Source organism: Mycobacterium sp. IDUB_24 (assembly GCF_055419385.1).
Genome location: NZ_JBVAXO010000001.1, coordinates 965,121 through 1,195,806, shown reverse-complemented (window position 1 = coordinate 1,195,806; position 230,686 = coordinate 965,121). Strand labels below are relative to the sequence as shown.

Below are 230,686 nucleotides of genomic sequence, written 5' to 3'. Positions count from 1 at the left end.
TCAACCGGTCCTCGGCCAAAACCCAGAGCGCGATGCTGGAAGCCATGGAGGAGCGTCAGACCACGATCGGCGGAACCGTCTATCCGCTGCCGAACCCGTTCCTGGTGCTGGCGACGCAGAACCCGATCGACCAGGAGGGTACCTATCAGCTGTCAGAAGCGCAGATGGACCGCTTCATGCTGAAAGACATCCTCACCTACCCCACGGCCGAGGAAGAAGAGGAAGTCGTCGCCCGGATCGCCGGCGGGGTGTTCGACACGCATCCGGAAGCCGGCAACGGGCAGCTCGACACCCAGCGGGTGCTCTGGCTGCAGGCCATGTTCAGGCGGGTGTTCATCGACCGCTCGATCGTCAGGTACGCGAGCTACATCGTGAACGCGACCAGGCACCCCAAGAACTATCTGGAGCCCCAGCTGGCCGATCTCATCCAGTTCGGCGCCAGCCCGCGCGCCACCATCGCCCTGTGCCGGGCCGCCTGTGCACACGCGCTACTGGAAGGCCGACCCTACGCCGTACCCGATGATGTCAAGGCCGTCGCCAAACGTGTTCTCCGACACCGGATCATCCTGAAATTCCAGGCCTCGGCCCAAGGCATCACACCGGAGTATCTCGTCGACGGCATCCTGCACCGCGTGCCGACGCCGTAGCGAGCCACGATGGGGGACATTCTCAACCGGGTCCGCGCCCAACTCAATTTCGACCCTCGGGCCGTCGGGATGCGGCTGCGGTCACACCGGGTGCTGGAGGGCGGCCACACGTCGCTGCAGTTCGGCCGCAGCGACGATTTCGTCGACCTGCGCGAGTACGCCTTCGGCGACGACGTCCGCGACATCGACTGGAAGGCATCGGCGCGCAACACCCACCTCGTCGTCCGCCGGTACGTCGCCGAGAAGACCCAGGAGTTCCTGCTGATCGCCGACACGGGGGCGAACCTGCTCGCCCATGCCCCCAGCGGGGAGAGCAAACGCGATCTGGCGATCCTCTCCCTCGGGGCGGTCGGTCTGGTCGCCTCGGCGCAGGGGGACAAGCTCAGCCTGGTCTACGGTGACGACCGAGGATCGTCCATCGAGCCGGGCAAGACCGGCGAGGACCATCTCGAGCAGATGCTGACCCTGCTCAGCCACATCAACATCGAGGTCGGCAATCCGTCCAACATCGTCAGGCAATTGGAGTTCGTCGCCGGCACCCTCGACAAGCGGTACTCGATCTACATCGTCTGCGATCAACCCCAAGTCACACCGGAACTCGTCGCCGCGGCGATGACGGTGCGGGGGCGCAACGCTATTCACTGGATTCTGATCGAAGATCTCGACATCCTCGGCCAACCGCGCACCGCGGACGAGGTGCTGGATGTCGCCACCGGCAGAGCTCTTCTGACGCCATCGGTGTTGGGCGCCAAGGTGCTCGACGCGTACCGCCGGGCCGAGGCCGCGCGGATGGCCGAATGGCAGTCGTTCATCGCGCAACTCGACAGTCCGTGTGTGCGGGTCGCGTCGCGGGCCGACATCGCCCCGGCCCTTTCCGTGCTGAGCGAGGGACGGCGCTGATGCACAGTTCACTCGAATTCCTGTTCCCCCCAATGGCTTATTCGGTGTGGTGGGTGATCGGCGCTGCACTGCTCGTTCTGCTCGTCGTCGGTTGGATCGTCGGGGTGATCGTGTGGACACTGCCGATCGAGGTCCTGCGACGCATCCCGGTCCTCCGTGACATCAGCTACCGGGTGCTGCGATTCAAGTTCTCCCGATCCCTGAGCAAGGTTGAGCAGCAGCATCACGACGGCCAACTCTCCACCCGCGAGGCATTCCACGAGATCAGCCGAATCTTCCGAAATTTCATCAACTTTCGTACCGGCTATCAGGCGCGACGCATGACGGCCACCGATGTCGCCCAGAGCCCCCTGGCCGGTCCCGCCCTGAACGTCCTGGCGATGACCTATCCGGGACAGTTCGATGAGGCAGACCCGCGCACCGTACCCAGCGTGGTCGACGCGGCGCGGACGGCGGTGCTGACATGGACCTGAAATGGCCGCTGCTGCTCCTACCGATCATCGCCGGTATCGGTGTCGCGGCGTGGTACGCGATGCGACGCACCCGGTACGGCTGGCAAGGTGAATTACCCTACCTGGCAAGGTCTTTCCGTCTCACCACGCTTCCCGAGTATCAGCGGGCGCTACGCTTGCACGAACGCCTTTCCGTCGCGGCCCTGGTGCTGGCGATCATCGCCGTCTTCATGCTCCTCGGCGCGACCGTTCGACCGACCAAGACCTACGAACCTCAGCTCGCCGGCTCGGACACCCCGCACGTCGACATCATGCTGTGCTTCGGGCCGTACTACAGCATCACAATGTCAGACGGGCTCGCCATCGATCAGTTGATGACGATCTTCCGCGACAAGGTGGACGGGTTCGGCAACCAACGCATCGGGATGACCAAGGAGTTCTACCGCAACTTCCCGGTCACCTCGGATCTCCCGTGGGTGTCCCAGCGCCTCGGTGAAATCGCCGGGGTTGCCCAAGCCGCGTCGTCGAAAGACGATCCCACTGCGGCCTACTCGACCGATACCGAACTGTTCGACCGCGTCTCCGCCCGCAGCACGATCAACGACACCCTCGCCATGTGCGCCATGGGTCTGCCCGCGGTGGGATCCGACAACGGTCGCGGCCGGACGATCATCTATGTCGGCGATACCAAGAGCTACAGCGACACTCCCCCGACGTATTCCGACGCCATGCTGGCCGGGATCGTCAAGGACGCCAAGATCCAGGTGAACACCATCGTGCCCGGCACCTTCACCGGCGAATCGGTCGACAAGCTGGTCAAGGATTCCGGGGGCCGGCAGTACCTCTACACCGAGGTGGGCGGGTACAACGATGCCGCCACTCCGAAGAAGATCGACAATCAGAAGGAAGAGCTGTCGAGTGCGGTCGACAAGATCCTGTCGAACCCGCCGCAGTCCACCCTCGATGACGAGCGCAAAGAAGAACAGCATCCGTTCCAGTGGGATGTTCCGGACATCCTGCTGCAGATTGCGTTGATCGCAGCGGTCGGGCTCGCCGCGGCACGATTGGGGATGCGGCTGTGAAACTCAGTGTCGCCCCGGTGTTTCCGATCTGGCTGATCGTCGTGCTCGCACTCCTGGCCATCGGCCTGAGGGTGGCGGCGACCATCGCCGCGTCCCGTCGGCAGGGCCGGATGCCGGAGCGAAGGGCATGGCTGCGGCTCGGTATGGCCGTGCTGGCGATCGTCTGCCTCGGGCTGGCCGCCACACGTCTCGGTGACGAATCCCGCGCCGAACGCCCGCCCCGGCTCACCAGCACCGCCGAGGAATCGAACATCAACGTGTTCCTGGTGATCGACCGCTCGGCGGGCATGACCGCCGACGGTTTCGGCAGCTCGGGATCGACCGATTACCGCGACCTGGAATCACGCATGAAGGGCGCCGTCACCGATGCCCAGATGGTGCTCACGAAATATCCGGACGCCCGGTTCAGCGTGATCTCCTATGCCGATTCCGCCCGCGTCGACTGGCCGATCTCCCGCGACGAGTGGAGCCTGGCCCCGTTCCTGCAGAACTTCAAGCCCTATGGGGAACGGTCGGCTGACGCGGTGGTGAAAACCAACGTCGCAGCGGCGAATTCGCTGTTGAAGGAACAACTCAACGCCGCGTCGCGCGCGTACCCCGGATCGGCGAATCTGGTCTTCATCTTCGGCGCGGGCAGCGATCCCGGCGAGTGGGCCTTCGACATCCCCGAGGGCCAGGTGTCCGGCGGAGCCGTGTTCGGCTACAGCACCAACGATGTCAAACCGCGGATCTACGCCGGCGCCAACTACGACACGGTCGACGTACCACTCAACGAAGAGGCGCTCAACACCGCGGCCGACAGCCTGGGGATTCCGTTCCACAAACGTGAGCGCGGATTGTTCAGCGCCGACGAACTCCCCTCGACCGTGCCCCAGGCCGTCCCGGCCGACCCGGTGATACCGAAAGTGCCGCATCCGGACCGGACCGAGTACTACTGGTTTTTCGCTGCGCTCGCCGCAGTGCTTCTCGGTGTCGAGCTGTATGGACTGGTGGGGCACTGGCTGAGGCGTAAACGGGGGACGGTATCGAGATGACGCAAACGCTCCCACCTGCCGAAGCCGGCCAGGGTCAAGAGCCCGAGCAGACGAAGCCCGCCGTCCCCCGGCCCAGCCGTCTGCAGTTGCGGCGCAAGCTGCTGCTGTGGTCGATACCCGTACTTGTCCTGCTGCTCCTGTTCGCAGTGAAGGTCGCCGGCGTCGGCATCCTCGGCAACAAGCTCCCGCGCCAGTTCGCAGCCCGCGATGACGGCGCGATGCAGAACACCCTCGAGTGGATCGATGTGGGCAACTTCGGGCGCGGTTTCCGGGAGAAGTTTGCCGCCGGCGACCTGCTCATGCTCCGTGGCGACATCCGCGGGGCCTTCGAAGAATTCAAGGCGGCACACGAGAAGGAGCCGAGCGCGTGTCCGCCGCGGGGCAACTTCGCCCTCGTGTCGGAGACCCTGAGCGACAACGAACTCAAACAGGGGCATTTCACCAAGGCCCGAGAGATCCTCACGCCCGCGGTGGAGGCCGCCAAGGGCGACACCGGCTGCTTCGCGACGTTCCCGTCCGCGAGCGCCGATGTCCGGGCGTTCGTCGGGGAGACACCCGAGCGGTTGTCCAACAAGCTCGCCGCACTCAAGGCCGGTGCCCTCACCAAGACTCCCGACGGCTACGACTACAAACGGGCACCCGGCGGAGGCATCGACTTCACGGAATCGAAAACCGGGCCCTGCCCTTACGTGGACGACGAAGGCCGCATGAAGGAGTGCATCACGCTGCGCGACCGGGAGGTGGCGCAGAAGACCGAGGCCGCGAAGCAGGCCAAAGAGCAGGAAGACAAGGCCAAACAACAACAGCCACCTGCTGATCCCAACCAGCCTGCCCCGCCACCACCACCGCCACCGCCGGGTCCACCGGCACCGGGGACGGCCCCGGGCACCGAAACCGACGGGGCACCGCAGTATCCCGACCACGTGGAGCTTCGCAAGGCCGGCCAGCCCGGCTACTGCGAGCCTGACGGCACCCCACTCGGACGACTGACCGCGGCCCTGTGCGACACGGCAGGACCGCAGCCGTGACCGGGCCAGACGGAGCGCCGAACCAGTGGTCGTATTCGGCAGCGCCGAGCGCCGCGAACCCCCGCAAGCTGTCCCGCCGGACGATCGTCACCGGGAGCATCGGGATCGGGGTCGTGGCGTTGCTGGTCGTGGCGCTGGTGGCCTGGCTGGCCTGGCCGCGGTCGGCCGCCGTCGAGCAGGCGGACAGCCCCCATGACCGCAAGCCCCTACTCAGCGACAAGCCGCCGACGATGATCCTCAACGCGATCGACTTCAACTCGCTGTATCCGCCGGGCTACACCGACTACGACTCGTCGAAGTCGGTGCGGCAGTCGGACGGCACCTACGACCCGGACCGGGAATACACGGAGACGTCGTCACCACCCGGGTGCACCTGGAAAGACGATCCCATCGAAACCGGCAAATACGATTTCACCTTCAACGAGAAAAAGGACCCGGAGCGGTACGAGCACGCCCGCATCTCACGGTTGATGTTCCCGGTCGACGATCCCGGCGGCAACAAGGCACAGGACGGGAACGACAGGACGTCCTTCGTGCTCACGGTGTTCCCCGCCAAGGATCCGAACAGCCTCGACTACGCCCGCCAGTGGTATGAACGCTGCCAGAACGCGAAGACGACCACGACTGTCACGAAGTTCGGGCAGGTCGTCGAGACCACCACAGGCACGGTCGACAACGTGGTGACCAATGCTCCCGAATCGGCGGCCGACGACTCCTTCGCGGTGACCACCAGCAAGAAGGAGGTATGCGACTACTACGGCCTCGTCCGGGGAATGATCGTCAACGTGGCCTGCCCACCCACCCAGAAAGAGGCCGGCGCGCAGTTGTTCCGCAAGGTCATCATCGGCTTGCAGGAGATCTGAAGCGGATACCGAGATTCGGCGCGTAGGCTCGGAGAAAGCAGCCAATGAGCGTCGAAAGGCAGCTTCATGAGCATGGGACAGACTCAGAGCGTCAACGAGATCCGGACCGCGATCCGGGAACTGTCGGTCCGGGCCGAGCTGGCTCGAAAAGAGGGCCGCCCCGGCGATGCGGGCGAGATCGAACAGCGAATCGCCAAATATCGCGACGAACTCGCCGCTCGCCCCTGAGTCGGCCGATTCACCACCGCGACGCCCGGAAAGTCAGGCGCCGAGCTTACGGAACGTGCTGCGGTGGAACACTATCGGCGCCACGTCGGCATGAACCGTGATATCGCTGACCCGCAGCACCACGATGGTGTGGTCGCCGGCCTCCACCAACTGCTCGATGGCGCTCTCCAACCACACGCTGGTTCCGTGGATGAACACCGCGCCGGATTCGCGCGACTCGGTCTCCAGCCCGGCGAACCGGTCTCCGGTCTTGGCGGCCAGGGTGCGGGCCGCGTCGTCATGGGATTCGCCCAGCACGCTGATTCCCAGCGACGGGAGGTCCTTGAGCTTGGGCCAGGTGGTCGAGGAATTCTGCACACAGAACGACACCAGTGGCGGGTCGAGCGACACCGGCACGAAGGTGCTGGCGGCCAAGCCGACCAGAGTGCCCTCTACCTCGGCAGCAATCGCGATGACACCGGACGGAAAGTGGCCGAACGCCTCACGCAGCGACGTCGGACTCAGTTCTGTTGCGCTCATAACACCTCCATCTTCACACAGCACCGCCTCACCCGTGATCCGCCCTCAGCCGTGGAGGTCCCGGTGCTGCCGCCCCACTGGAATCTCGCGCAGTGGTGGGCGATCAGGCGTCCAAGCGAGCGAATTCGTCCTGTCGATACTGTTCCGCGCAGGCGGCGCGGCGGATCTTGCCGCTCGTCGTAGTGGGGATCGAACCCGGATGAACCAGAACGAGATCCCCGACATTCAAGCCGTGCGCATTGGATATCGCCGAGGTGACATCGCTCTTGATCGCGGTGAGCCAGTTGCCCGCCTCGACCGGGGACTCACCCCGCTTCTTGAGCTCGATGACGGTGACCAGCTTCTCGGTGCTGTTCACCGGAACCGAGATCGCCGCGACCCGGCCACCGGTGATCTGCTGGACAGTTGCCTCGATGTCCTCGGGATAGTGGTTGCGCCCGCGGATGATCAGCAGATCTTTGATCCGACCGACGATGAAAAGCTCTCCGCCGGAGACGAAGCCAAGATCACCGGTTTTCAGCCACGGTCCGTGGACCGTACCCGGCGACGGGTCGACCAGGGTCGCGCCGAAGCACTGCTGCTCCTCCGGCGGCCTGCTCCAGTAGCCGGCCGCGACGTTGTCGCCGTGCACCCAGATCTCGCCGACCGCGTCCGGCGGGCATTCCCGGTTGGTCTCGACGTCGACGACCCGCACCACGGGTGACTGCGGCAGCCCATACTGCACCAGCGCTGTGCCGGCTCGGGCGGCACAGCGGCGAGCGCGGCCCGCCGCCAACTCGTCGACATCGAAATAGACGTCCTCCGCCGACTCGGTCCACGTGCCGGTGGCGACGAAGACGGTAGCCTCCGCCATCCCGTACGACGGACGCAGCATGTGGTCCCGGAAGTTGAAGTGAGCGAACCTGTCGGCGAAGCGCTCCAACGTGGCGGGCTCGACGCGCTCGGCGCCATTGATGATGCCCACCACCCCGCCCAGGTCGAGTCCGGCGAGGTCCGAATCCTTGGTCTTGCGGGCGGCGAGGTCGAACGCGAAGTTGGGCGCCGCGGAAAAGGCGCCCGGGTTCTCGGCGAGTGCCCGGATCCATCGGTCCGGCTTCTCCAGAAACGCCACCGGGCTCGTCAGGGCCGCGGAGTAGCCGCCCAGGATGGGTGCGCAGACACCCAACACCAACCCCATGTCGTGGTAGAAGGGCAGCCACGAAACGATGGTCATATCGGTCGAGGTCTTGGCGTTGGCATCGGCGAACAAGCCGCGCATCAACTGCTCGAAATTCGCCTGCAGGTTGCGGTGCGAGATCATCACGCCGGTGGGCAGCCGAGTGGAACCCGAGCTGTACTGCAAGTACGCCGTGCTGGGGAACTCGACGGTACCGCCGTCGGACGGGTCTGCCCCCTCTTCGGCATCCAGATTCAGCGAATCGACCACCACGATCTTCGGCGCGGTGTCCATCTGTGACTGATCCACGTAATCCCCGACATCCTCGGCGACCGCGGAGGTCGTGAGGACAACCGCCGGCGCGGTATCGACGAAGACCGCACTCACCCGGTCGTGGTTCGAGCCGCGATGGGGCAACGGAAGGGGAACCGCGATCAACCCGGCCTGCATGGAACCGAGGAACGCCAGGATGTACTCCAGCCCCTGCGGGGCGAGGATCACCGCCCGGTCGCCGACAGAACCGCTCAAGCGGATCTGTCGTGCGACGTTCATCGTCCGCCGAGACAGCTGCGACCACGTCACGGTCTCGGTCACCCCGGCCGGGTCGTCGTCGTAGTCGGTGAACGCAAAGGCCACGTCGTCCGGACGCAGGCTGGCACGTCCGTGCAGCATCGAGAGAATGGTTGATTGGGGCGAAGTCGTCGTCAGCGTCATGTCACGTCCGTACTAACTCGTCGAATCCGTCGGCTCGCGCGCCGCTGTCAGTGTCCGCCGGACAACAGGGACAAGGCACCGTTGGCGATCTCCGACATGGGGTCGGTGCCGCCACCGAACGTCGCGTCGTTGGCGGGTGCGGTGACCTCCGCGGGGTCGAATCCGTGTACCGGATCCACGGTGATCGGGGCGGTCGCCGGGTCGTCGTTTCGCGAATAACCGGCGTTCACCCGGGGCAGCAATATCGCATCCAACTGATTCAGCGTGCCCTGGTCATATCCGAGGTACTTGAAGGGCAGCACCAGGGGAAGGTGCTCTTCGGGTACCAGGTACGTCGTCGTCGTCGCACCTTTGGAGTTGACCGTCGTCCTGATGTTCTGCGGCGGAACGTTACTCGGGTTGGTGAACGCGATCGCGGTGTGACCGGTCGCCAGGCCGGCGACCGCATTGATCACGCTCATCCAGTTGTCGGGCCGGTCCGGCCAGTCCGCGATGCTGTCGTAAGCCGAGACGAACTGGTCGGTGTGGTACTGGCTCTCCACGGGCGCCGGGATGCGGTAGTCCATGAACGGCACGACGCTGCCGACCGGAAAGTTCTGGGTCAGGAAGCTCTCCCCGAAGGCGTGCTTGGCGATCGGGTCGCCGAACGTCGCGAAACTCAGTTGGTCCGGTGGCGGGGCAGTCGGATCGTTGGCCAGACGCGCCTTCACCGCGTTCAGCACGAGCGCTCCCTCGGACAGCCCCATCGCTCTTCCCTTACCGCCCTTGCGGATGGCGGCGTCGAGGTTTCCTTCTCCCTCATCGACCGACTCGCCGATGCTGGGACCGTCCAGGCCCAGACCGGGATAGATCTGCTCGCCGATCGGACCGATGCCGGGGAAGAGACGTTCCAGGGTATGGCCCTGAACCTGCCCTGCCGGGTAGTCGACCTTCACCCGCTTCATGCCGGGGAACCACTGCTCACCCGTCATCCGGATGTACTCGTCATAGGGGATACCGAGGACGTGGGCACCACCCAGGGCGTATGCGGTCCCGGGGTCAGCCGGCGCCGGCGCCGGCGGCGGCGTGCCACCGGCCGATGTCCCGGGGGCCTGTGTGTCATCGGCGGCTGCCGATCCGACGCCGAAACATCCTGTGACACCGGCAGTTACCAGGACCGTCAGCCCTGCGAGTAGCTTCTTCATCTCTGCACCTGCCCGATTTGCTTCGTTTCGAGTTTTCCATACATCACGTGTGCCCGCTTCCCGCCGTGGTCACGGACTGGTTGCCGGTGTACGCAACGACTTCTGGTCGCCCATTCGTGACGGCCACCAGTTGGCCTTGCCGATCAGCGCAGCGATGGCGGGCACCGTGATGGTGCGCACCACGAAGGTATCCAGCAAGATGCCGACTCCGATCACGAAGCCGCCCTGCACCACCATGCCGATGCTGGAGAACATGAGACCGGCGACCGAGGCGGCGAAGATGAGGCCCGCTGCGGTGATCACCCCTCCGGTCGAACTCAGCGTGCGAATGATGCCGTACCGAATGCTGTGCGGAGACTCGTCCCGCATTCGTGACACCAGGAGCATGTTGTAGTCGGCTCCCACCGCGACCAACACCACGAAGGCCAACGGCGGCACGCTCCAATGCAATTGCTCGCCGAGTAGCGACTGGAACACCAGGACGCTGATGCCCAGGGCGGCCAGATAGGAGATCACCACCGACGCGACGAGGTAGATCGGAGCGACGATCGAACGCAGCAGCAACATCAGAATCAGCATCACGACGACGAGGGTCCCGATGATGATGAACCGGATGTCCTGCTGGTAGTAGTCACGGGTATCCCGCAGCCCGGCGGGGAACCCGCCCATCGATATCGAGGCGTCGGCGAGCGTGGTGTTCGGCTGCGCACCCCGGGCGATGTCCTGGATCTGGTTGACCTGGTCCATGGCCTCGGGACTGAACGGGTTGAGCTTCGTCTGCACCAGATACCGCACCGACCTGCCGTCCGGCGAGACGTACGCCGCGGAGGCCTTCTTGAACTCGTCCATGTTCAGCACCTCGGGCGGGATGTTGAACCCCGCCTGCGCCGGGTCCGCCGCGTCGTTGCGCATCGTCAGCAGAAATCCCGAGGCCTGATCCAACCCGGCTGAGATCACCTTGATCTGCTTGACGAGCTCGTCGACGCCACCGGCCACTTCGCGACTTCCACCGGCCAGGCGGTTGGCGCCGCTCTGCAAGTCCTTCAAGCCCGACTGCGGACCGCCTGCCTTGTTCATCCCCATGGCATTGGCCGCCTTGGTGACGCCGGCGAGTGCCGCGTTCAGCTTCTTGACCGTGGCGTTGAGCGTCTGCCCGCTGCCCCCCTGGAGCTGGTGCGCCAGATCGTTGATGTGGTCGAGGCTGCCGTCCTGGTTCTCGTCCATGAGCCGTTGCATCTGGATACGGCTGTCACTGCACGAGGGGTTGGCATCGCAGACCGCATTGCCGTTCAACGCCGCCAGCACCGGCCCGATCCAGGCAAACATGTTCTTGACGGCAGCGAAGTTGACGCCCATGGAGTTGGACAACGCGTTGATGCTGTCGACCAGCTTGGCCGCGGTGTCGACGTCCCGCACCAGCTTGTCGCCACCGTATTCGGTGCGCGCGGAAGAGAACGCGTCGACCGCGCTCTGGAGACTGGGCGCAATCTGGTTGATCTGGGTGCGCACGTCGGCGAGGCTGTCGGCCAGCGTGTCCGCCCCGGTCGCCAGTCGGTTGAGGTCGCTCGAACGCTGGTCGATCTGGGTGGAACCGTCGGCCAGCCGGTCACCCACGATGCCGGCCTGGAAGGTTGCCCGGAACTCCGCCGGTACCTCCCCCAGTGGCCGGGTGATGCCGCTGACCAGACCCACGTCGGGCAGTTGGGCGACACGCGAAGCCAGCTGCTCCAGGTCTGCGAGACCCCGCGGGGAGCGCAGGTCATGCGGTGACTGGATGAGGATGTATTCGGGAATGGACTGGGCGATGGGGAAATGGCGTTCCACCGCGGCGTACCCGATCGAACTCGGCGCCGAAGCCGCCACCACCTTGCGATCGTCGTAGTTGTAGCGGGCAAAGATCGCGGCGCCGGCCAGCAGGGCCAACACCAGAAGGCTGGCGACGAGATGCGGAACCGGTCGGCGAACGATGCGGATTCCCGAACGCCGCCAGAACCGGGCGGTCAGCTCGCGCCGGGGCTTGACCCAGCCGCGGGGCCCGACCAGGGTCAGGATGGCCGGCAACAGGGTCATTCCGGCCAGATACGCCACGCCGATACCGATCGCGGCCGACACCCCGACCGTTTTGAATACACCCATTTTCGTGAAGCTCAGCAGTAGGAAGGTGAGCCCCACCGTCGCGGCAGATGCGGAGATCACCTTCCCGATCGACATCATCGCGGCCCGGACGGCCTGGTCGAAATCGTTGTCCGATCGCAGATAGTCGTGATAGCGGCTGATCAGAAAGACCGCGTAATCCGTGCCGGCACCGGCCATGATCGCACTCAGGAATACGACGGACTGGTTCGAAACACCCGCGCCGGTCAGCTGCGAAAAGCCCGCCACCAGCGCTTGGGCGATGAGCAGGGAGGACCCGATCGTGATCAATGGCAGCAGCATCGTGACAGCGCTGCGGTAGACCAACAACAACACGGCCAGGACCAGGATGGCGATCGCGATCTCGATCGGGAGTCGATCGTTCTCCCCCGCCACGGTGAGATCGGCGGCGGTGGCCGCGGGGCCGGTGAGGTGCACGGCCAGCGGGCTACCGGCCGTACTGAGTTTGACGACGTCGGAAACCCGATTGAAGGATTCCATTGCCCGCGGTGTCCCCAACTCACCCACCAGGCCCACCGGAAGTACCCAGGTGGTCTTATCCTTGCTGGTCAGGAACTGTCGCAGCTGCGGGGTGGCGATGAAATCCTGAACGCTCTCGACGTCTGTCACGTCATCGCGCAGTGCGTCCACCAGCTTGCGGTAGGTCGCCTCGTCCGAAGAGCCCAGCCCGTTCTCGTTGATCAGGGCCACCAACAGCAGGTCGTTGTTGCCCGATTCGTGGAACGCTTCGGTCATCTTCTGGGCGGTGACACTCGACGGCGCATCGTTCGGCAGGATTGCCAGCGGGTGCTTCTCGGCCATCTCGCCGAGGGAGGGGAACGTCAGCGGCAGGGCGATCAGCAGTGCGGCCCAGGCCCCGATCACTGCCCAGGGCCACCGCACCACGAAATCGGCTAACCGTCGCATGTTGCCTTCACCTTCACCTCGAAGGCGGAGCGATGCGCAAAATTCTTGACCATTGTTTGCTCTCCGCTACGCGACCCGGCCCCAGTGCCCGCTGTCAGCAACTCGTGACGACACCGATTTCATCGCCTCGAGGTAGCGGGTGACCGACTTCTCGGCGACCGGGTTGTCGGGATGCATGATCGCCATGACCGTGCCCTCGCCGTACCGGAAGATATAGATCGTCAATTGGTAAGAGAACCGGTTGTCCGGATACATACCGATGTTGTTTGCCAGTCCCATGTCACCGGCCGCGAGGATGGCGTTGAGCGGCGCCGCCCCACCGTGCAGAAAATTCGATACCGGGAAGTTCGGCTGCGGCCAGTTCAGCCAAGGCGCCAGTTCCAGCACGCGGTAATACGGAACTCTCGCCATGTCCAGTCCCGAATCGAAAGACTGCTGCGCAGCCCAGGCGGCATCGCTGAAAGAGGTCGCCGCCACCGGAACCGTGATCGGTATCAGACCGGTGAACCAACCCTGTGTCATGAAATTGTCGCCCGCCGTGCGCGAATCCCTCGGAGTGAGGCCGTAATACGTCAACGCACCGGTGAACTCGTGCTCTACCAGGCCCAGGCATGCAAACAAGCCACCGACAAAACGGGCGCCGGCCGCCGAGCACGCCGCGTCGAAGCGTTCCGTCTGCTCCGGACTCAACAGGACCTCGGTGGACCAGGCGCTACTGGTCGCCTCATTCGGATTACCCAGCGGCAGCGGGAATTCCGGAAATCCGTCCCTGTTGTTCTCGGCGAAGTCGATCCACGCGCGCACGCCCGGCGATTCCAACGTCAACGACGACGTGTACTCACGCTCACGAACACAGAAATCATCGAAACTACCGGCATCAGGAAGCGTGAGGGCCTGGCCGCTGCCACTCATCGCGGAATACATTCCGTTGGCTTCCATCATTGTGGTGCCAATCAACGTCGCGTCTCCGTGGACGTGATCCATGGCGGCAAAGAAAGTGAAGTGCTCCTCGTTCTGGATGATTCCAAACGTAAAGCAGCCCCATTCCAGGGGATTCGGTATGGACACAACGTGCGAGTGAATTTCCTCGACGCTCAAGTTGCCATGGTCAACCGGCACGAACTCGATATCATCGGGGTTTTCGATTGAATGCCTGACGAATTGGCCGTCATCGCCTTCTTTGAACCAACTCCGGAATGTGTCATGCCTGCGCAGGTAGGTATTCACCGCGTGGTCCATTGCCGAGATATCACATTGCCCAGCAACCTCACAGCTAGCGATGATCTGTCGCGAGAAGTTCAATCCCGCGGCGTTGCGCTGGCTGTAATTACGCAGATGTTGGCCCTGCATGTAGCTAACCGGAACCGAGCTGACCGGTGCGCTTCTTGCCGTTTCCTGAGCCGCGGCGGTCGGTTGCCAAGAGGTCACCGAGCCAGGACTCAGCGACCATTCATCAAGTGCGCCAACAGTTATCTTACCGATCCGCAAAACCCAGGCCCTCCCAGTAGTGCTCTGCGCGCGGCCGCTCTCGGGCCGGCGGGACCCCCCGGGGGATCAACATACCCGTCGTTCCGCAGAGACGGCTCAGAGAGCTTGACGAGGGAAGTTTGACCGGGCAAGGGGAGTCGCGCGCGCCACAGCTTCGCATGCAATAGTGGTTCGGGTTGATCTTCAAGCGCTTTCGGGGGGATGCGCGGAGGTGTATTTCTGCACGCCGATGCGAGAGGACAACGGTATGAAGTCCGTTGAACATCCGAACGAACAGTCCGCACGCTTTGCCATCGTTGGCTACGCTGCGCGTTTTCCAGGGGCACCAGACGCCGACGGTTTCTGGGACCTGTTGCGGACGGGACGCGAAGGGATCTCGGACGTACCCGAAGATCGCTGGGACGTCGAGGAATTCTTCGATCCGGAGCCCGGCGTACCAGGCAAGGTGGTGACCCGCCGGGCGGGTTTCGTCGATGACGTAACCGGATTCGACGCGCCGTTCTTCGGCATGTCAACACGCGAGGTCAGGTTGATGGACCCGCAGCATCGGCTCCTGCTGGAAACGGCCTGGCGCGCGGTGGAACACTCGGGTACCGCGCCAACCGCATTGGCCGACACCAACACTGGCGTGTTCGTGGGTCTGGCCACCCACGACTACCTCGGAATGGCTTCTGACGAGCTGACTTACCCCGAGATCGAGGCCTACATGGCCATCGGGACGTCGAATGCCGCAGCAGCAGGCCGGATCAGCTACCGGCTGGGGCTTCAGGGCCCCTCGGTCGCCGTGGACACCGCATGCAGTTCGTCGCTGGTCGCGATTCATCAGGCGTGCCAAGCACTTCGCTTAGGAGAGTGCGATCTCGCGCTCGCCGGCGGTGCGAACGTCCTGCTCACGCCCGCCACCATGATCACCTTCTCCAGTGCGCACATGCTGGCCCCCGACGGCCGGTGCAAGACATTCGACGCCGCCGCGGACGGCTACGTGCGCGGCGAAGGCTGCGGCGTCATCGTCATCAAGCGCCTCGAAGACGCCATCCGCGACGGCGACCGCATCCGGGCCGTGATCCGCGGCAGCGCGATCAACCAGGACGGCGCATCGGGTGGATTGACGGTGCCCAACGGCGTCGCTCAGCAGCGTGTCATCGCCGCTGCCCTCAAGCGCGCCGATCTCGAACCCAGCGACGTCGGATACCTCGAAGCGCACGGCACCGGGACGTCACTGGGAGACCCGATCGAGGCCCAGGCCGCAGGGGCGGCCCTCGGCCCCGGACGCGAAACCAACCGGCCGCTGTTGATGGGCTCGGCCAAGACCAACATCGGGCATCTTGAGGCCGCCGCCGGCATCGCGGGCGTCATCAAGGTCGTCCTGTCACTCGAGAACGAGCTGCTGCCCAAGCACCTACACTTCGAGACCCCGTCGCCGCACATCCCGTGGGACCGGCTCGCGGTGGAAGTGGTCAAGGAGGCCACCCCGTGGGAGCGCAACGGCACGCCACGCATCGCGGGTGTCAGTTCGTTCGGGTTCGCCGGGACGAACGCCCACGTCATCCTGGAGGAAGCACCCGAACCGGCGGTATCGAACCCGGTGGACCAGCCCAGAGCCGAACGGTTCGGCATCCTCCCCCTGTCGGCACACACACCCGCCGCATTGGTGCAGGTCGCTGAGCAGTACCGCAGCTGGATGAGCGCGCACCCCGAGGCCACCCTGGCCGACGTGTGCCACACCGCGGGGGTCAGCCGGGCACATCTCGAGCACCGGGCCGCACTGGTGGTCGATTCGAGAGAATCCGCCATCGAACTACTCGGCGCGCTCGCCGACGATCGCCCCGCGCCGGGCTTGATTCGCGGCGAATCCCACGACAAGCCCAAGACCGCCTGGCTGTTCACCGGACAGGGCAGCCAGTACGCCGGTATGGCCCGTGAGCTGTTCGATTCCGAGCCGGTATTCGCCGAGACGCTGCAGCGCTGCGCGGCGGCAATCGCCGACAAGCTCGACAAGCCCCTGCTGGACGTGATCTTCGATCTGGACAGCGCGGAAGCAGAAGAGACGCTGCGCAAGACCTCGTATGCACAGCCCGCCCTGTTCGCGGTAGAGATGGGTCTGGCCCGGCTCTGGCAGTCGTGGGGCTTCGAGCCCGACGTGGTGCTGGGTCACAGCGTGGGCCAGTACTCGGCCGCGTGCGTCGCGGGCGTGTTCAGCCTGGAGGACGGCGCCCTACTGATGGCCGAACGAGGTCGTCTCTTCGGCAGCCTGCCCGCGGGAGGCCGCATGGTCGCGGTGTTCGCCGCCGCCGAGCGGGTCGAGAGCCTCACCGACCAGTTCCCCACGGTGTCGGTTGCCGCCTACAACGGCACCAACACGGTGCTGTCGGGGCCCGCGGAGGAACTCGAGCGGGCGGTCGCCGGGCTCACCGCTGACGGCGTGCGGTGCGACTGGCTCGAAACCAGCCACGCATTCCACTCGGCGCTGCTGGATCCGATCCTCGACGAATTCGAATCGTATGCAAACCGTTTCACGTTCAACGCGCCGCAACGGATTCTGATCGACAACCGCACCGGCGCGGCGCTGGGCAGGAGCGTCAAGCTCGACGGCGCCTACTGGCGCAGGCATGCCCGCCAACCGGTGGAGTTCGCCAAGACAGTGCGCACCCTCGCCGACATGAACTGCAAGCTGCTGGTCGAGATCGGACCGCGGCCGGTGCTCACCGCCACCGCCCTGGGGGCCTGGCCCGACCAGGCCACCGCACCCCGGGTGATCGCGTCCCTACGCCGCAACACCGCCGATCAGCGGCAGATCACCGAGGCCGTCGCCGATGCGTACGTCCTGGGCCACCTGCCCGAATTCAGCGCGTTCCGGCACGCGAACGCACAGAAACTCGATCTGCCCACCTACCCGTTCGAGCATCGCCAGTACTGGTACCGAGACAATCGGGAAGAGCCCAACCAACAGCAGCACGTTGCCGGTCCGCGCACCCAGGCCATTCGCCTTCTCGAAGACGGCCGCCTCGCGGAACTCGCAACCCTGCTCGACGGCGCGGACGGCGACGGCCAGACCCTGGACGTGCTGACCAAGCTTGCAGCGCAACACAACCGCCAACGCTCGACCCAGTCCATCGCCGACGACCGTTACGAGTTCCGCTGGGAAAAAGCGGTTACTCCCCTGTCGGGCGCCGACTTCGGCGAGTCGTCGACCTGGCTGCTCATCGGTGAGCAGTCTCCGGCGGTCCAGCCACTGGTAGACGTGCTGACCTCGCGCGGGCAGCAGTATCGGTTCCTCGCGCTGCCGACGTCCGACGCGGACACCGATCAGCTTGCAGATACGTTGCGCACTGCTGCCGCGGACGGTTCGACTCTTCGCATTCTTCACGTGGCCGCCCTGGACGGGGAACCGGAAGCCAAGACCGTGCCCTCGATGCGGTCGCTGCTGCGGATGCAACACCAAATCCTGGCCGGAACGCGACGGCTGTTGCGCGCCGCGGTCGAGGCTGACCTGAGGGCTCCGATCTGGCTGGTCTCCTGCGGCGCACAGCACGTCACCGATGCGGACACCGTGGCGCCGGAACAGAGTGCCCTGTGGGGATTCGGTCGCGCCGCGGCGCTGGAGCTCCCACAGCTGTGGGGCGGATTGGCCGACCTGTCGGAAGGCAGTGCCGGCGAGTGGACTGCCCTGCTCAACCGCATCACGACGGCCACCGACGCGTCCCGGCGGGAAGACCAGATCGCATTGCGCGATCAGGCGGTCTACGTCCCCCGACTGGTCCGCCGGGAGGACCTGCCCAGCGGCACACCCCTGGAACTGCGGGGTGACGCAACGTATCTGGTGACCGGAGGACTGGGGTCGATCGGCCTGGAGATCGCCGGATACCTGGCCGCGCACGGCGCCAAGCACCTGGTCCTGACCAGCCGTCGCGCACCCAGCGAAGCTGCCGAGCAGCGCATCACCGCACTCGGCGACCAGCACGGCTGCGACATCCGTGCGGTGACCGCCGACGTCGCCGATGCGCACGACGTCGCACGCCTGTTGAAGACCGTGGCCGCCGAGCTACCGCCACTGGCGGGCATCGTGCACGCCGCGGGCGAGCTCGGCACCACCCCGCTGGCCAACCTGGACGACGATGAGGTAGACCGCGTCTTCGCCGGGAAGGTCTGGGGTGCCTGGCATTTGAGTGAAGCGGCGGCTGACGCGAAGCTCGACTTCTTCATCAGCACCTCGTCGATCGCCTCGGTGTGGGGCGGATACGGTCAGACCGCATACGGTGCGGCGAACGCCTTCCTCGACGGCTTGGCCTGGCGACTGCGCGAGCAGAACGTCCCGGGGACCAGCGTCAACTTCGGTCCATGGGCCGCGGGTATGGCCGACGCGGAGTCTCGTGCGCGGCTGGACCAGCGCGGAGTCCGGACACTGCCGCCCGCCGACGCGCTGGCTGGGCTGGCCGACGTCGTAGCGGCTGCCTCGGCACAAGGCGTCGTGGCCCGGATCGACTGGGCCCGCTTCCTGCCGTTGTACCAGCAGGCGGGCCGGCGGGGATTCCTGGCGGAGCTGGAGCGTGAGGTACCGGCACAACTTTCGAACGCCGCACCCACCACCGCATCCGGCAAGACGCAGCTGGTCGAACGGCTGACCAATGCTCCTGTGCAGCAGCGCAAAAAGCTCCTGACCGACCACCTGCGTGACGCGGTGGCAGAGGTGACGCGGGTGGACTCATCGGAGATCCGCGAGGACGCCGGGTTCTTCGACCTCGGCATGGATTCGCTGATGGCCGTCGAGCTGCGCCGCCGCATCGAACAGGGCGTGGGCGCAGAGATCCCCATCACGCTGGTGATGGATCACCCCCGGATCTCCGACGTCGCCGAATATCTGCTCGGCGACGTGCTCGGACTCAACGAGCAGGCCAAACCGGCGCCGCAACCGGCCGCCGTTTCCGCCCGCACAGACGAGCCCATCGCGATCGTCGCCGTGTCGTGCCGCTTCCCCGGCGCACCCAATCCGGAAGCGTTCTGGGACTTGCTGTCCGGCGGCGTCGACGCCATCCGGGAAGTACCCGAAGACCGATTCGACATCGACGAGTTCTACGACCCGGACCCCGAGACAGCCGGCAAGACCTACACGCGCTTCGGCGGATTCCTCGACGGCATCGACGGATTCGATCCCGAATTCTTCGGCATCTCCCCGCGTGAAGCCGTCTGGATCGAGCCGCAGCAGCGGCTGATGCTCGAAACGGTCTGGGAGGGGCTCGAAAGAGCCGGATTCTCGCCGGCCGCGTTGCGCGGTAGCCGTACCGGCGTCTTCGCCGGCGTGGCCGCCAACGAGTACGCGCACCTGCTGTCATCGGAGTCGATCGACAAGATCGAGCCGTACTTCATCACCGGCAATGCCCTCAATGCCATCTCCGGCCGGGTTGCGTTCGCACTCGGATTCGAAGGCCCGGCAATGGCAGTCGACACCGCGTGCAGCTCGGCGCTGGTGGCGATCCATCAGGCCTGCCAGGCGTTGCACTCCGGCGATTGCGACCTGGCGTTGGCCGGCGGTGTGAACGTTCTCCTCTCCCCGGTGACGGTCGTCGCCGCATCCCGCGCACGCATGCTCTCCCCCGTCGGGCGCTGCAAGACCTTCGACGCCTCCGCGGACGGCTACGTACGCAGTGAGGGCTGCGGCGTGCTCGTGCTCAAGCGGCTCAGCGACGCGGAGCGCGACGGCGACCGGATCTGCGCGGTCATCCCCAGCAGCGCGGTGAACCAGGATGGCGCGTCCAGCGGCTTGACCGTGCCCAATGGTGGTGCACAACAACGGCTCATCGGAACGGCGCTGTCCCGCGCAGGCTGGACCGGCGGGGACGTCGACTACCTCGAAGCGCACGGGACGGGAACCCCGCTCGGCGATCCGATCGAGGTCCAGGCGGCAGCCGCCGCCTACGGCGCGTCGCGTGACGCCGACCGGCCGCTGCTGATGGGTTCGGTGAAGACCAACATCGGTCACACCGAATCAGCCTCGGGGGCAGCGGGTCTGATCAAGGTCGTGTTGTCGTTGCAGCATGAGGTGCTGCCGCAGAGCTTGCACTTCGACAACCCGTCGCCGCACATCCCGTGGGATTCCCTGCCGGTGCAGGTCGTCGACAAGGCAACCCCCTGGCAGACCAACGGCCGACCGCGCCGCGCCGGGGTGAGCTCGTTCGGGTTCACCGGCACGAACGCGCACGTTCTGATCGAAGAGGCACCCGTACGACCGGACGCCGCCGAGGAGCACCCGGCCGACGAGGTCGTGACGGACTCTCCGGCTGCGGCCGACCAGGTCGCCGTGCTGGCGTTGTCCGCGCGGTCACCGGAAGCACTCGTGGCGCTGGCACAGCGTTACGAAGGGTGGCTGACCGCCCACCCGGACGCCGACCTGACCGACGTATGCCTGACAGCGGGAACCGGGCGGTCGCACTTCGAGCATCGGGCTGCGCTGGTCGTGGATTCGATCGAGGAGGCGCGCCTGGGTCTGGCCGACCTGGCCGAAAACCGGACGCGACCAGGTGTGGTGCGGGGTGAGCACACGAACCAGCCGACAACCGCATGGTTGTTCACCGGGCAGGGCAGCCAGTACCCCGGGATGGCGCGCGAATTGTTCGACACGGAGCCGGTTTTCGCCGAGACCGTGACGCGGTGCGCCGATGCGATCCAGGGCATGCTGCCACGTCCGCTGCTTGAGGTGATGTTCGCGACCGGTAGCGGTGCTGCAGAAAGCCTGCGGGACACCTCATATGCGCAGCCGGCACTCTTCGCCGTCGAGATGGGTCTGGCGCGGCTGTGGCAGTCGTGGGGCATCGAACCCGATGTCGTGCTGGGCCACAGCGTCGGCCAGTACGCGGCGGCCTGCGTCGCCGGGGTCTTCAGCCTGGAGGACGGTGCCCGGCTGATGGCCGAGCGCGGCCGGCTGTTCGGCAGCCTGCCCGAAGGCGGACGCATGGTGGCGGTATTCGCCGACCCCAAGCACGTCGAGGAGATCGCAAACAAATTCCCACGGGTGTCGGTCGGCGCCTACAACGGCCCCAACACCGTCCTCTCGGGCCCGGGCGACGACCTCGAAGAGATCGTCACCCAGTTCGGCGACGAGGGAATCCGCTGCACCTGGCTGCAGACCAGCCACGCGTTCCACTCGGAACTGCTGGATCCGGTGCTCGATGAATTCGAGGCGTACGCAGCGCAGGTGCAGTTCGCCGCACCGACGCTGCCCCTGGTCTGCAACCGCACCGGGGCCATCCTGACGGCCCAGACCCCGCTCGACGCTCCGTACTGGCGCCGGCATTCGCGTCAGCCGGTGCAGTTCTCCGAAAGCGTGCGTACGGTCGCGGCGCTGGGTTGCTCGATACTGATGGAGATCGGTCCACAGCCGGTGCTGACCAGCGCGGCGGTACAGGTATGGCCGGAACACCTGGCCGCACCGCGAGCGATCGTCTCTCTGCGCAAGGGAATCAGCGATCGGCGCCAGGTCGCCGACGCGCTGGCCGCAGCCTACGTCGGTGGCCACCGCCCCGACTTCGCAGCGGTGCAAAACCAGCCCGGCCACAAGATCGAGTTGCCGACATATCCGTTCCAGCACCGGCGCTTCTGGCCCAAGTCGGCCGGCATCGCCATGGACGGCGGCGTCGGTGCGACCGTTTCCTCCGGAATCCTGGGCAGTGCAAAGGATCTCGCATCCGGCGACTCGGTCTACACCAGCAGGTTGTCCGTCAAGTCTCAGCCGTGGCTGTCCGATCACGTCATCTACGGCACTGTCGTCGTCCCCGGCGCGACGTACGCCGCAATGGCGCTGGCCGCTGTCGGCACTCCGGCCCGAGCCAGAGACGTCTTCTTCTACGAGCCGATCATTCTGCCCGAGAAGAGTTCTCGCGAGGTGCAGCTGACGCTGCATCCGCTGGACGACGGCGGTGGGTGGAAGTTCCAGGTGCACAGCCGTCCCTACGGGGAACGCGACTCCGATTGGTCGCTGAACGCCGAAGGCACGGTGGTCGCCGGCGTGGACGACACCACCGAAGAGCCCGCCACCGAGGACGATCCGATCGACGAGACGATCGAGCGGTTGAACCGGATGCGTCCGCAGGAGCTGTTCGAGACCTTCGCCGACCTGGAGTTGTCGTGGGGCCCGAACTGGTCCGGTTCCCTGAAGTCGCTGTGGCTCGGTGAGGGCGAGGCGATCGGCGACATCCTGGTCGGCGAGGAACTCGCCGAACAACTGGGAACCGAGCCGATGCACCCGGTCCTGATGGACCTGTGCACGGGCGTCGCCTTCCCGGCGTTCCCGGCGCTGCTCGCGGCCGAGCAGGGCATCAACGATCTGTTCCTGCCGCTGCGGTACGGGCAGGTGACGTTGAAGGAGAAGATGCCTCGGCGGTTCTACTGCCGCGCGAGGTGGCACGAGAGCGCACTCGACAGCGAAACCCAGGTCTTCGATCTCGACTACATCGATCGAGATGGCCGTCACCTGGGCGGTATTCGGGAGTTCACGGTCAAGCGCGCACCCCGCGAAGCGTTGCTGCGTGGTCTCGGTGGCGACGCCACCCGGCTGCTGTACACCCTGGGCTGGCACGAGGTACCGGTGCCGCCGGTGGAACCTGAGGCCGAGAAGGCAAGTGGCACCTGGCTGATCGCCGGTTTCGACGACCTCGCCGCCAAGGTGCCGGGCTGCATCCCGCTCAACCGGAACGCTGATCCGGAACTCCTGGGACAGGTACTGGCGCAGGCTGCCGAGCGCGGCATGCCGTTCGCCGGTGTCGTCTGGCGCGCCACCGCGCCGAGTGCACAGGAGGCCGGCGCCGACGGCACCGCACGCCTCCACACCGAGATCGAGAACCTGCTGAGCGCCGTGCACACGGTGCAGGGCGGTTCACCGAGCGGCAGTGTGAAACTCCCACACGGTTTGTGGATCGTCACCGAACGAGCCGTGGCCACCGAATCGGGTGAGCCGGTGGATCCCGTCCAGGCGGCGCTGTGGGGATTCGGGCGGACCACAATCAACGAGGAACCGGCGTTGCGTGCCAAGCTCGTCGATTGCGACGGCTCACCCGAGGCCGTACAGGCGCTGGCCAATCTGCTGGCCACTCCGGTTGACGAGCCGGAAATCGCTGTGCGGCAGGGCAAGCTGCTGGCCTCTCGGCTGTTGCCGTGGGCACGCAGCGGCCATCTCACGGTGCCGCGCGGGAGCGATTACGTCCTGGCACCCACCGAGCGCGGCGCGATCGACAACCTGCGGATCACCGAGAAGGAGGTGCCGCCGCCGGACGAGGGTTACGTGCAGGTCCGGGTGGAGGCCGCGGGCATGAACTTCCGCGACGTCCTCAATGTCCTCGGCCTGTACCCGGGCGACCCGGGGCCGATCGGCGGCGACTTCGCCGGCATCGTCACACAATTGGGCGATGGCGTCACCGGGCTCGAGGTGGGGCAGCGCGTGTACGGCTCCATGCAGGGCGCGTTCTCCAGCCGGTTCAACGTGCCTGCGCAGTTCCTGGCGCCCATCCCGGACGGGGTGAGCGGTGTGGAAGCCGCGACCATTCCCGCCGCGGCGCTGACGGTCAGGCTGTCGTTCGACTGGGCCGACCTGAAGCCCGGCGACAAGGTGCTCATCCACGCGGCCAGCGGTGGCGTGGGCCTGGCAGCCATCCAGATGGCCCAGGCGAAGGGGGCCACGGTGTTCGCCACGGCCAGCACCTTCAAGCGCTCGACACTGCGCAAGCTCGGTGTCGAACATGTCTACGACTCGCGCACAACGGATTTCGCCGATCAGATCCTGGCGGACACCGACGGCAAGGGTGTCGACGTGGTCCTCAACAGCCTGACCAGTGAAGGGTTCATCGAGGCGACGCTGCGGGCCACCGCGCAGAACGGCCGGTTCGCCGAGATCGCCAAGCGCGATATCTGGTCGGCCGAGCAGATGGCCGAGGTCCGCCCCGACATCGCCTACGAGATCGTCGCGCTGGACACGGTGATGTTCACCGAGCCCGACCGCATTCGCGACCTGCTCACCGAGGTGTCGGAGGGGTTGGCCAACGGCGAGTGGACGCCGCTACCCGCGGAGATCTATCCGCTCACCGAAGCCAGAGCGGCGTTCCGCCGTATGCAGACGGCCAAGCACATCGGCAAGATCGTGCTGCAGATCCCGACCGCGTTGCATCCGCAGCCGGACCGGAGCTACCTGATCACCGGTGGCCTCGGCGCGATCGGCCTGCACACGGCGTCCTACCTCGCCCAGATCGGTGCCGGCGACATCGTGTTGACCAGCCGGCGCGAACCCGATGCGGACGCGCAGAAGTTGATCGAGGAGATCACCGACCGGTACAAGACCCGCATCCACGTCTTCACCGCGGATGTCGGCGAGGAGTCCGAGGTTGCGAAGCTGCTGGAGCGGATCCGCGCCGAGGTCTCGCCGCTGGCCGGTGTGGTGCATCTGGCGGGCGTGCTCGACGATGCCCTGCTGGGTCAGCAGAGTATGGAGCGGTTCGACAAGGTGTTGGCGCCCAAGGCCTTCGGCGCCAGGCACCTGGACCGGTTGACCAAGGACGACGAGCTGGACTTCTTCATCGTGTCCTCCTCGGTGTCGAGCTTGTTCGGTTCACCCGGGCAGTCCAACTACGCGACGGCCAATGCGCTGCTCGACGGTCTGATCGCGCAGCGCAGGGCGCAGGGCTTGCCGGCCACCGGTATCAACTTCGGACCCTGGGGTCAGGGCGGCATGGCCTCTTCGGAGGCGGCAACCGCCAATATCAGTGCTCAGGGACTGATTCCGCTCGATCCCTCGGGGGCGCTCGCCGCCCTCGCCGAGGTCGTAGCCAACGGAACCGGCCAGGCCGCCGTCATCAAGGCCAACTGGCAGCGGGCCGCGAAGGTGCTCGGAAGCTCGCGGCCGCCGATTCTCGACCTGGTGCTGCCGAGTGCAGTCGGTGAGGTCGTCGGCGACAGCGAGGTTCTCAAGCAGCTGCTCGAGATCCCGGTACCGCAACGTGCCGGGTTCGTGACCGAGTTCCTGCAGAAGGAGGTGCAGAACTTCCTGCGGCTCGCCTCACCGCCGGCCGCGACCAGCCGCTTCCTGGATCTCGGCACCGACTCGCTGATGGCGATCGAACTCCGCAACCGGCTGCACACTCAGTTCGGCGGCAAGTTCACGCTCAACGCGACGGCAGTCTTCGACTACCCGACCATCGGCGGCCTGGCCGAGTATCTGGTGGGCCAGCTGCCCGATGCGGAGTCGACGGAGTCACCGGAGGCGTCGGAGCCACTGGAGGCTCAGCAGCAGGAGACACCTCAGCAGGAAAATGAGGAGCCCGCGTCCAACTAGCGCGACAAGACGTAAAACTGCCCCTTTTCACACGAAAAGGGGCAGTTTTGCGTCTGCTCGCGGAGAAAACTCGCGGGGTCTAGACCCAGCGAGTGGCCTCGACCTCGGCAGGCAGCGGTGGGTGCAACGGCACGTCGAGGCCGTCGTAGATGCCGGGTTTCTGGGTGGCCAGCCAATCGATCGCACCGAGCAGGCGGTTGGCCGCAGTGGTGTTGCCGCCATCCGCGCGAGTCCCGCCCGGCACATCGGCGCGGACCACCATGGTCAGTTGCGGATCGCCGTCGATGATGACGCGATGGTCGCCGACGCCCTCGTCGGGCTGTGGCCAGTCCGGGGCACAGGCCGGGTCGATGCGGGTGATGTGTTCGATGACGATCCGCTCGACACCGTTCGCCCATCCGATGACCTGAAGCCGGAACGCTCCCTGGGTGCCGGCCTCGAACCGGCCCATGACGTTGTCGACGGCTTCGGTGAGGGGCAAGCGTTCGACGGTCTCGGTGATGTCGTCGATCTCCAGGCCGAGCCCTCGGCCGATCAGCCGCACGTTGCCGCCCCACACCATGGTCGGGATGGAGGGCAGCAACATCATCGGCGTCTCGTCCATCGATCCACCGAAACCGCACAGCACCCGCACCGAATGCGGCTGGTTGTAGGTGGAGTAGTCGAAGATCTCCTGGCACCGGATGGTGCGGATCCGGGTGCACAGCCCGGCGGCGATCACCGCCAGGGCGTCATTGCCCCAGCCGGGGTCGACGCCGCTGACCAGAAGTGCGGAGTTGCCGGCTGTCGCGGCGTCGGTGAGTCGTTCGACCCACTCGGCGGGGGCCGACGCCGGGTCGTAGAGCGAGTACAGCGACGGCGTCACCACTTGTTTGCCCGCACGCAGGCATTGCTCGATTTCGGCGATTGCCTCCTCCGGACGGATATCGCCGGAGGACATATAGGCGACCGCGTCGCACCGGGCGAGCGCCGCGTCGACGTCGGTGGTGGCGGTGACGCCCGTCGGGGCGTCCAGCTTGGCGAAAGTCGCAGCGTCCCGACCAGCCTTGTCCTCAGACGACGTGATGACTGCCGCCAGTTCCAGCCCCGGGAATGCCGTGGCCGACCGGATGGCTGTCGCACCCATGTTTCCTGTACCCCACACCGCGATTCGACGCATCCGCCCACCCTAATGGCGAAGTTGGTGAGGATCGTCACATTGTGATGAACGTGCAGTCCAGAGCCGTTTTGACCAGCGGGTACAAGCTTCGATCAACCACTGGGTTGGTTAGACCGCAGAAATTGCTCAGAGTCTCTTTGCGTTGAAGTTACTGAACGGTATAGTTGGCCGCAGTTACTGGTGGGTAACTTATCCCGAGTACCCAACCTCAGGTGGCATTCCACAAGGAGGAAAAGTGAGCCACTACAAGAGCAATGTCCGCGACCAGGTCTTTAACCTGTTCGACGTCTTCGGCCTGGACAAGGCCCTCGGAGCCGGCGAATACAGCGATCTGGACGCCGACACCGCCCGCGAGATGCTCAACGAGATGGCCCGCCTGGCCGAGGGACCGATCGCGGAATCGTTCGCCGAAGGCGACCGCAATCCCCCCGTTTTCGATCCCGACACGCACACCGTGACGCTGCCCGAGGGCTTCAAGAAGTCGGTGCGCGCAGCCATCGAGGGTGGCTGGGACCGCGTCGGCCTCGACGAGGTGCTCGGCGGTGTCCCCGCGCCCAAGGCGCTGCTGTGGGCCCTCAACGAGCACATCCTCGGCGCCAACCCTGCCGTGTGGATGTACGCCGGCGGTGCCGCTTTCGCGCAGATCTTCTACACCAACGCCACTGAAGAGCAGAAGAAGTGGGCCGTCATCGCCGCGGAGCGCGGCTGGGGCTCCACCATGGTGCTCACCGAGCCCGACGCGGGTTCGGACGTCGGGGCCGGCCGCACCAAGGCGGTCAAGCAGGAAGACGGATCGTGGCACATCGACGGTGTGAAGCGATTCATCACCTCTGCCGATTCGGATGACCTGTTCGAGAACATCTTCCACCTCGTGCTGGCCCGCCCCGAGGGCGCCGGCCCGGGCACCAAGGGTCTGTCGCTGTTCTTCGTGCCGAAGTTCCACTTCGACTTCGAGACCGGCGAGTTGGGCGAGCGCAACGGCGTATACGTGACCAACGTCGAGCACAAGATGGGCCTGAAGGTTTCGGCCACCTGTGAGTTGACCTTCGGCCAGCACGGCAAGCCCGCCGTGGGCTGGCTGGTCGGCGAGGTACACAACGGCATCGCGCAGATGTTCGACGTCATCGAGCAGGCTCGAATGATGGTGGGCACCAAGGCCATCGCCACGCTGTCGACCGGTTACCTCAACGCGCTGGAGTACGCCAAGGAGCGTGTCCAGGGTGCCGACCTGACTCAGATGATGGACAAGACCGCTCCGCGTGTCACCATCACTCATCACCCCGACGTCCGTCGCTCGCTGATGACCCAGAAGGCTTACGCCGAGGGCATGCGGGCGCTGTACCTCTACACCGCGACGTTCCAGGACGCCGAGGTCGCCAAGGCGGTCCACGGTATGGACGTCGAGCTGGCACACAAGGTCAACGACCTGCTGCTGCCGGTGGTCAAGGGCTTCGGCTCGGAGCAGGCCTACGCCAAGCTCACCGAGAGCCTGCAGACCCTGGGTGGGTCCGGCTTCCTGCAGGACTACCCGATCGAGCAGTACATCCGCGACGCGAAGATCGACTCGCTGTACGAAGGCACCACCGCCATCCAGGCGCAGGACTTCTTCTTCCGCAAGATCGTCCGCGACAAGGGTCAGGCGCTGGCGTTCGTGGCCGGCGAGATCGAGCAGTTCATCAAGAACGAGTCGGGCAACGGTCGGCTCAAGACCGAGCGTGAGCTGCTCGGCACCGCGCTCACCGATGTCCAGGGCATGGCTGCCACTCTCACCGGTTACCTGATGGCCGCACAGGAGGATGCCGCCAGCATCTACAAGGTGGGTCTCGGTTCGGTCCGCTTCCTGCTGTCGGTCGGCGACCTGCTGCTCGGTTGGCTGCTGCTGCGTCAGGCCGCAGTCGCAATCGAGAAGCTCGACGCCGGCGCCTCCGGTGACGAGCGCACCTTCCTGGACGGCAAGATCGCCGCTGCATCGTTCTTCGCCAAGAACATGCTGCCGCTGCTGACCAGCACCCGTCAGGTCCTCGAGACCATCGACAATGAGGTGATGGAGCTCGACGAGGCTGCGTTCTAAGAAGCTCCGCCAAGAGACGCAGAAACCCCCTTTTCCTCACGGAATTGGGGGTTTTTGCTGGGGGCACCTCCCGCCTCCGGGGCACTGCTCGTCGGGACTCGGTGGGAGACAGGCAAGCTGGACCCATGACTGAAGCCCGCGGCATCTTGCTCGTCATGTCGCTGATGGCGACGACGGCGCTGACCCTCGCTCTCGGGATCACCGATCCGGCCGCACCGATGTCGTACCCGACCAAGTTCCTGGTGTGGAACCTGGTGCTGGCGTGGATCCCGATGGTCTTCGCGATCGCCTTCGATCTTGTCGAGCGCCGGCTGTGGCTGCTGCCACTGGGACTGGGCTGGTTGGCGTTCCTGCCGAACGCCCCGTATCTGGTGACCGATCTGGTCCACCTCGGCGAGGGATACGAGCTGTGGCGCCACGTGCTGCAGTACGGGTTCGCCGCGTGGACCGGGATCCTGCTGGGCGTGGTGTCGCTGCTGCTGGTGCATCAACGCCTGGACGACGAATTCGGCTCGTTCTGGGGCTGGCTGGCCGTCGTGCTCTCCGTTGGGGCCTGCGCCGTCGGTGTCGTCATCGGCCGCTTCCAACGATGGAACTCCTGGGACCTGGTGACCCGGCCCGATGCGGTGGTCGCGGCGACGTTCGACTGGATGCGCTCACCGCTGTCCTACGTGCAGTCGACGGGCGTGGCGATAGCCGTTGCAGCGTTCTTCGGGCTGGCCTACCTGACAATCTGGGCGTTGCGCGGATTGCGTTGACACACGTCGCATTCCATGCCGGAGGCATTCGACCAGGGAAGACCGTCGGCCATCCGGCCGGATAGCCGCGTCCACCTCAGACCGGCGATTCATGAGCCAGCGCCCGGTAGCTCTTGGCCCCCGCCCGGTCGACGGCGGCGCGAACCAAGCCGAACACCAAGCCCTGGAGAGCCGCTGCCGTCAGCGCTTTGGCGGTGGACCGTTCGAGATCCTTGGGGTCGGGCGGTTCCAGATTCGGCTGATCGATGCGCTTCCAGATCTGGGTGAACAACGCGCCGGCCAACAGGCCTCCGCCCACACTCGTCGCCATCGACAGCGGCATGTACAGCATTTTCGAGAGTCGGCTCACGATTCTCCTCGTATCGGCAACAGCCTGAAAGATCAGCTTTCGGGCTGACAGTGCGGATACCCCGAACCCGACAGTTTTAACGGCGCAGCTGCCGGTTCGAGGTTTTGCCCGCCCGTGCGTCGGGCACTGCTCTTCAGAGAAGAAGTACGCCTGGTGAAAGGCACACCGATGACGACCGAATCGAAAACCATCAACGAACCGTCCACGGCTCAGCTCCTCGGACAATTACAGGAGCAGACGACACGACTGGTACGCGACGAGTTGCGGTTGGCGCAGCGGGAGTTCCAGGAATCCGCCCGCCATGCAGGTCTCGGCGCCGGTTTGATCAGTGCCGCCGGCCTGCTGGCGGTGCTGGGCCTCATGACGGCCGTCGCCGCCGCGGTGGCGGCAATCGCACTGGCCCTCCCGGTCTGGGCCGCTGCGGTCATCGTCGCCGCCGTGTTGTTCCTCGGAGCCGGGGTGGCCGCTCTGATCAGCCGCAGCCAAGCCCGAAAGGTTCCGCCGCCGGCAACCGAATCAGTCGGCAGCGTCAAACACGACCTCGACGAGATCAAGGAGGCACGACATGGCAACCGCTGATCACCTTCCACCCGAACCGGGGCCGGACGCCGACATCCACGAACTGCAGTCCGACATCGACAAGACTCGCGGCGAGCTGGGCGAGACGGTGGCCGCGCTGTCGGACAAGCTCGACGTCAAGGGTCGCGCCCAGGACAAGGCTGCCGCGACGAAGGACGCCGTGGTCGACCGGGCCCAGGCCGCAACCGAGACGGCGAGGTCCAAGCCGGCGGTGTCGGCAGTCGCGGTGATCGCCGTGCTTGCGGCAGTCGGCCTGCTGGTGTGGTGGCGGCGCCGCTGACCAGACAGGCCCAAGCTCAGAAGCGGGTCAGGCTGGGCATCAAGACGTCGTCCACGAGTGCCCGGACCGTCGCCTCGGTCGGCGGACGCCCAGGAATCAGGGACCGGAACACCAGATATCCCGGCATCACGTCCCACAGCTCGTTGTGCACCGCCGCGGCGTCGATCTCACCCCGGTCGACCGCATCCGTCAGCACTTCGGTCATCAGCATCTTGCGCTGCAGAACGAACTGATTCTGCAGGGCCGCACTCAATTCCGGGCTGTGCGCTACCTCGGACATGATCGCGCTCATCGTGCTGCCGTGCTCGCGCGCCTGGGCGCACACCGACGAGCCGATGCTCAGCAGGTCGGTCCGCAGCGCGCCGGTGCGGGGCGGCACCAGCTGGATCCGGGTGCCCTCGATGAAGGCTGCCAGGACGAGCTCGGTCTTCGACGGCCACCGGCGGTAGATCGTGGCCTTGCTCGACTTCGCTTCGGTCGCCACAGCTTCCACGGTCAGCCGGTCGTATCCGTGCTGCTGCAACAGGCGCAGGGTCACCGCCAACAATTCCGACTCACGCTCGGTCCACTGCGACGCCGGAGCCGGCGGTGAAACGTCATGCGCGGAGGCGGCGGAAGGGGGTGACACTGAAGACCTTTCCGTAGCGGGCAGCCATGGCCACTTGTCCGTAGGCCTTGCCCTCTTCAGGACTGTACCGTACGGTACCGTTCAGGTGCTTGGAACGGCCGAAGACTCTCGCTTCAAGGCGAGTTTGCGCTTGTTCTCGAAAGGCTCTGAGATGCAGGGGATCTCGGTAGGAAGCCTGGTCCGGCGACGTTGGACGGTGATCGTTGCCGTGCTCGTGGTCGCGGTCGTCGCCTTCGCCGTCAGCCGGCTACACGGCATATTCGGTTCGGACAACGAGGTGTCACGTCCCAGTGCCGACGCCCTGGAGAACACCGGATACAACCCGAAACGGGTTCTCTTCGAAGTGTTCGGATCACCGGGCTCCGTCGCCACCGTCAACTACCTGGACATCGACGCACAACCGCAGCGGGCCGAGGACGTGACGCTGCCGTGGTCGCAGACGCTGGTCACCGATGACCCGACGATGTTCGCCGATCTGCGGGCACAGGGCGACGGCGGCTACATCGGGTGCCGCATCACCGTCAACGGTGTGGTCAAGGACGAAAGGTCCACTGACAACGTGAACGGCTACATCGCCTGCTTGGACAAGTCAGCATGAGCGGGCAGCACACAGAAGGTGAAGTTGTCGGTTCGAGGACGGCGCGAACCATTCGTCTGCTCGCCGTACCGATCGTGCTTGTTTGGGTTGCGATCGCTGCCTTGACGAACATCCTTGTGCCACAACTGGAGGTCGTCGGCGCCGCGCGATCCGTGGGCCTGAACGCGCCCGACGCGCCATCGACCATGGCGATGCGACACATCGGTCAGGTATTCGACGAGTTCAACTCCGACAGCGCGGCCATGGTCGTGCTCGAAGGCGACAAGCCACTCGGCGACGACGCCCACCGCTTCTACGACACCCTGGTGAAGCGACTGGCCGAGGACACCAAGCACGTCGAGCACATTCAGGACTTCTGGGGGGATCCGCTCACCGCGGGCGGTTCGCAGAGCAAGGACGGCAAAGCCGCTCTGGTGCAGGTGTATCTGGCCGGCAACCAGGGCGAGGCGTTGTCCAACCAGTCCGTCGACGCCATCCGCGAGATCGTGGCGAGCGTCCCGCCACCGCCGGGGGTCAAGGCCTACGTCACCGGCGCCGCACCGCTGATCACCGACAACTTCGAGGTGGGCAGCGAGGGCACCGAAAAGGTCACCCTCTTAACCTTCTTGGTGATCGCGGTGATGCTGCTGGTCGTCTACCGATCCTTCGTGACGATGCTCATCATGCTCGTCACAGTCCTCATCGAACTGTCCGCCGCGCGCGGTGTCGTGGCCGCACTGGCGCATTCCGGGGTCATCGGCCTGTCGACATATTCGACGAATCTGCTGACGCTGTTGGCGATCGCCGCGGGCACGGACTACGGCATCTTCATCGTGGGCCGCTATCACGAGGCCCGTAGCCGTGGCATGGACCGAGAAGCCGCCTATCACGACATGTTTCGCGGCACCGTGCACGTCATCGTCGGCTCCGGACTGACCATCGCCGGAGCCGTGGCCTGCCTGTACTTCACCCGACTGCCTTACTTCCAGACCCTCGGTGTACCCGCTGCCATCGGCGTGCTCGTGACGCTGGTGGCCGCGCTGACCCTGGGACCTGCCGTATTGACCATCGCCAGCCGGTTCGGCCTCTTCGAGCCCAAACGCAACCCGCGGGCACCGCGATGGCGCCGCATCGGTACCGCGATCGTGCGTTGGCCCGGGCCCATCCTGGTGGTGTCGTGCCTGATCGCGCTGGTCGGTCTGCTTGCCCTGCCGGGGTACAAGACCAGCTACGACGGTCGCCCCTACCTACCGGAATCAGCGCCGGCCAACATCGGCTACACCGCCGCCACCCGCCACTTCTCCGAGGCCCGGCTGAACCCCGAGCTGCTGATGATCGAAACCGATCACGACATGCGCAACCCCGCGGACATGCTGGTCCTCGAACGCGTGGCCAAAGCCGTTCTGCACACCCGTGGTATCGCCCTGGTCCAGTCGATCACCCGCCCGCTGGGCACACCGATCAAGCACAGCTCAATCCCATTTCAGATCAGCGCGCAAAGCGCCAGCCAGATCATGAATCTGGGCTACCAGCAGGACCGCGCTGCCGATCTGCTCAAGCAGGCCAACGAGCTGTCGAACACGATCAACATCCTCAAGCAGCAGGTCACGTTGCAGCAGGCCAGTGCTGCCGCCACCCATGAACAGACCCAGGCCTTCCACGACACCGTGGCGATCGTGAACGACCTCCGGGACAAGATCGCCAATTTCGACGATCAATTCCGCCCACTGCGCAACTACTTCTACTGGGAGCCACACTGTTTCGACATCCCCATGTGCGCGGCACTGCGCTCGGTGTTCGACGCGCTCGACGGGATCGACAAGCTCAGCGACCAGTTCGGACAGATCACCGCAAGCTTGGACAAGCTCGACGCGCTTCAGCCGAAACTCGTGGCGCTGCTGCCGCCGCAGATCGCCATCCAGGAGCGCAACCGCGACCTGACTCTCTCGAATTACGCCACCACGGCCGGGACCAACTCGCAGTCCCAGGAAGCCCTCGAGAATTCGACCGCGATGGGCCAGGCCTTCGACTCCGCCAAGAACGACGACTCGTTCTATCTGCCACCGGAAGCCTTCGACAACCCTGACTTCAAGCGCGGCCTGAAACTGTTCATGTCGCCCGACGGCAAAGCCGCCCGCATGATCATCACGCATGAGGGCACTCCCGCCACGCCCGAGGGCATTTCACACATCGACGCGCTCAAGGACTCCGCGTTCGACGCGATCAAGGCCACTCCCCTGTCGGACGCCAAGATCTACGTAGCCGGAACCGCCTCGGCGTACAAGGACATTCAGGACGGGGCCAAATACGACCTGCTCATCGCCGCATTGGCGGCGATCAGCCTCATCCTGCTCATCATGATGTTCATCACCCGCAGCATCGTTGCCGCAATGGTCATCGTCGGGACGGTGGTGCTGTCGCTGGGCGCGTCGTTCGGTCTGTCGGTCCTGGTGTGGCAGTACATCTTCGGCATCCAGTTGTACTGGATCGTGCTGGCACTCGCCATCATCCTGCTGCTGGCCGTTGGCGCCGATTACAACCTGCTGTTGATATCCCGATTCCAGGAAGAGATCGGGGCCGGGCTCAAAACCGGCGTCATCCGCGCGATGGCCGGAACCGGCAGGGTGGTGACCGCGGCCGGCCTGGTGTTCGCGGCCACCATGTCCTCGTTCATCTTCAGCGATCTCATCGTCCTCGGCCAGATCGGCACCACTATCGGCCTCGGTCTGCTGTTCGACACCTTGATCGTGCGGTCGTTCATGACGCCGTCCATCGCGGCACTTCTCGGCCGGTGGTTCTGGTGGCCGCAGATCGTGCGGCCCCGGCCGGCCAGCCGGATGTTGCGGCCGTACGGTTCCCGCAACTCGGTCCGCGAACTGCTCAAGACAGAACCCGAGCCCGAAGCGTCGGCCTGACGACGGATTGAACCGTGGGTAGCTCCACCAAAAGTCCGCGACGGAAACTGCCGACGTCAGCTGTCGAGCGAGCGCAGCAGTGCCCTTGTGCGGGCTCGGGTTTCGGGTGACGCGTCGAACACCACCCCGACATATTCGTCGACACCGGCCGCTCCGAGGGAGCGAATACGTTCTGCCACGGTGCTTTCATCACCGATGATGACAGCGTCCTCGGGTCCGGCGTAACCCTCGCGGTCGAGCATGGCCCGATACGACGGCAGGTGTCCGTACATCGCGAACTGTTTGGCGGCCTGGGCGCGGGCCCCGTCGACATCGTCGGTGACGCTGACCGGAAGTGCTGCGACAACGCGAACCGGACGGTCCCCGGCCGCCTCCCGCAGCGTCGGGGCCACATGTTCGGCCAGCGTCGTCGGGCCCGTCATCCACGTGACGGTTCCCGCGGTACGACGGCCCGCGAGCTTGAGCAGTTGCGGCCCCAGTGCGGCGACGTACACGTCGGGCGCCGAAGCGCCGGGGATCTGCAGGGCGCCGCGCGTGGTGACCGTCTCCCCTGGCGCGTCGGCGGGTTCACCGTTGAGCAGCGGCTGCAGCCCGTCCAGATACTCGCGGAGCCGACGCACCGGCTTGTCCCACGGAATGCCCCACATGCCCTCGGTGACCGCAGCATGCGTCATGCCCAGGCCGAGCAGGAACCGGCCGCCACTGATCAGGCTGAGCGTGAGCGCGCGCTGGGCCAGCAGCATCGGATGCTGGTTCTGGATCGGGATGACGCCGGTGCCCACCTCGATCCCGTCGACCTCACGAAACGCCACCGCCAGCACGGTCAGGAGGTCGGGTTCATAGGGCATCTGAGTCATCCAGACCCGCTGGAATCCCTCATCGCGCAGTTGCGCGAGATTTTCTACAGTGGCGTCGATCGGGGAGCGGCCGGCGGTTTCACTGAGTGAGGCGAGGATGCTGATCTGCATGGCACCACGCTATGCGGAGAGTGGGTGCCGTGGGAGCAGAAGAGGTGGGACTCAAGACAAAAAGGGCGGGTTCGGGAGGACACTTGGGGGCGTTTCAATTCGTCGCACGCAGCCGGTCTTTCACCCCTGTACCGACTCTTTGGATCAGTCACTCCCGAACCCGTCGTAGGCTCGATCGTACGCCTCGGGTACCCCTCAAACCAGAGAAAAGTACGGCCGATTTTGCCGAGAATTGGAAGTTAGGTCGCCCCGTGTTGCCGTCGGGTCGGGGGGTCAGACGGCAACACGGAGCTACCCGTGTATCGACCTCTATGCCGCGGCCGTTACACATCTCCAAAAGAAATTTTTCGGATGTTGTCGGCTCCGCAAGCTACGCCTCCAAAATGGCGGTGACGCCCTGCCCACCCGCCGCACAAATCGAGATCAGGCCGCGCACCGGCTGACCGGTCTGCTTCTTCTTCTCCGCCAGCTGCTTGGCCAGCTGGGCGACGATGCGCCCACCGGTGGCCGCGAACGGGTGGCCCGCCGCCAGCGAGGAGCCGTTGACGTTGAGCCTGGAGCGGTCGATGGAGCCGAGTGCTTTGTCCAGCCCCAGCCGCTCCTTGCAGTACTCGTCGGAGTCCCAGGCCGCCAGCGTGGCCAGCACCACCGAGGCGAACGCCTCGTGGATCTCGTAGAAGTCGAAATCCTGCAGCGTCAGTCCGTTGCGGGCGAGCAGCCGGGGCACCGCGTACGTGGGTGCCATCAGCAGGCCGTCGGGTCCGTTGACGTAGTCGACGGCGGCGGTCTCGGAATCGACGAAGTAGGCCAGCGGCTCGTGGCCATGCGCCTCGGCCCAGTCCTCGCTGGCCAGCAGGGCCACGGAGGCACCGTCGGTGAGCGGCGTCGAGTTGCCCGCGGTCATGGTCGCGTCGCCGGCCTTCACACCGAACACCGGCTTGAGCTTGGCCAGTTTCTCCGGGCTGGAATCTGCCCGCAGGTTGTTGTCCCGGTACAGCCCGAGGAACGGGGAGACCAGATCGTCGAAGAAGCCGCTGTCGTAGGCGGCGGCCATGTTGCGGTGGCTGGCAGCGGCCAGTTCGTCCTGGTCGACGCGCTTGACGCCCATCTTCTTGGCGGTGACGGCGGCGTGCTCCCCCATCGACATGCCGGTGCGGGGCTCGCTGTTGACCGGGATCTCCACCCCCAGCGCGGCCGGCAGCTTGCCCACCAGCTTGAGCCGGTCGATGTTCGACTCGGCGCGGCGCAGGCCCAGCAGCACCTGACGCAGGTCGTTGCCGAACGCGATGGGCGCGTCCGAGGCGGTGTCCACGCCGCCGGCCGCGGCCGATTCGTACTGGCCCAGCGCGATGGCGTTGGCGGCCGCGGTGGCGGCCTGCAGGCCGGTGCCGCACGCCTGCTGGATGTCGTAAGCGGGCGTGTAGGGCGACAACGCGCTGCCCAGCACGCATTCACGCATGAGGTTGAAGTCGCGGCTGTGCTTGAGTACGGCTCCGCCGATCACCGCGCCGAGGCGTTCACCGGTCAGATCGAATCGCTCGATCAGCCCGTCCAGGGCGGCGGTGAACATGTCCTGGTTGGAGGCGTTGGCATACGCGCCGTCGGACCGTGCGAACGGAATCCTGTTGCCACCCAAAACGGCAACGCGTCGCCGGGTCGTGTTGTTGGCCATCTGTTTGCCCTCCACTGTCGGGTTGTCCGGGGCCATATTACCCACTGTTCTTACTCTGGAGTAAGTTCGGTATGGACAACGCAGTACTGCGAAGCGAAAGGCAGCTGAAGTGGCTTCCGACCTGTTCTCCCAAGTGGTCAACTCCGGGCCGGGATCGTTCCTGGCCAAACAGCTGGGCGTGCCGCAGCCCGAGACCCTGCGCCGCTACCGCCCCGGTCAGCCACCGCTGCCCGGCTCCCTGCTGATCGGCGGGGAGGGACGCATCGTCGAACCCCTGCGGGCTGCCCTGGCCGACGACTACGACGTCGTCTCCAACAACATCGGCGGCCGCTGGGCCGATTCGTTCGGCGGTGTGGTGCTCGACGCCACCGGCATAGCCGACGCCGCCGGGCTCAAGGAGCTCTACCAGTTCTTCACGCCGGTTCTGCGCAACCTCGCGTCGTGCGCACGTGTGGTCGTCATCGGCACCACACCCGAGCAGGCCGGCAGCGTCCACGCCCAGATCGCGCAGCGCGCCCTGGAAGGCTTCACCCGCTCGCTGGGCAAGGAGCTGCAGCGCGGCGCCACGGCGTCGCTCGTGTACCTGGCCGCCGACGCCAAGCCCGGCGCGACCGGCCTGGAGTCAACCCTGCGCTTCATCCTCTCGGCCAAATCGGCCTACGTCGACGGGCAGGTCTACCGGGTCGGTGCCGCCGACTCGACGCCGCCGGCGGATTGGGACAAGCCGCTGGCCGGCAAGGTGGCCGTGGTGACCGGTGCGGCCCGCGGGATCGGCGCGACGATCGCGGAGGTGTTCGCGCGGGACGGCGCCACCGTGGTGGCCGTCGACGTGCCCCAGGCCGCCGAGGATCTCGGCAAGGTCGCCGAGAAGGTCGGTGGCAGCGCACTGACGCTCGACGTCACCGCCGACGATGCAGTCGAGCAGATCGTCGCGCATGTCACCGCACAGCACGGCGGCAAGGTCGATGTGCTGGTGAACAACGCCGGTATCACCCGCGACAAGCTGCTGGCCAACATGGACGAGAGCCGCTGGGATTCCGTGACCGCGGTGAACCTCCTTGCCCCGCAACGGCTCACCGAAGGTTTGGTGGAGGCCGGAGTGCTGGGCGAGGGCGGCCGGGTGATCGGACTGTCGTCGATGGCCGGCATCGCCGGCAACCGCGGACAGACCAACTACGCCACCACCAAGGCCGGCATGATCGGGCTGGCCGAGGCGCTGGCCCCGGTGCTGGCGCCGAAAAACATCACCATCAACGCCGTGGCCCCCGGCTTCATCGAGACCAAGATGACCGACGCGATCCCACTGGCCACCCGCGAGGTGGGCCGCCGGCTGAACTCGCTGTTCCAGGGCGGCAAGCCGGTGGATGTGGCCGAACTGATCGCCTACTTCGCCAGCCCGGCGTCGAATGCGGTCACCGGCAACACCATCCGGGTCTGCGGCCAGGCCATGTTGGGGGCGTGAGCACGTGAACAACATGCTCCGTGCCGTCGTCGGGGCGTTGCCGTTCATACCGCGCGACGACGCCCTGCCGGCCCGCACCGTCACGGTCGACAACCTGCCCATCGACCCGGCCAACGTCGCCGCATACGCCCAGGTGACCGGGCTGCGGTTCGGTGACACCCTGCCGCTGACCTACCCGTTCGCGCTGACCTTCCCGACGGTGATGTCGCTGGTCACCGGATTCGATTTCCCCTTCGCCGCAATGGGTTCGGTGCATCTGGAGAACCACATCACCCAGTACCGCCCGATCAAGGTGACCGACACCGTCAGCGCGGCGGTGCACGCGGCGAACCTGCGCGAGCACCGCAAGGGCCTGCTGGTGGACATCGTCACGGAGCTGAAGGTCGGCAACGACACGGCGTGGCACCAGGTGACGACATTCCTGCACCAGCAGAAGACCAGCCTGTCCGGTGAGCCCAAGCCGGAACCACAGAAGCAGCCGAAGCTGCCGCCGCCCAACGCCGTTCTGAACATCACCCCGGGCCAGATCAGGAACTACGCGTCGATCGGCGGGGACCACAACCCCATCCACACCAACGGGCTGGCCGCCAAGCTGTTCGGCTTCCCCACCGTGATCGCGCATGGAATGTTCAGCGCTGCAGCAGTTTTGGCCAACATCGAGGGGCAGCTCCCCGATGCGGTCAAGTACTCGGTGCGGTTCGCCAAGCCCGTGGTGCTCCCGGCGAAGGCCGGGCTCTACGTCGAGCGCGACGCCGACGGCTGGGAGCTGACCCTGCGCAACCTGAAGAAGGGTTACCCGCACCTGACGGCGACGGTCAGCCCGCTGCGCTGAGCGCGGTCGAAGTAGCCAGAGGCTATTGCGATTCCAACTCAGCCGTCACGTCGCCGCGATCGAACGGATCCTTCGAGTGGTCATAGGTATCCCGGCATTGGCCGTAGAGCGTGACGCGCGCGTGGGAGTCCAGTGGCACGACGTACATGAAGTCCACCTCCGCTTTCACGTCGTTCTTCGTCAACGTCGCGCTGCTGTGTGAGTGGAAGTCAGGGTCGCCCTGCCATCCGTGTTGCTGCAGCGGGGTAATGAGCGTCGCTGGGTCCACCGCAGCGGACCGGTCCGCGCCAGGCATCCAGAAGACCATCGCAAGCTTGCCTCTGAACGGGCCCTTGTTGTCGTCGGTGCAGGATTCGTAGGTGAACACCGTCTCCACCAGGTTGCCCCGCAACCCCAAATCCCGGACCAGTTCTTTTCCGGCGTCGATCACCTGTGCGCGGGCCTGTTGCGGTGTCATCGGTTCTGTCACTGCCTCACCACCGCCGCACCCGACAATCACACTGGCCAGCGTCACTAGCGCGATCGCACCGATCACGTGTCTCCACCATGTTCCCAATCGTCATACTCCTGCCTCTGGTTCTAATGGCGGTGGCTGTCCCGAGCGCGCCGATCCGCCTCCGGGTCGAAGGCCTGGTCGACACCCGGAATCGTGATCGATGTGCCGGGCACCGGGATGGGGCCCAGCGGGGTTGGTATTACCACCGGAACTTTGGCATACCAGTGATCCGAACGATGCTCGGCGGTCATCCCATTCTGTTGCAGCCGATCACCGTGACCCGAGGCGATGTCGGCCATGTTGTACAACGACTCCGAGCCCTGCTCAAAGTATCTGCTGTGATCCGTGCGGTAATCACGCAATGACGATTCGGCGTCGAAGCGAGTCGAACCGTACCCATCGATCGACGGATCCGAACCCAGACCCAGACCGGGCCCACTCATGTGTTCCCGGCCGAAGTAGGTAACCGGGTCGGTGCTGGCGGCTCCGACATACAGGTGTCCGTTCGGGGGCAGGTGGAAATCGGCAGCGGACTTCGCCATGTCGGTGCCGGGGCTACCGATCAGCACGATGTCATCGGCGCGCATACCGTACCCGGCCGCCGCATCGGCCACCGTGGTCGAGCCATAAGAATGGCCGATCACCGTCAGGTGGCTGGAGCCCAAGTGGGTAGCATCCAGAGCATTGACGTCGGCGGCCAACAGTTCAGCACCGTGGCGCGCCATATTCGGCACCGCGACCGCCTGGTCATCGGGCGCGTCATACCCCATCCACATCACCACCGCGTTCGACTTGTCCGGGTCGGCCTTGCTGGTCTCGTTGTAGAGGTTGACCGGATCCGGGTTGTCCAACGATCCGCCCTTCACCGAGGTGGTGAGACCGGAGACCTTCACCGTGGTGTTGTTTGCGGTGTCAGGGTTACCGATCGCGATCGCCGCCGCACCCTTGCCGCCGAACGCCTCCGGGTCGTACTTCTTCAAAAAGATCGGCGGGTGCTTCCTGGTCCCGGGGATGTTGGCGTCACGGCCATAGCGATCGAGTGCCTTCTGCACCTCGACCGCATTGTGGTACCGCGTGATGTCGGTGGCGGTCAGACCGTACTTCTCCGGGTGCGCCCGCACCTCGTCGACGCTGACATGATGTGACTCAGCAACGGAGTTGACCCGGGCCAGATCCTGTTTCTGGATCCTCAGATTGGCCTCGCTCTGCACACCGGTCGGGATGCCGTTGAGGTTGCCGATCTTGTCCGGGTGATCGCGGAGCATCTGCGCCTTCTGCTCCGGGGTCAGGGAGAGCCACCAATCGTGGATCGCGTGGGGGTCCTTGGTGTCGGGGATCTGGGGCTCGGCCTTGTCCCCAGGGGTGGGTGTGCCGCCGCCGGGCCCGCTGCCCGGGGTGTTGGTCAGGCCGGCCACCGCCTGCCGTACCGCCTCGTCGGTATGTTGATCGGCCGCGTCGAATTGAGCCAGCAACTTTTTCACCGTGGCGGTGTGGCGAACCGCCAGCATGCGGACCGTCAACGCGTTGACCGGGCTGAGCCGCGCGTAGATATCGAGCACACTGCCCGGCCGCACCGAGACCGTGCCATCCGGAGCGACCTGCCAGCCCTGACCTTCCAACTGCGCCACCGTGTGCAACACCGACGATTTGATCTGGGTCAACTGCGCGCCGCCGGCCTGCAGAGGAGCTTGCACCCGAACCATGGCCTCGTGCACCCGCTGCATCTGCTCAAGGGTCTTCTGCCCATCGGCAATTGCCGCTTCCGAAGCCGTGCCCTGCCATCCCGACTTCAGCTTGGCCAGATTCGCCTGCTGCCGCTCGATCTGGGCCTGGTAGGCCGCCGCGGCCACCTCCATCTGAGCGGCGGCGCGGGTCAACGCATCCGGTTGCGAGCCCTGCACCTGCGGGATGGTGACCGTCATCGACTGAACTGCTGCAATCGACGACCGAATGCGACGTCAGTGGCCTCATACTGCCGGGCTGCCGCCTCGAGCTTCTCCGAATGACCGTTCAGCGCCGTACTCACCGACTGATTGACCGCATCCAACACCGCCTGGGCGGTTCGGCAGCCGTCTGCGGTGCGCAAACCCGTCATACCCGCCGCCGCATCACCCAGCGCTCCAGCGGCTCCGGTGTTTGACGTAGCCGTAGCCACCGACTTCTCCGTCGCGGCAACGTCGCGCAACGTGAGAGCGTTCACTCGCAGAGTTGGCGTCACCTTTCAAGGCTAAGGCCACCACCACGACGGTTCAGACATCATTTTTGGACGGACGCCCAGCGCTCGAACTACGCGGTCGGTACGGCGTCGCCCGAAGTCTTTCGCAGTTCGGCGAATTCTGAGATCGAGGCCGAGGTGACGGAGGCGACCGGCCGGGCATTGGGCGCCGACGCGTCGGACTTGGACACCATCACGACGTTGTCGATGTAGGGCTGGATGGTCGTGCTGTTCTGCACGGTCGACACGATCACCAACTGGAAACCGAACTTGCGGAAAGCCGACAACGCCTGCTGGGCGAACTGCGGATCCGACTTGGAGAACGCCTCGTCGAGCATGAGCTGGGCGAACAGCGGCCTGGTGTCGTCACTGTCGGGGCTGGCCAGGTTGAAGCTCAGCGCCCCGGCCAGGCAGAAGGCCATGAGCTTCTCCTGCTCACCGCCGGAGTTGTCGCCGGAGTTGCTGTAGGTCCGGATCACCTCGCCGGTTTCGGCGTCGCGCTCCTCGCAGTACAGCACGAACCGGTTGCGCACATCCAGCGCATCACGCGTCCATTGCCGGTCCTCGGGAGTGTTGCCGGCCAACAGCTTTCGCAGCTGCAGGATGTCGGTGTACTGCTCGAACATCGCGGTCTCGTCGCCGAAGCTCACCAGTGACACCCGCGACGAGATGCGCTGGGCCTTCTCGTTGAGTTCGTCGACCGCCGCCAGATGCCGGGTTCCGGCGTGCAGCGTCAGCCGAGTGCCGCGGTTGAACTCCACGGCTCCCAGGCCGGTGTTGACCCGGGCGATCTGTTCGGTGATCCGCCGCGCCTCGTTGTCGGCGATCATGTGCAGATTCAGGATCGCGCCCGGTGCCTGTTCGGTGATCAGCCGCTGCATGCGCTCGTAGGCGTCGGGCAACTCGCGTTCGTCGATCCGACGGCACAGCGCCACATAGTCGTGGACCCGCTCGTCGAACACATCACTGTCGTTGGGGATGGCGTCGGGGAACGAGCTGTCGTAGGCGGCCATGATGCCGGCCAACTCGTCGTGCGACCGGTTGCGGTCCGCTCGCAGCCGGTCCCGCTCGCGACTGATGACACGGGTCAGCTCGGCCCGGTACGGCTCGGAGTCGAGAAGCTCAAGGGTCAGGGCGATATCGGCGGCGTAGCCATCGATGGTGTCGCGGGCATGCTGCGGGAGTAGCTCGGAGCCGAGCCGCTCGGTGAGCACCTCGCTGAGTTCCAGCAGCGCGGTCCGCCTGCGGTCCAGCGTGGTCTCACGTTCGTTGAGCGAGCCGATCTGCTGGATGACCTTCTCGACCCGCTCCCAGCATTCGTCGGCCCGTTGTTGCAGCCGTTCGGCGTCGGGGTTGTCGGAGACCAGCAGATCGTGTTCCCCCTGCAGGCGCTCCAGCATCCCGTCCACCGAATCGGTGTCGATATCGCTCCACTGCATGAACTGGTCGCACAGTGCCCGGCAGGCCCGTTCCCGGGACTGCAGCTGGCCGCGGTGCTCGTCAAGACGCTCACGCGCCGTACGCGCCACCTGGTACACGTCCTGGGCGGCAGCCAGATCATCTTGCAGTGCTTCGATTTTGGCCGCGGTACCGCCGAGGAAGATGTAATCCGAAGGTCGTAGCCGAGACCGGTCGTCCTTGATCGAGAGCCGCCCGCTGTCCTTGCGCAGACCCTGGTCGGTGACAGCACGGGACTGCTCGGTGAACTCCCCCGGCCCGTCGACACACACGTAGTCACCGACCGCCGCGATCACGTTGAGCGCCTCAACCGCACTGTCATGCGTCGGGTCGGCGAGCTGGAGTTTGGTGGCAAGGGTGTGCGGCGGCGGGGTACGCAACTGCGATCCGTGTTGGACATGCTGCAACTGGATCCGCCCACGCATGTCGTTCTCGTTGACGAAGCGCAGCGCGCGCTCCATGTGGATATCAGGGACCAGCAAGCGTAATCCGGCCCCGCGCAATACCTTTTCGACGGCCAGCCGCCACCGCGACTCGTCGGGCTTGAGCTCCATCAGCTCAGCCACATAGACCAGATCACGCTCGGAGATGTCGAGGGCCCGGGCGATGCGCGCCCGCATCTCGTACTCGGTCCGCGGCAGCGGGGACCCCAGTCGCTGCACCCGCTCCAACTCAGATTCGATACTCTCGCGCGCCTCACGGGCCCGCACTTCTTTCGCCGACGCCTCGACGTAAGGCTGGTTACCGGTGAACAACTCCCGGTGCAGCCGGTCGGCCTCCTCCATCAAAGTCTCACGCAGCGACCAGAATTCCTCACCGTTGTCCGGCGGGGTCAATCCCAGAGCGGTGACCTTGTCCTCGTAGCCGCTGCGCCGGCGCGACACCTCCTCGCTGACCCGTTCAGCCTCGGTCAGGCGTTGTTGCAGTGGCACGAGATCCACGGTGACGGTGTTGGTCTGCGCCATGAGAGAGTTGTGCTCGTTCTTGAACTGACGCTGCTGTGAACCGAACTCGTCGCGCTGGGCACCGAGCTGCGTGATCTGGTCGTCCAGATTGTCGATCTCCGGGCCGGCCTGGGCCAGCCGGCGGTGGTCGACGTAGTCGCGCACCATCGCGTTGTCGATGGTGTCGATCACCCCGAACTTGGCCGCCTCGTCGGCGTACCGTGCCTGTACCGCGGCGATATTGCCCAATGTGTTGCGCTTGCGCCGGGCCACGTCGAGCAGGCCGCGGGCCTCGACCAGCGGGTTGATCTGCTCCAGGGCCTCTTCCACACCGCTGAGGCTGGCGGGCTCGTCGAGCATGAACTCGCGGACGAACTGTTCGAGACCACCAACGCTTTTCAGCGATTTTGCCTTGCCCAGCAACTGCTGGGCGGCCTCCGAGGCCCGGATGCCTATGCTCGAGTACAGCTGGGCCAGGTACTGGCTCTCACTACGGCCACCGGTCCAGCCGTCGTCACGGAACACCGCGGCGTCGTAGCCGTTGGCCGCCCACCGGTTGCACAGGTCGAAGATGTCGCGGTCGGCGTCGATCAGGTAGTACCGGCTGCCCGGATCCGAGGTCTTCTCGGCGGCAAGCCATTTGAGCACCAGCCCGGTGACCGATCGCCCGGTGCGGTCGCAGTAGGTGACGGCGACCGCCGACCAGGCCGGGCCCGTCCCGCGCAGGTACATGATCTGGCGGCTCGTGCCCTCGCGTCGCTCACCCCATGCGCCGCGGACGTACTTGTCCACGGTGCGCTTTCCGGTGCCCGCGCCCGCGGCAGTGGTATCACCGGAGGCGTTGAAGTTGCGTCGGTGCGACGGCAGGAAGGCCAACGAAATCGCATCCAGCAGTGAGGATTTGCCACTGCCCGAAGAACCGGTGATCAGCGTGCCGTGCTGGTTGAACGGGATCGAGTGATACCCATCGAACACGCCCCAGTTGATGACCTGCAGGCGGGACAGCGAGAACTGGTTGGTCGGTTCAGCCATGAGCGTCCACATCGTCGTCAAGTCGTTTGGCTGGATCAGCGCCGTCGGCGTCACCCGAATCGTCGGGATCGCCGACTGTGCCGCTCGCGACCCGCTTCAGCTGCTCGAACTGCTGTTGCAGTTCGGTGATCATCGAGGCCGTCATGATCGCGTTGACCACCGGGCTGATGGTGAAGCTGTCCTCGTCCTCGCGGTTGCGGGCCAGCATGTCGATGTCGGTGAGCCGCTCGATCGCGTTGTCGATCCGCTTGTCGAACGAGGCCGTATCCCGGTCGGTGTCGTTGTTCACCCCGGCGAACAGCTCGTGGATCTCGTCGCGACTGATCAGCACGTTCTCGTCGCGCGTCGCCGCCCGCATCAGCTTGGCCAGGTGCAGGGCCAGGATCGAGTCGTAGGTGTTGAGAGTCTCACGGCGCAGCAACCGGCGCCGCCACTGCGATTCGTAGTCGGCCTGTTCGACGTAGGCGATGTCGTGATCGTCCGAGATGCACAGCCGCATATCGAGTTCCGAGAGCCGCACGGTGAGCTCGGCGCGATACCGGGTGACCCACGACCACAGCTCCGAATGGTTGTCCTTGCTGACGTAACGTCGCGACAGCAGGTGCTGGAGCGCCCAGCAGGCCCGGTCCGGCAGCTCACTGACGTCCCCGTCGAAGCGGGGCGCGCGGCGCTGATCCGTGGACCGTTCGACGGCGTCGATGCTGGGCAGGGCGTCGAAGTCGATCGCCGCATCTGAGACCGGCACGGCATCTGAGACCGGCACGGCATCTGAGACCGGCGCGGTATCGGGGGTGTCGGTCATAGCATGCTCTCACTGGCAGTAGGGATCGGCTCGGTGAAAACCAGTCGGGGGATTTCGATTTCGCGGTCGGCGCCCTCCAGGGACCGGAAGCGCACCCGGACTGAAGAACCAGCTTCGGCGCCGTCCTCGGTGTGCTGCTTGAGCGCCCAGGACCACAGCACGATCACATGCCCGAGATACGCCGAGTCCAGCATGCCGATCGCGTCGGGCAGCGACACCGGCCCGGCCGCCACCGCGCCGTTGATCAATTCGGCCAGTTCCGCGGCGTCGACCTGGGATGCCAATGCCGAGAACGCCGACAGGTTCACCTCTCCTTCCGAGGACTCGGCCTGCGACGGCGGGATCGCGTCACGAATCTTGAAGGCCACGGCGCCAATCGAATTGAGATCGGTGCGGACCAGCGGCACCTCGACGCCGATCCGGCTGTCGGCCAGCGAGATGCTGAGGAGTTCGTGGGCACTGGCCAGTGCATCGTTGAGCTGACGGGTGACGCCGCGACTGTGCTCCAGCGTGCCGGAGGCGACGAAGCGCTTGATCCGACGCGCGCAACGCTGCCGGGTCCGCCCCACCTCGGCCGTCTGCGCCGACACCAGGCTGAAGAACCCCGTCATCACCTCGCGCAGGTCCGGGTCCAGATGCGGCAGCTCACGGGTCACCGCCTCGATGTCGGTCACCAGCGCGGCCCGCTGCTCGGGATCCTGGATCATCCGGGTGAAGGCCGTGTAGGAGGCGCTCTCACGAGAGGCGAACAACGACTCGTAGTCGTCGAACAACTGACGCTGGCGCTCCCGGTAACCGAGATCGGTGTCGGCGGAGGCATCCAGCAGCCGGGTGGTGATGCGGTTGAGCATGGCGCCGTACTGCCCGATGTCGGAGACGATCTGCTCCATCTGCAAGGCGATGGCCCGTGCCTCGTCCTCGACGTCGACCAGGTCGGGATCGGGCCGCTGCCCCTGCTCGAGAGCATCCAATTCGTCACGCAGCTTGGCGATCTCGGCTTCGATGTCGGCGCGGATACGGTCCGGGTCGTTGCTGACCTGACCCGCCACCCGGTGCAGACCGGCCGCGATACCGGTGATCGAGCCGCCCGTCGCAATCGTGTCCTCACGGCGCATGCGACGGGCGAAATCCACCACGGCCCGGGCCTCGTAGGTCAGGTAGCACACGTTGCGTTCGGCCTCGCCGGACTGCTCGGTGATCCGGTGCAGCCAGCCCTGGCTGGCCCAGTACTTGATGAGGGCCAGGCCCGACTGCTCGGTCTCGGAGCCGAGGGCGGCCAGGTCGCGTTCAAGCCGGATCACCAGGTCGATCTCGGTGAGTTTGGCGCCCCGGTCCAGGTGGCGTTCCATCAGCGTGAGATAGGTGGCCAGGTTGTTCGTCACCAGCAGCCGGGCCGAGCGTGATTCGGCCACCTCGCGATTGAGCTGGTAAAGCTGGTCCAGCGACGAGCCACCGGTGCCTGCGTCAGGCATTACCGGGCTCTTCGGTCGCGATGAACATTCGCACCACTCTAGGCGGCCGACGCGACAGGCTCCGACGCCAGTTCGGTTTGCTGTTCACCATCGAGCCCGGCCGTTGTGACCTACGCCTCGCTCACCCTGCCCTAGAGTCATCCGGTGACTCCAGCCAAGGTGCCGCCCGCTCGTTTGGTCCGCGTGGTCGAACGCGTCCGCCATCATCTGCACCGGCTGTATCGACGCGCGGCACCGCCGCCCGCGGCGATGCTGGAGATGATCCTGGGCGCCTGGGTCGCCCAGGGCATAACGGCCGCCGCACAGCTCGGAGTGGCCGACGCGCTGGCCGATGGACCGCTGCGTCCCGACGAGCTGGCGCGCCGGGTCGAGGCAAACCCCGACACCCTGGACCGGCTGATGCGAGCCCTGGTCAGCGAAGGCGTCTTCCGCCGCACCCGCGACGGACGCTACGCGCTGAACCCCCTCGCCGACACCCTGCGCAAAGATGCGCCGGTCTCGATCGCGGGCATGGCGAAATTCGTCGGCTCACAGCAGCACCGCGAGCACTGGAGCCACCTCGCCGATGCCGTCCGCACCGGTGAGGCCGTCATCCCCAAGCTGCGCGGCAAAGGGGCGTTCGACTACATGGGTTCCGAGCCGGAACTCGGCGCGATTTTCAACGACGCCATGACCAGCATCTCCGAACTGGCCATCGCCCCGGTGGTGGCGGCCTATGACTTCACCCGGTTCGGCACGATCGCCGATGTCGGCGGTGGGCACGGCCGGCTGTTGGCCGCTGTGCTGGCCGCCGCCCCGGCTGCCCGCGGGGTGCTCTACGACCTGCCGCAGGTGGTCGACGGGGCGCCGGAGATGTTGGCCAAGTACGAGGTGACCGATCGGGTTCAGGTGGTTCCCGGGTCGTTCTTCGACAGCGTCCCGGCCGGCGCCGATGCCTACGTGCTGAAGAACATCATCCACGACTGGCCCGACGACGAGGCGGTGACGATCCTGCGCAATGTGCGCGCGGCCGCTGCCCCTGGCGCAACGCTGCTGCTGGTCGAGGGAGTGATCCCCGATGATGACCGCGCGTTCATCGGCAAGTGGACCGATATGGAGATGCTGATCGGCATCGCGGCCCGGGAACGCGGCGCGGACGGTTACCGAAAGCTCTACGAGCAGGCCGGGTTCCGGCTCACCAGGGTGGTCCAGACGGCTTCCCCCTTCAGCCTGGTGGAGGGTACGGCGGTCTAATCCTCATTCGCACACGGCGAGGTCGCGGACACGTCGAGTCTGTAGGTCCCGGCCGGACTGACTTCAGCCTGTACCGAGACGCTGTACCCGCGACTGTCCTCGTAGGCTTTGCTGTTCGGCGGTTCCGGCTCTGGGCGGGTCCACGGGATGGGTTCGAACCCCTCATCGCGCAGGGTGTCGATACGGGTGAGGGCGGCCTGGACGAGTTCGGGTGCGGGATCGGGAATCGAGGCATTGCGGTACACCCGCCAGGGCGGCCCGTCCGGCATCATCCCCGCATTGGTGCGGCACCCGTGCAGGGCCGCGTAGGCGGGATCGGGATCGATCGGCTTGCCGACGATCATCGACACATAGCCGGCCACCGCCTTGGCGGCTTCGGTGACAGTCAAGGTGATGGGTTCCATCGTCGCCTCATCGTCGTTGTGCGGATCATCCTTGTGGGCAGGCCCGCACGAAGTGGTGATCATCACGACCAGAGCCAGCAAAAGCGTTGCGAGATATCTCATTTCACCTGCACCCGTGGCCCCTTGCCGGGATTGTCCGTCACTCGCGGATTGTCCCACGGATGCTGCCGCCGTTCGTAGGATCCGTCATCATCCCAGGGCAGCTCCGGAATTTTGGGTGCGCCGAACCCTCGTGCCGTATCCGACGCCTCGGCCCGGAAGTTCCCGTCATCACCCATATCGATATCCATATAGTTGGTCTCGATCCCGCGCTCGACATAGCCGGTGGCCTCACCGCCACTGATGACGGCGACCATATTTTTGAACGCGTCGGATTTGGGGTCGTTCCAGTATTCCCCGTGTGCGTTCTGCCCCACGATCACCTCGCCGTGGTGCCCACCCCCGAGCCCGTAGTACCCGGTGTCCAGTCGGGTGACACCAGGAATCTTGTCGGGGTCGGTCGCCGAGGGCAGGCCCCCCAGCGGATTGCCCACCTGCCCGTCGACGGTGTGCGGAATCCCGGGTATCGAGTTGATCCAGTCTTGATCGCTGGCGTCACGGGGCAGCGACTGGACCGGCCCGATCGGATCTCCCGGCGCGGTCATCGAATAACGCTGAACGTCCGGATTAGGGTTGGTGTATTCGCCCGTGAGAATGCCGGTGCCCGCCGACGAGGCGTGCAGGATGCGGTCGGCGCGCAACCCCATCTGCTCGGCGGTCCCGACGATCGCGCCGCCGTAGGAATGGCCGATATAGGTGACCGGTGTGCCGGGCGCCCCCGCACCCACCTCCCGGTCGATCTCGTGACCGAACGAGACCAGCTTGGGAGCCATCGACGCAGCGTACGCGGGGTCCGTCGCGTCGCTCATCAGATCTTGGGGGAAGTCGTCGCCCATGTACAGGAAGACAGGCGATTCCGATTGATCTGCCAAAGCCACCGCCGCATTGTGGTTCGAGCCGCTGCCGTTCAGGTTGGAGCCCGTGCCGGGGACCACCACCCCGACACCCTTGATACCGGGCTTGATGTCGCCGATCATCTCGATCATCCGGCCATTGCCCTCGGTCGAGAATCCGACGAACTTTCGCGGCACCTTCCGCCCACTACCGGGCGGAAATTCGATCGGGGTGAGCATGGCCTGCAACTGCTTGACCCGGGCCTCATCGGGTGACGGCTTTCTCAGCTCCTCATCCAATGCGTTGCGAATGTTGATGTTGTTGGCGTCGATCCTCGTATCGAACGGCACACCGTCGGTGTTGCCCATCACCTGCGGGTCGGCGAGCATCATCTCGTGCAGGGTTTCCGGGCTCAGCCCTGCCAGGAATGCGGCCCGCTCGTCGGGCGTCATCCCGGCCAGCCGCTCGACCAGTGCCTTCGGGCTGTTCGGATCGGGCGCCTGCTTGGGATCCGGCGTGCTGAGCGCCGCTACAGCGTCCCGTACCTGTTGTCCGACCTTGGTGTCGGTGGTCTCGAACTGCGCCAACATCGTCTTCAGTTGCGCCGACGCCTGTGCGGCCATCGCCCGCAGCAGCATCCGGTTCACCGGACTCAGCTTCGCGTAGAAATCGAGCACGCTGCCCGGACGGACCGACACCGTTCCGTCGTCGGCGACCTGCCAACCCTGCCCCTTCAGCTTGTCGACGGTGCCCACGATGCGGCCGCGCTGTTGCACCAGTTCGCCACCGCCGTCCTGCAAGGCCGAGCGCAGCGCGGACAGACAGTCATGGAGCTGCTGCATGCGTTGCAATGACGCGATGGCACCGGCGATGGCGGCATCGGCCGAGGTGCCCGTCCACGAGGCGCGCAGTTGGTCGATGGTGGCCCGCTGCTGGTCCATCTGGGCGGCCAGAGTGGCTGCCCGGGTACCGATGTCGGCGCCACTCCGCACCAGTGCCTCCGGATGGGAGGCCTCCACCTGAGAGATCGAAACCGGCATGTCAACCCGGGGGCAGCGCTGAATTCAGCCGACGTGCAGACTCCTCATCGGTGCGCTGATAGGCATTGGCCGCATCGGTCAATTTGCCTGCATGCGCATTGATTTCGCCACCGACGGCGGTGGCGGCGCTCTCCACGATCGAGGAGGCCTGGCCGCAGGCCGCACCGCTCTGCAGGTCCGGCATCGCCGCTGCCGCCGCAGTCAGTGGCTGCCCGACCTGCAGCCCGGTGACGGCCCCACCGACCGCAGTCTCAGCGGCAGCGGCCGACCGCAACACGGCCGGAGCAACTTTCAGCTCGGAACCCATTCCGGGAGCGTACTGCCCTCAGCAGGGGTGTCCGGACACCAATTGTGAGGCGCCGAGCGCGCAGGCAACGGCGACTAGCCTGCCGTGACCGTCGGCGTGCCCGCGTCCGACGGCGTGCCCTTCAGTCCGCGCCAGAACAGGTTGATCATCAATTCGGCGGCCTCATTGACGTCGGCATCCCCGGTGCTCACCCGGCTCGCGATCGCCTCACCGGCACCCACGAGCGCCACCGCCATCATCTCGAAGTCGCTGTCGGGCTGAGGATTACGCGTACCGGTACTGAGCAGCCGAGCAACCAGGTCGATGATCCGGTCGCGGCCCTCGCGGACCGTGTGGGCGAACGCCTGCGAGCTGGTGGCCTGGGTATAGAGCACCATCCAGGACGCCCGGTTGGCGTCGATGTAGTTGAGGAAGGCCAGCACCGCGCTGCGCAGCAGGTCCTTGGGGCTCTGGGTGAAGTCGATCTCTCCGCGCACCACGTCCACGAACCGGGTCAGCTCACGGTCGAGGCAGGCGCCGAACAATTCCTCTTTGGAGCCGTAGTAGAGGTACAGCATCGGCTTGGAGATCTCGGCCTCGGCGGCGATCGCGTCCATCGACGTCTCGTGATAGCCGTTGACCGAGAAAATCTGCACCGCGGCGTCGAGCATCTGCTGTTCACGCACAGCCCGCGGCAGCCGCTTGGTTCCACCTGCCATCCGAACAGGATAAGCGTCCGGTTGACGGTCAGGGCAGCAGCTCAGCGAGCTGCTAGCAGTGCACCCCGCCTTTGGCGTCGACATTGCGCTGCACGGCCGCGTCCACGGCGGCCTGGTTGAGTTGGCCGTCGGCCAGTGCTTTCTCCAGGCCGTCCAGCACGGCGGGCACCTCATCGGTGGTGATCCACAACGCGTTGTCGGCCCCGGCCTGGAAGGCCTTGAGCACGGCTGCAGCCACTCCGTAGCGCTGGTTGATCGCGGCCATGCTGGACAGGTCGTCGGTGTAGACCAGACCGTTGAAGCCCGGGCCGCCGTATCCACCCGAACGCAACAGCTCATATGCGGCGGGGCTGAGGCTGGCCGGATCGGTACCGGTCAGGCCGGGCACCTCCAGGTGCCCGAGCATGACGGCCACCGGAGCCTGCGTGGTCAGGGTGGCGTAGGGCACCAGGTCGTTGGCCTTGAGGTCCTCCAATGGCGGGGTGGTCACCGAGCCGGTGTGTGAATCACCCGAGCCGTGGCCGTGGCCGGGGAAGTGCTTGAGAACCGGGAGGATCCCGGCGTCCCGCAGTCCGCGGGCGTAGGCACCGGCGTACTCGGTGACCTTGGCCGGGTCATCCCCGAAGGACCGGTCGCCGATGACGGTGTCGTCGGGATCGGAGGTGATATCGACGACGGGCGCGAAGTCGACGGTGATGCCGAGGCCACGCATCTTCTTCCCGCGCTCCAGGGCGACGCCGTACACCTCATCGGCAGATTTGGTCTGCGCCAGCACCCGCGCCGACGGCTGCTCACCGATCAGCGAGGACAACCGGGACACCCGACCGCCTTCCTCGTCCACGCTGACCGCAAGTGGAAGCGGGCCGGCGGCGGAGATGTCGGGCAGCGAGCCGTCGTTGAGCATCGACAGGTCGGTCCAGCTGCCGATCATGATGCCGCCCACGTGCTGGCTGCTCACCACCGAACGTGCGTCGGCCGCATCCTTGACGCCGACGGTCAGCAGCTGGGCCAGCTTGTCGCGGGGTGACAGGGCCGCCAGGTCACACACCGGTGCGGCAGGCATCGCCGCGTGGGTGGACATCGGCTTCGTGTCCGAAGATGGGGACTCCGGTGCCGGGGTGCTCGGGGAGCAGGCCAGCAACAGTCCGGACAAGGCTGCGAAAGTAGCGACGAGACGCGGTGAAGCCATGGGGCCCGACCTTAGCCGCTGAGCAAGCGGTAATCGATTCTCTGCGTGTCGGCGGGCGTCCACCTCACACGGATCAGGGGTGTTGCCATGCTAGGTTGGCCGGGTGAACCGGTTCGTCATACCCTCCGCGGCCAGCATTGTCGTCGGCCTGCTGTTGGGTGCGGCTGCTGTTTTCGGTGTGACGTTGATGGTGCAGCAGGACACGAAGCCTCCGCTGCAAGCGGGCGACCCGGCGTCATCGGTGCTCAACAGGGTCGAGTACGGCGACCGGTCCTAGCTTGGATGTGCCGCTAACGCGGCGGGCATCTGACCCGCCACTGTCGCGGCGCTGGCTGTGGGTGGTCGCCGCGGCGACACTGCTCCTGACTTTCGCCCAGTCGCCCGGAGAGATATCGCCCGACACGAAGCTGGACCTCACCGCGAATCCCCTGAGGTTCCTGGCTCGCGCCTTCAATCTGTGGAACAGCGACCTGCCGTTCGGGCAGGCGCAGAACCAGGCCTACGGCTACCTCTTTCCCCACGGGGCGTTCTTCCTGGCCGGCGATCTGCTGGGGATTCCCGGCTGGGTGACCCAGCGCTTGTGGTGGGCCCTGCTGCTGACGCTCGGCTTCTGGGGTTTTCTGCGTGTCGCCGAGGCACTGGGCATCGGCAGTACCAGCTCGCGGATGCTGGGTGCGCTCGCGTTCACGCTGTCACCGCGCGTGCTGACCACCCTCGGCGCGATCTCGTCGGAGACGCTGCCGATGATGCTGGCGCCGTGGGTGCTGTTGCCGATCATCCTGGCGTTCCGGGCGGACCGGAATCTGCGGCTCATGGCCGCCCGGTCGGCGGGCGCCGTGGCGCTGATGGGTGCGGTCAACGCCTTCGCGACGCTGACCGGCTGCCTGGCCGCGATCATCTGGTGGGCTTGTCACCGGCCGAACCGGCTGTGGTGGCGATTCACCGCGTGGTGGTTCGGCTGCACGGCATTGGCCGTCGCCTGGTGGGTCGTCGCACTGGTGATGCTCGGCCGGATCAGCCCGCCGTTCCTGGACTTCATCGAATCCTCTGGCGTCACCACTCAGTGGATGTCGCTCACCGAGATGTTGCGCGGCACTCATACCTGGACCCCGTTCGTCGCATCGACCGCCACCGCGGCGGCGTCGCTGGTGACGAGCACGGTCGCGGTGCTGGCCACCGCACTGGTGGCGGCGGCCGGATTGGCCGGGCTGGCGCTGCGATCGATGCCTGCGCGGGGCCGCCTGATCACCATGTTGTTGATCGGCGTGGTGCTGCTGGGCCTGGGCTATTCCGGAGGGCTGGGCTCCCCGGTGGCGGCGGCCGTTCAGGATTTCCTGGACGGAACGGGCACACCGCTGCGCAACCTGGCCAAGCTCGATCCGGTGCTGCGATTGCCGTTGGCGCTGGGGCTGGCTCACCTGTTGGGCCGGATCCCGTTGCCGGGCACCGCGGCTCTGCCGGTGTGGGTGCGGGCTTTCGCCCGGCCCGAACGCGACAAGCGCATCGCGGTGGCGATCGTGGTGCTCGCCGCACTGGCAGCAGGTACCTCGCTCGCCTGGACCGGCCGGATCACCCCCGCCGGAACCTTCACCGCGATCCCCCAGTACTGGCACGATGCCGCGGACTGGCTCGACGAACACAACACCGACCGGGGCCGGGTCCTGGTCGCACCCGGCGCCCCGTTCGCCACCCAGACCTGGGGCAACAGCCACGACGAACCGTTGCAGGTGCTCGGCTCGAGTCCGTGGGGTGTGCGTGATTCGATCCCGCTGACGCCGCCGGAGACGATCCGCGCGCTGGATTCGGTGCAGCGGTTGTTCGCCGCCGGCCGGCCCTCCGCCGGTCTCGCCGATACCCTTGCCCGGCAAGGTATTTCGTATGTGGTACTGCGCAACGACCTGGACCCCGACGTGTCCCGGTCGGCCCGGCCGGTGCTGGTGCACCGGTCGATAGAGGGGTCTCCCGGACTGTCCAAGATGGCCGAGTTCGGCGAGTCGGCGGGGCCCGGAACGCTGGAAGGCTTCGTCGCCGACAGCGGCCTGCGCCCGCGTTACCCGGCCGTCGAGATCTACCGGGTGGACACCGGTGGAACCGACCCGGCCGCACCGTATCTGGTCGACACCGACGCGATGGCCCGGGTGTCCGGCGCGCCCGAGGCGCTGCTGCGCCTCGACGAACGCCGCCGCCTGGCCGGCCGCCCCCCGCTGGGGCCGATGCTGCTGACTGCCGACGCCGAGCGGGCCGGCCTGCCGGTGCAACCGGACGGATCCGCCGGGGTGATCGTCACGGACACCCCGACCGCGCGCGAGATCGACTACGGCCGCGTCGACGACCACGCCTCGGCGGTCCGCACCCCCGACGACGCCCGCCACACCCACAACCGCGTCCCGGACTACCCGTCGGACGGGGCCACGCCCGTCTACGGCAAGTGGAACGGCGGACGGGTATCGGTGTCGAGTTCGGCGGCGGACTCCACCGCGCTGCCCAACGTCGCACCGGCCACCGGGCCCGCCGCGGCCGTCGACAGCGACGGTTCGACGTCGTGGGTTTCCAACGCCCTGCAGGCCGCTGTCGGTCAATGGTTGCAGGTCGATTTCGACCACCCGGTCACCAACGCCACGCTGACCATCACCCCCAGCGCGACGGCCGTCGGCGCCCAGGTTCGCCGCATCGAAGTGGCCACTGCGACCGGCACGAGCAGCCTGCGCTTCGACACCGCCGGCCAGCAGTTGACCATCCCACTGCCGGTCGGCGAGACCCCATGGGTGCGGGTCACCGCGGTCGCCACCAACGACGGTTCTGCCGGTGTTCAGTTCGGCATCACCGATCTGTCCGTGACCCAGTACGACGCATCGGGATTCGCCCATCCCGTCAACTTGCGGCACACCGTCGAAGTCCCCGGACCGCCGGCGGATTCGGATGTCGCACAATGGGATCTGGGAACCGAACTACTGGGCAGGCCCGGGTGCGCAGACAGCCCGGCCGGGGTCCGGTGCGCGGCGGCGCTGGCGCTGGCCTCCGAGGATCCGGTCAATATGAGCCGCACACTCACGGTGCCGACGCCCACCGACGTCGAGCCGACGGTGTGGATCCGGTCCCGTCAGGGACCCAAACTCGCCGATCTGGTCGCCCAACCCGGAACCACCCGCGCTTCCGGTGACGCGGACCCGATCGACGTGCTCGGTTCGTCCTTCGCCGCCACCGACGGTGACCCGCGCACATCATGGACCGCACCGCAACGCGTTGTTCAGTTCAAGGCACCACCCACGCTGACGCTGAAACTTCCTGCACCGACCGAGGTGGGCGCGCTGCGGATCGATCCCGGCGCCAGTGAACCGCCCGCGCACCCGACGCTGGTCTCGATCGACCTGGGCGACGGCCCGCAGGTGCACAAGCTTCCCGGCAACGGTGAGCCACAGACCGCGCAGCTCAAACCGCGGGTAACCGACACCATCACCGTGTCGCTGCTGGGCTGGAACGACATCATCGACCGCACCTCGCTGGGCTTCGACCAGCTCAAGCCGCCCGGGCTGGCCGAACTGACCGTCCTCGACGTCCACGGCAAGCCCGTCGCCGCCGCCGACTCCGCAGCCAATCGCAAACGGACAGTCTCACTTCCGTGTGGGCAGGGTCCCGTCATCGGCGTGGCCGGCCAGTTCATCCAGATGTCGGTGCGCACCACTGTGGGGGCGCTGCTCGACGGCGACCCGATTCCGGCCCAGCCATGCCGGACCGGTCCGATCGCCCTGCCTGCCGGTGAACAGGAACTCCTGGTCAGCCCCGGCGCCGCGTTCGTCGTCGACGGTGTCGTGCTCAACACGCGGACTGCCGCCCAACTGCGCACCGCCGCAACAACTCCCGTCGACGCGCCGGTCTGGTCACCGGACCGCCGCCAGATGGAGGTGCCGGCATCAGGCAAGGCCAGGGTCCTGGTGGTGCCCGAAAGCGTGAACCCGGGGTGGATTGCGCGCACCGCCGATGGCGCCGAGCTGCCGCCGGTGAAGATCAACGGTTGGCAGCAGGGCTGGTTGATCCCGGCCGGCAAGAACGGGCCGGTGACGCTGTCCTTCCCGTCGAACCGTCCCTACCGTGTGGGTTTGATCGGCGGGCTCACGTTGCTACCGGTCCTGGCCCTACTGGCACTGTGGCCGGCCCGGCGCCGCGACCTGGATCTCGAGCCTGTGCGGCCATGGCGACCGTCCCCGAACGTGGTTGCGACCGCGGTTCTGGCCGTGGGGACGGCCATCTCCGGACTGCCGGGACTGCTGGTCGCCAGTGCCACGCTGGGAGTGCGCTACCTACTGCGTGATCGCGACGGTTGGCAAGAGAAGCTGACCGTGGCCGTCGCCGCGGGCGGGCTCACGCTGGCCGGTGCGACGCTGAGTCAGTACCCCTGGCGCTCGGTCGACGGTTATGTCGGACATTCGCCGTGGGTGCAGCTGCTGGCGTTGCTGTCGGTCACCTTCGTCGCGGCATCCACGGTCACGTTCGAGCGAACCCCCCGACGAACATCCGAGGCGACCGGCACCCCGGCGGCACCCGCGCCCACCGACCAGGACTGAGCTGGACCGACGCGGAACATTTGCCGCAGCAGTTGACAACGCACATATCCGGTACTTACGGTACCGGCACGCGTGGCACACGCCCGGAACGCCCTTTGCTACATGGGGGATCACAGGTTGCGGACCAGGATCGTGCAGGACTGAGTGCATTAACTACGCAGTCAGTTTTGCAGCCCGGCCATCTGGCTTAGCTGTGTTCGCGCGGCTGTGCACTATGCAGTGCGCACGGCTGCGGTGTCGGCGACAGAGGGGTTCGCCGACACCGCACTGTCGGCAGCCGTCAACCGGCTGTCGCCAACGCCCGCTCGTCTTCGTCAGCGAACGTGTCCTCCAACTGCAGCGGCGAGTAGTCGAGGTCGATCTCGGCCAGCGGACGACCGCGGGCACTGCTGATGGTGCCGAATCTGCGCATCCCCTTGTCGGCGGAGTACTGCATGAACTCGTCCTCGACCAGACCGAACGGGATGTCGGGCGCATACAGCGCGAACCCCTCTTCGGTGAGGCGTAGTGCCAGCGGGATGAGCTCGTTCATCCGGGTTTCGAATACCGCCCAGTTGGCGTCGTCGGCGGCGACATGCCTGCGGCAGGTGAAGGTGCCCCACGCCATGTGGCGGCGCTCGTCATCACCTATGCGGCGAACCAGCTCCTGCATCCCGGGAAGGATGCCGCGCCCCACGCAGATCCGGTGCCAGGCGAAGTAGCCGGTGAGCGCCAGCATGCCCTCGACGACGTGGTTGTAGACCACCGAAGCGCGGACCTGCGCGGCCGGCGAGGGATCGACGATCAGCTTCTCCAGCGATTCCGGCAGCTCGTCGTAGAAAATCTGCCGGTAAGCCGGCAGCTCGTCGAAATAGCCGTGCAGATCCTGGGTCACCCCCACCGCGTCCAGCCACATCCGGAATACCTGGGTGTGCTTGGCTTCCTCGAAAGCGAACTGCGTCAAATACATTTCGTCGCCGAGGCGCCCCTCCGCCCGCATCGCGCTCAGGAACGGCTGGATGTCGTTGGTGACGGCCTCTTCACCGGCGATGAACTGCGCGCACAGCCGGGTGGCGTACTCGCGTTCCCGCTCGGTCAGCGCCTCCCAGTCCGCCCGATCCCTGGAGAAGTCGATGTCGGCCGGGTTCCAGAATTTCGCGTTGCCCCCGGCAAAGAGCTTCAGCGGCAAGCTGTCCCAGTTGAGACCGCCCGCCGCAAGTGAGCCAAAACGTGTCCGGTTCATGGAATTGCCTCCTCAGATCTGGTGCGCTGCTTCGGTGGCCGCCGGTGAATTGGGTACCGCGAACGCGGCCTTCAACACTCCGACGAGTCGTCGTACTGCGAGTGCCGGCTGCTCAGGATTGGGCTCATCCAGGCCCAGGATCGGATCCATCCCACGCACGTACGGCGCGAGCGCCAGGTGCGGGAAGATCATCAACAACAGGGACAACAACGCGTCGACGTCGCAGTCTGCCCGCAGGTCGCCACGGGTCTGGGCATCGCGCACCAGGGGCCGGAGCACATCGAGGTAGTGCCGATGGACCACGGTGCGCACGCTGACCCGGGCGTCGGCGTCGACCTCGAAGCTGGCGGCGGCGTGCAGCGCCCGCTCCCTGGGGTGATCGGCGAAATAAGCCACCCAGTCGTCGAGCAGGACCGGGAGGAATTCGAAGAACGGGCGGTTCGGGTCGAGCTCGCGAATCCGGCCCTCCATGTAAGACCGCACGCGCTGGCTGCCGACGTCGGCGATGAAGGCGTAGAGGTCACGCTTGTCCGCAAAGTATTGGAACAGGCTGCCTTTCGCGACGCCGGCCTTACGGGCGATGACGTTGAGGCTACCGCGGGAGTATCCGTGCGCCCCGAACTCCGCTTCGGCGGCCGCGATCACCGCGGCCCGACGAGCGGGATCGACACGTGCCCAGGTGACCGTTGGCATCAGCGCCTCCAGATTGGATGACCACTGGTCATATTACTGTGATGGCGCTCACAGTCAAGGAGTGCGCACCGCGATCAGATGGTGCGAGACCGGCTCACCCTCGACCCACCGTTCCACTGACTGCTCGATGAGCAGGTCATTGCCGGTGAGGCGGGTGCGGTGCTGTCGCACGTGCTCGTCCCAGGACCGCACCACGAACGCCTCGACAAAAACCGCGTCGCGCTCGGCACTTCGGAACAACTGCCACTGCGTGGCCCCGGTGCGTTGCCGAGACCGGCCGAGGACGCCCATGGCAGCGAAGAACTCGGCCTCGTGTTCGGGTTCCACCCGGTAGGAGGTCAGGACCAGGACGGGACCATCGGGCGGCGCCGGCTCGAACACCAGCGCTGGTTCGGGCCAATGCGCGGACGGCGTCAGGTCGAGATCCCCGGTGCGCGCGTGCAACGGCCACCACCAGGCCGACACCGCGCACAACCCCAGCAGCCCGGCACTGATCAGCAGGGCTGTGACAGTGCTGGTCACGCCGGCCACCAGGCCCCAGACCAGCGAACCGATGGCCTGACCGCCCATGAAGGTCAACTGGTACACCGACAGCCCGCGGGCCCGCACCCAGGCGGGCAGGCTCAATTGCATCGAGGCGTTGAGAGTGGAGAGCGCCAGCAGCCAGGACGTGCCACCGATGACGAGCGCGGCCAGGACGATGCCGAAGTTGTGGACCAGCGCCAGAACCGCAGTGGCCCCGGCGAATCCGAGCGCCGCGACGATCAGCAAGGTGTTCAGGCCGAAAACCGACTGCAGCCGGCCCAGGACGAGCGCGCCGAGCACCGCCCCGCCCCCCAGCGCTCCCAGCAGCAGCCCGTATCCCGACGACGACAACCCCAGCTGACGCTCGGCGATCACGGCAAGCAGACCCCACAGCGCGCTGGCCGGCGCGATGAACAACACCGCGCGCAGCAGGATCCGCCGGATGATCGGCGACCTCCGGATGAACCGGCCACCGGCGCTCAGTGCGGCCAGCGGCCGCTCGGCGGGCAACAGCTGTTCGGCGGTCGGGCGGCGCCACAACAGCAGGACCACGACGATCCCGGCGAACGAAACCGCGTTGAGCGTGAACACCAGCGTCGGACCGGACAACGACACCAGTGCGCCGGCGATCGCCGGACCGATCGCCCTGGCCCCGTTCATACTCATGCTGCCGAGTGCGGCGGCCGCGGGAATCTGTTCGCGTGGAACGAGATCCGGTTGAATCGCCTGCCAGGCCGGAGCGGTCAGCGCCTGCCCACAGCCGATCAGGAACAGCAGGATCAGCAACACCGTCGGCGTCGCCAGACCGGCACCGGTCAGCGTCGCCAGCGCAGCCACGCCGGCCGCCATCGCGCCCTGAGTCGCCAGCAGCAGCCTGCGGCGGTCGACGAGGTCTGCGAGCACGCCCGACGGCAGCGCCAGCAGCATCACCGGCAGCGTGGTGGCGGTCTGCACCAACGGCACCAGCACCGGGGCGCGCGGATCTCCGACCAGCATCCACTGGGCGCCCACCGTCTGCATCCACGTCCCGAGGTTGGAGACGAATTGCGCGATCCACAGCGCCCGGTAGATCGGTGATGCCAACGGCGCCCACGTCGACGTTGCGGTGACAGCCATCTGCATGATCGTGCCAGTGCTACTGGGGCATAGTTGGGACATGGCTGAAGTCCGCAACATTCCCGAAGCGCGCCATTACGAGATCACCGTCGACGGCAAACATGCCGGCCTCACGGCCTATGCCGACTCCGGCGACCAGCGCATTTTCTACCACACCGAGATCGACGACGAGTTCGGCGGCCGCGGCCTGGCGGGCGAGCTGGTCTCCGCGGCACTGACCGATACCCGCGGAGCCGGCAAGCGCATCGTCGCGGTCTGCCCGTATGTCGCGAAGTACGTGCAGAAGCACCACGACTTCGACGACATCCTCGACCCCGTCACCCCCGAGGTACTGGCCGTGGTCGAAGCCGCCAACTAGGCCTTCGTCGCGGTCACCAGGAAACCGGGCATCTGCGTGCGGCCCTCGGGCAGGGTGGCGTGCAGCTGAGCCGGCCGGATCTCGTCTACCTCCCAGTGCCGTGAGACCACCTCGCGCAGTTGCCCTTCGGTGAACTGCGTCGGGCCGGGACCGTCATGGTCACCGAATGCGCCTGCACCGAAGGCCAGAATGTAGAGCCGTGCGCCGGGGGCGGCCGCCCGGTAGACGGACTGCAGATAGCCGTCGCGGAGTTCGGCAGGCAATGCGTGCAGCAGGCCGCTGTCGAAGATCGTCGAGAACCGCCCGTCGTATCCGGTGAACGACGAGATGTCTGCCTGCGCGAATGTGACGTCGGCCAGTCCCCGCTCCCGAGCCGCCTCGGTGGCTGCCGCGACGGCGGTGGGGCTCAGATCCAGGCCGACGACCGAATGGCCGCGAGCGGCCAGCGCCAGCGCGAGTTCGGCGTGACCGCATCCCGCGTCGAGGACCTCACCTCGGACCGCGCCGTCGGTGTCGATGATCGCCGCATACTCCGGCTGCGGTGCGCCGATGCTCCAGGCCGGGGTCTGCTGCCGGTAGGCGTCGTCCCAATCGATGACGTGTGTCATGTCATCCATCCCTTCTTTTAGTTAAAATTTGTACTATATTGACTGTAGGCTGCGATCAGGCAAGCGGCAAGGCGATGTTGCACACTATTCAAATCTGAACCACGTTGCGTGAAGGAGGAACATGGCGCGCACACTGTCCGCCGCGCAGGAGCGGGCATGGGGGCCCTACATCGAGTCCAGCCTGCGCCTGGAGACGTTGCTCGACGAGCGCCTCCGGGAGGGCACGGGCCTCACCCTGATCGACTACCACCTGCTGATGCTGCTGACCGACGCCCCCGAACACCGCCTGCGAATGAGTGAACTCGCCGAGAAGATGGTGTTCTCCCGCAGCAGGATCACCTACCAGATCAACTCGATGGCCAAACGCGGTCTGGTGCTGCGCGAACCGGTTCCCGAGGACCGCAGGGGTTACCGCGCAGTGCTGACCGCAACGGGCGCCGATGCCCTGCGCAACGCCGTACCGCTGCACACCGAGTCGGTGCGCGAACTTTTCTTCGACCACATCCGGCCCGACGAAATCGACTGCATCGAACGGGTATTCAGCCGTCTTCGCGGCAACCTACAGCACGATGACAGAGAGCAGACACCATGACCTTCACCACGGCCGAACTGGCCTACCTGCGCGGGCAACCGATCGGACGCCTGAGTACCGTCGGCCGCAACGGCGATCCGCAGATCCGCCCCGTCGGGGTCCACCTCGGCCCCGGCGACGCCACCATCGACATCGTCGGCCACGCCCTGGCATCGACACAAAAATGGCGCAACGTGCTCGCCAACCCACAGGTGGCCTTCATCGTCGACACGGTGCTCTCGGTGCGCCCACCCGAGGCACGCGGCATCGAAATCCGTGGCACCGCAACGGCACTGCCCGGCGCGGGCACCACCGATGGCGGTCTGTCCGGGGACATCATCCGGATCGTGCCGCGCCGCGTCATCAGCTGGGGGCTCGACGGTGCGGGCACCATCGCCAGGGACTGGGCGGAATCCCCGCACAGGCGGCACGCATGTTCAAAGTGATCGGAGCGACCGATGAGTGAGCAGCAAGAGCCTCCGCGTCACATACCCGGTATTGAAAGTCCGTACTTCCTAAGGACTTTGAGCAGTACCGGATTTTCGTCTGGGTGCAGGACGGGTTGGCCGCCGTCAACGCTGATGGCGTTGTGGATCCCGTCGCGCAACCACAAGGTCCAGCAGTCCCAGTCGCTGCCCAGTTTGGAGCCGTAGAGCAGTCCAATCGGGCGGCTCTCATCCTGCAGCTGGGGCTGGGCCATCGTCTCGGCCAGGTGGCTGGTCACGAAGCGGTCTTCACCGCGCAGTTCGGCCACGGTCACCTGTTGCAGCCCCTTCTGGATAAGCGCGGCAGGTTTGTTGCGGTGCAGGTAAGCGATTGTGTTGGAGTGTTCGGCGTCGACCAACCAGCCGACGGAGGGCAGGACCATCGTGTAGAGGCGTTGCTTGAGCAGCCAGTCCAGGTCGATCTCGTGCGGCGGTTCCTTGCCGTCCTCGGCGAAGTCGTGCGCGATGAGGTCTTGGACCGTTTCGCCTTCGCCGGCATCGTCGAACAACTCGCTCGCTGGGATCGGTTCAGGTTCCTTCAACGGCTGTATCAGCTCGGCGTACATGCCTTCCAGGCTGGAGGCCACGTAGATGGTGCGCTCCCCGGCCAGGTCGTACCGGTGCCATTTGCGCCGATCGTCGGTGGGGTCGGTGGGCCGTAGCCGGGGCATCAAAGGCCCGTAGTCCGGATCTGCCAGGCGATAGGCGATCTGCTGGGATGCCGGCAGCAAAGCCAATTTCGTTGTGTTGCAAATCAGCACGTCACGCGCCACGACCGACCAACCCCCTGCACGGCTACCTCAGTTAAGAAATCTGATGGTAGCCATGCAGGGAGGGTGATTACAGGGAACTTCTAACGGTCGACGAACTCTTCGGCGGCTGCCAGGACCTCGGTGAATTGGTCCTCGCGGATCGCCATATACGGGGGCCGCTCCCCGAAGCGCGGGTTGGCCCCGATGAACCACGACCGGGCGATCTTCTCGCCGTCGACCTCGGCGATCGTCCACCAGACGCGGTAGGCCACTTGCAGTCGAGACAGCGACTCATCGCGGGGCGTAGCGCCACCGTCGATGGCCCACTTGTAGGGCTGCTTGCGGTCGCGCACGCCCGCCAAGGCAGCCACCACGGTGGGCCCCAGGTGGTCCAGAAGTTCACGCACCAGCTCGGGCGGGTCAAAACTCACCGCACGGCGGTGGATAGTCGTTCCATTCGCTACAGCCATCGTGATCACCTCCAAACTTATTCTGGTTTCTCGAACCTGTTTTTACAGGGTCTACACCGTCAATCGTAGGAAAAAACCACCGAAAAGCAACTAGAAACCCAGATCGTTGCTTTGGGGAAACCGCGAAAAAGCGAGTTCCGGGTTTTCGTAGCGATACAGGTCCTGCACGGTCGACAGGCATCCAATCCGGCGATTTCGCTGGTCACAAGTCAAAAATCGTGTTTCTTGAGGGTGCGGTGCCGACACAGCGTGTCCGCCTGGACCATCTCAAGATGGCCCAGATTGTGATCCTGCACCATCCTGGGCCGGCGAGAGAGCTGGCCCTGGGGCTGCGGCGGCTACCTGCTGGCCCGGGCAGGGAAGAGCTCTGCACCCCCAACCCTGTACAAATCGCCGCGAGTTCCCAGGAACTAGTGAAGGCCCTTTCGAGCTGGGCCCCGTCGTTGACATCGTTGGAGGTTGCACTGTGAAGTTCTTCGCCGCATTCTTTGTGATCGCATTCCCGTTCGCCTACCTGGGCTTGTGCGCGTACGGGATCGCCGTGACCGGAAGCACCGAGGGTTTGGCGGATATTGGGAATGCCATCGCGGTATCGGCAGGGTGTGGTGCGTTGGCCGCGTTCTTGAAGCCCGCTGCCGAGGACGACGGGAAGAAGTGAGCACCGCCCGGCGTCGCTGCTCATCTGGCTCAACTGCCGAACTCGCTACACCGGGATTTCACAGGTGACCGCAGTTCGCGATCGGTGGTGAGCAATGATCGACAGGTGGCACGACGACACCTCGATCGCATGATCTACATCGACGACTCTGGGCATCCACAGTCGGGGATGGTGGTCTACGGCTGGATCGAGTTCCGTCCGGATCACTGGGGGTCGGTGCTGCGTAACTGGCTTGATGCCCGAAAAATGCTGTGGCGTGAGTACCGGGTGGCCGTCCACCAGGAGCTGCACACGACCGAGTATGTGAACGGCCGCGGCCGGATCTCCAAGAGCGTCCCGGACCGGCATATCCACAACGGGACCGAGTTCTGGAAAGACTTCGGCCGCGACGTCGCGGTGACGTGCCTGGACACGCTGCGTTCGGCTGAGGGCCTGGTTGTTGGCTCGGTCTACCGCAAGGGCGATCCCGCAGACCTTGCCGCGACGAAGACCGGGCTCTACCGCGATCTGATCGTGCAGTTTGAGAATGAGCTGGCCACCACCGATTCACTCGGGGTGGTGGTGATGGACGGCGACGGCAGCGACAGCACCTACCGAACCACTCACCGCAACCTCAAGCTGGATGAACGACGAATCATCGAGGACGCAATCCATCTCGACTCGAAGTCATCGCAGCTTGTGCAGATGGCTGACCTGGTGGCGTGGAGTGCCTATGCGTCAGTGGACCGGCACGCCCGCAATGAGTTCGCCCACAACTGGTACGAGAAATACCTGGCTGAGCGGGACCGCAGCCGGGAACCGCGCGAAATTACCCCTAGAAACAGCTAGACCCCCTTATCCACAGGAGTGGGGGGGTCTGCGCTGACCACAATACACCGGGTTGGGCGTATTACTCAAAGCACACGCCTCAGCGGGCCGCCAGGCGCCTTGGCGGGTCCTCATGTCGCCGGGGTGTCGGCGTTGCGGAGCACAATGGAAGCGGTGCTGTTTCACCTGCTCAACGACGCCTGAAAAAGTTTTCGGGATTTTCAGGGGTAGCGACCAGGCGCGGACTTAAGAGGAAGCGACAGCCGTATGGATCGGTTGTCTCTTTCTCGCCTCCTGGAGATGTAGCCCATGGATCGACCGGACCGCCGACCCGGCCCGCCCGTCGATTCCGCGTGCTTACAACCAGACAACCGCGAGGGCCTTGACAAGGGCCTGGTCAACGGTTGGCTCGATGACGACGCGCTCGAACTCGGTGATGAACGCGAACGCCTGCTCCGTCTGGAAGCTGATGAGGAGCTCCTGCTGGCGCTGCAGCTGCATGACTTCGCGGGCCGGCCGTGGGATCGGTTCACCCGCGAGCTCGCCCGCTACGGCGTCGGTGTGCTGCGGGCCTGGATCCACCGGGGCAGCATCTACGGCAAGGTCAAAGCCCTCACCGGCTACGGACTGGGGCGCATCGAGGGCTGGCCTGACCGCGAAACCGCCGAGGATCTGGCCAATGACACCGTGGTCGCCGCGCTGGGGTACTTCCGAGACAAGGTGCTCAAACCCCACCGTTGGCAATCTTCGGGCGGGGCGTCGCTGGGCACCTTTTTCATCGGCCAATGCCTCTATCAGTTCGCCAACATCTACCGCAGTGCACTGCGCGACGAGCTCGACCGGATCGAAAAGGCCTGTACGCCGATCGACGAGGTGCTCGAAGAGAGCTTCGACATCATCCGGGGCATCGAGGAGACCATCGTGGCCCGCGATTCGGTCGGCGAAGCCTTGGCCCAGCTCAGCACCGACCGGGCCCGCCGAGCGGTGTTTCTGAAGGAGATGGGGTTCAACTACCGCGAGATCGCCGACGAGCTGGGCCTGCCGGACGCCAAGAGCGTCGAAAACCTCATTGGCTACCAGTGCTCCCGTATCCGCCGCAATCGAAGGAGGACATCCTGACCACCATCAAGAACATCAACAAGTTGATCGAGGCCAGCTCGTTGGGCGCACGGCCGGCGCGCGCAGCACGTCGATCAGTCTCGGCTGCCGAAGGTGAGGCGTTGGCTCGCCGCGCATCGGGGCGCGAACAAGATCACGACCGATTCAGGGGTCGGGGCGATGAGCGCACTTATAGACCGGTATCCGGTTCAACACCGATCCGGAAAACCCGAGAGGAACAACTGCAATGGCTAAAGGACATCACCGCAGTGCCGCGACCGGCCGCTATGTCAAAGCATCGACCGCGGCGTGTAGCCCCAGGGCCACCGTCACCGAGCGCGGGGCCAACCGCAGCAGTGGAACTCATCACCGCAGTGCCGTCACCGGCCGGTTCGTGAAGCCTTCCACCGCGGCTCGGCATCCCAACACCACGGTCACCGAACGCGGCTGACCGACACCGATTACACGCTTGAAGGAGAACGACGATGGCCAGATCAGTATCGGTACCTACGATCACCTGTCCGTACTGCCGGTTCACGTTCGTGAACGTGAAAGTCAGTCGGCACGGTCTCATCAACTGCGGCAACTGCGGCAAGACGATGAAGATCTAAACGATGAGGGGCCCGAGTTGCACCGTAGTTGTGCGGCCGGGCCCCTCAGCTCAGTCTGGCCCTCGGCGTAGCTACGGCAGCCGGGGTCGCCTCATTTCCGGGCCTGCCACCGGGCGCAGTCAACCGCATGAGAGACGTTGGGGCACACGAATACTGGCCACAGCGAGAGTTGCTTCATTCGGATAGTCGGTCTCGTCGACGGTACGCCGACCGATTTCGATGGGCAGTACATCGTTGACTGGGCCGAATCCCCGCGCACATCCGACTGATCGACCTAGCATCGGCTGGATGCCGACAGTCAACACCGCCCACGGAGCCATCGACACCGCCGACCTGGGCGTCACGCTCATGCACGAGCACGTCTTCATCATGACCACCGAGTTGACACAGAACTATCCCGAGTCCTGGGGCGACGACGCCGGCCGGGAAGCCGACGCGATCACCCGGCTCACCGAACTCAAGTCCCGCGGCGTCGACACCATCGTCGACCTCACGGTGATCGGGCTGGGCCGCTACCTCCCGCGTATCGCCCGGATCGCCGAGGCCACCGACCTCAACATCGTCGTCGCCACGGGCTTCTACACCTACAACGACCTGCCACTGGCGCTGCACTTCAACGCGCCCGCGGCGGGGCAGACCGACCCGATGACCGAGATGTTCGTCTGGGACATCGAAGCCGGCATTGCCGACACCGGGATCAAAGCGGCGATCCTCAAATGCGCCACCGACGAACCGGGCGTCACCCCCGGCGTCGAACGGGTCCTGCGCGCCGTGGCCCAGGCACACCGCCAGACCGGGGCCCCCATCTCCACCCACACCCACGCCGGCACCCGGCGCGGTCTCGAACAGCAGCGCATCTTCGCCGAGGAGGGCGTAGACCTGGCCCGGGTGGTGATCGGGCACTGCGGTGACACCACCGATATCGGCTATCTCGAGGAGTTGATCGCCAACGGCTCCTACATCGGCATGGACCGCTTCGGCGTGGATGTCTACCTGCCGTTCGCGGATCGCGTCGCCACCGTGGCGACGATGTGCGAGCGCGGCCACGCCGAGAAGATGGTGCTCTCGCACGACACCTGGTGCTACTTCGACGCGCTACCCGACGAGCTGACCGCCACGGCCCTGCCCAACAGCCATTACCTGCACATCCACAATGACGTGCTGCCCGCACTGCGGGAACGCGGCGTCACCGAAGAACAGATCACCACGATGCTGGTGGACAATCCGCGCCGGATCTTCGACCGTCAGGGCGGGTACTGAAATGACCGACGCGATCCCGCCGATCCCCACTCAAGTCAGCCAACTGGCCGCTGCCGATCCCGACCGGCCGGCGGTGACGTGCCAAGGCATCACGCTCACCCGGGGTGAACTGGACCGGTCCAGCAACCGACTCGCCCGCGCCTATGCCGAACGCGGTGTGCGACAAGGTGATTACGTCACCATCAGCCTGCCCAACTCGATCGAATGGGTGCAGGCCGTCCTGGCTGCCTGGAAACTCGGCGCGGTACCGCAACCCCTTTCGCCGCGGCTACCGGATGCCGAGTTCGCCGGGATCCTCGCGTTGCGCCCGAGGGCCCTGGTAGTCGGCCGTAACTCCGGTCAAACCCCTTGGCTGCCAACCGGTTTCACCCCGGGTGCCGAACTTTCCGATGCACCGCTGCCCGAGGCGGTAGCACCGACGTGGAAGTCGATGGCCTCGGGCGGGAGCACGGGACGCCCGAAGCTGATCGAAGCCGGCGGCGACAGCCGGGTGCCCGCCCTGATCGGGGTCCCGCTGGGCGCCCAGCCCGGAGACGTCACGCTGATGTCGGTGCCGATGAGCCACAACACCGGTTTCACCACATTCGCCATCGCACTGCTCCAGGGCCACCACCTGGTGCTGATGCCACGCTTCGACCCGGCCGAGTTCTTGGCGCTGGTCACCGAACACCGCGTGACGTTCCTGACCACGGTGCCCACCATCATGCAGCGGCTGCTGCCGGTGTACCGCGCCGACCCGAAAGCCTATGACCTGTCCAGCATTCGCCGGTTCTGGCATGTCGGGGCACCGTGCCCACCTGCGGTGAAGCAGGCCTGGATCGAGCTGCTCGGCGCCGAGGCGTTGTGGGAACTCTACGGCGGTACCGAACTGCAGGCGCTGACCTTCATCTCCGGTGAGCAGTGGCTGCGACATCCGGGATCCGTCGGTGTGGTGGTGGCCGGTGAGATGAAGGTGCTCGACGACGACGGCGAAGAATGCCCGCCCGGCGTCACCGGTGAGATCTACCTGCGGCCCGGCCCCGGCAGCGCGCCCACCTACCGCTACGTCGGCAGCACCGCAAAGAGCCGCGACGGCTGGGATTCACTCGGAGATCTGGGGTATTACGTCGATGACGGGGACGAGCGGTTCTTCTATCTCAACGACCGACGGGTGGACATGTTCACCGTGGGCGGCAAGAACGTGTACCCGGCCGAGATCGAAGCGGCGCTCGCCGAGCATCCCGACGTGCTGTCCTGCCTCGTCGTCGGCGTACCGCACGAAGACCTGGGACAGGTGCCGTACACGCTGGTGCAGGCGGGCGACGGGTCGGTCCTCGACGCCGAGGCGGTGCAGGCCTTCCTACGTGAGCGCCTGTCGGGCTACAAGGTTCCCGTCGACGTGGAGTTCGTCGACACCCCGCTGCGTGACGATGCGGGCAAGGCCCGGCGCACCGCGGTGCGCGACGAGGTCATCGCGCGGCTGGAGCAGGCTCGGGCTCGTCGGTGATCGAACTGTCCAGCGGGGGCACCGGAGTCTGGTTCCGGTACTCCCAGCGCCGCAACGCCTCCCGGCAAGGGGATTCGATCAGCGCGTAGCTCACCGCGGCCAGGGCGAAGCCGAACACCAGTGTCAATACCAACACCACCAGCATCTGCCCGTTGAACAGGAACTCCCCGATCATCGGGAACACCATGGCCAACGCCGCGAGATGCCAGACGAACAATCCGTAAGACCAGCGGCCCAGCGTGACCATCACCCGGTTGCCCAGGATCGGGTGACCGGTGCCGGGATGATCGAGGACCAGCGGGGCCAGCAGCGCACCCGCGACGATTGCGCCCATCGCGGTCTTCAGCGTCACCTGACCGACCGATCCGGGCCGCAGACCTTCCAGGCCGGCCAGCGGCGAGGCCGCGATCCCGAACGCCACTGCGGCGATGACCGCCATCAGCACCCGGCGCCGGGCCAGCCGGTGCACCCAGCCGAATGGACTCACGGTGAGTTCAGCCAACACCATCCCCGCGGCGAACCACGAGAAGAAGGCCGGCGGCCAGTTCCACGGGTTGAGCCCGGTGGTGCCGGAGAACGGAATGCGCACCCACAGCAGGCTCAGCGCCGCCAGCGCGATGATCACGCCGATGCGGGCCCGCACCGGCAGCCGCCGCGCCAGTAGCGCCAGCAGCGGCAGCGCCAGATAAAAACTGACCTCGACCGACAGGCTCCACATCTGGGTGAGCCCCGCGGTCAGCGTCAGCGGCACATAGATCTGGGTCAGGGTCAGGTTGGCGAGCCACACCGTCAGATCGGCCTTGGCCTCCGGCAGCAGCAGGATGATCACCACGACGGCCACTACATAGCCGGGCATGATGCGCACGATGCGGGAGCGCAGATAGTGACCGGTGCGCGGGCGCGGCCGCAAACCACGGGCGGCAGCCGCATGGCCGCGCCACAGCAGGAACCCCGACAGGGCGAAGAACACGGCGACCGCGAGATCGAACCGGCCGAAGAACCGGCCGCTCACCCCGGTGGTGTGCCCCGTCTGGAAGGCGACGTGGGTGAGCACCACACCCATGGCGGCGCAGGCGCGCATGCCTTCGACTGCCGGCAGGAAGCTGCGTGTCCCGCCGACCTGAGATTCCGGTCCGGTTTCCGGGTCCGGTGCTCCGGTGGCCACGGCGACCAGTGTGCCGCTCGATGGCACCCCCGCCAAACTGCGGGTTAACGCGCCGGGGAGATGTCACCGGAGTAAGTGATGGCCTTAGATAGGGCTGTTAGGGTCGAACGGGTTTGCCTCACGACGAGTTGGCCCACACTGAAGGAGGCCCGGTTTGAACCGCGCAGTGGCGCTGCGTATCGCGGCGTGTGGACTGATGGGGCTGGGTGCAGCTCTGCTCATCGCCGCACTGTTGTTGACCACCTATACCAAGGGCAAGATCGCCAAGATCCCGCTCAATCTGGATGCCAGTCTGGTCAGCGACGGGACTGCGACCGCTTTCGATCCAGCATCCCTGGTGGCCGAGAAGTTCTCGGTGGACCGCAACGTGCCGGTGGCACTGCAGCAACAGGTCAGCGTGGAATCACCGTCGAACGCCGAGGTGGTGACGCTCCAGGTGGGCAGCACACTGCGGCGCACGGACCGCCAGAAGGACGGCGGCCTGCTGTTGGCGTTGGTGGACACCGTCACGATGAACCGCAGCAACGCGCTGGCCGTGTCGAGCGACAACAACCCGGGTGGTGCGCTGCAGAAGCCGCGGGCCATCGAGGACGAGAAGCCGCCGACCAACGTCGCGCTGCCTCACGAGGGCCTGACCTACCGGTTCCCGTTCGACACCGAGAAGAAGACCTACCCGTTCTTCGACGCGATCGCGCAGAAGGCGTACGACGCGAACTACGACGGTGAAGAAGACGTCAACGGCCTGACCACCTACCGGTTCATCCAGAACGTGGGTTACGACTCCAACGGCAAGCTGGCCGATCCGGTCAAGTACTCCTCGCTCTACGAGGACGACGCCGACAGCACGGTCACCGCCAGCCCCGAGATGTGGGGTGTGCCCGGTGAACCCGACGAGCGGATCACGATGGACCGCTTCTACGCCGCGCAGCGCACCTTCTGGGTCGACCCGGTGTCGGGCACCATCGTCAAGCAGCAGGACCACGGCTACCAGTACTACGCACGGGACAAGCTCAAGCCCGAGGTGACCTACGTCGACTACAAGGTCACCTCCAACGAAGAGACCGTGGAGTCCCAGGTCGCCGCAGCTCAGGACGAGCGGGATCGCGTGGCACTGTGGACCCGCATCCTGCCGATCACGTTCACCGCGCTGGGCCTGCTGGCACTCGTCGGCGGCGCCGTGGTGGGGTCGTTCGCGATCCGCGCCGAGTCCACGCTGATCGATCCCGGGCTCGACACCGCCGATCACGGCTTCTTCGACACCCAGGGTTTCCAAGTGCCCGGCGCTGAGGCCAAGACCGAGAAGCTGCCCGCTCAACGACCAACCGATCTACCGCCGGACCGGTGATCTGAGCCTGCGCTCTGCCCTACTGCCGGCCTACGCGCTGGCACTGTCGTTATTGGTAACCGGGCCCCTGCTGGGGCCCGGTTACCTGCTTTTGCGGGACGCCGTCTCCACACCCCGCTCATATCTGACCGATGCGGCGCTGGGCCTGACCGAGGCCGCACCGCGTGCCTTGCCGCAGGATTTCTTTGTCGCCCTGACCTCGACCGTGCTGGACGGCGGGATCGTGGTCAAGGTCCTGCTGGTGGCGGGCCTGTGGCTGGCCGGGTGGGGCGCCGCACGATTGGCCTCGACGGTATTGGGGCCCGGCTTGCCCGGCCAGTTCATCGCGGCGACGCTGGCCGCCTGGAACCCGTATGTGGCCGAGCGGTTGCTGCAGGGGCACTGGAGTCTGCTGGTCGGCTACGGCTGCCTGCCCTGGGTGGCGGTGTGTGTGCTGCGGCTACGCGGGGGGTCCCGCGCGCGACAAAACGGTTCGGGCTCCCGCCCGGCGTGGGGTCTGGTGTTCTCGATCGCGCTGGCGGGGCTGACGCCGACGGGGCTGATGCTGGCGGCGACGACCGCTCTCGTGTGCATTGCGGTTCCAGGCGACGGGTGGCGACGTCTGCGCATCGCCGCGCTCGCGTCGGGAACTTCAGTTTTGGCTGCGACGCCGTGGTTGGTTGCCGCCGCTGTCGGTGGCACCGTGTCATCTCCGTCATCGGCAGCCGGGGTTCATGCGTTCGCCGCGCGTGCCGAGCCGGGCCTGGCCACCCTGGGCAGCCTGGCCGGCCTGGGTGGCATCTGGAACGGTGAAGCGGTACCCGGCTCACGCACAACGGTTTTCGCGTTGGTGGCCACCGCCGTACTGGTCGGCATCGTCGCGCTCGGAATGCCGGTGGTGGTGCGCAACCGCACGGCGGCACCGCTGCTGATCCTGGCCGCGGCAGCCGTGCTGATCCCCGCGGCCATGGCCACCGGCCCCGGGTTGGTATTCGTCGACGCGACGATCCGGGCCGTACCCGGCCTCGGCGTGGTACGCGACGGACAGAAATGGGTGGCCCTCGCCATGCCGGGCTACGTCGTGGCCGCCGCCGCCGCGCCGGTCGCCTTGCAGCGCCTGCGGGTGCCGGCCACCGCGGCGGCCGCGGTGTGCTGCGCGGCGCTGATCGCAGTACTGCCAGATCTCGCCTGGGGCGTCGGCAATCAGATGCGCGCTGTGCAGTACCCCGCGAGCTGGGCGGCGGCAGCCGCCCAGATCAACTCCGACCCTCGTCCGGTCGCCGTGCTCCCCCCGGACAGCATGCGTGAATTCTCCTGGGCGCCTGGCGCTCCGGTGCTCGACCCACTCCCACGGTGGTTGCGCGCGGATGTGTTGACGACGGGGGATCTGTCCATCGGCGGCCAGACCGTGCCCGGTGAAGGGGTACGCGCGCGGGCCGTGCAGGACCTCGTGATCTCGGGCGCAACCGATCAACAGCTGGCCGAGGCCGGGGTGGGCTGGGTGGTGCGCGAGTCCGATCGAGAGGTCGCGGTGCATCGGGTGGGCGGCTCGGCGCCCGCTGCCTCACAACGGGGCGTGATGATCGCCGCACACCTGGTGTGGGTTTTGGTTCTGGTCGGCGGTGCGATCGGGATGGCCGTCAGTTTGTGGCGAGTACGCGGGCGATCAGAGGCGCGCCGCTGACTCCGACGTCTCCTGACGCGACGCGGAAGCGAGTGCCGACTTGCCCACCCGCGAGCGACAGTGTCGCTGATAGGTGGGCGCTGGACAGGTGAGATTGACGAGACCGATGGTGCACGAGTGGCAAAACCACCGAGCGACAATGGGTTTGAAGGGGTCGGCGTTGCCACTGTGGCACTTGTCGCTCGATTGTCGCTGACAGCCGGGCACATCGGGGATCTCTCCGAAACTGCGACTGGCGGACCGGTGCGGCTACACCAACCCGCTGACGTAGTTGCCCCCGTGCACCGATTCCAGGACTGCCCGCATCGCGTCCGCGCTGAGCGTCCAAGAGAATTCGTCGCTGCGGGCCTGAGCCTTGCTACCCAACTGGACCCGTAGCACCGGATCACTCAACAGCTGATGCAGCCCGGCGACCAGGGCATCACGGTCCTCCGCGAGGAGCCCGGTGACCCCGTCGACGATCGAGTCGGTCAGCCCGCCGGAAGCGCGGTAACCGACGGTCGGCACCCCGTGCTGGGCGGCCTCGGTGACCGCGAGCCCCCAGCCCTCTTTCCGCGACGGCAGCACGTGCACCCAACTCTGCTGCAGCACACGGTGTTTGGTCTCTTCATCGACATGGCCGTGGAACGTCACCGAATCGGAGATACCGAGCAGTTCGGCATGTTCGACCAGCCGTTGCCGCCACCAGCCGCCGCCCAGGATGTCCAGGTGCAGCCCGGGAATCTTGGTGCGCAGCGTCGCGACGGCTTCGAGAGCGTCTTCGATCTGCTTGTGCGGCACCAGCCGGGAAAGCACCACCAGGCGCGGGCTCGTCGACCGCGGCAGCTCCAGGGTGGGAACGGGAGCCTCGTCAAGTCCGTTGCGCACCACCGCAATCCGGCCGGAATCCACCCCGAGCTCGTTGAGATCACGGGCCGAGGGCAGGGATACGGTGACGTACTGGTTGCGACGGTGCAGTCGCGGCGACAGTTTGGACTCGACGAACCAGCCGATCCGGCCCTTCATCGGGCCGGCCACTGGCCACAGTTCCCGGTGACAGTGGTGCACGAGCACCGCCACCCGACGGCCGAAGGCCAACCGGGCCAGGAACGGCAGTCCGTTCTGGGTGTCGATGACGACATCGGGCCGGACCTTGCGCAGCGGCCCGAGGCCGACGCGGGAGGCCACCATGGCCAGCCCGGCCCAGATGTACACGCTGTAGGGTCCGCCGGCCCGATTGATCTGTACTCCGTCGACCACTTCGCGCCGGGCCGCGCCCGGGTACCGCGCGGTACGCAACGTGACGCTGACGCCGTCGTCGGCCAGGCACGCGCCGATGCGCTGCAGATAAGCCTCGCTGCCGCCGCCCTGCGGGTGCCCCGTGTCGCGCCAGCACAAGAGCAGGACGCTCCGCAGGCGTGGATCGGGACGGGCAGACATCGTGTTGAGGGTACCGGTCAGTAGGTTAGGCAGGTGCAGCCCAGCGACATCTCGGCGCGCTTTGCCCGCCGGGCGACCCTGAGCCGGTCGGTGCGCCTACTGGCGCAATTCCGGTTCGAGCAGAGCGAACCGGCCCGCTTCTACGGGGCGCTGGCCGCCGATACCGTCGACGTGGTCACTGATTTGTGGTCTGGTGCCACCGGCGAATCCCCTGCCGGGCGCACCGTGCTCGACGTGGGCGGCGGGCCCGGCTACTTCGCGTCGGCGTTCGATCAGGCCGGCATGCACTACATCGGGGTGGAGCCGGACCCTCGGGAGGCGCACGCCGGAGCCGCGAGAGCGGCGACATCCGGCATGAGCCCGGCTGTCGATTCCGCATCGGGCACGTTCGTGCGGGCTTCCGGGATGGCGCTGCCGTTCGCCGACGACAGCGTCGACATCTGCCTGTCCTCCAATGTCGCCGAGCATGTGCCGCACCCGTGGCGGCTCGGCAACGAGATGTTGCGGGTGACGAAGCCAGGCGGATTGGTGGTGTTGTCCTACACGGTGTGGCTCGGCCCGTTCGGCGGCCACGAGATGGGGCTGACCCATTACCTGGGCGGCGCCCGGGCAGCCGAGCGCTACACCCGCAAACACGGTCGTCGACCCAAGAACGACTACGGCTCGTCGTTGTTCGCGGTGTCGGCCGCCGACGGCCTGCAATGGGCGGCCAGTACCGGTGCGCTGATCGCGGCTTTTCCGCGCTACCACCCACGATGGGCCTGGTGGATGACCTCGGTGCCAGGGTTGCGGGAGTTCTTGGTGAGTAATCTGGTGTTGGTTCTGCGACCGTCCTGAAACCGTCAACTGGAACAGGTTCTCGTTTTCAGGAAACGTAGGTAATGTGACGGCCATGACACAAACCTCGCCAGCCGTGACTAGGACGGAATTCGACAAACTGTTCATCGGCGGCCACTGGGTGGAGCCTTCGACCTCTGAGGTCATCGAGGTCTTCTCCCCCGCGACCGGCGAGAAGGTCGGCCAGGTCCCGCTGGCCGCCGAGGCCGACGTCAACGCCGCGTGCGCCGCGGCCCGCAAGGCGTTCGACGAGGGTCCGTGGCCACACATGTCGCCCGCGGAGCGGCAGGCCGTGCTGGCCAAGGCCGTCGAGCTGATCAACGAGCGCGCTGAGGACTTCAAGCACCTGCTGAAGCTGGAGACCGGCCAGCCGCCGACCATCGTCGACATGATGCAGTTCGGCGCGGGTGTGTCCAGCCTGCAGTACTACGCCGGTGCGGCCGACAAGTACGACTGGAAAGACATCCGCGACGGCATCTACGGCCAGACCCTGGTCATCAAGGAGCCGATCGGCGTCGTCGGCGCCGTCATCGCCTGGAACGTGCCGTTCTTCCTGGCCTGTAACAAGCTCGGCCCGGCCTTGCTCGCCGGCTGCACCGTCGTGCTCAAGCCGGCCGGTGAGACCCCGCTGACCACCAACCTGTTCGCCGAGGTCCTTGCCGAGGCCGGCCTGCCCGACGGCGTGCTCTCGGTGGTGCCCGGCGGACCGGAGACCGGTCGCGCCCTGACCGCCAACCCCGAGCTGGACAAGTTCACCTTCACCGGCTCCAGTGGTGTCGGCAGGGAGATCGGCAAGATCGCCGCCGAGAAGCTCAAGCCCTGCACGCTGGAACTCGGCGGCAAGTCCGCGGCGATCATCCTCGAGGACGCCGACGTGGACTCCACCCTGCCGATGCTGGTGTTCTCCGGCCTGATGAACTGCGGGCAGGCCTGCGTGGGCCAGACCCGCATCCTGGCGCCGCGGTCCCGCTACGACGAGGTCGTCGAGAAACTCTCGGCCGCCGTCGCCGCCATGCCGGTCGGTCTGCCCGACGACCCGGCCTCGATGATCGGCCCGCTGATTTCGGAGAAGCAGCGCGAGCGCGTCGAGGGCTACATCAAGAAGGGCGTCGAGGAAGGTGCCCGCATCGTCACCGGCGGTGGCCGTCCCGAGGGCCTGGATTCGGGCTGGTTCGTGCAGCCGACCGTCTTCGCCGACGTCGACAACTCGATGACCATCGCCCAGGAAGAGATCTTCGGGCCGGTGCTCGTGGTGATCCCGTTCGACACCGAGGAAGATGCGGTGCGCATCGCCAACGACTCGCCGTACGGCCTGGCCGGCAGTGTGTACACGACGGACTTCCCGAAGGCCGTCGAGATCGCCTCGAAGATCCGCACCGGTACCTACGCGGTGAACATGTACGCCTTCGATCCGGGCGCCCCGTTCGGCGGGTTCAAGAACTCGGGCATCGGACGCGAGAACGGCCCGGAGGGCATCGACGCCTACACCCAGGCCAAGAGTGTGCTGCTGCCGTTTGGGTACACGCCGGAGTAAAACTCCTCGAACCACCGCGAATGTCCCGGAAGACCACGGTTTCCGGGACATTCGCGTCTGGCGGCCCCAGGAAACGGACAGCCGGAATTCAGGCTGGGCAGCTAAGGTGGGCGCCCCAACAACGAGGAGGCACCGTGGCAGTTTCCGTCGATCTGGCCAAGTCGCTCGACAAGGCCTACGAAGACAAGTCGCTCAAGGAGATCCTGGACGCTTCACCGGCGGCGCTGGCCGGGGTCACCGACTCCGATGCCGAGCATCTGGCTGCGGCATTCAACATCAAGACCGTGCGGCAGCTCGGGTCCAACAAGTTCTTCGCGGTGGCCGCGGCTCTGGTCGCGCTCGACACCGCGGGCTGATTTCTTTCGCCGAGCGCAGGGGACTCAGCGGCCCACGAAGTTGGCGGCCCGGCGTTCGATGAAGGACTGCACGCCTTCGGCGGCGTCGGCCGTCGCGAACAGCTCGGCGACCACGGGCCGCAGCCGGGCGATCGCAGCGGCGTCCCCGTCACTGTGCGCGAGGTGCGCCGACGCGAGAGTGGCGCGGACACCGAGCGGCGCGGCCCGGTCGGCGATCGTGTGGGCGATCTCGGTCGCCCGGGCGACGGCCGCGTCGGCATCCGGCGTGACCTCCTGGACCAGCCCGATCCGATACGCCTCGGCAGCGTCGAACTCATCGCCGGTGAGCAGCCACCGCATGGCATTTCCCCAGCCGGTCTGGCGCGGTAGGCGCAGGGTCGCGCCGCCGAACGGATAGATGCCGCGCAGCACCTCTATCTGCGCGAACCGGGTGTCCTGCGCCGCCACACGGATATCGGCGGCCAGGAGCAGTTCGATGCCGAGGGTCAGGCATCGGCCCTGGGCCGCGACCACCACCGGTTTGGTCCAGTCGCCGTCGAGGCGCCACGGGTCGCGTCCGCCTTCGGGCATGGGTAGATCACCACTGGCCACATACGGCGCCACGTCGACGAGATCGAGGCCGGCGGTGAAGTGCGCCCCGTGGGCGAACAACACACCGACGCGCAGGTCGTCATCGGATTCGAGCAGTCCGTAGGCGAGGGCGAGATCGGTGAGCATCGCGACGTTGAACGCGTTGCGTTTGTCCGGACGGTTCAGTCCGATCAGTAGGACGTGGCCGTCCCGCTGCAGCGTGAGGGTTTCGAGTGCCGGGTCGGTCGTCATGGGAGCAGTCAACGCCTGCTCACAGAATTATGCAAGACATCATAATTTTGGTGCCTCCCCTCGGCGCAGGGAGAACCTGTTCAGGGGCAGTTAACCTGCTAGTCTTTTGCACACCAGTGTGTACGTCGGATACTCGACATCATGCGAGGATTCCATCATTTCTATGGTGGATGACATAGAAGGGCGGTGCGCGATGTGGGTCGTTGAACTCAATCTCGCCGGTCACCGGTTCAGCCGTCGGGTTCACACGCCGCACACCCCGGTGCGCACCATCACCCCCCGGATGCTTCTTCGCTGTTCCACGCAGTTCCTTCATGACCGGGTTGCCTGACACCGCCACGAAGCCACGTAACAAGCGTGGCTCGACCCGCGCCCGCATGCTCGGCAGCGCGGTCGAGGTGTTGCGTGAGCGGGGCGCCGCCGGCGTCACGATCGATGAGGTGCTGGCCCGCAGCGGTGCGCCACGCGGATCGGTGTATCACCATTTCCCCGGCGGGCGCCGGCAGATCCTGATCGAGGCGCTGCAATACGCCGCAGACACGATCGGTGGCGTGATCGGCGCCGAAACATCCGACAGTGCATGGGATCTGGTGCACCGATTCGTCGGTTTCTGGGAGCGGGTACTCACCGGAAGCAATTTCAGCGCCGGCTGCCCGGTGGTCGCGGTGGCGATCGCCGCACCGGACGACGAGCCCGATCTCGCCGCGGCCGCCGCCGCGATCTTCGACCGCTGGCGCACGTCCCTGACCGGAGCCTTCACGGCCGACGGTTTCGACGAATCCGACGCGTCGTCACTCGCGGTGATGTGCATAGCCACCCTCGAGGGCGTCGTGGTGCTCTGTCGCTCGTCAAAATCGGTCGAGCCGTTGCACGATGTCGCCCGGCAACTCGAATTCCTGATCAAATCAAGGGAATTCGTCCGCCGCAATGGTGTTCCCCGGCTCAGCCGGCCGTCGTCCTGACCCATCGGGCACAGACGAACTCACCGTTGGGCGCCGATTCGGCCAGCACCCACTCGGAACGGACCGGCAAGACCGGCGATCCAGCCCCCAAGGTGCACGGCGCATAGCTGACCACCATCTCGTCGATCAACCCGGCCGTGACGTACTGTGCGGCAACGTCACCACCCCCGACCACCCAGACATCCTTACCCGCCGCCGCGTCGACCAGGCGCGGATGCAGCCCGGCGATGTCCCCGGAGAACACCTGCACGGGATGACCGGCGGCGACGATCTGAGGCCGGTGCGTCAGCACCCACGTCGGCTGCTCGTACATCCACTCACCCGGCTGGTTCTTCAGGATCCACTGATAGGTCGACGAACCCATCACCAGCGCCCCGATCGTCTTGATGAATTCGTCGTAGCCGAATGGGCCTTGCTGATCGATGTTGCGGGTGATCAGCCAGTCCAGGCTGTCGTCGGTGTCGACGATGAACCCGTCCAAGCTCGACGCGGTGTAGTACACGGTCTTCACCGGTCAGTCCCTCCTCATCCATTCCAGTGGGTCGCCACGGTCCACTTCGAGACCATGGCGGGCCAGCATGCCGCGCACCAGAGCGCGCCGATGCGCCGAGTAGGTCAGCACATGCGCGATGATCCCGTACAGCTGAAAGGATTCCGGCGGATCGCACAGTGCATCGATCACGGTGTCGCCCAGACGTCCTGCTGCCGAGTACTCCGATATCAATGTGGTCCAGCGCTTTCCGATGGCGTCGTGGTGAGCCGCGAGTTGCTCGGCCGTCGCGCTGCGGGTCGCGTCACGCGACGGGAAATCCCGGCCCTCGATAGTCGCCAGCCAGACCTCTTTGGTCCACACGATCGCTCCGAGTACCGCTGCGACGCTGGGCTCCGGGCCGTCCCAGTCCAGGACCACCTGACCCGGCGAAATATCCTGGGCCCATTGCTGTTCAGAGAGCCCGCCGGCGGCACCGATCAGGTGTTCGGTGTCGGCGACATCGTGTACCAGCATGAACTGGGCGATATCGGGCCCGGACGCCTCGCTCGGATCGGCATCGCACCACAATGCCTGCGGCGGGTGGAAGTGCACCCCGTTCGGAGCGCTCAACCGGAACGCGACATCGGCGGCGCGTGATGGCGGCACCCCGAACGCCCGGCGGAACGCCCTGGAGAACACCTCGGCCGACGACCAGCCCTCGGTCTCGGCGACCTCCGCTACTCCGGCACCCTGCTGTAGCCGCCAGGCCGCCCGCTCCAGCATGACCCGCCGGCGCAGCGCCGCGGGCGGTTCTCCGGTCAGCCGGCGCACCTCCCGGGAGAAGTGAAACTCCGAGGCGTAACTGCTGCGGGCCATGTCGCCGACGCCGGAGTTGTCGTCGTCGACGACGGCGTCGAGCAAATCCCGCAATCGGTCACGCCCGTTCGGTTGAACCTCCACGGTCACCGAGTATGGTCGGCCGCCCGCCCGGGGAACATGACATTTCCTGCTGTGGTTGCCCCGGCCGGCTCAGCTGTCGAGGACCTGGGCCACCCGGGCTTCGGCGTCCACTTCCGGATCGAGATCGGACAGATTGATGCCGAACCGCTCGGTGAGCGCATCGAGAACCTGTGCGGCCGTGTCGAAGCGGATACGTTCGGTCTCACCGCGCCGGTGGATGGCCAGGTTCCGGCCGCGGAGGTTGATCCTGGCGTCGTCGGTGACCAGTGCCGCGGTCAGACCGACGACAAATACCCCGCCGGGATGCGTTGAGACATACCAGCTTCCGACCTCAAGATCGATGCGCGGTTGCGGCACGGTGGTGAACCGGTACAGCGGCTGCCACTGCCCGCGCACCTGAGCGGCCAGCTCGTACTCCGACTCGCCGCGGGTGGGCAGCTCGAGCAGTCGGTAGGGCTCATGCCGGGTCTGCTGCACGGCGCCGGTCTGCAACCGGATGGGCGATGACAGCGTCTGCCCGCCGAAGCCGACGTCGACCAGGAAGCGGCCGGCCTCCCCGGGAACGGTAACCGCCAGCACATTGTGGGTGAGCGCAGGCAGAGGCGCGTCAGGTTCCTTCATCCAGACCACCCGACCGGCCAGCCGGTCGACGCCGTACCCCAGCTCGTCCAGGGCATGGCCGAGAAGTCCGTTGTGCTCGTAGCAGTAACCACCGCGGCGTCGCGTGATCAGCTTGTCGCCCAATGCCTCGGCACTGAGATCGGCGACCGGAATACCCAGCAACGGGTCGAGGTTCTCGAACGGGATCGACCGGCCGTGCGCGGCGACGACGTCGCGCAGCGTGTCCAGGTCAGGTGATGCCGGACCCTGATGGCCGATCCGGTCGAAGTATGCGGTGAGGTCCAATCCCATGGTCGCCAATCATGGTGCCTCAACAACGGTTGAGGTCAACCGCGGAGCACACTGGACCCATGGCCGCCCATCTCACCGAGCGCCTGCGGGAAGACCTCCTGGCCCGTTGGTCCGAGCCCCACCGCAAGCACCACAACGTCGTACACCTGCGTGAAGTGCTCGACGCGATCGGCACCCTCGCCGACGACGGCCTGCAGTTCGACCGGGAAGCCGTCGAACTCGCAGCCTGGTTCCACGATGCGATCTACGAGATCGGCCGCGACGACAACGAAGACCGCTCCGCGATGCTGGCCCGCGAACTGCTGGGTGGATCCCATGACCGCGACGAAGTGGCCCGCCTCGTGCTGGCGACCAAATCCCACAAGGTCGACGCCGGCGACCTCAACGGCGCAGTGCTCAGCGACGCCGATCTGTCGGTGCTCGGGGGCCCGGCGCTGCGTTACCGGCAGTACGCCGAGGCGGTTCGTGCGGAGTACGCGTCGGTTGCCGACGACGTTTTCCGGCCCGCACGGGCGCAGGTGCTCGCGTCATTGCTCGACGGACCGATCTTCCACACCGCGCCCGGTCGGGAGCGCTGGGAGGAGCAGGCCCGGCGCAACGTCGGCGAGGAGATACGCGAGCTGACCTCATAGCGACGCCACTCGACCTGTGGTTTTGAGAGGATTGACCGCAGCTACTCGACGGTAGGTAGATGGACCCACGTAGCAAATGGGTTTTTCGCCCGCGACCTGGGTACACTAGCAAAACTAGAACACGTTCCAATCCACATAGGGGGACCCTGTGGCCGCGTCCGACATCGACCCGTCCGAAATCACCAAATGGGATCCGGGCCTGACCGAGAAGGTCATGGGCTTGCTGCGGCCACTGATCAAGGGCTACCACCGCGCGGAGGTACGGGGCCTGGACAACTTCCCCAACGGCGGTGCGCTGGTGGTGTCGAACCATTCCGGCGGCCTGTTCGCCCTGGACGTGCCGGTGTTCGCCACCGGCTTCTACGAGAAGTTCGGCTACGAGCGTCCCGTGTACACCCTCAGCCACGACATGCTGATGACCGGCCCGACCGCGGCCTTCTTCAAGAAGACCGGCTTCATCCGAGCCAACCATGAGAACGCCGACGAGGCACTGCGCTCGGGTGGCGTGGTCGTGGTGTTCCCCGGCGGTGACTACGACGTGTATCGCCCGACCCTGTCGGCGAACAAGATCGATTTCGGGGGGCGCACCGGTTACATCAAGGCCGCAATCAACGCCGGCGTCCCGATCGTGCCGATGGTCGGCATCGGCGGCCAGGAAACGCACCTGTTCCTGTCCCGCGGCACCGAAATCGCCAAGGCACTCGGGCCGATCGCGCGAATGGCCCGCACCAAGATCGTGCCGGTGTCATTCGGCTTCCCATTCGGCCTGTCCGCGGTGCTGCCGCTCAATGTGCCCCTGCCGTCCAAGATCGTGATGAAGACGCTGGAGCCGATCGACATCGAGGCCGAATTCGGCGAGAACCCCGACATCGACGAGGTCGACGCGCACGTCCGCCGGGTCATGCAGCGCGCGCTGGACGAGCTGGCCGACCAGCGCCGCTTCCCGGTGATCGGCTGAGCGCCGGTGAATCCGCTCGATCTGCTGACGGGACCGCTGGACCGAGTCGCCGACACCGTCGGCCTGGTCACCACCATGCGCCGCGCCGGTGTCATCACGGTGATGCGCCCGGATAAATACCTGCGCATCGCTGCCGCCATGGCCCGCGAAAACATGAGTGTCACTTCGGGTTTCGCCGCGTCAGCTCAGCGTTGCCCGAACCGGCCCGGCCTGGTCGACGAGCTCGGCACACTGACCTGGCAGCAGGTCGACCAACAGGCCGACGCCTTGGCCGCCGGCCTGCAGGCGCTGCCGGGCGGTGAACCGAAGGTGCTCGGCATCATGGCCCGTAATCACCGTGGCTTCGTGCTGTCGCTGATCGCCGCCAACCGCATCGGCGCCGACGTACTGCTGCTCAACACGTCGTTCGCCGCACCCGCCATGGCCGAGGTCGTCAACCGCGAAGCGGTGGATGCCGTCATCTACGACGAAGAGTTCACCGACACCGTCCACCAGGCCCTCTCCGACCGGCCCGGCGCCGCACGGATCGTGGCGTGGACCGACACCAATGCCCATGACGTCACCGTGGCCAAGCTCGTCGAGCAGCACCGCGGGACAGAGCCGCTCCGCTCGAGCGAGAAGAGTAAGGTCATCTTGCTCACCTCGGGCACCACCGGAACCCCCAAGGGCGCCAAGCATTCCGGCGGCGGACCCGAGGTGCTCAAGGCGATCCTGGATCGCACCCCGTGGCACACCGAAGAGCGGGTAGTGATCGCGGCGCCGATGTTTCACGCCTGGGGTTTCTCCCAGCTGGCCTTCGCGGCGTCGATGGCCTGCACGATCGTCACCCGGCGCAAGTTCGATCCCGAAGCCACGCTCGAGCTTGTCGACCGGCACCGGGCCAAGGGCCTGTGCGTGGTGCCGGTGATGTTCGACCGGATCATGGACCTGCCCGAGAACGTGCTGAATCGGTACGACGGCCGCACACTGCGGTTCGCCGCGGCATCCGGATCACGCATGCGTCCCGACGTCGTCACCGCCTTCATGGACCGGTTCGGCGACATCATCTACAACAACTACAACGCCACCGAGGCCGGCATGATCGCCACCGCCACACCGGCCGACCTGCGCGCCGCACCCGACACGGCCGGTAAACCAGCGGAGGGCACCGAGATCCGCATCCTCGACGCGGAGTTCCGGCAGGTGCCCACCGGCGAAGTGGGAACCATTCACGTCCGCAACTCGACGCAGTTCGACGGCTACACCGGGGGCCCCACCGTCAAGGGCAAAGACTTCCACGACGGCTTCATGTCCTCGGGTGACGTCGGCTACCTGGATGAGGCGGGCCGGCTGTTCGTGGTGGGCCGCGACGACGAGATGATCGTCTCCGGCGGAGAGAACGTGTATCCGATCGAGGTCGAAAAGGTCTTGGCCGGCCATCGCGACGTCGCCGAAGCTGCGGTCATCGGTGTCGACGACGAAAAGTACGGTCAGCGACTCGTGGCGTTCGTGAGGCTCTCCGGCGCCGCCACAGCCGACGACCTCAAGGCGTATGTTCGGGAGAACCTCGCCAATTACAAAGTGCCGCGGGAGATCACCGTGCTCGACGAGTTGCCACGCAACAGCACCGGCAAGATCGACCGCCGTCGACTCCAGGAGATGGTGAATGGCTGACCGCCATCTTGGACCAAGAAGGCAGCTGCTCGCAGCGGCCGCCGAGTTGCTCAACGCTGCCAACGCAGTGAAACCGCTCGGGCGCAGGGGTTACAGCACCGTGCAGTCCTTCGCGTTCGGCTGGCCGACCTCGGAGAACGCCCCGCTGGTGATCACCGTGTCGGCGCTCGATGCGCTGCGCCGCGGCATCCGCGGCGACTATCGCTCGACAGGTGGCCGAATCTCGTTGCTGCTCAAGGCGATTTCCTGGGCATTGTTGGTGCTGGTGCACCGGCGCGGTGTGCAATCGCGGCCGTACTTCGAGAATCCGGTGCACGAAGCACTGGCCGACGAATACCCGTCGACGCTGCGGCCGCTACGTCGGGGTGAGGTGTACTCCACCGCGATGAGCCGGCGCCGCTACGCCCGCAAGACCGTGCACTACGGCCCGCACCGGGCCAACCTGGCCGACATCTGGATGCGCCCGGACCTGCCGCGCGACGGCAAAGCGCCAGTGCTGCTGCAGGTCCCGGGCGGAGCATGGATGATCGGCATGCGCCGGCCACAGTCGTATCCGCTGATGAGCCACCTGGCCGAGCAGGGCTGGATCTGTGTGTCGATCGGCTACCGGATCAGCCCTCGCCACCCGTGGCCCAACCACATCATCGACGTGAAGCAGGCGTTGGCGTGGGTGAAGGCGAACATCGCCGAGTACGGCGGCGACCCGGACGCGGTGTGCATCACCGGCGGTTCGGCGGGCGGGCACCTGACCGCGTTGGCCGCGTTGACCCCCAACGATCCCAAGTGGCAGCCGGGATTCGAGGACGCCGACACGTCGGTGGCGGCCGCGGTCCCCGTCTACGGTCGCTACGACTGGTTCAGCACCACGGGTCCCGGGCGGGCCGAGTTCATGGAGATCCTGGAGCGGCTGATCGTGAAGCTGCCGCTGGGTACCCATGCGCAGGTGTACCAGGACGCGTCGCCGATCACCCTGGTGCACCCCGATGCACCGCCGTTCTTCGTGTTGCACGGGACGAACGATTCACTCATCCCGGTGGTGGAGGGCCGCGATTTCGTCGCCGCACTGCGCAAGGTGTCGAATTCACCGGTGGTCTACGCGGAGATCCCGCACGCGCAGCACGCCTTCGACATCTTCGGCTCACCGCGCGGGCACTACACGGCCGATGCCGTCGCGGAGTTTCTCACCTGGGCAAGGGCCCGGGCTCGGCTCACCGCGGGTGCCGCTGCCGGTCGGTAAGCTCCTGAAGATGTCCGCGTCGGACCCTGAGATCGCCACGCTGGTCGCCGAACTACCCGACGGCGCGGTGGTCACCGACCCCGCGGTGATCGAGGGATATCGCCGTGATGCCGCTCTCGATCCCGAGGCGGGCGTGCCGCGAGCCGTGGTACGGGCCACCAGCACCGAGGACGTGCAGGCCGTGCTGCGATGGGCAACTGCACACCACGTCGCCGTGGTGCCCAGGGGCGCAGGGTCGGGGCTCGCCGGAGGCGCCAACGGGGTTGATGGCGGCATCATCCTGAGCACCGAGCGAATGCGGCAGATACGCATCGACACCGCGAACCGCACCGCGGTTGTGCAACCCGGCCTGTTGAACTCCGAGGTGAAGCGAGCCGCCGCCGAGCACGGCCTGTGGTATCCGCCGGACCCCGGCTCTGTCGAGATCTCCTCGATCGGTGGAAACGCGGCGACCAATGCGGGCGGATTGTGCTGTGTGAAGTACGGGGTCACCAGCGATTACGTACTGGGAATGCAGGTGGTGCTGGCCGACGGCACCGCCGTCACCCTCGGCGGCCCACGACTGAAGGATGTCGCCGGTCTGTCGCTCACCAAGTTGTTCGTCGGCTCTGAAGGCATCCTCGGGGTGATCACCGAACTCACCCTGCGGCTGATCCCGGCGCAGCCTCCGGCGTCGACAGTGGTCGCGGTGTTCGCCTCGGTGGAGGACGCCGCGGACGCGGTGGTGGCGATCACGGCCATAGTCCGACCGGCCATGTTGGAGTTGATGGACCACGCCACCATCAACGCGGTCGAGGACTACCGCCGCATGGGCCTGGACCGTTCGGCACAGGCATTGTTGCTGGTCCAGTCTGACGCCCCGGGCGCTGCGGCCGAGGAGATCGCCCACATCGTGAAGGCTTGCGAAAAGGCCGGGGCCACCGAGGTTTACGCCACCGACGATCCCGAAGAAGGGGCAGCCTTGACGGCGGCCCGGCGGTTGGTGGGCCTGGCCCTGATGCAGCTCGGCACGTTCTATCTCGAGGATGTGACCGTGCCGATCCCCGACCTGCCGGCGTTGGTGGCCGGTATCAAACACATCGCCGACGACTGCGACGTGCTGATCTGCGTTGTGGCTCATGCCGGTGACGGGAACACCCACCCGGTGGTCGTGTTCGATGCCGACGACCCCGACATGAGCGAGCGGGCCCGGCAGGCATTCGCCCGGGTGATGGAGCTCGCGATCGCGCTGGGCGGCACGATCACCGGCGAACACGGTGTCGGCCGCCTCAAAAGGGATTGGCTGCCACTGCAACTCGGCGACGACGTGATGGCGTTGACCCGTCGCATCAAGGACGCTCTCGACCCGCTGGGCATCCTCAATCCGGGCTCGGTGCTGCGCTGAGGCAGCCCGACCCGCCGAGACTACGGTTTCTGATGCGGTCAGCCGAAATTGCGTCGCAAACCGTAGTCTCGGCGGGGAATTTCAGCTTTCGGCCAGCGCGCCGTGCAGGGCCTTCTTCGCCTCACTGATCGCCGCGAGCAGGTTCGTCCGCACCTCACCGAGCTGCGCCTTCTGTTCGTCGGTGCCCGTGAACGCGATGGTGCGGGCCAGACCCGCCACCTCGTGCAGGCCGGTGCGAATCTTGATGACGTCGGCGAACTTGCCTACCTTGCCCAACAATGCGTGCGCGGTCTCACTGGTGACGCCACGCCAGGCCAGCAGCTGGGTGCCGAAATCGGTCAGCGTGGCAACACCGTCGGAAACGGTGACCACACCGCGGCCGGCCAGTCCTGAGATGGCCAGTTCGACGATGTCCAGCGGCGGGGTGAAGGCGCCGCCCGTGGCCTCGGTGGTGCGCTCGACGATCTGTTCCGCCGTGGCCGGGCCGTCGAGCAAGAGCGCCGCCGTGCCGACCGCAGCACGTTTGAGCGCGAACCCGGGCCCGAAGCCCTTACCGAACCCGGGGCCGCCGAAGCCTCCGCCGAACCCTCCCGCACCGAAACCGCCCTGTCCTTCATGGCCGCAGCTGCCGCCGCCGAATCCCGCCGGACCCCAGCCGCCACCGAATCCTCCAAAACCCATGTCACACATCCTTTTCCAGATCTCATCCGGACCGACGGAACGCGGCCCGGTATGTGTATCAAGTTCCTTGATACGCCCGCCCAGGAGACATTTCAATGAGATCTGCCTGAGAACTGGTTGAGCTGTGGGCGAAACGGTCCGACCCATCCTCATCGTCGGCGGGGGCGGCGCGTGTGAGGATGCCAGCTATGACTGCCCCCGACAGCGAGCCGCTGGGCTACCTCCTGCACCGGGTGGCTGCAACGTTGCGGCCAGAGGTGGCGGCCGTTCTCGCCCCGCTGGGACTCGGACTGGCGGAGTTCGTCTGCCTGCGGATCATCTCGCTCAATCCCGGGCTCACCAGCGCCGAACTGGCCCGCTTCACCAATGTCAGCGCGCAGGCCACCAACCAGTTGCTGCACCGCCTGCAAGGCGCGGGCGCCGTGCACCGCCCCGATACGGCAGTTGCGGGAAAGGCACTGCCCGCCGAACTCACCCCGTCAGGCCGAGCGTTGCTGACCCGCGCCGAGGACGCCGTCCACAACGCCGATCAGCGGGTACTGGACCGCCTGACGCCCACCGAACAACGGCAACTCAAAGCGTTGTTGCGTAAAGCCGGAGACGACACCGTATGCGGCCCGGCCGGCTCCTGACTCACGTCACCGTGGCTTCGGAGCGGCCAGTTCGGCCAGCGCCGACAAGAACAACTCATCCATCCGCGGGCTCAGCTCCGACAACGTCGGGGCTCCCGCATGACTGCTCGAGCCGAATACCTGAACGAGCGCGTCGGCATCGGCGGGTGCACCAATGGACAGACACAGACAGGCCACGCTCTCGGCCCGTAGTTCTTCTAAGGCCTTGGCGGTGTCGGCCTGGGCGTATCGGCCCTCGTAGCCATCGTCGTACGGGTAGCCGTCCGACAGCACGATCAGCAGCCGATGTGGCGTTCCTGCCTGGTTTTTGAGGATCTCCCCCGCGCCACGGATGCCGGCACCGAGCCGGGTGTAGCCGAATGGCTGCAGTTGGCTGAGCCGGGATCGTTCGGCGGCGCCGAAGCGTTGCTCGAAGGTCTTGATGACAGGCAGGTGCACTGCTTGGCGGCCCTGTGAGCGGAACCCGTATACCGCGACACGGTCGCCGAGTTCCTCGAGTGTCGCGGCGAGTGTCGCGGCCGCGCGACGTTGATGGTCGTGGACGGCGAGACCGTCGCCATCGGCATCGGTCGCCGATCCCGAAGCGTCGACGAGGATGAGCACACCGAGGTTGCGGGCGAGCTTGCGGCGCTCCGTGTACACGTGCTCGGGAGGTGAATAACCTGAGCGCAGATCGACGAACAGGTCGATCAAGGCCTCGTTGTCCACGTCGTCGCCGTCGGCACGGGCGCGCAACACTTTGGGACCGAGGCCCACTCTCGCCAGTCTGCGCCGCAGAACCGCGTCACGTGTCACACCGACGGCTGAGCTGTCCACCGTGGCGGTGATCGGAAAATTGATGACGCGGCACCGGTTCTCCCGATAGCGACCACTGAAGACGTCCCATTCCGGATACAAGGCGCCGCCGACTGCGAGGGCCGCACCAGGCTTCTCGACGCGGGTGAAGTGGATCGGGGTCGGTACCGGGCGCGCATTCACGCCGGCGCGCGAAGTCCGTCGTATCGAGCCGACCCCCAATTCCCCGCCGGCACCCTCGCTTCCGGACGAGCGGGAGCCGCCGAACAGCGTGCGCAGGAATTTCGCAGGCGTCCGCGTCCCGATGGGAGCCTCGAACAGTTTGAGGATCGAGCTCTTCTCTGCCGGTCCGTCGTCGTCATCATCGTCCTCATCCATCTCGGACGGATCGGTGTGCTCGGCGTTCATCCGGACATCGGCATCGGTCGCGCGTGACCTCGCCCCGTCGACGCGGCTCAGTTTGGACGGTTTGATCGTCCCGAACCAATCCGGCGGTGGGTCCAATTTGGTTCTGCCCTGCGCGATCTGAAGCGATTCCTCGGAACTGGCCGACCGCGCAGCGGAGTCAGTGCCGACCGCGGCCGCCAGGGAAACACGCGAACCGAGTTCGGCAAGTACGCGGTGCCCTTCGAGCGCCAGGTAGCGGCGGGCAAGCTGGGGCCGTGCCCGTAGTCGCTTGACGTACTGACCGTCAAGGCTTCCGGCTCCCAGAAGCGCACTCTGGACCAACACTTCGCGACGCTGCCTGTCCGGATCTGCGCTCGCCGACACGAAGACGACCTGCCCGTCGGTATAGGCCAACTCGTCCGCGCGGGCCGCCGAAACCTCGACGGACCGCCCGGCGAGGAATCCGGCCAGGAACCGGAAGTGGTGCGGCTCTGGACGACCGGTCACGGTGGCGGCAGGACCGCGTCGACGAGTTCTCCGAGGCCCCGGATCACATCGGCATCGTCGGACAGCACCTCCACCACAGCGGACTGGACAGCGTCGCGCAGGCTGAGTCCTTCGGCGACGAGTCCGCCGGCGAGGATCAGCATGCGGGTTGAGGCCACCTCGCTCAGTGCCGAGCCGTCCAGATCCCGCACGGCGTTTCCGAGGACGACCAGTGACGCAGCGGTTGATGAGTCGATCCCCGCCTCATGCGCCACGATCTCGGTTTCGACTTCTGGAGCCGGGAAGTCGAGGCTGATCGCGACGAAGCGCTGCCGGGTCGAGTCTTTGAGGCTCTTCAGGATGCTCTGGTAACCGGGGTTGTAGGAGATCACCAGTTGAAAGCCCGGGGCCGCGGACAAGGTGGTGCCGAGCCGGTCGATAGGCAGTTCGCGCCGGTGGTCGGCAAGCGGATGGATGACCACAGTCGTGTCCTGACGTGCCTCCACGATCTCGTCGAGATAGCAGATGGCGCCCTCCCGCACCGCCCTGGTCAACGGGCCGTCCACCCAAACGGTTTCGCCGCCCTTCAGCAGGAACCGGCCCACCAGATCGGCCGATGTCATGTCCTCATGGCCCGCGACGGTGATGAGCTCACGACCGAGTTCGTGCGCCATCGCCTCGACGAAACGGGTCTTTCCGCACCCGGTGGGCCCTTTGAGCAGCACCGGTGCACCGCGGCGGGCGGCCGCTCGGAAGGTCTCGATCTCCCTACCCGCGGCCCGGTAGAACGGCGACGGTGAACCGGGTTCGGCGAGCGGCCGAAACTTACTGGCCGTCATCGCTGTTCGGCCTCTGGATCGGCACGACGGGCGGCATGGTTACGCCTTCCGGCAGGACCAGTTCACCCTCGTGATTGACGTACCCGGAGTGCTTGGTCGGTAACGGCAGGTCAGGGGTCGGACACGGTCGGTCGGTTCCCTCTCCACAGATTCCGGGGTTGAAGTAGGAACGCTTCTGCACATCCTCCGGCCACGGATCAGCGTGCATGCCGAGCCACGTCGCCGGAACGTTGTAGAAGAGGAAGAAGCATGCGCTGACACCACCGAAGATCGCCAGGAATCGGATGAACTGCTGCTTGACGAATCCACCTCGGACCCGGTCGATTCCGCGTTCGACCACGGTGTGGCCCTTGTCATCTGTGAAGAAGCGCAGGCAGACAAGCGCCGTCTGGACGCCACCCCACATCAAGCCTTCGTAGATGGGCCACTGGTAATAGGTGCCGGCGTTGAACGACAGCGACTGGATCGCGCCCGGGTAGGAGTAGAACCCGATCGGCAGCATGATCAGGGCCTCCAAGACGAAGTCGAAGGCGATGGCGACCGCGTAAGTGACCAGGACCAGCCGCAGGTTGCTGATCCCGGGCCAGCGGTTCTTGATCTTGCGCATGAGCGCGCATCCGACGATGGTGAGCAGCAAGACACCGTACGCGTAGCCCGGGATGTTGGTCAGCAGCGGTTCGGGCACAGTGTGGCCCGGTTCCTCGTGCGCCACCCAGCCCGGAATGTGCGGTGCCCATGACCCCTGGTTGAACAGCCAGGCGTTGTACGTGCACCAGGTGCTGTAGTAGTTGAGCATCGGATCCTGGAACATCATCAGGCCCATCGACACCAACAGCATGCCGTCGAGCGTGATACGCCTCTCCCGCACCCAGGGCCGAATGATGAAGAACCACAGGGCAACCGGCAGGCCGATCCAGAGCACGACGGCGTTCGCCATCAGCGGGATCTTCATGTACATCGGCGGCTCGCTCGGGCCCCCCGACACCGACTCGAAGTAGGGGCCGGTAACCCATCGGGTGAACAGATACAACGTCAGCAGCAGGACCATTCCGCCGACGGTCGCCCAGATCTTGAATGCGTTCGACGACGACGGACCTTGCTTTTCGAGCTCAGCGATTCCGCTGAGCGATTCGGTGACAGCAGACTTTTTGGACAGATCACTCATGATCGGTTTCCCCTTGACGATCGTGGAGGCAGTGGTCAGCGCGAGGCGGACCAACCGATGCAAATATACTGGTCGGTATCTGAGATTCCAATAGGTCGCTCAGATTCTGTGGCAGACTTTCTGCCATGGCGGAGCGCTGGACCCGAGAACGCAGACTCGAGCACACCCGCTCGGTGCTGCTCGATGCCGCGGAGGAGGTATTCGCCGAAAAAGGCTTCGCACCAGCCACGCTCGATGACATCGCGCGCGCCGCCGGATATACCAAGGGCGCCATCTACAAGCACTTCTCGACCAAGGAAGACCTGTTCCTGGCCGTGAGCGATCGCTATTGGCGGCGCTACTTCGACAACTTCGCCGAGGTGATGTCGAGCGCGAACCAGGTCGGTACACGCGAAATCGATGAGATCGCACGGCGATGGCGCCTGCTGAGCCAAGACCGCGGCGCCGAGCACGCCGCGCTCGGACACGAGTTCATGCTCTACCTGCTGCGCAACCCCGACGCGCGAGAACGTGTCGCCGCCAAGCGATCCGAAGTTGTCGACGCACTGACGAAGTTCATCATCGAGGGCATCGACCAACTCGGCGGAACCTTGCTCATCCCACCCAAGACGTTCGCCCAGGTGCTCATCGCGACCAGTGACGCCGTCGTTCTGGGCAGTGAACTCGACGACGTCGACCTCTACCGCCCGATCGTCGACATGTACGTGTCAGCGATCAAGCTGCCCTGACGTCAGAAGACGCGCACCTGTCCTTCGAGCACCGGAACAGTCTCAGGGAGCTTGTAGGTCTGAATCCCGTTGCGGAACATGATGTTCTCCCGCGCGTGCTCGGGCAGGTGCTTGACCAGCCAGCGGGGATCGTCGAATGTCCAGTGCGGGTAATCCGAGGAGAACAGCAGGATCTTGTCGCACTCCATCCACTCGAAGGCCCGTGACAGCTCGGTCTTGTCCTCGGGGTAGTCCAGCGGCTGGGTGGTGAACTTGATGTGGTCCTTGACGTATTCACTCGGCTTGCGCTTGATGTCCATCCAGCCCTTGCGTGCCGCGTAGATGGCGTCCATGCGCCACATCAACGGCAGGATCCAGGTGAACGCGTGCTCGACGAACACCACCCGCAGCGTCGGGAACCGGTCGAAGACCCCGTCGAAGATCAGGCTCATCACCTGGTTGGCCGCCAGCAGCGAGTACGTGACCATGAAGTCGTGGTTGTAGCTGGGCAACCCGACCGGCGGAAGCGGGAGTTCGTCGTATTCGCCGCGGGACAGATGGCAGCTGACCGTGATGTCATGCTTGGTCGCCGCAGCCCAGATCGGGTCGTACTTCGGGTCACCCCAGGAGGGCCGCGGCTCGGCCTTGATCAGGATCTGCGCCATGTAGGGATGGCCGGCCCACCGCTCGATCTCCTGTGCCCCCAACTCCGGGGCCTCGACCGCCAGGCAGATGGACCCGCGCCAGCGCTCGTGCCAGTTGTTATGGCTATCGAGCCAATGGTTGGCCTGCCAGTCGTTGAGCGCGCAGTTCATGACATGGTTGGCCTCGGGGATGTGGGCCGAATATGCCGCGGGTTCCAGGACCGCGATATCCGCCCCGGCCTCCATGATCAGCTGCCGGAATGCGAGATCGGGGTTGCTGCCGGCGAATTCGCCGTCGGACGGGAAGGCATCGGTGCGCATCGCGTAGGCATGCGCGTAATCGGGAGCGTCGTAGTAGATCAGATCGCCGACATCGTGGGTGTTGAAATATCTCGACCGCCAAGGCTCGGGGATGTACTGACCGAGCTCGCCCCGGCGGGGCACGGGATGCACGTCGGAGTCGACGCATCGCACCGCGATGCGTTCGGCGGCGGGAGCCCTGGGAGTGGTGGTGGTCATCGTCATTCCCTCTCGATCACCGGGTGGCCGCGACGGCGATGGACTTGGTCTCGAGATAGCCATCGAGTCCTTCACGGCCGAGTTCCCGGCCGTAGCCGCTGTCCTTGACGCCGCCGAACGGTGCGAACGGATCCATCGTGTACCCCTGGTTTACCCCGAAAGTGCCGGTTTGTACACGCTCGGCGATCCCGATCCCCCGCTCGGGATCGGCCGTCCACACCGAGCCCGCCAGGCCGTAGTCGGAGTCGTTGGCAATCGCGACTGCCTCGTCCTCGTCCCGGTACCCGATCACCGTGAGGACCGGACCGAAGATCTCCTCGCGGGCGATACGCATCGAGTTGTCGGCGCCGGCGAACAGCGTGGGCCGGACATACCAGCCGGTGTCCACGCCGTCGGGCAACCCGGTGCCGCCGCAGGCCAGCCGGGCGCCCTCACGCTGCCCGAGCTCGATGTAGTCGCGCACGCGCTGCTGCTGCCGTCGGGACACGAGTGGTCCCAGTTCGGTGGCCGGATCGGCGGGATCACCCACGACCAGGGCCGTCATCCGATCGGCCAGGGCGTCGACGAACTCCTGCTCCCGGGAGGCCGGGACGACGATGCGGGTCAGTGCGTTGCAGATCTGGCCGCTGTTGGACAGGCTGGCCGACCGTACCCCGGCCGCGACCGTCGCCGGGTCGGCGTCGTCGAGGATGATGGCCGCCGACTTGCCCCCGAGCTCGAGGCTCACCTTGGTCAAGTTGGCGGCGGCGGCCGCCGCGACGGCCCGGCCCGCGGCACTCGATCCGGTGAAGGAAACCTTGTCGACACCCGCGTGGCCCACCAGGTGGGCACCGACGGCAGCATCCCCCTGGACGACGGAGACGACGCCCTCGGGCAAGCCGATCTCTTTGAGCATGTCGCTCAACAGCAGTGCATCCAACGGGGATTCGGGCGCGGGTTTGAGTACCACCGCGCAGCCGGCCAGCAACGCGGGCACCAGCTTGGTGACGATCAGGAACTGCGGCATGTTCCACGGCACGACGGCCGCGACGACGCCCACCGGTTGCTTCTGGATACGTACGTCCGATCCGAAGAAACCGGTGCGGGTCTCGCGCCACGCGTAGGTCTCGGCCAGGTCGCAGAACGCAGACATCATCATCGTCGGAAGCCCGACCTGCGCGCGTTGAGCGAAAGTGATCGGCGCACCCATCTCGGCCGAGATCAGTTGGGCCATCTCGCCGCGTCGTTCGGCGTAGATCTCGGCGAGGCGTCGCACCGTCGCGATGCGCTCCGCCGGGTCGAGCCGTGGCCACGGCCCCTGGTCGACGGCCACCCGAGCGGCCGCGACGGCAGCGTCCACCTCGGCCGGCCCGGCCGCGGCCACCCGCGCGATGGGTTGCCCGGTATGCGGGGAGATCACCTCCACGGCGTGGGCGGGGTCGCCGTCGAGCGACCAGTCGGCCTCGATTCCGAGGTACTCCCCAAGATGCTGATCCATCCGGATCCTTCCGCGTCGATACTTCCAGAGTATCAACTACTTGTCATTGGTGGAACCGCCGTCTACCGTCAAGCCTGAAGCCCTGTCCGGCATGTGCAGCCCCATGTCGGCATCATCGGTCGAATCACATCTCAGAGGAGCGGGCATGGCTCGGTTTCCCAAGCCGGCTGAAGGCAGCTGGACTCAGCACTACCCCGAGCTCGGCACCGGCCCGGTGTCGTATGAAGACTCGATCAGTCCGGAGATCTACGAACTGGAGCGCAAGGCGATCTTCAAACGTGCCTGGTTGAATGTCGGCCGGGTCGAACAGCTTTCACGCAAAGGCAGCTACTTCACGAGGGAGATGAAGGCCGCCAACACCTCGATCATCTTGGTGCGCGGGAAGACCGGGGAGATCAAGGCCTTCCACAACGTCTGCCGTCACCGGGGCAACAAGCTGGTGTGGGACGACATGCCGCTGGAGGAGACCAGCGGGGTGTGCCGGCAGTTCACCTGCAAATACCACGCCTGGCGTTACGACCTGGACGGTGAGCTCAACTTCGTCCAGCAGGAGGCCGAGTTCTTCGACCTGGACAAGAGCCGTTACGGCCTGGTTCCCGTGCACTGCGAGGTGTGGGAAGGGTTCATCTTCGTCAACTTCGCCAAGATCCCCGAACAAACTCTCCGCGAATTCCTGGGCCCCATGATCACCGATCTGGAGGGCTACCCGTTCGACAAGATGACCTCGCGTTTCACCTATCGCTCTGAGGTGAAGGCGAATTGGAAGCTCTACATGGATGCCTTCCAGGAGTTCTACCACGCACCGATCCTGCACGCGAACCAATCCCCCACCGCCTACTCGAAGGCCGCCGCGGAGTCCGGTTTCGAGGCACCGCACTACCGGATCGAAGGGCCGCACCGGTTGGTGAGCACGTCCGGTGTGCGGGCCTGGGAGATGCCCGACGAGATGCGCAAGCCCATCGAGGACATCTGTCAGAGTGGACTTTTCGGCCCATGGGAGAAACCGGATCTCGGCGAGATGCCGGTGGGCCTCAACCCGGCCAAATGCGATCCGTGGGGGTTGGACTCGTTCCAGTTGTTCCCCAACTTCGTTGTGTTGTTCTGGGGCCAGGGCTGGTATCTGACCTACCACTACTGGCCCACCTCGTTCAACACGCACACCTTCGAGTGCACGCTGTACTTCCCGCAGCCGCGCACGCCGCGGGAGCGGCTGGGCCAGGAGTTGGCCGCCGTCTCCTTCAAGGAGTACGGCCTACAGGACGCCAACACCCTGGAGGCCACCCAGAGTTCGATCGAGACCCGGGTGGTCGACGAGTTCCTGCTGTGCGATCAGGAGATCCTGCTTCGGCACCTGCACAAGGAGACCGCGGCGTGGATCGACGACTACCAGCGCAAGACCGCGGGAGTGTGACCCCATGAGTACGAAACTGCCGGCCGAATTCGCCGACCTCGAACGGTTTTCGGACTGGTGTCTGTCCAGTGAGCCACAGCGTTACGGCAAGCGGATGGACAGCACGATGACCGAGATGCAGGCCTTCTACGACGCGATCACGCCCCGCGCGGAGGAGGCGATCAGCTACTGCGACAAGTTCAGTCTCGATGACATGCCCGAGGACGTGCTCAACCTCATGCACCTGCTGTATTCGATGGTGATGGTGTCCTTCCCGGTGGAGTGCTGGAAGCAGCCACGGGTACCCGATTCCGGTGCGACATCGTTGGACTGCGTCGTCGAGCCGGTTCCATGACGCAAGGCGAGACCGCGGCCGAAGTCCCGAAGACAGTCCTTCGCGCCGCCCGTTGGGTGGACGTGGCAGGCGGCCAGGTCCGGTCCCCGGCGGTCGTGGTCATCGAGGGCAACCGCATCGCTTCGATCAATCCCGAAGGGCCGCTGCCGGATTCGGCCACCGTCGTCGACCTCGGCGACGCCACCCTGCTGCCCGGGCTGATGGACATGGAGCTCAACCTGCTGATCGGCGGTCCGGGTAATCCCGGCGGACTGCCGACACCGATGCACGGCGTCCAGGACGACCCTGCGTACCGCACACTGCGCGGCGCGGTGAACGCCCGCACCACACTGGACGCCGGGTTCACCACTGTCCGCAACCTGGGCCTGATGGTCAAGACCGGCGGCTACCTGCTCGACGTCGCACTGCAGCGCGCGATCGACCAAGGCTGGCACCAGGGGCCCCGCATCTATCCGGCCGGCCACGCCGTCACTCCCTACGGCGGGCATCTCGATCCCACGGTGTTCCAGCGACTGGCACCGGGCGTCATGCCGCTGTCGGTCGCCGAGGGCATAGCCAACGGGGTACCGGATGTCATCGCGTGCGTGCGGTACCAGATCCGCCACGGCGCCAAGCTGATCAAGGTCTCTGCCTCCGGCGGCGTGATGTCCCACAGCACCGCGCCGGGCGCCCAGCAGTACTCCGATGCCGAATTCGAGGCCATCGCCGACGAGGCGCACCGCGCCGGAGTCAAAGTCGCTGCCCACGCTGTCGGGGACACCGCCATCCAGGCCTGTATCCGGGCCGGCATCGACTGCATCGAACACGGATTCCTGGCCAGCGACGAGACAATCCAGATGATGGTCGACCACGGCACGTTCCTGGTGTCCACGACCTACCTCACCGACGCCATGGCGATCGACCGCATCGCACCCGAGCTGCGCAAGAAGGCACTCGAAGTGTTCCCGCGCGCAAAAGCCATGCTGCCCAAAGCTATTGCCGCCGGAGTTCGCATCGCCTGCGGCACCGACGCCCCAGCCGTGCCGCACGGCGAGAACGCCAAGGAGTTGTGTGCACTCGTCGAACGCGGCATGACCCCGATGCAGGCGTTGCAGGCCGCGACGCTGGTGGCCGCACAGCTGGTCGATGCCGCCGACGAGCTGGGGCAGCTGGCCCCGGGTTATCTGGCCGACGTCATCGCCGTCGCGGGGGACCCCAGCACCGACATCGCGACAACTCTCGACGTCCGGTTCGTGATGAAGGACGGCAGGATCGTCAGGCACGGAAGGCCCAGTGCGCTAGCGTCGGGTTGAGGCGCGTGTGGCAGGAGAACGAGGATGGATCTGAACGAGAACACCTTGTGGTGGCTCAAACAGGCGTTTTATTTCTCGCTCACCGAAGTCAACGAGTCGGTCAAGGAACACGGCGTCACCACTGCCCAGATCGGTGTCCTGCGCCAGTTGACCAATCAGCCCGGGCTGTCCGGCGCCGAGTTGGCCCGTCGGCTGCTGATCACCCCGCAGGGCGTGCAACTCGCGCTCACCGCGTTGGAGAAGCGGGGCCTGGTCGAGCGCAAACAGGACCCTCAGCACGGGCGCATCCTGCAGGTCTTCCTCACCGATGAAGGTCGGGCGGTGGCCTCTGCCGTCGTCGCCGATGCCGTCGCGGCCCATGAGCGGGTGTTCGGTGTACTCAGTGACGACGAGCAGGAGCAGCTGAAGGCACTCCTCCGCCGGGTGATCGAACAGGGCACCGGCCACACGCCGCAGTCTGACCACATCGACCCGTGAAATCTCCGCCTCCCGACGGGGCGAGCAGGCAGGCCTATTTGCGGCGGCGCCGGCCGATGCTGCGCAGCCCGTCGGGAAACGACAACCCGTGGATGATCCGTTGCGTCCGGAAGTACTGGCGCGGAAGCGATGCCGTGTTGTAAGGCAGGTCGTACTTCTCGCACAGTTCCCGTACGCGAGCACTGACCTGTGGAAGGCGGTTGCTCGGCAGGTCGGGGAACAGGTGATGCTCGATCTGGTAGCACAGGTGACCGCCCGAGATCGCCAGCAGCGGGCTCGCGTTGAAGTTCGCGGTCCCGAGCATTTGCCGCAGGTACCACTCGCCTTTGGTCTCGTCCTCGACCACCGCCGGGTCGAAGGTCTCGGTGCCGTCGGGGATGTGCCCGCAGATGATGTTCACGTACACCCACAGGTTCCGGAGCACATTCGCGGTGAGGTTTGCCGCCAGGGTTCGGCGCCACCGGCGCAGGCTCAGGGCGGGCAGGAACACATAGTCCTTGGCCAACTGACGGGCGGCCTTGCCGAAGAACTTCCGTTTCTCGACCGCAACAGCGTCCGGCGAGTCCAGCCGGAGACGCTCCGAGTGCAGCCCGTGCAGGGCGATGCCCCATTCGAACATCGCTGCCAACACCAGGTTTCGCACCGGGGTCACCAGGTACCACCAGCGCCAGGGCTGGTCGGGTGTCACCCGCAGCAGGCGATAGCCGATGTCCTCGTCCATGCCGAGCACATTGCTGTAGACGTGGTGCCGGTAGTTGTGCGAGTACCGCCACTGCGCGGAATGCCCGACCATGTCCCACTCCCAGGTGTTGGAGTGGATCTCAGGGTCGTTCATCCAGTCCCACTGGCCGTGGGAGATGTTGTGGCCGAGCTCCATGTTCTCGATGGACTTCGCGTACGCCAGCGCGCACGTGCCCAGCAGCCAGCCCTTCTTCGACCGGCTGCCGGTGATCACCAGACGCGCCGCGACGTCGAGTGCCCGCTGGAAATGGATCACCCGCCGGATATACGCCGCGTCCGTCGCTCCGAGCGAGTCCTCGATGTCACGACGGAGCACGTCGAGCTCAAACGCGATCTCTTCGACGTCCGCGCTACTGAGATGCAGGTAGCTGGGAACGTCGGCGATCGCCATCAAGGTGTCCTCGGGGTGCAGCGTTGGAGCGGTGCAATCCGGGCCACCGCGAGGGTCAGCCCGCAGCCTAGAGGCTCGTCCCTGGCGACAGGTAATCGAGGTTTCCCACACCGCCGTCGATATCTAGCACTTGAGATTAATGACAAGTACTTGATATTGTTGGCCCCGATGGAGACATCGACGACACCCCGCACGGAACCCGACGACGTAATCGACGCCGACGGGTTCACGCCCGTGCGGATCAAGCAGGTGGTCCAGGAGACCGCCGATGCCTTATCGCTGGTGCTCGACGTCCCCGAGCCGAGCAAGGGAAGATTCGGCTACCTGGCGGGCCAGTTCGTCACCCTGCGGGTGACGATCGACGGTGCCGAACACCGCCGGTGCTATTCCATGTCCTCATCACCGGCCGTCGAGTCCGATCTCCGGATCACCGTCAAGCGCGATCGTGACGGCCTGGTCTCCAACTGGATCAACGACACCGCAACCGTCGGTGACGTACTGCACATCGCACCGCCCGAGGGGCGCTTCGTTCTCACCGCCACCGAACGCGATGTCGTCACCTTCGCCGGCGGCAGCGGCATCACGCCGGTGTTCTCGTTGGTGCATTCGGCATTGGCCGCCACCACCCGTAACGCCCGGCTGTTCTACGCCAACCGCAATCTCGACTCGGTGATCTTCCGGGAGGCATTGGCCGACCTGACCGACGCCTACAGCGGTCGCGTCGACGTGCACCACCATCTCGACGATCTCGACGGCGTCGTCTCACCCCAAAGCATCGCCGACTTCATCGGCAGTGCCGGACCGCAAGACGAAGCTCGCGCTCATGCCGACTACTACGTGTGCGGTCCCGCGCCGTTCATGGACACTGTCGAGCGGGTCCTCCTCGACGCCGGGATCCCCAAACAGCAGGTGCATCTGGAGCGGTTCAGCGTCGCCGCGATCCCGCCTCCCGATCCTGCCGAACCCGTGGTCACCGAAGAGGTGACGATCGAACTCGGCCGCAGTACCGTTACCGCGCCCTACCGCGCCGGCAATACCCTGCTGCAGACCGCACGCCTGGCCGGCCTCAAGGCTCCGTCATCCTGCGAAACCGGTTCGTGCGGAACATGTATGGCTCATGTGGTCGAGGGCAGCGCACGCATGCTCAACAACGACGCCCTCGACGACGACGAAGTTGCCGAAGGCTGGGTGGTGACGTGCCAAGCACTTCCCACCAGCCGCACAGTGAGGGTGGTCTATGAGTAAAGCCAGCGTGAACAGGGTCGCCGTGGTGACCGGCGGAGGATCGGGCATGGGTGAGGCGACCTGCCACGAGTTGGGCCGGCGCGGCCATCACGTCGCCGTACTCGACGTGAATTCCACTGCTGCTCAACGTGTTACCGATGATCTGCAATCAGCCGGCGTCACCGCCTTCGCGGTCGGCGCCGACATCACCGATCGCGCCGCGGTGGAAGAGGCCTTCGGCAAGGTCCGCAGTGAACTCGGGCCGGTCGGTATCTTGGTGACCAGCGCGGGGATGTTCGGGTACGCCCCATTCGCCGAGATCACCGAGCAGTCCTGGGCACAGATGCTCGAGGTGAACCTGAGCGGGACGTTCCGCTGTTGCCAGGTGGCCCTGCCGGACATGATCGACGCCGGGTGGGGACGCATCGTCATGATCTCCTCATCGAGCGCCCAGCGCGGTACACCGTTCGCGGCCCACTACGCCGCATCGAAAGGCGCCCTCCTGACCCTGACGAAATCGCTGGCCCGCGAGTACGCCGCGCACGGCATCACCGTGAACAACATCCCGCCGTCAGGTATCGAGACCCCCATGCAGCACCAGTCACAGGCCGCGGGCTACCTGCCGCCCAATGAGACGATCGCCGCCAACATTCCGCTCGGCCGGCTCGGCACAGGAGCGGATATCGCTGCCGCCGTGGGGTTCCTGTGCTCCGAGGAGGCCGGTTTCATCACCGGACAGACCCTCGGGGTCAATGGCGGCGCGGTGATGTAGCGGCGCGTGGCCGCCCCGAACAGTCCCAAAACCCACTAGTCACACGGAGGTTCGCATGGCAACCAAGTGGCCCAAGCCGGTCGAGGGATCCTGGACCGAGCACTATCCGGACCTGGGAACCGGGCCGATACCGTTCCGGGATTCCATTTCTCCCGAGTTCTACGCTCTGGAGCGGGAGGCTGTCTTCAAGCGGGCCTGGCTCAACATCAGCCGGGTCGAGGAGACTCCCGAGGTCGGCAGTTACATCACCCGCCAGGTGGAGGCCGCCGAGGCATCGCTGCTCCTGGTGAAAGACCACGACGGCGACATTCGGGCCTACCACAACCTGTGCCGCAGACGCGGACACACTCTGGTACCGGCAGACTTCCGTGCGACCGAATTACGCAGCACCGGGGACGAGTTCGAATGCCGGCGCTGTGGGTGGCGTTACGGTCTCGACGGAAAGCTGATATCGCTACCCGATGCGGACGGCTTCGCCGGTCTGGATACCGCAGACTACGGCCTGGTCCCCGTGCACTGCGACGTGTGGGCCGGATTCGTGTTCGTCAACTTCGACCTCGAGCCGCGCCAAAGCCTGCGCGAGTTCCTGGGCCCCATGGTCACCGCACTCGACGACTACCCGTTCGGCAAGCTCACCGAGCGCTACGACTGGGTGGCCCACAACAACAGCAACTGGAAAATCTTCGCCGACGCCTTCCAGGAGTACTACCACGTGCCGTCGCTGCACACCCAGCAGGTGCCACCGGAGGTTAGGGATCCCAACGCCGGATTCACCTGTGGGCATTTCCAACTCGACGGTCCGCACCGGCTCGTCTCGACCGCCGGCACCCGGCGCTGGTTACTCGCACCGGAGTACATGTACCCGATCGAGCGGGCCACCCAGAGCGGGCTGGTGGGTCCGTGGCGCACCCCCGACATCGGCGACCTACCGATGCACGGTCTCAACCCCGGAAACATCGAGCCGTGGGGCATCAGCAACTTTCAGATCTTTCCCAACCTGGAGATCCTGATCTATGGCGGCTGGTACCTGCTGTACCGCTACTGGCCCACCTCGCACAACACCCACCGGTTCGAGGCGTTCACCTACTTCCACCCGGCCCGCACGGTGCGCGAACGCATCGAACACGAGGTGGCCGCTGTGGTGCTCAAGGAGTTCGCCCTGCAGGATGCCGGCATGCTCGGCGGCACGCAGGCCGCACTGGAGTACGACGTCATCGACGACTTCCCGCTCAACGATCAGGAAATACTGGTGCGTCACCTGCACAAGGTGGCCGTCGACTGGGTCGATGCCTACCAGCGTGAGCGCACGCCGGCAGGAGCATCCCGATGACATCCGCCCGACTGCCGAGCGCTTTCGCCGAACTCGAGCCGTATGCCGAAATCTGGTGTCTGCCATCAGAAACCGAACGCTGGGACCGCCGCATGGCCAGCACCATGCCTGAAATGCACCAGTTCTACGATGCCTTCTTCCCACGGCTCGAAGAGGCGATCGAATACTGCGACAAGTTTCCGCTCGACGACGTTCCCGACGATGCGCTCAACCTGCTGCACATGATCTATTCGCTGATCATGGTCTCGATGTCGGTGGAGATCATGCACCATTCCGCCCCGATCGACGCCGCCGACGCAGTCATGATCCGCACCGGAGACCCACGGCCATAACCGGCACCGAACACGAAAGGACACACCGATGAGTGTGTTGACCATCAACAAGCTGACCGCTTCGGTGGGCGCCGAGGTTGTCGGCGTCGACCCGGAACGCCTGGGCACCGACGACAGCCTGGGAGCTGCGGTGCTGGACGCACTGGAAGACAACGGGGTACTGGTGTTCCACGGCTTGCACCTGAATCCCGAAGCCCAAGTAGCTTTCTCACAGCGCCTGGGCGAGATCGACCGCTCGGCCGACGGCCACCACCCCGTGTCGGGCATCTATCCGATCACCTTGGACAAGTCGAAGAACAAGGCGGCCGAATACCTCAAGGCGACGTTCGACTGGCATATCGACGGCTGCACTCCCATGCACGACGAATGCCCGCAGAAAGCCACCGTGCTGTCCGCCCTCGAAGTCGCCGCGCGGGGCGGTGAGACCGAGTTCGCCAACACCTACGCGGCCTACGACTCGCTCGGTGAGGCCGAGAAGGAGCGCTACCGGACGCTGCGGGTGGTCCACTCCCTGGAAGCCTCACAGCGACGGGTCTATCCGGATCCGACCGCCGATCAGCTGAGCCGATGGCAGGCCCGGCCGACCCACGAGAACCCGCTGGTGTGGACGCACCGCAACGGGCGAAAGTCGTTGGTACTGGGCGCTTCGGCGGACTACATCGTCGGCATGGACCGCGAAGAGGGCCGAGCCCTCCTCGCCGAACTCCTCGCCCACGCCACTACCGCCGACAGGGTGTACAGCCACAAGTGGTCGGTCGGCGACACCGTCATCTGGGACAACCAGGGCGTCCTGCACCGCGCCGCACCCTACGAGCCCAACTCACCGCGGCACATGCTGCGCACCACCGTGCTCGGAGACGAGCCGATCCAGTAGCCCCCTTCAGCTGCCGTCGACGACCCTGATGATGGTCTTACCCGCGACGCGTTTTGCCGGATCGAATGCCGACAGTGCATCTGAGAGCGGAAGTACCGTGCCGACGGACGGCCGCAGCCGGCCCCTGCGGAGTTTGCGCTCCAGCGTGACAAGCTGGTCCCGGTCCGGTTCGACGACGAAGAAGACCGCTCGTGCGTCTGCTGGCTGGACCCGCGGCGGTTCGGCGATGGTGACCAGGGTGCCGCCCGGCCGCACCACCTGTGCTGAACGATCCAGGATCTCACCGCCGATCACGTCGAAGACCACGTCGACCTGACCGACGGCTTCTGTCCACCCGGCTTCGAGCTCCACGAACGTGTCGACACCGAGAGCGAGCGCGGTGTCCTGCTGCGCGGCTCGCCCCGTGCCGATCACCCGGGCCCCCTGTGCTCGCGCCAGCTGCGCGGCGATCGAGCCGACAGCGCCCACCACCCCGTGGATCAGCACGGTCTGCCCAGAAGTCAGGTGCCCGTGGTCGAACAAACCCTGCCAAGCCGTCAGGCCGGAGATAGGAATTGCGGCCGCCACAGTGTGGTCGACATCGGCCGAAAGCGGCGCAAGATTGCGCGCTTCGACGGCTACGTACTCCGCGAGTGTGCCGTTGCGGGCCCAGTCGGTGACCCCGAAGACCCGCTGCCCGATCGTCACACCCGTTGTGCCATAGCCAAGTTCGACAACCGTTCCGGAGACTTCGTGCCCCGGTACGGTAGGCGTTCTGTCCCGCCCCGCGCGATCGACCCACGTTCCCGGCCAATCCAGCTCGCCAGGTGTGAACGCGGCCGCGTGCACCTGGACGATGACGTCATTCTCGGCCGCATGCGGGTACGGAATCTCCGACAGCGCCAATCCGGCCACGCCCGCTGCGCGGTCGCCGGTGATTACTGCTTTCACGGTTGTACCTCGTTTCCCGGTGAGCCGATCGTGATTTGACGTGCGCTCGGATGACGCAGGTGCTCGCGGGTCTTGATCTCCTCGGGATCCAGCATGGTGATCATGTCGACGCCTGGTGCACAGATGCAGACCGCCAGGAACACACTGCGGTGGTGCGGCTCCAGATTGGCGGCCTGGTAGTGGACCACATCCCCGCCTGGTTCCCAGAACGCCCCGCCCGCAACAATTTTCCTGGGCTCCTCACCCTCCAGCTCGAACAGGATCGAACCCTCAAGGACATAACCGAAGACCGGTCCCGAGTGGCGGTGCGGTTGTACCCCGGGGTCGGCCGGCGGGAGCTCGATGATCTGCGTCATCGCATGCGCACCATCGGGTATCCGCGGCGGGGTGACGCACAGAAGGTCGTTGACCGTGACGTTGCCTGCAGCCAGCATTGTTCATTTCCTTCGTTCGAACCGTCGTCCGTCCATCAGACCAACGCTGGTCCATCAAGTCCAACGAACAATATTGATCATCTCTATCGCGAAGCGCGATACTCCGAACATGGAACTTCGCCAGCTTGAGTACTTCATCGCGGTCGCCAGCGAAATGAGCTTCTCCCGAGCCGCGAACCAGACGCATGTTGTCCAGTCGGCCCTGTCCACGGCGGTGGCGAAACTGGAGAAGGAACTCGGCGTGGAACTGTTCGACCGCTCCAAACACCAAATCAGAATCACGCCTGCAGGAGAGTTGTTCCGCGAGCACGCCCGCCAGGTGGTCCAGACCGCGCGGCTGGCAAAGGATGCGGTGAGCGCGTACCACGGGGAGCTGACCGGAACGGTCGACCTCGGGTCGCTGATCTCATTCGGCACTCTCGACGTGCCGAAGGTGCTGGGCGACTTTCACCGCGATTATCCGCTTGTCCGCATCAGGTTGCGGCAGAGCCAAATTGGCTCCATGGCCTATCTCTCGGCGATCACCGACGGATCTCTCGATCTGGCTCTTGTGTCGGCCCCCGACCGGTTCCCCGCCCGCGTTCAGATGCAGTTGCTGTGCCAGGAGCCGATGGTGTTCGTCTGCCGTACCGATCATCCGCTCGCACACCGCAGTGCTGTAGAAGTCACCGAGCTCTGCGATGAGGATCTGATCGGTTTTCCGTCCGAATTCGGGCTCAGACGTCTCGTCGATGCCGCGTTCGCAGCGGCCGGTGTGACGGCGCGGGTGTCGCACGAGGTGGCCCTCGAGTACTCGATCGCCGGCCGTCTGGTCCGACACGGCCTCGGGACCATCGTCATGCCCGCCAGTGAAGCCGCCCGCTATCCAGACCTTCGCGCCGTCGAGATACGACCGGCAATCATGTGGGACATCTACCTCGCTTCGGCCGAACAGTCGCGGCTGGGGCCTGCCAGCACCAAACTGGCAGAATTTCTCCTCGCCTCCGTCTGACCTGGTCGGCGTGCAGGATAAGGGTGGGTCAGGCGCTGTGCAGCACGAGATCGGCAGCGCGGTGGGCGATCATCATCGTCGGCGCGTTGGTGTTGCCCGAAGTCAATGTCGGCATGACGGACGCATCGATGACGCGGAGTCCGTCGATGCCGTGTACCCGTAATTCGGAGTCCACGACCGACGCGTCATCGGTGCCCATCCGGCAGGTTCCAACGGCGTGGCCGATGCTGGTTTCCCGCCGGGCCAGCCACGCACGATCCTGCTCGCCGGGGTTGAGGTACGCGCCGGCAACGCCTTTCATCGCCGACCCTCCCTCGACGACATCACGGGCCAGACTCATTCCCTTGCGTAGCCGATCGACGTCGTCACCGTCGCCCAAACGCTGGAATTCGATCCGGGCTTTCCCGTCGCGCAGTCCGACCCGGCCCCTGGCCTGAGGATGCATGAGCACGGTGTAAACCGTGAACCCGTCGACACGCTCGATCGCCGTCCGGCCAGTGCTGGCATTGAGTTCGTAATGTATGGGGCTGACCGCGATTTGGAAGTCATCGGTGAAGATCTGGGCTTCGAAAGGCGACATCGTGAGTAGGCCGTCACCGTGCATCAGCAAGGAACGAATGCCCATCAGCGCCCCGACCGCACCGAGTGTATTTGCGGTGGGCACCTTCGACGCCCAGAATTGAGTACCTACCAGGTGGTCCTGGAAGTTCTCACCGACGCCGGGAAGTTCGAGTGTGGTGCCCGATGGCCCGATTCCCGAGCGCATCAGCAACGCCGGCGAGCCAATGGCGCCTGCACTCAAGATAACTTCTTGGCGGGCAAGAAGTTTGCGTCCCCGGCATTCGATGCCGACGGCTCGACCGTTCTCGACGAGGACCTTCGACACTGTCGTCCTGGCGAGCAGTCGCGGCCGTCGATCTCGCGGCAGTGATCGAAGGAAGCCACGCGCCGAGGAAACCCGCAGGCCTCGACGTTGGTTGACCTGAGTTCGGGACACGCCCAGTTGTGACAGGCCGTTCTGGTCCGGGTTGAGATCATGTCCGGCCTCGGTGGCGGCAGCGATGAACGCTTCGTCAACCTCGTGGCGGTGCCCACACCACGACACCGAAATCGGCCCGGCGTCGCCGCGATATTCGTCGGCTCCACCGATCCAGTTCTCGATTGCCTTGAAATGCGGCAGAACCTGATCGAACGACCAGCCATGGCATCCGGCCTCGGCCCAGCCGTCGTAGTCCGCGGCACGACCGCGCACATAGACCATGGCGTTGATCGACCCGCTACCGCCGATGATGCGGCCGCCAGGGAAGTGCTCGACGACGTCACCCTTGCTCGGATCGGGTGCGCACTGGTGTTTCCAGTTGGCAGTCAGGTAGAGCGAGGCAATCCCGGTGGGGACCCGGACGTCCGGTCGACGATCCGTGCCTCCGGCCTCGACCAGCACCACGTCCGCACCTGCCGACGCCAGCTTTGACGCCACGATCGATCCGGCCGACCCGGCACCGACGACGATGAAGTCGGCAACGTCGGCGGCAGGCATGGAACGGAGGCTAACCAGTTCTCCCGAGATGCGTGGGCGGATCCACCATTTGGTCGACAGACAGATTCAGCACCTGGCTAGCCGCGCCGAAGTGCGGCCCGCGGACATTCCTCTATCGCAAGAGCGGCGAGTTCTTCCAACTCAGCCGGGACCGGGTCCAGTTGGACCACCGAGTAGTCGTCCTCATCGAGTTGAAACAGCTGCGGTGCGAGCTTCTCGCAGACGGCATTGCCTTCACAGCGATCGAGGTCGACTTCGACGCGCACGGTAACCTCCAGCGGAGTTTATCCAAGTTCTTCTTGTAGAAATGATACCGCTCATCCGACGAGCAGACACGTAAGTACCCGAAAACTGCCGTTACGGGTACCTATGCGTCTGTTCGCGCGAGAGGCTACTGCGGCATTGCGGACTCGACCACCGTCAGCTTGTCCGAAAGCCCTGCGACCCTACGGATCTCGCGGAACTCCTCGACCATGCCGTCGGTGACCTCATGCGGATCATCGACCGTGGCGTCGTCGGAGAGCACCGAGATGTTGAGCTGGTCGACATAACTCCACACCGTGATGTTCAACCCGCTGCCGGTCGTGATCGGCCCCACCGAATAGATCTCGGTGACGGTGGCACCGCCGACCTTGCCGCGCTCCCGCGGCCCCGGGACGTTCGAGATGTTGAGGTTGAGCACCTTGTTCTGACCGTCCTGATGGGACAGCCATTTGAACATCGCCTCGACGGGCGCCGGCGGCATGTAGGCCGCCCACCGCGCGATCAGTTCTGGGCCGACCAACTGGTGGCTTTCCTTGGCCAGGGCCGCGGCATCATGCGCCCGGCGAACCCGCTCGGCCGTATCAGCGACATCCACCGGCAACTCCACCAATACGCCGCTGAACCGGTTGCCCGAGATGCGATCGGGTGAGAAGTCGAAGCTCATCGGCACCGAGGCCAGCAGCGGGTGGTCGGCCTGGCCGTCATATTTGAGGGACAGCGTGCGCAGCGCCCCCGACGACATTGCCAGCACCAGGTCGTTGATCGTCACCCCGAGCGCCTTGCTCGTCTCCTTGACATCCGCCAAAGCCAGTGTGGCCGTGGCGAACAGGCGCTTCTCATCGAGAATGTGGTTCATGAAGCTGGGCGGCGGCGTGAAGGGGCGGGTCAGCTCGGGCGACAGCTTGCGGTGGCTGCGCCGGACCCGACCCAAGCCCTGGGTTGTGTAACGGACGGTCGCGGGCAACCGGCCGAGTTGGCGCATGTGATCGGCGAACGCCGAGCGCACCAGTTCGGTCTTGGTGGGCGCCGGATCGGTGGCATACGAATCGTCGTCGCGCTGCGGGCCGTCGCGCAGGTCCATGCCGCGGGCCAACAGATTCGCCGACGCGACACCGTCAGCCAGTGCGTGGTGAATCTTGCCGACCACCGCGATCCGCCCATTCGCCAGACCTTCGACGAAGTACATCTCCCACAGCGGCCGGCTGCGGTCCAGCGAGGTGCTGCCGATCTCGCCGATGGCCTCGTCGAGTTCACGGCGCCCGCCCGGCGCGCGTACCCGCCACGGCCGGACGTGGTAGTCCAGGTCGACGTCGCAGTTCTCGCGCCACATCGGGTGATGGAACTTGAAGGGGATGTCGACGAGTTGGTAGCGGAACGGGTCGAGCATGTGCAGCCGTCCGCGGATCACCTCCCGGAACTCGTCGATCCCGAAAGTCCGCTCACCCATGCCTTCAAGCGCGATGACCGCGATCTTCAATGTGTGCATGTGCACGTTGGGCGTCTCTGTGTACAACAGGAACGCGTCCCACCCACTCAACCGTTTCACGGTGTCCCTCCCCAGGTGTGGATACGTCTAGATGACTGCTTTAGCCTCGTCAATCGCCCGGTTTCGGTGAATCTGGTTGAGGAACAAGCCAATTGCCGTAGCCATCGGCCCGGTTCTGGCCCCATCTGTCATATCGAAGGCATGTCCGGCGCCGGGCAGCTCGATGTAGCTCACCACTGCCCGTGACACAGCCTTGAGTTTGTCGACGAAACTGCGGGCCTGCGCCACCGGGATGACGCTGTCGCCGGTGCCGTGGATAACCAGGAACGGCGGCGCATCTGGATGGATCTGAGCAATCGGTGAGGCCTGCCGGAAGATCTCCGGATGGCGATCGAGCTTGCGGCCCACCACGATCCGTTCCAGGAAGTCGACGAACCGGGTCCGCTCCTCGGTGGAGCGGTCCTCCCAGTCGTAGCGCCCGTAGATGCCGACCACGGCATCGACCGACGTGTCGGCCCCGTCCGGCAGATCCCCCTGCAGATCCGGGTCGTTCGGGGTGAGCCCGGCCAGCGCGGCGAGGTGACCGCCGGCCGAGCAGCCCGCGACGGCGACGAAATTGCGATCGCCGCCGAACTTGTCGACATTGGCCCGCGCCCAGGCGATAGCGGCCTTGACGTCGGTGATGTGCCGCGGCCAACGATGATGCGGGGCCACCCGGTAGTCAATCGACAGGCACACCCAACCCTGCTGCGCCAGATGTGACAACAGCGCGTAGCCCTGCAGGATCCGGCCGCCGTGCACCCAGGCGCCGCCCGGCACGAACAGCAGCACGGGAGCCGGGGCAGAGCTGGGAAGTTCAGCGGGCCGCCACACATCGAGCAGCTGGGCCGGGTCGTCGCCGTAGCGCACCGAGGTCCGGTACACGTCGCGCCGGTACTCCATGGTGTGCCACAACGGCGGCATGCTGTCCGGGGCCGGCCAGTCGATGGCAAGGTCAGCCGGCGAGACCACGCCGCGCAGAGCTTCCTGGGCGACCGAGTTGGTCTGCTCCCGCTCCGCCTGCCGTAACTCGCCGTTGTCCGGCGTGAGCCAGGACTTCGCCGAGGAGGTGATGAATTCGGGCAGGTGACGGAACCCCCACACACTCATGGCGGTCAGGGCACCTAGCGGTTCGAGGTGCTTGCCCACCACTGGTAGCGAAGTCGATGCCACGCTGAGTGCCAGCATATGGTCGGCAGGCTTGGCATGCAGCAACCATCTGGCTCGATCAGCGAGCGTCGGTGCGGGGTACCGGTTATCCGGTCGTGCCGTCATTGCGCGAGCGTACCCCGCAGCGTATTGACTACGGCGACAACTTCGCCGACTTGTGCACCCGACGTCCAAATGTGACCTGGCTCACATCGACTTATCCACGCAACCCCCGTTAGCTTCGCTAACCATGACTAAGTCTGCGCTGGCCATCACCGAAGAGCACCAGGATCTCGCCGACGCTGCACTCGGCCAGTTGAACAGGCTCGGCAGCCGCGCAGCCGCACGCGCCACCCTCGAGATGGCGGGCAGCTACCCCGACGAGATCTGGTCAGCCGGTGCCGGCCTCGGCTGGAACGGGCTGGCCCTCTCCGAGGAATACGGCGGCTCGGGATTCAGCCTGCCCGAACTCGCGGTTGTAGTTGAGGTCGCCGGGCGCGAACTGTGCCCAGGACCCTTCCTGCCGACCGTTTCCGCCTCGGTGGTCATCGACCGCTACGCACCGGATTCCGTTCGTGCCGAACTTCTTCCGGGCCTCGCCGGCGGTGCGACAGTGGGGGCACTCGGCCTGGCCGGCTCGGTGAGTATCGGTGACGACGGCCTGCTCGGCGGGCAGGCCCGCGCGGTGCTCGGCGCACCCGACGCGCAGGTGCTCGTGCTGGCCGCCGGGGACGACATCGTCATCGTGGATGCCATGGCCGACGGGATCACCGTCACCGCACAAGATTCACTCGACACGACCCGCAGCATCGGCGCGGTGGATCTGCGGGCCGTCGCCGTCGACGGAAGCCGGATACTGCGCGGCGCCGCACGCCCGGCCCGCACGGTGTTCCGCATCCTCGCCTCGGCGGAGGCCGTCGGAGTGTCATGGGCCGCGCTCGACATGGCCGTCGAGTACGCGAAGGTGCGCGAGCAGTTCGGTCGCACCATCGGCACATTCCAGGCCGTCAAACACCACGCGGCCAACATGCTCGTCGACGCCGAGCAGACGACCGCCGCGGTGTGGGACGCTGCCCGCGCCGACAATCTCGACGGCGCGTGGTTCGCCGCCGCGGTGGCCGCGTCGCATGCAATCCGCGCGGTTGTCTTCAACGCCGAGAACAACATTCAGTTGCACGGCGGCATCGGTTTCACCTGGGAGCACGATGCACACCTCTACCTGCGCCGCGCCCGCACCCTGGCCGCGGTGCTCGGTGACGGCGCCGATCCACTGATCGACGTCGTCGACGGCCAACGCAGCGGCCAGGCCAACGGAGCCTCCTTCGCACTCCCCGCAGAGGCCGAGCGGTACCGGCAGGACGCGCGCGACGCCGCAGCCGCTGTCCTCGGGCTGCCCGAGGACCAGCGTCGCGACTACCTGGTGGACTCGGGCTACCTGGTGCCGCACTGGCCAAAGCCCTACGGCCGTGCAGCTGATGTGTTGGAGCAGTTGGTGATCGAGGAAGAGTTCGGTCCGGCGGGCAGGAGCGAAGCGACCGGGGAATCGGCACAGGTTGAGCGGGCGGATATGGGCATCACCGGTTGGGTGACCCTGACCATCGCCCAGGCCGGCACCGACGATCAGCGGCAGCGCTGGGTAGAACCGGTGCTGCGCGGGCAGGTCATGTGGTGCCAGCTGTTCTCCGAGCCTGGCGCGGGTTCGGATGCCGCCGCGGTGCGCACCGCGGCCAAGAAGGTCGACGGCGGTTGGCGGGTCACCGGTCAGAAGGTGTGGACCAGCCTGGCTCAGCACTGCCAGTGGGGCCTGGCCACCGTGCGCACCGACCCCGAGGCGCCCAAGCACGCCGGGGTGACAATGATGGCGATCGACATGAAAGCCCCTGGGGTGACAGTGAATCCGCTACGAGGTCTCACCGGCGACGCACACTTCAACGAGGTGTTCTTCGACGACGTATTCGTTCCCGATGCCGATGTGGTGGGCGATGTCAACCGCGGCTGGCTCGTCGCGCGTGCGACCTTGGGCAACGAGCGCATCTCGATCGGCGGCGGTTCTGCGGCACCGACCGGATTCGACGCCGACGAGCTGGTGGCCCTGATCGACGCCGATCCCGACGGAGCCCGTTACGCGCGCCGCGCCGGCGAGGTGATCGCCCTCGGGCACACGTTGCGCCTGCTGAATCTGCGCCGGGTCAGCCGCGCCATCGCCGGCGCCGAGCCAGGTCCCGAGGGCAACGTGACCAAGCTGCTGGTGGCCGAGCATTCCCAGCACCTGACCGAGCTGGGTATGGATCTCGTGGGCTCGGCCGGAGTCACCGGCCAGACGCAGAAGCTGACCCGGGCCTATCTCGGCAACCGTGCCATGACCATCGCCGGCGGAACGTCCGAGATCACCCGCAACACCATTGCCGAGCGCATCCTGGGCCTGCCCCGCGATCCGCTGCTGAAGTAGCCGGCGGCCTACACCGTCGGGACCGTGCCGCCGTCGACCACCACGTCGGCACCCACGATCGAGGATGCGGCGTCGGACACCAGGAACCCGACCACCTCGGCGACTTCGGCAGGCTGGGCCGGCCTCCCCAGCGGGATACCGCCAAGAGCGGACATCACCGTGTCGAGTGCCTCCTCGCGGGATCCGTCGGCGGCTGCGGCGATGCGATCGATCAACGCCTCGGCTGCCGTGGTCTGGATGAAGCCCGGGGATACGGTGTTGACCCGAATACCCTTGGGCGCCAACTCATTGGCCAGCCCTTTGCTGTAGGCCCGCAGTCCTGCCTTGGCCGCCGCATAACCCAGGGTGGCGTCGTACAGCGGCATGCGACTCTGAATCGACCCGATATGCACCACGGCGCCCGAACCCGCTTCGATCATCATGGGCAGCAGCGCCCGGTCGAGCCGCACCGCCGCCAACAGGTTCAGGCTGAGCTCATCGGTCCAATCCTGATCGCTGAGCGCCGCGAATCCTCCGGGTGGCGCCGCGGAGCCGCCCGCCGTGTGCACCAAGATCTGGGCACCGCCATTCCGGCGAACATGAGACGCCAGATCGGCGACATCGGTCACCGAGGTCAGGTCCGCGGCGACGAAGTCATCTGCTGCCAGGACGCCGTCACCCTGGTGACGAGCCACTATGGTCACGTGCGCACCGGCAGCCCGCAGCCGGGCGACGATCGCCGCACCGGCACCCTTGGTGCCGCCGGTGACCACCGCGCGCCGCCCCTGCAACGTGCTCATGCGTCAGCCCGAAAGACCGGCCAGCACAATGTGGTGGACCACTCCGTGGAATCGTCTGTGTCCCAGGCGAATCGCTCGTAGTACTCGCGCAGCGGACCCTCCACACTGATTTCGTGGCGGTTCGCGTACTCGCCGAGAGCGCTGTAGGCCAGGTCGACATCGTCATGCGATCCGCGGTGACGCACGACCGCGAGCTCGGCCGCCGGAATGACGACATCCCGCACGCGCCCGGCCGGCCGCACACCGCGTTCGACAGGAATGAACACCGTGGCGGTGCCGTGATCGTGGGCGAAGATGTCGAAGTCGAACAGCGCCGCGGGCGCACCAGCGGCCCCTGAGTTCGCATTTGCGGCGACCGTTGCCCGAAGTTCACCCATAGCGCCATGCCACCAGGGCAACAGATCGTCGCGGTCGACGGTCGCGGTGATCGCGGCGGCCGAGGTTGCCGTGACGCTGATGTGCTCGATCACCGCAGCTGCTGAATTCCCCCCGGGACGCTCGAGGATCGCACGCAGGGATTCGACGGCGCTGCGGGTCTCGGCGAGTTGGTCCTCCAACCGTTGCAAATGACCGCTGATCAGTCTGTTGCGGTCGGCTGGGGCGGACGTCAGCACCGCTCGCACATCGGCGATGGGCATGCCCAGCTGACGGAGCCGGCGCACCACCTGGGCCGTCGGCACCTGGTCGGCGACGTAGTACCGGTACCCGGTGCTCGAATCGATACGGTCCGGCTCGAGCAGGCCGACCTCGTGATAGTGCCGCAGCGTCTTGACGGACAGCTGCGTCATTCTGGAGAAATCTCCGATGGACAGATCGATCGTCATGAGGTCAGTGTGAAGGCTCCCCCAGGGGGAGACTCAAGGTTAGGTCTCGGCCTTGACCCTCCGCTTACCGACGAGTCGACGCTGTCGGCATGTCCATTGAACAGATGTGTGAAATACCTGCCGCGGCGCGCCGCTACGTCGATGCTGTCAATTCCCTCGATGTCGAAGCGGTCCTGGCCGCTCTCACTCCTGATGCGCTGGTCCACGACAACCAGCGCGAGTTCACCACTCCAGACGCCATCCGCACCTGGGTGCGCGACGAGATCGTCGGTGATCGAGTCACCATGCAGGTCATCGAGGTGGTGGAGCGGTCCGGGGTCACGGTGCTGCGAGCCCGTTATGACGGCGACTACGACAAGACGAATCTGCCAGAGGAGTTGATCCTCACCAACTACATCGTCACCCGCGAGGACTTGATCGCCGCGTTGTTCATCGTGATCAACAAGTCCTGACGCGGCATTTTTTCCACACCACCGAGATCACCGGGTAGAACTGTGGGGGTGACGACCGCCACCCCGCCCAGCTTCCATCCGGACCTCGAACGCATCGCCCGCTTCATCCCACGTCGGCTGGTGTCCAGACGCACGCTGCCGCTGCTGCAGCGGCTGACGGTGCTGCAGAACCGGCAGACACCGTCAGACGTCGAGGTGCTGACCTTGAGCTCCGGTGTCGGGGTGCGACTGTTCCGGCCGGCCGGTGCCACCGAGCCGACGCCTGCCCTGTTGTGGATCCATGGCGGCGGTTACGTGCTGGGCAGCCCCGCACAGGACGACGCCCTGTGCCGACGCTTCGCCAAGGAACTGGGCGCCACGGTGGCCGCGGTCAAGTACCGGCTGGCACCGCAGAATCCCTACCCGGCCGGGCTGGAGGACTGCTACGACGCGCTGAAATGGCTGGCGGCGCTGCCCGCGGTCGACGCCTCACGGGTCGCAGTGGCCGGCGCCAGCGCGGGCGGTGGGTTGGCCGCCGCACTCGCCCTGCTGGCCCGCGATCGCGGCGAGGTGTCCCTGGCCGCCCAGATTCTGGTCTATCCGATGCTCGACGACCGGTCGGTGGGCCCAGAGTTGGAGAATCCCGGCCACCGGCTGTGGACGCAGGGCAGCAACCAGTTTGGCTGGTCGGCCTACCTCGGAGGAGCCGATCCGGCCGTCGCCGTGCCGGGCCGACGTCTTGATCTCACCGGGCTGCCGCCGGCCTGGATCGGTGTCGGGACCTTGGACCTGTTCCATGACGAGGACATGGCCTACGCCGAGCGCCTGCGGGAAGCCGGGGTCGACTGCCAGGTCGAAGAGGTGTACGGGGCGTTTCACGGATTCGACCAGATCGCCGCGAAAACGCCGGTGGCGCAAGCTTTCATGGCCAGCCAGTGCGCGAACCTACGCGCCGCGTTCGCCTGATTCATGCTGCTGGCGCAGGTACCGGCAGGCCAGTCCCAGCAGTGACCGGTCGGCGGCCGACAGCACCCTGACCCTGGGCACCTGACCGGAGACGATCCCGGCGAACCGGACGAACAACTGCTCAGCGGTCATACCGAACTCGAGCCAGATGTCGTCCTCGCGAGGGCCCCCGTACGGAGCCCACGCGAGGACGAACTTCAACAGGAGACGTTCGAAGGAGTCCATCTACCGGCCAGGTCGATGTTCCGGTCTCGAAGGACCGCAGTCTCGAACACTTCAGTCTCGAACAACGTTGTCCTCGAACACGATCCGGCCGATCAACTCGTAGCGGCGCGGATCGCGCAGCTTGAAGTAGGTGGCCATGGCCGCGCCGAATACGAACACCCCGACCACGATCCACGGGGTCAGTTTGAACAACAGCGTGCCGGATGCGGTGCCCGCGGCAGCGTCCTTGTGTTCCCACAGCAGGTACACGACGTAGAGCATGCCGATCCCACCGAGGCCGGGGGCGATCAACGTCTTGAACCAGTGCTTGGACACCGGATGGTTCTTGCGGATGTGGAAGTAGCTGATCACCGAGAAGGCACACAGCGACTGGACGATCAGGATCGCCATGGTGCCGAGGATCGCCAGCAGTGTGTACATGTGCACGTAGGGGTCCATCCCGGCGAACAAGAACGCCAGGATGATGACGAGGGTGATCCCGCTCTGTACGAACGAGGCGATGTGCGGTGAGCCATGCGTGGGATGCGTTGCGCCGATGGTCTTCTGGAGGCCCTTGGACAGACCTTCCCGGCCCAGCGCGTACAGGTAGCGGGAGGCGCAGTTGTGGAACGCCATGCCGCAGGCGAATGACCCGGTGACCAGCAGGATGTTGAACACCGTGATCGCCCACTCGCCGTAGGCGCTGCGTACCGGGGCGAAGAAGATCTCCGAGGACGTCGCGGAATCCTGCGCGAGTTCCACAGCGTGCTGCGGTCCGGTGCCGGCGATGGCCATCCAGGACACGAACACGTAGAACAGGCCGACGCCGAGGACGCTCAGCATGGTGGCCCGGGGAATGATCTTCTTGGGGTTACGCGACTCCTCGCCGTACATCGCGGTGGATTCGAACCCGACCCACGACCAGAAGGCGAAGAACAAACCCAATCCGGCGCTGGCGCCGGCGATTCCGGCGGCCGGGGTGAATGCGCCGATCGGGTTGAGGGTCTCGGCGACCGCGAAGCCCTGCGGACCTCCACCCCTGACCAGCACCGCCAGCGCGCCGAGTGCGAGCATGACGATCTCGGTCACCAGGAACACGCCGAGCACCTTGGCGGTCAGGTTGACGTCGAAGTAGGTCAGGACCGCGTTGATCACCAGCATCAGCAGCGCCGGGATCACCCAGTGAATGTGGATGCCCAGTTGGGATTGCATGAAGTTCTGGAAGAAGAACGAGAAGATCCCGATCAACGAGGCCTCGAACACCACATAGGCCATGGTGATCAGCCCGCCGCTGGCCATCCCGGCGATACGGCCGAGACCGTGGGAGATATAGCCGTAGAAGGCACCGGTGGTGGTGATGTGCTTGGCCATGGTCGCGTAGCCGACGGCGAAGAGGCCGAGCACGACGGTCGCGACGATGTAGCCGGCGGGTGCGTGCGAACCATTTCCCGAACCGACAGCGATGGGCACGTTACCGACCATTGCCGTGATCGGAGCGGCGGTCGCCACCGCCATGAAGATGACGCCGACCGTGCCGACGGCGTTGCGTTTCAGTCTTTGAACATCGTGAGCTGCGTTTTCGCTCCCAGCGACGGCTTGATCGGTCATCTATCGGGGCACCTTCCAGGTAACAGTGGGATCCCTGATGTGGCCTGGGCCACAGTCGAGACCTACGTATATTGGCACTACCAAAATCGATTGGCAAGCACTTCTCGCAACCATTGACAGAAATGGTTGCGACCGTTTACGGTGAGGCCCATCACAGCTACCGGATAGCTGGAGAGGGAGCCGCATGTACGACTACGGCACGTTCACGTTCGAATCCAAAGCCGAAGTGCTGGAGAAGGCGAAGACGTTCTGGAATCCAGACAAGACACAGTTCTGGACTGATACCGGTGTCGATCTGGTGATCGACCGCCGCGAGGGATATTTCCTGTGGGACATGGGCGGCCGCCGCCTGATCGATCTGCACCTCAACGGTGGCACCTACAACCTCGGGCACCGCAATCCCGAAGTGATGCAGGCGATCACCGAGGGCATGGAGCATTTCGACGTCGGCAACCACCACTTCCCATCGGTGGCCCGCACCGCCCTGGCGCAGCGCTTGGTCGAGACCGCGCCGGCGTCGATCACGAAGGTGGCGTACGGGTCCGGAGGCGGTGAGGCGATCGACATCGCGCTCAAGAGCGCCCGGCACGCCACCAAACGCCGCAAGATCGTCTCGATCGTCAAGGCCTACCACGGCCACACCGGCCTAGCCGTGGCCACCGGCGACGACCGGTTCGCCAAGTTCTTCCTGGCCGACCAGCCCGACGAGTTCCTCCAGGTGCCGTTCAACGACATCGAGGCGATGGAACGTGTGCTGGCCCCCGGCGATGTCGCAGCGGTGATCATGGAGACCATCCCGGCCACCTACGGATTCCCGCTTCCCGCACCTGGTTACCTGGAAGCCGTCAAGGCCATCACCGAGAAGCACGGCACTCTGTACATAGCCGATGAGGTGCAGACCGGCCTGATGCGCACCGGTGAGCTGTGGTGCATCACCAAACACGGCATCGAGCCCGACATCCTGGTGACCGGCAAAGGCCTGTCCGGTGGCATGTACCCGATCACCGCGGCCCTGCTCGGCGATCGCGCCGCGAAGTGGCTCGACGAGGACGGCTTCGGCCACATCTCCACCTTCGGTGGCGCCGAGCTGGGCTGTGTCGCCGCGCTGAAGACCCTCGAGATCTCCACCCGCCCCGAAGTCCGTTCGATGGTCCACTACATCGCCGACATCTTCGACCACGGGCTGCAGCGCATCCAGGCCGACCACCCGGACTGGTTCGTCGGTATCCGGCAGAACGGTGTGGTGATCGGCCTGGAGTTCGACCACCCCGAAGGCGCCAAGTTCGTGATGCGGGAACTCTACGAGAACGGAGTGTGGGCGATCTTCTCGACGCTGGATCCCCGTGTCCTGCAGTTCAAACCGGGTCTCCTGCTCTCGCGCGAACTCTGCGAGGACGTCCTGGACCGCCTCGCTGTAGCGGTGGCCAGGGCCGAGACCGTCGTGAGAGGACGTAAAGCATCATGACCAGTACCGCACAGGCCGGCCACATGCTGGAGCGGGCCGGCTGGGCCGCGGCAGCCTACGCCGATTACGACGCTGTGGCGGTGAACAACATCGTCAACGCGGTGGCCGACGCGGCCTACGCCGCAGCCGAACGGTTCGCCGCCGAGGCGGTGGCCGAGACCGGGATGGGTGTGGTGGCCGACAAGGTCACCAAGAATCGGGCCTGCTCACGCGGGATCGTCGACTACTACCGAGGCGAAGATTACGTGTCGCCGCGCGTCGACGAGGCCCGCAAGATCGTCGAGCTGCCCCGGCCGGCGGGCGTGGTGCTGGCATTGACGCCGACCACCAATCCCGTTGCCACGGTGTACTTCAAGGTGATCCTGGCGCTGATGACCCGCAACGCCGTCGTCGTCGCTCCGCACCCGAGGGCCAAGCAGTGCTCGGCCGACGCGGCCCGGCTGCTTGCCGAGGCCGCGGTGGCCGCCGGCGCACCGGACGGCATCATCCAGGTGGTCGAGGAACCGTCCATCCCTCTGGTGCAGGCGCTGATGGCCGACGAGCGCACCGACGTCATCGTGGCGACCGGGGGCACCGGCGTCGTGCGTGCGGCGTACTCCTCCGGTAACCCCGCACTCGGTGTCGGCCCCGGCAATGTCCCGGTGTTCGTCGAGGCCAGCGCGGACATCAACGCCGCGGCCAAGCGCATCGTGGACAGCAAGGCCTTCGATAACTCGGTGCTGTGCACCAACGAATCCGTCCTCATCGCCGAGGGCGCGATCGCGGGCAAGCTCAACGGCGCACTGACCCGTGCCGGCGCGCACATCCTCGATGAGGATGGCGCACGGCGCCTGCGGGCCTACATGTTCGCCGACGGTCACCTCAACACCGACGTCGTCGGGCGCGATGCCGCATGGATCGCCGGGCAGGCGGGCCTGCGGGTCACCCCCAAGACCCGGGTGCTGATCGCGCCGTTCGACGACGTGATCTCCGAGGAGATGCTGGCCCACGAGAAGCTGTCCCCGGTGCTCGGCATGACCACCGCGGCCGACGCCGCACGTGGTATCCGCGCCGCCCGGGCAGTGGTGCGGATCGGCGGGGCCGGTCACTCGGCGGCGATCCACAGCGAAAATCCCTCGCTGATAGCCGATTTCGCCGCCCGGGTACCGGTGCTGCGGGTGTCGGTCAACGTGGGCAACAGCACTGGCAGTTCGGGACTGGACACCAACCTGGCACCGTCGATGACCATCGGCACCGGGTTCGTCGGGCGCAGTTCGATCGGTGAGAACCTGCAGCCGCAGAACCTGATCAACTGGGCCCGGATCGCCTACAACAGCGACTCCGCGGTGCCCATGGGCAATTTCGCGGGCCTCGACCCGTGGCACTCCCCCGCCCGCCCGGTGCCCGCGTATCCGTATGCCTCCAACGACCGAGACGGTGCGCCGGTGACGTCTCGCCGCGCGTACCCGACCGCAAGCCGGTCATCTGACCCTGGCCTGGACACGCTGCGCGCCGAACTGCGCGCGCTGGTCGCCGAAGAACTCGCACAACTGATCAAGAGGTAGGGCTGTGGCTGAACTTCGTTCTTTCATCTTCATCGACCGGCTGCAACCGCAGACCATGTCGTATCTGGGCACCTGGATCAAGGGAGCTCTTCCCCGTGCCGATCAGGCCGCCCAGATCATCGAGGTGGCCCCCGGACTGGACATCGAGGGCGTCACCGACGTCGCTCTCAAGCACGCCGAGGTCAAGGCCGGAATCCTGGTGGTAGAGCGACAATTCGGCTATCTGGAGTTCCACGGCGAGACGGGTGCGGTCAAAGCTGCCGCAGACGCCGCACTGGACGAACTGGGCGGCAACACCGGAAGCGCGGTGCAGCCGAACGTGCTGGCCTCACGGATCATCTCCAGCGTCGACCACCAGCACGCATTCCTGATCAACCGCAACAAGATCGGCTCGATGGTGCTCCCCGGGGAATCACTGTTCGTGCTCGAGGTGGCCCCCGCGTCCTACGCCATCCTGGCCACCAACGAGGCCGAGAAGGCCGCGGACATCAAGGTGGTCGATTTCCGGATGATCGGCGCCACGGGCCGGGTGTACCTGTCCGGGACCGAGGCCGATGTTCGTACGGCCGCCGAGGCAGCCCGGGACGCGCTGGCGAGGGCCACCGCGTGAGCATCAACCGGGACGAACTGCGCGCCCTCGTGCGTGAGGTGGTGCGGGAGGCCGTTCGGGATGTCGCTGCTGCCACGAAGACTCCGGGGCCGGTGGCTGTCCCCCCACCACCGGCTCCGGCTCCATCTGCCCCGCCAACGGTCGCGGACCAGTTCGGCGTGGAACCCACCGGGCCCCGTGCCGTCGACGGCAAGAACCGCACCGAGACAGTGCAGTTGACCAATGACCGAGACCTCGACAGCTTTGTCCGGAAGCTGTTGCGGCTCTTCGAGAGCCCGAAGACCCGGGCCGACCTCAAGACAGGTCGGCTCAGCTTCAGGCTGTTGGGATCCACCCGGCCATCCGGCGGGGGAGCCAGCAGGCGCATCGAAAGCGGCGCGGTAACCGAACGGCAGATCGCCGACATGGCCGGCGGCACGCTCGTGCTCGGCCGCAAGGCGGTGCTCACCCCGCTGGCCCGAGAAAAAGCCCGAACTCTGGGGGTCACGATTGAGAAGGAGCGCAAATGATCTCAGCGGTTGTCACCGGCAACGTGTGGTCGACCCGTCGGATCGACGGCATTCCTCCCGGCGCGTTCCTAGAGGTCGAGATCGACGGCACCGGGTCGAAGCTGATCGCCTTCGACGTCCTCGGCAGCGGTGTGGGCGAACGGGTCCTCGTCGCCCAGGGCTCGGTCGCCTCGGGGTGGTTCACCGGCACCCCGCCTCCGGTCGACGCACTCATCATCGGCTCCATCGATACCAAACCTGATACCAAACCCAACAAATAAGGAGAAACACCTATGTCCAGCAACGCAATCGGACTGATCGAGACCAAGGGCTACGTGGCTGCGCTGGCCGCTGCCGATGCCATGGTCAAGGCCGCGAACGTCACCATCACCGATCGCCAGCAGGTCGGCGACGGCCTGGTCGCCGTGATCGTCACCGGTGAGGTGGGTGCCGTCAAGGCCGCCACCGAGGCCGGTGCCGAGACCGCCTCGCAGGTGGGCGAACTGGTGAGCGTGCACGTCATCCCGCGTCCGCACAATGAACTCGGCGCGCACTTCGCGGTTGCCAGCAAGTAGCCATGCCGACCAAAGCAGAGGAGAGTACGCGGATTCGCACCCAGATCCGCGTCTACCTGTTGGTGGAGGACCTGCAGCGCCAGTTCGCCGCCTACCTCGGAACGCCGACCCGGGCCCGGGGTTACCCGCCGTACGAGGGTGAGCACGCGCTGATCGTCGAGGTGTCCCCCGCCTTGGCGATCGAGCGGGTGATCGACCTGGCGCTGCGCGAGGTCCCCGGCATCCAGCCCGGAATCCTCTACGTGGAGCGCCAATTCGGTGTTCTCGAGATCCACTCGGCCAATCTGGAGGATGTGCAGCGGGCCGGCGAGGCGATCCTGGCCGGCACCGGCAACAAGGCCTCCGACCAGCTGCGGCCGCAGGTGCTCTACCACGACATCATCGAGAACATCACCGATCAGCATGCGGTGATCCTCAACCGCAACCGGCAGGCATCGATGATCCTGCCCGGGCAGTCACTGCTGGTGTACGAGATGACCCCGGCGTTGTTCGCAGCGGTGGCGGCCAATGAGGCGGAGCGGGCCGCACCTGGGCTTACTGTGGTTGACGTGCAGATGATCGGTGCCGCTGGAAGGCTCTACATCGGCGGCAGCACCGCCGACGTAACCGTGGCGAGGGATCGGATCACCGCGGTGCTCGATGGTATTGAAGGACGGGATCACTAATGGTCATCACCGACGAGATCGATGTCGCCCAACTGGCGCTACGCCAGTACGACATCGGGACTGACGCGACCCTGCGGTTGCTGAACCTGTCCGAGAATGCCACCTATCTCGTCGAAGATGCCGGCGCCCAGTCGATCCTGCGGGTGCACCGGCAGGCCTATCACCAGCCCCACGAGATCGAGTCGGAACTGGACTGGCTGCAGGCGTTGCGGGCCGACAGCGACGTCACGGTGCCCACCGTGCTGCCGGCCCTCGACGGCCGGCGGCTGGTCACCGTCAACGCCGATGGAACCGACCGCCACGCCGTGCACTTCGGCATGGTCGCCGGGGCCGAGCCCGACGAGGGCACGTTGACCCTCGACGATTTCCACACGCTGGGCCGGATCACCGCTGCGCTGCATGACCATTCGCAGCGGTGGGAGCGCCCGCCCGGGTTCGGCCGGTTCTCCTGGGACTGGGAACACAGCCTGGGGGCGGCTCCCCGTTGGGGCCGCTGGCACGATGCCGAAGGCGTCGGCGCGGCCGAGCAGCAGGTGCTGGAGCGCGCCCAGGCGCTGCTGCACGATCGGCTGCACGCCTACGGCACCGGTCCCGACGTCTACGGCCTGATCCACGCTGACCTGCGGTTGGCCAATCTGCTGGTGGATCCTGACCCTATGGGAACTCCCAAGATCACCGTCATCGACTTCGATGACTGCGGATTCGGTTGGTACTTCTATGATTTCGGCACCGCGGTGTCGTTCATAGAGGACGACCCGGCACTGCCGGAATGGCAGGACGCCTGGGTGAGCGGCTACCGCACGCGACGCGACCTGCCTGCCTCGGACGAGGACATGCTGGCGTCGTTCGTGCTGCTGCGCAGGCTGCTGCTGCTGGCCTGGATGGGCAGCCACAGCCACTCCAGGGAATCGGCGACCAAGGCCATCAGCTACGCCGCGGGTAGCTGCGAACTCGCCGAGCGCTACCTGCGCTCCAACGGCCTCAACCTGACCTGACTCTCAAAAGGACCCCAACCATGTTCGCATCGCTTCAGGGCCGTTCGGCCATCGTCACCGGTGGCAGCAAGGGCATCGGCCGCGGCATCGCCCAGACGTTCGCCAACGCCGGCGTAGACGTCCTCGTCACCGGGCGCAACCAGTCCGACCTCGATGAGGCGGTCGCGGCGCTCGCCGACGCCCCGGGTCGGGTCAGTGCCCTGCGGGCGGACGTGACGAGCCCCGAGGACGCCCGCCAGGTGGTCAGTGCCGCCGTCGAGCGGCACGGCGGGCTGGACATCGTCTGCGCCAACGCCGGCATCTTCCCGTCCGGGCGCTTGGAGGACCTCACCCCCGACGACATCGACCAGGTCCTTGCGGTGAACTTCAAGGGCACCGTCTACATCGTGCAGGCCGCACTCTCGGCGCTGACCGCGAGCGGCCACGGACGCGTCGTCATCACGTCGTCGATCACGGGGCCCATCACCGGCTACCCCGGCTGGTCGCACTACGGGGCGTCCAAGGCCGCCCAGCTGGGCTTCCTGCGCACCGCCGCGATGGAACTGGCCCCGAAGAAGATCACCATCAACGCCGTGCTGCCTGGCAACATCATCACCGAGGGCCTGGTCGAAATGGGCCAGGACTACATGGACCAAATGGCCTCGGCCGTGCCTGCCGGCCGACTCGGATCGGTCGCCGACATCGGCAATGCGGCGCTGTTCTTCGCCACCGACGAAGCCGGGTACATCACCGGACAGTCGCTGGTCGTGGACGGCGGACAGATTCTGCCCGAATCGCACATGGCGATCGCTGAACTCTAGTTCAACCCGGATAGAATTGGCTGTACCAATACACGTGCAGGGGGGCCGGGGTGGCAGTTCACAGCGAAGAGTTGCGCAGGCACATCGTCGCCGACATCAACGCGGGCACCCCCGGCGCCAAACTCGGCAGTGAGCGTGACCTGGCCGAGCACTACGGCACCAGTCGCTCCAGCCTGCGCCAGGTGCTGGCCGCGCTGGAGGAAGCCGGGTTGGTACACCGGGTCATCGGCCGGGCCGGCGGCATCTTCATCAGCCACGGGCAGGTCGAGCGGCACCTCGCCGATGTGGTCGGTGTCCCCGCCTTCCTGGCCAACCAGGGTTATGTCGCCGGCACCCGGGTGCTCTCGACGCGCATCACCACCCCCGACGACGCCACCCGGAGCGCGCTGCGTCTGGGCCCCGGCGACTACGTCATCGAGATCCAGCGCGTCCGCCTGGCCGACGGTTCGCCCATCTCGCTCGAACACGCGCAATTCCCCGCGGACACCTTTCCCGGCCTGCTCGACCAGCAGTTGGGTGGGTCACTCTACGAAATCCTGCAGTCCCAATACGGTTTGGTCACCGGCCGGGCCGATGAGCGTATCGAGGCGGTCAACGCCACCAGCAATGAAGCCACCCTGCTCGGCATCAAACCGAAGGCGGCACTTCTGTTGATCACGCGGGTGACCTACGACCAGAACGGTTCCCCGTGCGAGTTCTCCCGCGACCTGTTCCGCGGGGACCGCACGGCATTGGCTGTCACGGCGAAGGGCAGCGGCATCGCCACCCACGCCGACGCCAACACTGCCTCGGTCACGCTGCAGCGGCAGGCCGGCTGACGGAATTTCTCACCCGTCCTCTGGCTGGTCGTCGGGGCTCGCTATCTGGAACCCCTCAGGCTCGGCGATCGCCTCGTCGACGTCGCGCGGCGGAGCCTGCCCGACCTGCCTGTCGGGCCGTTCCGCATCAAGCTTGCTATCGAGCGATTCCGGCTCGCCCGCACGGTCAGCGCCGTGCCACTGCTCCGGCGCATCGACCACATCGTCGCCGTCCGCATTGGCGACCTCGTCGGAATCGGTCGACTCACTGGGCGAGAGGGTGTCGTCCGGGCCATTGTCGATATCGCTCATGGCACTGGGATGCCCACGACGCGGCTGCGGGAAACTCGATGGGAAACCGATCACGCCGCACTCTGAGCAGGCGCAGAGGTCACGCCCTTGACGAAGTCACCCATATAGCCGATGGCACGCCTGCCCTCCGGCAGGATCTCGGCGGCGAGCGGGAAGTCGTGTATCTGGCCACTCCACACATGCAACTCGCAGTGTGCGTGAGCATCGGCCAGCCGCTCGGCCACCAATTCTGAGTCAGCCAACAGCAATTCGTCGGCACTCACGTGAATCATGACCGGTGGCATACCCGTGAGATCGGCCGTGGCCGGATCGATCAGCGGCTCGGCATTGCACCGGTTCGGCTGGCATTGGCTACGTCGTACGGACCGGGCGAAAGCCGACAACGCCGCCCCGGTGAACATCGAACACCGAGAGATGTTGCGATGAGCTAGTTTCCGTGTGGGGTCCAGGTCGATCAGCGGTGAGATCGCGGCCAGGCCTGCTGCTGGCACCACACCGCGGGCCAACGCCCTGAGCGCCGTCCCGAAGGCCAGGTATCCGCCTGCCGAATCGCCCGCAATCACTGTGCGCTGCGCGTCGTAGCCCCGCCGCCGTAACCAGGACAATCCGGCCAGGGCGTCCTCGACCCCGTCTGCCGGTCCGCACACGGGCAACATCCGGTAACCGACATTGAGCACCAGCGCATCAGCGGCGGCCGACAGCCGGGCAGCCAAAGCACGGTGGGTGTTGAGCCCACAGGTGACGAACGCCCCACCGTGCAAGTACAAGATCGCGTTACGCCCTGATGTCCCTTGTGCCCGCACCAGTTCCGCCGGACACTTCGGCAGTGTCACGGGCTCCACCGACACCGATGAGCGACGCGGGACCAGACCGACGACATCGTCTATGGAGCTGAGCGGCCAAGCCAGATCCGGCTGCAACGCCCAGGCGCGGATCAGGTTCTTCACCGCGACCCGACAGCCGATCCCCAGGGCCGCGGCTTCCAGGCTGTGTCTGCGGTGCAATACCCGTTTGGCCGCGTACGCCCCGGTCATGGCGATCATCTCCTTGTGTCATCACAACGAATACCCGCGCTGGGCGTGGCAAAACGGCCGATACGGGTATTCCCCGATGATGAACAGCGCAGCACAGTTCGTGCCCGAAACACGGGAGCTGTCCGAACTCGCAGAGGCAGCGCAGCAGTGCGAGGGGTGCCCGCTGTATCGACACGCCACGCAAGCGGTTTTCGGGTCCGGTCAACCGTCAGCCCGGGTGATGTTGGTGGGTGAGCAACCGGGTGACCAGGAGGACCGGGAGGGAACACCCTTCGTCGGTCCGGCCGGCCGCATCTTGGACAAAGCCTTGGCCGCGGCCGAGATCGACCGCGACGACCTGTACCTCACCAACGCCGTGAAGCACTTCAAGTTCACCACCAACGAGCGCGGCAAACGTCGTATCCACAAGACTCCCAGCCGAACCGAGGTGGAGGCATGTCGGCCATGGATTCTCGCTGAATTGGACACGATCTCCCCGGACGTGGTCGTCTTACTCGGAGCAACCGCAGCCAAATCGCTGCTCGGCAACGACTTTCGGGTGTCACGCCACCGCGGGGAGATCCTCCACGCCACAGGCCTGGAGCCGTGCGGGGACCCGGCGCTGATCGCGACGATTCACCCGTCGGCAGTGTTGCGTGGACCGTCGGAGACCCGAGACGAAGCCTTCGACGGACTGGTCGCCGACCTTCGCACCGCTTATGCGACGACGCGAACCGTGCGCAGCGAAGGATCGGCCGGGTCCGGCACATTCATGCCTGCCACCAGTCCGGTACGCAGGTAATCCAAGACGGCCTCATTGATCCGTTCCCCGGGAACCACCGCCGGGATGCCGGGCGGATAGGGAGTGATCTGTTCAGCGGAGATCCGGCCCACCACCTCCTCCACCGGAATATCCGCGACGGGGCCGAAAAACGCATCCCGCGGCGTCATCACGCTGTCCAGTTCCAACTCCTCGGGCGCGGGCAGTTCGACCCGCGGCGGCGGGTCGAAGTCGTGAGCGGCCTTGCGCCACAGCTTGAGCGCTTCGACCAGCCGGCCTGCGGTATCTGAACCGTCGGCCAGCGACATCGTGGCCAGCACCCGGCGATGGTCGGTCATGCCCAGATCGAGTTGGCAGTACTCCCGCAGCCAGTCCGCAGCCTGATATCCCGAGGTGCCCGTCGCCGAGACGTCGATCAGCACCTGCAGACGATCCAGATCGTGCGAGGCCTGCTTACCCAACAACTCCTGGTCAAGGACCTCGATGTCGTCGATCTCCTCGATCTCGCGCCGCGTCGCGTCAGCCAAATCCAGTGCTGCGCCCATCAACTCGTGACCATGTTCGACCATCTGCCGACGCCATCCGTCAATTGCGCTGTACACCAGCACATTCGGACTCGTCGTCATCAGCAGGTCCGCACATGCCGACAGCCGGTTCTGGTCCACGAGGTCGCCCTGCAGGTGAAAAACCGAGCCCTGCTCGAACCCGGCACCCATCTTGTGGACGCTGACCACGCACACGTCCGCGCCCGCATTCATCGCCCACGTGGGCAGATCCTCGTGGAAGGGCAGATGCGCGCCCCACGCCTCATCGACGATCAGCGGCTTCCCCCGACGATGACAGACCTCGGCGATTCCCTCGATATCGGCGCAGGTGCCGTACGGGCTGGGGCTGACGATCAGCGCAGCGGCTGCATCCGGGTGACGCTGCCAGGCCTGCTCCACCTGTTGCGGCGACGGGGGGTGAGACAGGTGCCGTTCGGCGTCCCACTGCGGGGTGATCCAGCGCGGCACCAACCCCGAGAAGATCAGCCCGGCGACCACCGACTTGTGGCTGTCCCGGCTCAGCAGCAGGCTGCCGTCGCACCCGGCCACCGCCATCATCGCGGCTTTGACCGACAGCGAACTTCCGCACGTGGAGAACCAGGCCACCCGTGCTCCCACCGCCTCGGCCATCAAGTCCTCCGCCCGTTTGAGATAGCCGTTGCTCATCCGCCGGTCATCGAGGCCGCCGCTGGCCAGCACATCGCTGAAGAACGGCTCCCGCCCCAGTACCTGCAGCACTCGGTGATCGACACCGCGGCCCTGACGATGCCCCGGCGGAGAAAACCCGTACCGGTTGGAGTTGTGGTACTCGTGCAATGCGTCAAGTAACGGCGCCGTGGCCTGATTGCCCGTCATGGCGGGTGAGTACCCACATCAACCCAACCCCCACACACGCGGCTGTCATCACGCCGAATGCCGTCGGGAACGAGAACGAAGTGGCCAGCGCACCGACGACCAGAGACCCCAGGCCGGTCCCCGTATCGAATCCGACGTTCCAAGCCACACTGACCGCGCCGCGGGCGTGCTCACCGGTGGCGGCGAACGCTTGCACCAGGGTGAGGTTCTGCAACGCCCCGTAAGCGATGCCGAGCAGCACACTGCCGAGAATCACGACGACTGCACCGCTGATCGAGCCGAGGGTGATGCCGGTCGCGATCACCGCCAGACCGACCGCGCCCACTCCCAGCATCGGAGCGATGAACCTGGCCGGGCCATGACGATCGGCAACGCCCCCGATCCACCACCGGGCAAGTGCGGCCGTCCCCGTCATGCCGAGCAGCGCCGCAAATGCGGTTACCGCGCCACCCAGTTGCGGGGCAAAGGTCAGGATCCCGCCGCCCGCGGCGGTGATCACCACAAGGGCGGCAATCGGGCCGACGAGCCCACCGATACCGCGGAGTCGATCGGGATGCTCCGCGGGAGTCAAAACCGGTGCTGGGCGGGCAAATGCCAGCGGTAGCCCCAGTAGCGGGGCGGCAGCGAGCACGAATACCAGCTGATAGCCGATATTTTCGGCCAGCCATGGCGCCAGTGGGATGAGCACGAACTGCGGTGCCGCAATGGCCAGCCCGTACGCGCCGATCGCCCGGCCGCGACGCTTCTGCGGGATGAGTGCGGCGATACCACCGACTCCGCAGACCGTCAGGATGCCGAAGCCCAGTCCACGCAACGCCGCGAGGACCAACACCTGCCACAGGGACGAAGTAAACGCGTGCAGCAGTGCCGGTGCCCCCAGCAGGACCAGCCCGAGCGACAGCGTGAGCGCCCATCCGGCTCGCCGCAACACCCGCCCGACCAGCAGTTGCGCGATGACCGTACACAGCATGAGCACGCTGTTGACGACGCCGGCACCCAGGTTGTCGGCGCCGATGCGCACCGCCCACATCGGGGCAACCGGTAGCAGCAGGGAAAACCCGGCGAATCCCACTGCGGCACAGGCCAGCAACGCGGGCATGCCTGATACCCGCCACACGCTGTCCCGGCTCACCGCTGGAACACCACCGCACCGGCGATGATGGTGGTGGCCACCAGATCGGCGTCGAGCGCATCCACCACCCGCTGCGGAGAGCCCGTCAGCAGGCAGAGGTCGCCAGGCTCAGCGGGGGCGACGCGCCGAGGCCGGGCCGGATTCCCCGCGCCGCCCAGAAACAGCGTCAACGCGCGGCGGCCCGAGATCCGCTCGACCGGGTTCAGGACCACACCGCGCGGCGTGCGGCGATGTACCGCGGCGCGCATGGTCGCCCAGGGGTCGGGATTCCCGAACGGCGCATCGGTGGACAGTGCCACCGGCACCCCGGCGGACAGCAGAGTGGCCAGCCGCCACAGCTGATGTTGTTCGGCGCCAGGCACATCCGTGCGGTACTGGTCCCCCCGCTCCGCGACGAAGTTGGGTTGGGTCACCACCGTGATCCCGAGGGCGACGAGCTCGTCGACGAGGTCCCCGGGCACCATCGCGGCATGCTCGATCCGGTCGGCGGGATGGCTGCCCGCGGCGCGCAGTGCGGCGATGGTGACGACGAGCTGGGCCGAGGTCACGCAATGCACCGCCACCGGTGCGCCGGCCCGATGGCGCTCGGATATCCAGGCGGACAGTGCGTCCAGGTCAAGGCTGTCGTCGTGCAGGATCCGCTTGCCCGGGGCCAGGTAGTGCACACGCTGCAGCAGGCCCGCGGGGCGGTCCGCCGGTTGCAGGTCAGGCGTGGCATCGGTGACGCCGGTGACACCAAAGCCGGCCAACCTGGCGCTGAACTCCTCAATCTGGGCGGGACGCCGCTGCAACGCATCTGACCACGTCCGGTCCGCGCTACGCAGCCGCCCGTCGGGGTGATCGCCCAACCCCAGGGCCGCGAGGCCGGGCGAGTTCACCGTCCACATCACCCCGCTGCGATGCTGCACCCGCACCGGTGTTCCGGGCATCAACCGGTCCAGTACGTGGCGGTCCAACGGGCCCGCCACCGCATCGTGATAGCCGACCGCCCGGATCCAACCGTCGCCGCCCACCACCGCGGCGGTCAACGCCCGTGCCAGTCCTGCCTCATCGCCCACCTCGGCGGGGCCGACCCGGATCGACTCCCCCTCGGCCGCCGCCGAGTGCACGTGGAGATGGTGATCGTGCAGCCCGGGAATCACGGTGTGAGATGCCGCGTCGAGCACCTCTTCGCCAGGCTCGGGCGACAACGACTCGGCGACCTGCCCGATGGTATCGCCGACCCGGATGTCGACCACTGTCCCGTCGAGCAGCGTCGCGTGACGAATCAGCATGGGCCCGCGGTCCGTTCCGCCACCAACCGGTGCACTGACTCGTTATCGGCACCGAGTTGCGGTCCGGGCGGCCCGACGGCAGGACGCGCCGGCGTCACCTCGTGGCCGTCGCCCTCCAGCGAGCTGTACGCGGCAGCCACAGCCGCCATCGAGAATTCGATCAGCTCACCGCCTCCGCGTTCCCGCGATGCCGCCACCGCAGCGGCGGCGTGCAGCCCCGTGAGCGGGTCGGCAATGGCGTCACCGCTGAATACCGGTGCACCACCGTGGTATTCGACCAGCCCTCCGGATACCGCGGCATCGTCGCCGAATGCCACCCAGTCGGCGTTCTCCCCGACGGTGCCATGCCCGGTGATGCGCAACCAGATCCGCCCGCGCCTGGGAGCAGGAGTATCGGGCCCCAGCCCACGCCGCGCCAGTGCAGCCGGCCGCGAAGCCTCGATCACCACATCGGCTGCCCCGATCAGCGCGGCCAGATCGCGGATGTCATCGAAATCAGTGGCGTACGAAAGCTTTCCGCCGTTCATCCAGTCGAAGAATTCCGGTGGCCCGGAACGGGTCCCGTCCGGGCGGCTCCAGCTCTCGACCTTGACCACGGTGGCCCCGGCCCGGGCGAGCAGTTGTCCACACAACGGCCCGGCCCACATCGACGACAGATCGGCCACCAACATACCGGCGAACGGTGCGGCACCGGGCGGCCCGATCGGGCGCACCACCGGCGGCGCGGGCGGAGTTTCACCGAGCACACCCGCCGGCAGCCCGAGCAGGCGCGCGCGTTCGGCCACCTCCGCAGAGCCGGATTCGGCAACCCACCTCCCGATCGCCGGCCATGGGTCGGCGCCTACCGAATCGTCCTGCAGCAGTGCGGGGATCATGGCGATGTCATCGGGGCGCGAGAGGGTCAGCGCACACCATCCGTCGCGGGTGGCCAGCAGGCGCGTGGCCCCGCCCGCCGAGATCTGCCCTCGCGGCGCGATGTCCAACAGTGCGGCGCGGCCGGTGAGCAGTTCAGTGGCGTCGACCGTCACCCCGGTGTCGGCGGTGAAGCCGTCGGCGACCGCCTGGGCCTGCCTCAGCACGGCCCTCGGGATCACCAACTGCGCCATCAGAACTGCAACGCGCTGAACCGCCAGTCCAGCACCTGGCGGTCGGGATCGTCGGGTCCGCCGGCCGCGTACACCAGCGAGCGCAACCTCAGCACCCCGGCGTCGGCCGACTCGACGTGCAGCTCGCTGAACAGGGTGTCACCCTCGTGTACAGGACCGGTGTGGTCACAGGACTCCCAACCCAGGACGGTGACCAGGTTCGGTAGCAACCGGTTCGCTTGGGCCAGGGCCAGGCCGATGGTGTGTCCGCCGTACACCAGGCGCCGGCCACCGGCGCGCCAATCATGATGGGTGGCAGCGATGTTCAGCGTCAGCCGAGCGAGTTCGGGTGCACTGCTGACTACATCGGCGGTGCTGTGCAGCACCACGCCCGCCAGGCCTGGATTAAAATGCGGCCCCGGCACCCGGGCGCGGAACACGTCGGCGTCCCAGCCGGCGGTGGGGTTCGGGGCTGTCGCATCGGCCCCGATCATCGACAGATCGTCGGCATGACCGGTGTCGATGTCGTCCCTGGACAGTGGGAGCATCGCGCAGCGGTAGAAGTCGAGCACCTTGCGATCTTTCTGGTCGACCGTAGTCATCCGCAGGGCGGCCAGGCCAGTGGCCGCTCGCCCGGGCTTCATCGAATTCTGTTTGAGACCAACCACTTCGGTGCGGGTGTACAGGCTATCCCCGATCACCGGGCAGCGGTGGAACGCCAGGCCGCGGTAAAACAAGTTCGCCTTGACCCGTTGCGTCACCAGCGTGCTCTGGCCGATCGCCACATCGCACACCAGCGCCGGATGCGCCAGCGGGCCCGGCTGCCCCGTCACCGCGGCAGCCAGCTCGGCATCGAGCGCCAACCGCAGCCGGTCGCCGAGGATCGCCTGATGGGTTGTGGCCGCGCCGGCAGTCAACGTCATCGACGGCGCAGTGTCGAATACCTGGCCAACCGCCAGGTCATCGAAGTAGGGACCACCCATCACCCCTGGCACTATGCCACCTCGTCGACCAGGCCCCACGCCAGTGCCGTCGCCGCGTCCACGGTGTCCCCGGAGAGCACCAGGTAGGCGGTGCGCCACCGGCCGATGCGTCGGGTGATGCTCACCGTGCCGCCCGCCCCGGGTATCAACCCGAGGGCCAGTTCCGGCAGGCCGATCGTGGCATCGGGATGGCAGCTGACCCAACCGCAGAACGACGCCATCTCCAGGCCACTGCCCAGCACCTGGCCGTGCACCTCGGCGCGGCAGCGTCGCCCCAGCCTCGCCGTCAGTTCGTCGAGCACCAGCGCCGGACTGTGCCGGGTGCGGGCCAGGTGGGCGCTCGCCGGGTCGGCGAATGAACCGAATTCGGCCAGATCGCCGCCGCTGCAGAAAGATCGGCCGTTGCCGCCGAGTACCACCTCGTCGACCGACGGATCCAGGCGCGCCACCTCGAGGGCCTCGAGCAGCGCGCCGCGGGCGTCGGTGGAGAACGCGTTGTGCCGCTGGGTCCGGTTGAACCTGACGTGCAGCGTGTTCCCGTCACGGTGGGCCTGCACCGGTTCGGGTAGCTGCGGCACGACGGCCGGCCCGCGCTCTGCCAGCCAGCGGGCGAATTCGGATCCCGATTGCAGCGTCGAATACGCCAGCGATTCGGTGACCAACCCGGCTCGGGTCGGCCCGGCCGGGTCCAGTGAACGCAGCACGTCGTCACACACCGCCGCGGCCTGCGGCCATGTCCGGCAGCGCTCGGTGAGTTGATCCACGGCCTGCTGCACAGAGTTCACGGTGACCGCCCGCCGGTCCTCGCAGGGCCGTTCGGTCAGCGTGAACGTCGCGTCATCCGTCGGGGTGTCGACCCCGACGCGGATACCTGCGGGCAGTTCCAGGACGGTCACGAGTACTTGTTTATCAGCTCCTGCTTGTACAGCTTGCCGGTGTCGGTGCGGGGCAGCTCAACCTCGAACGAGATTGTCCGCGGGCACTTGTAATGCGTCAGGCGTTCACGCAGCCAGCTCAGCAGCTCCTCGGCGAATTCCGGGGTGGCATCCGCCGGGTCAACGGTCTGCACCACGCCCTTGACGCTCTGGCCCATCTCGTCGTCGGGGATGCCGAACACCGCGGCGTCCATCACCTTCGGGTGTACGACGAGCGTGTTCTCGGCTTCCTGCGGATAGATGTTCACCCCGCCCGAGATGATCATGTGGTGGCGCCGGTCGGTCAGGTACAGGTAGCCGTCCTCGTCGACATACCCGATGTCTCCCACCGTCTTCCAGCCGTGTGAGTCACGCGAGGATGCGGTCTTCTCGGCGTCGTTGAGGTATTCGAAATCGGCGCCACCCTCGAAGAAGATCTCACCGGCCTGGCCGGGCGGCACTTCCTTGCCGTCCTCGTCGAGGATGTGCACCAGGCCGTTCATCGGTTTGCCCACCGAACCCGGATGTGTCAGCCAGTCTTCGGCGAAGATCACCGTCGCGCCGATGGCCTCGGAGGACGCGTAGTACTCGTCGACGATCGGCCCCCACCAGTCCATCATCTGCTTCTTGATCTCGACCGGACACGGTGCCGCCGCATGCATCACGCGGCGCAGGCTCGACAGATCGTACGAATTACGCACGTCCTCAGGCAGTTTCAGCATTCGGGTGAACATCACCGGCACGAACTGGCCTTGGGTGACCTTGTGCTTCTGTATCGCGTCCAGGCAGCCTTCGGCATCGAACTTCTCCAGCACCACGGTGGTGATGCCGGCGGCCTGAATCTGCATGGACCACACCGACGGTGCCGTGTGGTACAGCGGGGCCGGGCTCAGATACACCGAATCGGGCTGCATCCAGAACCCGACGAGCGCCGACATCATGCCGGGGGTTTCCGACGGCGGCACATGCGGCAGGTCGCGCTTGATGCCCTTGGGCCGGCCCGTCGTACCCGACGAGTACTGCAACAGATCGCCGTCCAACTCATCGTCGATCGGGGTCTCGGGCTGATCGGCGACGGCCTCCGGGTAACGCTTCCAGCCGTCCAATTCACCGGAGGCGCTTGTCGCCGACGATTCGGCTCCGTCGGCAATCAGCAGGGTGCCCGGCAAGCCGTTGGGCAGTTCCTTTTCCAGGCCGCCCAGGATGTCCTTGAGCACAGCGGAGCCGGCGATGGCCTTGGCCCCGCTGTTGTCGATGATGTACGCGGCCTCGGCGGCGGTCAGATGCGTATTGATCGGCACGTAGTACAACCCGCTGCGGCGCGCCGCCCACATCACGGCGTGGATGTGCTCGTTGTTCTCCATGAGAATCGCGACCACGTCGCCCTCTTGCAGTCCCTGCCGCCGGAAGTAGTGCGCCAACCGATTCGCGCGGGCTTCGAGTTCACCGAACGTGACGACGGTGCCCGACGGGTGGAGGATGATCGCCGGCTTCTCGGGGTTGGCCTCGGCATGCTCGCGGATCTGCATGAGGGCACTGTAACCGGCGCCACTTGACAGGTGTCAAGTAGGGCGCGGTTACACCCGCTGGGCAGGCCATGAACAGGTCTTTGACTCCAGAAGCACCGACAGCGCCCACACCGCTAATCGCGGCCCCGACCGCTTGCGTCGGACCTACGATGTCAGAACGCCCAGCGGATCCAGCGTGGGGAGCGCCGATGCGATTCACCGAAGCGCGCTGAGAACGGCGTCGACATGCCAGCAGGCATCGCCACCTTTCTGTTCACCGACATCGAAGGTTCCACCCGACGGTGGGAATCTGACGCTGACGGCATGCGAGCCACCCTGGCGGTGCATGACGAGGTGCTGCGCCGCGCGATAGCCGAGCAGGCCGGCCAACTTTTCAAGCACACCGGCGACGGCGTCTGCGCGGCGTTCGCCTCGCCGTCCGCCGCCGTCGAAGCGGCGGTGAGCGCACAGCGGGAGCTGGGGCTGCCGGTACGGATGGGCCTGGCCACCGGGGAAGCCGAACACCGCGACGACGACTATTTCGGCGCCGTCCTCAACCGGGCGTCCCGAATCATGGCGTCCGGGCACGGCGGACAGATCCTGCTCGACGCGGTGACGGCGGGCCTGTTAAGCGGCGTCGACCTGATTTCGTTGGGGTCGAGACGGTTACGCGACATCGCCAAACCCGTTGACCTCTACCAGGTCCACGCCGCGGGCCTGCGCACCGAGTTCCCGCCGCTGAACACCACCACTTCCGGACCGGGGAATCTGCGGGCTCCGACCAGGAGCCTCATCGGACGCGAGGCTGATCTGACCGAGTTGGACACGGTCCTGAAATCACATCGCCTGGTGACGTTAACCGGTGTCGGCGGGGTCGGAAAGACCCGGCTGGCACTGGAGGTCGCCTCCCGCTCGCTCGACGCATTTCCGGACGGTGCGTTCGTGATCGAACTGGCCGCGGTCGGTGATCCGACCGCGGTCCCGGACTCGGTCGCGGCCGTTCTCGGAATCACCCAGCAAGCCGGGTTGACCGTTACCGAGAGCATTGCCTCGGCCCTCCAAGGACGCTCCCGCATCCTGGTTTTCGACAACTGCGAACACGTCCTGAACGCGGCCGCCGATCTGATCGAGTCGATCCTCGCCCAGTCGTCGGCAGTCACGGTCCTTGCCACCAGCCGCGAAGGACTGAGACTCAAAGACGAGCAGCTGTGGCCGGTGGCATCGCTGGACACCCGCGACGGCCCGGGTGCCGCGGCCGCGGCACTGTTCATCGATCGAGCTCAGGCGGTCTCTCCCCGTGCGTCATTCACCTCGCCGGTCGAATCCGCCGCGGTAGTGGAAATCTGCCGTCGCCTGGACGGAATTCCACTGGCGATCGAACTCGCGGCGTCCCGCATGGTGTCGATGACGGCTTCCGAGATCCGCGATCGGCTGGACGACCGTTTCCGGCTGCTCGTGGGCTCACGTCGAGGGCTGGAACGGCACCAGACGCTGAGCCACGCCGTGCAATGGTCCTACGACCTGCTCGACAACGATGAAAAGTCCGTGTTGACAAGGCTTTCGGTGTTCAACGGCGGGTTCAACCTGGCTGCGGCGTGCGCCATCGCCGGCTCCGACGACGAACTGGGGACGCTGGATCTGCTCGACGCCCTCGTCCGGAAGTCGCTCCTGGTGGCAGACCCCACAACATCGCACACTCGCTTCTCGATGCTGGAGACCATCCGTCAATTCGCGGAGGAGCAGCTCGTCGACTCGGGCGACTCGGAAGCGGTACGCACAGCACACGCACACTACTTCGCGGGCCTGCAGTCCGAAGTGCTCGCGTTGTGGGACAGCCCGAGGCAACGCGAAGCCTACGAATGGTTCTCAACCGAGTTGCCCAACCTGCGGACAGCGTTTCGATGGGCCGCCGACAACGGCGATCTCGACGCGGCCGCCTCAGTCGCGGTGAATGCGATCTACTTCGGATATTTCCTCGAGCAGTGGGAACCCCTGGCCTGGGTCGAGGAGATCCTCCCGACGGCCCAAACAGCACACCATCCGAGACTGGCTCAACTCTTCGTGGGCGCCACCAACTGTGCTGCGTTGGGACGCTTCGACGACTTCAACCAGTACGCCGAAGCCAGCCGGGCGGCGATCGGCAGCGGAGAATTCGACGATGTCGGCGACGAGTTCTCGTGCGTGGTCGCCGCCGGATACAACACGACGGGCCGGCCCGACCGGGCAATCGAGTGGTGCCGGGCAACGATCGCTCGCCTACCCCAGCGCCACACCGCCAACCAGACCGTCCTGGCGGTGACATTGGCTGTCTGCGGAGCCACGGCGGAAGCGATGAACGAGTCGGCGCGGCTGCCCACCGACGCCGAGAGCCTCGCCAACCCCGCCCTGGCCGGTGCCGCGCTGCTCGGGTACGGCTGGGCCCGCCGGGAGACTGAGCCCGCAGTTGCCTACCAGGCCCTCCGCCGAGGGTGGCACCTCGCCCAGGAAAGCGGCGATCGACAGCAGACATCGATCTTCGCCTGCCTGCTGGCCGGGCTCGCCGCCGACCGCGGCCAGCTGACTGATGCCTTCGACTACATCATCCAAGCCATCCGGCACTACTACGACTCCGGCACCGTCGAACTGATGCGCAACGCACTGGGACTGCTCACCGCACTGCTCGACCGGCTCGGCGGACACCAACCGGCAGCCACCATCAGCGGCTTCGCCTCGACCGCGATGGCGCGCGCGGGCTTCCCCGAGATCGACGCCGCCATCGCGGATCTGAAAGAAGTTCTCGGTGAAGACCGCTACCGGTCACTTGCGTCGGCCGGCGCAAGTATGACCGCCACCGAGGTTGCCGACTACGCATTCGAACAGATCGGCCGGGCACGGTCCGAATTGGGCACCGCGGGGTAACCCCCAAGTCAGTCCGCGCCGATCCCACGCAGCAGCATCATCAGACCAGTGCTGGCGTCGTCGAGGGGCTGCAGCGACCTGGCGCTGCGGCACTGGATGATGGCACCTTCCAGTGAGCTGACGATGAAGCTGCCGAGTGAGGCTGCGGTGGCGGCGTCAACACCCTTGGATCCGATCGACTCCGCAATCACCCTGGACCAGTCAGCAAACACCGCTGCCGACGCTTCCCGCAGCACGAGTGCGTCCGGCCCAGCCTGGGCGGCCGCCATGATGGGACATCCCGCGGCGAAAGAGCTGTCGACGAGATTCTGCTTCCATCCGGCGACAAAGGCGCCGATGACGTCCGCAGCGGGCAGAGCCTGCGTCAATTGCTGGATCTGCGAGGTGATGATTCGCCCGGCCTCCAACGTCGCCTGCTCCATCAGTTCAGTTTTCCCGGCGGGAAAGTGCTGGTAGATCGACCCGCGAGCGGTGTTGCTGCGTTCAAGCAGATCGCTCAACCCCGTCGCGTGCACGCCGTACTCACGCATCAGCTCAATGGCGCTCCGAATGAGACGCTCGCGCGGGCCCGCCACTGCCGCCACCCTTCTCATCATCGAAATAGACCAGTTGGTCCATCCTAGTCGACCATCCATAGACCAATTGGTCTACGATGCCCGAATGCACAATCTGGCAGCCTTCGGCAAACTCAGCAGAGCTTGCGCGAAGCATGCGTGGTTGATTCTCGGGGTGTGGCTGGCGCTGGCCGGCGTTCTCAACCTGGCCATCCCTCAGCTGGAACACACGGTCGCCGAGCACTCGGCGCCGTTCACCCCGGAAAGCCCGACCACCGAAACCCTGCGGCAGATGTCCCGTGACTTCGGAGTCCCCGACACCACGGCGATCGGCAGCATCGTGGTGTCGAGTGACCGGATCCTCGGAGCAGCTGACACCGCGTACTACCGCGACGTGGTGTCTCGATTGGTGGCCGACAAGGACGACGTCGCCTACGTGCTCGACACCTACGGCACCCCCGGACTCGAGGGAATCGGCCTGAGCCCAGACGGAAAAGCCATCCACCTGATCGTCGCCACCACCGGCGACGTCGGCTCCACCCGTGCGCATCGGTCCACCGAGAACGTCCGCGCCGCGGTCGACGCGATACCCCGCCCAGCCGGACTCGACGTCCATTTCACCGGGGCCGCACCGACCCTGTCGGATCTGTTCTCCGCCATCGATACCTCGCTGGCCATCATCACCGTGGTCTCGGTGGTGCTGATCACGCTGCTGCTGCTCGCTGTCTACCGGTCGCTGATCACTTCGATGATTCCGCTTCTCACCGTGGGCATTTCGCTCGCAGTCGCACGACCGGTCATATCGTTGCTGGGTGGTCATGACCTGCTGACCGTCTCGAACTTCACCATCGCCCTGGTCACCGCGATGGTGCTGGGTGCGGGGACCGACTACGGCATCTTCCTGCTGGCCAACTATCACGAGGGCAGACGCCGCGGGCTGGCTGTCGACGATGCGGTTGCCCGGTCAGGTGCGCACACCGCGGGTATCGTCATCGCCTCCGCCCTGACCATCGCCGGCGCCGGAATGGCCATGGTATTCACCAAGGTCGGGATGTTTCGCACCGCAGGACCTCCGATCGCGCTGTCGATCGCGATAACCATGGCAGTCAGCCTGACGCTGACCCCCGCGATCATGGCGCTCTGGGGGCGGCGCGGATACGCCGAACCCCGTCCGCTCAACGAACGACGCTGGCGCAAGCGCGGCGCGGCCATCATCCGTCGCGCACCCGCGCTCGTCGCAGCATCCTTGGCGTTTCTCATCGCCATGAGTTCGGTGCTGTTCACCTTCGAACCCAACATCGACGAGAACGCGATGCAGCTGCGCGCCACCGACAGCAAGCGGGGATACGAGGCCGTTTATCGCCATTGGGGCGTCAACGAGGCGGCGCCGGAATTCATCACCATCCGGGCCGACCACGACATGCGCAACACCAACGACCTGGCGGCGCTGGACCTGATCGCCATGTCGATCGGCAACCTTCCCCAAGTCGCCTACGTCCGGTCGATCACCCGGCCCGCGGGAAAGCCACTGCCCGAGACCGCCATCGGCTCCCAGACCGCCCAAGTCGGCGCCGGTCTGGCCGATGCCCACGAACGGGTCGAAGAGGCCATCCCACAGCTGAAGCGTCTCGCCTCCGGTGTGACCCAACTTCACGACGGCTCAGCGGATGCGGCCGCCAGGCTTCCCGAACTCACCGACGGCGCCCGGTCTCTCGTCGACTTGGCGCGCAATCTGCTCGGCACGCTGGAATCCGCCGATCGGGTGGTGGGTAGGCTCTCCGGCGGGTCACTGGACGTTGTGAGCGCGGTGCGCAGCATCTCCAACGCCACCGATTCCCTGGACCAGGTGGTCAACGAAATCGATTCCGCCCGAGAGCGATTGGCAGCTCCCACTGCCGCATTACACGCCGTGTTCGATCCACTCACCGGGCCGGAGCCTTCGGCTGCCTGCGCGGCGGACAGCTCGTGCCTACGCGCCAGGCAGGCCTTCGCCGACCTCAACGCAGCCACCGGCGGGCGCGCACAGCTGGCGATCGACGGATTGACGCTCGCCGCGCCGCTGGTGCCCGAAGGACCAGTGACCACGGCGTTGGACACGCTGCCCGACCTACGCACGGCCATCAAGAAGCTGCGGGCCATGCTCGACCAACTCGGCACCCGCACCCCTGAACAGACGCATCAGGAACTGAGTCGGCTGCTGTCCGGAATCAATGAACTCACAACCGGTCTGGGCCGTCTCACCTCGGGCTTGGGCCAGGTCAAGACGGGTACCGACACCATGGTCACGCTGACCACCGAACTGAGTGCGGGGCTCTCGCGCGCCTCGGACTTCCTGCACCGAATGTCCGCTGACACCAGCACCGGCGCAGGGCGGGGCTTCTATCTGCCCGAAGAGGGCCGCACGGACCGCCGCCTCACCGCCGGCGAGCAATTGCTGATCTCTCCCGACGGGCGCAGCGCGCGCATGATGGTGGTCTGGGCGGTGAACCCGTACGGCGCAGAGGCGATGGGTGCGGTACCCGACGTCATCGCCGCGGCGAACAATGCCGCGACGGGTACCGTGCTGGAGCACGCCCAGATCGAATCAACCGGCCTGGCCTCGCTGTCCAAACGTCATGTCGACCAAACCTGGCGTGATTTCGCACTTTTCGGTGTCGTCGCGGTGGCGGCAGTGCTCCTGGTACTGATCGTGATGCTGCGTAGCCTGGTGGCCCCGATCCTGATGATCGCCGCGGTGGTGCTGTCCTTCGGCGCGGCGGCGGGAATGTCGACGTTGATCTGGCAACACCTGATCGGTATCAGCCTGGACTGGTCGGTGTTCCCGGTGTCGTTCATGGCCTTGGTCGCAGTCGGCGCCGACTACAGCATGCTGTTCGCCGCCCGCATCCGCGAGGAATCCCACAGCGGGGTGATCAGTGGCATCATCCGCGGATTCGGCAGTACTGGCAGCGTGATCACCACTGCCGGAGTGGTTTTCGCGATCACCATGTTCGCGTTGACCAGTGGGACGGTGCTGAATCTGGTGCAGATCGGATCCACGATCGGCATCGGGCTGCTGTTGGACATCACGGTCGTGCGGACCTACCTGGTTCCCGCTGCGATGAGCCTGCTGGGCGAACGCATGTGGTGGCCGTCGCGCGAGATGGCGCGCACGTAAGGGGTTGCCCTCCAACGCAAACGCGCACCCTCGTGAGTCACGAGGGTGCGCGTAATGCTGACGCGTTGCGGCGTGTCTACCAACAGACACGCACGCTCGCGGTGCTCAGGACTTTTCGGACAGGCGGTGCTTGAGGGCCTCGAACTCGTCCTTGATGCCGGTGGGCAGCTTCTCGCCGACGAACTCGAACCACTCCTCGATCATCGGGAGCTCTGCCTTCCACTCCTCGGCGTTGACGGCCAGGGCCTCGTCCACGTCGGCGGGCTCCACGTCGAGCCCGGACAGATCCAGGTCGGCCGCTGTCGGCACGATGCCGATCGGGGTGCTCTTGCCGTCGGCCTTGTGCTCGATGCGCTCGATGGCCCACTTCAGCACGCGGCTGTTCTCACCGAAGCCCGGCCACAGGAAGCGGCCGTCGTCGCCGCGGCGGAACCAGTTGACGAAGAACACCGCGGGCAGCTTCGACTCGTCGGCGTTCTTGCCGATGTCGATCCAGTGCTGGAAGTAGTCACCGACGTTGTAACCCAGGAACGGCAGCATGGCCATCGGGTCGCGGCGGACGGTACCGACCTTGCCCTCGGCGGCGGCGGTCTGCTCGGACCCGAGGGTGGCGCCGATGAAGACGCCGTGCTGCCAGTCGCGGGCCTGGGTCACCAGCGGAACCGTGGTCTTGCGACGACCGCCGAACAGGATCGCCGAAATCGGCACGCCCTGCGGGTCATCCCACTCCGGAGCCAGCGTCGGGCACTGGGCGATCGGCGTGCAGTAGCGCGAATTCGGGTGCGCCGCCTTGGTTTCCGCCTCCCGCAGGTTCCAGTCCTGACCCTTCCAATCGATCAGATGGTCGGGCTCGCCCTCCAGGCCTTCCCACCACACGTCGTTGTCGTCGGTCTTGGCGACGTTGGTGAAGACGGTGTTGCCCGCGGCAATGGTCTTCATCGCGTTCGGGTTGGAGTCCCAGTTGGTGCCGGGTGCGACGCCGAAGAAGCCGAACTCGGGGTTGACGGCGTAGAGGCGCCCGTCCTTGCCGAACCGCATCCAGGCAATGTCGTCACCGACGGTCTCGGCGCGCCAGCCCGGGATGGTGGGCTGCAGCATCGCGAGGTTGGTCTTGCCGCAGGCCGACGGGAATGCCGCTGCGACGAAGTAGGACTTGTTCTCCGGGGAGATCAGCTTGACGATCAGCATGTGCTCGGCGAGCCAGCCCTCGTCGTGGGCCATCGCCGAGGCGATACGCAGCGAGTAGCACTTCTTGCCCAGCAGCGCGTTGCCGCCATAACCCGAGCCGTAGCTCATGATCTCGCGGGTCTCCGGGAAATGGGTGATGTACTTGGTGTCGTTGCACGGCCAGGGCACATCCTCCTGGCCGGGCTCTAAGGGTGCGCCGATCGAGTGCAGCGCCTTGACGAAGAAGCCGTCGTCGCCCATCTTCTCGAGCGCGGCCCGACCCATCCGGGTCATGGTGCGCATCGAAACCACGACGTACTCGGAATCGGTGATCTCCACACCGAGCTTGGGGTCCTCGGCGTCCAGCGGGCCCATGCAGAACGGCACCACGTACATGGTGCGGCCACGCATCGAGCCGCGGTACAGGTCGGTCAAGATCCCGCGCATCTTGGCGGGCTCCATCCAGTTGTTGGTGGGGCCGGCGTCGATCTCCCGCTTGGAGCAGATGAAGGTGCGCGATTCCACCCGGGCGACATCCGAGGGATCGGAGAGCGCCAGGTATGAGTTCGGCTGCTTCTCGTCGTTCAGCTTCTGGAAGGTGCCCGCCTCGACCAGGTGGGCGGCAAGCCGGTCATATTCCTCGGCGGACCCGTCGGCGAAAACCACCCGGTCGGGCTGAGTCAGCTCTGCGACCTCCTGGACCCAGGCCAGCAGTCCCTGATGTTTCGTCGGTGCGGTGTCCAGACCCGGAATGGTCGCTGAGGTCATCAAATTCTCCTGCGTAGGTTTGTGTAACCCAACCCGCGTTCGACGCGATCACGGCTACCCCTTGGGTAGAGGTTAACGCGGGTCACATACCCACTGTGAACCAGTGGTATGTCCGATCACTCACAGGAACGATTCAGATGGACGTTATCGGAAGGTTACTCACCAGTAGCATCGCCGTTGCCGTACAAATCGGCCCGTACCGCCGTCAGCGCGCGCTGTAAGGGCGGGATCCGACGGTCCCGCTGAGCCGCTGCGCGCGCGGTGGCGATGGCATGTTCACGCAGTTCGGCGTCCATCGCGGCGGTCTTCGCAGCTGCTGCGGCGGTCTCGGTTTCCTCTCGGGCCGCCAGTTCGGTGGTGAGTACGGTCTCGGCGGCGAGCACCCGCGTCGCGACGAGTTCTTCAACCGCCGAACGCAGGGTCGTGGTGATCTCACCGACCCAACGGTCCAGTACGGCCCGGTCGTGCAGCAGCCCGCGGGTGCCGACCACCCAGACCGCCAGCAGCAGACCCACCACCGCGCCGACCGCGAGCCCGGCCACGGCCAGTCGCGGCGCCGCACCGACCAGCAGCCGGCTGACCGCCACCGCGACACCCAGTCCGAAGCCCGCGCCCAGAACCAGCATCAGGCGGGTCTCGGGCGTGCGGGATTTGAGGGGCGGCGACGGCAGGTCGGGTACGGCCGCCGCCGGCTGAGCCGGCAATCCGGCCGCCGCCGGCTGAGCCGGCAATCCAGCCACCGCCGGGGCCGACGCCGTGGGGGCAGGCAGCTCGAGCTCTGCCGCGACCCCGCGCAGGTGCGCGGTCACGCCCTCGTCGACCTCGCCGACCACCTCGCCGGCGCGCTGACGCGCATACTCCTCGAACGTCGCAATCCGGCGACGACTGATCCCGGCGACGTCCTCCTGCAGTTCGGTGCGCACCGAGTTACACCGGTTGCGGGCGAAGTAGCCGAGTTGAACCCGGGCCTGCTGCATTTGACTGCGCAACCCGATGCTGCGCTCGGTACGGGTCAGCCTGCGCGCCCTGGCCACCTCGGCGCGACGCTCCCGCAACACATCCACCCGTGCCTGGCGGTCAGCCCCGGATCCGTCGGCCTCATACCTGCCGATCACCGCTTCCAGGCGAGTTTCCCAGGCGCGCAGCCTGTTCCGGCGCGCGGTGTCGGAGTCAGCCAACCGGCCGGCCAACAGTTCGACGAGCTTGTCGAGCTGCGGCTCACCCAGATCGGGTGCGGCCGACACCCCCACCCAGGGCATGCGCTCGTAGCGCTCGTCGCGCGCGCTCAGGATCTCCGCATCGGCGTCGCGCACGTCGCGCCAGTCGCGGTACGCATCGATCTTGGACACCACCCCGACGACCAGATCGGTGTATCGCGAAGCCAAATCGACCAGGGCACAATCAGATTCGGTAATCGGGGCGGCCGCCGAAACCACGAAAACCACGGCCGCCGGCGCCTCACCGGCCACCAGTTCGGTGGATTCGACGAACGTGGTCTGGGGCATCAGCTCCCGCAACGCCGCCATGACACTCGTTGACCCCGCCAACCACGGACCGGCCACCAGCACCGCATCACGGGTGTCCACGCCCGGCGAGTTCAGGCCGGGATCGATCGCCGCAACCACGGCGTCAGCCGCCGCCACCGCATCCGCCACGACCTCATCCCGGGCCGTATCCACGTCGGTCATCGCCCCTTACCCGCCGCACCCAACAGTCTCAATGACCCTCGCACAATGTCGTCGCCACAACTGCGGTGCAAGGCGTTCACCGGACCGTCACGGTAGCGCCGCCAGTGGCGGGCCCGGCACAGATGGGCGTCACGGTCGGCGGTGGGATCCACCGTCACCCCGTCGGCCTGCACCACCTCGACGGCCGCGGCCATCACCGCGATCACCGTCTCGTCGGCGGCCAGAAAGCGTCCCACCGCCGGGCCGCCGACCGCACGCAGCTCGGCCAGCGCCCATCGCACCCGCCGATAGCGGACCGATGCGGCCGCGGTATCGATGGCCGCCACCACCTGGTCGACCTCACTGAGCCGGCGCAACAGCCCGGACAAGCTCTCAGCGGCCGCGCCCCGGCTCAACGCCAGCGTCGTGTGCGCGATCCCGAACCGGTCGAGACGTCGCAGCAGCTCGGCGCGCACGACGCGTTCCACCTGGTGCGGACCCGTCACAAAGGCGTCCGGCGACGTCAGGGCGGCGGGTTCAGCGGCCAACAACCGGAGCGCATCGACCAGACGCTGCGGCAGAACCGCCCGAGTCAACAGCGCGACCATCGGCACCACCGGCACTCCGGCCAGCTTCTGCAGGCGGCCGGCCCGGTGATGGGCGGTCGCGACCGGACCTCCGGGCCCGGACCCGGCCAGATCCGCCTTGTTGAGGACGACAATCGCCGGCCGGCCCGCCCGGGTCAGCCCGTCGAGCACAGCCTCATCCTCGGGTTTGAGCACCTCGGCGATCACGAGCACGGCTACGTCGCCGGTGTCCGCGAGCTCGTAGCCCGCACCGGCCAGGGCGGAGGCCACGGTGCGCACGCCCACGCCGCGACGCCCGCGCACATCGACCCTGATCGGAGCCGAAACCCGCGCACAGATCTCCGCCAACCGCGCATCACCGTCACGGTCGGCAAAGCATGTGAGCTCGTCTGCGAAAATCTGGCGGCCTTCCCTGCGTGGTGACGGGCGCAACCCGTTGCCTCACGAAAAATCGTGACACGGCCCGGACGGACTCGCGAACGGATGTTTAAGGCCTGGCAGCTGGAGGCAACTGTTGGGTATCAATCTCTACCACGATGCGGGCACACCGCCCCCGATAAGAGACCATGGACGGATGCACCCGTCCGCATCCGATGTCGGTGGGCCGGCGCCGGCAGATGAGGCGGCCGACGTGCCGTCCGCCCAGCCGCACCGTTTTCCCCGGGTGACCAGCTTCCGCACCCGGCGGTCGACGCTGTCGCCCGCCCAGCAACAAACCTGGGACCGGCTGTGGCCCGAGATCGGCATGCAGGCCCGGGACGAGGATTCGACACCGGTCGTCGACCTCGACACCGCGGCCTGGTTCGGCCGCTCGGCCCCGCTGATCCTGGAGATCGGCTCCGGCACCGGGACCTCCACGCTGGCGATGGCCCAGGCCGAGCCGGATCTGGACGTGATCGCGGTCGAGGTCTACCGAAAAGGCCTGGCCCAACTGCTCAGCGCGATCGACCGCTCCGCCCAGACCTCGTCACCCGTCACTAATATCCGCCTGGTTCGCGGCGATGGCGTCGACGTACTCGAGCACATGTTCGGCAGCGGGACGCTGACCGGCGTGCGGGTGTACTTCCCGGATCCCTGGCCCAAGGCCCGCCATCACAAGCGCCGCCTGCTGCAGCCGGCCACGGTGGCGCTGATCGCCGACCGGTTGCGTCCCGGCGGAATTCTGCACGCGGCGACCGACCACGCCGGATATGCCGAGCACATCGCCGAGGTCGGAGACGCCGAGCCGCGGCTGCGCCGGGTCGAGACAGGGACGCCGGGGGCCCCTCCCGCTCGCGGGGGACTGCCGATCTCGATCGAGCGTCCGGTCACCAAATACGAACGCAAGGCCCTGGCCGGCCCCGACGTCACCGAGTTGGTGTGGGAGAAACTGCCATGAGTGTGACCGAAGACATGCAGGACGACACAGCGCAGGTAGAGGCCCGATCCAGCGCCGGCGCCGACGTACCGGCCGGCACGCCCCCACGGCGGGTACTGCTGGTGTGGGACGCGCCGAACCTCGACATGGGGCTGGGCGCGATCCTGGGTGGCCGCCCCACCGCGGCGCACCGTCCCCGCTTCGACGCGTTGGGCCGCTGGCTGCTCGGGTACGCCGCGGACCTGTCCGCCGAATTCGGCGACTCCGAGGATGTGTCACTGGAGCCCGAGGCCACCGTCTTCACCAACATCGCCCCAGGTAGCGCCGATGTAGTGCGCCCATGGGTGGAAGCGTTGCGTAACGTGGGTTTCGCCGTCTTCGCGAAGCCGAAGATCGACGACGACAGCGATGTCGACAGCGACATGCTCGATCACATCGCCCTGCGTCGCAGCGAAGGACTGGCAGCGGTTCTGGTTGCCTCAGCCGACGGACAGGCGTTCCGGCAACCACTGGAAGAAATAGCCCGTGAGGGCACCCCGGTGCAGGTGCTCGGATTTCGCGAACATGCGAGCTGGGCGTTAGCGTCGGATACCTTGGAGTTTGTCGATCTGGAGGATATTCCCGGTGTGTTCCGGGAACCGTTGCCACGGATCGGCCTGGACTCGCTGCCCGAGCAGGGAGCATGGCTACAGCCGTTCCGGCCGCTGTCATCGCTACTGACCGCGCGTGTGTAACAACTGAAGACCTTCGTCAGTCCAATCGCGGGTCACCACAAGTTTTAGAAAGCGTTAGGAGCCTAAGTGTTCGCCTGGTGGGGTCGAACGGTGTACCAGTTCAGGTACATCGTCATCGGTGTCATGGTGACGCTGTGCCTAGGTGGCGGCCTCTATGGCGCCAGTCTCGGAGAGCACGTCACCCAGAGTGGTTTCTACGACGAGGGCAGCCAGTCGGTCCAGGCCTCGCTGTTGGGCGACGAGGTCTACGGCCGTGATCGAACCAGCCATGTCGTCGCCATCCTGACGCCGCCGGATGACAAGAAGGTCACCGACAAGGCGTGGCAGAAGAAGGTCAGCGGGGAGCTCGATCAGGTGGTCAAGGATCACCCGGATCAGGTAGTCGGTTGGGTGGGTTGGCTCAAGGCCCCTGACACCACCGACGAACTCGTCAACCAGATGAAGACGCAGGACCTGAAGCACACCTTCATCAGCGTGCCGCTCAAGGGCGACGACGACGACACGATTCTGAAGAGTTACCAAGCCATCGAGCCTGACCTGAGGAAGGTCAACGACGGCGATATCAAACTGGCCGGGCTGAACCCGCTGGCCAGCGAGTTGACCGGCACGATCGGCACCGATCAGAAACGCGCCGAGCTGGCGATCGTGCCGCTGGTGGCGGTGGTGCTGTTCTTCGTGTTCGGCGGAGCTGTCGCCGCGGCTCTGCCCGCAATCATCGGTGGCCTGACCATCGCCGGTGCTCTGGGCATCCTGAGGCTCACCGCCGAGTTCGGGCCCGTGCACTTCTTCGCCCAGCCGGTGGTGACGATGATGGGCTTCGGCATCGCCATCGACTACGGCCTGTTCATCGTCAGCCGGTTCCGAGAAGAGCTGGCCGAGGGGTATGACGTAGAGGCTGCGGTCCGAAGATCGGTGATGACGTCGGGACGAACCGTCGCGTTCTCCTCCGTGATCATCGTGGCGTCTTCGTTGCCCCTGCTGCTGATCCCGCTCGGCTTCCTGAAATCGATCACCTACGCCATCATCGCCTCGGTGCTGCTGGCGGCATTCCTGTCGATCACGGTTTTGCCGGCCGTTCTGGCCATCCTGGGGCCCAGAGTCGACGCACTGGGTGTGACGACATTGCTGAAGGTGCCCTTCCTGGCCAACTGGCCGTTCTCCCGGAAGATCATCGACTGGTTCGCCGAGAAGACGCAGAAGACGAAAACCCGCGAAGAGGTCGAACGGGGATTCTGGGGCAAGCTGGTCAACGTCGTGATGAAGCGGCCGATCGCCTTCGCCACGCCGATCCTGGTCGTCATGACCCTGCTCGTCATCCCGCTCGGCCAGCTCGCGCTCGGCGGTATGAGCGAGAAGTACCTGCCGCCGGACAACTCGGTGCGCATGGCCCAGGAGGAGTTCGACAAACTCTTCTCCGGCTTCCGTACCGAACCGCTGACCATGGTGATCCAGAGCGACGACGACAAACCGGTCACCGACCAGCAGCTCGCCGAATTGCGGTCCAAGGCCGCGGCGCTGTCTGGATTCACCGGCACCGACGACCCGTCGAAGATGTGGCAGGAACGTAACGCCCAGGAAAGCGGGTCCAAGGATCCGTCGGTTCGCAGCATCCAGAACGGTCTGGTGAACAGCAGCGACGCACCGGCGAAGATCAACGAGCTGCGGGCCATTCCCGCTCCGCACGGCACCCACGTCTATGTGGGTGGCACGCCGGCTCTGGCGCAGGACAGTATTCAGAGCCTGTTCGACAACTTGCCACTGCTGGCGGTGATCCTGGTTCTCACCACGACCGTGCTGATGTTCCTGGCATTCGGATCGATAGTGCTGCCGATCAAGGCCGCACTCATGAGCGCGCTCACACTCGGGTCCACGATGGGCATCTTGACCTGGATGTTCGTCGAAGGTGGTCACGGTTCCGGGCTGCTCAACTACACCCCGCAGCCTCTGATGGCACCGATGATCGGTTTGATCATCGCGGTGATCTGGGGTCTGTCCACCGACTACGAGGTCTTCCTGGTATCCCGCATGGTGGAGGCCCGGGAACGCGGCATGTCCACTGCGGAGGCCATTCGCATCGGCACCGCGACCACCGGCCGCCTGATCACGGGCGCGGCCCTGGTTCTGGCCGTGGTGGTCGGTGCGTTCGCCTTCTCCGACCTGGTGATGATGAAGTACCTGGCTTTCGGTCTGCTCATCGCCCTGCTGCTGGACGCCACGGTGATCCGGATGTTCCTGGTACCGGCCATCATGAAGTTGCTCGGCGATGACTGCTGGTGGGCTCCGCACTGGATGAAGCGCATCCAACAGAAGCTGGGCCTCGGTGAGACCGAACTGCCCGACGAGCGCAAACGCCCGATGGCGCAGGACTCCGGCGAGGACCCACGCGCCCTGGCCGGAGTCGGCGCCCTGCCGGCACCTCGGCCACACGATCCGACCCATCCCGCGGCCGAGCCCATGCGCCCGCAGATGCCTCGGACCAACGCGCCCTCGGCGGCAGGCACGGCGCGGATCGCCCCGCCTCACACACCGGCACAGCAGCAGCCGCCGGTTACCAACCAAGAGCCGCCCACCACCCGGTTCGCCATGGCCCGTAACGCCGTACGCAACGCGGTGAACACGGCGGTCAACACCGTCAACACCGCCACCGGCAACACCAACGCGAGCACGGAGCGCACCCCGCAGCCGACCGCGCGGCCCGGCGTCGGCCCGGCGGGACCCCCGCAGCGTGAAGATCGTGAGATCGAGTCGTGGCTCGGTGCATTGCGCGGCGGCCCGGCCAAGGGCGGCCCGTCCAACGGCACTCCGCCACCGCCTCCCCCTGTGCCGCCGGCGCCGGCGCCGGCGCCGGCGCCTCGACCCTCGGCCGACGCCACCCGCGCGATGCCGCAACAGCAGCAACGGCCACCGTCCGGTGGTGGGGAAAGTGCACCGACGACGGCATTCAACGCGCAGCGTCCGGGACCAGGACCGGGACCGGGTCCCGGTCCGAATCCGCCGCCACGTCAACGTGATCAGGATCCGTCGACCCAGAAGTTCAACCCCCGTGACGACGAACCCCCGCGTCGCGGTGGCGGGATGAGTGCGCAGGATCTGCTGCGCCGCGAGGGACGGCTGTAGGAGCCCGGTTAACGTTCCGGATCCTCCGGCGGTAGGTCGTTGGGCGTGGCTTCGATGAGCACGCCCTCGGCGTCCTCCTGCCGGGCCTCCTCGGCGTCCGGGGCCGCGGACAGCAGAACCCGCGTCGCGCTGTTGATGAACGCCACGGTGGGTACCGCGAGCAGGGCGCCGACGATACCGGCCAGCACGCCACCGCCGGCGATGGCCAACACGACCGCCAGCGGGTGGATCGACACAGCACGGCCCATCACCAGCGGTTGCAGCACATGCCCTTCGAGCTGCTGCACGGCGATGATCAGGCCGAGGGTGATCAGGGCGTAGACAAACCCCTTCGCCAGCAGCGCCACCACCACCGCCAGGAATCCGGCGACGACCGCACCGACGAGCGGGATGAAGGCGCCCATGAACACCAGTGACGCCAGTGGCAGCGCCAGCGGGATGCCCATGATCGCCAGCCCGGTACCGATGCCTACCGCGTCGACCAGGGCCACGAGGAACGTGGCTCGCATGTAGCCGCCCAAAGAATGGAAACCGGCCCGCCCGGCGCTCTGGACCCGGTCACGCACATGGGTTGGAAACACCTTGGTGACGAACGCGAAGATGCTGCGCCCGCCCTGCAGCAGGAAGATCAGCGTGAACAGCACCAACAGCGCGCCGGTGAGCAGCTCGGTGAGGGTGCCCGCGGTGGACAACGCACCTGTGGTGAGCTTCTCCTGGTTGCGTTGCAGCGCCTCGATCGCGGTGTTGCCGGCTTGGTCGATCTGCTCCTTGCTCAGCTGCAGCGGGCCGTTGATCAGCCAGTTGCGCAGCCCGTCGATGCTTCGGGTCACCTGTTCCACGAGTTGCGGTGCGCCCTCGATGAATTGGGAGATGACGAAGCTCAGGATTCCGCCGACCACCGCGAAACTGGCCAGCAACACCAGCGCGACCGCGGCTCCGCGGGGTGCCCCGCGGCGGTCCATGAAATCGACGGCGGGCAACAGCAACGCAGCGACCATGGTGGCCAGGGCCACCGGCACCACGATCACCTCAAGGTGTTTGATGAGCCACAGCAATGCCAGGATGGCCCCCAGAATGACCAGGAGTCGCCATGACCAGGCAGCAACCTTGCGGACGAACGGCGTGACGGCCTCATCAGCAACAGGATCCAGTGACATGTCGGTAGCCTAATGCGGCGCGCCGCCGCAACCCGTGATGTCGGCGCGACCTGCGCGGTTACCCTGTAGGGCGTGTCACAGGACGCGCCGGCCGACACAGCCCGGGACCGGGCCGGCTCCACGCGCGGCAAGTACTGGTGGGTGCGATGGGCGATCATCGCACTCGCGGTCACGGTGCTCGCTGTCGAGGTGACCCTGGTCTGGGACCAGTTGGCGAAGGCCTGGCGCAGCCTGCTCACCGCGAACGGATGGTGGGTGCTGGCGGCAGTGGGCGCCGCGATGGCCTCGATGCACAGCTTCGCCCAGATCCAGCGGACACTGCTGCGCTCGGCCGGAGTGCCCGTCAAACAATGGCGTTCGGAGGCCGCTTTTTACGCCGGCAACGCGCTGTCCACCACCATGCCCGGCGGCCCGGTGCTCTCGGCGACGTTCGTCTACCGCCAACAACGCATCTGGGGTGCCTCGCCGCTGGTGGCCTCGTGGCAGCTGGTGATGTCAGGGGTGCTGCAGGTCGTGGGTCTGGCGCTGCTGGGCCTCGGCGGGGCGCTCATGCTGGGTGCCAGCAAAAACCCACTGTCGCTGATCTTTTCGCTCGGCGCGTTCCTGGCGATCATTCTGCTGGCCCAGGCCGTGGCCACCCGACCGGAACTGATCGACGGAATCGGCGCCAAGGTGTTGTCGTGGGTGAACTCGTTCCGCGGCAAGCCTTCAGACGCCGGACTGCCCAAATGGCGCGAAATCCTGCACCAACTGGAGTCGGTCAGCCTGGGCCGCCGGGACCTCGCGGTGGCTTTCAGTTGGTCGATGTTCAACTGGGTCGCCGACGTGGCCTGCCTGGCGTTCGCCTGCTATGCCGCAGGCGGACATCCGTCGCTGGCCGGAGTCACCGTCGCCTACGCCGCAGCCAGGGCGGTCGGGGCGATCCCGTTGATGCCGGGCGGTCTGCTGGTGGTGGAGGCGGTGCTGGTACCCGGCCTGGTGTCCTCCGGGATGACGCTGGCCGCGGCGATCTCGGCGATGCTGATCTATCGGCTGGTCAGCTGGATCTTCATCTCGACAATCGGGTGGGTGGTGTTCTTCTTCATGTTCCGGACGGAGAAGGACGTCGATCCGGACGCCGGCGGGCCGGCAATCCAACCGGGGGCCGAAGCACCCTCCCCGAAATCCGAATCCTGAACCCCGAGCGCTAGGAGACGTCCATGCGAGTCCGGTACGCGATCGCAGTGCTCATGCTGACCTTGGCGGGATGTTCGTCGGCACAGACTCCGCAGTCGGAGTCCACCACAACCACCACCCCGCCGCCGGTGGTCACGCCGGTGGTGGGATCGGTTCTGGCCGAACCGGTCCCGGTGGCGGCCACCGATGGGCGCACTCACCTGGCGTACGAGCTGATGCTGACCAACACCTCACCGGGGGCTGTCACGCTCAACTCACTGAGCACCGTGGCCGGTGACCGCAAGTTGCTCACGCTGTCCGGGGACAGCCTCAAGTACTGGACCCGGGCGGTGGGCAATTCCGCCGTCGGCACCAACGTGATCGGACCCGGACAGAGTGCCTACGTGTGGCTGGACGTGATCGCCGACGATCCGACGCAGGTGCCCGGAGAGCTCACCCATGAACTCGGGATCACCGTGGCCAAGCCGATGCCTCCGCTCGTTCCGCCGACACTGACCGAGTCCCTGGCGCCGGTGTCCGTCCAGACCCGTAAGCCGGTGTCCATCTCCCCGCCGCTGACCGGTGACAACTGGGTCGACGCCAACAGTTGCTGTGATATGACACCGCACCGCATGGCACTCAACCCGATCAACGGAAAGATTTGGGCGGCAGAACGATTCGCGATCGACTATGCGCAGCTCGGCGCCGACGGCCGGATCTTCGCGGGTGACCGGGCGAAGGTCACGAGCTACCCGTATTTCGGCTCGGAGATCCACGCAGTCGCCGACGGACCGGTGGTGGCGGTACTCGACGGACTGAACGAGCAGGTCCCAGGCGTCACGCCGAAGGGTCTCACTCTTGCGCAGTACGGCGGCAACCACATCGTGCAGGACATCGGCGACGGCAACTACGCCTTCTACGCGCATCTGCAACCGAACAGTCTCAAGGTCAAGCCGGGGGACAAACTCAGCACCGGGCAGGTCATCGGCACCCTGGGCAACTCCGGCAACTCCGATGCGCCGCATCTGCACTTCCATGTGATGGACGGGCCGGATCCATTGGCGTCCAATGGCTTACCATTTACCTTCAAATCGTTCCGGCTGGATTCCCGGCTCACGTCGCTGAGCGCCGCGGACGCACTCTTCGACGGGAAGCCGGCCGCACGGCAACCGGGCTTCGCCGAACGCGACCAAACCGACGTCAGCCCACTGGTACTGGATGTGATGACCTATGCGACGAGCTAGCGGCACGGCCTTCCTGGCCGACCTGATCTGTGTGGTGGTGTTCTGCACCATCGGACGGCGCAGCCACGCCGAGGGCCTGACGGTGGCCGGCGTGGCCGAGACCGCATGGCCGTTTTTGACCGGGACGCTGGTGGGTTGGTTGCTCTCCCGCGGCTGGCAGCGGCCGACGTCGTTGGCGCCCACCGGGATCGTGGTGTGGGTCAGCACGGTGGTGGTCGGCATGGTGCTGCGCAAACTGACTTCCGCCGGTGTGGCCGTCAGCTTCATCATCGTCGCCTCCCTGACCACGGCCCTGCTGCTGTTGGGCTGGCGTGCCGTGCTCGCCGGGCTGCGACGCCGTCAATCTGCCTGAGCCGCATCCTGTGTCGGTGAGGCCGACATGGCCACGGTCAGCGTGGCCCGCAAGCCACCGAGTGGCCCGTCGGACAATGTGATCTCGCCGCCGTGCAACTGGGCCTGCTGCGCCACGAGTGCCAGGCCCAGTCCGGAACCGCCTGCCATCGCGGTGCTGCCCCGGCGGAACCGGCCCAGCACCGTCTGGTGCTCCTCGACCGGTAGCCCACGGCCGTTGTCGTCGACGGTGATGACCAGGAACTCGTTGCTGCGGTGTGCGGTCAGCACGACCCGGGTGGCCTCGCCGTGGACGATCGCATTGCGAACCAGGTTGTCCACCGCAATACGCAGGCCGCCGGGCCAGCCCATCACCAGGCCGATGTCGTCGGCGACGTGCACGTCGATCCGGACATGCTCGGTGCCCCTGGCGTTCTCCCGGACCACCCGGTCGAGCAGATCGGCGAGGTCGATCAATTCGCGGTCCTCGGCCTGGGCCAGTTGCCCCGAGGCGAGTTGGCCCAGCGCGGTGATGATGGCCTCCACCCGGCGCTGTGCACGGGACAGGTCGGCGACCACTTCGTCCCGTTCGGATTCGGGCAGGTTGTGGATGCGCAGCGTGTCCAGGTCCGCGCGCATCGCCGTCAGCGGGGTGCGCAGCTCATGCGCGGCGTTCGCGGCGAAATCCTGTGCCGCCTGAAGGGAATTGGTGGTGGCGCGCTGTGCGGTGGCCAGGCGGGTGAGCATGCCTGCCATCGCCTCCGAAAGGTCCTCGGCTTCCCGCACGCCACGCACCTTCGGCATCGTGTCGGTGCCGCTGTCCAATTTCGAGGTGTGCTCGGTGAGTTTGCGCAGCGGCCGGATGGCCGGCCCCGCTAACAGCCAGCCCAGACCGCCCGCCACCAACACAGTCGCCACACCGAACACGCTGTACAGCGGAATCCTGTTGGGGCTCAACAAAATACTGTCCGCACGGATACCGATGGACATCAGCACACCACCGTGCTGGTCCACTTGGACGGTGCGCACCCGGTAGTCGACGCCGTTGACCTCGACGGTCTCGGTACCCGGCGGCAGCGCGGGCAGCTGGAAGCCCCGCTGGAACACCACCTGCCCCGTCGAACGTGACCGGCCGGTGGTCAACACGCCGCGCGTCGGATCCTGGAGATGCTCGGGGTTGATGCTGGCATCGACGATCGAATCAAGCCTGCGATCCAACTGTGCAGAGTCGTTGTTCGCCAACACCACCGAGGTCAGGATGGTGAACACCGCGACCACCGCCGCAGCCGCCAGCGCCGCGGCCACCGCGACCCTGGTGCGCAACGACGCGGAACGGATGAAGCCGAAGATCCGCACCTACTGCTGGTTCCTCACCGAATCCATCACGCATCCTCCCGCAGGACGTACCCGATCCCGCGGACGGTATGGATCACCCGGGGCACGTCGGGTCGCTCGAGCTTGCGCCGTAGATACGAGATGAAGACGTCAGCCACATTGGTATCCACATCGAAGTCGTATCCCCAGACCAACTCGAGGAGCCGCTGCCGGGACAACACCACACCCGTGTTCTCCGCCAACACGGCCAGCAGGTCGAATTCCCGCTTGGTCAGGTCGACGCGGTCCCCGCCGACGAACACCAACCGGCGGGCGGTGTCGATGGTCAGCGCCCCGACGGTCATGGTGTCCGACGGACGGTCGGTGTGGCTGGCCCGACGCAACAATGCGTTGAGGCGTGCCACGAGCTCGCCGAGGTCGAACGGTTTCGTCAGGTAGTCGTCCGCGCCGGCTTCCAGGCCCGCGATGCGATCGTTGACCGTGTCACGCGCCGACAACACGCAGATCGGGATCTCGTTGCCCAATGCCCGCAGCGCGGTGACCACGGCGACGCCGTCGAGTTCGGGCATCTGAACGTCGAGCACGAGCGCGTCATGCGACTCGTTCGACAACAGGCGCAGTGCCTCCTTGCCGGACGCCGCGACCCGGACATCGAACCCCGAATGCCGCAATCCGCGGGCAACCGAGGTACGCACATCCGGGTCGTCGTCGACCATCAGCACCGTGCGGTTCACGCTCTCGGGTGTCACGTGTCCTTCGCCGCTGGCGGGGGTTGCATCCACCCGCACTCGGTTACGGGATGGAGGGAGCCGGAGCTTCGCCGCAGCGGTTCTTCAGGTCTACCAGCGGCTGGCGGATACCGGTCAGTTCGGCCTTCGTCTGGGGGTTCGCGTCCATGTAGTCCTGCACCTTGGTCTTCACCTCTTCACGCGGCAGGCCTTCCAGGCCGGTGAAGAAGTTGTTCACGTCGGGATGGGTGAACAGATAAGCCGAGGTCGATGCCGACACACCCGACGCCACGCCGGCCAGGTCGGCTGCGCTGCAGTTGGGTGGGTTGTTCGCCGGGTCGTCGGCCAGCGCCGACGGGATGGCGCCGAACAGCATCGCACCAGCTACAGCGCCGGTGCCGGCCACGCCAGCTACCACGCGCCGCGCATTTCGGGCCGAGAGCAACATGGTCAAGCTCCTTCATCGGATGGGGAAGGCCGTAACCCCAAACGGTTATCGGCTCAAGAAAGCTAAGCAGAATCCGTGACGACTTTCCTGCCTTGTGCGCAAACCGCCACTTCGGGCCGCAAACCCGCAGTTCAGCGGCGCCACCGCGACGACGCGAGGACGGTGGACCTAGCGCGTCGAGGCCCTGGCCGGTCCCGGAAGCGGACCGGAGCCCGGGGCCACGGCCGAGGCCGGTGAGGATTGCGCCGGCACCGCGACGCTGGGCACTCCGACGTTCTGCGCCGAGGGCAGGGAGCCCGGCAAACTGCCGGCACCAGTCCCGGCCGGTGATTGGGTGGCCTGCACCAGCCCCATCAGCTGCGGCAGGGTGACCGGCAGCTTGCAGCGCGTGCCCAGCGCGGTCAGGGGCTGCTGCAACTGCTGGATGTCCTTGGCAGCCTGCGGGTTGGCATCGAAGTAGGTCTTGAGAGCCGCGATCGACTGGGCTCCACCCTGCTGCTGACTGATCGTGGTCAGGGCCTGGTTGGTCTGTGGATGCGTGTCCAGGTAGTTGCCGATGTTGGTGGCCACACCGCCCGCGGTGCGGGCGACCTCACTGGCCGCACAGGGATCGGTCGCAGCTGTGGCGGACGGAACCATGAGCGCGGCCACCGTCGCACCGCCCGCCGCAGTCGCCGCGAAAGCCACGGCCAGCGAGCGGCGCAATCCACCGTTGGTCGGTTGCATGGAGAACTCCTTCAGCGTGGGCCCCGGCGCACGCGTCAGCCGGGGTCGTCCTTGGCTATGTCGCCGGCCGGCGCTGTTCCGTTAGCGACACTGACGTAACGCTACGGAGGTCAGCTGTGGATATTGCTGTGAGAAGTCTCAGGGCGATCTCAGAACCCGAAGAGAGCGGGTCACCCTACACCGGTAGAGGTACGCTCTCGCTGACACAAGCCAGGACACGCCCAGCCATGTTGGGGGAGAAAGCGGGGACCTCGCATCCAGCAGTTCATGATGCGCTTGAGCAGCTATCTGCGCAGATTCCGCTGGGCGGTTTTCGCGACATGGTTACTGCTTCTGGTGCCCTCGATCTACCTCGCGATCAACCAGTCGTCCAATCTGACCGGCGGCGGTTTCGACGTCGAAGGTTCACAGTCGCTCCACGTCCAGCGGCAGCTCGAGGAACATTTCCCGGATCAGGGCGCGTCCCCGCTTGCCCTGATCGCCTCTCCGCGCGCGGATGCCTCGTTCGAGGACATGAACGCCGCGGTGGCCACGCTGGAGAAGATCGCCGGCCAGGTGCCCAGCGTCAAGATCGTGCCGAATCCGCAACAGCCGGCCCCGCAGCCCGACCGGCCGTACGTCCTCACGTTGCAGCTGGACTTCAACAACACCGGCGCGGTAGACGTGGCCAAGCAGCTCCGCCAGAAGGTCGGGGTGCACGGCGAAGATCCGGGTGAGAGCGAGAACGGCAAGGTCAAGTTCTACGTCATCGGGCAGGGCGCCCTCGGTGCCGCCGCCACCCAGGCCACCAAGCACGACATCGCCGCGGCCGAGAAGTGGAACCTGCCGATCGTGTTGATCGTGCTGCTGGCGGTGTTCGGCTCACTGGCCGCCGCGGCGTTGCCGCTGGTGCTCGGCATCTGCACGGTCGTGGTGACCATGGGCCTGGTCTATCTGCTGTCGATGTACACGCAGATGAGCGTGTTCGTCACGTCGACGGTGTCGATGTTCGGCATCGCCTTGGCCATCGACTACTCCTTGTTCATCCTGATGCGGTACCGCGAAGAGCTACGCGCCGGGCGTGATCCGGCCGATGCGGTCGACGCCGCGATGGCCACCTCCGGTCTGGCGGTGACACTTTCGGGACTCACGGTGATCGCCTCGGTCACCGGCATCTACATCATCAACACCCCCGTCCTGGTATCGATGGCCACCGGCGCCATCCTGGCCGTGGCGGTCGCGGTGCTGACCTCCACCACGCTGACCCCGGCGGTGCTGGCGACCTTCGGCAATGCCGCCGCCAAGCGGTCCTCCTACCTGCACTGGTCGCGGCGCGCCGAGGCCACCCAGTCGCGTTTCTGGACCCGATGGACCGGCGCGGTCATGCGTCGTCCGTGGGCTTCGGCCGTCGGAGCGACGATCCTGTTGCTCATCCTGGCGGCACCGGCGTTCGGCATGGTGCTGGGCAACAGCATGCAGCGCCAGTTCGAGCCCACTCACGAGATCCGCGGCGGGGTCAACGCCGCCGCCGATGCGTTGGGTCCCGGCGCGCTGGGCCCGGTTCGGGTGCTGGTGACCTTTCCGGGGGGAGACGGCGCCGGTGCTTCAGGTCCTAGGGGCACCGCCACGATCGACGCGGTCCGCCAGGAGATGACCAGGACACCGCACGTGGTGAACGTGCAGCCGCCCGTGTTCGCCGACAACAACACCAGCGCGCTGCTGTCCGCCGTGCTGTCGGTCGACCCGGAAGACCTGGCCGCCCGCGAGGCCGTCGACTGGATGCGCGACAACCTGCCCGCAGCGGCCGGGTCGAACGCACGAGTCGACGTCGGCGGCCCGACCGCCCTGATCAAGGACTTCGACGACCGGGTGTCCAGCACCCAGCCACTGGTGTTCCTGTTCGTCGCGCTGATCGCCTTCGTGATGCTGCTGGTGTCGATCCGGTCGGTATTCCTGGCGCTCAAGGGTGTGCTGATGACCGTGCTGTCGGTGGCCGCGGCCTACGGCAGCCTGGTGGTCGTCTTCCAGTGGGGCTGGTTCGAGGAGTTGGGCTTCGAGAAGATCAGCTCGCTCGACAGCACGGTTCCGCCGTTGGTCCTGGCAATGACCTTCGGTCTGTCGATGGACTACGAGATCTTTCTGCTCACCCGGATTCGGGAGCGGTTCCTGCAGACCAACAACACCCGTGACGCGGTTGCCTACGGAGTCAGCACCAGCGCGCGCACCATCACCAGCGCTGCGTTGATCATGATCGCGGTCTTCATCGGGTTCGCTTTTGCCGGCATGCCGCTGGTGGCCCAGCTCGGGGTGGCCTGTGCGGTGGCCATCGCCGTCGACGCGACCGTGGTCCGGCTGATCCTCGTGCCCGCACTGATGGCCATGTTCGACGAATGGAACTGGTGGCTGCCGCACTGGCTGGACCGGCTGCTGCCGGAGGTGGACTTCGAGAAGCCGTTGCCGAAGGTCGAGGTCACCGATCTCGTGATCATCCCCGACGACATCTCCGCGCTCGGTCCGAGCGGGTCGGACCTGCGCATGATGGTCCGTACCGCCGCCCGGATGAAACATCTTGCCCCACAGACGATCATCGTCACCGATCCACTGGCGTTCAGCGGCTGCAGCAAATCATCGGCGCGGCTCGCGGCGCGGCGGCCGGGCGGCCCGAAACGCTGCCCCGGGGTGCACCCGGTGACGATGTGGCGAGGCAGGCTTTCGGTAGCCGTGGACGCGCTGGAGGCCGAGGCCGAGGCGCAGCGCGCTCCGATGGAACGCCTCGGCCCGGTCGAGACCACCAACGTGCAACTGCCGACCGGTGATCGGCTGCAGATCCCGACAGGCGCCGAAACCCTGCGGCTCAAAAGTTATCTGGTCATGTGCCGCAACAGCACCAAAGACTTTGAAGAGTTTGCTGATCTTGCCGAGTCGATGGAAACCGAGACTGCAGCGCTGGTGTTGTCGGGCATGGACCGGTATTACTGTGGGCAGAACCCGAAGAGCAGATGGGTGGCCACGCAGCTGGTGCGGCGGCTGGCCGACCCGCAACCATCCGATGAACACGAGTTCGCGATGTCGGACCCGGATGCGGCTGCCGAATGGGAGAAGGTCAGGCAGCGCTGCCTGTCAGTTGCGGTAGCGATGCTGGAGGAGGCGAAGTGACGTTGGCCCCCGACGTCCGGGAACCGAGGGATGCGCGGACTGCGCGTCGCGACGAAATTCAGCCGGCCCAAACGTCTCCTCGACGTCCCCAGGCACCTGCTGCCCAACGCACCGCCGGGCAGCGCTCGTCGGCCCAGCGCACTGCCACCCAACGGACCAACGTTCAGCGGCCGGCGTCGACTCAACGTCCTGCGTCGGCTCAGCGCACCGCATCGACTCCGCGCACGGCGACACCGCGCGACACGGCGTCACGCACTTCCGGGCAACGCAGTTCGGCACAACGCTCCCAGAACGCGCCCGTACAGGTACAACGGACACAGGAGCAACGCACTCCTGGGCAGGACACCAAGGCACAGCGCACACAGGGGCAAGGCACGCAGACACCACGCACACCGGTACAGCGCTCGCAGCAGCCGGCACAGCCACGACAACCACGTCAGGGCCAGGCCGCGCCGCCGCAGCGTCAACCCGCCTTCGACGATCGGCCGGTCGAGTACTGGCCGACCGCGGCGATCCGTTCGGCCCTGGAGACCGACGACATGGCGGTATGGCAGCGCATCGTCGCCGCCATCAAGCGTGACCCCTACGGCCGGACCGCCCGACAGGTCGAAGAAGTACTGCAGACCGCCCGGCCGTACGGAGTGTCCAAAGCGCTGTCGGAGGTCCTGGTGCGCACCCGTGAGCACCTGGAAGCCACCGAGCGCACCGAGGTGGCCCAGCAGATCCAGGCCATGCTGCGTCGCTCCGAACTGCAGGCGCCCGAGTTCGCCTCGCGAATCGGAGTGTCCAACGAGTCCTTCGCGGATTACCTGGAAGGCACCGTCAGTCCACCGGCCTCGCTGCTCCTGCGCATGCAACGGCTCTCGGACCGGTTCGCCAAGCTCTCCTCACAGCGTTCGGCCAAATAGTCCGCCTCGGTCAGGCGCCGCGTCAGCGGGAGTGCAACGGGGTCACATTGTCGACGAGCCAACGCCCGTCCGTCTTGCTCAAGGCGACCCGCAGCGCCAGCACCGCATTGTCGGTGGGTTTGCCCGGCGCACTCTGCGTTCCGCGCATGACCACCGCCACACTGGCCACCTGTGGACCCAACGCCTCCACCCCCGCCGAGATCGTGGAAGCGGTCGCCGACACGTTCTTTTTGGTCAATTCCTTTGCCACATTGGCGAATTCGTTCTTGAACTGCCCGGCCTGATCCGGCGACATCATCCCCGTCGCGCGGTCGATGGACGAGGTCGGGCTCTGGGGACTGAACGTGGCAGTGGCCTCGGAGACGCTGCTGGCGATGCGGACCACCTCGTCGCGATCGTTGTTGAAAGTGCGGTCGGGCACCGTCCAGCGCAGGTAACCCACCGTCACCGCGGCCACCACCGCCGCGGCGGCCACGCCCGCGACCGCCAGCCGCAGTCCGGGGGCGTCGTCGTCGGTGCCCAATGTCACGCCGTCGCGACGGGCCAGCACGATGTTGACGACGACGCCCTGCACGATCAGCAGGCAGAGCACCGAACACAGCGAGACCCACCACAGCGGCCAGGCCAGCGCGAGGCCGATGTACATCAGCGCCGCGATCGCAGCCAGCGGAGCGCCGATGTCGAACGCCAGGACGCGCAACCGGTTCCTCATCGGATCGGCTCCAACCGCGAGACCATCAGAGTGCCGTCGACGTCGGAGACGTCCAGCCGCAGGTTCCAGCGCACCGTCTGAGGTTTGTCGGTGCCGGCGTTCTCGCTGACCGAGGTGGCCACCACGAGCACGGTGTCGGTTCGCGACACCATCCCGGTCAGTTCCGCCTTGCGCGCAGGCGCCGGGCGACCATCAGGGCCTGGCGGCGCGTGGTACAGCGATTCGATGGCCACCGAGTCGATCTGGCCGGTGGTGCGGGCCTGCAGCCGCTGCACCAGATCGCGGTAGGGCTGCACGGCCGCGTCGAAGTCGGCATTGAGCTGACCGACGGTGCCCTCGCGCAGCTTCTGCATACCGGCCTCGACAGAGTCCTTGTTGATGTTGACCAGGACACTGGTCCAGTCGGCTGCAGTCCGCAGCACCCGGGTCTGGTACGCGCGCTCATCGGACTCGCTGCGGTGGCCGGACCACACCATCACGGCCAGGACCACCGCGGCGACCGCGATCAGTCCCGCCACCGCCGATGCGAAGCCGAAGCCGGTGATCGCACCGCCGGAGTGATCGGCTGCGCTTTCCTTGCTGTCCTTGCTGGAGGGCGCCTCGGGCATGGCCGTGAGGGTACCGGCAGCCGAACTGCCCCAGCGCACCCGCAGCCTTCTGGAAGAATGTCGGGGTGACGGTAGAAGCGATCAAGTCAGGTATCGACCTGAGCCATGTCGACCCGCAGGCCCGCCCCCAAGACGACCTTTTCGGCCACGTCAACGGCCGTTGGTTGACCGAATACGAGATTCCCGCCGACCGCGCCACCGACGGCGCCTTCCGGCTGCTGCACGACCGCGCCGAGGAGCAGATCCGCGATCTGATCACCGAGGCTGCTGCGGCGACATCGGACGGAGAGGCCGCTTCCTCCAGTTCGGGCAGCGACGAGCAGCGCATCGGTGATCTGTACGCCAGCTTCATGGACGAGCAGGCCATCGCCACGCGCGGCCTGGCGCCGCTACTGGCAGAGCTCGCCATGATCGACGGCGCGGCGGACAGCGACGCGCTGGCCGCCGTCCTGGGCGGGCTGGAACGCACCGGGGTGTCCGGCGGCGCCGGCGTGTACGTGGACACCGATTCCAAGGATTCGACGCGGTATCTGCTGCACATGAGCCAGTCCGGCCTCGGGCTGCCCGACGAGTCGTATTACCGCGACGAGCAGCACGCCGAGATCCTGGCGGCCTACCCGGGCCACATCGCCCGAATGTTCACCCTGGTGTACGGGGCGGACACGGCGGCCACTCAGACCGACACCGCGGCCCGGATCGTCGCGCTGGAGTCCAAACTGGCCGCCGCTCACTGGGACGTGGTCAAGCGCCGCGACGCGGACCTGACCTACAACCTGCGCAAGTTCACCGACCTGTCCGCCGATGCCCCCGGATTCGACTGGACCGCCTGGTTGGGCGCGCTCGGCACCACCCCTGAGAACGCCTCCGAGCTGGTCCTGCGTCAGCCCGATTATGTGACGGCCTTCGCCGCGCTGTGGGCGAGCGAGGACCTGGAGGACTGGAAGGCCTGGACGCGCTGGCGCGTCATCCACTCGCGCGCCGGGCTGTTGACCGACGAACTGGTGGCCGAGAACTTCGACTTCTACGGACGCACCCTGAGCGGCACCGAGCAGAACCGCGATCGCTGGAAGCGCGGTGTCTCGCTGGTGGAGGGCCTGATGGGCGATGCCCTGGGCAAGCTCTACGTTGAGCTGTACTTTCCGCCCGAGGCCAAGGCCCGGATGGACGAGTTGGTGGCCAACCTGCGCGAGGCGTATCGGGTCAGCATCAACGACCTGGACTGGATGACGCCGGAGACCCGCGCCAAGGCGCTGGTGAAGCTGGACAAGTTCACCCCCAAGATCGGATACCCGGCCCGCTGGCGTGACTACTCGGCCCTGGTGGTCGAGCGCGATGACCTCTACGGCAATTACCGGCGTGGCCACGTGGTGAACTCCGACCGCGAGCTGGCCAAGTTGGGCAGCCCGGTGGACCGCGACGAATGGTTCATGACACCGCAGACGGTCAACGCCTACTACAACCCGGGGATGAACGAAATCGTCTTTCCCGCAGCGATTCTGCAGCCGCCGTTCTTCGATGCCGAGGCCGACGACGCCGCCAACTACGGCGGTATCGGGGCGGTGATCGGTCACGAGATCGGTCATGGTTTCGACGACCAGGGCGCAAAGTACGACGGTGACGGCAACCTGGTGGACTGGTGGACCGATGCCGACCGCGCCGAATTCGGCTCTCGCACAAAGGCTTTGATCGATCAGTACGAACAGTTCACCCCGCGTGGGCTGGACGGCTCGCACCACGTGAACGGCGCGTTCACGGTCGGGGAGAACATCGGCGACCTCGGCGGGCTGTCCATCGCGCTGCTGGCCTATCAGCTGTCGCTCAAGGGCAAGGAGGCCCCGGTGATCGACGGGCTCACCGGCGTACAGCGCGTCTACTTCGGCTGGGCCCAGGTGTGGCGGACCAAATCTCGTGACGCCGAGGCGATCCGGCGATTGGCGGTGGATCCCCACTCACCGCCGGAGTTCCGCTGCAACGGCGTCATCCGCAATATCGACTCGTTCTACGAGGAGTTCGAGGTGGCCGATTCCGACGAGCTCTACCTGGAGCCGGCTCAGCGCGTGCGCATCTGGAACTAAGGCCGGTAGACCTGTTCGCCTGAAGCGTTGGGAGCGACTTTGGTTGACGATGTTCGTCACGACGAGGGTGCGGACGTCGACTGGTTCTGGGGCGTCATAGCCGAGGCCTCGCGGAGCCGCGATCATCTTCGTGAAATTCTCGGACGACTACCGAAGCGCTCCGTCTACAAGTTCCAAGATCTGTTCTTGGACTTCGCCGCCGAGCTCCAAGACGAGCCCTATCGGTCCAATCTCGGGCCCGACGAGTCTGAGGATGGCCTGGAAGACGCAGCACACTGGGTAGTCAGCCAAGGGCGGGTGAGATATGAAGCGGTCCTCGCAGAGCCGAGCCGGATGCCGTCGCACGTCGACGTCGGTGATCCAGCCAACCTTGGTGGGCTGGCTTACGAGGTCTACTTTCACCGGTTCGGTGAGCCGCTGGACTTGATCTAGCCCCGATACCAAAAACCCCGCAGCGAGGCTGCGGGGTTTTTGGTATCTGCGTTCTGCTAGAACATCTGCCAGTCGGATGCACCATCAGGCGTGTTGTACCAACCGCCACCGGTGTTCTTGATCACCACCGGGTCGCCGCTGCCGAAGTTGTCGTAGAACCACTTGGCGTTTTCCGGGCTGAGGTTGATGCAGCCGTGACTGCTGTTGCTCCTGCCCTGCTGGGCGACCGACCACGGCGCGCTGTGCACGAAGACGCCGCTGTTGTCGATGCGGACCGCATCCTTGACCTTGAGCTTGTAGCCCTCCTTGGAGTCCACCGGCACCCCGTAGGTGGATGAATCCATCACGATGTCGGGGAACTTCTCCAGCACGTAATAGGTGCCGTTCTTGGTCTCATGCTTGCCGTCGGGCTTGCCCATCGACACCGGGAAGGTCTTCTCCAGCTTCCCGTTGCGCAAGATCTCCATCTGGTGGGCCTTGTCGTCCACCGTGGCCACCAGGTAGTCGCCCACCCGGAAGCTCGACTTGGTGCCCGCCGCGTCGATGTTCACCACCGTGTTGGACGGCCAGAAGTCCTGCGGACGCCAACGTAGCTGCGTGTCGGTGACCCAGTAGAACCGGCCCGCCACGGGCGGGTTCGATGTGATCCGGATGGCGTCCTGAGCCAACTGCCGGTTGGCGATCGGCCGCTGGAAGTTGATATAGATGGGCTTGGCGACACCCACCATCGATCCATTGACCGGGTTGAACGACGGCGGCAGGAACGGCGCCTCACCGGTGAACGGCGTGGAGCTCTGCCCAGGGGCGTTGCCCTCCGTGAACGGGACGGTCGGAGAGCCGTAGTTGATGATCGGCGCGGGCGTCGTAGGAGCACCCGGAACGGTGGCGGCCGGCGCCGCCGCGTCGACGGGCGGAGCGAACGGATCCGGCGCCGGGGCCGGAACAGCAGGGTCGACGGGTGCCGGCGGCACCTCGGGGTCTGCATAGGCGGATGGGCTGAGCACCAGTCCACCGGCGAGCCCCGCAGCCATGAAAGCAGTGATCAGTCGACGTTTTGCCGATTTCGGCATGAGTAACCTCCAGACAGCACAACTTGCTCCAGTGTCTCACAGCGCGGCAACCAGCTACTGCCGCGAGAAGCCGTTATTCCCCGACAGCGACCGGTCCCACGGCGCTGAACTGCGGTGTTTATCGACTGTGACTCTCGTTGCGTTACTTCTCGCAGGCTGCGTAGGAAACTGTGAATACGCCGCGAGACAACGCGACGCCAACCATCGCGACGATGATCAGGGCAGCGGCGGCGCCAACGGTCGGGGCCGCGCCGCCGTGGTCGTAGAGGCCGCCACCGATCAGCGCGCCGCCCATGATGCCGACCTGGAAGGCCGCGACGTACCGGCCGGAGGCGCCGTCGGGGTCGTCCGGGGAGGTGCGCATTGCCGAGGCCTGAAGCATCGGTGGCAACGCCGTGGACGCGGCGCCCCAGACCACCACCGAACCCGCACCGAGCGCCACCACAGCCGGCCCGGACCACGCTTCAAGCGCCAGGACCGACAAGGACAGCAGCGCAGCGGCCAGTGCGGCCAGACAGCACACCACCGAGGCCTTGGGCCACAGGTCGAGGGGTCTGGCCATGGCCGCCATCCCAGCCAGCCCGGCGATGCCGAATCCGGCCAGCAGCCAGGCCAGGTGCGGGCCGTGTATCCCGACGACGTCCCGGATGATCACCACGATGAAGGTGAAGGCGATGAAATGCCCGGTGACACCTATCAGCGTGAGCATCGACAGCGTGAGCAGACGACGGTTGCGCCGGCGGTTGCGCGGGGCCCCGGGTGCCGATGCGGCGGCGGACGCCGGAGCGAGCGAGGGAAGCATCGTCCACGCGGCCACGGCCACCGCAGCCGCGGTCACGGCGATCACCGCCACCGCGGGCCGCCAGCCCCACACCTCGCTGAGCGCCGCCGAGAGCGGATTGCCCACGACCAGGGCCAGGCCCGTGCCCACGTAGACCGCGGCGGTGGCCCTACCGGCGTGACTGGCCGGGACCAATCGCGCACCGATCGGTGCGATCACCGACCACATCAACCCGTGGGCCAGCGCGCACAGCACCCGGCCGCCGGCCAGCACCGCGAAGTTGGGGGCGAGCGCCGAGATCACCTGGGACACCGTCAGGCAGACCAGGGTCGCGACCAAGGTTCGGCGTCGCGGCCAGCGGGCCGTCAGGCGCACCAGTGCGACCGTGGTCAGCGCGGCGACCAGCGCGTAGCTGGCCATCAGCGTGGCGACCAGTCCCTCACTGACCTGAAGATCGGTGGCGATCGCCGGCAGCGCGCCGACCGGGAGCATCTCGGCGGTGACGTAGATGAACGCCGCCCCCGCGAGGATGGCGAGTTGCGTGGCAACGCGCGGAGTCCACGGGCTGGTGGGGGCGGAAAGCGATTCGCCGGTGACGCTGAAGGTCATGCTGGAATGCCACGGTAGTGCCATAACGCTGCTGTGCGTGGTTGCCGACCCGAGAGAACGCGCAGTGGCGGGCACAATCGATTGTGTGATTGTCGCCTTCAGCATCAGCCCGAACGGTGGGGACGAGTCCGGCAGTGTCAGCGCTGCGGTGGCCGAGGCCGTGCGGGTGGTGCGGGCCTCGGGCCTGCCCAACGAGACCAACGCCATGTTCACCAACATCGAAGGTGAATGGGACGAGGTGATGGCCGTGGTGAAACAGGCAGTAGATGTTGTGGCTGCGGTGTCGCCTCGCACCAGCCTGGTGTTGAAGGCCGACATCCGGCCCGGCTACACCGGGCAGCTCACCGCGAAGGTCGAGCGGATCGAGCAGGCGCTGGGTGACTAACGCGACTGGTCAGGCGTCGCCTCGCCGAAATAGACACCATGGTCGTCACGAACGCGGCGGAACAACCCTGCCGTAGATCTCGGCGACGCTCACTGGTTCGGCAAGCTCAGGAGCGGACCAGGCGGGCGATGGCCGCCGATGCCTCGGCCAGCTTGGCCTCCGCCTCGTCACCGCCTTCTGAGACCGCCTGCGTCACACAATGTCCGAGGTGTTCGTCGAGCAGACCGAGCGCCACGGACTGCAGCGCACTGTTGACGGCGCTGATCTGGGTGAGCACGTCGATGCAGTACTTGTCCTCGTCGATCATCTTGGCGATACCCCGGACCTGACCTTCGATCCGGCGCAGCCGTTTGGCGTAGTTCTCCTTCTGCGCCGAGTAGCCATGTGCACCCGAGTTGTCTGCCGCGTCCATGACCTCATCCTACCGGTACCCCACTGGGGTATGCATATCCATTTGTCCGGGAGAAACGACCGGCTGACCTGCACCGCTTGGGCATCACAAAGAATTTGGGCGGCTAACTAGCCGAGGGGCATACTTGCCTTCATGCCTTCCGACCACCCCGATATCAAGCCCCGCAGCCGCGACGTCACCGACGGCCTGGAGAAGACCGCAGCCCGCGGAATGCTCCGCGCGGTAGGGATGGGGGACGACGACTGGGTCAAGCCGCAGATCGGTGTCGGGTCGTCGTGGAATGAGATCACCCCGTGCAACATGTCGCTGCAGCGCCTCGCGCAGTCGGTCAAGGCCGGCGTGCACGAGGCCGGCGGGTTCCCGCTGGAGTTCGGCACCATCTCGGTGTCCGACGGCATCTCCATGGGCCACGAAGGTATGCACTTCTCGCTGGTCTCCCGCGAGGTGATCGCCGACAGCGTCGAGACCGTGATGCAGGCCGAGCGCCTCGACGGATCGGTACTGCTGGCCGGCTGCGACAAGTCGATCCCCGGCATGCTGATGGCGGCGGCTCGACTGGACTTGGCCAGCGTCTTCCTCTACAACGGCTCGATCATGCCGGGGGTCGCCAAGCTCACCGACGGCACCGAGAAGGAAGTCACGATCATCGACGCCTTCGAGGCCGTGGGCGCGTGTGCGCGCGGGTTGATGTCGCGGGAGGACGTCGACATCATCGAACGGGCGATCTGTCCGGGTGAGGGTGCGTGCGGCGGTATGTACACGGCCAACACCATGGCCAGCGCCGCCGAGGCGCTCGGACTGTCACTGCCCGGCAGTGCATCACCCGTGGCCATCGACAAGCGACGCGAGGAGTACGCGCGAAAGTCCGGCATTGCGGTCGTCGAACTGCTGCGCCGAGGCATCACCGCTCGCGACATCCTCACCAAGGAAGCCTTCGAAAACGCCATCGCCGTCGTGATGGCCTTCGGCGGGTCCACCAACGCCGTGCTGCACCTGCTGGCGATCGCGCGTGAGGCCGAGGTCGAGCTCACCCTGGCCGATTTCACCCGCGTCGGCAACAAGGTGCCGCACCTGGCCGACGTGAAACCGTTCGGCCGCCACGTGATGAAGGACGTCGACGAGATCGGCGGCGTCCCGGTGGTCATGAGGGCCCTGCTGGATGCCGGTCTGCTGCACGGCGATTGCCTGACCGTCACCGGCGAGACGATGGCCGAAAACCTGGCCCACATCGCGCCGCCCGACCCGGACGGCAAGGTGTTGCGGGCGATGAACAACCCGATCCACCCCACCGGCGGCATCACGATCCTGCACGGGTCACTGGCTCCCGAGGGTGCCGTGGTGAAGTCCGCAGGATTCGACTCCGACGTGTTCGAGGGCACCGCAAGGGTTTTCGAGCGCGAGCGGGCGGCCCTGGACGCGCTGGAAGACGGCACCATCACGCACGGCGACGTCGTGGTGATCCGCTACGAGGGCCCCAAGGGCGGCCCGGGTATGCGCGAGATGCTGGCCATCACCGGCGCCATCAAGGGTGCCGGGCTGGGCAAGGACGTGCTGCTGATGACCGATGGCCGGTTCTCCGGCGGGACGACGGGCCTGTGCGTGGGCCACATCGCTCCCGAAGCCGTCGATGGCGGGCCGATCGCCTTCGTCAAAGACGGCGACCGGATCCGCCTCGACGTGGCGAACGGAACGCTGGACCTCCTGGTCGACGAGGCCGAATTCGCCGGGCGCAAGGATGGCTGGCAGCCGCTTCCCCCGACCTACACCACCGGCGTTCTGGCCAAATACACCAAGCTGGTGCAGTCCGCCGCCGTCGGCGCTGTCTGCATGTAACCGTCTTCACCGGTAGAGTGACGTCGGGCGTGCAGGATCGCCCGACGTCCGCTCGAAGAGGCCAAGCCTCCCTGCACTGAGTAGCCTTGTGACCGACCTCTTCTCAGCCCGATTCGCGGACGCGGGCGAGTGAGAGGAGGCCGTCCATGGCCAGCCGTCTGCCGAGCAATCCCTCGATCGACCATCTGCGCGCTGAAGCCCGCAAGCTGCAGCGCGCGGATCGCACCCCGCTGCACGAAGCCCAATTCGCCGTCGCCCGCGACTACGGCTTCAGCAGTTGGCCCAGGCTCGTGCATTATCTGCGCGACGCCGCCAAGCTCAGCATCGACCCCGGTGCGTTCGACGAGGACAACCTCGAGCCGGCCGAGCGGTTCTGCGCGTGGGCATCGTTGCGTTACAACGAGACTGACGCTCCCCCACGTTGGCAGGCCGCCGCTGAACTGCTCGCCGCCACACCGGATCTGGTCGACCGGCACATTTGGGCCGCCGCTTCAGCGGCCGATCCCGCCGCGCTGGCCCGGCACCTCGCCGAGCCAGTTCTGGCGTCGACCGGGGGCGGCCCGTTCGGCTGGGTGCCGTTGCTATACCTGAGCTACAGTCGGGTTCCCTTGGGCCGCAACGCTGACGACGTACTCACGGCCGCGACTCTACTGCTCGATACGGGCGCCGACCCGAACGCGGGCTACCTATGGTGCGGCTTGTCGACGCCGTTCACCGCACTGACCGGGGTGTTCGGCGACGGTGAACAGGGCCCGCGGCGACAACCGCCCCACCCCTTCGCGACCGAACTCGCCACTCTGCTGCTGCAGCGCGGCGCACATCCGGTCGATCAGCAGACGCTGTACAACCGGATGTTCCGGGCCGACGATTCCCACCTGGAACTGTTGTTCGCCCACGGCCTGGCCGATGCCGGTCCGAGCCCGTGGGAACTGCGTCTCGGCGAGGCAATGGAAACCCGAGAACAGCTGTGGCAGCGCCAGATCAGCTGGGCTGCCGAGCACGGGTTCACCGCGCGGCTCGACCTGTTGGCCCGGCACGGAATCGACGTATCCGGAGTGGAGGCGGTGACACCGGTGTTCCCCGACGATCCCAACGCCTTTGACGACGAGGGTGCGACCCCGCTGCACCAGGCCGCGTGGTCCGGCGACCTCGAGCTGATTCGACGGCTCCTTGATGCCGGAGCCGACACGACCATCGTCGACCGGAGATTCGGCTCCACTCCCCTGGATTGGGCCGAGCATGCCTACCAGACCGAGGCCGCCGACGTGCTGCGTGGGCGTGTCACATCAGGCCCTTCGGACCGCGACGGATGATCGCGGCGAGTTGTTCGCGTGAGCTGGCGCCCACCCGCTGGCAGGCCCGGTACAGATGGCCTTCGACACTGCGTACCGACATCACCAACCGCTCGGCGATCTGCTTGTTGGTCAGCCCCGCGACGACGAGTTCGACGATCTCGCGCTGTCGGCCGGTCAACGGCTGTCCAGCCGGGTTGCGCAACGCCGGGGTACAGAGCCCACCGCATTCGTCGGCGCTCTCCTGCGCCAACGCGGCCGCATACGCACTGCGCTTACCCTGACCGTGGTGGCCGAACGCGACCGCGGCCTGCGCCAAGGCGTCAGTGGCGGTGGCTCGGTCGCCGAGGGCCCGGTATTCCTCTGCCGCCGTGAGTAATCCGGCGCCGTCATCGGCGGCCAGTGCCTCGATATGGCGGGCCACCGTCTCGGCCAGCGGCAGTTTCAGGGTTTCGGCAAGCTCCCGTACACGCGCGGCGCCCGAAGTGTCGCCCCACTGTGCGGCCGTCTGCAGACACAGCAGCTCATGCGTCGGCTGTTCGCGTTGCGCGGCGTCGCGACCCGCTGCGCGCACCAGATCGATCGCATCGGTCAGCGCGCCACCGGCAGCCAGCGTCCACCCGGTGGACACCGACATCGCGGTGCCCACGAACACGTAATCGTCGGGCACCAGCTGCCCGACTCCCGCCAGCGCATCGGTTGCCGCGGCGACTTGGCCCAGTTTGGCATACGCCTCAGCCAGCGCGAAACAGCTCGCGATGCGCAAACCCGTTGTGATCTCGTGTGTTTCGGCACCGGCATACGCCTCGTGCAAGTGTTTGACGGCACCACCGAGATCGGCACGGACCAGTTCGGCGTGGCCGAGCAGGTGAGCGAGGTTGGCGTACACCAGACCAGGCATGTCACGCGCCGACTCGTCCAGCAGCGCTGCCATCGCCGTGACTTCGTCGATACGACCGGTCAGCCGGCAGGCGCGACCGTGGACCGCACCGAACCAGAAGCGCATGGGCGACGATTCGAACGATGTGTTGGCCCTTTTGATGGCCTGGTCGGCGACGGTGTTGATGTCATCGACGTGTCCCAGCGCACCGAAAGCCATCATCAACGCGATCGAGGCCATCATAGCGTGGAAATCGGGCAAACCACCGAAATCCAGGGCGGTCCTTGCCTTTTCCTCGGCACGCGCACAGTGCCCAAGTACCGCGTCGACGCAGGCCTCGATGGCCAGGCGTTCCATCCGCTGCTCATCGGATTCGGTTGTGGTGGACAGCTTCTCCAAAATCTCGCCGGCGTCGCGCGGGCGGCTGAGCATCCAGGCCAGGTTGGCCGCCCGAACCGTCGCCCAGTGATGGTTGTCGGGACGCCCGTCGGCACTGATGTCACGTAGGACGGCCTCAGCTTCTTCACCTCGGCTCAGCAGGATCAGCGTCATCGCCCGCAGCTGCGCGGCCCCGGGTGCGCCGCATTCGGCCGCGGCAGCCGCGAATCGGTTGGCGGCGTCGGGATCGAGCAGGACGGCGGCGCAGCGGGCGGCCGTGAGGTACAGCTCTGGATCCGGTGGCAGGTCGGAGTTCAGCGCCAGCAGTGCCCGGCGGACGGTCGCGCGCATATCCCCGTCGGCGTCCGACTCCAGCCGCCGCGCGAGCCGCCCCCGGATCCTCGACAGGTGCATCTCACCGGCTGTCGCCCTACGCAATTCGCCGTACAACGGGTGCGCGAGAGTCGCCACCAGTCCGCGCCCGGCCCGGTCGACCCTGACCAGGTGCATCTGCTCAGCGGCCTCCAGGTCGGCGGGCTCGACGAGGTCGCACAGGACGTCGACGCTCAGCGGCTCGCACTGCGACAGCGTGTCGAGCACCAGCGCCATACCGGGCTCGAGTCCGCCGAGGCGACGCCCGACCATGTCGGTGATGCTCTGGGACACGGCCACATTGCCGTCCCACATCCACACCCCGGCGGACTTGCGCATCCGCCCGGCGGCGATCTGGTCCTTCACCAGCTGCAGCAGGTAAAGAGCGTTGCCTCCGGTCAGTTTCCAGAACCGGCGCGTGGTTCGGCTGTCCACGGGGCCGGCGACCGCCGACTCGATCAGCGTGGCGGCCGCCGCGGCGGACAGCGGCTCGAGGTCGATCCGGTCGAGCAGGCTGTCTTTCCACAGGGCGGTCACGGCGTCTGGTTCCGGTCCCCCGGAACGTGCGGTGACGACGAGGCGCACCCCTTGGGTCTGCGCCAGTTGGTGGACGACGTGCGCGGACAGCCCGTCGAGCAGGTGCGCGTCATCGATGCCGATGACGACCTTGCCCATGCGCTGTTGGGCGACGAAGGAATCGATCACGCGTCGCACGTCCGGCAGCGGGTCGCACATGCTCTCGCTGATCGATCCGGTGAAGGCCCCGAGCGGGATGGCCCGCGCCGATTCGGTTCCGACGAACCAGCTGGTCCGGTGGCCGGATGCCGCGGCGTGGCTGAGTGCCTCGCGAGCCAACCGGGTCTTGCCGACGCCGGCACTGCCGACGATCACCACACCGTGGTGGGTCCCCGGCCCACCAAGGCAGCGACGGATCGTCGCCAGTTCTTCTTCCCGCCCCGCCAGCTTCATGTCAGCAATTCGTACCCGCCATCGCCGTCATCGGAAGTTCCCGCGATTTCCCACGATATGGCGTCAAACCCGTCCACGGGGAGCAAATTGACGCATCCTCGGGTAATGGGGCGGTCCAGGCACACGGATCCCCCTCCAGCCGGGGTCCGGCTGGTCTACCAGGTACGCCTACCAGCCGGTCAGGCGTGCCGCGCTTCGGAATTGCGCACCCGCATCCCGAAGTACATTGCGTTGAAGCCCAGCACCATCACGAGCGCACCACTGATCACGTGCGACCAGATCATGCCGGCGCTCGGTCCACTGACAAACACCCACGGCGAGATGATCAGCCACACACCGAATATCGGCAGTGTCCAGGTCATGCCGTGCGCGCGATCCAGCGCGAAGCTGAAACACATTGACAGGAACGCGATCGCCCCTCCGACGATCAGATCGTTGACCGTCAGCCTGTTGAAGGCGTCGTAGCCGACGATCCATGGTGACAGCGCGACGTACATCGCCGTCAGCAACGTCAGGCCGAAGGTGACCTGCGCGGCCATCGACTCTGCAACACGGTCATAGCTCGCTCTCAGGGCCAGAATGTCCGGATGTAGATCGATCGATGAATGGACCGTACTCATTTCTATTCCTTTCCGTTATACGGCAAGGCGTTTGAGCCCTACCGCCCCCATCCATCACCTCTCAGATTACGCCGTAACTGGCCCGATGGCGCCGGCTGTCGACGCCCGTCTGAGCCGGACAAGTAAGGTGTTCTCAATGCGGCGGCGCAGCAACCTCCGAACGGATGACCCGACCGGCGCACATCAGCAACTCGGCTGGTTCGCAACGCTGTTCGCGATGGCGTTGGTGTTCCATTACTCCGACAGCCAGCCCCTTGCGGTGCTGCCGGCATTGCTGGCCGGTGTGCCCGCCCTGATATTTCCCGGCTCGGTGGCCGCCGCCGGCCTGGCCGTCGCGGCCGGCGCGACGGTGGCCGCGCTGAACCTGCCCGCGGCCGCGAACCATCTGGTGCTGAGCCTGCTGATCGCCGTCGCACTCGGTACCGCGGCCTTGTGGGCACTGGCCACCCGGAATCGACCGGGGACGCCGGAGGGCTTCGTCGAGCGCTGGCTGGATGCCGCGCGGAGCCCCATCGGTCTTGTGTTGCTCGTGGTCTACCTGTTCACGGTCTTCGACAAGTTGAACACTGCCTACTTCACCCCGGCCACCTCGTGCGGCGGCGAACTGTTCGGCCAGCTCATCTGGCTCAACGGCTTCGACGATGTGACACCGGGCCGGGCCATCGGGGAGTTCGTCGGCATCGCCGCAGTGGTGATCGAGGCCGCGATTCTCGGGTTGCTGGCGGTGCCGCGGCTACGTTTCTGGGGCGTGCTGCTCGGCGTGGCCTTCCACTCGATACTGGCGATGGCCTCGTTCTACGACTTCGCCACGGTCGTCTTCGCGGTGTACGTACTGCTGGTCCCGGCCGAGGTGTTCGTCGCCCTGGCGACCCGCGCTTCGGTGCTGCGCCGCGTCGCGCTCGCCGGCTTTGCGATGCATGTGCTGCTGAGTGTGTTGTCGAGTTCGGCCGACTCGCCGACGAGCCCGGTCGGCCTACCCTGGCACACCCTGCTCGTGCTCACGTGGTTCGTCGCGGTGGTGCCGTTCATGGTCGCGCTGCTGCGCGCGTACCACTCCGTCCACGCGGCAGGTGTGCGTCCACCGAACTGGAGTTTTCGCCCTCTGGTGCTGCTCATCGCCCCGCTGTTGGCGTTCGCCAACGGGGTGACGCCGTATGTGGGGCTCAAGACCGTGTCGAACTACTCGATGTTCAGCAACCTGCATACCGAGGAAGGCGCCACCAATCATCTGGTGCCCGGCGTCACCGCATTGCGGTTGGCCGACTATCAGCGCGACACCGTCACGGTGGTCGGAATGGAGTTTCCACAGCAGTCGGCCGACCTGACGTTCCTTCGCCGGCAGATCCGTTGGATGTCGGAAGACCCGCCGGTCCGCATCCCCTGGCTCGAGCTGCGGCGCAGTGTGATGCTGTGGCAGGACGCGGGCATCAGTGGCGTCCGAATCGCTTATCTGCACGACGGACCGCCGCGCGTGGTGGACGACGCGACAACAGACCCCGTGCTCTCGGCGCCGCTGCCCTGGTGGCAGCGGCATCTGCTCGCGTTCCGCGCCATCGACTCGGGTTGGGGCGCCGACATCTGCCGCTGGTAGCCGCGTCACCCCACACCGCGACCGTGCGTGTTTGCCCCCCGACACACCGTGAAACGTCGGCAGTTTGCGCACGCTCGCGGTGCCGGGGTCAGGCGGCGCCGATCCGCTCCGGATTCCGGTAGCTCTCGGCCCGCGCGGCGATCACCTCGGGTGTCGGCAGCGGCTCGGCGCTGTCCAGATACACCCCACCGGCGCGCAGGGTGTCGTCGACCAGCAGCCAGATCCACCGGACCAGATCGGCCACCAGCCGGTCCTGGGCGGTCGAGCCGGGCTGATCGAGCCACCGGCCGGTCGTCGATTCGACCAGCCCGACGATGGCGAAGGCCAAGGGCTGAGGGTCGGTCTCCACGCCGAAAGCATTGAGGTACACCGTGAACAGGGCATCCAACTGGGTACCGATGGTCAGCCTGATATCGGCGATGGCGTCGGGTGCCGAGGCGTCGTCGCCGAGGGAGCACCGGGCCAGGTAGCGATAGAGGCTGCGATGCTCGACGAGAAACCCGACGTGGGCGCCGACACTCGCCTCGATGATCTGGGCCATCGATCCGTGTGGTGTCCACAGCGGGGCGAGTTCGGTGTTGAGCATCTCGGCAGCGCGTTGCGCGATCGCGCGTTGCAGGTCTGCGGCGCCGGCGAAATGCCGGTAGAGCTTGGTGCGGGTGACGCCGACGTGCGCCGCGATCTGCTCGGTCGACGCCTGTGGGCCGTGCTCGGCGATCGCCGACAATGCCGCGTCGACGAACTCGGCCCGCCGGCGTTCCCGCTGGCCGGCCCATCGACTCACCGAACCGTTGCCCTCAGTTGTCACGGCTACACCCTAGCCAATCTAGTGGTACATGACGTACCATTTGCCCAACTGGTACGTCATGTACCACTAGATCCGGAAGGGAACGACGCAGATGGATGCGGTCATCGCACTTCGTAAAGCAGCAGGTCTGCCGGCAGTTGCCGAACCCCTGGCACCTGCTGAGGACTACGGCTTCTTCGGCCCGGATTCGGTCACCTGGAAGGTGTGGAGCTACCCCACCTCACTGCTGATCGGCTTCTCGCGCGCGGTCACCATCGAGCACCTCGACCCGTTCCTGGCCGCCGCGGTGGACGCCACCGGGCAGGTCTACAGCCGCACCCGCCTGCGCTACGACCGGACCATGCAGTACTTCGCCCTGGTGGCCTTCGGCGACGCCAAGTCCGTCCTCGACGCGTCGGAGATCCTGGTCAAGATCCACGCCAAGGCTGTCGGCACCGAGCCCATCACCAAGCGCCCGTTCGACGCCAACGATCCGCACTCGCAGTTGTGGATCCACCTGACCGCGTGGCACTCGATCCTCTACAGCTACGAGATGTTCGGCCCCGGCAAGCTGTCGGCGGACGAGGAGAGCCGGTACTGGGCGGAGTGCGCGCGGGCCGCGGAGTTCCAGACCATCAATCCCGACGACGTGCCGCGCACCCGCGAGGGCGTCCGCGCGTACTTCGAGAGCTTCCGACCTGACCTCGTGGGCTCCGAGGTGGCCCAGCGCATGATGGACTACCTGGTCGATCTGGGCTACCACATCCTGCCCGAGCGGATGCCGCGCTGGATGCGCAAGGCGTTCAACATCCCGATGCGCGCCGCCATCATCGCCACCATGCCGCAGTGGATGCGGCTGCTCGGCGGCATCCCCCAGCGCCGGTTCGCCGATGTCGCGGCGCGCGCGGTGGTCCGCCCCTTCCTGCGGGTCATCGCCACCTATCCGCGGCTGGAGCTTGCGGTCCTGGACCTGACGACGCCGAACACCACACCCATCGTCGGCCCCACCCTGGTGGACATTCCGGCCAAGCACACCGTGACCTACACCCCGGCCGAGGCCAGAGCCAAATGGGACCGGACCACTCCGTTCGAGCAGTACGCTGCCATCGTGGCCAAGCGGCAGGCGGGCGAGGGTCCGACACCGTATGCCCACAACCATCACGACGCATTGGTCCGATTCGACAAGAGCGTGAGCTGAGATGACCGAAACGCAGATCGACGAGGCCCTCGAGGAGCTCGTCGAAGGTGAAAAGACCTGGGCTTCCCTGTCATTGGCCGCCCGGCGCGGCCTACTCGACGAGGTGCGCGCACTGACCGCGCGTCACGCCGCCGAATGGGTGGACGCCGCCGTCGGGATCAAACAACTCGACCCGGCCTCGCCGCTGGTCGGCGAGGAGTGGATGTCCGGCCCGTATTCACTGGCGGCCGGGCTGGGCGCACTGTCGGAGACGCTGGCGAAGCTCGAAACGGGCCGTAGCCCGCTCGACGGCGCCGCCTTCGGTTACGCCCCCGGCGGCCGCACGACGGTAAAGGCCTTGCCACTCAATACCTTCGACCAGCTGCTGCTGTCCGGATTCAGCGCCGAGGTGTGGCTGCAGCCCGGAATCGAGAAAGCCGAGGCAATCCGATCGGCTGGTCTGGCCCAACGCGACCCCTCCCGCACCCACGGCGTCGGCGCGGTACTGGGCGCGGGCAACATCTTCTCGATCGCGCCGCTCGACACCATCTACGAGCTGTACGCCAACAACCGGGTGGTGGCCCTCAAGCTCAACCCCATCACCGATCCGCTGCTACCCGTACTGACGAAGGTGCTGGCTCCGTTCATCGCCGTCGGCGCGGTGCGCATCCTGACCGGCGGCGCCGAGGCCGGCACATATCTGGTGCGACACAAGCTCGTCGACCACGTGCACATGACCGGTAGCGCCCTGACCTACGACGCCATCGTGTTCGGCACCGGAGAAGAGGGCGCCCGACGGAAGGCCGCCGACGAGCCGGTGCTCGACAAGGAGATGACCGCCGAGCTCGGCGGGGTGTCACCGACGATCGTGCTGCCCGGGGAGTGGAGTAAGGCCGACATCGAGTTCCAGGCCAATCACGTTGCCACGCAACGCCTGCACAACAACGGCTACAACTGCGTGGCCGCGCAGGTGGTGGTGCTGCCCAAGCGATGGGCGCAGCGCGACGAGTTCATCGCCGCCATCCGCAAGGCCGTCAACGGCGCCCCCGCGCGAGCCGCCTACTACCCCGGTTCCGACGTCAGGGTCGCGAGCGCGGACACCTCGTATCCGGACGCACAGCATCTGGGCTCGAGCGGTGCCCGGGTACTGGTGGTCGATCCGGCTGACCGCAAAGCCCTGTTGTGCACGGAGTACTTCGGTCCGGTGCTCGGCGTGATCGAACTCGACGTGCCCAACGAGGATTTCGCCGCCGAGGCCGTGCGCGTCGCCAACGACGAATTCGTCGGCACGCTCGGGGTCAACATCATCGCCCACCCGAACGCCATCGCGAGCCTCGGCGACAAGTTGGACCACCTCGTCGAGCAGCTGCGCTACGGCACCATCGCGATCAACGCCTGGACCGGCGTCGGCTACCTGACGCCAACGGCCACGTGGGGCGCTTTCCCGGGGCACCCGCGCAACGACATCCAGAGCGGAACCGGCGTGGTGCACAACGCTTTTCTGCTCGACCGCCCGGAACGCACCGTGGTCCGCGGCCCGTTCCGGCCCGCGCCGCGTTCGGTCTTCGGCGGCGAGTGGTCGCTGTCGCCGAAGCCGCCGTGGTTCGTCAACAACCGCACCGCGGCGACGACGGGCCGGCTGCTGGTGGAGTTCGCCGCGGCGCCGGGTTGGAGCAAGCTGCCGGCGATCTTCGCGTCGGCACTGCGGGGTTGAGTGCGGGCTAGCCGGAGGCGACGGGCGCGGCGGGCGCGCGCAGCAACCGCTGCGCGCAATCGAGCAGCACACGGTGCAACTCTTCGTCGGTGACGTCGTTGAGGGTGGGGTCGGTGGCGCTGCCGTAGATACCCGAGGCCAACACCGACATGCAGATCCGGCCGGCGGCGTCGGGATCGGGGCCCAGCAGGATCCCGGTCAGCCGTTCGATGGTGTCCTGGAGTTCGGGTCGACTGTGCACCAGGCTGTCGATGACCGGATCGCCGTGGAACACCGCGGTGACGCGACGATGCCGCACCGCCATCTCCACCATGCCGCTGATGGCGGCTTCCCGCCGGGCCTCGGGTGTGGACATCGCCTCGGCGATGCGGACCAACCGGATCATGTCGTCGAAGACCGGCTGGATGACGGCGAGCGCGATCTCGTCCTTGGAATGGAATTGGTAGTAGACGGCGGCCTTGCTGACCCCGAGGCGGTCGGCGATCATCTGTAGCGACGTACCGTTGACACCGTGCTCGGCGAACAGGCTCAACGCCGCCTCGAGCACCCTCTCGCGGGCAAAGCCACGCGGCGCAACAGCCTTCGCCACACCCGTCCCTTCGTCGCGCTGAGCGTACCGAACGCGGTCTAGATCACAGCGTTAATAGCCAAACTAACTTGATTGAAGTTAGCCGACTGTATAGGTTTCACTTTACATCCGGCAAGGAATCCTGCGGGGGAGGAGTGTTGATGCCAAGTTCGTGCATGTCACAGCCGGCAGACCTTCTCGACCGGCTCGACGCCTTTCTGATCACCGCTGCCGAATCCGGCATCGAGCAGGTGGTTTTCCTGGCCTCCGATCTGGACCCGCGTCCCTATCAGCTGCCGTGGCCCGCCGGCACCCAGGTGTACGTCGTCGACCATCCGGCGATCCTCGACGTCAAGACCGACGCCTTGGCCGGCGCCGCATCCACGACTGCCGTGCGTGGCGTCCCCGCAGATATCGCCGGCAATTGGCCTGCTGCGCTGTCTCGGACGGGATTCGACGCCGACAGGAGCACCCTGTGGAGCGTGGAAGGCGTACTACCCTTCATTCCATCGGATGAGCAGTGTCGACTCATCGGCGACATCACCGTTCTGAGTGCGCCGGGCAGCCGGCTGATCTCGGAAGTTTCGGTCAGCCCGTTCCGGGACGATTCCGACGGGGACGTCGCTGCGGATGCCGACGTAGAAAGATGTTGGCGGGAATCCGCCGATGCCGACATGCTCACCAAATGGCAATGGAGCTTCGCAGCTAACCAGTACGTCACTGCGTACCTGACCTCCGAAAGGCCGACCAGCGAATATGAAGCTGTTGAGACGGTTCTGGATCCCGTTGATCATCATCGTGGTGGTGGTGGTCGGCGGATTCACGGTCATGCGGGTGCGCACATTCTTCGGCGCAGGCGACGGCTCCGGTATGGCCAGCGCGAAGGTCGATGACACCAAGCCCTTCGACCCCAAGGTCGTGGTCTATGAGATCTACGGCGTGCCCGGTGCGACGGCAGACGTGAACTACCTCGATCTCGACGCCCAGCCCCAGCGCATCGACGGGGTCACCCTGCCCTGGACGCTGCGCCTGGAGTCCACCGCCCCGTCGGTGTTCCCCAACGTCGTCGCCCAGGGCACCGGCGACACGATCAGCTGCCGGATCACCGTCGATGACGAACTCAAGGACGAGAGAACCTCCAACGGCGTGAACGCCCAGACCTTCTGCTTGGTGAAATCTGCATGAGCAATTACGACACCCCGGCCGACTCGATCCCGGTCAGCGGTCCACAGCACGCCAAAGCCGCCGAGCACGGTGGCATCGCCAAGTGGATCCGGCGCCTGGCCGTCCCGATCATCATCGGCTGGATCGCCGTCATCGGTGTCCTCAACGTGATCGTTCCCCAGCTCGAAGAGGTGGGGAAGATGCGCTCGGTGTCGATGACGCCGGACGACGCGCCGTCGATGATCGCGATGAAGCGTGTCGGCGAGGTGTTCCAGGAGTTCAAGTCCAACAGCTCCGTCATGGTCGTGCTGGAAAGCGACAAGCCGCTGGGCGACGAGGCACACAAGTACTACGACGAGGTCGTCGCCAAGCTCGAGGCCGACAAGAAACACATCGAGCACGTCCAGGATTTCTGGGGCGACCCGCTGACCGCTTCCGGCGCTCAGAGCTCCGACGGCTTGGCCGCCTACGTGCAGGTCTATACCGCCGGTAACCAGGGCGAGGCGCTGGCCAACGAATCGGTGGAAGCCACCGAACACATCGTCCAGAGCGTCCCGGCACCGCCCGGCCTCAAGGCCTACGTCACCGGCCCGGCGGCGATGTCGGCTGATCAGGAGATCGCCGGTAACCGCAGCCTCGAGATGATCACCGCGCTGACCTTCGCGGTCATCATCATCATGCTGCTCTCGGTATACCGCTCCGTCGTGACAGTGCTGCTGACCATCGTCATGGTGCTGCTGTCACTGTCGGCCGCCCGCGGCCTGGTTGCGTTCCTGGGCTACTACAACATCATCGGACTCTCGACGTTCGCCACGAACTTGTTGGTGATGCTGGCCATCGCCGCCTCGACTGACTACGCAATCTTCCTGATAGGTCGATATCAAGAGGCCCGAAGTGTCGGCGAAGACCGAGAACAGGCCTACTACACCATGTTCCACGGCACCGCCCACGTCATCCTGGGTTCGGGCCTGACCATCGCCGGCGCCACGTTCTGTCTGCACTTCACCCGCCTGCCCTATTTCCAGTCGCTGGGTATCCCCCTGGCAATCGGCATGGTCATGGTGGTGCTCGTCGCGCTCACCCTGGGCTCGGCGACCATCACGGTGGCCACCAAGTTCGGCAAGACGCTGGAACCCAAGCGCGCCATGCGCACCCGCGGCTGGCGCAAGATCGGTGCGGCCGTGGTGCGCTGGCCCGGGCCGATCCTGATTGCCACGATCGCGCTCGCCCTGGTCGGTCTGCTCGCACTGCCGGGCTACCGGACCAACTACAACGACCGCAAGTACCTGCCGGCAGATCTGCCGGCCAACACCGGGTACGCCGCGGCAGACCGCCACTTCTCGCAGGCGCGGATGAACCCCGAGTTGCTGCTCATCGAGAGCGACCACGATCTGCGCAACTCGGCGGACTTCCTGGTGATCGAGCGGATCGCCAAACGCATTGTCGGCGTTCCGGGTGTCTCCCGGGTCCAGGCCATCACGCGCCCGCAGGGATCCCCGATCGAGCACACCTCGATCCCGTTCAACATCAGCATGCAGGGCACGACCCAGACCATGAATCAGAAGTACATGCAGGACCGCATGAAGGACATGCTCAAGCAGGCCGACGACATGCAGGTCACCATCGACACGATGGACAAGATGATCGCGCTCATGGGGCAGATGCGCGACGTCATGAACAGCATGGTCGGCAAGATGCACGGAATGGTCGACGACATCAAGGAATTGCGCGACCACATCTCGGATTTCGACGACTTCTTCCGGCCGATCCGCAACTACCTGTACTGGGAACCGCACTGCTACGACATCCCGATGTGCTGGTCGATCCGGTCGGTGTTCGACACCCTTGACGGCATCGACACCATGACAGCGGATTTCGAGCAGATCGTCCCTGACATGGACAAGATGAACGCGCTGATCCCGGTGATGATCGCGAACATGCAGCCGATGATCACGACCATGCAGACGATGAAGACCATGATGCTGACCATGCAGGCCACCCAGGGCGGCATGCAGGATCAGATGGCGGCCATGCAGGACAATTCCACCGCCATGGGTCAGGCCTTCGACGCCGCCAAGAACGACGACTCGTTCTATCTGCCGCCGGAAGCCTTCGAGAATCCGGACTTCAAGCGCGGCATGAAGATGTTCCTGTCCCCCGACGGGCACGCGGTGCGGTTCATCATCAGCCACGAGGGTGATCCGATGAGCCCCGAAGGAGTCGCTCACGTCGAACCCATCAAGCTGGCCGCCAAGGAGGCCATCAAGGGCACCCCGCTGGAGGGCTCCAAGATCTACCTCGGCGGCACGGCAGCCATGTTCAAGGACATGCAGGAAGGCGCCAACTACGACCTGTTGATCGCCGGGATCGCCTCGCTGTGCCTGATTTTCATCATCATGCTGATCCTGACCCGAAGCATGGTCGCCGCCGCGGTCATCGTCGGCACCGTGGTGCTGTCCCTCGGCGCATCATTCGGTCTGTCGGTGCTCATCTGGCAACACCTGATCGGACTGGAACTGCACTGGATGGTGCTGGCCATGTCGGTGATCATCCTGCTGGCCGTCGGCGCGGACTACAACCTGCTGCTGGTCTCCCGGTTCAAAGAGGAGATACACGCCGGGCTCAACACCGGCATCATCCGCGCCATGGGTGGCACCGGCTCGGTGGTCACCTCGGCGGGCCTGGTGTTCGCCTTCACCATGATGTCGATGGCGATCAGCGAGCTGGCGGTGATCGGTCAGGTCGGCACCACGATCGGCCTGGGCCTGCTGTTCGACACCCTGGTCATCCGCTCGTTCATGACCCCGTCGATCGCGGCCCTGATGGGCAAGTGGTTCTGGTGGCCGCAGATGGTGCGTCAGCGGCCCAAGCCCGAGCCGTGGCCGCAGCCGATCCAGCGCGAGCCGCAGGACTCGTTGGCTTAACCCATCTCCGCGAGCGGACGGCGGGTTACCTGACGAGCGCGACGGCGAAGCCGTCCCAGCCCTTGGTGCCCACGGTTTGGATGGCCGCGGTGTCCAACCGCGGGTGGGTGCCCATCATCTCCAGCATGTCGCGCACGGCCTGCGCCTGTGCGTCGTCGGTCGCCGGGGCGAGCACCCGACCGAACCGGGTGATGTTGTCCACCACGATGATCGAGCCCGGGCGGCCCAACTCGATCGCCCACTCGACGTAGCGGACGTTGTTCTCCTTGTCGGCGTCGATGAAGACGAGGTCGAACACGTCACCTCGTTCGGCCAGCCGAGGCAGGGTGTCCAGCGCGACGCCGACGATCACCTCGACCCGGTCCGCGACGCCGGCCCGCGCCAGGTTGGCCTGCGCCACCTCGGCATGACGCGGCTCGTATTCGAGGGTGACGACGCTGCCGTCGGGCCCCGCGCCGCGGGCCAGGTTGATGGTGCTGTAGCCGGCCAACGTACCGATCTCGAGCACTCGACGCGCCCCGGAGATCGTCGCGAGCAGCGACAGCAGCTTGCCGTGCTGGGCCGACACTTCGATGGCCGGCATGTCGGCGGCGTGAGCGGATTGACGCGCCGCGATCAGCGCCTCGTCCTCGGTACGCAGCACCTCGTTGAACATGGCATCGACTTCGGCGGGCTCGGTCACCTACGCCACGCTAGAGGACGCCTTCCTTGGCGTACACCATCCGCAGCACCAGCCCGACCTCCGGGCCCATGATCGTCGCGCACAGGTCGCAGTACGCGGCGACGAACGCCGGCCCGTGGGGTGGGTCTGCATGGCTCACGTGGTGGGCAAGCTCGTGCAGTACCACCAACTCTCGCAATGCCCAGGTGTCGCGCTCGGGGACGGCGATAACGGCCCGGCCGTCGATCAGCTCGTAGTGCGCCGCGGTGGCTCCCCGCCGGGCGCGGACGGTCAGCGGTTGCGCACCGATCCGGGCGACGACGTCGTCGAGGTAGCGCTGTACCGAGTCGACGGATCCGAACTTAGCCTCCGGCGGCAGGGTGAGCGAGGTGCCGAAGAAGTCGATGGCGCGCGAACTGTGTTGGGCCGCACGGTCGAACATGGTGCGCACGAACTGTTCGGCGGCGTACACCCTGGCACGCTGGGTGTCCTTGGCGCTCACTGCTCCAGGGCGCCGCGGGCGCCGGAGATTTCCTGGTTCGCCCCGAGGCGGGCGTGGCGACCGGCGCGGTCCCCGGCCCGACGCGCGGCCGACGAGTACCCCGCCGATGCATTCGTGGCTCGCCACGTCCCACGGGCCTGCGATGCCTCGCGGTAGAAGCCGCGCAGCTCGATATCCTTGTCCCGCAAGGCGATGGCGGTGCCCGGCCGGTCGGCCTCGTCGGCCTCGCGTTGCGCCTCCTCGCGGGCCTGGGTGAGGCGCTGGCCGATACGGGCACCGAAGGCCAGCTGAAAGTTGAGCCGGGCGGTGATCGTCGGCGTCGGACGGTGAGCACCCGAGGCGATGTAGGCCTCCGATGCCTTGACCATCTGCATCAGCAGGCTGGTGTAGAGCGCGTGGGTGGCGTCGATGTCCTCGGCGAACCCGTAGGCGTAGACGAACGTCGAGTTGGATGCCACGTCGCATTTCACGTCGTTGGCCATCCCGATCATCACGAACAGCTGCACATAGGTGCGCAGCCCCTTGGTCCCGGCTGCACCGATGGTGATGGTGCGCTGCACCGGCATCTGCGCCTTGGTTCGCTCGGCCGAATGCGCGCGGGCCAGGGCCAGGTCGATCGAGGTGGCCGTGGCGAGCCGCTGGGCGGCAGCCATGAACGCCTCGGCTTCGTGGAGGTTGTCGGTGCCCTCCGCCTGACGCAGAAGTGCGGCGATACGCGCCAGCATCTTGTCGTCAGTCACGCGACCAACCTAGCCATCAGCACCGACAAACTTGCCGATCGCGTCCACCACCTGGGGTGACAACGGTCCGGGCTTGCCGTAGTTGGCGATGCTGTCGGTGGGATCGTCACGCAGCACGTGGTTGACACCCTTGAGCTCGACCACAGTGAGCGCGGTGTGCTTGAGCGCGCCGATCAGTGGACGCTCGGTCTCGCAGCCGGCCTGGGCGTCGGAGTCCGAGCAGGTGAGCAGCACCGGCATGCCGTCGGGCAGCGCGGCGGCCAGCTGCAGAGGGTCGATCTTGTCGGCCTCGACGATGGCGTTGAGGTTGCCCTTGTTGACGATCGCGCTCAGGCCCTCGGGGAGATCGGCGGGCACGGTCCCTTTGGTGCGGATCTCGTCCACCGCGGCCAGCCAGGCGGTCAGCACCTCGGGGGTGGCTCCGGCACGCACCCGGTTGGTGATGATGTCCAGGTAGCGGCCGGACAGCGGTTGAAACAGGGCAAGCGATCCGACCTTCGGATCAGCGGCGCCGCCCAGCGTCATGGCATGGATGGCGCCCTCGCCCACCGCATAGATCGACAGCTTGGCCGCGTCGGTGTCGGGCTGCCCGGCCAGGAAGCGCAGCGCGGCGGCCGCGCCGGAGGTGTAGACGCCGCTGACCACCTCGGCGGGTTTCTTCTCGTAGGGGCCGAGCTTGGTGGCGCCGGTGCCGATCTTGTCGTAACGCAGGCTCGCAACACCCTTGTCCGACAACGTTTCTGCGAGCTCGCGCATGTTGCCTATCGGGCCGACGACCTTGTTGTCGCCATTGCGGTCGGTGGGCCCGCTCTCGGAGATCAGCAGCGCGGCCGGGCCCGTTGCCTCCGCATGCCGGTAGCTGCCGTGGATCGTGAGTCCGTCGGCGTCGAAGGTGACGTCCGTATCGGTCCACGTCGGTTGCCGGGCCTCCTTCGGAGCCTCCGAACCGCAGCCGGCCACCAACAGCACCGAAAGTAGTGCCACCACAAGCTTTCTCACAGGTGCGTCTCGATCCAGGACGTCACGTCGTCGAGGACCAGCCCCTTCTCGGGCTCGTTGAACACCTCGTGGAACAGACCGGGGTAGACCTTCAGGTGCACGTCCTCCGAGGCCACACACTCGACAAGGCGGTGGCTGCCCTCGACGGGCACCAGGCGGTCCTTCTCCCCGTGCACCACCAGCAGCGGCGCGGTCAGTGCCGAGGCCCGCTGCGGCATGGTCTCCCCCACGATGATCAATGCCCGCGCGATGCCTGCGGGGACCTTGCCGTGCCACACCAACGGATCGGCTTTGTAGGCCGCCACCACCTCGGGGTCACGGGACACCGCATTGGCGTCGAGGTTCTCCACCGGTAGCCCGGGCGCGACCTTGCCGAGCACCTTGGCCACGGCCGCCAGTACCGACGACACCGATGCCTGCGCGGCCACCGCGGGCCCGGACAGCACCATCGCGGAGTACTCGTCGGGATATTCGACGCCGTAGCTGAACACGATGCCGCCGCCCATGCTGTGCCCCAGCACGAGGCGTGGGAGCTGCGGGTACTCGGCGGCGGCGATGCCGACCAGCGTGTGGAAGTCGCCGACGTACTCGGACATGTCGCGCAGGTACACCCGCTTGCCGCCGGAACGGCCGTGGCCGCGGTGGTCCAGGGCGTAGACCACCAGCCCGGCGTCGCCGAACCGCTGCGCGACGTGGTGGTAACGGCCGGCGTGCTCGCCCAGGCCGTGGGAGAGGACGACGACGCCGCGCGGTGCGGTGTCGGGTGTCCATACGTCGTAGACGATGCGGACCCCGCCGACGCCGTCGAAAGTCTGTTCACTGCGCGTGCTGGTCACCCTGGCGAGCGTAGCCGCACTGGTCGGACATTTTCCGGTCGTAGTTGTCGGTGGTGCTGCGTAAGCTCGCGAATGTGACGGTCCTCGCTCATCGCCTCGATGACGACAGCCCGGCCGATGCGTTCCTGGCTGATGCCCAGCGCTACCGCCGTGAGCTGCTGGCTCACTGCTACCGGATGACCGGCTCGCTGCACGATGCCGAGGATCTGGTGCAGGAAACCTATCTGCGCGCCTGGAAGGCGTACGGGGGTTTCGAGGGCAAGTCCTCGGTGCGCACCTGGTTGTATCGCATCGCCACCAATACCTGTCTGACAGCGTTGGAGGGCAGACAACGCCGTCCGCTGCCCTCAGGCCTGGGCAATCCCAGTTCGTCGCCCACCGATGAGATTTCCGAGCACCACGAGATCCCCTGGCTGCAGCCTCTCCCCGATTCCACCGACGACCCGGCGGATCCCGGCACGATCGTGGGGACCCGGGATTCGGTGCGACTCGCATTCGTCGCGGCGCTGCAGCACCTGTCCGCCCGCCAGCGTGCGGTGCTGGTGATGCGCGAGGTGCTGCAGTGGAAGGCCGCGGAGGTGGCCGGCGCCATCGGAACTTCGACAGCGGCGGTCAACAGCCTGTTGCAGCGCGCCCGCGCCCAGCTCGACGCGGTGGGCCCCAGCCAGGATGATGCGATCGATCCGCCGGATTCCCCGCACGCACAGAATCTCCTGCGCAATTACATGGCCGCCTTCGAGGCTTACGACATCGACAAGCTCGTCGAGCTGTTCACCGCCGAGGCCATCTGGGAGATGCCGCCGTTCGATACCTGGTATCAGGGGCCGCAGGCCATCGGCGACCTGTCCCGCTACAAGTGCCCGGCCGAGAAGGCCGGGGACATGCGGTTCATCGCCACGAGCGCCAATGGCCAGCCCGCCGCGGCGATGTACCTGCTGAATCCCGAGACGGGCCGGCACGATGCCTTTCAGCTGCACGTCCTTGACGTCGGCCAGGACGGCATCTCCCATGTGGTGGCGTTCATGGAGCCCTCGCTGTTCGAGAGTTTCGGGCTGCCCGCGGTGCTCTAGGCGCCGATCAAGCCGCGACTCGGAAGACCTGGAATTCAACGACGGGTCCGGGTTGCACGCGCCCTTGGCCGACGAAGATGGTTTGGTTGACCCAGGAGTATCTGGGGTCTCCGGACTCCAGGCGTGGGGTGGTGACGAAGTAATGGTCGCCGAAGTCGGTGCCGGTGGTGCCGCCGCCGAGTGCGGTTGCGGCGGCTTCGGTGACTTCGACCAGGCCTTGGTAGCTCATGTAGATGACTGCGCCGTCGTCGGTGTAGAACTGGGCGCGGACATCGAGGCGGCCGTAGCCGTCCTCGCCGGCCAGTAGCCAGTCTCCGCCGCCGGGAGCGGCGGTTCCGCTGAATCGTTTGCCGGTGACCTTGCCGCCGGTGACAGCGAGGACTTGGCGTAGTCCGTAAGGTCCCGGGCCGACGATTTGAGGTTCGGCCAGCTCTGCGGTGTAGCTGAACTCCGGCTCCAACTTCACTGTCCGACCCCCACTCCGGCGGCCGCCATCACAGCTGACATGCCCTCGGCGATCACATCGCGCCCGAAGGCCTCGAGCACGACGTTGGGGTTGAAGTACTCGCGAATCAGCACAACTTTGCCGTCCCGGATCCGCATGTGGGTGCAATAGGTATTGGCGTAGATCTTGCCGGTCTGCGTGACCGTCGCCTTCCCGTGCAGTTCCAGAATGAACAGTTCCGGATCAGTGGTGTCATGCACGGTCAGTGAATCGATGCGGAGATCCGGCACGGAGTCGAAGAACCAGTCGATGAAATGACCGATGAGGTGCCGGCCTGGCACGGTGTCGGCGAGGGGCTCGGGAGCGAATGGCATTTCCCAGACGCCGTCCTCGGCGAAGGTGTCCTTCCAAGCCTCCAAAGCCTCACCGCGCGGTGGGCCGTCATCAAGGGCCTTCCAGAATCGCTCAACCGTTGCGCGGTTGGCCGTTTGTATGTTCATGCGTCGCCTCCATCTCTTGGTCGACTGCCGTCACAGCCGGGTGCCAAAATCGAGAGTGCACCATACGTCGTTAATAGTCAACAGTGTGTCGATACTTTCCAAATCCGATGCCGCCCAGGCGCACTGGTCGGCTACAAGATCGTCACCAGCCGTAATATCGACGGACCGTTGATTAGTATCGACGTCTGGTCTATTCTCGCTGGTGGTCTTTGCCGCTTCCCTGGGTCGCGGCAGGTGCGACGCATGATGACCACCACCCCGCCACCTGTGACGAAGAGGATCCGTTATGAAAATGCCCATCAACCGGCTCTTTCGCCTGCAGAGCCGACCGCAAGGCCAGGTCACCGAGACGGATCTTGTGTGGGTCGAGGAGCCCATCGCGGAAATTGACGAAGGACAGGCGCTGGTCCGCACCCTGTACCTCTCACTCGATCCCACAAATCGGGTCTGGATGAGTCAGTTGCGTTCCTACATCCCACCGGTTGAGTTGGGTGCGGTGATGCGAGGCCTCGGTGTCGGACAGGTCATTGAAAGTCGCCGTGACGATCTGCCGGTCGGAGCGTACGTGCTCGGCTTCACCGGCTGGCAAGACTATTGCGTCGCTGACGATTCCGTTCTCGAATTTCCGTTCACGGTTCTTCCCGACCCGCTGCCGGCGCCGCTTCCCGCGTTCCTCGGAGTACTGGGCCACACGGGTATTTCAGCGTTCATCGGTGTCGAGCTTGGCGATCCCCAGCCAGGCGAGACGGTTGTTGTTTCAGCCGCTGCCGGGGCGGTCGGTTCTATCGCCGGACAGCTGGCGAAGCAGTGTGGCGCTCGCGTGGTCGGCATCGCCGGCGGTGTCGAAAAGTGCCGACACTTAGTGGAGGAACTAGGCTTTGACGCATGCGTCGACCGGCACGCGGACAACTGGCGCGAGCTATTCGACGACGCGACTCCCGACGGCGTTGACGTCGACTTCGAGAACGTAGGTGGCCCGATAATGGATCATGTCCTGGGCCGGCTGAACATCGGCGCACGAGTGTCGCTGTGTGGCCTGATCTCGGAGTACGACACGTACAACGAAGACAGCGACCAACCCGGCCTGCGTAACGCAAATCAGCTGCTGATGCAGCGAGCTACCCTGCGGGGCTTCATCGTTACCGACCACGTCGAACGCTACGGCGAGATCATCGGCAAGCTCGCGGCGGCACTGGGCGAAGGCTCGCTGACGTACGACGAGACCATCGTCGACGGACTGGAGAACGCTCGGGAAACCCTCAATCAGGCACTGTCCGGCGGCACTCGAGGAAAAGCGGTCATCCAGGTCGCGCCCGTTCCTGCGCACGTCGATTGACGAAGCGAGGCGAGGCTCGACGTGGCGGCGTCGAGCCTCGCCTTTCTGCCTGAAATCGCCAGTGCATCAGTCGATCTTGGTCGGATTGGGAGGCTGCACTTCACGCCGGAGGATCTTCCCGGTCGGCCCCTTGGGCAACGAGTCGACGAACCAGATTTCGCGGGGGTATTTGTACGCGGCGAGTCGTTCCCGGACGAAGGTCTTCAATTCTTCGGCTTCCGCAGATGCCCCGTGTTTGAGTGCCACGGCCGCGCCGATCTCCTCCCCGAGGTCTGCGTGTTTGATGCCGATCACCGCCGCTTCGGCGACGCAAGGATGTTCGTAGAGGACTTCCTCTACTTCGCGGGGATAGACGTTGTATCCGCCCCGGATGATCAGATCCTTCTTCCGGTCGACGATGGTGTAGTACCCGTCGCGATCGCGAATGGCGATGTCTCCGGTACGAAACCACCCGTCGGGGATGGCTTCGGCGGTTGCCTCAGGCCGGTTCCAGTATCCCTTCATGAGGTTCTCGCCCTGGATGGCGATCTCGCCTGGCACGCCGTCGGGAATGTCCTCGCCGTCGTCGCCGACGATCCGCAGCGCGCAGCCCCGCACGGGTATCCCGATGGTGCCCGGTCTGCGTTGATGCCCTGGCTGGTTGAAGCAGGCGATGGGTGCCGTCTCCGAGAGTCCGTACCCTTCGTAGATCTCGCAGTCGAACTTCTGCTCGAACGCTTTGAGAATTTCGACGGGCATGGCCGCACCACCGGTGATGCACGTGCGCAGCGAGGACATGTCCGTGTTGTCCGCATCGGGAGAGTGCAACATCGCGGCGTACATGGTCGGCACACCCTCGAGAACCGTCACCCGATCGCGGGCCAGGACCTGCAAAACCTTGGTGGCCTCGAAGCGAGGGACAAGGGTGAGCAGGGACGCGGCTTCGACCGCTGCATTGAGCCCGCAGGTGAGGCCGAAGACGTGAAACAACGGCAGGCAACCGAGGATCACGTCTTCCGGCCCTACTTCGATCAATGTGTCCACTGTCGTCGCGGCGTTGGTCGACAGGTTCCCGTGGGTGAGTTCTGCCCCCTTGGGCTTCCCGGTGGTACCGGAGGTGTAGAGAATGACGGCGGTATCGCTGTCGGTTCGAGTGGTTGCTTCGTAGATTGGGCTGCCGGACAGGTTCATTGGTCCCGTGGCGGGCACCAGTTCCGAAGGAATCCCGACTTTCTCCGCCGCGGCCGACACGACGGCATCGCTCCCGTCCAATCCGTACACCAGTGACATGCCAGAGTCGGTGAGGTAGTACTCGACCTCGCGAGCATTGAGCAGGGGATTCATCGGCACTGCAACCGCGCCGGCCAGCAGAGCGCCGTAGAACAACACTGGGTACGCGGGGACGTTTGGAAGCACCACGCCTACCCGGTCGCCCGGGAGCACACCCCGGGCTCGCAGGTCCCCGGCGACAGCCGAAGCGTGGTGATAGAGCTGACGATAGGACACGACGTACTCGTCAAGCTTCACGGCCGGCCGGTCCCCGTATACGTGAGCGGTTGCGACGAGATTGTCGGCGAGGTTGGACACGGTTGACTCCCGCTTCGGGTAGAGAGCATTTCATTCCGCGGCCGGCGCGCGAATCCCGTTTGAGCGCAAGGCGATCAGCGGCAGAATCCGAGCAGGAGGCCGGCGCAACCGACTCAGTATGCACTACATGTTGAGTATTATCAACACAGCGTCGATACTTTGCCGATGCATCCACCCGCGGCACCGCGGCTTCGTGGTAGGTCTGACCTATCATGTTTGACATGGCGTCCACTTCACCTTTTGGCTCGAGCACCGCGGAAACACGGGTGGGCCGCCGGAACATCAAAGGTGACAGGCGCGAGCAAGCCATCCTCGAAGGTGCCTACGACATGTTGCGCACGGTGCCGCTGCGCAACATCTCCATCGACGATCTGACCAAGCGCGCCGGACTGTCGCGGTCGTCGTTCTACTTCTACTTCGAGTCCAAGTGGCAGCTACTGTCTGCGCTGCTCTCGCGGGTCACCGCCGACGTGTTTCAGGCGTCGCAACTGATTTTTGAGCGGCCGGCAGGCATGCCGCCGGAGGCGGCCATCGAGCACGCGGTCAAGGAAGTCATTCAGGTCTGGGAACAGCATGGTCACGTTCTTCGTGAAGTAGGTGACGCCGCTGCGGCCGAGCCGGACTTGCAGACGCAGTGGGACACGATCCTCGGCCGGTTCATCGACGCATCGGCTGCCAGCATCGAGCGCGACAGAGCCGCCGGTATCGCCATCGCGGGGCCGCCGGCCAGATCTTTGGCCGCCGCGTTGATGTGGATGGGCGAGCGCAACCTCGCCTTGATGAGTCTGCGCAGCGAGAACGCAATCCCGTTGGAGGACATGGCCGAAACCGTGACGACGATCTGGCTGCGGACGGTCTATGGCCTTGAGTGGAAGCCCGCCAAGAAACCCGCTCGACGCCGCAAGCCCTCTGCAAAGGCGTGATCGACGCCTTCACAGAGGGCTTATCTGACTTCCAGGGCTGCTCGGACGCTATTGGTTGTCCAGGGCCATTTTCGTCATGTTCAGCCCCGGCATGAGCATGTGACCGCCCTCCACCAACATCTCGAGGCCTGTCGTCCATCGTGATTCGTCGGATGCCAGCCACAGCACCGCCTCGCTCATGGCCTGCGGCGGCAGGAGGCCCACGTCCCGGAGAACCGCCCAGTACTTCGCGCCCTGTAGGTCCTCTTTGACGCCGTTACCCGGGCCCTTGCCCGCGCAAAGGTCATAGCCGCCTTGCCAATCCAGGGCGGGAGTATCGGTCGGCCCGGGAAGCAGCGAGTTGACTCGGATGCCGTACTGGCCGAACTCGAGTGCCGCACTCTTCGCCAAACCGAGTACGCCATGCTTCGACGCCACGTAGTGCACGTAATGGGGAGACCCCTCGACGCCATTGCCGGACGAGGTGATGATCACCGAGCCACCTCCGCGCGCCTTCATGGCGGGAGTTACCGCTTTCAGCGTGCGCCAGGGCCCCATGATGTTGACGTTGAGCACATCCAGGAACTCGTCCTCGGGAATGTCCGCGAACGGGTGCACAGTCCAGATGCCGGCGTTGGCCACTGCCACGTCGAGTCCGCCGAAGGCCTGCACGCCCTCGGCGACCAGCTTGTCCAGCGCGGCCTGCTCGCGAACGTCGCCTTGGTGCGCAATGATTCGCCGGCCCAGCGCCTCGACTTCCTTGACCGTGATCTCGAGGTCAGCCGCCGTGCCGACGGGATAGGGAACCCCTCCATTCGCCGGGCAGTCGAAGGCGAGGATGTCCGCACCTTCCTGGGCAAGGCGGATGGCGTGTGCGCGGCCCTGGCCTCGGGCCGCGCCGGTGACCAGCGCGACCTTTCCTTCCATGCGTCCCATGTTCACTCCTTTTCTAAGGTGATTCGTTTGCGGCCGGCCTCCTGGCGAGACCGCCTGTGGTGCAACGGATATAGATCGAGATCTCACTCGCTCGGCCGGATCAGCTGGAGAAGAACATCGATGCCGGGGGGCTCGGTCCAGACATGGGTGGCGTCTCCCATCAGAATCGGTGCGTCGATCGGCTCCGCGCGCCCAGGCCCGCGGATGGCGCAGCCCGCGAGTTCGGGACCGTCGGCGCGGTGTAGCCGTAGTGCTACGTGGTCGAGTTTCGCCGGTGCTCCATAGAGGGCTACGTCAAGCGCGTCCAGGTCGTGCAGGGTGTACAGCTCGACCTCTGCGCCGGAAATATTGAGGAACGCCGCGCTGAGGCCCATGGCCGGAACCTCCACCGCGCGAGCGACATCAACCCCAAACCGATTGGCCCAGTGCGTGAGTGCCGAGTCCAGGTCGCGTACCAGGATGCCGACGTGGTCGAGTCGAGGGAGAGTGGCGGGTGGCGAGGTCACTGGCTGCCTGCCGCGACGAAGTGCGGGGCAAGACCGGGCCGGGGCTCGGTCCAACGCTGGGTGACGACTTTGGACCTCGTGTAGAAGCGGTATCCGTCGTAGTTGAGCCCGTCGTCTCCGAAGCGCGAGTCTCCCCATCCGCCGAAGCCGAACCAGGAGATCGGCACGGGGATAGGCACGTTGATCCCTACGCTGCCGGCCAGTACACCCCGGCTGAATCGACGCGCAGCCGTGCCGCTGCCGGTGAAGATGATGGCGCCGTTCCCGTAGGGGTTGTCGTTGACGATCTGCAGGGCCTGCTCGAGATCTTCGGCGCGCAGCACGCTGAGGACCGGTCCGAACACTTCGTCGCGGTAGAGGTCGCTCTCGACGCGGACACGGTCGACGAGACTGGGACCGATGAAGTAACCGGCTCCCGGAGCTGTCCGTTCACGGCCGTCAACGATCAGTTGGCCGCCTTGCTCGACGGAGCGTTGCAGCGCCCCACGGACCCGATCGAGTGCGCCCTCTGAGATCAACGGCCCCATGTCGGTACCCGACGCCGCGCCCGGCCCCACCGTGAACGCGTTGGCGCGCTCGGCAACCTTGGCCACCAACGCATCTGCCGCCGAACCGACGGCGACCGCGACCGTCACGGCCATGCATCGCTGACCCGCGGCCCCGTAAGCCGCCGAAACCAGCGCATCGGCCGCGGCATCGAGGTCTGCGTCGGGCATCACCACCATGTGGTTCTTGGCGCCCCCGAGGGCCTGCACCTTCTTGCCGGCCTCGGCCGAGCGCCGGTAGATCGCGCGTGCGACCGGGGTAGACCCGACGAAGGACACCGCTGCGACGTCGGGATGGTCGATGAGTGCCTCGGCTGCCTCCACCCCGCCGTGCACGACGTTGAGCACGCCGTCGGGCAATCCCGCCTCGCTCGCGATCTGCGCCAACCGCACCGATGCCGACGGCACCTGTTCACTTGGCTTGAGCACGAACGCGTTCCCGCACGCAATGGCGGCGGCGAACATCGACACCGGCACCATGACCGGAAAGTTGAACGGTGTGATGCCGGCGCACACGCCGAGCGGTTGCCGGAAGGAGTACGTGTCGACCCCGTTGGCAACCTGCTCGGCGTACTCGCCCTTGAGTTGCTGCACCAGCGAAAGGGAGACGTCGACGGCTTCGATCGAGCGCGCCACTTCTCCCCGGGCATCTGCAAGCGTCTTGCCCTGTTCGGCGGTGATGATCGACGCCAAGTCGTCCACCTGCTCGTGCAGCAACACCCGGAAGCGATGCAGTACCGCCGCGCGGGCGGGGCTGGGCGTATCGGCCCAGGCCACCGCCGCTGCTCGCGCACTGGCCACCGCTTCGTCGACGGCATCGGCACCGCCCAACACAACTGCCCCGATCACGCTCCCCGTAGCGGGGTCATGGATCTCGGCTCGCGGCCCCTCCGTCGAGGAGACGGCCGCGCCGCCGATCCAATGCGGAACGGTGTCAAGAGATACATCGATGGTCACAGCAACTCCAATGGTCAGTAAAGCCAAATATCCGAAACGACAACCACGCTCACGCGTTCTCGCGGGGATGCGGAATTTCGGGGAACATCTCCAGGCCGTAGTTGACCTTCAGGTTCTCGACCTCGGCCTGCAGCTGCTCAGGCGTCCTGAGCTCACGATCGCGCGCTTCGTAGAAGTACTTGTCGATACCGCCGTTGGGCTCGAACCCATTGCTGTCGGGCCCGGGCACGAACACCACGAGAATCCGCGCTTCGTCACCGACCACCTCATAGGTGTGCCGCTGATCTTTGCGCCCCCAGACGAACTGGCCCTTCTTGGCGTTGTACGAACCGGCCTCGGTGTGGATCTTGATCTCGCCGTCCATCACGAAGAAGCCTTCTTCTTCCCGGTGATGGATGTGCCAGACCGGTTCGGTGCCGCGCACCCAATTGGTCTCGATGACGATCAGCTGGCCGCTGGTGGTCTCACCGGTTGCGTGGATCCAGAAATCCACGCCCGTCATGAAGTCACCGGTCATGTTGAAGTGGATGTCCTCACGGTGGGACACGTAGCTCTCGCCATCGCGTGAAGTCGACGGTTGGATCTGGTCGACGTCCGATCTCGTGGCCATGTCAATCCTCTTTTGTGGTTGTGACGCCGTGCGCCGGTGTTCGGTGTCACGGCCTTGGCAAGATTGAGATTAGACTCACAGTCGAGACTAGTCAACAGTGTGTCCACTTTGGGCGACCGATTCGCCCTGTATCACCGTCGATGGGAAATCGACAATGTGTTGACTATCACCAACGCATGGTGCACGCTCGGATCCACCGCGAGGCCTGGAAGGCGGCCCGCCCGAAACTGGAGGTCTATCAGTGGAATTGGAGCCGGAGTACAGAGGACGCGGCAAACTCCGAGCCGACGCATGAGTGCGCTGCACACGCAGGTCCAGCAGCTGCTGCAGGCCTTGTCAGAGCGTCCCGCTGCACAGCCGTGGGAGATGCCGATCGCCGCCTACCGGCAGTCCGGCGAGAATCTGGTCTCGTTGGCGGGTGACATCGAAACAGGCTGCACTGTCACTGATTTCATGATCCCTGTCCGCCACGGGTCGATCGCGGCACGCAGCTACCACCCACCAGTTTCCGGCGCTTCGCTGCCGGGCGTTGTCTATCTACATGGCGGGGCATTCGTACGCGGAAGCCTGGACACCCACGATCGGCTCTGCCGAAAGCTCTGCGTGCGGGGTGAACTCATCGTAGTTTCCGTCGCATACCGCCTGGCCCCAGAAGACCGGTTTCCCCGTGCTCACCATGACGCCGCCGACGCATTTTCCTGGGTGAGTGAGCATTCCGATCGATTTGGTATCGATGTCGAGGCTCTGGCGGTCGCCGGCGATTCCTCCGGGGGCGCGCTGGCGGCAAGTGTTGCGCTTGCCTCTCGTGAGCAAGGTCCTTCGGTCAAGGCCCAAGGTCTGCTGTGTCCCGCACTCGATGCCACGATGAGCAGCGACTCGGTCGACCGGTACAAGAACGGCCCATTCCTGACCCGGACCGCACTCGAATGGGCTTACGACATGTACATACCCGAGATCGGCGACCGTCAGTCGAGCCTCGCCTCACCGCTGCTGACGCAGGAGCTCGTAGGCGCCCCGCCGGCCGTGATCGTCAGTGCCCAGGTGGATCCCGTTGCCGACGATGCGGACCGCTACGGGAAAAGGCTTGCCGTGTCCGGCGTCAAGGTTCGCGCCCACGAGTACGAGGGCATGCCGCACAGCTTCCCATTGCTGGCGGGCGTACTCGACGCCGGCGATCACGCCATCACCGTATTCGCGAGGGAACTCGCCGCGTTGCTCGGTTAGTCGACACGCTCGGCCTTCACACCCGATCACACCAACCATCCGTCGTACCACCAGCCCAACCAAAGGAAGCCAACGATGATTCCCTGTCCGCCGATCTGGGTCAGGGCGGTAATCGTCGCCCTGTGTGTTCTTGCGTCAGCGCCGTTTTCGTTGAATGCGCCGGTCGCTCGAGCTGACGAATCACAGTATCTGGCGTTCTACACTCCGCCGGATCCCTTACCCGCGGGCGTACCGGGTGATCTCATCCGAACGGAGCCTTCCAGGCTGGTTCTGGAGCCTTCCGGACAATTGGGCTCATTCGTTGGTACCGGGACGCGAATCATGTATCGCAGCACCGATGCTCAGGGTCACCCCGTGGCAGTCACGGGTACCTACATCGAACCGGACGTCTCCTGGCCCGGCGGTGGACCCCGCCCGTTGCTGGCCTACGCCACAGCCCCGTACGGAATGGGGGAACAGTGCGCTCCCTCTCGCCTGTTCAACCAAGGCATCCATGCCTCTTTGGACACGGGTTTCGACCTGATGTTCAATCTCGAGGAAGGATTCATCGCGACGTTGCTGGCGCGCGGCTTCGCCATAGTCGTCACAGACGGTGTCGGACTGGGCGTGCACGGTCCGATGGCGCCACAGTTCCTGAACCGGGTCGCAGGCGGGACGGCACTCAACGACGCCGCGCGGGCAGCCATGAAACTGCCCGGCACCACGTTGGACCCGCACGGTCCCGTCGCCTTCTGGGGCTGGCTGGCCGGCGGCGGACATGCTGCGCTGGCAGCGGCCGAGCTGGCCGGCGCGTACGCACCCGAGCTCAACGTCGTCGGGACCTATGCCAACGGCGCGACGACCGATCTGCCCAGCATGCTGCCGCCCCTTGACGGGAACCAGCTCGCCGGATCCCTCGGGTGGGTGCTGCGAGGGATTCAAGAAGCGTATCCCGATATGAGACAACCGATTACCGATTCCCTCACCCCGCGCGGTGTGGAGATGTTGGCCAACACCAGCCGGCAGTGCATGATCCAAACTGGCATCAACTACGCGTTCCGCCATCTGCAGCCATGGTTCACGAAGGACCTCTATCGATCGGTGCGGGAGGAGCCGCTCAACTCGATTCTGGCGATGCAGCGAATCGGGAACGTGAAACCCACTGGACCGGTGTACCTTTCACACAATCGCTGGGACTCCTTCGCGCCATATGAATCGGTTGTGACCACCGCGAGAGATTGGTGCGCGCTCGGAGCCGACGTCACGTTGTGGACCAACGAGCAACCACCTTTCCTGAACAAGACGGATGCCAATTCACTCCTGACCGCCTTCGTTGACGGCGAGCGGAGCATGGCCTGGATCGCCGACCGCTTCAACGGCGTGCCCACCACACCCAACTGCAGCAAGGCAGGTTGACCGAGCCATGACGAACCCGACTCTGGGCACCTTCGGCGTCTTCGGCCTGTTCAGGCAGTGGAAGCAACTGACTGCCGCACAACTGAGGGACATCGAAGCGCTCGGCTATGGCGCCATCTGGGCCGGTGGCTCGCCGCCGGCCCAACTCGACTGGGTTGAGTCGGTCTTGGAGTCAACCGAGAAACTGCAAGTGGCCACGGGCATCGTCAACATCTGGGCGTCCGCCGCCGGTCCGGTTGCGGAGTCGTTCCACCGCATCGAGGCAGCCCACCCCGAGCGGTTCCTGCTCGGGATCGGCGCCGGGCACCCCGAGCTGGTTGCCGAGTACAAGAAGCCCTACCACGCGCTCACCGAGTACCTGGACAAACTCGACGAGTACGGGGTGCCCGAGGACCGCCGCGTTGTCGCCGCGCTCGGCCCACAGGTGCTCAAACTGGCCGCACGCCGGAGCGCGGGAGCCCATCCCTATCTGACCACCCCGGAGCACACTGCCCAGGCGCGTGCCCTGGTCGGACCGGATGCGTTCATCGCCCCGGCGCACAAGGTGGTGCTCACCAGCGACGCTGCGCAGGCAAGGTCCGTCGGGCGCAAGGCCCTCGACATCTATCTGAAGGGGACCAACTACGTGAACAACTGGAAGCGGTTGGGGTTCACCGACACCGACGTCGCGACGCCCGGCAGCGATGCCCTGATCGACGCTCTTGTCGCATATGGCAGTACTGATGCCCTCGCGGCCAGACTCAACGAGCATCTGGCCGCCGGCGCGAACCACGTGGCCGTGCAGGTCCTGACCGGATCCGACAAGCTGGTTCCTGCGCTTGCCGAGCTGGCCGGACCGCTCGGCCTCCACTGAGCCACCGCCGCGGTCTATGCCCCGCGGTAGGCCGCCTGCAGTTCGGCGATGTTGAACTTGCCGAAGGTCTTCAGCACTGCGGACATCAAGCGGGCCTCAGCCTCAGAGTTCCCTTTGTCCAGCAGGTCGTAGTACTCGGTCGGCGTGATCTGCCAGGCCAGCCCGTATTTGTCCTTGAGCCATCCGCACGGCAGTTCCTCGCCGCCGTCGACCAGCGCCGTCCAGAGCCGGTCGAGTTCCTCCTGCCCGGTGACACGCACCTCCAGGGAGATCGCCTCGGTGAAGGTGAACTGCGGGCCGCCGTTGATCCCGACGAAGCGCTGCCCGGACAGTTCGAACTCGACCACGACCGGGACATCCTGCGGAGAAGGCGACTCGGGATGGGAGGCGATGGTGTTGACGACGCGGCCATTGCCGCCGAATGCGGCGATGTAGTGCTGAGCGGCCTGCTCGGCCTCCCGGTCGAACCACAGATTCGGGACGATGCTTGCGTTGATGCTGGGGTTTTTCTGGGTCATGGTGGATAGACCGACCGCAGCCTCACTTTTCATCGCTGGATGTCCGAGTGATCACTTCGTCCGCTTGACACGTGTCTCGCCCGTCTACCAACAACGAAATCAAGCTTGAATAGATGCAGGTCAGAGGCCGGTTACCTGGCAGTACTGCAACCTGTTCTATTATCGCCCCCATGAAGACCAAAGGCGCCCTGCTGTGGGAACTCAACTCGCCATTCCAGGTCGACGAGATCGACCTCGGTGATCCTGTCGCCGACGAAGTACAGATCCGGATGCACGCCGCGGGCATGTGCCACTCGGACTACCACCTGACCACCGGTGCCACTCCGATGGCATTGCCCGCGCTCGGCGGCCATGAGGGCGCCGGCGTCGTCACCAAGGTCGGCAAGAACGTCACCGGCATCGAAGAGGGCGACCACGTCATCCTCGCCTTCATCCCGGCCTGTGGTGAATGCCCGCCATGTCTGAAGGGCTTCCGCTCGCTGTGTGACCGCGGCGCAGTCCTGCTCGGTGGCAAGGCCATCGCCGACGGCACCAGCCGCATCACCGCCGGTGGTCGTGACGTGTCGCCGATGAACCTGCTCGGCACCTTCGCGCCGTACATGACCGTGCACAAGGATTCGGTCGTCAAGATCGACAAGGACATCCCGTTCGAGACCGCGGCCATCATGGGCTGCGCGGTGCCCACCGGCTTCGGCTCGGCCACCAACGTCGCCGACGTCAAGCCCGGTGAAACCGTCATCATCGTCGGCGTCGGCGGTATCGGTATGAGTGCCCTGCAGGGCGCGGTGATCTCCGGCGCCAAGCACGTCATCGCCATCGACCCGAACGAATGGAAGCGCGAGCAGGCCATCAAGTTCGGCGCCACCCACGTCTACGCTTCGATGGCCGAGGCCATCGCGCCGGTCATCGAGACCACCTGGGGCTTGATGGCGGACAAGGTCATCATCGCCGTCGGCGATATGAAGGGCGAATACATCGAAGAAGCGATGATCCTCACCGCCAAGACCGGCACCTGCGTGGTGACGGGCATGGGGTCGATGATGGATGCCGACGTCAAGCTCAACCTCTTCCTGTTCACCATGTTGCAGAAGACGTTGAAGGGCAACATCTTCGGTGGTGGCAACTCGCATGTCGAGACGCCTCGCCTGACGGCGCTGTACAAGTCGGGCCTGCTCAACATCGACGACATGATCACGCGTACCTACAAGCTCGAAGACATCAACCAGGGCTACCAGGACATGTTGGACGGCAACAACATTCGCGGCGTCATCAAGTTCGACGAGTCGGACTGGTAACTCTCTCTCCGCCGATCAGCCTCAAGATCCCCCTTTTCAGCGTCGAAAAGGGGGATCTTGTTTTTGCCGCGAGAGTTACTTGAGGCCGGTCAATCGCACCAAGGCATGGAACCCGTCATCGGTGCCCGGCCAGTGCGCCCGAACGGCATCGAGTCCGGCTTGGCGCACCACGCTCCGCAGCACCCCGCTGACGATGATTGCGTCGTCGGCGTAGCCGAGGACCGGGATGAAATCGGGGATCAGATCGATGGGCAGCGCCAGGTAGACCACCAACAGCGCCAACCGGACACGTAGGCCACGAGGCAACGACGTGTCGCCGGCCAGGCGCGGGATCAGGCGCAGCAGGTCCGGAAGTATTCGCAGGGCCTCACCGAGCAGGTTTCCGCGCGGCCGCACGATGAGCAGCACGATGACGAGGACGAGCCAGCTCAGCAACAGGGCGGCCCCGAGGCCGAGCAGCGCGTCGCCCCACCAGGTATCGGTCACCCGACGATTCTGCCCAGCAGACACAAACCTGCCCCTTTTCAAGCGAAAAGGGGCAGGTTTGTGACTGTTCGCGAGGGTTACTTGGGTGGCATCCGGATGCCGCCGTCGACGCGGACGACCTCGGCGTTCATGTAGGAGTTGGTCAGCAGCTCGACGACCATGGAGGCCAGCTCGTCGGGCTTACCCAGACGGTGCGGGAAGAGCACCGACTCGCCGAGCTTGGCCTTGAACGCCTCCGACGCCTCTCCTTCCCCGTAGATCGGGGTGTCGATGAGTCCCGGCGCCACGGTGTTGACCCGGATGCCCACCGCGGACAGATCACGGGCCACCGGCAGGGTCAGGCCGACCACGCCGCCCTTGGACGACGAGTAGGCCGCCTGGCCGATCTGGCCGTCGAAGGCCGCAACGCTGGTCATGTTGACGATCGCGCCGCGCTCACCGGTGTCGGTGAGCTCGTTCTTGCTCATCTGGGTGGCGGCGATACGAATGCAGTCGAAGGTGCCGACCAGGTTGATGTCGAGCACCTTCTTGTACAGGCCGAGGTCGTGAGCCGAGGAGAACTCACCGTCCTTGCCGATGGTGCGCTGGGCCCAGCCGACGCCGGCCGAGTTCACCAGGGCGCGCAGCGGGCCGAGGTCCGCGGCAGTCTTGACCGCATCGATGATCTGGTCGGTGTTGGTGACGTCGACGGTGACGAAGATGCCGCCGATCTCTTTGGCGAGGGCCTCGCCCTTGTCCGCCTGCAGGTCAGCCACGATGACGCGGGCTCCCTTGGCGGCCAACTGGCGGGCGGTCGCCGCGCCGATACCTGATGCGCCACCGGTGACGATGGCGCTTGCTCCGTTGAGTTCCACGTCCAACACACTAGGCCCCCGCCTCGCCCGATCCACCGGTTGGTCAGCCAAGGCCGTCGGTAGGCTGGCGCCATGGCTTCCGGGACGTCCAGAGTCGACATCCGACGCGGGGACGACCGCGGGGCGAGCACGACAGATTGGCTGCAATCGCGGCACTCGTTCTCCTTCGCCGACTACTACGACCCGGCCAACACCCACCACGGTCTGTTGCTGGTGAACAACGACGACATCGTTGCGCCGGGCGCCGGCTTTGACACCCACCCGCACCGGGACATGGAAATCGTCACCTGGGTGCTGTCGGGTCAATTGGCGCACGCGGATTCGATGGGCAACTCAGGGGTGATCTACCCGGGTCTGGCCCAGCGGATGTCGGCGGGCACCGGCGTGCAGCATTCCGAGAAGAACGGATCTTCCGGTGAGCCCGTGCATTTCGTCCAGATGTGGGCGCTCCCGGATACCGCCGGGGTGACGCCGAGCTATCAGCAGCAGGAGATTGAACTGGCCAACACGTTGACGCCGATCGCCTCCGGGGCCATCGACGCGGCGGTCACCCTGGGCAACCGCAATGCCACTCTGTACGGCGCCCGCCTGCAGCCCGGCGACTCGGTCGAACTGCCGCAGGCCCGTTACGTCCATCTGTTCGTCGCACGCGGCACCGTCACGCTGGACGGATCCGGGCCGCTCGCCGAGGGTGACGCCGCCCGGCTCACCGATTCGGGCGGACAGGTCACAGCCGGCACCGAAGCCGAGATCCTGGTCTGGGAGATGAATGCGGGTCTTGGCGGCGCGTAGCGCGATCGCACTGGTCACCGCGGTCAGCCTGGCCGCGTGTGGAAGCGGCCCGGACACCGCACCAGCACCGGCGTCGAGCGCGCCGCCCGCCGGGCTGGCAGCTGCGCCCCTCCAGGTACCGGAGGACCTTGCCCAAGCCCCACTCGATGAACCTCGCCGGGCGTTGATCCCGAAGGGCTGGAACATCGAGGTGATCGCCAGGGTGCCGAAGGCCCGGATGGCCACGTTCGCCCCGGACGGCGCGCTGCTGGTGTCGGTGCCGGCCACCGGGCAGGTACTGACGGTGCGCCCCGACCGGCGCACCCTGCTCGACGGGCTGGAGCAGCCACACGGACTCTTCTTCGCCGGCCCCACGCTGTACGTCGCCGAGAGCAACCGAATCGACGCCTACGACTACGTCGGCGGCCGCGCCGTCAACCGCCGCACGATCGCCGGTGATCTACCCGACGCCAAGAGCCCTGAACTGCACGGCGCCTACTCCCATGCCCTCAAGAGTGTGGTCGTGGGATCCGATGGCGCGGTCTACTTTTCGATCGGTTCGACCGGCAATACCTCCGCCGAGGACCGCGCCGCCACTCCGCCGCGGGCCACGATCATGCGGGTACCACCCGGTGGTGGCCCGGCGGCCCCGTTCGCCACGGGGGTGCGCAACGGGACGGGTCTGGCCCTCGCTCCGGACGGATCGCTGTGGACTGCGGTGAACAACCGCGACAACGTGGCCGATCCGCAGGGCCGGGTGCGACAGGACTATGTGGACGATCACCCGCCGGAATCGGTGGCCAAGGTGACCCCGGGGCGCGAATTGGGTTGGCCGTACTGCAATCCCGACGGCGGACCACCCGCCCGGTTCATCCGGGACATCGAGACGAACACCGACGGCAGCAAGATGGACTGTGCGGCGCTGGCACCGGTAGAGCAGACATTGGGCGCGCATTCCGCCCCGCTGGGGATGAGCTTCGCCGAACTCCCCGGTTACGGCCCCGGCGCGTTGGTCGGGGTGCACGGCTCCTGGAACCGGCGGTCACCGCAGGCGCCCGAGGTGTCATTCTTCGGTTGGCACAACGGCACATTGGGCCCGCAGCAGACCCTGGTCGGCGGTTTCCAGGCCGCGGACGGCGCCCGCTGGGGACGCCCGGTGGCTGCGGTCGCGGGCCCCGACGGCGCGGTCTACATCACCGACGACTACGCCGGCGCGGTGTATCGGCTGGGGCCCTGAACATGCCCGGGCCGTACGATCGCGATGTGACCGACCGACAGCTGGGAGATCTCAAGCTGCTGCGCCGGGTCCGGGACCGCATCGACCGCGAATACGCGCAGCCGCTGAATGTCGAAGCCCTCGCGCGCGGGGTGAACATGTCGGCCGGACACCTCAGCAGACAGTTCAAGATCGCCTACGGCGAGTCACCGTATTCGTATCTGATGACCCGTCGCATCGAGCGTGCGATGGCGCTGCTGCGCCGCGGCGACATGTCTGTCACCGAGGTGTGCTTCGCCGTCGGTTGTTCCTCGCTCGGCACGTTCAGCACCCGATTCACCGAACTCGTCGGCATCCCGCCCAGCCGATATCGCGAGCAGACCGCCACGGTGACCGACGGCCTGCCGTCGTGCATGGAGAAACAGGTCACCAAACCGGTCAGGAATCGAGAAGCGCCCGCCACCCGCCTCCACCTAGCGTGAAAAGCATGGAACTCACCATTCACTCAAGCATGCTGCCGCTCGACGATCCGGAAGAATCCCTCGCGTTCTATCGCGACATCCTCGGCTTCGAGGTCCGCCTCGACGTCGGCAAGGACCGGATGCGCTGGATCACGGTCGGTCCGCCGAATCAGCCCGACACATCCGTCGTCCTGTACCCACCGACCGCCACCCCCGGCCTCACCGACGACGAGCGCCGCATGATCTCCGAGATGATGGCCAAGGGCACCTTCGGCACACTCCTGCTCGCCACCAAAGACCTAGACAGTACTTTTGAGAAGGTGCAGGCCGGAGACATCGAGGTGGTCCAGGAACCGACCGAACAGCCGTACGGTGTTCGCGACTGCGCTCTTCGCGATCCCGCCGGAAACATGGTCCGTATCCAGGAGTTGCCCTAGCCGATGACCACCAAGACCCATCCCGCCGACAGTCACGATCTGATCCGGGTCACCGGTGCCCGGGAGAACAACCTCAAGGACGTCGACATCGAGTTGCCCAAGCGCCGGTTGACGGTGTTCACCGGCGTCTCGGGGTCGGGCAAGAGCTCACTGGTATTCGACACGATCGCCGCGGAATCTCAGCGGTTGATCAACGAGACCTACAGTGCCTTCCTGCAGGGCTTCATGCCGAACCTGGCCCGCCCCGATGTCGACGTGCTCGAAGGGCTGACGACCGCGATCATCGTGGATCAGCAGCGCATGGGCACCGACCCGCGCTCCACCGTCGGCACGGCCACCGACACCGGGGCGATGCTGCGCATCTTGTTCAGCCGGCTGGGTACTCCGCATATCGGTTCGCCACAAGCCTTTTCGTTCAATGTGGCCTCGATCAGCGGGGCGGGCGCGGTGACGCTCGAGAAGGGCGGCCGCACCGTCAAGGAACGGCGTGACTTCAAGATCGTCGGCGGGATGTGTCCGCGGTGTGAGGGTCGCGGTGCGGTCAACGACATCGACCTGACCGCGCTGTACGACGACACCAAGTCGCTGAACGAGGGCGCGCTGACCATCCCCGGCTTCAGCATGGACGGCTGGTACGGCCGGATCTTCCGCGGCTGCGGCTTCTTCGATCCGGACAAACCGATCAACAAGTTCACCAAGAAGGAACTCGACGCACTACTCCACAAGGAGGCGACCAAGCTCAAGGTGGACGGGGTCAACCTCACCTATCTCGGGCTGATCCCGCAGATCCAGAAGTCGTTCCTGGCCAAGGACGTCGAGGCCATGCAACCGCACATCCGGACGTTCGTCGAGCGCGCGGTCACGTTCACCACCTGCCCGGAGTGTGACGGCACCCGACTGTCGGAGGCCGCGCGCTCGGTGAAGATCGGCGGCGTCAACATCGCCGAGGTCTGCGCGATGCAGATCACCGATCTGGCCGAGTGGCTCGGGACGGTCAAAGATACTGACAAAGCGAAATCAGTGGCGCCACTTCTGACCGCATTGCAGCACACGCTGGACTCATTCGTCGAGATCGGGTTGGGCTATCTGTCGCTGGATCGCCCTGCGGGCACCCTGTCCGGTGGAGAAGCTCAGCGCGTCAAGATGATCCGTCACCTGGGCTCCTCCCTGACCGACGTCACCTACGTCTTCGACGAGCCAACGATCGGCCTGCACCCGCACGACATCGCCCGGATGAACAACCTACTGCTGGCCCTGCGCGACAAGGGCAACACCGTGCTGGTCGTCGAGCACAAGCCCGAGACGATCTCGATCGCCGACCATGTCGTCGACCTGGGACCCGGCGCCGGATCGGCCGGGGGTGAGGTGGTCTTCGAAGGCAGTGTGGCGAGCCTGCGGGGCAGTGACACCGTGACCGGCCGGCACCTCGGTTACCGCGCAACCCTGAAAGACGAGGTGCGGAAAACCAACGGTGCGTTGGAGATCCGCGGGGCAGACACCCACAATCTGTGCGATGTGGACGTCGACATCCCGCTGGGCGCACTGGTGGTGATCACCGGCGTGGCAGGTTCGGGCAAGAGTTCGTTGATCGACGGCTCGGTGGCCGGCCGCGACGGCGTGGTGGTGGTTGATCAGAGCCCGATCCGCGGCTCGCGCCGCAGTAACCCGGCCACCTACACGGGCCTGCTCGACCCGATCCGTAAAGCCTTCGCGAAGGCCAACGACGTCAAACCGGCGCTGTTCAGCTCGAACTCCGAGGGCGCCTGCCCGACGTGCAACGGCGCCGGGGTGATCTACACCGACCTCGGGGTGATGGCCACCGTCGAGACGACGTGCGAGGAATGTGAGGGCAGGCGATTCGGCGCCTCGGTGTTGCAGTACACCCTCGGCGGGCGCGACATCGCCGAGGTACTGGCGATGCCGGTCGGTGAAGCCGAGCAGTTTTTCGGCGATGGCGAGGCCAAAGTGCCTGCCGCACAGAAGATCTTGTCCAGGATGGCCGATGTGGGCCTGGGCTATCTGACGCTCGGGCAGCCGCTGACCACGTTGTCCGGCGGCGAGCGGCAGCGGCTCAAGCTGGCATCCCGGCTCGGGGATACCGGCGCTGACAAGGCCGACACCTACATCCTCGACGAGCCGACCACCGGCCTACACCTGGCCGACGTCGAGCAGTTGCTCGGATTGTTGGACCGGTTGGTGGATTCGGGGAAGTCGGTGATCGTGATCGAGCATCATCAGGCGGTGATGGCGCATGCCGACTGGATCATCGACCTGGGTCCGGGAGCCGGACACGACGGCGGTCGCATCGTCTTCGAGGGCACCCCGGCCGACCTGGTGGCCAAGCGTGAAACGCTGACAGGCCAGCACCTCGCCGAATATGTGGGTAGCTGAACCAGCGCGTCAGGGGACCCGAACTTTCTCGTGTCGATCCCCAAACTTATTGTCGAATAAGCACTTTCGGCGGGGACGGTTTGCACCGGCCCCGCCGACGTGCGTATGGTGGAACGCATCGAAGGGGAGTAGCCCCCAATCGGATACTCGACATACTGGCCGCGCAGCGATGCATCATCGGCCCGGATATCCGAACCGGTCACTGACCGGTGGGCGAGACCTTCGGCCGTAGACCAATGGTCTGCCGGCCGGAGGCATCTATTTCAGCCCCGAACGGCAGCCAACGACCGAGGAGTTGTTGAGTGCTCGCTGCTCTGCTCTTGAGCTTCGCCGTCATCTTCGTCGCCGAGCTCGGCGACAAGTCGCAGTTGATGGCCATGACCTTTGCGCTGCGGTACCGGTGGTGGGTGGTGCTCATCGGCATCACCGCGGCCACCACCGCCGTTCACCTGATCTCCGTCGCGGTCGGCCACTACCTCGGCGCGGCACTGCCCACTCACCTGCTCGGCATCCTGGCCGGCTTCGCGTTCGTGTTCTTCGGCCTGTGGACCTTGCGCGGCGACAAGCTGTCCGAGGACGAGGCGACGCGGGCCCAGCGTTCGACCGCGCCCGCGTTCTTAACGGTCACCTCGGCCTTCCTGCTCGCCGAACTCGGCGACAAGACGATGCTCGCGACGATCACGCTGGCCGCCGACAACGACTGGGTGGGGGTGTGGATCGGCTCGACCATCGGCATGGTGGCCGCCGACGCGCTGGCCATCGTGATCGGAGCGATCGCGGGCAAGCATCTGCCCGAGCGGGCGATCCAGCTGGGCGCGGCAGCCCTGTTCGTCATCTTCGGTGTCGCAATGCTGCTGGAAGGCACCTTCCCGACGGCTCCGGTGCTGCTGACCACGGCGGGTGCGGTGGCGGTGACGGCCGTGGGCGCGGCCGGTCTACGCGCGCTGCCCGCACATTTGCGGCCGGCAGTGCTCCGCAGGGCCGATACCGCAGAGCCAGCTAACACCGATCAACCGGGTGCGATCCCGTCTTGATCCAACCGTGACCAGGCTGTTACGCATGTTGACAGAGCTTCCTGTGTGGTTATTGTGTACTTCGTGCCAGGCCTGGCAAAACTCTTCCGGCGTGCGGTCGCTACTGCGGCCGCCGTTGCCGTCTGCGCAGCGCTAGCCACCACGGGCTCCCCCGTCGCGCGCGCCGAGGACGCCAGGGCAATGCTGCTCGGGGCGATCGCCAACACCAAGGGTGCCTACCTCGTCTACAACTTCGGCGGACAGTTCGCCGCGCCGTTCCTGTCCGCCGACGGCCGCGCCTACACGCTCAACAACGGCGGCCACCTGATGACGATGAAGAACGCCTCCGGCCGGCTCAACCCGCGGCTGTTGGTCGACAGCCACCAGGGCTATCAGTCCCGCTGCGAACGCACACCGGGTGCACGCACCGGGGAAGGACTGTGGCAGGCATCGGAAACTTATGCGCCCCTTGCCGCCTGGCAGGTGCTGGGTCAGCCGACCATCGCCGTGAACGCCAACTTCTTCGACGTACGCGGCCAGAAAGGCGGCTCGTGGCGTGACACCAAATGCTCATCCCCGCTGGGCGCGTATGTGGACAACACCAGAGGTCAGGGCCGAGCGAACGCCGCGGTCACCGGAACGCTGGCCTATGCCGGCAAGCAAGGCCTGTCCGGCGGTGACGAACGCTGGGCGGCACTGGCCACCATGATCCTTCCCATGGGCGGCGCCCCGTATGTGGTGATGCCCAAGGGGGACAACGATTATGACTCGGCCTCCCCGGTAATCCAGCGACTGTTGGATCAAAATGCCAGGTTCGTCGCGGTGGCCGGCATCGGACTGCTGGCTCCCGGCGAGACGGGTCAGCTCAACGACAACGGCCCCAGCGCGGCGCGCACCGCCGTCGGCTACAACCGCGCCGCCGATCAGCTCTACGTCTTCCAGGGCGGCAGCTACACCCCGGACAACATCCAGGACCTGTTCCGCGGACTGGGCGCCGACAACGCAGTGCTGCTCGACGGCGGCGGCTCGTCGGCGATCGTGTTACGTCGCGACACCGGCGGCATGTGGAGCGGCGCCGGATCACCGCGCGGGAACTGCGATACCCGTCAGGTGCTGTGCGATTCGCGCGAGCGGGCCCTGCCGAGCTGGCTCGCCTTCAACTGATCGTCAGTTCTCCAGCCACAGGTCGACGCCCTCGGTCGTGAAGATCGACAGCACGGTGCCCCAGGTGTCTTCGCCGAGCGCATCTTTGATGTTGCGGTAGTCGGTCATGACGAACCGGAAGCGGCGGTCCTCGGGGGTGCCGAAACCACCGCGCAGGCAGTCGGCCAGCGCGTCCAGGTTCGAGCCGAAGTAGCCGCCGTCGCCATTGACCGCGCGGCCGATCTCAGTGAAGAAGTCCGCCTTGGAACCTACCTTGGTCCCGTCGATCCGATACGTCTTCACATGCCTCCGATCAGGCAGAACGATTCGTAGTGGTCACCGGTGTAGTAGTACTCGGGCGGATCGGTCTGCGGTGCTCCCCCGGTGACGATGCGCCGCTTGCCACGATGTTTGTTGCCCGGCGTCGGGACCGTGTACTCGTGGTAGTAGCCGCGCTCGTGCTTGGGCAGCCGGCCTTCGTAGTTTCCGAAGGTGACACCGTCGTTGCGGGGGTAGGGAAATGGCCCGCCGGACTGGATGAGCTCCACCGTCTTGTCCGCCTCGGGAGGCAGGCCACTCAGATCGCACGTGCCGTCCGCTGCCGCCGACTTCGTGGGTGATGCCGAGGCCGACGGCGCGGCCGGAGACGAAGTCGGTTGAGTCGGCGCGCAACAGCCCGAAAGCAGGCCGCACAGCACTGCCAGTGCCGCCATGCGTGATTTCCCCATCGGGATGAGGCTAGCAACAGGCTCGCAGTAGGCCCCGCAAATCCAGGGTCATTGACGGTTGCCGTGCGACGATCGTTACTCGAGTGAACAGAGTGATTACCTCCGCGAGGCCCGCCGCCCGCCGCGACAACACCGCGAGTGGGCGAAAATCCCTGCCGAACAAACAGTTTCGCCCCGACATCGAAGGGCTGCGGGCAGTCGCGGTACTCGCCGTGGTGCTGTTCCACGCCGGAGTGCCCGGTTTCGGCGGCGGGTTCATCGGCGTCGACGTGTTCTTCGTCGTGTCGGGATTCCTGATCACGGGTCTGCTGTGGCGCGAGGCCTCGGACACCGGAACCGTTCGGATGGCGCAGTTCTATGCCGGGCGGGCCCGGCGACTACTGCCCGCCGCCGCACTCGTTCTGGTCACGACGTCGTTGGCGGCCACTGTCCTCCTCCCGCCGCTGCGGGCCCGCTCGGTGCTGGCCGACGCGATCTCCAGTGCGCTCTACGCCGGCAACTACCGCTTCGCGGTCCAGGGCACGGACTACCTGGCAGCCGAGGCGGCCGCGTCACCGCTGCAGCACTACTGGTCACTCGGCGTGGAAGAGCAGTTCTATCTGCTGTGGCCGGCACTGATCCTGGGCACCGCGTGGCTGCTGGCCCGCAGCGGCCGGGACACCCGTTCCGCTGTTCCGTACACGTGTGCGCTGGCGGTGGTGGCCGGCGCATCGCTCGCCCTGTCGCTGGCGTGGACCCAGACGATGCCGCCGTGGGCGTTCTTCTCCCTGCCGACCCGCGCCTGGGAGTTGGCGGCCGGCGGGCTGATCGCCTTGACGGCGGCGCACTGGCGCACCCTGCCGCCGGTCTGCGCGGCGTTGGTCGGCTGGGGTGGTCTGGCGTTGATCCTGACCACCTGTACGCAACTGGGCACCGCCACGCCGTATCCGGGTACGGCCGCATTGCTTCCGGTGATGGGCACCGCCCTGGTGATCGGGGCCGGTTGCGCGATACCCGGTCTCGGCGTAGGCCGGCTGCTGTCGAAGCCGGCGATGCGCGGCATCGGCCGGGTCTCGTACTCCTGGTACCTGTGGCACTGGCCGGTGCTGCTGTTGGCGCCCGCCCTGTTCGGCCACGGTCTGGGGTTGGCGGGCCGGCTGGCGATGATCGTGCTGTCGTTGGGCCTGGCGTTCCTCACCCTGCACCTGGTCGAGAACCCGGCTCGGTTCGCCACCGCACTCCGGGGCTCGTCGTGGCGCAGCCTGGCCGTCGGCGCGACGGCCACCGCGACAGCGGTCTGCGCGGGGTTGGTGCTCTTGGCGGTACGCCCGGTGCCCACCGGGTCCGGCCCGGCGGCGGTTCCGGTCGCTCTGATCGGACCACCCCCTGCGGCCGCTCCGACGCCGGCGCTGACGCCCGAGCAACAGATACAGGCGGCCGTCGCCGCGTCGGCCGATCTGCGCGCGGTGCCCTCGAATCTCTCACCGCCACTGGGCAATATCACCAAACCTGAGGTGTTCGTCAACGGCTGCGTCTTGTCCTGGCAGGACGTCGCCGTGCCGGACTGCGCGTCGGGCGACACCGCTTCGGCCACCAAAGTCGCCCTGATCGGCGACTCACACGCCGGAATGTGGCAACCTGCCCTGGAAACTGCCGCACAGCAGCAGCATTGGCGGTTGGAGACATTCGCGAAGGTCACCTGCCCACCCATGGCTCTGCCGATCCTCAGCCCCTACCTCGAACGCGAGTTCACCGAATGCAAGCAGTGGCGCGCTGACGTGCTGACCCGGATCGCGAAAGAGCGCCCGTCGCTGATCGTGCTCGACATGGTGCGCCGCTACGGCGCCGACTTCGGGTTCGTCAGCTACGACCCCACCTGGCTTGACGGGCTGACGCGTCTGGTGTCGCAGTTGCGCGGCACGGGTGCGCGGGTCCTGGTCCTCGGGCCGGTTCCCGATCCGCATACGACCGTGCCGACGTGCCTGTCGGCACACATGGACAACGCCTCGGCCTGCGCACCCAGCCGACCGACCGCTGTGAACGACAACGGTATTGCCGCCGAGTCCGCAGCGGTTCGCGCCGGTGGTGGCCAATACGCACGGCTGGACCAGTTCTTCTGCACCGACCAGCGCTGCCCGGTGATCGTCGGCAACACGTTGGTCTTTCGCGACGACAACCACATCACGGCCGAGTACGCGCAGTTGCTGTCGCCGGTGCTGGCGCACCTGGCTGTCAGCGCACTGGCGCCCAACTAGCCCAGGTTACAGCGCGGCCACCCGATCGGTGAACGCACCGTGATAGCTCATCGGCAGGTGGAACGGCAGCCAGGCCTCGGTGATAGGACCGGCGTCGACCCGCGGGGCGTCGAACACCATGAGCCGGCTACGGTGCTGCGTTTCGTCGTAACCCACTGTCAGCAGCCATCCGTCACTTTCGGCGGTGCTGCCGGGGCGGGGCACGAAGATCGGCTCGACCAGTTTGTGGCCAGGCGGGCAGTAGGTCTGCACGCTGCCGTCGGTGTGGTTGAAGCGGCCGATCCCCTCCCCGCCGCCGTCCCCGTCCCCGGGGGCGGTCACATATGTCACCGAGTGCGGTTGAGTTGAGCGGCGCTGATCGATCTGCGGAAATTCACAGCCCATCTGGGCCAGCGGTTCGGCCAGCACACGGTCGTCGGGTGTGATGCGGAACCGGGTGAGCCGCACGGTATCCGGTACTGCCTCGGTGGGAACGTCGGCATACAACCGGGACGTATCGCTGCGGCTATCGGAGCCCCAGGCCTGCATGCCGCCGAAGGTTCCGGGAGCGAACCGCGGCAACTCCACCACCACGTCGGCTCCGTCCTCATAGGCGTTGGCGTAGTGCCACATGTAGAACGGATCGGTCTCGATGACCCGGACCTTTCCGCCGTCTCGCGGGACGAGGATGAAGTAGGACGGCTCGTTCTGCTTGAACTTCATGGCGTCCCAATAGGATTGCCGCCCCAGCAGGGCCCACGGATTGATCCGCAAAGGCGACAGCATGAAGACGGCATAACGCGGGGTCAGCGCCATGTCGTGGATGAGTCCCACGCCGGGCAGCGGTACCGCCCGCAGATAGCGGGTGACGCCGCGATTGTCGGTCTCGTAGAGGCGCAGCCGCATGCGGGGAATCGCCTCGTCCGCCAGTTCTTGTAGCCGCCTGATCCTTTCGGCGCGGTTCGGAGCGCTGCGGACGTGCCGCAGATCGACCCGGGGGAAGTAGGGTTCGAACCCGAAGTTCACCCGGGTGTCCGTCGTCGCGTCGTAGGTGTAGTGGGCGGAGTACGCGCCGACCGGACCCTTGAGCACCCCGTCGAGGCTGCACATCCCGATCGTGTTGAGGGTGTCGAGGTCCATGCCGTGCGGACGCCCGCCCTCCCAGAGTGCGAGTAGCTGATCCTGGCAGATCATCACGTTGGTGTTGGCGGTGTTGGCCGGTAGCCGAAACGCATTGGCCCGCATGCCGCCTGGGCGCTGATAGGCGAATCCACGTTTCACCATCCGGCCGGCCGCAGTGGTGGTCAGGTAGTGCTCGGTGCGGACGAAGCGGTTCTTGAACCGGACCCCGTTGCCGTCGATCGCGAAGGCGACCACCATGCCGTCCGCGTCGAACAGGCTGTCCACCCGCGATGCGCCGACGTTCCAGCGGCCCGATCCGTTGCGGTAGAGCGTGCCTGTCAATCCCTGCGGGATCACGCCGGTGATCTCCGTCAGCTTGAGGTCGTATTCGCCGGGCACGTCCTCCCAATACCGCGAGGGACCGTCGATCTGGGGCGAGACGGGAGCAGCCATAAAAGACATGGTGTCTTTTATGGCTTACCGCTGTCAATAGCCGAGACATCGAACGGACTGAACGGCAGGGCCGAGCCGCCGTCCCAACACAGTTTCGTGAGGTGCTCGACGAGTTCGGCACGGGGCATCGACGAATCGCGGATCCACCATTGGGCGCTCACCATGACCGAGCCGACGATCGCCCGGGCCCACGGCGCCGCTGCCGCGGTATCGGCGCCTCCCGCCGCCATCGACGCCGCCAGCATGGCCTCGACCGCGGTGGCGAGTTCATCGAAGATTCCCGGCATCTCGTGGCCGCCGGCGGCGTGCACGCTCAACGCCCGGTACAGGTTCGGATCGTCCTGCATCCAGGCGCAGATGACATCGAAGAACAACGACATACGTTGGCGCAGATCGGTGGAACCGGCGGCACGCCTGGTGATCTCGATCAGCAGCCGGTGGGCCTGGCGCTCACCGAGGGCAGAGAGGATGGCCGCGCGGTTCGGGAAGACCGCATAGACGGCCGAGCGCACGAAGCCGGCTTCTTTGGCCAGCTCGGCGATCCCCACATCGGGCCCATGGGTGCGGATCGCACGCTCGGCGGCGTCGAGCAGATCCGAACGACGTTGCCCGACGTCGACGCCGGGTCCGGCCGGCCGCCCACGCCCACGCCTTACCGAAGTCACCGGTCAATCGTAGTTTCTGCCTGGACCGTCTCGAGGTTCTCCGCACAGCGCAGCAGCAGCGCCGCCAGTTCCCCTTGAGCGTTGTCCGGGATCCCGGTCAGCATCTCCCGCTCGACGCGGAGCACCGTTGCGTGCGCCTCAGTCAGTCGACGCTTGCCCGCCGGCGTCAACTGCAACGCTCGGGCACGGCCGCGTTGTGGACCGGATGAATCCTGCACCAGAGCGGCGGTGCGCAGGCCGGCCAACACGTCCTGTAACGACTGCCGGGTGACGAAACACAGCCGTGCCAGTTCCGCGGCCGACGCCAGCGGATGGTCGGCCAGCGCGCGCAGCACCGCATACTGCGACATCGAGATTCCGGTGCCCCGCAGCGCGCCATCGCAATTGCGGCGCAAGCCCTGCTGTACGCGCTTCACGAGATAGCCGACGCCGCGTTCCACATCCTGGGTCATGACAGGAACCTTACAACGGTGCTATGGTCGACGTTGTAAGGAACCTGACATAGGAGGAATCGTGACGACCATCCGCGAACACAGCCCCCACGCCACCCTCGTCAACGTGTTCACCGTGGAGCCGCATCGGGCGACCGAACTCGTTGCGCTGCTGCAACAGGCGACTGAGGACGTGATGCGCTATGTCCCCGGATTCATCGCTGCCAACATCCATTTGAGTACGGACGGCACCCGCGTGATCAACTACGCGCAGTGGCGCAGTGCCGAGGACTTCCAAGCCATGCTCGCCGATCCGAGCGCACGGGAGCACATGAGCCGGTGCGCAGGTATCGCAACCAGTTTCGACCCCCACATCTACACCGTGGAATCGGTGCACCAGGCGGGCTGATGTGGGTTGCGTCAGGCGTCAGGCGGCATCTTTCTTCTCGGCCTTTTTCTCGGCCTTTTTCTCGGGCTTCACTGAATCGCCGGCCTTCTTGACGTTGCTCTTCATGTCGTTGACCGCCTTCTCCGCGCCCTTCTGGATGCCGTCGGCGGCCGACTGGATCTGCTTGCGCCCATCCTCGGCGAGCTTGTTCACGCGGTCCTGAGCATCCTTGACCGACTTGGCAGTCCGTTCTCGCGCTTTCTCGGCCGAAACCTTCGCACGCTCACGGGCCTCCGTCACCGACTTCTCGACCCCTTGGCGAGCGTCGTCGGCTGCGGTGGTCAGCTTCTTGGTGCCGTCTTGGACGTTCACCTTCGAATCGTCGACGACCGAGTCGTCCGCAGCAGATTTCAGGTTTACCGTGTCCGTGCCGACATTGGTCTGCGCGATGCTCTGCGGTTCGAAGCTTGTCTTCGCAAGGCTCTGTGTCCCAACGTTGTTCAGCGCGCCGGTGAGCGCTGAGAGGTCCAGCCCGGACAGGCTCGACGAGCCACCGACACCCAGCAGCCCCAGCAGGGTCTTGATGGGATTGGACACCGGGGTTTGGCTCACCAGGCCATCGCTGATCGCCTTCTGCATGCCGGTGACGAGGTTGGCGACCAGGTGCCCGGGCACCTGGCCCCAGTCGACATCCGCCGGGAGGGTTCCGAAAGCTGTTGGCACATCGGCTTCGTCGAGTGAGCGCTCATAGACGCCCGTTGTCGGGTTGTAGGACACATCGGTGTAGCCGAGGTTGACCAGGCTGGTGAGCACCGGGCTCAGCGCCGTGCCGATCGGGTTGTTGAGGTTCGCCCCGGTGAGCAGGTTGACGACGTCATACGCCAGATACGTCGGCTCCAGCAGCGGCAGGCTGTTGGCCGGGATCGTGATGTAGATGTTCAGCTTGGGCCCCAGCTGCGGGTTGTCCCCCGGATTGGCCAGGTAGTCCGTGACGTCTGCGCCGAGTTGCGATACGACTTGGTTGATCAGCACCGTGCTCAGCGTGTCGAGCGACTGATTCCGCAGGATGTAGCTCGGAAACAGACCTGCCGCAACATTGTTGGCCATCGTGAACGGGTTGGGCCAGGCGGCGAAGTCGGAGAGCGGCAGGTACTCGGCCGTGGCGTCGATCTTGATCGGGATCAGGTTGGCGCCCCCAGGGGTGAGCCCGAACAACGGGATGTCGCCGACCACGGGGATGCCGGCGACGATGCTGGTCCCGCTGCTCTGCACCTGGGTATCGGGTGTCACCGTGTCGATCCCGAGCAACCCGAAGAGCGGATACGCCCGCGCCAGGATGCCGCCGTTGGCCCGACCCGGGTTGTCGATCAGGATCATCGGCAGGATAGTGAAACTGCCCAGCAGCGGGTTGGTGCCGACGTAGTTGGCGCCCCCGGGCTGATTCGGCAGATCGTCGACCACCTGTTGGTACGCCGCCCCCGCGGCGAATGCACCGAAGCCCCAGCCCGCCACGATGGGGATCCGCACATCGGCGGCATTCGTGCTGAGGTCCGGCAGTTCGATGCCAATCGCTCTGAGCGCAACGCGGATTGCCAGGAGCCCGGCGCCACTAGTGGGAAGACCAAGCGCGTCAAAGATCGACTCGAGGCTGACATCGAGGTAAGGCGTGTTGTTGATCTCGTCGGCCACCGAATTCGGGAACGACGGCACCCACCCGAGGTCGACGCCGAGCAGACGGATGAGGGTGAAGAGTCCGCCGGTCGTGATCACGTTGATCCCGGCCGAGGACAGTGGATCGTCGAGATTGATTCCGAGAAGGCCCTCGACGTCGACGGGCAGTGCCCCCAGCGCCCCACCCAATACATCGTTGAGTGCGCCCTTGACGGGGGTGGTCGGATCGATCCCGGCTGCCTGCAGGAGGGCCAACAGGTTGAAGTTGTCGACGAACGCCGTCTCAAGCTGCGCACCGACGGTCTGGAACTGGTTGTAGACCTGGGTTCCGAGCCCACCCGTTAGGTCCGGGATCTGGTCGGGCGGTGGGAAGATCTGGACCCCGGCTTGCAGCCGGACGTCGCGCTGAACCGCGGCGGCCTGGGCCGGCGGCGGAGCAATACCAACCGTAAGCGCGGTAACTGTTGCGGTTGCCGCACCGAGAGTTGCAACCCTCTTGACGTGCCGCCGCTGCCTACGGTGTTTGACTGCCATCTGACCAGTCCTTTCGGCCGTCTTCTCAGGTTGATCTCAGGCAACTTAACACTCTTGTGACCTTTGTCACTGCATTGCTGAAAAGAATTTTCGTCTTCAATTTCGCGTCCGCCGCAAACCTTGAAGGGGTACCTTTATCGGGCCTGTGCTGGGCATCCAGATATTGACGAGTGTGCCAGTTATCGAGCGCGTATCGGTTCACCCGGAGGCGCAACGTTGCTGTGTGCCACCGCGGGGCTGGTTCGGACGCGGCGGTCCGAAGGACCGACTCCTTCGTACCCGTCCGGCCCGAACACTCGCGCTGCCTGCGCCGTGGCGATATCCATGCAGGCACTGCGGTCCCAATGATGTTGCGTCCTAGCTGATTACCGGGAGCATCCCGACTTCGGCCCGCGCGGCCGCACTCATGGCGGCGCCAGGTGTCACCCTCGTCGTCCGCACAAATGACACCGGTACATGGGTGGACGGCTACGCCTCATCCACGACGTATTCCCCTGACCTACGCCGCTTTCGGTGGGGGTTGGGGTTGGAAGGGTGGGTACCACCACCAGTCGGCGCGTTCACCGGTCGGTCCCGGACACGGCGGGACGTCGGGTGGCGGTGTGGTCGGCGGGCGCGCCAACGACCCGCCGTGTAGCTGTTTCCCGGCACTGTCGGTGACGACCAGTCGGTGGGCGGGGCCGGTGATGGTGATGCCGCCCCGGTGATGCAAGCGGTGGTGATAGGGACAAACCAGCACCAGGTTGTCCAGGTCGGTGGTGCCGCCGTCTTCCCAGTGCACGATGTGGTGGGCGTGCAGGCCGCGGGTGGCTCCGCAGCCGGGCACCACACAGCAGCGGTCACGGTGCTCCAGTGCCCGACGCAGCCGGCGGCTGATGGTGCGGGTGGTGCGGCCGGCGCTGATGGGTTGGCCGTTGCGTTCGAGCCAGACCTCGCAGGTGGTGTCGCACAATAGATACTGAGTTCGTCATCGGACAACACCGGGCCCAGATGCAGGGCGGCGATGCGGTCGGTGACATTCAGATGCATTGCGACGGTGGTGTGCTGGCCGTGCGGCCGGCGGGCGACTTCGGTGTCCCAGCCGGCTTCGACCAGGCTCATGAACGCATCCACGCTGTCGGGGAACGGCGGCGCCCCCTCGGTGTCCTCGTCGGTGTCGTCTGCCTCGTGGTCGCGTTTCCACTCGGCAACCAATGCGTCGTGATGGGCTTGGCGGGCGGCATCGAACTTGGCGGCGTCCAGACGCGGCAAGGTGATCCGGTAGGTGGTGTGCCCGTCGCCCTCGACCCGAGTGAAGGATCGCCGAGGTTCAGGTTTCGCGTCAGGCTCGGGGCGTGGCTCGAGCTTTACCGCGGTACGTAACTGCCTGACGGTGGCGACGGCGGCCAACTGCGCATAATGCTCATCGGAACCGTCCGCCGCTTTCTCGGCGATCACTCGGACCTGATCCAGCGACAGTCGGCCCTCACGCATCCCTTGCGCACAGCTGGGGAACTCCTCGAGCCGACGCGCGACAGCGACCACGACCTCGGCGTTGCGTGGGGTTATGCCGGTCTTCCAGGCCACCAACGATTCGATCGAGCGGGCGCCGGTGGCCCCGCACAACTCGTCACGGTCCAGTTCGGCGACGATCTCGATGATGCGTCCGTCGATGGCGTTGCGTTGACCGCACAGCTGCGACAACTCGTCGAACAACACCTCCGTACGCTGGGCCGGGTTCACCCCAGCGGCGAAAGTGGTTGCCGTCGAAGACACAACACCATGATCGCAAAGGGGTCCGACAAGTTTTTGGACGTCAACGACGACGACCGCAAACATCGGGCAAGATAGCTGGGATGGGGATAAACCTGCTGCCTTCTACGCACCTCTCGGACGCTGACGTCGCGGGCGCGCTCGAAAATGCGGTAGCCGTGATCAACCCCGTACTCGATATCTTCACCCGATTCGACCCACTCGGGCTGCGGCGACGCACCCACCGCGAGGAACCCGCCGAGGGCGCCGTCGGCAAGTCCCTCGACATCGCGGCCGCGTTGCTCAACTTCGCCGAACTGCCGGGCACCAAGGCCTGGGCCGAGATGGATCAGGACCGGCACGTGAAGTGGTGGGTGCATCGTGCGGGCGCGGTCACCACGATCCTCGTCGCCTTCCCCGGAGCGCTCGGGGCCATCGCTGATCGGCTTCCTATTCAGGACTTCCTGGGCTTCTCCAACCAGGCCATCGTGCTGTGCGCGGTGGCACGCGAAGACGGCGTGACCGACCACGACGACCAGGTGCAGCTGCTGGGCGCGGTGCTGTGCGACCGTCAACTCGCCGACACCGATGCCGACTCGGTAGCCGACGATCCCGAGACAGCGCACCCGTCGTCGCTGCCCGCGAAGCTCTGGGAATTCGCCGGCACGCTCCGCGCGTTGGGTGACGAACTCACGAAAAGGCCACACCCCCAAAAGCTTTACCGCTACCTCGGGATGCTGCCCGGCGTCGGCGCGGTAGCCGACTACTTCGGCGAGTTCACCGCCCTGCGGCACGCGGCCGATGAGGGCGCGGCGTGGGTCAGCGCGCATTCTCCACAGGCGCCGGCCCGAACCTGAAGATCAGCGCGCTGATGGCCACCACCACCGCCGCTGCTCCGATCACGGGCGCAACGGTGAACTGCGAGATCGTCCCGCCGAGCACCGCACCGCCGCACATCGTCAACACCACGCCGTAACGCAGCTTCTCCCGGTCGCCGGTGCCGCCGGCCAGCCTGCTGTCGAAGCCGAGACCGACGATCGTCTGCGTCAGCACCGTGGTGCTCAATTCCTGGATGCCGAACTGACGCGCCGTCGCGTTCTGGATCCCGAACGTCATCGCGAGAACGATGAGGATCAATTTCCGGTTGTCGTCATAGGCCAGCACTCCCGTTCCGCAGAGAATCGAAAGCACGGTCAGCAGAACGACTTCCACACCCAGCGCAGTGGTCAGCCAGTTCCGCACATGACTGTCGAGATGGCGCCGAAGACGTCCACCCACCACAGTGCCCAGCACGAACCCCGCGAACGCGACCAGGGCCCCCGTCACGTCTACGCCCGAGTGCGGCACGAACCAGAAGCCCAGGAAGATCACGTTTCCGGTCATGTTCGCGACGAACACGTGTCCCAGCACCAACACGCTGACCGCGTCGACGATTCCGGTCGCGCACGTCAGCAACAGCAGGGCCACAACGGTTGACCGCTGCGTCACCGGTGAGGCGATGGCCATGCCTACATCCTCGCCGCTACAGCTGCGGAGACAAGTCCAATTGGGTCAAAGCGGGCATCTGGGTGATGCGCCAGTCCCCGTCGGTGCGCTGCAATGTCAGCCGATACGACGAATACCGCAGCGACGGAATGTTCTTGGTAACCGGACTCGTCGACACAGTGTTGGTGTAGACGATCGCGGTGGCCTCATCGCCGCCGATGGTCTCCACCGCGGTGCCCATCACCTCGGTGTTGTTGGTGACCTTGGCCTGCTTGTTGGTGGGGACGATCGAATCGATCAGCTGCCGGTACTGGTTGGCGAAGTCGCTCGACAGATACTTTGCGGCCCGGTCCGGCAGGCTGTCGATGTTGTCCGGGTTGTAGGTCCACAACGTGGTGATCGCATCGGCCGACGTCTTCGCCACTTGGAGCTTGGTCGCCACCAATGCCCGGTCGGCCAGGTACGGCTGGAGCATCGCACCACCGAAAGCACCGGCCGCGACGAACACCACGGCGGCACCCGCGGCGAAGTACGTGAGGCGCTTGCCGGCCTCGCGATGCGGAACCAGAACCTCGTCCTCGGCCGGTTCAGCGTCCGGCGCCTCCGCCTCAGTCACCTCAGCCTCAGCCTCAACGTCGGCATCGGCATCGGCATCGGCATCGACATCGGGCTCAGCTTCGGACTCGACGGCAGAGTCAGGTTCGGCGTCCGACTCAGGTTTTACGTCACCTTCGGACTCGACGTCACCTTCGGGCTCGACGACGGCCTTGCGGCCCGACTTGCCAGTCGGGGTCCGACGCTCCGGAGCGGACTCCGCATCCGCGGCATCATCGGATTCGGAGACAGACTCCGAGACCGGTTCCGCTACCACCGCCTCGGTACGGCGACGCCGCCCGAAACGCAGTCTGCGGCGCGGCTTGTCAGGCTCGCCGGTGGTCAGATCACCTGAATCAGCTGGCTGATCTTCCACTGCTGTCCTTCCCAAATCGTCGTCGCAACCCAGCGGCTACCGCTTTCGATGACGGACTTGCCGTCCGCGGTTCGGGTGCTGATCTTCGTGGAGACCAGAACGTCGGCGCTGCCGTTGTCGTTCCAGCGTTGGATGCCGGCGTCCAGCACGGTGCCCTCCGTCGGCTCGGCGCGCGCTACCTGAACGACGATCTCGTTCTGCTTCTCGGAGAACATCTTTCGGAAGTCACCGGTCGCCTGCTCCTTGATGCGGTCCGCGTAGTCGTTGGCGTGGTACGGATCGAGCGTCGTATAGATCGTCATGAACTCGCGCACGTAGTCGAGCGCCCCGGCGCCCTTGATCTCGGCACGGCGATCGGATTCGTGACGCACCAAGATCAGGGTGCTGCCGGCGATGGCGGCTGCGATGAGTAGGGCGGAGAGCATCCCGACGATCGGCAGACCCCAGCGGATCGGTTCCTTGGGTTCCTTGGGCTCGACCGCGAAGTAGTCGCGCTCGTCGGGCTCGATCCGGCGACGCGGGCTCACTGTCCGCCCCCGTTCAGCACCGGCCGCTTGAGCACCGTGAGGTTGTCGACGAGCCAGTGATCATCCGACTTCTTGAACTCGACCCGCACCGTCGCGGTGATGAACTTCAGTTCCTGTGGGTTGGTACCGCGTTGGCCCTGGAGCGCCACCAGCATGTTCGCCGCATCAGTGGTCACGCCCGGCAGCACCGCGCTGCTGACGGCCCAGTAGTCGTTGGTGGTCGGCCCGGCCTTGCGCACCGCGTCCTGCTGGGTGACCAACTGCTGCCGATAGTTTTCGGTGGCCAGTGACTGCGCCTTGGTGAAATCCGCATCGACGGAATCCACCCCATAGCTGAGCAGCTGCTCGACGATGCGCGGGCCCTGCTCGGCGATCTGCGCGCGGGCCTGATCCACTGCCCG

Annotated in this window: 203 protein-coding genes and 4 pseudogenes (2 of these 207 only partly in view); 104 read left to right on the top strand and 103 right to left on the bottom strand. The window is 66.0% G+C overall.

Going from position 1 to position 230,686, the window contains the following annotated elements; genetic code table 11:
* From ACZYZF_RS05780 to ACZYZF_RS05745, 8 genes are all read left to right on the top strand, one after another.
* Positions 1-647, top strand: partial view of an AAA family ATPase gene (locus tag ACZYZF_RS05780; protein ID WP_463834818.1) — the 3' portion only. 358 nt of this gene lie to the left of the window's left edge; the window shows 647 of its 1,005 coding nt (coding positions 359-1,005); its start codon lies beyond the left edge, outside the window; the stop codon is at positions 645-647.
* Positions 648-656: 9 nt separating this feature from the next.
* A complete protein-coding gene (locus ACZYZF_RS05775; protein ID WP_463743121.1) occupies positions 657-1,547 on the top strand; it encodes a DUF58 domain-containing protein in 891 nt (296 codons plus the stop codon).
* A complete protein-coding gene (locus ACZYZF_RS05770) occupies positions 1,547-2,020 on the top strand; it encodes a hypothetical protein (RefSeq protein WP_463743122.1) in 474 nt (157 codons plus the stop codon). The genes ACZYZF_RS05775 and ACZYZF_RS05770 overlap by 1 nt, the downstream gene beginning before the upstream one ends.
* The gene (locus ACZYZF_RS05765) at positions 2,011-3,081 is read left to right on the top strand and encodes a hypothetical protein (protein WP_463834817.1); all 1,071 of its coding nucleotides are present in this window, start codon (positions 2,011-2,013) and stop codon (positions 3,079-3,081) included. Before ACZYZF_RS05770 ends, ACZYZF_RS05765 begins: the two co-directional genes overlap by 10 nt.
* Positions 3,078-4,115 (top strand): vWA domain-containing protein, encoded by a 1,038-nt coding sequence (locus ACZYZF_RS05760; RefSeq protein ID WP_463834815.1) that lies wholly within the window; start codon positions 3,078-3,080, stop codon positions 4,113-4,115. The genes ACZYZF_RS05765 and ACZYZF_RS05760 overlap by 4 nt, the downstream gene beginning before the upstream one ends.
* Positions 4,112-5,143: a hypothetical protein gene (locus ACZYZF_RS05755; protein ID WP_463834814.1), complete on the top strand. Its 1,032-nt coding sequence runs from the start codon at positions 4,112-4,114 to the stop codon at positions 5,141-5,143. Before ACZYZF_RS05760 ends, ACZYZF_RS05755 begins: the two co-directional genes overlap by 4 nt.
* Positions 5,140-6,006, top strand: coding sequence for a hypothetical protein (locus ACZYZF_RS05750; protein WP_463834813.1), 867 nt, complete (start codon positions 5,140-5,142; stop codon positions 6,004-6,006). Before ACZYZF_RS05755 ends, ACZYZF_RS05750 begins: the two co-directional genes overlap by 4 nt.
* Positions 6,007-6,078: 72 nt before the next feature.
* Positions 6,079-6,234: a hypothetical protein gene (locus ACZYZF_RS05745; RefSeq protein ID WP_463744204.1), complete on the top strand. Its 156-nt coding sequence runs from the start codon at positions 6,079-6,081 to the stop codon at positions 6,232-6,234.
* Positions 6,235-6,267: 33 nt separating this feature from the next.
* Here the strand turns inward: ACZYZF_RS05745 and ACZYZF_RS05740 are convergent, their stop codons facing one another.
* From ACZYZF_RS05740 to ACZYZF_RS05720, 5 genes are all read right to left on the bottom strand, one after another.
* A complete protein-coding gene (locus tag ACZYZF_RS05740; protein ID WP_463743127.1) occupies positions 6,268-6,753 on the bottom strand; it encodes a flavin reductase family protein in 486 nt (161 codons plus the stop codon).
* A 103-nt stretch (positions 6,754-6,856) separates the two neighbouring features.
* A complete protein-coding gene (locus ACZYZF_RS05735; protein WP_463834811.1) occupies positions 6,857-8,623 on the bottom strand; it encodes an AMP-binding protein in 1,767 nt (588 codons plus the stop codon).
* 47 nt (positions 8,624-8,670) lie between these two features.
* On the bottom strand, positions 8,671-9,807 hold the full coding sequence (pe, locus tag ACZYZF_RS05730; protein ID WP_463834810.1) for an acyltransferase PE: 1,137 nt from the start codon (positions 9,805-9,807) through the stop codon (positions 8,671-8,673).
* 69 nt (positions 9,808-9,876) lie between these two features.
* The gene (locus ACZYZF_RS05725) at positions 9,877-12,867 is read right to left on the bottom strand and encodes an MMPL/RND family transporter (RefSeq protein ID WP_463834808.1); all 2,991 of its coding nucleotides are present in this window, start codon (positions 12,865-12,867) and stop codon (positions 9,877-9,879) included.
* Between the two features lie 66 nt (positions 12,868-12,933).
* A complete protein-coding gene (locus ACZYZF_RS05720; protein ID WP_463743130.1) occupies positions 12,934-14,355 on the bottom strand; it encodes a condensation domain-containing protein in 1,422 nt (473 codons plus the stop codon).
* Positions 14,356-14,602: 247 nt separating this feature from the next.
* Between ACZYZF_RS05720 and ACZYZF_RS05715 the strand changes: the two genes are divergently transcribed.
* Positions 14,603-25,666 carry a type I polyketide synthase gene (locus ACZYZF_RS05715; protein ID WP_463834807.1) on the top strand — a complete coding sequence of 3,688 codons (11,064 nt, stop codon included), beginning with the start codon at positions 14,603-14,605 and terminating at the stop codon, positions 25,664-25,666.
* A gap of 79 nt (positions 25,667-25,745) precedes the next feature.
* Here the strand turns inward: ACZYZF_RS05715 and ACZYZF_RS05710 are convergent, their stop codons facing one another.
* Positions 25,746-26,825 carry an NAD(P)H-dependent amine dehydrogenase family protein gene (locus tag ACZYZF_RS05710; protein ID WP_463743132.1) on the bottom strand — a complete coding sequence of 360 codons (1,080 nt, stop codon included), beginning with the start codon at positions 26,823-26,825 and terminating at the stop codon, positions 25,746-25,748.
* Positions 26,826-27,060: 235 nt separating this feature from the next.
* Between ACZYZF_RS05710 and ACZYZF_RS05705 the strand changes: the two genes are divergently transcribed.
* Both ACZYZF_RS05705 and ACZYZF_RS05700 read left to right on the top strand, forming a co-directional pair.
* A complete protein-coding gene (locus tag ACZYZF_RS05705; RefSeq protein WP_463743133.1) occupies positions 27,061-28,896 on the top strand; it encodes an acyl-CoA dehydrogenase in 1,836 nt (611 codons plus the stop codon).
* Positions 28,897-29,021: 125 nt separating this feature from the next.
* Positions 29,022-29,654, top strand: a complete 633-nt coding sequence (locus ACZYZF_RS05700) for a DUF1361 domain-containing protein (RefSeq protein WP_463834805.1) — start codon at positions 29,022-29,024, stop codon at positions 29,652-29,654.
* Between the two features lie 76 nt (positions 29,655-29,730).
* Here ACZYZF_RS05700 and ACZYZF_RS05695 read toward each other — a convergent pair whose 3' ends face one another.
* Positions 29,731-30,003, bottom strand: coding sequence for a DUF4235 domain-containing protein (locus tag ACZYZF_RS05695; RefSeq protein WP_463743135.1), 273 nt, complete (start codon positions 30,001-30,003; stop codon positions 29,731-29,733).
* A gap of 168 nt (positions 30,004-30,171) precedes the next feature.
* Between ACZYZF_RS05695 and ACZYZF_RS05690 the strand changes: the two genes are divergently transcribed.
* Together ACZYZF_RS05690 and ACZYZF_RS05685 are read left to right on the top strand one after the other, a co-directional pair.
* Positions 30,172-30,582, top strand: a complete 411-nt coding sequence (locus ACZYZF_RS05690) for a phage holin family protein (RefSeq protein ID WP_463834804.1) — start codon at positions 30,172-30,174, stop codon at positions 30,580-30,582.
* Complete coding sequence (locus tag ACZYZF_RS05685) at positions 30,569-30,862, top strand: DUF3618 domain-containing protein (RefSeq protein ID WP_463834802.1); 294 nt, start codon at positions 30,569-30,571, stop codon at positions 30,860-30,862. The genes ACZYZF_RS05690 and ACZYZF_RS05685 overlap by 14 nt, the downstream gene beginning before the upstream one ends.
* 16 nt (positions 30,863-30,878) lie before the next feature.
* On the opposite strand, the gene ACZYZF_RS05680 is transcribed toward ACZYZF_RS05685, so the two are convergent.
* A complete protein-coding gene (locus ACZYZF_RS05680) occupies positions 30,879-31,490 on the bottom strand; it encodes a TetR/AcrR family transcriptional regulator (protein ID WP_463834801.1) in 612 nt (203 codons plus the stop codon).
* Positions 31,491-31,641: 151 nt separating this feature from the next.
* On the opposite strand from ACZYZF_RS05680, the gene ACZYZF_RS05675 reads away from it, so the two are divergent.
* Positions 31,642-32,088, top strand: a complete 447-nt coding sequence (locus ACZYZF_RS05675; RefSeq protein ID WP_463743139.1) for an MmpS family transport accessory protein — start codon at positions 31,642-31,644, stop codon at positions 32,086-32,088.
* Entirely contained in the window at positions 32,085-34,982 is a 2,898-nt protein-coding gene (locus ACZYZF_RS05670) for an MMPL/RND family transporter (protein ID WP_463743140.1), read from the top strand. Before ACZYZF_RS05675 ends, ACZYZF_RS05670 begins: the two co-directional genes overlap by 4 nt.
* A 56-nt stretch (positions 34,983-35,038) precedes the next feature.
* Here the strand turns inward: ACZYZF_RS05670 and ACZYZF_RS05665 are convergent, their stop codons facing one another.
* Positions 35,039-35,950 carry a TIGR03564 family F420-dependent LLM class oxidoreductase gene (locus ACZYZF_RS05665; RefSeq protein WP_463743141.1) on the bottom strand — a complete coding sequence of 304 codons (912 nt, stop codon included), beginning with the start codon at positions 35,948-35,950 and terminating at the stop codon, positions 35,039-35,041.
* A 370-nt stretch (positions 35,951-36,320) separates the two neighbouring features.
* Positions 36,321-37,622 (bottom strand): acetyl-CoA C-acetyltransferase, encoded by a 1,302-nt coding sequence (locus ACZYZF_RS05660; protein ID WP_463835142.1) that lies wholly within the window; start codon positions 37,620-37,622, stop codon positions 36,321-36,323.
* Between the two features lie 109 nt (positions 37,623-37,731).
* On the opposite strand from ACZYZF_RS05660, the gene ACZYZF_RS05655 reads away from it, so the two are divergent.
* Together ACZYZF_RS05655 and ACZYZF_RS05650 are read left to right on the top strand one after the other, a co-directional pair.
* Positions 37,732-39,084: a 3-oxoacyl-ACP reductase gene (locus ACZYZF_RS05655; RefSeq protein ID WP_463743142.1), complete on the top strand. Its 1,353-nt coding sequence runs from the start codon at positions 37,732-37,734 to the stop codon at positions 39,082-39,084.
* 13 nt (positions 39,085-39,097) lie between these two features.
* Positions 39,098-39,916, top strand: coding sequence for a MaoC/PaaZ C-terminal domain-containing protein (locus tag ACZYZF_RS05650; protein WP_463835141.1), 819 nt, complete (start codon positions 39,098-39,100; stop codon positions 39,914-39,916).
* A gap of 22 nt (positions 39,917-39,938) precedes the next feature.
* On the opposite strand, the gene ACZYZF_RS05645 is transcribed toward ACZYZF_RS05650, so the two are convergent.
* The 6 genes from ACZYZF_RS05645 to ACZYZF_RS05620 all read right to left on the bottom strand — a co-directional run bounded on the left by ACZYZF_RS05645 (position 39,939) and on the right by ACZYZF_RS05620 (position 48,335).
* Positions 39,939-40,451, bottom strand: a complete 513-nt coding sequence (locus ACZYZF_RS05645) for a hypothetical protein (RefSeq protein WP_463743143.1) — start codon at positions 40,449-40,451, stop codon at positions 39,939-39,941.
* Between the two features lie 44 nt (positions 40,452-40,495).
* Positions 40,496-42,334 (bottom strand): alpha/beta hydrolase, encoded by a 1,839-nt coding sequence (locus ACZYZF_RS05640; protein WP_463834800.1) that lies wholly within the window; start codon positions 42,332-42,334, stop codon positions 40,496-40,498.
* Positions 42,331-42,630, bottom strand: coding sequence for a type VII secretion target (locus tag ACZYZF_RS05635; RefSeq protein WP_463743145.1), 300 nt, complete (start codon positions 42,628-42,630; stop codon positions 42,331-42,333). Before ACZYZF_RS05635 ends, ACZYZF_RS05640 begins: the two co-directional genes overlap by 4 nt.
* A 68-nt stretch (positions 42,631-42,698) precedes the next feature.
* Complete coding sequence (locus ACZYZF_RS05630) at positions 42,699-46,061, bottom strand: ATP-binding protein (RefSeq protein WP_463834799.1); 3,363 nt, start codon at positions 46,059-46,061, stop codon at positions 42,699-42,701.
* Positions 46,054-46,863 (bottom strand): DUF4194 domain-containing protein, encoded by an 810-nt coding sequence (locus ACZYZF_RS05625; protein ID WP_463834798.1) that lies wholly within the window; start codon positions 46,861-46,863, stop codon positions 46,054-46,056. The genes ACZYZF_RS05630 and ACZYZF_RS05625 overlap by 8 nt, the downstream gene beginning before the upstream one ends.
* Positions 46,860-48,335, bottom strand: coding sequence for a DUF3375 domain-containing protein (locus tag ACZYZF_RS05620; RefSeq protein ID WP_463834797.1), 1,476 nt, complete (start codon positions 48,333-48,335; stop codon positions 46,860-46,862). The genes ACZYZF_RS05625 and ACZYZF_RS05620 overlap by 4 nt, the downstream gene beginning before the upstream one ends.
* Positions 48,336-48,479: 144 nt before the next feature.
* Between ACZYZF_RS05620 and ACZYZF_RS05615 the strand changes: the two genes are divergently transcribed.
* Entirely contained in the window at positions 48,480-49,568 is a 1,089-nt protein-coding gene (locus ACZYZF_RS05615; protein WP_463743149.1) for a methyltransferase, read from the top strand.
* On the opposite strand, the gene ACZYZF_RS05610 is transcribed toward ACZYZF_RS05615, so the two are convergent.
* From ACZYZF_RS05610 to ACZYZF_RS05590, 5 genes are all read right to left on the bottom strand, one after another.
* Positions 49,565-50,074 (bottom strand): hypothetical protein, encoded by a 510-nt coding sequence (locus ACZYZF_RS05610; RefSeq protein ID WP_463743150.1) that lies wholly within the window; start codon positions 50,072-50,074, stop codon positions 49,565-49,567. The genes ACZYZF_RS05615 and ACZYZF_RS05610 overlap by 4 nt on opposite strands.
* Positions 50,071-51,945, bottom strand: coding sequence for an alpha/beta hydrolase (locus ACZYZF_RS05605; RefSeq protein ID WP_463834796.1), 1,875 nt, complete (start codon positions 51,943-51,945; stop codon positions 50,071-50,073). Before ACZYZF_RS05605 ends, ACZYZF_RS05610 begins: the two co-directional genes overlap by 4 nt.
* A gap of 1 nt (position 51,946) precedes the next feature.
* Positions 51,947-52,252 (bottom strand): hypothetical protein, encoded by a 306-nt coding sequence (locus ACZYZF_RS05600; protein WP_463834795.1) that lies wholly within the window; start codon positions 52,250-52,252, stop codon positions 51,947-51,949.
* Positions 52,253-52,326: 74 nt separating this feature from the next.
* The gene (locus ACZYZF_RS05595) at positions 52,327-52,950 is read right to left on the bottom strand and encodes a TetR/AcrR family transcriptional regulator (RefSeq protein WP_463743153.1); all 624 of its coding nucleotides are present in this window, start codon (positions 52,948-52,950) and stop codon (positions 52,327-52,329) included.
* A 52-nt stretch (positions 52,951-53,002) separates the two neighbouring features.
* On the bottom strand, positions 53,003-54,139 hold the full coding sequence (locus ACZYZF_RS05590) for a glycoside hydrolase family 3 N-terminal domain-containing protein (protein ID WP_463834794.1): 1,137 nt from the start codon (positions 54,137-54,139) through the stop codon (positions 53,003-53,005).
* Between the two features lie 103 nt (positions 54,140-54,242).
* On the opposite strand from ACZYZF_RS05590, the gene ACZYZF_RS05585 reads away from it, so the two are divergent.
* On the top strand, positions 54,243-54,416 hold the full coding sequence (locus ACZYZF_RS05585) for a DUF2613 domain-containing protein (RefSeq protein WP_003881739.1): 174 nt from the start codon (positions 54,243-54,245) through the stop codon (positions 54,414-54,416).
* A 40-nt stretch (positions 54,417-54,456) separates the two neighbouring features.
* Positions 54,457-58,701 carry an alpha-(1->3)-arabinofuranosyltransferase domain-containing protein gene (locus ACZYZF_RS05580; protein WP_463835140.1) on the top strand — a complete coding sequence of 1,415 codons (4,245 nt, stop codon included), beginning with the start codon at positions 54,457-54,459 and terminating at the stop codon, positions 58,699-58,701.
* A 280-nt stretch (positions 58,702-58,981) separates the two neighbouring features.
* On the opposite strand, the gene ACZYZF_RS05575 is transcribed toward ACZYZF_RS05580, so the two are convergent.
* From ACZYZF_RS05575 to ACZYZF_RS05565, 3 genes and pseudogenes are all read right to left on the bottom strand, one after another.
* Entirely contained in the window at positions 58,982-59,923 is a 942-nt protein-coding gene (locus ACZYZF_RS05575; protein WP_463743155.1) for a R2-like ligand-binding oxidase, read from the bottom strand.
* Positions 59,920-60,616: pseudogene (locus ACZYZF_RS05570) on the bottom strand (TetR/AcrR family transcriptional regulator). The gene ACZYZF_RS05575 and the pseudogene ACZYZF_RS05570 overlap by 4 nt, the downstream one beginning before the upstream one ends.
* A 54-nt stretch (positions 60,617-60,670) precedes the next feature.
* Positions 60,671-62,263: an MFS transporter gene (locus tag ACZYZF_RS05565; RefSeq protein WP_463834793.1), complete on the bottom strand. Its 1,593-nt coding sequence runs from the start codon at positions 62,261-62,263 to the stop codon at positions 60,671-60,673.
* Positions 62,264-62,297: 34 nt separating this feature from the next.
* Here ACZYZF_RS05565 and ACZYZF_RS05560 point away from each other — a divergent pair, with 34 nt between their 5' ends.
* On the top strand, positions 62,298-62,615 hold the full coding sequence (locus ACZYZF_RS05560; RefSeq protein WP_463743157.1) for a GNAT family N-acetyltransferase: 318 nt from the start codon (positions 62,298-62,300) through the stop codon (positions 62,613-62,615).
* Here the strand turns inward: ACZYZF_RS05560 and ACZYZF_RS05555 are convergent.
* Positions 62,612-63,223 (bottom strand): class I SAM-dependent methyltransferase, encoded by a 612-nt coding sequence (locus ACZYZF_RS05555; protein ID WP_463743158.1) that lies wholly within the window; start codon positions 63,221-63,223, stop codon positions 62,612-62,614. The genes ACZYZF_RS05560 and ACZYZF_RS05555 overlap by 4 nt on opposite strands.
* A 121-nt stretch (positions 63,224-63,344) precedes the next feature.
* On the opposite strand from ACZYZF_RS05555, the gene ACZYZF_RS05550 reads away from it, so the two are divergent.
* Together ACZYZF_RS05550 and ACZYZF_RS05545 are read left to right on the top strand one after the other, a co-directional pair.
* Positions 63,345-63,815 carry a MarR family winged helix-turn-helix transcriptional regulator gene (locus ACZYZF_RS05550; protein WP_463743159.1) on the top strand — a complete coding sequence of 157 codons (471 nt, stop codon included), beginning with the start codon at positions 63,345-63,347 and terminating at the stop codon, positions 63,813-63,815.
* Positions 63,812-64,240 carry a PPOX class F420-dependent oxidoreductase gene (locus ACZYZF_RS05545; RefSeq protein ID WP_463834791.1) on the top strand — a complete coding sequence of 143 codons (429 nt, stop codon included), beginning with the start codon at positions 63,812-63,814 and terminating at the stop codon, positions 64,238-64,240. Before ACZYZF_RS05550 ends, ACZYZF_RS05545 begins: the two co-directional genes overlap by 4 nt.
* A 38-nt stretch (positions 64,241-64,278) precedes the next feature.
* Here the strand turns inward: ACZYZF_RS05545 and ACZYZF_RS05540 are convergent, their stop codons facing one another.
* Together ACZYZF_RS05540 and ACZYZF_RS05535 are read right to left on the bottom strand one after the other, a co-directional pair.
* Positions 64,279-65,016 (bottom strand): hypothetical protein, encoded by a 738-nt coding sequence (locus tag ACZYZF_RS05540; RefSeq protein WP_463834790.1) that lies wholly within the window; start codon positions 65,014-65,016, stop codon positions 64,279-64,281.
* Positions 65,017-65,132: 116 nt separating this feature from the next.
* Positions 65,133-65,501, bottom strand: a complete 369-nt coding sequence (locus tag ACZYZF_RS05535) for a hypothetical protein (protein ID WP_463834789.1) — start codon at positions 65,499-65,501, stop codon at positions 65,133-65,135.
* Between the two features lie 466 nt (positions 65,502-65,967).
* Between ACZYZF_RS05535 and ACZYZF_RS05530 the strand changes: the two genes are divergently transcribed.
* From ACZYZF_RS05530 to ACZYZF_RS05505, 6 genes are all read left to right on the top strand, one after another.
* Positions 65,968-66,159 carry a hypothetical protein gene (locus ACZYZF_RS05530; RefSeq protein ID WP_463834787.1) on the top strand — a complete coding sequence of 64 codons (192 nt, stop codon included), beginning with the start codon at positions 65,968-65,970 and terminating at the stop codon, positions 66,157-66,159.
* A gap of 105 nt (positions 66,160-66,264) precedes the next feature.
* Positions 66,265-66,987 carry a DUF3800 domain-containing protein gene (locus ACZYZF_RS05525; RefSeq protein WP_463834786.1) on the top strand — a complete coding sequence of 241 codons (723 nt, stop codon included), beginning with the start codon at positions 66,265-66,267 and terminating at the stop codon, positions 66,985-66,987.
* Between the two features lie 288 nt (positions 66,988-67,275).
* Entirely contained in the window at positions 67,276-68,085 is an 810-nt protein-coding gene (locus tag ACZYZF_RS05520; protein WP_463834785.1) for an RNA polymerase sigma factor, read from the top strand.
* 226 nt (positions 68,086-68,311) lie between these two features.
* Positions 68,312-68,515, top strand: coding sequence for a hypothetical protein (locus tag ACZYZF_RS05515; protein WP_463834784.1), 204 nt, complete (start codon positions 68,312-68,314; stop codon positions 68,513-68,515).
* A gap of 448 nt (positions 68,516-68,963) precedes the next feature.
* Complete coding sequence (locus ACZYZF_RS05510; RefSeq protein WP_463834782.1) at positions 68,964-69,935, top strand: phosphotriesterase family protein; 972 nt, start codon at positions 68,964-68,966, stop codon at positions 69,933-69,935.
* Between the two features lies 1 nt (position 69,936).
* Positions 69,937-71,421 carry an AMP-binding protein gene (locus tag ACZYZF_RS05505; RefSeq protein ID WP_463834781.1) on the top strand — a complete coding sequence of 495 codons (1,485 nt, stop codon included), beginning with the start codon at positions 69,937-69,939 and terminating at the stop codon, positions 71,419-71,421.
* Here the strand turns inward: ACZYZF_RS05505 and ACZYZF_RS05500 are convergent.
* The gene (locus ACZYZF_RS05500) at positions 71,384-72,502 is read right to left on the bottom strand and encodes an acyltransferase family protein (RefSeq protein ID WP_463744130.1); all 1,119 of its coding nucleotides are present in this window, start codon (positions 72,500-72,502) and stop codon (positions 71,384-71,386) included. The genes ACZYZF_RS05505 and ACZYZF_RS05500 overlap by 38 nt on opposite strands.
* A gap of 238 nt (positions 72,503-72,740) precedes the next feature.
* Here ACZYZF_RS05500 and pgfA point away from each other — a divergent pair, with 238 nt between their 5' ends.
* Positions 72,741-73,931 carry a cell envelope lipid trafficking protein PgfA gene (gene pgfA / locus ACZYZF_RS05495; protein ID WP_463743163.1) on the top strand — a complete coding sequence of 397 codons (1,191 nt, stop codon included), beginning with the start codon at positions 72,741-72,743 and terminating at the stop codon, positions 73,929-73,931.
* A gap of 22 nt (positions 73,932-73,953) precedes the next feature.
* Entirely contained in the window at positions 73,954-75,594 is a 1,641-nt protein-coding gene (locus ACZYZF_RS05490) for an MmpA family trehalose lipid delivery protein (RefSeq protein ID WP_463835139.1), read from the top strand.
* 249 nt (positions 75,595-75,843) lie between these two features.
* Here the strand turns inward: ACZYZF_RS05490 and ACZYZF_RS05485 are convergent, their stop codons facing one another.
* Entirely contained in the window at positions 75,844-77,013 is a 1,170-nt protein-coding gene (locus ACZYZF_RS05485; protein WP_463743164.1) for a glycosyltransferase family 4 protein, read from the bottom strand.
* A gap of 48 nt (positions 77,014-77,061) precedes the next feature.
* Here ACZYZF_RS05485 and ACZYZF_RS05480 point away from each other — a divergent pair, with 48 nt between their 5' ends.
* The 3 genes from ACZYZF_RS05480 to ACZYZF_RS05470 all read left to right on the top strand — a co-directional run bounded on the left by ACZYZF_RS05480 (position 77,062) and on the right by ACZYZF_RS05470 (position 79,740).
* Entirely contained in the window at positions 77,062-77,850 is a 789-nt protein-coding gene (locus ACZYZF_RS05480) for a class I SAM-dependent methyltransferase (RefSeq protein WP_463744132.1), read from the top strand.
* Between the two features lie 55 nt (positions 77,851-77,905).
* On the top strand, positions 77,906-79,384 hold the full coding sequence (locus ACZYZF_RS05475) for an aldehyde dehydrogenase (protein WP_463834780.1): 1,479 nt from the start codon (positions 77,906-77,908) through the stop codon (positions 79,382-79,384).
* Between the two features lie 134 nt (positions 79,385-79,518).
* Positions 79,519-79,740 carry a hypothetical protein gene (locus tag ACZYZF_RS05470; RefSeq protein ID WP_029106398.1) on the top strand — a complete coding sequence of 74 codons (222 nt, stop codon included), beginning with the start codon at positions 79,519-79,521 and terminating at the stop codon, positions 79,738-79,740.
* Between the two features lie 24 nt (positions 79,741-79,764).
* Here the strand turns inward: ACZYZF_RS05470 and ACZYZF_RS05465 are convergent, their stop codons facing one another.
* The gene (locus ACZYZF_RS05465) at positions 79,765-80,562 is read right to left on the bottom strand and encodes a crotonase/enoyl-CoA hydratase family protein (RefSeq protein ID WP_463834779.1); all 798 of its coding nucleotides are present in this window, start codon (positions 80,560-80,562) and stop codon (positions 79,765-79,767) included.
* A 314-nt stretch (positions 80,563-80,876) separates the two neighbouring features.
* Here ACZYZF_RS05465 and ACZYZF_RS05460 point away from each other — a divergent pair, with 314 nt between their 5' ends.
* Positions 80,877-81,524, top strand: coding sequence for a TetR/AcrR family transcriptional regulator (locus ACZYZF_RS05460; protein ID WP_463743167.1), 648 nt, complete (start codon positions 80,877-80,879; stop codon positions 81,522-81,524).
* On the opposite strand, the gene ACZYZF_RS05455 is transcribed toward ACZYZF_RS05460, so the two are convergent.
* The 3 genes from ACZYZF_RS05455 to ACZYZF_RS05445 form a co-directional block, all read right to left on the bottom strand.
* A complete protein-coding gene (locus ACZYZF_RS05455; protein WP_463834777.1) occupies positions 81,505-82,035 on the bottom strand; it encodes a dihydrofolate reductase family protein in 531 nt (176 codons plus the stop codon). The genes ACZYZF_RS05460 and ACZYZF_RS05455 overlap by 20 nt on opposite strands.
* Positions 82,036-82,038: 3 nt before the next feature.
* Positions 82,039-82,962: a helix-turn-helix domain-containing protein gene (locus ACZYZF_RS05450; RefSeq protein ID WP_463834775.1), complete on the bottom strand. Its 924-nt coding sequence runs from the start codon at positions 82,960-82,962 to the stop codon at positions 82,039-82,041.
* A 63-nt stretch (positions 82,963-83,025) separates the two neighbouring features.
* On the bottom strand, positions 83,026-83,868 hold the full coding sequence (locus ACZYZF_RS05445; RefSeq protein WP_463834774.1) for an arylamine N-acetyltransferase family protein: 843 nt from the start codon (positions 83,866-83,868) through the stop codon (positions 83,026-83,028).
* 59 nt (positions 83,869-83,927) lie between these two features.
* On the opposite strand from ACZYZF_RS05445, the gene ACZYZF_RS05440 reads away from it, so the two are divergent.
* The 5 genes from ACZYZF_RS05440 (at position 83,928) to ACZYZF_RS05420 (ending at position 89,732) form a co-directional block, all read left to right on the top strand.
* Positions 83,928-84,500: an HD domain-containing protein gene (locus ACZYZF_RS05440; RefSeq protein ID WP_463834773.1), complete on the top strand. Its 573-nt coding sequence runs from the start codon at positions 83,928-83,930 to the stop codon at positions 84,498-84,500.
* A gap of 148 nt (positions 84,501-84,648) precedes the next feature.
* A complete protein-coding gene (locus ACZYZF_RS05435) occupies positions 84,649-85,458 on the top strand; it encodes a 1-acyl-sn-glycerol-3-phosphate acyltransferase (RefSeq protein ID WP_463743172.1) in 810 nt (269 codons plus the stop codon).
* A gap of 6 nt (positions 85,459-85,464) precedes the next feature.
* Entirely contained in the window at positions 85,465-87,111 is a 1,647-nt protein-coding gene (gene fadD12 / locus ACZYZF_RS05430; protein ID WP_463834772.1) for an acyl-CoA ligase FadD12, read from the top strand.
* Positions 87,104-88,348 carry an alpha/beta hydrolase gene (locus ACZYZF_RS05425; RefSeq protein WP_463743174.1) on the top strand — a complete coding sequence of 415 codons (1,245 nt, stop codon included), beginning with the start codon at positions 87,104-87,106 and terminating at the stop codon, positions 88,346-88,348. The genes fadD12 and ACZYZF_RS05425 overlap by 8 nt, the downstream gene beginning before the upstream one ends.
* A 10-nt stretch (positions 88,349-88,358) precedes the next feature.
* Positions 88,359-89,732 (top strand): FAD-binding oxidoreductase, encoded by a 1,374-nt coding sequence (locus tag ACZYZF_RS05420; protein ID WP_463834771.1) that lies wholly within the window; start codon positions 88,359-88,361, stop codon positions 89,730-89,732.
* Positions 89,733-89,813: 81 nt separating this feature from the next.
* On the opposite strand, the gene ACZYZF_RS05415 is transcribed toward ACZYZF_RS05420, so the two are convergent.
* Positions 89,814-90,413 (bottom strand): hypothetical protein, encoded by a 600-nt coding sequence (locus tag ACZYZF_RS05415; protein WP_463834770.1) that lies wholly within the window; start codon positions 90,411-90,413, stop codon positions 89,814-89,816.
* A 188-nt stretch (positions 90,414-90,601) separates the two neighbouring features.
* Between ACZYZF_RS05415 and ACZYZF_RS05410 the strand changes: the two genes are divergently transcribed.
* Entirely contained in the window at positions 90,602-91,045 is a 444-nt protein-coding gene (locus ACZYZF_RS05410) for a MarR family winged helix-turn-helix transcriptional regulator (protein ID WP_463743177.1), read from the top strand.
* Between the two features lie 6 nt (positions 91,046-91,051).
* On the opposite strand, the gene ACZYZF_RS05405 is transcribed toward ACZYZF_RS05410, so the two are convergent.
* From ACZYZF_RS05405 to ACZYZF_RS05395, 3 genes are read right to left on the bottom strand one after another with little or no spacing between them, the layout of a single operon-like run.
* The gene (locus tag ACZYZF_RS05405; protein ID WP_463743178.1) at positions 91,052-92,734 is read right to left on the bottom strand and encodes a nitric oxide reductase activation protein NorD; all 1,683 of its coding nucleotides are present in this window, start codon (positions 92,732-92,734) and stop codon (positions 91,052-91,054) included.
* Positions 92,731-93,552, bottom strand: a complete 822-nt coding sequence (locus tag ACZYZF_RS05400) for an AAA family ATPase (protein ID WP_463743179.1) — start codon at positions 93,550-93,552, stop codon at positions 92,731-92,733. Before ACZYZF_RS05400 ends, ACZYZF_RS05405 begins: the two co-directional genes overlap by 4 nt.
* The gene (locus ACZYZF_RS05395; protein ID WP_463834769.1) at positions 93,539-94,717 is read right to left on the bottom strand and encodes a spirocyclase AveC family protein; all 1,179 of its coding nucleotides are present in this window, start codon (positions 94,715-94,717) and stop codon (positions 93,539-93,541) included. Before ACZYZF_RS05395 ends, ACZYZF_RS05400 begins: the two co-directional genes overlap by 14 nt.
* A gap of 125 nt (positions 94,718-94,842) precedes the next feature.
* On the opposite strand from ACZYZF_RS05395, the gene ACZYZF_RS05390 reads away from it, so the two are divergent.
* Positions 94,843-95,445: a TetR/AcrR family transcriptional regulator gene (locus ACZYZF_RS05390; protein WP_463743181.1), complete on the top strand. Its 603-nt coding sequence runs from the start codon at positions 94,843-94,845 to the stop codon at positions 95,443-95,445.
* A gap of 2 nt (positions 95,446-95,447) precedes the next feature.
* Here the strand turns inward: ACZYZF_RS05390 and ACZYZF_RS05385 are convergent, their stop codons facing one another.
* Positions 95,448-96,593, bottom strand: coding sequence for an amidohydrolase family protein (locus ACZYZF_RS05385; protein WP_463743182.1), 1,146 nt, complete (start codon positions 96,591-96,593; stop codon positions 95,448-95,450).
* A gap of 10 nt (positions 96,594-96,603) precedes the next feature.
* The gene (locus ACZYZF_RS05380; protein WP_463834768.1) at positions 96,604-98,064 is read right to left on the bottom strand and encodes an aldehyde dehydrogenase; all 1,461 of its coding nucleotides are present in this window, start codon (positions 98,062-98,064) and stop codon (positions 96,604-96,606) included.
* Between the two features lie 145 nt (positions 98,065-98,209).
* Between ACZYZF_RS05380 and ACZYZF_RS05375 the strand changes: the two genes are divergently transcribed.
* Genes ACZYZF_RS05375 through ACZYZF_RS05360 form a run of 4 tightly spaced genes read left to right on the top strand, consistent with a single transcriptional unit; the run spans position 98,210 to position 101,578 of the window.
* On the top strand, positions 98,210-99,475 hold the full coding sequence (locus tag ACZYZF_RS05375; RefSeq protein WP_463743184.1) for an aromatic ring-hydroxylating oxygenase subunit alpha: 1,266 nt from the start codon (positions 98,210-98,212) through the stop codon (positions 99,473-99,475).
* A gap of 4 nt (positions 99,476-99,479) precedes the next feature.
* Positions 99,480-99,809, top strand: coding sequence for a hypothetical protein (locus tag ACZYZF_RS05370; protein WP_463743185.1), 330 nt, complete (start codon positions 99,480-99,482; stop codon positions 99,807-99,809).
* Positions 99,806-101,101 carry a metal-dependent hydrolase family protein gene (locus ACZYZF_RS05365; protein WP_463834766.1) on the top strand — a complete coding sequence of 432 codons (1,296 nt, stop codon included), beginning with the start codon at positions 99,806-99,808 and terminating at the stop codon, positions 101,099-101,101. Before ACZYZF_RS05370 ends, ACZYZF_RS05365 begins: the two co-directional genes overlap by 4 nt.
* 24 nt (positions 101,102-101,125) lie before the next feature.
* Complete coding sequence (locus ACZYZF_RS05360) at positions 101,126-101,578, top strand: MarR family winged helix-turn-helix transcriptional regulator (RefSeq protein WP_463743187.1); 453 nt, start codon at positions 101,126-101,128, stop codon at positions 101,576-101,578.
* 34 nt (positions 101,579-101,612) lie between these two features.
* Here the strand turns inward: ACZYZF_RS05360 and ACZYZF_RS05355 are convergent, their stop codons facing one another.
* Positions 101,613-102,710 carry a fatty acid desaturase family protein gene (locus tag ACZYZF_RS05355; RefSeq protein ID WP_463743188.1) on the bottom strand — a complete coding sequence of 366 codons (1,098 nt, stop codon included), beginning with the start codon at positions 102,708-102,710 and terminating at the stop codon, positions 101,613-101,615.
* A gap of 168 nt (positions 102,711-102,878) precedes the next feature.
* Here ACZYZF_RS05355 and ACZYZF_RS05350 point away from each other — a divergent pair, with 168 nt between their 5' ends.
* The 5 genes from ACZYZF_RS05350 to ACZYZF_RS05330 are packed head-to-tail and all read left to right on the top strand — an operon-like array spanning position 102,879 to position 107,242.
* On the top strand, positions 102,879-103,955 hold the full coding sequence (locus ACZYZF_RS05350) for a 2Fe-2S iron-sulfur cluster-binding protein (RefSeq protein ID WP_463743189.1): 1,077 nt from the start codon (positions 102,879-102,881) through the stop codon (positions 103,953-103,955).
* On the top strand, positions 103,948-104,706 hold the full coding sequence (locus ACZYZF_RS05345; RefSeq protein ID WP_463743190.1) for an SDR family NAD(P)-dependent oxidoreductase: 759 nt from the start codon (positions 103,948-103,950) through the stop codon (positions 104,704-104,706). Before ACZYZF_RS05350 ends, ACZYZF_RS05345 begins: the two co-directional genes overlap by 8 nt.
* A gap of 55 nt (positions 104,707-104,761) precedes the next feature.
* Positions 104,762-106,036, top strand: a complete 1,275-nt coding sequence (locus ACZYZF_RS05340; RefSeq protein ID WP_463834764.1) for an aromatic ring-hydroxylating oxygenase subunit alpha — start codon at positions 104,762-104,764, stop codon at positions 106,034-106,036.
* A complete protein-coding gene (locus ACZYZF_RS05335) occupies positions 106,033-106,368 on the top strand; it encodes a hypothetical protein (RefSeq protein ID WP_463834763.1) in 336 nt (111 codons plus the stop codon). The genes ACZYZF_RS05340 and ACZYZF_RS05335 overlap by 4 nt, the downstream gene beginning before the upstream one ends.
* A 28-nt stretch (positions 106,369-106,396) precedes the next feature.
* Positions 106,397-107,242, top strand: coding sequence for a TauD/TfdA dioxygenase family protein (locus tag ACZYZF_RS05330; protein WP_463834762.1), 846 nt, complete (start codon positions 106,397-106,399; stop codon positions 107,240-107,242).
* A 6-nt stretch (positions 107,243-107,248) separates the two neighbouring features.
* Here the strand turns inward: ACZYZF_RS05330 and ACZYZF_RS05325 are convergent, their stop codons facing one another.
* Together ACZYZF_RS05325 and ACZYZF_RS05320 are read right to left on the bottom strand one after the other, a co-directional pair.
* Positions 107,249-108,172, bottom strand: a complete 924-nt coding sequence (locus ACZYZF_RS05325; protein ID WP_463834761.1) for an NADP-dependent oxidoreductase — start codon at positions 108,170-108,172, stop codon at positions 107,249-107,251.
* On the bottom strand, positions 108,169-108,606 hold the full coding sequence (locus ACZYZF_RS05320; RefSeq protein WP_463834760.1) for a cupin domain-containing protein: 438 nt from the start codon (positions 108,604-108,606) through the stop codon (positions 108,169-108,171). The genes ACZYZF_RS05325 and ACZYZF_RS05320 overlap by 4 nt, the downstream gene beginning before the upstream one ends.
* A gap of 109 nt (positions 108,607-108,715) precedes the next feature.
* On the opposite strand from ACZYZF_RS05320, the gene ACZYZF_RS05315 reads away from it, so the two are divergent.
* The gene (locus ACZYZF_RS05315; RefSeq protein WP_463744133.1) at positions 108,716-109,597 is read left to right on the top strand and encodes a LysR family transcriptional regulator; all 882 of its coding nucleotides are present in this window, start codon (positions 108,716-108,718) and stop codon (positions 109,595-109,597) included.
* Positions 109,598-109,625: 28 nt separating this feature from the next.
* Here ACZYZF_RS05315 and ACZYZF_RS05310 read toward each other — a convergent pair whose 3' ends face one another.
* The 4 genes from ACZYZF_RS05310 to ACZYZF_RS05295 all read right to left on the bottom strand — a co-directional run bounded on the left by ACZYZF_RS05310 (position 109,626) and on the right by ACZYZF_RS05295 (position 114,198).
* Complete coding sequence (locus ACZYZF_RS05310; protein WP_463834759.1) at positions 109,626-111,134, bottom strand: GMC family oxidoreductase; 1,509 nt, start codon at positions 111,132-111,134, stop codon at positions 109,626-109,628.
* Positions 111,135-111,211: 77 nt separating this feature from the next.
* Entirely contained in the window at positions 111,212-111,400 is a 189-nt protein-coding gene (locus tag ACZYZF_RS05305; RefSeq protein ID WP_463743197.1) for a ferredoxin, read from the bottom strand.
* Between the two features lie 125 nt (positions 111,401-111,525).
* On the bottom strand, positions 111,526-112,944 hold the full coding sequence (locus ACZYZF_RS05300; RefSeq protein ID WP_463743198.1) for a WS/DGAT/MGAT family O-acyltransferase: 1,419 nt from the start codon (positions 112,942-112,944) through the stop codon (positions 111,526-111,528).
* A 27-nt stretch (positions 112,945-112,971) separates the two neighbouring features.
* Complete coding sequence (locus ACZYZF_RS05295) at positions 112,972-114,198, bottom strand: alpha/beta hydrolase fold domain-containing protein (protein WP_463834758.1); 1,227 nt, start codon at positions 114,196-114,198, stop codon at positions 112,972-112,974.
* Between the two features lie 124 nt (positions 114,199-114,322).
* Here ACZYZF_RS05295 and ACZYZF_RS05290 point away from each other — a divergent pair, with 124 nt between their 5' ends.
* Positions 114,323-116,521 (top strand): acyl-CoA dehydrogenase, encoded by a 2,199-nt coding sequence (locus ACZYZF_RS05290; protein ID WP_463834756.1) that lies wholly within the window; start codon positions 114,323-114,325, stop codon positions 116,519-116,521.
* Between the two features lie 8 nt (positions 116,522-116,529).
* Here the strand turns inward: ACZYZF_RS05290 and ACZYZF_RS05285 are convergent, their stop codons facing one another.
* On the bottom strand, positions 116,530-117,300 hold the full coding sequence (locus ACZYZF_RS05285; RefSeq protein ID WP_463834755.1) for an SDR family oxidoreductase: 771 nt from the start codon (positions 117,298-117,300) through the stop codon (positions 116,530-116,532).
* Positions 117,297-118,124 carry a MerR family transcriptional regulator gene (locus ACZYZF_RS05280; protein WP_463743202.1) on the bottom strand — a complete coding sequence of 276 codons (828 nt, stop codon included), beginning with the start codon at positions 118,122-118,124 and terminating at the stop codon, positions 117,297-117,299. The genes ACZYZF_RS05285 and ACZYZF_RS05280 overlap by 4 nt, the downstream gene beginning before the upstream one ends.
* An 89-nt stretch (positions 118,125-118,213) precedes the next feature.
* Between ACZYZF_RS05280 and ACZYZF_RS05275 the strand changes: the two genes are divergently transcribed.
* Positions 118,214-118,576 carry a nuclear transport factor 2 family protein gene (locus tag ACZYZF_RS05275; protein ID WP_463743203.1) on the top strand — a complete coding sequence of 121 codons (363 nt, stop codon included), beginning with the start codon at positions 118,214-118,216 and terminating at the stop codon, positions 118,574-118,576.
* Between the two features lie 48 nt (positions 118,577-118,624).
* A complete protein-coding gene (locus ACZYZF_RS05270) occupies positions 118,625-119,521 on the top strand; it encodes an alpha/beta hydrolase (protein ID WP_463834754.1) in 897 nt (298 codons plus the stop codon).
* On the opposite strand, the gene ACZYZF_RS05265 is transcribed toward ACZYZF_RS05270, so the two are convergent.
* Positions 119,501-119,746 (bottom strand): hypothetical protein, encoded by a 246-nt coding sequence (locus tag ACZYZF_RS05265; protein ID WP_463834753.1) that lies wholly within the window; start codon positions 119,744-119,746, stop codon positions 119,501-119,503. The genes ACZYZF_RS05270 and ACZYZF_RS05265 overlap by 21 nt on opposite strands.
* A 51-nt stretch (positions 119,747-119,797) precedes the next feature.
* The gene (locus ACZYZF_RS05260) at positions 119,798-121,333 is read right to left on the bottom strand and encodes an APC family permease (protein ID WP_463743206.1); all 1,536 of its coding nucleotides are present in this window, start codon (positions 121,331-121,333) and stop codon (positions 119,798-119,800) included.
* Positions 121,334-121,517: 184 nt separating this feature from the next.
* Between ACZYZF_RS05260 and ACZYZF_RS05255 the strand changes: the two genes are divergently transcribed.
* From ACZYZF_RS05255 to ACZYZF_RS05210, 10 genes are read left to right on the top strand one after another with little or no spacing between them, the layout of a single operon-like run.
* Positions 121,518-122,798 (top strand): class-III pyridoxal-phosphate-dependent aminotransferase, encoded by a 1,281-nt coding sequence (locus ACZYZF_RS05255; RefSeq protein ID WP_463743207.1) that lies wholly within the window; start codon positions 121,518-121,520, stop codon positions 122,796-122,798.
* A complete protein-coding gene (locus ACZYZF_RS05250) occupies positions 122,795-124,342 on the top strand; it encodes an aldehyde dehydrogenase family protein (protein WP_463834752.1) in 1,548 nt (515 codons plus the stop codon). The genes ACZYZF_RS05255 and ACZYZF_RS05250 overlap by 4 nt, the downstream gene beginning before the upstream one ends.
* A 4-nt stretch (positions 124,343-124,346) precedes the next feature.
* Positions 124,347-124,952 carry a BMC domain-containing protein gene (locus tag ACZYZF_RS05245; RefSeq protein ID WP_276129495.1) on the top strand — a complete coding sequence of 202 codons (606 nt, stop codon included), beginning with the start codon at positions 124,347-124,349 and terminating at the stop codon, positions 124,950-124,952.
* Positions 124,949-125,461, top strand: a complete 513-nt coding sequence (locus ACZYZF_RS05240) for a hypothetical protein (protein ID WP_463743209.1) — start codon at positions 124,949-124,951, stop codon at positions 125,459-125,461. The genes ACZYZF_RS05245 and ACZYZF_RS05240 overlap by 4 nt, the downstream gene beginning before the upstream one ends.
* Complete coding sequence (locus tag ACZYZF_RS05235; RefSeq protein WP_454787673.1) at positions 125,458-125,721, top strand: EutN/CcmL family microcompartment protein; 264 nt, start codon at positions 125,458-125,460, stop codon at positions 125,719-125,721. The genes ACZYZF_RS05240 and ACZYZF_RS05235 overlap by 4 nt, the downstream gene beginning before the upstream one ends.
* Positions 125,722-125,733: 12 nt before the next feature.
* Positions 125,734-126,015, top strand: coding sequence for a BMC domain-containing protein (locus ACZYZF_RS05230; protein ID WP_044514625.1), 282 nt, complete (start codon positions 125,734-125,736; stop codon positions 126,013-126,015).
* A 2-nt stretch (positions 126,016-126,017) separates the two neighbouring features.
* Positions 126,018-126,680: a microcompartment protein gene (locus ACZYZF_RS05225; RefSeq protein ID WP_090433533.1), complete on the top strand. Its 663-nt coding sequence runs from the start codon at positions 126,018-126,020 to the stop codon at positions 126,678-126,680.
* Positions 126,680-127,675 carry a phosphotransferase enzyme family protein gene (locus ACZYZF_RS05220; protein WP_463743211.1) on the top strand — a complete coding sequence of 332 codons (996 nt, stop codon included), beginning with the start codon at positions 126,680-126,682 and terminating at the stop codon, positions 127,673-127,675. Before ACZYZF_RS05225 ends, ACZYZF_RS05220 begins: the two co-directional genes overlap by 1 nt.
* Before the next feature lie 20 nt (positions 127,676-127,695).
* Positions 127,696-128,475 carry a 3-oxoacyl-ACP reductase FabG gene (gene fabG, locus ACZYZF_RS05215; RefSeq protein WP_463743212.1) on the top strand — a complete coding sequence of 260 codons (780 nt, stop codon included), beginning with the start codon at positions 127,696-127,698 and terminating at the stop codon, positions 128,473-128,475.
* 50 nt (positions 128,476-128,525) lie between these two features.
* Complete coding sequence (locus tag ACZYZF_RS05210; protein WP_463743213.1) at positions 128,526-129,293, top strand: GntR family transcriptional regulator; 768 nt, start codon at positions 128,526-128,528, stop codon at positions 129,291-129,293.
* Positions 129,294-129,302: 9 nt separating this feature from the next.
* Here ACZYZF_RS05210 and ACZYZF_RS05205 read toward each other — a convergent pair whose 3' ends face one another.
* Entirely contained in the window at positions 129,303-129,584 is a 282-nt protein-coding gene (locus ACZYZF_RS05205) for a hypothetical protein (protein WP_463834750.1), read from the bottom strand.
* 50 nt (positions 129,585-129,634) lie between these two features.
* Positions 129,635-130,627, bottom strand: a complete 993-nt coding sequence (locus ACZYZF_RS05200) for an alpha/beta hydrolase (RefSeq protein WP_463743215.1) — start codon at positions 130,625-130,627, stop codon at positions 129,635-129,637.
* A gap of 70 nt (positions 130,628-130,697) precedes the next feature.
* Between ACZYZF_RS05200 and ACZYZF_RS05195 the strand changes: the two genes are divergently transcribed.
* The gene (locus ACZYZF_RS05195) at positions 130,698-131,399 is read left to right on the top strand and encodes a UdgX family uracil-DNA binding protein (protein ID WP_463743216.1); all 702 of its coding nucleotides are present in this window, start codon (positions 130,698-130,700) and stop codon (positions 131,397-131,399) included.
* Here the strand turns inward: ACZYZF_RS05195 and ACZYZF_RS05190 are convergent.
* From ACZYZF_RS05190 to fadD4, 7 genes are read right to left on the bottom strand one after another with little or no spacing between them, the layout of a single operon-like run.
* Entirely contained in the window at positions 131,315-132,778 is a 1,464-nt protein-coding gene (locus ACZYZF_RS05190; protein ID WP_463743217.1) for an aminotransferase class I/II-fold pyridoxal phosphate-dependent enzyme, read from the bottom strand. The genes ACZYZF_RS05195 and ACZYZF_RS05190 overlap by 85 nt on opposite strands.
* Entirely contained in the window at positions 132,744-133,910 is a 1,167-nt protein-coding gene (locus ACZYZF_RS05185) for an MFS transporter (protein WP_463743218.1), read from the bottom strand. Before ACZYZF_RS05185 ends, ACZYZF_RS05190 begins: the two co-directional genes overlap by 35 nt.
* Positions 133,907-135,184: an amidohydrolase family protein gene (locus ACZYZF_RS05180; protein WP_463743219.1), complete on the bottom strand. Its 1,278-nt coding sequence runs from the start codon at positions 135,182-135,184 to the stop codon at positions 133,907-133,909. Before ACZYZF_RS05180 ends, ACZYZF_RS05185 begins: the two co-directional genes overlap by 4 nt.
* Positions 135,178-136,290 carry a CoA transferase gene (locus ACZYZF_RS05175; RefSeq protein WP_463834749.1) on the bottom strand — a complete coding sequence of 371 codons (1,113 nt, stop codon included), beginning with the start codon at positions 136,288-136,290 and terminating at the stop codon, positions 135,178-135,180. The genes ACZYZF_RS05180 and ACZYZF_RS05175 overlap by 7 nt, the downstream gene beginning before the upstream one ends.
* On the bottom strand, positions 136,290-137,252 hold the full coding sequence (locus ACZYZF_RS05170) for a hotdog family protein (RefSeq protein ID WP_463744134.1): 963 nt from the start codon (positions 137,250-137,252) through the stop codon (positions 136,290-136,292). The genes ACZYZF_RS05175 and ACZYZF_RS05170 overlap by 1 nt, the downstream gene beginning before the upstream one ends.
* 11 nt (positions 137,253-137,263) lie before the next feature.
* Positions 137,264-138,139, bottom strand: a complete 876-nt coding sequence (locus ACZYZF_RS05165) for an enoyl-CoA hydratase/isomerase family protein (protein ID WP_463744135.1) — start codon at positions 138,137-138,139, stop codon at positions 137,264-137,266.
* A gap of 5 nt (positions 138,140-138,144) precedes the next feature.
* Positions 138,145-139,695: a fatty-acid--CoA ligase FadD4 gene (gene fadD4, locus ACZYZF_RS05160; RefSeq protein WP_463834747.1), complete on the bottom strand. Its 1,551-nt coding sequence runs from the start codon at positions 139,693-139,695 to the stop codon at positions 138,145-138,147.
* A gap of 225 nt (positions 139,696-139,920) precedes the next feature.
* Between fadD4 and ACZYZF_RS05155 the strand changes: the two genes are divergently transcribed.
* Positions 139,921-142,572, top strand: coding sequence for an ATP-binding protein (locus ACZYZF_RS05155; protein WP_463834745.1), 2,652 nt, complete (start codon positions 139,921-139,923; stop codon positions 142,570-142,572).
* An 8-nt stretch (positions 142,573-142,580) separates the two neighbouring features.
* On the opposite strand, the gene ACZYZF_RS05150 is transcribed toward ACZYZF_RS05155, so the two are convergent.
* Positions 142,581-143,147, bottom strand: coding sequence for a TetR/AcrR family transcriptional regulator (locus tag ACZYZF_RS05150; RefSeq protein ID WP_463834743.1), 567 nt, complete (start codon positions 143,145-143,147; stop codon positions 142,581-142,583).
* Positions 143,148-143,232: 85 nt separating this feature from the next.
* Between ACZYZF_RS05150 and ACZYZF_RS05145 the strand changes: the two genes are divergently transcribed.
* Positions 143,233-146,283 carry an MMPL family transporter gene (locus ACZYZF_RS05145; RefSeq protein ID WP_463834742.1) on the top strand — a complete coding sequence of 1,017 codons (3,051 nt, stop codon included), beginning with the start codon at positions 143,233-143,235 and terminating at the stop codon, positions 146,281-146,283.
* A gap of 105 nt (positions 146,284-146,388) precedes the next feature.
* Here the strand turns inward: ACZYZF_RS05145 and ACZYZF_RS05140 are convergent, their stop codons facing one another.
* The 3 genes from ACZYZF_RS05140 to ACZYZF_RS05130 all read right to left on the bottom strand — a co-directional run bounded on the left by ACZYZF_RS05140 (position 146,389) and on the right by ACZYZF_RS05130 (position 150,820).
* A complete protein-coding gene (locus tag ACZYZF_RS05140) occupies positions 146,389-148,218 on the bottom strand; it encodes a phosphoenolpyruvate carboxykinase (GTP) (RefSeq protein ID WP_463834740.1) in 1,830 nt (609 codons plus the stop codon).
* 155 nt (positions 148,219-148,373) lie between these two features.
* The gene (locus ACZYZF_RS05135) at positions 148,374-149,906 is read right to left on the bottom strand and encodes a hypothetical protein (protein WP_463834739.1); all 1,533 of its coding nucleotides are present in this window, start codon (positions 149,904-149,906) and stop codon (positions 148,374-148,376) included.
* On the bottom strand, positions 149,903-150,820 hold the full coding sequence (locus ACZYZF_RS05130) for a P-loop NTPase family protein (protein ID WP_463834738.1): 918 nt from the start codon (positions 150,818-150,820) through the stop codon (positions 149,903-149,905). Before ACZYZF_RS05130 ends, ACZYZF_RS05135 begins: the two co-directional genes overlap by 4 nt.
* A gap of 208 nt (positions 150,821-151,028) precedes the next feature.
* On the opposite strand from ACZYZF_RS05130, the gene trmB reads away from it, so the two are divergent.
* The 3 genes from trmB (at position 151,029) to mmpL3 (ending at position 155,680) form a co-directional block, all read left to right on the top strand.
* On the top strand, positions 151,029-151,850 hold the full coding sequence (gene trmB, locus ACZYZF_RS05125; RefSeq protein ID WP_463744136.1) for a tRNA (guanosine(46)-N7)-methyltransferase TrmB: 822 nt from the start codon (positions 151,029-151,031) through the stop codon (positions 151,848-151,850).
* On the top strand, positions 151,847-152,563 hold the full coding sequence (locus ACZYZF_RS05120; protein ID WP_463743228.1) for an NYN domain-containing protein: 717 nt from the start codon (positions 151,847-151,849) through the stop codon (positions 152,561-152,563). The genes trmB and ACZYZF_RS05120 overlap by 4 nt, the downstream gene beginning before the upstream one ends.
* A 66-nt stretch (positions 152,564-152,629) precedes the next feature.
* The gene (gene mmpL3 / locus ACZYZF_RS05115; protein WP_463834736.1) at positions 152,630-155,680 is read left to right on the top strand and encodes a trehalose monomycolate exporter MmpL3; all 3,051 of its coding nucleotides are present in this window, start codon (positions 152,630-152,632) and stop codon (positions 155,678-155,680) included.
* 8 nt (positions 155,681-155,688) lie between these two features.
* On the opposite strand, the gene ACZYZF_RS05110 is transcribed toward mmpL3, so the two are convergent.
* Positions 155,689-156,837 carry an AI-2E family transporter gene (locus ACZYZF_RS05110; RefSeq protein WP_463743230.1) on the bottom strand — a complete coding sequence of 383 codons (1,149 nt, stop codon included), beginning with the start codon at positions 156,835-156,837 and terminating at the stop codon, positions 155,689-155,691.
* A gap of 72 nt (positions 156,838-156,909) precedes the next feature.
* Between ACZYZF_RS05110 and ACZYZF_RS05105 the strand changes: the two genes are divergently transcribed.
* From ACZYZF_RS05105 to ACZYZF_RS05095, 3 genes are read left to right on the top strand one after another with little or no spacing between them, the layout of a single operon-like run.
* Positions 156,910-158,013, top strand: a complete 1,104-nt coding sequence (locus ACZYZF_RS05105) for a lysylphosphatidylglycerol synthase transmembrane domain-containing protein (protein ID WP_463834734.1) — start codon at positions 156,910-156,912, stop codon at positions 158,011-158,013.
* A gap of 23 nt (positions 158,014-158,036) precedes the next feature.
* On the top strand, positions 158,037-159,236 hold the full coding sequence (locus ACZYZF_RS05100) for a peptidoglycan DD-metalloendopeptidase family protein (protein WP_463743232.1): 1,200 nt from the start codon (positions 158,037-158,039) through the stop codon (positions 159,234-159,236).
* Positions 159,223-159,588: a DUF3054 domain-containing protein gene (locus tag ACZYZF_RS05095; RefSeq protein WP_463743233.1), complete on the top strand. Its 366-nt coding sequence runs from the start codon at positions 159,223-159,225 to the stop codon at positions 159,586-159,588. The genes ACZYZF_RS05100 and ACZYZF_RS05095 overlap by 14 nt, the downstream gene beginning before the upstream one ends.
* Here the strand turns inward: ACZYZF_RS05095 and ACZYZF_RS05090 are convergent.
* The 4 genes from ACZYZF_RS05090 to ACZYZF_RS05075 all read right to left on the bottom strand — a co-directional run bounded on the left by ACZYZF_RS05090 (position 159,576) and on the right by ACZYZF_RS05075 (position 162,803).
* Complete coding sequence (locus ACZYZF_RS05090; protein WP_463743234.1) at positions 159,576-160,922, bottom strand: HAMP domain-containing sensor histidine kinase; 1,347 nt, start codon at positions 160,920-160,922, stop codon at positions 159,576-159,578. The two genes, ACZYZF_RS05095 and ACZYZF_RS05090, sit on opposite strands and share 13 nt — an antisense overlap.
* Before the next feature lie 26 nt (positions 160,923-160,948).
* Positions 160,949-161,617, bottom strand: a complete 669-nt coding sequence (locus ACZYZF_RS05085; RefSeq protein ID WP_167769574.1) for a response regulator transcription factor — start codon at positions 161,615-161,617, stop codon at positions 160,949-160,951.
* 76 nt (positions 161,618-161,693) lie between these two features.
* Positions 161,694-162,077 carry a heme-binding protein gene (locus ACZYZF_RS05080; RefSeq protein ID WP_463743235.1) on the bottom strand — a complete coding sequence of 128 codons (384 nt, stop codon included), beginning with the start codon at positions 162,075-162,077 and terminating at the stop codon, positions 161,694-161,696.
* A 168-nt stretch (positions 162,078-162,245) separates the two neighbouring features.
* Positions 162,246-162,803 (bottom strand): hemophore, encoded by a 558-nt coding sequence (locus ACZYZF_RS05075; RefSeq protein WP_463743236.1) that lies wholly within the window; start codon positions 162,801-162,803, stop codon positions 162,246-162,248.
* A 267-nt stretch (positions 162,804-163,070) separates the two neighbouring features.
* Between ACZYZF_RS05075 and ACZYZF_RS05070 the strand changes: the two genes are divergently transcribed.
* Both ACZYZF_RS05070 and ACZYZF_RS05065 read left to right on the top strand, forming a co-directional pair.
* A complete protein-coding gene (locus tag ACZYZF_RS05070; RefSeq protein WP_463743237.1) occupies positions 163,071-165,938 on the top strand; it encodes an MMPL family transporter in 2,868 nt (955 codons plus the stop codon).
* Positions 165,939-166,399: 461 nt separating this feature from the next.
* Positions 166,400-166,846, top strand: a pseudogene (locus tag ACZYZF_RS05065) (hypothetical protein); the annotation flags it as partial.
* Between the two features lie 22 nt (positions 166,847-166,868).
* On the opposite strand, the gene ACZYZF_RS05060 reads toward ACZYZF_RS05065, so the two are convergent.
* On the bottom strand, positions 166,869-167,558 hold the full coding sequence (locus tag ACZYZF_RS05060; RefSeq protein WP_463834733.1) for a hypothetical protein: 690 nt from the start codon (positions 167,556-167,558) through the stop codon (positions 166,869-166,871).
* Positions 167,555-168,166, bottom strand: a complete 612-nt coding sequence (locus ACZYZF_RS05055; RefSeq protein WP_463834731.1) for a hypothetical protein — start codon at positions 168,164-168,166, stop codon at positions 167,555-167,557. The genes ACZYZF_RS05060 and ACZYZF_RS05055 overlap by 4 nt, the downstream gene beginning before the upstream one ends.
* 65 nt (positions 168,167-168,231) lie before the next feature.
* Between ACZYZF_RS05055 and ACZYZF_RS05050 the strand changes: the two genes are divergently transcribed.
* Together ACZYZF_RS05050 and ACZYZF_RS05045 are read left to right on the top strand one after the other, a co-directional pair.
* On the top strand, positions 168,232-170,241 hold the full coding sequence (locus ACZYZF_RS05050; protein ID WP_463834729.1) for a M13 family metallopeptidase: 2,010 nt from the start codon (positions 168,232-168,234) through the stop codon (positions 170,239-170,241).
* Positions 170,242-170,280: 39 nt separating this feature from the next.
* Positions 170,281-170,673 (top strand): DUF4240 domain-containing protein, encoded by a 393-nt coding sequence (locus tag ACZYZF_RS05045; RefSeq protein WP_463834727.1) that lies wholly within the window; start codon positions 170,281-170,283, stop codon positions 170,671-170,673.
* 56 nt (positions 170,674-170,729) lie between these two features.
* Here the strand turns inward: ACZYZF_RS05045 and ACZYZF_RS05040 are convergent, their stop codons facing one another.
* Entirely contained in the window at positions 170,730-171,743 is a 1,014-nt protein-coding gene (locus tag ACZYZF_RS05040; protein ID WP_463743242.1) for a L,D-transpeptidase, read from the bottom strand.
* Positions 171,744-171,885: 142 nt separating this feature from the next.
* A complete protein-coding gene (locus tag ACZYZF_RS05035; RefSeq protein ID WP_463743243.1) occupies positions 171,886-173,133 on the bottom strand; it encodes an MFS transporter in 1,248 nt (415 codons plus the stop codon).
* An 85-nt stretch (positions 173,134-173,218) separates the two neighbouring features.
* Here ACZYZF_RS05035 and ACZYZF_RS05030 point away from each other — a divergent pair, with 85 nt between their 5' ends.
* Entirely contained in the window at positions 173,219-173,518 is a 300-nt protein-coding gene (locus ACZYZF_RS05030; protein WP_463834725.1) for a thiamine-binding protein, read from the top strand.
* Positions 173,519-173,624: 106 nt separating this feature from the next.
* On the opposite strand, the gene ricR is transcribed toward ACZYZF_RS05030, so the two are convergent.
* Entirely contained in the window at positions 173,625-173,930 is a 306-nt protein-coding gene (gene ricR, locus ACZYZF_RS05025) for a copper-sensing transcriptional repressor RicR (RefSeq protein ID WP_463743245.1), read from the bottom strand.
* 132 nt (positions 173,931-174,062) lie between these two features.
* Here ricR and ilvD point away from each other — a divergent pair, with 132 nt between their 5' ends.
* Positions 174,063-175,763, top strand: coding sequence for a dihydroxy-acid dehydratase (ilvD, locus tag ACZYZF_RS05020; RefSeq protein WP_463834724.1), 1,701 nt, complete (start codon positions 174,063-174,065; stop codon positions 175,761-175,763).
* A 146-nt stretch (positions 175,764-175,909) separates the two neighbouring features.
* A complete protein-coding gene (locus ACZYZF_RS05015; RefSeq protein ID WP_463834723.1) occupies positions 175,910-177,076 on the top strand; it encodes an ankyrin repeat domain-containing protein in 1,167 nt (388 codons plus the stop codon).
* Here ACZYZF_RS05015 and ACZYZF_RS05010 read toward each other — a convergent pair.
* Complete coding sequence (locus ACZYZF_RS05010) at positions 177,045-179,654, bottom strand: LuxR C-terminal-related transcriptional regulator (RefSeq protein WP_463834722.1); 2,610 nt, start codon at positions 179,652-179,654, stop codon at positions 177,045-177,047. The two genes, ACZYZF_RS05015 and ACZYZF_RS05010, sit on opposite strands and share 32 nt — an antisense overlap.
* Positions 179,655-179,833: 179 nt before the next feature.
* A complete protein-coding gene (locus ACZYZF_RS05005) occupies positions 179,834-180,274 on the bottom strand; it encodes an SPW repeat protein (RefSeq protein WP_166907688.1) in 441 nt (146 codons plus the stop codon).
* Between the two features lie 136 nt (positions 180,275-180,410).
* Between ACZYZF_RS05005 and ACZYZF_RS05000 the strand changes: the two genes are divergently transcribed.
* The gene (locus ACZYZF_RS05000; protein ID WP_463834720.1) at positions 180,411-181,865 is read left to right on the top strand and encodes a hypothetical protein; all 1,455 of its coding nucleotides are present in this window, start codon (positions 180,411-180,413) and stop codon (positions 181,863-181,865) included.
* An 88-nt stretch (positions 181,866-181,953) separates the two neighbouring features.
* Here the strand turns inward: ACZYZF_RS05000 and ACZYZF_RS04995 are convergent, their stop codons facing one another.
* Complete coding sequence (locus ACZYZF_RS04995) at positions 181,954-182,673, bottom strand: TetR/AcrR family transcriptional regulator (RefSeq protein WP_463834719.1); 720 nt, start codon at positions 182,671-182,673, stop codon at positions 181,954-181,956.
* Between the two features lie 91 nt (positions 182,674-182,764).
* Here ACZYZF_RS04995 and ACZYZF_RS04990 point away from each other — a divergent pair, with 91 nt between their 5' ends.
* Positions 182,765-183,850, top strand: a complete 1,086-nt coding sequence (locus ACZYZF_RS04990; protein WP_463834718.1) for an oxygenase MpaB family protein — start codon at positions 182,765-182,767, stop codon at positions 183,848-183,850.
* 1 nt (position 183,851) lies between these two features.
* Positions 183,852-185,543, top strand: a complete 1,692-nt coding sequence (locus ACZYZF_RS04985; protein WP_463834717.1) for an aldehyde dehydrogenase family protein — start codon at positions 183,852-183,854, stop codon at positions 185,541-185,543.
* Between the two features lie 7 nt (positions 185,544-185,550).
* Here ACZYZF_RS04985 and ACZYZF_RS04980 read toward each other — a convergent pair whose 3' ends face one another.
* On the bottom strand, positions 185,551-186,132 hold the full coding sequence (locus ACZYZF_RS04980; RefSeq protein ID WP_463743260.1) for a TetR/AcrR family transcriptional regulator: 582 nt from the start codon (positions 186,130-186,132) through the stop codon (positions 185,551-185,553).
* A gap of 155 nt (positions 186,133-186,287) precedes the next feature.
* Between ACZYZF_RS04980 and ACZYZF_RS04975 the strand changes: the two genes are divergently transcribed.
* From ACZYZF_RS04975 to ACZYZF_RS04965, 3 genes are read left to right on the top strand one after another with little or no spacing between them, the layout of a single operon-like run.
* On the top strand, positions 186,288-187,004 hold the full coding sequence (locus ACZYZF_RS04975; protein ID WP_463834716.1) for an SAM-dependent methyltransferase: 717 nt from the start codon (positions 186,288-186,290) through the stop codon (positions 187,002-187,004).
* Positions 186,910-187,296 carry an MmpS family transport accessory protein gene (locus ACZYZF_RS04970; protein ID WP_463835138.1) on the top strand — a complete coding sequence of 129 codons (387 nt, stop codon included), beginning with the start codon at positions 186,910-186,912 and terminating at the stop codon, positions 187,294-187,296. Before ACZYZF_RS04975 ends, ACZYZF_RS04970 begins: the two co-directional genes overlap by 95 nt.
* On the top strand, positions 187,293-190,199 hold the full coding sequence (locus ACZYZF_RS04965) for an MMPL/RND family transporter (RefSeq protein ID WP_463834715.1): 2,907 nt from the start codon (positions 187,293-187,295) through the stop codon (positions 190,197-190,199). The genes ACZYZF_RS04970 and ACZYZF_RS04965 overlap by 4 nt, the downstream gene beginning before the upstream one ends.
* 25 nt (positions 190,200-190,224) lie before the next feature.
* Here ACZYZF_RS04965 and ACZYZF_RS04960 read toward each other — a convergent pair whose 3' ends face one another.
* From ACZYZF_RS04960 to ACZYZF_RS04940, 5 genes are read right to left on the bottom strand one after another with little or no spacing between them, the layout of a single operon-like run.
* On the bottom strand, positions 190,225-190,854 hold the full coding sequence (locus tag ACZYZF_RS04960; protein WP_463744138.1) for an O-methyltransferase: 630 nt from the start codon (positions 190,852-190,854) through the stop codon (positions 190,225-190,227).
* Between the two features lie 37 nt (positions 190,855-190,891).
* On the bottom strand, positions 190,892-191,362 hold the full coding sequence (locus ACZYZF_RS04955; RefSeq protein WP_463743263.1) for a TIGR04338 family metallohydrolase: 471 nt from the start codon (positions 191,360-191,362) through the stop codon (positions 190,892-190,894).
* A complete protein-coding gene (locus tag ACZYZF_RS04950; protein ID WP_463834714.1) occupies positions 191,359-192,102 on the bottom strand; it encodes a DUF2786 domain-containing protein in 744 nt (247 codons plus the stop codon). The genes ACZYZF_RS04955 and ACZYZF_RS04950 overlap by 4 nt, the downstream gene beginning before the upstream one ends.
* Before the next feature lie 9 nt (positions 192,103-192,111).
* A complete protein-coding gene (locus ACZYZF_RS04945; protein WP_463835137.1) occupies positions 192,112-193,089 on the bottom strand; it encodes an alpha/beta fold hydrolase in 978 nt (325 codons plus the stop codon).
* Positions 193,090-193,097: 8 nt separating this feature from the next.
* Positions 193,098-193,937, bottom strand: coding sequence for an alpha/beta hydrolase (locus ACZYZF_RS04940; protein WP_463743266.1), 840 nt, complete (start codon positions 193,935-193,937; stop codon positions 193,098-193,100).
* 44 nt (positions 193,938-193,981) lie between these two features.
* Here ACZYZF_RS04940 and ACZYZF_RS04935 point away from each other — a divergent pair, with 44 nt between their 5' ends.
* Positions 193,982-195,007 carry a sigma-70 family RNA polymerase sigma factor gene (locus ACZYZF_RS04935; RefSeq protein WP_463834713.1) on the top strand — a complete coding sequence of 342 codons (1,026 nt, stop codon included), beginning with the start codon at positions 193,982-193,984 and terminating at the stop codon, positions 195,005-195,007.
* A gap of 7 nt (positions 195,008-195,014) precedes the next feature.
* Here the strand turns inward: ACZYZF_RS04935 and ACZYZF_RS04930 are convergent, their stop codons facing one another.
* Positions 195,015-195,473 carry a DUF3237 domain-containing protein gene (locus tag ACZYZF_RS04930; protein WP_463834712.1) on the bottom strand — a complete coding sequence of 153 codons (459 nt, stop codon included), beginning with the start codon at positions 195,471-195,473 and terminating at the stop codon, positions 195,015-195,017.
* Positions 195,470-195,958 (bottom strand): annotated as a pseudogene (locus ACZYZF_RS04925) (nuclear transport factor 2 family protein); the annotation flags it as partial. The gene ACZYZF_RS04930 and the pseudogene ACZYZF_RS04925, both read right to left, overlap by 4 nt.
* Before the next feature lie 280 nt (positions 195,959-196,238).
* On the opposite strand from ACZYZF_RS04925, the gene ACZYZF_RS04920 reads away from it, so the two are divergent.
* Positions 196,239-197,288, top strand: a complete 1,050-nt coding sequence (locus ACZYZF_RS04920) for an NADP-dependent oxidoreductase (protein WP_463834711.1) — start codon at positions 196,239-196,241, stop codon at positions 197,286-197,288.
* A gap of 66 nt (positions 197,289-197,354) precedes the next feature.
* Here ACZYZF_RS04920 and ACZYZF_RS04915 read toward each other — a convergent pair whose 3' ends face one another.
* On the bottom strand, positions 197,355-198,854 hold the full coding sequence (locus ACZYZF_RS04915; protein ID WP_463834710.1) for a long-chain-fatty-acid--CoA ligase: 1,500 nt from the start codon (positions 198,852-198,854) through the stop codon (positions 197,355-197,357).
* 212 nt (positions 198,855-199,066) lie between these two features.
* Between ACZYZF_RS04915 and ACZYZF_RS04910 the strand changes: the two genes are divergently transcribed.
* Complete coding sequence (locus ACZYZF_RS04910) at positions 199,067-199,777, top strand: TetR/AcrR family transcriptional regulator (protein ID WP_463743272.1); 711 nt, start codon at positions 199,067-199,069, stop codon at positions 199,775-199,777.
* A 48-nt stretch (positions 199,778-199,825) separates the two neighbouring features.
* Here the strand turns inward: ACZYZF_RS04910 and ACZYZF_RS04905 are convergent, their stop codons facing one another.
* From ACZYZF_RS04905 to ACZYZF_RS04890, 4 genes are all read right to left on the bottom strand, one after another.
* Positions 199,826-200,692, bottom strand: a complete 867-nt coding sequence (locus tag ACZYZF_RS04905; RefSeq protein ID WP_029106505.1) for a mycofactocin-coupled SDR family oxidoreductase — start codon at positions 200,690-200,692, stop codon at positions 199,826-199,828.
* 83 nt (positions 200,693-200,775) lie between these two features.
* Entirely contained in the window at positions 200,776-201,198 is a 423-nt protein-coding gene (locus tag ACZYZF_RS04900; RefSeq protein WP_463834709.1) for a VOC family protein, read from the bottom strand.
* A complete protein-coding gene (locus ACZYZF_RS04895) occupies positions 201,195-202,700 on the bottom strand; it encodes a CoA-acylating methylmalonate-semialdehyde dehydrogenase (protein ID WP_463743274.1) in 1,506 nt (501 codons plus the stop codon). The genes ACZYZF_RS04900 and ACZYZF_RS04895 overlap by 4 nt, the downstream gene beginning before the upstream one ends.
* Positions 202,701-202,749: 49 nt before the next feature.
* Positions 202,750-203,310, bottom strand: a complete 561-nt coding sequence (locus tag ACZYZF_RS04890; protein WP_463743275.1) for a cupin domain-containing protein — start codon at positions 203,308-203,310, stop codon at positions 202,750-202,752.
* Between the two features lie 291 nt (positions 203,311-203,601).
* Here ACZYZF_RS04890 and ACZYZF_RS04885 point away from each other — a divergent pair, with 291 nt between their 5' ends.
* The 3 genes from ACZYZF_RS04885 (at position 203,602) to ACZYZF_RS04875 (ending at position 206,782) form a co-directional block, all read left to right on the top strand.
* Positions 203,602-204,534 carry an alpha/beta hydrolase gene (locus ACZYZF_RS04885; protein WP_463743276.1) on the top strand — a complete coding sequence of 311 codons (933 nt, stop codon included), beginning with the start codon at positions 203,602-203,604 and terminating at the stop codon, positions 204,532-204,534.
* A gap of 75 nt (positions 204,535-204,609) precedes the next feature.
* Positions 204,610-205,929, top strand: a complete 1,320-nt coding sequence (locus tag ACZYZF_RS04880) for a lipase family protein (RefSeq protein ID WP_463834708.1) — start codon at positions 204,610-204,612, stop codon at positions 205,927-205,929.
* Between the two features lie 7 nt (positions 205,930-205,936).
* Positions 205,937-206,782, top strand: a complete 846-nt coding sequence (locus tag ACZYZF_RS04875) for an LLM class F420-dependent oxidoreductase (protein WP_463743278.1) — start codon at positions 205,937-205,939, stop codon at positions 206,780-206,782.
* Between the two features lie 14 nt (positions 206,783-206,796).
* Here ACZYZF_RS04875 and ACZYZF_RS04870 read toward each other — a convergent pair whose 3' ends face one another.
* Positions 206,797-207,300 carry a VOC family protein gene (locus tag ACZYZF_RS04870; protein ID WP_463743279.1) on the bottom strand — a complete coding sequence of 168 codons (504 nt, stop codon included), beginning with the start codon at positions 207,298-207,300 and terminating at the stop codon, positions 206,797-206,799.
* Between the two features lie 170 nt (positions 207,301-207,470).
* On the opposite strand from ACZYZF_RS04870, the gene ACZYZF_RS04865 reads away from it, so the two are divergent.
* Positions 207,471-208,595 carry an NDMA-dependent alcohol dehydrogenase gene (locus tag ACZYZF_RS04865; RefSeq protein ID WP_463743280.1) on the top strand — a complete coding sequence of 375 codons (1,125 nt, stop codon included), beginning with the start codon at positions 207,471-207,473 and terminating at the stop codon, positions 208,593-208,595.
* Positions 208,596-208,670: 75 nt separating this feature from the next.
* Here ACZYZF_RS04865 and ACZYZF_RS04860 read toward each other — a convergent pair whose 3' ends face one another.
* Together ACZYZF_RS04860 and ACZYZF_RS04855 are read right to left on the bottom strand one after the other, a co-directional pair.
* Positions 208,671-209,081, bottom strand: coding sequence for a YkvA family protein (locus ACZYZF_RS04860; protein WP_463834707.1), 411 nt, complete (start codon positions 209,079-209,081; stop codon positions 208,671-208,673).
* A gap of 77 nt (positions 209,082-209,158) precedes the next feature.
* The gene (locus tag ACZYZF_RS04855; RefSeq protein WP_167857662.1) at positions 209,159-209,935 is read right to left on the bottom strand and encodes an SDR family NAD(P)-dependent oxidoreductase; all 777 of its coding nucleotides are present in this window, start codon (positions 209,933-209,935) and stop codon (positions 209,159-209,161) included.
* A gap of 72 nt (positions 209,936-210,007) precedes the next feature.
* Between ACZYZF_RS04855 and ACZYZF_RS04850 the strand changes: the two genes are divergently transcribed.
* The 7 genes from ACZYZF_RS04850 to ACZYZF_RS04820 all read left to right on the top strand — a co-directional run bounded on the left by ACZYZF_RS04850 (position 210,008) and on the right by ACZYZF_RS04820 (position 217,388).
* A complete protein-coding gene (locus ACZYZF_RS04850; protein WP_463743282.1) occupies positions 210,008-210,727 on the top strand; it encodes a pirin family protein in 720 nt (239 codons plus the stop codon).
* On the top strand, positions 210,705-211,943 hold the full coding sequence (locus tag ACZYZF_RS04845) for a PQQ-dependent sugar dehydrogenase (RefSeq protein WP_463834706.1): 1,239 nt from the start codon (positions 210,705-210,707) through the stop codon (positions 211,941-211,943). The genes ACZYZF_RS04850 and ACZYZF_RS04845 overlap by 23 nt, the downstream gene beginning before the upstream one ends.
* A gap of 2 nt (positions 211,944-211,945) precedes the next feature.
* Positions 211,946-212,404, top strand: coding sequence for a helix-turn-helix transcriptional regulator (locus ACZYZF_RS04840; RefSeq protein WP_463834705.1), 459 nt, complete (start codon positions 211,946-211,948; stop codon positions 212,402-212,404).
* 5 nt (positions 212,405-212,409) lie between these two features.
* Positions 212,410-212,820, top strand: coding sequence for a VOC family protein (locus ACZYZF_RS04835; RefSeq protein ID WP_463743288.1), 411 nt, complete (start codon positions 212,410-212,412; stop codon positions 212,818-212,820).
* Between the two features lie 3 nt (positions 212,821-212,823).
* Positions 212,824-215,211, top strand: a complete 2,388-nt coding sequence (locus tag ACZYZF_RS04830; protein WP_463834703.1) for an ATP-binding cassette domain-containing protein — start codon at positions 212,824-212,826, stop codon at positions 215,209-215,211.
* Positions 215,212-215,513: 302 nt separating this feature from the next.
* Positions 215,514-216,245: a TMEM165/GDT1 family protein gene (locus tag ACZYZF_RS04825; RefSeq protein WP_463834702.1), complete on the top strand. Its 732-nt coding sequence runs from the start codon at positions 215,514-215,516 to the stop codon at positions 216,243-216,245.
* A gap of 45 nt (positions 216,246-216,290) precedes the next feature.
* Complete coding sequence (locus tag ACZYZF_RS04820; protein ID WP_463743291.1) at positions 216,291-217,388, top strand: phosphodiester glycosidase family protein; 1,098 nt, start codon at positions 216,291-216,293, stop codon at positions 217,386-217,388.
* Positions 217,389-217,391: 3 nt separating this feature from the next.
* Here the strand turns inward: ACZYZF_RS04820 and ACZYZF_RS04815 are convergent, their stop codons facing one another.
* Entirely contained in the window at positions 217,392-217,670 is a 279-nt protein-coding gene (locus ACZYZF_RS04815) for a barstar family protein (protein WP_463743292.1), read from the bottom strand.
* Entirely contained in the window at positions 217,667-218,095 is a 429-nt protein-coding gene (locus ACZYZF_RS04810; protein WP_463743293.1) for a guanyl-specific ribonuclease, read from the bottom strand. The genes ACZYZF_RS04815 and ACZYZF_RS04810 overlap by 4 nt, the downstream gene beginning before the upstream one ends.
* Positions 218,096-218,187: 92 nt before the next feature.
* On the opposite strand from ACZYZF_RS04810, the gene ACZYZF_RS04805 reads away from it, so the two are divergent.
* Positions 218,188-220,329, top strand: a complete 2,142-nt coding sequence (locus ACZYZF_RS04805; protein ID WP_463835136.1) for an acyltransferase family protein — start codon at positions 218,188-218,190, stop codon at positions 220,327-220,329.
* A gap of 6 nt (positions 220,330-220,335) precedes the next feature.
* Here the strand turns inward: ACZYZF_RS04805 and ACZYZF_RS04800 are convergent, their stop codons facing one another.
* Genes ACZYZF_RS04800 through ACZYZF_RS04790 form a run of 3 tightly spaced genes read right to left on the bottom strand, consistent with a single transcriptional unit; the run spans position 220,336 to position 223,000 of the window.
* The gene (locus tag ACZYZF_RS04800) at positions 220,336-221,883 is read right to left on the bottom strand and encodes a carotenoid oxygenase family protein (protein ID WP_463834701.1); all 1,548 of its coding nucleotides are present in this window, start codon (positions 221,881-221,883) and stop codon (positions 220,336-220,338) included.
* A gap of 17 nt (positions 221,884-221,900) precedes the next feature.
* Positions 221,901-222,548: a TetR/AcrR family transcriptional regulator gene (locus ACZYZF_RS04795; RefSeq protein WP_463834700.1), complete on the bottom strand. Its 648-nt coding sequence runs from the start codon at positions 222,546-222,548 to the stop codon at positions 221,901-221,903.
* Entirely contained in the window at positions 222,545-223,000 is a 456-nt protein-coding gene (locus ACZYZF_RS04790) for a MarR family winged helix-turn-helix transcriptional regulator (RefSeq protein ID WP_463743296.1), read from the bottom strand. Before ACZYZF_RS04790 ends, ACZYZF_RS04795 begins: the two co-directional genes overlap by 4 nt.
* 61 nt (positions 223,001-223,061) lie before the next feature.
* Here ACZYZF_RS04790 and ACZYZF_RS04785 point away from each other — a divergent pair, with 61 nt between their 5' ends.
* Positions 223,062-223,388 carry an antibiotic biosynthesis monooxygenase family protein gene (locus ACZYZF_RS04785; RefSeq protein ID WP_463743297.1) on the top strand — a complete coding sequence of 109 codons (327 nt, stop codon included), beginning with the start codon at positions 223,062-223,064 and terminating at the stop codon, positions 223,386-223,388.
* Between the two features lie 18 nt (positions 223,389-223,406).
* Here ACZYZF_RS04785 and ACZYZF_RS04780 read toward each other — a convergent pair whose 3' ends face one another.
* Positions 223,407-225,572 carry an AAA family ATPase gene (locus ACZYZF_RS04780; protein ID WP_463743298.1) on the bottom strand — a complete coding sequence of 722 codons (2,166 nt, stop codon included), beginning with the start codon at positions 225,570-225,572 and terminating at the stop codon, positions 223,407-223,409.
* 499 nt (positions 225,573-226,071) lie between these two features.
* Positions 226,072-227,327: pseudogene (locus ACZYZF_RS04775) on the bottom strand (HNH endonuclease signature motif containing protein).
* 80 nt (positions 227,328-227,407) lie between these two features.
* On the opposite strand from ACZYZF_RS04775, the gene ACZYZF_RS04770 reads away from it, so the two are divergent.
* Complete coding sequence (locus ACZYZF_RS04770; protein ID WP_463834699.1) at positions 227,408-228,160, top strand: hypothetical protein; 753 nt, start codon at positions 227,408-227,410, stop codon at positions 228,158-228,160.
* Here ACZYZF_RS04770 and ACZYZF_RS04765 read toward each other — a convergent pair.
* The 4 genes in view from ACZYZF_RS04765 to ACZYZF_RS04750 are tightly spaced (at most 16 nt apart) and all read right to left on the bottom strand, a layout consistent with a single transcriptional unit that may run on beyond the window.
* Complete coding sequence (locus ACZYZF_RS04765) at positions 228,123-228,809, bottom strand: YoaK family protein (RefSeq protein ID WP_463743301.1); 687 nt, start codon at positions 228,807-228,809, stop codon at positions 228,123-228,125. The two genes, ACZYZF_RS04770 and ACZYZF_RS04765, sit on opposite strands and share 38 nt — an antisense overlap.
* 16 nt (positions 228,810-228,825) lie before the next feature.
* Positions 228,826-229,758, bottom strand: a complete 933-nt coding sequence (locus ACZYZF_RS04760; protein WP_463834698.1) for a nuclear transport factor 2 family protein — start codon at positions 229,756-229,758, stop codon at positions 228,826-228,828.
* Positions 229,725-230,285 carry a mammalian cell entry protein gene (locus ACZYZF_RS04755; protein ID WP_463834696.1) on the bottom strand — a complete coding sequence of 187 codons (561 nt, stop codon included), beginning with the start codon at positions 230,283-230,285 and terminating at the stop codon, positions 229,725-229,727. The genes ACZYZF_RS04760 and ACZYZF_RS04755 overlap by 34 nt, the downstream gene beginning before the upstream one ends.
* Positions 230,282-230,686, bottom strand: partial view of an RDD family protein gene (locus tag ACZYZF_RS04750; RefSeq protein WP_463743304.1) — the final stretch only. Its footprint extends 573 nt past the window's final position; the window shows 405 of its 978 coding nt (coding positions 574-978); the start codon falls outside the window, past its right edge; it ends in the stop codon at positions 230,282-230,284. The genes ACZYZF_RS04755 and ACZYZF_RS04750 overlap by 4 nt, the downstream gene beginning before the upstream one ends.

What these genes read in the sequence shown, in the direction of transcription:
- ACZYZF_RS05775 (WP_463743121.1), top strand. Translation starts at nt 657, where the DNA reads ATGGGGGACATTCTCAACCGGGTCCGCGCCCAACTCAATTTCGACCCT.
- ACZYZF_RS05770 (WP_463743122.1), top strand. Translation starts at nt 1,547, where the DNA reads ATGCACAGTTCACTCGAATTCCTGTTCCCCCCAATGGCTTATTCGGTG.
- ACZYZF_RS05765 (WP_463834817.1), top strand. Translation starts at nt 2,011, where the DNA reads ATGGACCTGAAATGGCCGCTGCTGCTCCTACCGATCATCGCCGGTATC.
- ACZYZF_RS05755 (WP_463834814.1), top strand. Translation starts at nt 4,112, where the DNA reads ATGACGCAAACGCTCCCACCTGCCGAAGCCGGCCAGGGTCAAGAGCCC.
- ACZYZF_RS05745 (WP_463744204.1), top strand. Translation starts at nt 6,079, where the DNA reads ATGGGACAGACTCAGAGCGTCAACGAGATCCGGACCGCGATCCGGGAA.
- ACZYZF_RS05740 (WP_463743127.1), bottom strand. Translation starts at nt 6,753, where the DNA reads ATGAGCGCAACAGAACTGAGTCCGACGTCGCTGCGTGAGGCGTTCGGC.
- ACZYZF_RS05735 (WP_463834811.1), bottom strand. Translation starts at nt 8,623, where the DNA reads ATGACGCTGACGACGACTTCGCCCCAATCAACCATTCTCTCGATGCTG.
- pe (WP_463834810.1), bottom strand. Translation starts at nt 9,807, where the DNA reads ATGAAGAAGCTACTCGCAGGGCTGACGGTCCTGGTAACTGCCGGTGTC.
- ACZYZF_RS05725 (WP_463834808.1), bottom strand. Translation starts at nt 12,867, where the DNA reads ATGCGACGGTTAGCCGATTTCGTGGTGCGGTGGCCCTGGGCAGTGATC.
- ACZYZF_RS05715 (WP_463834807.1), top strand. Translation starts at nt 14,603, where the DNA reads ATGAAGTCCGTTGAACATCCGAACGAACAGTCCGCACGCTTTGCCATC.
- ACZYZF_RS05710 (WP_463743132.1), bottom strand. Translation starts at nt 26,825, where the DNA reads ATGCGTCGAATCGCGGTGTGGGGTACAGGAAACATGGGTGCGACAGCC.
- ACZYZF_RS05700 (WP_463834805.1), top strand. Translation starts at nt 29,022, where the DNA reads ATGACTGAAGCCCGCGGCATCTTGCTCGTCATGTCGCTGATGGCGACG.
- ACZYZF_RS05690 (WP_463834804.1), top strand. Translation starts at nt 30,172, where the DNA reads ATGACGACCGAATCGAAAACCATCAACGAACCGTCCACGGCTCAGCTC.
- ACZYZF_RS05685 (WP_463834802.1), top strand. Translation starts at nt 30,569, where the DNA reads ATGGCAACCGCTGATCACCTTCCACCCGAACCGGGGCCGGACGCCGAC.
- ACZYZF_RS05675 (WP_463743139.1), top strand. Translation starts at nt 31,642, where the DNA reads ATGCAGGGGATCTCGGTAGGAAGCCTGGTCCGGCGACGTTGGACGGTG.
- ACZYZF_RS05670 (WP_463743140.1), top strand. Translation starts at nt 32,085, where the DNA reads ATGAGCGGGCAGCACACAGAAGGTGAAGTTGTCGGTTCGAGGACGGCG.
- ACZYZF_RS05665 (WP_463743141.1), bottom strand. Translation starts at nt 35,950, where the DNA reads ATGCAGATCAGCATCCTCGCCTCACTCAGTGAAACCGCCGGCCGCTCC.
- ACZYZF_RS05660 (WP_463835142.1), bottom strand. Translation starts at nt 37,622, where the DNA reads ATGGCCAACAACACGACCCGGCGACGCGTTGCCGTTTTGGGTGGCAAC.
- ACZYZF_RS05650 (WP_463835141.1), top strand. Translation starts at nt 39,098, where the DNA reads ATGCTCCGTGCCGTCGTCGGGGCGTTGCCGTTCATACCGCGCGACGAC.
- ACZYZF_RS05640 (WP_463834800.1), bottom strand. Translation starts at nt 42,334, where the DNA reads ATGACGGTCACCATCCCGCAGGTGCAGGGCTCGCAACCGGATGCGTTG.
- ACZYZF_RS05630 (WP_463834799.1), bottom strand. Translation starts at nt 46,061, where the DNA reads ATGGCTGAACCGACCAACCAGTTCTCGCTGTCCCGCCTGCAGGTCATC.
- ACZYZF_RS05625 (WP_463834798.1), bottom strand. Translation starts at nt 46,863, where the DNA reads ATGACCGACACCCCCGATACCGCGCCGGTCTCAGATGCCGTGCCGGTC.
- ACZYZF_RS05620 (WP_463834797.1), bottom strand. Translation starts at nt 48,335, where the DNA reads ATGCCTGACGCAGGCACCGGTGGCTCGTCGCTGGACCAGCTTTACCAG.
- ACZYZF_RS05610 (WP_463743150.1), bottom strand. Translation starts at nt 50,074, where the DNA reads ATGAGATATCTCGCAACGCTTTTGCTGGCTCTGGTCGTGATGATCACC.
- ACZYZF_RS05605 (WP_463834796.1), bottom strand. Translation starts at nt 51,945, where the DNA reads ATGCCGGTTTCGATCTCTCAGGTGGAGGCCTCCCATCCGGAGGCACTG.
- ACZYZF_RS05600 (WP_463834795.1), bottom strand. Translation starts at nt 52,252, where the DNA reads ATGGGTTCCGAGCTGAAAGTTGCTCCGGCCGTGTTGCGGTCGGCCGCT.
- ACZYZF_RS05595 (WP_463743153.1), bottom strand. Translation starts at nt 52,950, where the DNA reads ATGGCAGGTGGAACCAAGCGGCTGCCGCGGGCTGTGCGTGAACAGCAG.
- ACZYZF_RS05590 (WP_463834794.1), bottom strand. Translation starts at nt 54,139, where the DNA reads ATGGCTTCACCGCGTCTCGTCGCTACTTTCGCAGCCTTGTCCGGACTG.
- ACZYZF_RS05575 (WP_463743155.1), bottom strand. Translation starts at nt 59,923, where the DNA reads ATGAACCGGACACGTTTTGGCTCACTTGCGGCGGGCGGTCTCAACTGG.
- ACZYZF_RS05565 (WP_463834793.1), bottom strand. Translation starts at nt 62,263, where the DNA reads ATGCAGATGGCTGTCACCGCAACGTCGACGTGGGCGCCGTTGGCATCA.
- ACZYZF_RS05560 (WP_463743157.1), top strand. Translation starts at nt 62,298, where the DNA reads ATGGCTGAAGTCCGCAACATTCCCGAAGCGCGCCATTACGAGATCACC.
- ACZYZF_RS05555 (WP_463743158.1), bottom strand. Translation starts at nt 63,223, where the DNA reads ATGACACACGTCATCGATTGGGACGACGCCTACCGGCAGCAGACCCCG.
- ACZYZF_RS05550 (WP_463743159.1), top strand. Translation starts at nt 63,345, where the DNA reads ATGGCGCGCACACTGTCCGCCGCGCAGGAGCGGGCATGGGGGCCCTAC.
- ACZYZF_RS05545 (WP_463834791.1), top strand. Translation starts at nt 63,812, where the DNA reads ATGACCTTCACCACGGCCGAACTGGCCTACCTGCGCGGGCAACCGATC.
- ACZYZF_RS05535 (WP_463834789.1), bottom strand. Translation starts at nt 65,501, where the DNA reads ATGGCTGTAGCGAATGGAACGACTATCCACCGCCGTGCGGTGAGTTTT.
- ACZYZF_RS05520 (WP_463834785.1), top strand. Translation starts at nt 67,276, where the DNA reads ATGGATCGACCGGACCGCCGACCCGGCCCGCCCGTCGATTCCGCGTGC.
- ACZYZF_RS05515 (WP_463834784.1), top strand. Translation starts at nt 68,312, where the DNA reads ATGGCTAAAGGACATCACCGCAGTGCCGCGACCGGCCGCTATGTCAAA.
- ACZYZF_RS05510 (WP_463834782.1), top strand. Translation starts at nt 68,964, where the DNA reads ATGCCGACAGTCAACACCGCCCACGGAGCCATCGACACCGCCGACCTG.
- ACZYZF_RS05505 (WP_463834781.1), top strand. Translation starts at nt 69,937, where the DNA reads ATGACCGACGCGATCCCGCCGATCCCCACTCAAGTCAGCCAACTGGCC.
- ACZYZF_RS05500 (WP_463744130.1), bottom strand. Translation starts at nt 72,502, where the DNA reads ATGCGCGCCTGCGCCGCCATGGGTGTGGTGCTCACCCACGTCGCCTTC.
- ACZYZF_RS05485 (WP_463743164.1), bottom strand. Translation starts at nt 77,013, where the DNA reads ATGTCTGCCCGTCCCGATCCACGCCTGCGGAGCGTCCTGCTCTTGTGC.
- ACZYZF_RS05475 (WP_463834780.1), top strand. Translation starts at nt 77,906, where the DNA reads ATGACACAAACCTCGCCAGCCGTGACTAGGACGGAATTCGACAAACTG.
- ACZYZF_RS05465 (WP_463834779.1), bottom strand. Translation starts at nt 80,562, where the DNA reads ATGACGACCGACCCGGCACTCGAAACCCTCACGCTGCAGCGGGACGGC.
- ACZYZF_RS05460 (WP_463743167.1), top strand. Translation starts at nt 80,877, where the DNA reads ATGACCGGGTTGCCTGACACCGCCACGAAGCCACGTAACAAGCGTGGC.
- ACZYZF_RS05445 (WP_463834774.1), bottom strand. Translation starts at nt 83,868, where the DNA reads ATGGGATTGGACCTCACCGCATACTTCGACCGGATCGGCCATCAGGGT.
- ACZYZF_RS05440 (WP_463834773.1), top strand. Translation starts at nt 83,928, where the DNA reads ATGGCCGCCCATCTCACCGAGCGCCTGCGGGAAGACCTCCTGGCCCGT.
- ACZYZF_RS05425 (WP_463743174.1), top strand. Translation starts at nt 87,104, where the DNA reads ATGGCTGACCGCCATCTTGGACCAAGAAGGCAGCTGCTCGCAGCGGCC.
- ACZYZF_RS05420 (WP_463834771.1), top strand. Translation starts at nt 88,359, where the DNA reads ATGTCCGCGTCGGACCCTGAGATCGCCACGCTGGTCGCCGAACTACCC.
- ACZYZF_RS05415 (WP_463834770.1), bottom strand. Translation starts at nt 90,413, where the DNA reads ATGGGTTTTGGAGGATTCGGTGGCGGCTGGGGTCCGGCGGGATTCGGC.
- ACZYZF_RS05410 (WP_463743177.1), top strand. Translation starts at nt 90,602, where the DNA reads ATGACTGCCCCCGACAGCGAGCCGCTGGGCTACCTCCTGCACCGGGTG.
- ACZYZF_RS05400 (WP_463743179.1), bottom strand. Translation starts at nt 93,552, where the DNA reads ATGACGGCCAGTAAGTTTCGGCCGCTCGCCGAACCCGGTTCACCGTCG.
- ACZYZF_RS05395 (WP_463834769.1), bottom strand. Translation starts at nt 94,717, where the DNA reads ATGAGTGATCTGTCCAAAAAGTCTGCTGTCACCGAATCGCTCAGCGGA.
- ACZYZF_RS05390 (WP_463743181.1), top strand. Translation starts at nt 94,843, where the DNA reads ATGGCGGAGCGCTGGACCCGAGAACGCAGACTCGAGCACACCCGCTCG.
- ACZYZF_RS05385 (WP_463743182.1), bottom strand. Translation starts at nt 96,593, where the DNA reads ATGACGATGACCACCACCACTCCCAGGGCTCCCGCCGCCGAACGCATC.
- ACZYZF_RS05380 (WP_463834768.1), bottom strand. Translation starts at nt 98,064, where the DNA reads ATGGATCAGCATCTTGGGGAGTACCTCGGAATCGAGGCCGACTGGTCG.
- ACZYZF_RS05375 (WP_463743184.1), top strand. Translation starts at nt 98,210, where the DNA reads ATGGCTCGGTTTCCCAAGCCGGCTGAAGGCAGCTGGACTCAGCACTAC.
- ACZYZF_RS05370 (WP_463743185.1), top strand. Translation starts at nt 99,480, where the DNA reads ATGAGTACGAAACTGCCGGCCGAATTCGCCGACCTCGAACGGTTTTCG.
- ACZYZF_RS05365 (WP_463834766.1), top strand. Translation starts at nt 99,806, where the DNA reads ATGACGCAAGGCGAGACCGCGGCCGAAGTCCCGAAGACAGTCCTTCGC.
- ACZYZF_RS05360 (WP_463743187.1), top strand. Translation starts at nt 101,126, where the DNA reads ATGGATCTGAACGAGAACACCTTGTGGTGGCTCAAACAGGCGTTTTAT.
- ACZYZF_RS05355 (WP_463743188.1), bottom strand. Translation starts at nt 102,710, where the DNA reads ATGGCGATCGCCGACGTTCCCAGCTACCTGCATCTCAGTAGCGCGGAC.
- ACZYZF_RS05350 (WP_463743189.1), top strand. Translation starts at nt 102,879, where the DNA reads ATGGAGACATCGACGACACCCCGCACGGAACCCGACGACGTAATCGAC.
- ACZYZF_RS05345 (WP_463743190.1), top strand. Translation starts at nt 103,948, where the DNA reads ATGAGTAAAGCCAGCGTGAACAGGGTCGCCGTGGTGACCGGCGGAGGA.
- ACZYZF_RS05340 (WP_463834764.1), top strand. Translation starts at nt 104,762, where the DNA reads ATGGCAACCAAGTGGCCCAAGCCGGTCGAGGGATCCTGGACCGAGCAC.
- ACZYZF_RS05335 (WP_463834763.1), top strand. Translation starts at nt 106,033, where the DNA reads ATGACATCCGCCCGACTGCCGAGCGCTTTCGCCGAACTCGAGCCGTAT.
- ACZYZF_RS05330 (WP_463834762.1), top strand. Translation starts at nt 106,397, where the DNA reads ATGAGTGTGTTGACCATCAACAAGCTGACCGCTTCGGTGGGCGCCGAG.
- ACZYZF_RS05320 (WP_463834760.1), bottom strand. Translation starts at nt 108,606, where the DNA reads ATGCTGGCTGCAGGCAACGTCACGGTCAACGACCTTCTGTGCGTCACC.
- ACZYZF_RS05315 (WP_463744133.1), top strand. Translation starts at nt 108,716, where the DNA reads ATGGAACTTCGCCAGCTTGAGTACTTCATCGCGGTCGCCAGCGAAATG.
- ACZYZF_RS05310 (WP_463834759.1), bottom strand. Translation starts at nt 111,134, where the DNA reads ATGCCTGCCGCCGACGTTGCCGACTTCATCGTCGTCGGTGCCGGGTCG.
- ACZYZF_RS05295 (WP_463834758.1), bottom strand. Translation starts at nt 114,198, where the DNA reads ATGACGGCACGACCGGATAACCGGTACCCCGCACCGACGCTCGCTGAT.
- ACZYZF_RS05290 (WP_463834756.1), top strand. Translation starts at nt 114,323, where the DNA reads ATGACTAAGTCTGCGCTGGCCATCACCGAAGAGCACCAGGATCTCGCC.
- ACZYZF_RS05285 (WP_463834755.1), bottom strand. Translation starts at nt 117,300, where the DNA reads ATGAGCACGTTGCAGGGGCGGCGCGCGGTGGTCACCGGCGGCACCAAG.
- ACZYZF_RS05280 (WP_463743202.1), bottom strand. Translation starts at nt 118,124, where the DNA reads ATGACGATCGATCTGTCCATCGGAGATTTCTCCAGAATGACGCAGCTG.
- ACZYZF_RS05275 (WP_463743203.1), top strand. Translation starts at nt 118,214, where the DNA reads ATGTCCATTGAACAGATGTGTGAAATACCTGCCGCGGCGCGCCGCTAC.
- ACZYZF_RS05265 (WP_463834753.1), bottom strand. Translation starts at nt 119,746, where the DNA reads ATGGACTCCTTCGAACGTCTCCTGTTGAAGTTCGTCCTCGCGTGGGCT.
- ACZYZF_RS05260 (WP_463743206.1), bottom strand. Translation starts at nt 121,333, where the DNA reads ATGACCGATCAAGCCGTCGCTGGGAGCGAAAACGCAGCTCACGATGTT.
- ACZYZF_RS05255 (WP_463743207.1), top strand. Translation starts at nt 121,518, where the DNA reads ATGTACGACTACGGCACGTTCACGTTCGAATCCAAAGCCGAAGTGCTG.
- ACZYZF_RS05250 (WP_463834752.1), top strand. Translation starts at nt 122,795, where the DNA reads ATGACCAGTACCGCACAGGCCGGCCACATGCTGGAGCGGGCCGGCTGG.
- ACZYZF_RS05235 (WP_454787673.1), top strand. Translation starts at nt 125,458, where the DNA reads ATGATCTCAGCGGTTGTCACCGGCAACGTGTGGTCGACCCGTCGGATC.
- ACZYZF_RS05230 (WP_044514625.1), top strand. Translation starts at nt 125,734, where the DNA reads ATGTCCAGCAACGCAATCGGACTGATCGAGACCAAGGGCTACGTGGCT.
- ACZYZF_RS05225 (WP_090433533.1), top strand. Translation starts at nt 126,018, where the DNA reads ATGCCGACCAAAGCAGAGGAGAGTACGCGGATTCGCACCCAGATCCGC.
- ACZYZF_RS05220 (WP_463743211.1), top strand. Translation starts at nt 126,680, where the DNA reads ATGGTCATCACCGACGAGATCGATGTCGCCCAACTGGCGCTACGCCAG.
- fabG (WP_463743212.1), top strand. Translation starts at nt 127,696, where the DNA reads ATGTTCGCATCGCTTCAGGGCCGTTCGGCCATCGTCACCGGTGGCAGC.
- ACZYZF_RS05205 (WP_463834750.1), bottom strand. Translation starts at nt 129,584, where the DNA reads ATGAGCGATATCGACAATGGCCCGGACGACACCCTCTCGCCCAGTGAG.
- ACZYZF_RS05200 (WP_463743215.1), bottom strand. Translation starts at nt 130,627, where the DNA reads ATGATCGCCATGACCGGGGCGTACGCGGCCAAACGGGTATTGCACCGC.
- ACZYZF_RS05195 (WP_463743216.1), top strand. Translation starts at nt 130,698, where the DNA reads ATGAACAGCGCAGCACAGTTCGTGCCCGAAACACGGGAGCTGTCCGAA.
- ACZYZF_RS05190 (WP_463743217.1), bottom strand. Translation starts at nt 132,778, where the DNA reads ATGACGGGCAATCAGGCCACGGCGCCGTTACTTGACGCATTGCACGAG.
- ACZYZF_RS05180 (WP_463743219.1), bottom strand. Translation starts at nt 135,184, where the DNA reads ATGCTGATTCGTCACGCGACGCTGCTCGACGGGACAGTGGTCGACATC.
- ACZYZF_RS05175 (WP_463834749.1), bottom strand. Translation starts at nt 136,290, where the DNA reads ATGGCGCAGTTGGTGATCCCGAGGGCCGTGCTGAGGCAGGCCCAGGCG.
- ACZYZF_RS05170 (WP_463744134.1), bottom strand. Translation starts at nt 137,252, where the DNA reads ATGGGTGGTCCCTACTTCGATGACCTGGCGGTTGGCCAGGTATTCGAC.
- fadD4 (WP_463834747.1), bottom strand. Translation starts at nt 139,695, where the DNA reads ATGCAGATCCGCGAGCATGCCGAGGCCAACCCCGAGAAGCCGGCGATC.
- ACZYZF_RS05155 (WP_463834745.1), top strand. Translation starts at nt 139,921, where the DNA reads ATGCCAGCAGGCATCGCCACCTTTCTGTTCACCGACATCGAAGGTTCC.
- ACZYZF_RS05145 (WP_463834742.1), top strand. Translation starts at nt 143,233, where the DNA reads ATGCACAATCTGGCAGCCTTCGGCAAACTCAGCAGAGCTTGCGCGAAG.
- ACZYZF_RS05140 (WP_463834740.1), bottom strand. Translation starts at nt 148,218, where the DNA reads ATGACCTCAGCGACCATTCCGGGTCTGGACACCGCACCGACGAAACAT.
- ACZYZF_RS05135 (WP_463834739.1), bottom strand. Translation starts at nt 149,906, where the DNA reads ATGACCGACGTGGATACGGCCCGGGATGAGGTCGTGGCGGATGCGGTG.
- ACZYZF_RS05120 (WP_463743228.1), top strand. Translation starts at nt 151,847, where the DNA reads ATGAGTGTGACCGAAGACATGCAGGACGACACAGCGCAGGTAGAGGCC.
- ACZYZF_RS05110 (WP_463743230.1), bottom strand. Translation starts at nt 156,837, where the DNA reads ATGTCACTGGATCCTGTTGCTGATGAGGCCGTCACGCCGTTCGTCCGC.
- ACZYZF_RS05100 (WP_463743232.1), top strand. Translation starts at nt 158,037, where the DNA reads ATGCGAGTCCGGTACGCGATCGCAGTGCTCATGCTGACCTTGGCGGGA.
- ACZYZF_RS05095 (WP_463743233.1), top strand. Translation starts at nt 159,223, where the DNA reads ATGCGACGAGCTAGCGGCACGGCCTTCCTGGCCGACCTGATCTGTGTG.
- ACZYZF_RS05085 (WP_167769574.1), bottom strand. Translation starts at nt 161,617, where the DNA reads ATGGTCGACGACGACCCGGATGTGCGTACCTCGGTTGCCCGCGGATTG.
- ACZYZF_RS05080 (WP_463743235.1), bottom strand. Translation starts at nt 162,077, where the DNA reads ATGTTGCTCTCGGCCCGAAATGCGCGGCGCGTGGTAGCTGGCGTGGCC.
- ACZYZF_RS05075 (WP_463743236.1), bottom strand. Translation starts at nt 162,803, where the DNA reads ATGCAACCGACCAACGGTGGATTGCGCCGCTCGCTGGCCGTGGCTTTC.
- ACZYZF_RS05070 (WP_463743237.1), top strand. Translation starts at nt 163,071, where the DNA reads ATGATGCGCTTGAGCAGCTATCTGCGCAGATTCCGCTGGGCGGTTTTC.
- ACZYZF_RS05060 (WP_463834733.1), bottom strand. Translation starts at nt 167,558, where the DNA reads ATGAGGAACCGGTTGCGCGTCCTGGCGTTCGACATCGGCGCTCCGCTG.
- ACZYZF_RS05055 (WP_463834731.1), bottom strand. Translation starts at nt 168,166, where the DNA reads ATGCCCGAGGCGCCCTCCAGCAAGGACAGCAAGGAAAGCGCAGCCGAT.
- ACZYZF_RS05040 (WP_463743242.1), bottom strand. Translation starts at nt 171,743, where the DNA reads ATGCCGAAATCGGCAAAACGTCGACTGATCACTGCTTTCATGGCTGCG.
- ACZYZF_RS05035 (WP_463743243.1), bottom strand. Translation starts at nt 173,133, where the DNA reads ATGACCTTCAGCGTCACCGGCGAATCGCTTTCCGCCCCCACCAGCCCG.
- ricR (WP_463743245.1), bottom strand. Translation starts at nt 173,930, where the DNA reads ATGGACGCGGCAGACAACTCGGGTGCACATGGCTACTCGGCGCAGAAG.
- ilvD (WP_463834724.1), top strand. Translation starts at nt 174,063, where the DNA reads ATGCCTTCCGACCACCCCGATATCAAGCCCCGCAGCCGCGACGTCACC.
- ACZYZF_RS05015 (WP_463834723.1), top strand. Translation starts at nt 175,910, where the DNA reads ATGGCCAGCCGTCTGCCGAGCAATCCCTCGATCGACCATCTGCGCGCT.
- ACZYZF_RS05010 (WP_463834722.1), bottom strand. Translation starts at nt 179,654, where the DNA reads ATGAAGCTGGCGGGGCGGGAAGAAGAACTGGCGACGATCCGTCGCTGC.
- ACZYZF_RS05005 (WP_166907688.1), bottom strand. Translation starts at nt 180,274, where the DNA reads ATGAGTACGGTCCATTCATCGATCGATCTACATCCGGACATTCTGGCC.
- ACZYZF_RS05000 (WP_463834720.1), top strand. Translation starts at nt 180,411, where the DNA reads ATGCGGCGGCGCAGCAACCTCCGAACGGATGACCCGACCGGCGCACAT.
- ACZYZF_RS04990 (WP_463834718.1), top strand. Translation starts at nt 182,765, where the DNA reads ATGGATGCGGTCATCGCACTTCGTAAAGCAGCAGGTCTGCCGGCAGTT.
- ACZYZF_RS04985 (WP_463834717.1), top strand. Translation starts at nt 183,852, where the DNA reads ATGACCGAAACGCAGATCGACGAGGCCCTCGAGGAGCTCGTCGAAGGT.
- ACZYZF_RS04975 (WP_463834716.1), top strand. Translation starts at nt 186,288, where the DNA reads ATGTCACAGCCGGCAGACCTTCTCGACCGGCTCGACGCCTTTCTGATC.
- ACZYZF_RS04965 (WP_463834715.1), top strand. Translation starts at nt 187,293, where the DNA reads ATGAGCAATTACGACACCCCGGCCGACTCGATCCCGGTCAGCGGTCCA.
- ACZYZF_RS04960 (WP_463744138.1), bottom strand. Translation starts at nt 190,854, where the DNA reads ATGTTCAACGAGGTGCTGCGTACCGAGGACGAGGCGCTGATCGCGGCG.
- ACZYZF_RS04920 (WP_463834711.1), top strand. Translation starts at nt 196,239, where the DNA reads ATGAAAATGCCCATCAACCGGCTCTTTCGCCTGCAGAGCCGACCGCAA.
- ACZYZF_RS04910 (WP_463743272.1), top strand. Translation starts at nt 199,067, where the DNA reads ATGTTTGACATGGCGTCCACTTCACCTTTTGGCTCGAGCACCGCGGAA.
- ACZYZF_RS04905 (WP_029106505.1), bottom strand. Translation starts at nt 200,692, where the DNA reads ATGGGACGCATGGAAGGAAAGGTCGCGCTGGTCACCGGCGCGGCCCGA.
- ACZYZF_RS04890 (WP_463743275.1), bottom strand. Translation starts at nt 203,310, where the DNA reads ATGGCCACGAGATCGGACGTCGACCAGATCCAACCGTCGACTTCACGC.
- ACZYZF_RS04885 (WP_463743276.1), top strand. Translation starts at nt 203,602, where the DNA reads ATGAGTGCGCTGCACACGCAGGTCCAGCAGCTGCTGCAGGCCTTGTCA.
- ACZYZF_RS04880 (WP_463834708.1), top strand. Translation starts at nt 204,610, where the DNA reads ATGATTCCCTGTCCGCCGATCTGGGTCAGGGCGGTAATCGTCGCCCTG.
- ACZYZF_RS04875 (WP_463743278.1), top strand. Translation starts at nt 205,937, where the DNA reads ATGACGAACCCGACTCTGGGCACCTTCGGCGTCTTCGGCCTGTTCAGG.
- ACZYZF_RS04870 (WP_463743279.1), bottom strand. Translation starts at nt 207,300, where the DNA reads ATGACCCAGAAAAACCCCAGCATCAACGCAAGCATCGTCCCGAATCTG.
- ACZYZF_RS04865 (WP_463743280.1), top strand. Translation starts at nt 207,471, where the DNA reads ATGAAGACCAAAGGCGCCCTGCTGTGGGAACTCAACTCGCCATTCCAG.
- ACZYZF_RS04850 (WP_463743282.1), top strand. Translation starts at nt 210,008, where the DNA reads ATGGCTTCCGGGACGTCCAGAGTCGACATCCGACGCGGGGACGACCGC.
- ACZYZF_RS04845 (WP_463834706.1), top strand. Translation starts at nt 210,705, where the DNA reads ATGCGGGTCTTGGCGGCGCGTAGCGCGATCGCACTGGTCACCGCGGTC.
- ACZYZF_RS04840 (WP_463834705.1), top strand. Translation starts at nt 211,946, where the DNA reads ATGCCCGGGCCGTACGATCGCGATGTGACCGACCGACAGCTGGGAGAT.
- ACZYZF_RS04835 (WP_463743288.1), top strand. Translation starts at nt 212,410, where the DNA reads ATGGAACTCACCATTCACTCAAGCATGCTGCCGCTCGACGATCCGGAA.
- ACZYZF_RS04830 (WP_463834703.1), top strand. Translation starts at nt 212,824, where the DNA reads ATGACCACCAAGACCCATCCCGCCGACAGTCACGATCTGATCCGGGTC.
- ACZYZF_RS04810 (WP_463743293.1), bottom strand. Translation starts at nt 218,095, where the DNA reads ATGGGGAAATCACGCATGGCGGCACTGGCAGTGCTGTGCGGCCTGCTT.
- ACZYZF_RS04800 (WP_463834701.1), bottom strand. Translation starts at nt 221,883, where the DNA reads ATGGCTGCTCCCGTCTCGCCCCAGATCGACGGTCCCTCGCGGTATTGG.
- ACZYZF_RS04790 (WP_463743296.1), bottom strand. Translation starts at nt 223,000, where the DNA reads ATGACCCAGGATGTGGAACGCGGCGTCGGCTATCTCGTGAAGCGCGTA.
- ACZYZF_RS04780 (WP_463743298.1), bottom strand. Translation starts at nt 225,572, where the DNA reads ATGGCAGTCAAACACCGTAGGCAGCGGCGGCACGTCAAGAGGGTTGCA.
- ACZYZF_RS04770 (WP_463834699.1), top strand. Translation starts at nt 227,408, where the DNA reads ATGGGGATAAACCTGCTGCCTTCTACGCACCTCTCGGACGCTGACGTC.
- ACZYZF_RS04765 (WP_463743301.1), bottom strand. Translation starts at nt 228,809, where the DNA reads ATGGCCATCGCCTCACCGGTGACGCAGCGGTCAACCGTTGTGGCCCTG.